The sequence below is a fragment of the Methanomassiliicoccus sp. genome (genome assembly GCA_033485155.1).
In the GTDB taxonomy this organism is placed as follows: domain Archaea; phylum Thermoplasmatota; class Thermoplasmata; order Methanomassiliicoccales; family Methanomassiliicoccaceae; genus UBA6.
The window spans coordinates 1-230,686 of sequence record JAWQJJ010000002.1 but is presented as its reverse complement, the minus strand read 5'-3'; the positions used below and the strand labels follow the sequence as shown (position 1 = coordinate 230,686).

221 protein-coding genes and 1 tRNA gene are annotated in these 230,686 nt (G+C 57.7%); 114 read left to right on the top strand and 108 right to left on the bottom strand.

Annotated elements, in window-relative coordinates; genetic code table 11:
- Window positions 1-115: 115 nt before the first annotated feature.
- Both SA339_04200 and SA339_04195 read left to right on the top strand, forming a co-directional pair.
- Window positions 116-877: a methyltransferase gene (locus SA339_04200; GenBank protein ID MDW5562407.1), complete on the top strand. Its 762-nt coding sequence runs from the start codon at window positions 116-118 to the stop codon at window positions 875-877.
- 31 nt (window positions 878-908) lie between these two features.
- Window positions 909-1,985 (top strand): GNAT family N-acetyltransferase, encoded by a 1,077-nt coding sequence (locus SA339_04195; GenBank protein ID MDW5562406.1) that lies wholly within the window; start codon window positions 909-911, stop codon window positions 1,983-1,985.
- Between the two features lie 127 nt (window positions 1,986-2,112).
- On the opposite strand, the gene SA339_04190 is transcribed toward SA339_04195, so the two are convergent.
- The gene (locus tag SA339_04190) at window positions 2,113-2,301 is read right to left on the bottom strand and encodes a hypothetical protein (protein MDW5562405.1); all 189 of its coding nucleotides are present in this window, start codon (window positions 2,299-2,301) and stop codon (window positions 2,113-2,115) included.
- Window positions 2,302-2,511: 210 nt separating this feature from the next.
- The gene (locus tag SA339_04185; protein ID MDW5562404.1) at window positions 2,512-4,281 is read right to left on the bottom strand and encodes a fibronectin type III domain-containing protein; all 1,770 of its coding nucleotides are present in this window, start codon (window positions 4,279-4,281) and stop codon (window positions 2,512-2,514) included.
- A 290-nt stretch (window positions 4,282-4,571) separates the two neighbouring features.
- On the opposite strand from SA339_04185, the gene SA339_04180 reads away from it, so the two are divergent.
- From SA339_04180 to SA339_04170, 3 genes are all read left to right on the top strand, one after another.
- Window positions 4,572-5,144 (top strand): hypothetical protein, encoded by a 573-nt coding sequence (locus tag SA339_04180; protein MDW5562403.1) that lies wholly within the window; start codon window positions 4,572-4,574, stop codon window positions 5,142-5,144.
- Window positions 5,145-5,320: 176 nt separating this feature from the next.
- Window positions 5,321-5,926, top strand: a complete 606-nt coding sequence (locus tag SA339_04175) for a hypothetical protein (protein MDW5562402.1) — start codon at window positions 5,321-5,323, stop codon at window positions 5,924-5,926.
- A gap of 138 nt (window positions 5,927-6,064) precedes the next feature.
- Entirely contained in the window at window positions 6,065-6,385 is a 321-nt protein-coding gene (locus SA339_04170; protein MDW5562401.1) for a hypothetical protein, read from the top strand.
- 13 nt (window positions 6,386-6,398) lie between these two features.
- Here SA339_04170 and SA339_04165 read toward each other — a convergent pair whose 3' ends face one another.
- Window positions 6,399-7,028, bottom strand: coding sequence for a MarC family protein (locus SA339_04165; GenBank protein MDW5562400.1), 630 nt, complete (start codon window positions 7,026-7,028; stop codon window positions 6,399-6,401).
- A gap of 339 nt (window positions 7,029-7,367) precedes the next feature.
- Here SA339_04165 and SA339_04160 point away from each other — a divergent pair, with 339 nt between their 5' ends.
- Window positions 7,368-7,928, top strand: a complete 561-nt coding sequence (locus tag SA339_04160) for a flavin reductase family protein (GenBank protein MDW5562399.1) — start codon at window positions 7,368-7,370, stop codon at window positions 7,926-7,928.
- A gap of 55 nt (window positions 7,929-7,983) precedes the next feature.
- Here the strand turns inward: SA339_04160 and SA339_04155 are convergent, their stop codons facing one another.
- The 5 genes from SA339_04155 to SA339_04135 all read right to left on the bottom strand — a co-directional run bounded on the left by SA339_04155 (window position 7,984) and on the right by SA339_04135 (window position 16,120).
- Complete coding sequence (locus SA339_04155) at window positions 7,984-8,403, bottom strand: hypothetical protein (protein MDW5562398.1); 420 nt, start codon at window positions 8,401-8,403, stop codon at window positions 7,984-7,986.
- A 192-nt stretch (window positions 8,404-8,595) separates the two neighbouring features.
- Window positions 8,596-11,211: a hypothetical protein gene (locus SA339_04150; protein ID MDW5562397.1), complete on the bottom strand. Its 2,616-nt coding sequence runs from the start codon at window positions 11,209-11,211 to the stop codon at window positions 8,596-8,598.
- Window positions 11,208-12,743 (bottom strand): glutamate synthase-related protein, encoded by a 1,536-nt coding sequence (locus SA339_04145; GenBank protein ID MDW5562396.1) that lies wholly within the window; start codon window positions 12,741-12,743, stop codon window positions 11,208-11,210. Before SA339_04145 ends, SA339_04150 begins: the two co-directional genes overlap by 4 nt.
- Before the next feature lies 1 nt (window position 12,744).
- Entirely contained in the window at window positions 12,745-14,106 is a 1,362-nt protein-coding gene (locus SA339_04140; GenBank protein ID MDW5562395.1) for a glutamate synthase-related protein, read from the bottom strand.
- A 1-nt stretch (window position 14,107) separates the two neighbouring features.
- Window positions 14,108-16,120, bottom strand: a complete 2,013-nt coding sequence (locus SA339_04135) for an FAD-binding protein (protein ID MDW5562394.1) — start codon at window positions 16,118-16,120, stop codon at window positions 14,108-14,110.
- An 883-nt stretch (window positions 16,121-17,003) separates the two neighbouring features.
- On the opposite strand from SA339_04135, the gene SA339_04130 reads away from it, so the two are divergent.
- On the top strand, window positions 17,004-17,678 hold the full coding sequence (locus tag SA339_04130) for a class I SAM-dependent methyltransferase (GenBank protein ID MDW5562393.1): 675 nt from the start codon (window positions 17,004-17,006) through the stop codon (window positions 17,676-17,678).
- A gap of 109 nt (window positions 17,679-17,787) precedes the next feature.
- Here SA339_04130 and SA339_04125 read toward each other — a convergent pair whose 3' ends face one another.
- Together SA339_04125 and SA339_04120 are read right to left on the bottom strand one after the other, a co-directional pair.
- Entirely contained in the window at window positions 17,788-18,210 is a 423-nt protein-coding gene (locus SA339_04125) for a hypothetical protein (protein ID MDW5562392.1), read from the bottom strand.
- Between the two features lie 168 nt (window positions 18,211-18,378).
- On the bottom strand, window positions 18,379-19,659 hold the full coding sequence (locus SA339_04120; protein MDW5562391.1) for a hypothetical protein: 1,281 nt from the start codon (window positions 19,657-19,659) through the stop codon (window positions 18,379-18,381).
- Between the two features lie 136 nt (window positions 19,660-19,795).
- On the opposite strand from SA339_04120, the gene SA339_04115 reads away from it, so the two are divergent.
- Complete coding sequence (locus SA339_04115) at window positions 19,796-20,686, top strand: 4Fe-4S binding protein (protein ID MDW5562390.1); 891 nt, start codon at window positions 19,796-19,798, stop codon at window positions 20,684-20,686.
- A gap of 37 nt (window positions 20,687-20,723) precedes the next feature.
- Here SA339_04115 and SA339_04110 read toward each other — a convergent pair whose 3' ends face one another.
- A complete protein-coding gene (locus SA339_04110) occupies window positions 20,724-21,146 on the bottom strand; it encodes a hypothetical protein (GenBank protein MDW5562389.1) in 423 nt (140 codons plus the stop codon).
- A gap of 166 nt (window positions 21,147-21,312) precedes the next feature.
- On the opposite strand from SA339_04110, the gene SA339_04105 reads away from it, so the two are divergent.
- Together SA339_04105 and SA339_04100 are read left to right on the top strand one after the other, a co-directional pair.
- Complete coding sequence (locus tag SA339_04105) at window positions 21,313-22,446, top strand: acyltransferase (protein ID MDW5562388.1); 1,134 nt, start codon at window positions 21,313-21,315, stop codon at window positions 22,444-22,446.
- A 100-nt stretch (window positions 22,447-22,546) separates the two neighbouring features.
- Complete coding sequence (locus SA339_04100) at window positions 22,547-23,596, top strand: glycosyl hydrolase (protein ID MDW5562387.1); 1,050 nt, start codon at window positions 22,547-22,549, stop codon at window positions 23,594-23,596.
- A gap of 84 nt (window positions 23,597-23,680) precedes the next feature.
- Here the strand turns inward: SA339_04100 and SA339_04095 are convergent, their stop codons facing one another.
- The gene (locus tag SA339_04095; protein ID MDW5562386.1) at window positions 23,681-25,540 is read right to left on the bottom strand and encodes a glycosyltransferase family 2 protein; all 1,860 of its coding nucleotides are present in this window, start codon (window positions 25,538-25,540) and stop codon (window positions 23,681-23,683) included.
- 242 nt (window positions 25,541-25,782) lie between these two features.
- On the opposite strand from SA339_04095, the gene SA339_04090 reads away from it, so the two are divergent.
- From SA339_04090 to SA339_04075, 4 genes are all read left to right on the top strand, one after another.
- Window positions 25,783-26,568 (top strand): FAD-binding oxidoreductase, encoded by a 786-nt coding sequence (locus tag SA339_04090; GenBank protein ID MDW5562385.1) that lies wholly within the window; start codon window positions 25,783-25,785, stop codon window positions 26,566-26,568.
- Window positions 26,569-26,604: 36 nt separating this feature from the next.
- The gene (locus SA339_04085; GenBank protein ID MDW5562384.1) at window positions 26,605-27,246 is read left to right on the top strand and encodes a BBE domain-containing protein; all 642 of its coding nucleotides are present in this window, start codon (window positions 26,605-26,607) and stop codon (window positions 27,244-27,246) included.
- Between the two features lie 147 nt (window positions 27,247-27,393).
- Window positions 27,394-28,296, top strand: coding sequence for a hypothetical protein (locus SA339_04080; protein ID MDW5562383.1), 903 nt, complete (start codon window positions 27,394-27,396; stop codon window positions 28,294-28,296).
- Between the two features lie 249 nt (window positions 28,297-28,545).
- The gene (locus tag SA339_04075; protein MDW5562382.1) at window positions 28,546-28,962 is read left to right on the top strand and encodes a hypothetical protein; all 417 of its coding nucleotides are present in this window, start codon (window positions 28,546-28,548) and stop codon (window positions 28,960-28,962) included.
- A gap of 299 nt (window positions 28,963-29,261) precedes the next feature.
- Here SA339_04075 and SA339_04070 read toward each other — a convergent pair whose 3' ends face one another.
- The 3 genes from SA339_04070 to SA339_04060 all read right to left on the bottom strand — a co-directional run bounded on the left by SA339_04070 (window position 29,262) and on the right by SA339_04060 (window position 31,628).
- Complete coding sequence (locus tag SA339_04070) at window positions 29,262-29,495, bottom strand: hypothetical protein (GenBank protein ID MDW5562381.1); 234 nt, start codon at window positions 29,493-29,495, stop codon at window positions 29,262-29,264.
- A 202-nt stretch (window positions 29,496-29,697) separates the two neighbouring features.
- On the bottom strand, window positions 29,698-30,942 hold the full coding sequence (locus tag SA339_04065) for an FtsX-like permease family protein (protein MDW5562380.1): 1,245 nt from the start codon (window positions 30,940-30,942) through the stop codon (window positions 29,698-29,700).
- Window positions 30,909-31,628 (bottom strand): ABC transporter ATP-binding protein, encoded by a 720-nt coding sequence (locus SA339_04060; GenBank protein ID MDW5562379.1) that lies wholly within the window; start codon window positions 31,626-31,628, stop codon window positions 30,909-30,911. The genes SA339_04065 and SA339_04060 overlap by 34 nt, the downstream gene beginning before the upstream one ends.
- A 383-nt stretch (window positions 31,629-32,011) precedes the next feature.
- On the opposite strand from SA339_04060, the gene SA339_04055 reads away from it, so the two are divergent.
- Entirely contained in the window at window positions 32,012-33,280 is a 1,269-nt protein-coding gene (locus tag SA339_04055; protein ID MDW5562378.1) for an oligosaccharide flippase family protein, read from the top strand.
- 114 nt (window positions 33,281-33,394) lie between these two features.
- Here the strand turns inward: SA339_04055 and SA339_04050 are convergent, their stop codons facing one another.
- The 3 genes from SA339_04050 to SA339_04040 form a co-directional block, all read right to left on the bottom strand.
- Window positions 33,395-34,591 carry a polysaccharide pyruvyl transferase family protein gene (locus SA339_04050; protein MDW5562377.1) on the bottom strand — a complete coding sequence of 399 codons (1,197 nt, stop codon included), beginning with the start codon at window positions 34,589-34,591 and terminating at the stop codon, window positions 33,395-33,397.
- A gap of 1,093 nt (window positions 34,592-35,684) precedes the next feature.
- Window positions 35,685-36,188 (bottom strand): acyltransferase, encoded by a 504-nt coding sequence (locus tag SA339_04045; GenBank protein MDW5562376.1) that lies wholly within the window; start codon window positions 36,186-36,188, stop codon window positions 35,685-35,687.
- A gap of 234 nt (window positions 36,189-36,422) precedes the next feature.
- Complete coding sequence (locus SA339_04040; GenBank protein MDW5562375.1) at window positions 36,423-38,309, bottom strand: hypothetical protein; 1,887 nt, start codon at window positions 38,307-38,309, stop codon at window positions 36,423-36,425.
- Window positions 38,310-38,478: 169 nt separating this feature from the next.
- On the opposite strand from SA339_04040, the gene SA339_04035 reads away from it, so the two are divergent.
- From SA339_04035 to SA339_04025, 3 genes are all read left to right on the top strand, one after another.
- The gene (locus SA339_04035; GenBank protein ID MDW5562374.1) at window positions 38,479-39,528 is read left to right on the top strand and encodes a glycosyltransferase family 4 protein; all 1,050 of its coding nucleotides are present in this window, start codon (window positions 38,479-38,481) and stop codon (window positions 39,526-39,528) included.
- Window positions 39,525-40,454 carry a glycosyltransferase gene (locus tag SA339_04030; GenBank protein ID MDW5562373.1) on the top strand — a complete coding sequence of 310 codons (930 nt, stop codon included), beginning with the start codon at window positions 39,525-39,527 and terminating at the stop codon, window positions 40,452-40,454. Before SA339_04035 ends, SA339_04030 begins: the two co-directional genes overlap by 4 nt.
- Window positions 40,455-40,994: 540 nt before the next feature.
- The gene (locus SA339_04025) at window positions 40,995-42,119 is read left to right on the top strand and encodes a glycosyltransferase (GenBank protein MDW5562372.1); all 1,125 of its coding nucleotides are present in this window, start codon (window positions 40,995-40,997) and stop codon (window positions 42,117-42,119) included.
- A gap of 50 nt (window positions 42,120-42,169) precedes the next feature.
- Here the strand turns inward: SA339_04025 and SA339_04020 are convergent, their stop codons facing one another.
- Window positions 42,170-43,195 (bottom strand): glycosyltransferase, encoded by a 1,026-nt coding sequence (locus tag SA339_04020; protein MDW5562371.1) that lies wholly within the window; start codon window positions 43,193-43,195, stop codon window positions 42,170-42,172.
- A gap of 438 nt (window positions 43,196-43,633) precedes the next feature.
- Here SA339_04020 and SA339_04015 point away from each other — a divergent pair, with 438 nt between their 5' ends.
- From SA339_04015 to SA339_04005, 3 genes are all read left to right on the top strand, one after another.
- Complete coding sequence (locus SA339_04015) at window positions 43,634-44,953, top strand: oligosaccharide flippase family protein (GenBank protein MDW5562370.1); 1,320 nt, start codon at window positions 43,634-43,636, stop codon at window positions 44,951-44,953.
- Window positions 44,954-45,214: 261 nt separating this feature from the next.
- The gene (locus tag SA339_04010) at window positions 45,215-47,041 is read left to right on the top strand and encodes a hypothetical protein (GenBank protein MDW5562369.1); all 1,827 of its coding nucleotides are present in this window, start codon (window positions 45,215-45,217) and stop codon (window positions 47,039-47,041) included.
- Between the two features lie 94 nt (window positions 47,042-47,135).
- On the top strand, window positions 47,136-48,365 hold the full coding sequence (locus tag SA339_04005) for a glycosyltransferase family 4 protein (protein ID MDW5562368.1): 1,230 nt from the start codon (window positions 47,136-47,138) through the stop codon (window positions 48,363-48,365).
- 53 nt (window positions 48,366-48,418) lie between these two features.
- Here the strand turns inward: SA339_04005 and SA339_04000 are convergent, their stop codons facing one another.
- From SA339_04000 to SA339_03985, 4 genes are all read right to left on the bottom strand, one after another.
- The gene (locus tag SA339_04000; protein ID MDW5562367.1) at window positions 48,419-49,576 is read right to left on the bottom strand and encodes a glycosyltransferase; all 1,158 of its coding nucleotides are present in this window, start codon (window positions 49,574-49,576) and stop codon (window positions 48,419-48,421) included.
- Between the two features lie 105 nt (window positions 49,577-49,681).
- Window positions 49,682-50,866, bottom strand: a complete 1,185-nt coding sequence (locus SA339_03995) for a DUF354 domain-containing protein (GenBank protein MDW5562366.1) — start codon at window positions 50,864-50,866, stop codon at window positions 49,682-49,684.
- Between the two features lie 748 nt (window positions 50,867-51,614).
- Window positions 51,615-51,806 (bottom strand): hypothetical protein, encoded by a 192-nt coding sequence (locus SA339_03990; GenBank protein ID MDW5562365.1) that lies wholly within the window; start codon window positions 51,804-51,806, stop codon window positions 51,615-51,617.
- A 123-nt stretch (window positions 51,807-51,929) separates the two neighbouring features.
- Window positions 51,930-52,766, bottom strand: a complete 837-nt coding sequence (locus SA339_03985; protein ID MDW5562364.1) for a type II CAAX endopeptidase family protein — start codon at window positions 52,764-52,766, stop codon at window positions 51,930-51,932.
- Window positions 52,767-53,157: 391 nt separating this feature from the next.
- On the opposite strand from SA339_03985, the gene SA339_03980 reads away from it, so the two are divergent.
- Both SA339_03980 and galU read left to right on the top strand, forming a co-directional pair.
- Window positions 53,158-54,477: a UDP-glucose/GDP-mannose dehydrogenase family protein gene (locus SA339_03980; GenBank protein MDW5562363.1), complete on the top strand. Its 1,320-nt coding sequence runs from the start codon at window positions 53,158-53,160 to the stop codon at window positions 54,475-54,477.
- Complete coding sequence (galU, locus tag SA339_03975; protein MDW5562362.1) at window positions 54,474-55,508, top strand: UTP--glucose-1-phosphate uridylyltransferase GalU; 1,035 nt, start codon at window positions 54,474-54,476, stop codon at window positions 55,506-55,508. Before SA339_03980 ends, galU begins: the two co-directional genes overlap by 4 nt.
- 60 nt (window positions 55,509-55,568) lie before the next feature.
- On the opposite strand, the gene SA339_03970 is transcribed toward galU, so the two are convergent.
- The 8 genes from SA339_03970 to SA339_03935 form a co-directional block, all read right to left on the bottom strand.
- Entirely contained in the window at window positions 55,569-56,531 is a 963-nt protein-coding gene (locus tag SA339_03970) for an SDR family oxidoreductase (GenBank protein MDW5562361.1), read from the bottom strand.
- A gap of 92 nt (window positions 56,532-56,623) precedes the next feature.
- On the bottom strand, window positions 56,624-57,730 hold the full coding sequence (locus SA339_03965) for a glycosyltransferase family 4 protein (GenBank protein ID MDW5562360.1): 1,107 nt from the start codon (window positions 57,728-57,730) through the stop codon (window positions 56,624-56,626).
- Window positions 57,731-57,833: 103 nt separating this feature from the next.
- Complete coding sequence (locus SA339_03960) at window positions 57,834-59,117, bottom strand: right-handed parallel beta-helix repeat-containing protein (GenBank protein ID MDW5562359.1); 1,284 nt, start codon at window positions 59,115-59,117, stop codon at window positions 57,834-57,836.
- A 259-nt stretch (window positions 59,118-59,376) separates the two neighbouring features.
- Entirely contained in the window at window positions 59,377-61,407 is a 2,031-nt protein-coding gene (locus tag SA339_03955; protein MDW5562358.1) for a right-handed parallel beta-helix repeat-containing protein, read from the bottom strand.
- Window positions 61,408-61,807: 400 nt separating this feature from the next.
- Window positions 61,808-63,979, bottom strand: a complete 2,172-nt coding sequence (locus SA339_03950; GenBank protein MDW5562357.1) for a DUF2206 domain-containing protein — start codon at window positions 63,977-63,979, stop codon at window positions 61,808-61,810.
- 55 nt (window positions 63,980-64,034) lie between these two features.
- On the bottom strand, window positions 64,035-65,117 hold the full coding sequence (locus SA339_03945) for a glycosyltransferase family 4 protein (GenBank protein MDW5562356.1): 1,083 nt from the start codon (window positions 65,115-65,117) through the stop codon (window positions 64,035-64,037).
- A complete protein-coding gene (locus SA339_03940) occupies window positions 65,114-66,241 on the bottom strand; it encodes a glycosyltransferase family 4 protein (protein ID MDW5562355.1) in 1,128 nt (375 codons plus the stop codon). Before SA339_03940 ends, SA339_03945 begins: the two co-directional genes overlap by 4 nt.
- 167 nt (window positions 66,242-66,408) lie before the next feature.
- Complete coding sequence (locus SA339_03935) at window positions 66,409-66,633, bottom strand: hypothetical protein (protein ID MDW5562354.1); 225 nt, start codon at window positions 66,631-66,633, stop codon at window positions 66,409-66,411.
- Between the two features lie 178 nt (window positions 66,634-66,811).
- Between SA339_03935 and rfbB the strand changes: the two genes are divergently transcribed.
- The 6 genes from rfbB to SA339_03905 all read left to right on the top strand — a co-directional run bounded on the left by rfbB (window position 66,812) and on the right by SA339_03905 (window position 73,711).
- Window positions 66,812-67,957 carry a dTDP-glucose 4,6-dehydratase gene (rfbB, locus tag SA339_03930; protein MDW5562353.1) on the top strand — a complete coding sequence of 382 codons (1,146 nt, stop codon included), beginning with the start codon at window positions 66,812-66,814 and terminating at the stop codon, window positions 67,955-67,957.
- Window positions 67,954-68,838, top strand: a complete 885-nt coding sequence (gene rfbA, locus SA339_03925; GenBank protein MDW5562352.1) for a glucose-1-phosphate thymidylyltransferase RfbA — start codon at window positions 67,954-67,956, stop codon at window positions 68,836-68,838. The genes rfbB and rfbA overlap by 4 nt, the downstream gene beginning before the upstream one ends.
- A complete protein-coding gene (locus tag SA339_03920; GenBank protein ID MDW5562351.1) occupies window positions 68,835-69,899 on the top strand; it encodes a DegT/DnrJ/EryC1/StrS family aminotransferase in 1,065 nt (354 codons plus the stop codon). The genes rfbA and SA339_03920 overlap by 4 nt, the downstream gene beginning before the upstream one ends.
- Before the next feature lie 54 nt (window positions 69,900-69,953).
- Window positions 69,954-71,021 carry a GNAT family N-acetyltransferase gene (locus SA339_03915; GenBank protein MDW5562350.1) on the top strand — a complete coding sequence of 356 codons (1,068 nt, stop codon included), beginning with the start codon at window positions 69,954-69,956 and terminating at the stop codon, window positions 71,019-71,021.
- 163 nt (window positions 71,022-71,184) lie between these two features.
- Window positions 71,185-72,642, top strand: coding sequence for a lipopolysaccharide biosynthesis protein (locus SA339_03910; protein ID MDW5562349.1), 1,458 nt, complete (start codon window positions 71,185-71,187; stop codon window positions 72,640-72,642).
- Between the two features lie 94 nt (window positions 72,643-72,736).
- Window positions 72,737-73,711, top strand: coding sequence for a glycosyltransferase (locus tag SA339_03905; GenBank protein MDW5562348.1), 975 nt, complete (start codon window positions 72,737-72,739; stop codon window positions 73,709-73,711).
- A gap of 47 nt (window positions 73,712-73,758) precedes the next feature.
- Here the strand turns inward: SA339_03905 and SA339_03900 are convergent, their stop codons facing one another.
- Entirely contained in the window at window positions 73,759-76,356 is a 2,598-nt protein-coding gene (locus SA339_03900; protein ID MDW5562347.1) for a PAS domain S-box protein, read from the bottom strand.
- Between the two features lie 139 nt (window positions 76,357-76,495).
- Here SA339_03900 and SA339_03895 point away from each other — a divergent pair, with 139 nt between their 5' ends.
- Window positions 76,496-76,687: a hypothetical protein gene (locus tag SA339_03895; protein MDW5562346.1), complete on the top strand. Its 192-nt coding sequence runs from the start codon at window positions 76,496-76,498 to the stop codon at window positions 76,685-76,687.
- A 40-nt stretch (window positions 76,688-76,727) separates the two neighbouring features.
- Here the strand turns inward: SA339_03895 and SA339_03890 are convergent, their stop codons facing one another.
- The gene (locus SA339_03890; GenBank protein ID MDW5562345.1) at window positions 76,728-77,039 is read right to left on the bottom strand and encodes an antibiotic biosynthesis monooxygenase family protein; all 312 of its coding nucleotides are present in this window, start codon (window positions 77,037-77,039) and stop codon (window positions 76,728-76,730) included.
- A 308-nt stretch (window positions 77,040-77,347) separates the two neighbouring features.
- Here SA339_03890 and SA339_03885 point away from each other — a divergent pair, with 308 nt between their 5' ends.
- Window positions 77,348-77,581: a hypothetical protein gene (locus tag SA339_03885; protein MDW5562344.1), complete on the top strand. Its 234-nt coding sequence runs from the start codon at window positions 77,348-77,350 to the stop codon at window positions 77,579-77,581.
- 290 nt (window positions 77,582-77,871) lie between these two features.
- Here the strand turns inward: SA339_03885 and SA339_03880 are convergent, their stop codons facing one another.
- A complete protein-coding gene (locus SA339_03880; protein ID MDW5562343.1) occupies window positions 77,872-78,510 on the bottom strand; it encodes a hypothetical protein in 639 nt (212 codons plus the stop codon).
- Window positions 78,507-79,115, bottom strand: a complete 609-nt coding sequence (locus SA339_03875; protein MDW5562342.1) for a hypothetical protein — start codon at window positions 79,113-79,115, stop codon at window positions 78,507-78,509. Before SA339_03875 ends, SA339_03880 begins: the two co-directional genes overlap by 4 nt.
- 361 nt (window positions 79,116-79,476) lie before the next feature.
- Between SA339_03875 and SA339_03870 the strand changes: the two genes are divergently transcribed.
- Window positions 79,477-80,346 (top strand): DUF1638 domain-containing protein, encoded by an 870-nt coding sequence (locus SA339_03870; protein MDW5562341.1) that lies wholly within the window; start codon window positions 79,477-79,479, stop codon window positions 80,344-80,346.
- Window positions 80,347-80,447: 101 nt separating this feature from the next.
- Entirely contained in the window at window positions 80,448-82,481 is a 2,034-nt protein-coding gene (locus SA339_03865) for a PAS domain S-box protein (GenBank protein MDW5562340.1), read from the top strand.
- Window positions 82,482-82,497: 16 nt separating this feature from the next.
- Here SA339_03865 and SA339_03860 read toward each other — a convergent pair whose 3' ends face one another.
- Window positions 82,498-82,902: a DUF6325 family protein gene (locus tag SA339_03860; protein ID MDW5562339.1), complete on the bottom strand. Its 405-nt coding sequence runs from the start codon at window positions 82,900-82,902 to the stop codon at window positions 82,498-82,500.
- A gap of 213 nt (window positions 82,903-83,115) precedes the next feature.
- Window positions 83,116-83,538, bottom strand: a complete 423-nt coding sequence (locus tag SA339_03855; protein MDW5562338.1) for a hypothetical protein — start codon at window positions 83,536-83,538, stop codon at window positions 83,116-83,118.
- Between the two features lie 313 nt (window positions 83,539-83,851).
- Between SA339_03855 and SA339_03850 the strand changes: the two genes are divergently transcribed.
- Window positions 83,852-84,085, top strand: a complete 234-nt coding sequence (locus SA339_03850) for a hypothetical protein (GenBank protein ID MDW5562337.1) — start codon at window positions 83,852-83,854, stop codon at window positions 84,083-84,085.
- A gap of 22 nt (window positions 84,086-84,107) precedes the next feature.
- Here the strand turns inward: SA339_03850 and SA339_03845 are convergent, their stop codons facing one another.
- Entirely contained in the window at window positions 84,108-84,509 is a 402-nt protein-coding gene (locus SA339_03845) for a DUF6114 domain-containing protein (GenBank protein MDW5562336.1), read from the bottom strand.
- 264 nt (window positions 84,510-84,773) lie between these two features.
- On the opposite strand from SA339_03845, the gene SA339_03840 reads away from it, so the two are divergent.
- A complete protein-coding gene (locus SA339_03840; protein MDW5562335.1) occupies window positions 84,774-85,769 on the top strand; it encodes a DUF1616 domain-containing protein in 996 nt (331 codons plus the stop codon).
- Between the two features lie 13 nt (window positions 85,770-85,782).
- Here SA339_03840 and SA339_03835 read toward each other — a convergent pair whose 3' ends face one another.
- From SA339_03835 to SA339_03820, 4 genes are all read right to left on the bottom strand, one after another.
- On the bottom strand, window positions 85,783-86,658 hold the full coding sequence (locus SA339_03835; protein ID MDW5562334.1) for a glycosyltransferase family 2 protein: 876 nt from the start codon (window positions 86,656-86,658) through the stop codon (window positions 85,783-85,785).
- A 236-nt stretch (window positions 86,659-86,894) separates the two neighbouring features.
- Window positions 86,895-87,983, bottom strand: a complete 1,089-nt coding sequence (gene wecB / locus SA339_03830) for a UDP-N-acetylglucosamine 2-epimerase (non-hydrolyzing) (protein MDW5562333.1) — start codon at window positions 87,981-87,983, stop codon at window positions 86,895-86,897.
- Between the two features lie 27 nt (window positions 87,984-88,010).
- The gene (locus tag SA339_03825; GenBank protein ID MDW5562332.1) at window positions 88,011-88,556 is read right to left on the bottom strand and encodes an SRPBCC domain-containing protein; all 546 of its coding nucleotides are present in this window, start codon (window positions 88,554-88,556) and stop codon (window positions 88,011-88,013) included.
- A gap of 97 nt (window positions 88,557-88,653) precedes the next feature.
- The gene (locus tag SA339_03820; GenBank protein MDW5562331.1) at window positions 88,654-88,872 is read right to left on the bottom strand and encodes a hypothetical protein; all 219 of its coding nucleotides are present in this window, start codon (window positions 88,870-88,872) and stop codon (window positions 88,654-88,656) included.
- A 186-nt stretch (window positions 88,873-89,058) separates the two neighbouring features.
- Between SA339_03820 and SA339_03815 the strand changes: the two genes are divergently transcribed.
- Window positions 89,059-89,925, top strand: a complete 867-nt coding sequence (locus SA339_03815; protein ID MDW5562330.1) for an Mrp/NBP35 family ATP-binding protein — start codon at window positions 89,059-89,061, stop codon at window positions 89,923-89,925.
- A gap of 217 nt (window positions 89,926-90,142) precedes the next feature.
- Here SA339_03815 and SA339_03810 read toward each other — a convergent pair whose 3' ends face one another.
- Window positions 90,143-91,135 (bottom strand): hypothetical protein, encoded by a 993-nt coding sequence (locus tag SA339_03810; protein ID MDW5562329.1) that lies wholly within the window; start codon window positions 91,133-91,135, stop codon window positions 90,143-90,145.
- Window positions 91,136-91,384: 249 nt separating this feature from the next.
- On the opposite strand from SA339_03810, the gene SA339_03805 reads away from it, so the two are divergent.
- A complete protein-coding gene (locus tag SA339_03805) occupies window positions 91,385-91,753 on the top strand; it encodes a NifB/NifX family molybdenum-iron cluster-binding protein (protein ID MDW5562328.1) in 369 nt (122 codons plus the stop codon).
- Here SA339_03805 and SA339_03800 read toward each other — a convergent pair whose 3' ends face one another.
- Window positions 91,754-92,323, bottom strand: a complete 570-nt coding sequence (locus SA339_03800) for an OsmC family protein (protein ID MDW5562327.1) — start codon at window positions 92,321-92,323, stop codon at window positions 91,754-91,756. It abuts the gene before it with no gap.
- Window positions 92,324-92,890: 567 nt separating this feature from the next.
- Here SA339_03800 and SA339_03795 point away from each other — a divergent pair.
- Together SA339_03795 and SA339_03790 are read left to right on the top strand one after the other, a co-directional pair.
- Window positions 92,891-93,607, top strand: coding sequence for a universal stress protein (locus tag SA339_03795; GenBank protein ID MDW5562326.1), 717 nt, complete (start codon window positions 92,891-92,893; stop codon window positions 93,605-93,607).
- Window position 93,608: 1 nt separating this feature from the next.
- Window positions 93,609-95,123: a cation acetate symporter gene (locus SA339_03790; protein ID MDW5562325.1), complete on the top strand. Its 1,515-nt coding sequence runs from the start codon at window positions 93,609-93,611 to the stop codon at window positions 95,121-95,123.
- Between the two features lie 86 nt (window positions 95,124-95,209).
- Here SA339_03790 and SA339_03785 read toward each other — a convergent pair whose 3' ends face one another.
- The 3 genes from SA339_03785 to SA339_03775 all read right to left on the bottom strand — a co-directional run bounded on the left by SA339_03785 (window position 95,210) and on the right by SA339_03775 (window position 97,846).
- Window positions 95,210-95,506 (bottom strand): hypothetical protein, encoded by a 297-nt coding sequence (locus SA339_03785; GenBank protein MDW5562324.1) that lies wholly within the window; start codon window positions 95,504-95,506, stop codon window positions 95,210-95,212.
- 136 nt (window positions 95,507-95,642) lie between these two features.
- Window positions 95,643-97,046 carry a methanol--corrinoid protein co-methyltransferase MtaB gene (mtaB, locus tag SA339_03780; protein ID MDW5562323.1) on the bottom strand — a complete coding sequence of 468 codons (1,404 nt, stop codon included), beginning with the start codon at window positions 97,044-97,046 and terminating at the stop codon, window positions 95,643-95,645.
- Between the two features lie 14 nt (window positions 97,047-97,060).
- Window positions 97,061-97,846 (bottom strand): B12-binding domain-containing protein, encoded by a 786-nt coding sequence (locus tag SA339_03775; GenBank protein ID MDW5562322.1) that lies wholly within the window; start codon window positions 97,844-97,846, stop codon window positions 97,061-97,063.
- A 565-nt stretch (window positions 97,847-98,411) separates the two neighbouring features.
- Here SA339_03775 and SA339_03770 point away from each other — a divergent pair.
- Together SA339_03770 and SA339_03765 are read left to right on the top strand one after the other, a co-directional pair.
- Complete coding sequence (locus tag SA339_03770; GenBank protein ID MDW5562321.1) at window positions 98,412-98,741, top strand: hypothetical protein; 330 nt, start codon at window positions 98,412-98,414, stop codon at window positions 98,739-98,741.
- Between the two features lie 232 nt (window positions 98,742-98,973).
- Window positions 98,974-100,425, top strand: coding sequence for an APC family permease (locus tag SA339_03765; protein ID MDW5562320.1), 1,452 nt, complete (start codon window positions 98,974-98,976; stop codon window positions 100,423-100,425).
- A gap of 54 nt (window positions 100,426-100,479) precedes the next feature.
- Here SA339_03765 and SA339_03760 read toward each other — a convergent pair whose 3' ends face one another.
- Window positions 100,480-100,980, bottom strand: coding sequence for an MGMT family protein (locus SA339_03760; GenBank protein MDW5562319.1), 501 nt, complete (start codon window positions 100,978-100,980; stop codon window positions 100,480-100,482).
- Window positions 100,981-101,069: 89 nt separating this feature from the next.
- Window positions 101,070-101,480, bottom strand: coding sequence for a cupin domain-containing protein (locus tag SA339_03755; GenBank protein MDW5562318.1), 411 nt, complete (start codon window positions 101,478-101,480; stop codon window positions 101,070-101,072).
- Between the two features lie 94 nt (window positions 101,481-101,574).
- Between SA339_03755 and SA339_03750 the strand changes: the two genes are divergently transcribed.
- From SA339_03750 to SA339_03740, 3 genes are read left to right on the top strand one after another with little or no spacing between them, the layout of a single operon-like run.
- A complete protein-coding gene (locus tag SA339_03750; protein ID MDW5562317.1) occupies window positions 101,575-102,615 on the top strand; it encodes a uroporphyrinogen decarboxylase family protein in 1,041 nt (346 codons plus the stop codon).
- Between the two features lie 5 nt (window positions 102,616-102,620).
- Complete coding sequence (locus SA339_03745; GenBank protein ID MDW5562316.1) at window positions 102,621-103,424, top strand: tetrahydromethanopterin S-methyltransferase subunit A; 804 nt, start codon at window positions 102,621-102,623, stop codon at window positions 103,422-103,424.
- 1 nt (window position 103,425) lies between these two features.
- Window positions 103,426-104,316, top strand: coding sequence for a hypothetical protein (locus SA339_03740; protein MDW5562315.1), 891 nt, complete (start codon window positions 103,426-103,428; stop codon window positions 104,314-104,316).
- Here the strand turns inward: SA339_03740 and SA339_03735 are convergent.
- Window positions 104,313-106,280, bottom strand: a complete 1,968-nt coding sequence (locus tag SA339_03735; protein ID MDW5562314.1) for a hydantoinase/oxoprolinase family protein — start codon at window positions 106,278-106,280, stop codon at window positions 104,313-104,315. The genes SA339_03740 and SA339_03735 overlap by 4 nt on opposite strands.
- Before the next feature lie 1,071 nt (window positions 106,281-107,351).
- Window positions 107,352-109,136 (bottom strand): PAS domain S-box protein, encoded by a 1,785-nt coding sequence (locus tag SA339_03730; protein ID MDW5562313.1) that lies wholly within the window; start codon window positions 109,134-109,136, stop codon window positions 107,352-107,354.
- A gap of 318 nt (window positions 109,137-109,454) precedes the next feature.
- On the opposite strand from SA339_03730, the gene SA339_03725 reads away from it, so the two are divergent.
- On the top strand, window positions 109,455-109,661 hold the full coding sequence (locus tag SA339_03725) for a hypothetical protein (GenBank protein ID MDW5562312.1): 207 nt from the start codon (window positions 109,455-109,457) through the stop codon (window positions 109,659-109,661).
- Window positions 109,662-109,767: 106 nt separating this feature from the next.
- A complete protein-coding gene (locus SA339_03720) occupies window positions 109,768-110,226 on the top strand; it encodes a hypothetical protein (protein MDW5562311.1) in 459 nt (152 codons plus the stop codon).
- A 2-nt stretch (window positions 110,227-110,228) separates the two neighbouring features.
- On the opposite strand, the gene SA339_03715 is transcribed toward SA339_03720, so the two are convergent.
- The 4 genes from SA339_03715 to SA339_03700 all read right to left on the bottom strand — a co-directional run bounded on the left by SA339_03715 (window position 110,229) and on the right by SA339_03700 (window position 114,445).
- Complete coding sequence (locus SA339_03715) at window positions 110,229-111,080, bottom strand: ABC transporter permease (GenBank protein MDW5562310.1); 852 nt, start codon at window positions 111,078-111,080, stop codon at window positions 110,229-110,231.
- On the bottom strand, window positions 111,037-111,840 hold the full coding sequence (locus SA339_03710; protein ID MDW5562309.1) for an ATP-binding cassette domain-containing protein: 804 nt from the start codon (window positions 111,838-111,840) through the stop codon (window positions 111,037-111,039). The genes SA339_03715 and SA339_03710 overlap by 44 nt, the downstream gene beginning before the upstream one ends.
- A gap of 8 nt (window positions 111,841-111,848) precedes the next feature.
- A complete protein-coding gene (locus SA339_03705; protein MDW5562308.1) occupies window positions 111,849-112,343 on the bottom strand; it encodes a MarR family transcriptional regulator in 495 nt (164 codons plus the stop codon).
- A 671-nt stretch (window positions 112,344-113,014) separates the two neighbouring features.
- Window positions 113,015-114,445, bottom strand: a complete 1,431-nt coding sequence (locus SA339_03700) for a polysaccharide biosynthesis C-terminal domain-containing protein (protein ID MDW5562307.1) — start codon at window positions 114,443-114,445, stop codon at window positions 113,015-113,017.
- A 112-nt stretch (window positions 114,446-114,557) separates the two neighbouring features.
- Between SA339_03700 and SA339_03695 the strand changes: the two genes are divergently transcribed.
- Window positions 114,558-114,785, top strand: a complete 228-nt coding sequence (locus SA339_03695) for a hypothetical protein (protein ID MDW5562306.1) — start codon at window positions 114,558-114,560, stop codon at window positions 114,783-114,785.
- Window positions 114,786-114,850: 65 nt separating this feature from the next.
- Here SA339_03695 and SA339_03690 read toward each other — a convergent pair whose 3' ends face one another.
- Window positions 114,851-116,179 (bottom strand): hypothetical protein, encoded by a 1,329-nt coding sequence (locus SA339_03690; protein MDW5562305.1) that lies wholly within the window; start codon window positions 116,177-116,179, stop codon window positions 114,851-114,853.
- Between the two features lie 207 nt (window positions 116,180-116,386).
- Between SA339_03690 and SA339_03685 the strand changes: the two genes are divergently transcribed.
- Window positions 116,387-117,145, top strand: a complete 759-nt coding sequence (locus tag SA339_03685) for a class I SAM-dependent methyltransferase (GenBank protein ID MDW5562304.1) — start codon at window positions 116,387-116,389, stop codon at window positions 117,143-117,145.
- On the opposite strand, the gene SA339_03680 is transcribed toward SA339_03685, so the two are convergent.
- The 4 genes from SA339_03680 to SA339_03665 are packed head-to-tail and all read right to left on the bottom strand — an operon-like array spanning window position 117,132 to window position 121,410.
- Window positions 117,132-118,472, bottom strand: a complete 1,341-nt coding sequence (locus SA339_03680; GenBank protein ID MDW5562303.1) for a radical SAM protein — start codon at window positions 118,470-118,472, stop codon at window positions 117,132-117,134. The genes SA339_03685 and SA339_03680 overlap by 14 nt on opposite strands.
- On the bottom strand, window positions 118,472-120,145 hold the full coding sequence (locus SA339_03675) for a hypothetical protein (protein MDW5562302.1): 1,674 nt from the start codon (window positions 120,143-120,145) through the stop codon (window positions 118,472-118,474). The genes SA339_03680 and SA339_03675 overlap by 1 nt, the downstream gene beginning before the upstream one ends.
- On the bottom strand, window positions 120,139-120,507 hold the full coding sequence (locus tag SA339_03670) for a hypothetical protein (protein ID MDW5562301.1): 369 nt from the start codon (window positions 120,505-120,507) through the stop codon (window positions 120,139-120,141). Before SA339_03670 ends, SA339_03675 begins: the two co-directional genes overlap by 7 nt.
- Window positions 120,508-120,540: 33 nt before the next feature.
- The gene (locus tag SA339_03665) at window positions 120,541-121,410 is read right to left on the bottom strand and encodes an SDR family NAD(P)-dependent oxidoreductase (protein MDW5562300.1); all 870 of its coding nucleotides are present in this window, start codon (window positions 121,408-121,410) and stop codon (window positions 120,541-120,543) included.
- A 239-nt stretch (window positions 121,411-121,649) separates the two neighbouring features.
- On the opposite strand from SA339_03665, the gene SA339_03660 reads away from it, so the two are divergent.
- Entirely contained in the window at window positions 121,650-123,701 is a 2,052-nt protein-coding gene (locus tag SA339_03660; protein MDW5562299.1) for a PKD domain-containing protein, read from the top strand.
- Between the two features lie 266 nt (window positions 123,702-123,967).
- On the opposite strand, the gene SA339_03655 is transcribed toward SA339_03660, so the two are convergent.
- A complete protein-coding gene (locus SA339_03655) occupies window positions 123,968-124,243 on the bottom strand; it encodes a SemiSWEET transporter (GenBank protein MDW5562298.1) in 276 nt (91 codons plus the stop codon).
- A gap of 386 nt (window positions 124,244-124,629) precedes the next feature.
- A complete protein-coding gene (locus SA339_03650; protein ID MDW5562297.1) occupies window positions 124,630-125,499 on the bottom strand; it encodes a sulfurtransferase in 870 nt (289 codons plus the stop codon).
- A gap of 161 nt (window positions 125,500-125,660) precedes the next feature.
- Here SA339_03650 and SA339_03645 point away from each other — a divergent pair, with 161 nt between their 5' ends.
- From SA339_03645 to trpD, 3 genes are all read left to right on the top strand, one after another.
- Window positions 125,661-126,365 (top strand): 4Fe-4S dicluster domain-containing protein, encoded by a 705-nt coding sequence (locus SA339_03645; GenBank protein MDW5562296.1) that lies wholly within the window; start codon window positions 125,661-125,663, stop codon window positions 126,363-126,365.
- Window positions 126,366-126,503: 138 nt separating this feature from the next.
- Window positions 126,504-127,529, top strand: a complete 1,026-nt coding sequence (locus SA339_03640) for an alcohol dehydrogenase catalytic domain-containing protein (GenBank protein MDW5562295.1) — start codon at window positions 126,504-126,506, stop codon at window positions 127,527-127,529.
- A gap of 4 nt (window positions 127,530-127,533) precedes the next feature.
- A complete protein-coding gene (gene trpD, locus SA339_03635) occupies window positions 127,534-128,652 on the top strand; it encodes an anthranilate phosphoribosyltransferase (GenBank protein ID MDW5562294.1) in 1,119 nt (372 codons plus the stop codon).
- Between the two features lie 10 nt (window positions 128,653-128,662).
- On the opposite strand, the gene SA339_03630 is transcribed toward trpD, so the two are convergent.
- Window positions 128,663-129,055 (bottom strand): hypothetical protein, encoded by a 393-nt coding sequence (locus tag SA339_03630; GenBank protein MDW5562293.1) that lies wholly within the window; start codon window positions 129,053-129,055, stop codon window positions 128,663-128,665.
- A 192-nt stretch (window positions 129,056-129,247) separates the two neighbouring features.
- On the opposite strand from SA339_03630, the gene SA339_03625 reads away from it, so the two are divergent.
- Window positions 129,248-129,442 carry a DUF2116 family Zn-ribbon domain-containing protein gene (locus SA339_03625; protein MDW5562292.1) on the top strand — a complete coding sequence of 65 codons (195 nt, stop codon included), beginning with the start codon at window positions 129,248-129,250 and terminating at the stop codon, window positions 129,440-129,442.
- On the opposite strand, the gene folP is transcribed toward SA339_03625, so the two are convergent.
- The 4 genes from folP to SA339_03605 form a co-directional block, all read right to left on the bottom strand.
- Window positions 129,435-130,583 carry a dihydropteroate synthase gene (gene folP, locus SA339_03620; protein MDW5562291.1) on the bottom strand — a complete coding sequence of 383 codons (1,149 nt, stop codon included), beginning with the start codon at window positions 130,581-130,583 and terminating at the stop codon, window positions 129,435-129,437. The genes SA339_03625 and folP overlap by 8 nt on opposite strands.
- Before the next feature lies 1 nt (window position 130,584).
- Entirely contained in the window at window positions 130,585-131,688 is a 1,104-nt protein-coding gene (locus SA339_03615) for a (Fe-S)-binding protein (GenBank protein MDW5562290.1), read from the bottom strand.
- 1 nt (window position 131,689) lies between these two features.
- A complete protein-coding gene (gene larA / locus SA339_03610) occupies window positions 131,690-132,931 on the bottom strand; it encodes a nickel-dependent lactate racemase (GenBank protein MDW5562289.1) in 1,242 nt (413 codons plus the stop codon).
- A 180-nt stretch (window positions 132,932-133,111) separates the two neighbouring features.
- Complete coding sequence (locus SA339_03605) at window positions 133,112-133,795, bottom strand: class I SAM-dependent methyltransferase (GenBank protein ID MDW5562288.1); 684 nt, start codon at window positions 133,793-133,795, stop codon at window positions 133,112-133,114.
- Window positions 133,796-133,881: 86 nt separating this feature from the next.
- Between SA339_03605 and thiL the strand changes: the two genes are divergently transcribed.
- The 3 genes from thiL to SA339_03590 are packed head-to-tail and all read left to right on the top strand — an operon-like array spanning window position 133,882 to window position 136,590.
- Window positions 133,882-134,838 (top strand): thiamine-phosphate kinase, encoded by a 957-nt coding sequence (thiL, locus tag SA339_03600; protein ID MDW5562287.1) that lies wholly within the window; start codon window positions 133,882-133,884, stop codon window positions 134,836-134,838.
- A gap of 5 nt (window positions 134,839-134,843) precedes the next feature.
- Window positions 134,844-135,893, top strand: a complete 1,050-nt coding sequence (gene amrS / locus SA339_03595) for an AmmeMemoRadiSam system radical SAM enzyme (GenBank protein ID MDW5562286.1) — start codon at window positions 134,844-134,846, stop codon at window positions 135,891-135,893.
- A 4-nt stretch (window positions 135,894-135,897) separates the two neighbouring features.
- Entirely contained in the window at window positions 135,898-136,590 is a 693-nt protein-coding gene (locus SA339_03590) for a hypothetical protein (protein MDW5562285.1), read from the top strand.
- Here the strand turns inward: SA339_03590 and SA339_03585 are convergent.
- Window positions 136,529-137,413, bottom strand: a complete 885-nt coding sequence (locus tag SA339_03585) for an A24 family peptidase C-terminal domain-containing protein (GenBank protein ID MDW5562284.1) — start codon at window positions 137,411-137,413, stop codon at window positions 136,529-136,531. The genes SA339_03590 and SA339_03585 overlap by 62 nt on opposite strands.
- A gap of 86 nt (window positions 137,414-137,499) precedes the next feature.
- Between SA339_03585 and SA339_03580 the strand changes: the two genes are divergently transcribed.
- From SA339_03580 to SA339_03510, 15 genes are all read left to right on the top strand, one after another.
- Window positions 137,500-139,035: a mechanosensitive ion channel family protein gene (locus SA339_03580; protein MDW5562283.1), complete on the top strand. Its 1,536-nt coding sequence runs from the start codon at window positions 137,500-137,502 to the stop codon at window positions 139,033-139,035.
- A 77-nt stretch (window positions 139,036-139,112) separates the two neighbouring features.
- Window positions 139,113-139,613 carry a nitroreductase family protein gene (locus SA339_03575; GenBank protein ID MDW5562282.1) on the top strand — a complete coding sequence of 167 codons (501 nt, stop codon included), beginning with the start codon at window positions 139,113-139,115 and terminating at the stop codon, window positions 139,611-139,613.
- Window positions 139,610-139,930: a cupin domain-containing protein gene (locus SA339_03570; protein MDW5562281.1), complete on the top strand. Its 321-nt coding sequence runs from the start codon at window positions 139,610-139,612 to the stop codon at window positions 139,928-139,930. The genes SA339_03575 and SA339_03570 overlap by 4 nt, the downstream gene beginning before the upstream one ends.
- Window positions 139,931-140,038: 108 nt before the next feature.
- Window positions 140,039-140,494 carry a hypothetical protein gene (locus tag SA339_03565; protein ID MDW5562280.1) on the top strand — a complete coding sequence of 152 codons (456 nt, stop codon included), beginning with the start codon at window positions 140,039-140,041 and terminating at the stop codon, window positions 140,492-140,494.
- Window positions 140,495-140,537: 43 nt separating this feature from the next.
- Window positions 140,538-141,488 (top strand): endonuclease V, encoded by a 951-nt coding sequence (locus SA339_03560; GenBank protein ID MDW5562279.1) that lies wholly within the window; start codon window positions 140,538-140,540, stop codon window positions 141,486-141,488.
- On the top strand, window positions 141,485-142,375 hold the full coding sequence (locus SA339_03555) for a 2-dehydropantoate 2-reductase (protein ID MDW5562278.1): 891 nt from the start codon (window positions 141,485-141,487) through the stop codon (window positions 142,373-142,375). Before SA339_03560 ends, SA339_03555 begins: the two co-directional genes overlap by 4 nt.
- Window positions 142,376-142,417: 42 nt before the next feature.
- A complete protein-coding gene (locus SA339_03550) occupies window positions 142,418-143,059 on the top strand; it encodes an orotate phosphoribosyltransferase-like protein (GenBank protein ID MDW5562277.1) in 642 nt (213 codons plus the stop codon).
- A complete protein-coding gene (locus SA339_03545) occupies window positions 143,028-143,510 on the top strand; it encodes a DUF5788 family protein (GenBank protein MDW5562276.1) in 483 nt (160 codons plus the stop codon). Before SA339_03550 ends, SA339_03545 begins: the two co-directional genes overlap by 32 nt.
- Window positions 143,511-143,736: 226 nt before the next feature.
- On the top strand, window positions 143,737-144,159 hold the full coding sequence (locus SA339_03540) for an Lrp/AsnC family transcriptional regulator (GenBank protein ID MDW5562275.1): 423 nt from the start codon (window positions 143,737-143,739) through the stop codon (window positions 144,157-144,159).
- A gap of 1 nt (window position 144,160) precedes the next feature.
- Window positions 144,161-145,033 (top strand): 4-hydroxy-tetrahydrodipicolinate synthase, encoded by an 873-nt coding sequence (gene dapA, locus SA339_03535; GenBank protein MDW5562274.1) that lies wholly within the window; start codon window positions 144,161-144,163, stop codon window positions 145,031-145,033.
- Window positions 145,034-145,042: 9 nt separating this feature from the next.
- A complete protein-coding gene (gene dapB, locus SA339_03530; GenBank protein MDW5562273.1) occupies window positions 145,043-145,822 on the top strand; it encodes a 4-hydroxy-tetrahydrodipicolinate reductase in 780 nt (259 codons plus the stop codon).
- Entirely contained in the window at window positions 145,819-147,174 is a 1,356-nt protein-coding gene (locus tag SA339_03525) for an aspartate kinase (protein MDW5562272.1), read from the top strand. The genes dapB and SA339_03525 overlap by 4 nt, the downstream gene beginning before the upstream one ends.
- A 1-nt stretch (window position 147,175) precedes the next feature.
- Entirely contained in the window at window positions 147,176-148,435 is a 1,260-nt protein-coding gene (gene lysA / locus SA339_03520; GenBank protein MDW5562271.1) for a diaminopimelate decarboxylase, read from the top strand.
- Window positions 148,432-149,262, top strand: a complete 831-nt coding sequence (dapF, locus tag SA339_03515) for a diaminopimelate epimerase (GenBank protein MDW5562270.1) — start codon at window positions 148,432-148,434, stop codon at window positions 149,260-149,262. Before lysA ends, dapF begins: the two co-directional genes overlap by 4 nt.
- 13 nt (window positions 149,263-149,275) lie before the next feature.
- Window positions 149,276-150,427, top strand: a complete 1,152-nt coding sequence (locus SA339_03510; protein MDW5562269.1) for an aminotransferase class I/II-fold pyridoxal phosphate-dependent enzyme — start codon at window positions 149,276-149,278, stop codon at window positions 150,425-150,427.
- Here SA339_03510 and pgk read toward each other — a convergent pair.
- Window positions 150,424-151,644, bottom strand: coding sequence for a phosphoglycerate kinase (pgk, locus tag SA339_03505; protein ID MDW5562268.1), 1,221 nt, complete (start codon window positions 151,642-151,644; stop codon window positions 150,424-150,426). The two genes, SA339_03510 and pgk, sit on opposite strands and share 4 nt — an antisense overlap.
- A 1,232-nt stretch (window positions 151,645-152,876) precedes the next feature.
- Here pgk and SA339_03500 point away from each other — a divergent pair.
- From SA339_03500 to SA339_03490, 3 genes are all read left to right on the top strand, one after another.
- Entirely contained in the window at window positions 152,877-153,650 is a 774-nt protein-coding gene (locus SA339_03500; GenBank protein MDW5562267.1) for a response regulator, read from the top strand.
- Window positions 153,651-154,019: 369 nt separating this feature from the next.
- Window positions 154,020-154,760, top strand: coding sequence for an HNH endonuclease (locus tag SA339_03495; GenBank protein ID MDW5562266.1), 741 nt, complete (start codon window positions 154,020-154,022; stop codon window positions 154,758-154,760).
- Between the two features lie 140 nt (window positions 154,761-154,900).
- Entirely contained in the window at window positions 154,901-155,986 is a 1,086-nt protein-coding gene (locus SA339_03490) for a TerC family protein (GenBank protein ID MDW5562265.1), read from the top strand.
- A 55-nt stretch (window positions 155,987-156,041) separates the two neighbouring features.
- Here the strand turns inward: SA339_03490 and SA339_03485 are convergent, their stop codons facing one another.
- Window positions 156,042-157,058, bottom strand: coding sequence for a type II glyceraldehyde-3-phosphate dehydrogenase (locus tag SA339_03485; protein MDW5562264.1), 1,017 nt, complete (start codon window positions 157,056-157,058; stop codon window positions 156,042-156,044).
- Between the two features lie 247 nt (window positions 157,059-157,305).
- On the opposite strand from SA339_03485, the gene SA339_03480 reads away from it, so the two are divergent.
- The 4 genes from SA339_03480 (at window position 157,306) to ilvC (ending at window position 161,664) form a co-directional block, all read left to right on the top strand.
- On the top strand, window positions 157,306-158,343 hold the full coding sequence (locus SA339_03480; GenBank protein MDW5562263.1) for an acyltransferase: 1,038 nt from the start codon (window positions 157,306-157,308) through the stop codon (window positions 158,341-158,343).
- Between the two features lie 294 nt (window positions 158,344-158,637).
- The gene (gene ilvB / locus SA339_03475) at window positions 158,638-160,308 is read left to right on the top strand and encodes a biosynthetic-type acetolactate synthase large subunit (GenBank protein ID MDW5562262.1); all 1,671 of its coding nucleotides are present in this window, start codon (window positions 158,638-158,640) and stop codon (window positions 160,306-160,308) included.
- Window positions 160,299-160,649, top strand: coding sequence for a hypothetical protein (locus SA339_03470; GenBank protein ID MDW5562261.1), 351 nt, complete (start codon window positions 160,299-160,301; stop codon window positions 160,647-160,649). Before ilvB ends, SA339_03470 begins: the two co-directional genes overlap by 10 nt.
- A gap of 28 nt (window positions 160,650-160,677) precedes the next feature.
- The gene (gene ilvC, locus SA339_03465) at window positions 160,678-161,664 is read left to right on the top strand and encodes a ketol-acid reductoisomerase (protein MDW5562260.1); all 987 of its coding nucleotides are present in this window, start codon (window positions 160,678-160,680) and stop codon (window positions 161,662-161,664) included.
- 66 nt (window positions 161,665-161,730) lie between these two features.
- Here the strand turns inward: ilvC and SA339_03460 are convergent, their stop codons facing one another.
- Window positions 161,731-162,246, bottom strand: coding sequence for a V4R domain-containing protein (locus SA339_03460; GenBank protein MDW5562259.1), 516 nt, complete (start codon window positions 162,244-162,246; stop codon window positions 161,731-161,733).
- 50 nt (window positions 162,247-162,296) lie between these two features.
- Here SA339_03460 and SA339_03455 point away from each other — a divergent pair, with 50 nt between their 5' ends.
- The 3 genes from SA339_03455 (at window position 162,297) to SA339_03445 (ending at window position 165,140) form a co-directional block, all read left to right on the top strand.
- The gene (locus SA339_03455; GenBank protein ID MDW5562258.1) at window positions 162,297-162,746 is read left to right on the top strand and encodes a cyclophilin-like fold protein; all 450 of its coding nucleotides are present in this window, start codon (window positions 162,297-162,299) and stop codon (window positions 162,744-162,746) included.
- Between the two features lie 4 nt (window positions 162,747-162,750).
- On the top strand, window positions 162,751-163,260 hold the full coding sequence (locus SA339_03450) for a hypothetical protein (protein MDW5562257.1): 510 nt from the start codon (window positions 162,751-162,753) through the stop codon (window positions 163,258-163,260).
- A 137-nt stretch (window positions 163,261-163,397) separates the two neighbouring features.
- A complete protein-coding gene (locus SA339_03445) occupies window positions 163,398-165,140 on the top strand; it encodes an alkaline phosphatase (protein MDW5562256.1) in 1,743 nt (580 codons plus the stop codon).
- Window positions 165,141-165,177: 37 nt separating this feature from the next.
- On the opposite strand, the gene SA339_03440 is transcribed toward SA339_03445, so the two are convergent.
- Genes SA339_03440 through SA339_03430 form a run of 3 tightly spaced genes read right to left on the bottom strand, consistent with a single transcriptional unit; the run spans window position 165,178 to window position 169,001 of the window.
- Window positions 165,178-166,536, bottom strand: coding sequence for a TldD/PmbA family protein (locus SA339_03440; GenBank protein ID MDW5562255.1), 1,359 nt, complete (start codon window positions 166,534-166,536; stop codon window positions 165,178-165,180).
- Window positions 166,537-167,913, bottom strand: a complete 1,377-nt coding sequence (locus SA339_03435) for a TldD/PmbA family protein (GenBank protein MDW5562254.1) — start codon at window positions 167,911-167,913, stop codon at window positions 166,537-166,539.
- Window positions 167,913-169,001, bottom strand: coding sequence for an aminopeptidase P family protein (locus SA339_03430; GenBank protein MDW5562253.1), 1,089 nt, complete (start codon window positions 168,999-169,001; stop codon window positions 167,913-167,915). The genes SA339_03435 and SA339_03430 overlap by 1 nt, the downstream gene beginning before the upstream one ends.
- A gap of 178 nt (window positions 169,002-169,179) precedes the next feature.
- Here SA339_03430 and SA339_03425 point away from each other — a divergent pair, with 178 nt between their 5' ends.
- Window positions 169,180-169,479 (top strand): hypothetical protein, encoded by a 300-nt coding sequence (locus tag SA339_03425; GenBank protein MDW5562252.1) that lies wholly within the window; start codon window positions 169,180-169,182, stop codon window positions 169,477-169,479.
- 36 nt (window positions 169,480-169,515) lie between these two features.
- Here the strand turns inward: SA339_03425 and SA339_03420 are convergent, their stop codons facing one another.
- Together SA339_03420 and SA339_03415 are read right to left on the bottom strand one after the other, a co-directional pair.
- Window positions 169,516-170,334 carry an aspartate dehydrogenase gene (locus SA339_03420; protein ID MDW5562251.1) on the bottom strand — a complete coding sequence of 273 codons (819 nt, stop codon included), beginning with the start codon at window positions 170,332-170,334 and terminating at the stop codon, window positions 169,516-169,518.
- 299 nt (window positions 170,335-170,633) lie between these two features.
- The gene (locus SA339_03415; protein MDW5562250.1) at window positions 170,634-173,600 is read right to left on the bottom strand and encodes a carboxypeptidase regulatory-like domain-containing protein; all 2,967 of its coding nucleotides are present in this window, start codon (window positions 173,598-173,600) and stop codon (window positions 170,634-170,636) included.
- 244 nt (window positions 173,601-173,844) lie between these two features.
- Here SA339_03415 and SA339_03410 point away from each other — a divergent pair, with 244 nt between their 5' ends.
- Window positions 173,845-174,249 (top strand): archease, encoded by a 405-nt coding sequence (locus SA339_03410; GenBank protein ID MDW5562249.1) that lies wholly within the window; start codon window positions 173,845-173,847, stop codon window positions 174,247-174,249.
- Window positions 174,246-175,211 carry a diphosphomevalonate decarboxylase gene (gene mvaD / locus SA339_03405; GenBank protein ID MDW5562248.1) on the top strand — a complete coding sequence of 322 codons (966 nt, stop codon included), beginning with the start codon at window positions 174,246-174,248 and terminating at the stop codon, window positions 175,209-175,211. Before SA339_03410 ends, mvaD begins: the two co-directional genes overlap by 4 nt.
- 50 nt (window positions 175,212-175,261) lie before the next feature.
- Here mvaD and SA339_03400 read toward each other — a convergent pair whose 3' ends face one another.
- Window positions 175,262-177,232, bottom strand: a complete 1,971-nt coding sequence (locus tag SA339_03400; protein ID MDW5562247.1) for a hydantoinase/oxoprolinase family protein — start codon at window positions 177,230-177,232, stop codon at window positions 175,262-175,264.
- Between the two features lie 161 nt (window positions 177,233-177,393).
- Here SA339_03400 and SA339_03395 point away from each other — a divergent pair, with 161 nt between their 5' ends.
- Together SA339_03395 and SA339_03390 are read left to right on the top strand one after the other, a co-directional pair.
- Window positions 177,394-178,353 carry a carbohydrate kinase family protein gene (locus SA339_03395; protein ID MDW5562246.1) on the top strand — a complete coding sequence of 320 codons (960 nt, stop codon included), beginning with the start codon at window positions 177,394-177,396 and terminating at the stop codon, window positions 178,351-178,353.
- A gap of 140 nt (window positions 178,354-178,493) precedes the next feature.
- Window positions 178,494-179,615, top strand: coding sequence for a hypothetical protein (locus SA339_03390; protein MDW5562245.1), 1,122 nt, complete (start codon window positions 178,494-178,496; stop codon window positions 179,613-179,615).
- On the opposite strand, the gene SA339_03385 is transcribed toward SA339_03390, so the two are convergent.
- The 4 genes from SA339_03385 to SA339_03370 form a co-directional block, all read right to left on the bottom strand.
- The gene (locus SA339_03385; protein ID MDW5562244.1) at window positions 179,616-180,002 is read right to left on the bottom strand and encodes a putative zinc-binding protein; all 387 of its coding nucleotides are present in this window, start codon (window positions 180,000-180,002) and stop codon (window positions 179,616-179,618) included.
- On the bottom strand, window positions 179,999-180,343 hold the full coding sequence (locus tag SA339_03380; GenBank protein MDW5562243.1) for a putative zinc-binding protein: 345 nt from the start codon (window positions 180,341-180,343) through the stop codon (window positions 179,999-180,001). The genes SA339_03385 and SA339_03380 overlap by 4 nt, the downstream gene beginning before the upstream one ends.
- 2 nt (window positions 180,344-180,345) lie before the next feature.
- Complete coding sequence (locus SA339_03375) at window positions 180,346-182,376, bottom strand: hydantoinase/oxoprolinase family protein (protein ID MDW5562242.1); 2,031 nt, start codon at window positions 182,374-182,376, stop codon at window positions 180,346-180,348.
- Between the two features lie 80 nt (window positions 182,377-182,456).
- Window positions 182,457-184,403, bottom strand: coding sequence for a hydantoinase/oxoprolinase family protein (locus SA339_03370; protein MDW5562241.1), 1,947 nt, complete (start codon window positions 184,401-184,403; stop codon window positions 182,457-182,459).
- 163 nt (window positions 184,404-184,566) lie between these two features.
- Between SA339_03370 and SA339_03365 the strand changes: the two genes are divergently transcribed.
- On the top strand, window positions 184,567-185,199 hold the full coding sequence (locus SA339_03365) for a helix-turn-helix domain-containing protein (GenBank protein ID MDW5562240.1): 633 nt from the start codon (window positions 184,567-184,569) through the stop codon (window positions 185,197-185,199).
- 7 nt (window positions 185,200-185,206) lie between these two features.
- Here the strand turns inward: SA339_03365 and SA339_03360 are convergent, their stop codons facing one another.
- The 8 genes from SA339_03360 to SA339_03325 form a co-directional block, all read right to left on the bottom strand.
- Window positions 185,207-185,566 (bottom strand): hypothetical protein, encoded by a 360-nt coding sequence (locus SA339_03360; protein ID MDW5562239.1) that lies wholly within the window; start codon window positions 185,564-185,566, stop codon window positions 185,207-185,209.
- 3 nt (window positions 185,567-185,569) lie between these two features.
- On the bottom strand, window positions 185,570-186,028 hold the full coding sequence (locus SA339_03355) for a hypothetical protein (GenBank protein MDW5562238.1): 459 nt from the start codon (window positions 186,026-186,028) through the stop codon (window positions 185,570-185,572).
- A gap of 2 nt (window positions 186,029-186,030) precedes the next feature.
- On the bottom strand, window positions 186,031-186,699 hold the full coding sequence (locus SA339_03350; GenBank protein MDW5562237.1) for a molybdopterin-guanine dinucleotide biosynthesis protein MobB: 669 nt from the start codon (window positions 186,697-186,699) through the stop codon (window positions 186,031-186,033).
- A gap of 248 nt (window positions 186,700-186,947) precedes the next feature.
- The gene (locus SA339_03345; GenBank protein ID MDW5562236.1) at window positions 186,948-187,706 is read right to left on the bottom strand and encodes a pseudouridine synthase; all 759 of its coding nucleotides are present in this window, start codon (window positions 187,704-187,706) and stop codon (window positions 186,948-186,950) included.
- A gap of 99 nt (window positions 187,707-187,805) precedes the next feature.
- Window positions 187,806-188,462, bottom strand: coding sequence for a corrinoid protein (locus tag SA339_03340; protein ID MDW5562235.1), 657 nt, complete (start codon window positions 188,460-188,462; stop codon window positions 187,806-187,808).
- Window positions 188,463-188,668: 206 nt separating this feature from the next.
- Window positions 188,669-189,778 carry a uroporphyrinogen decarboxylase family protein gene (locus SA339_03335; GenBank protein MDW5562234.1) on the bottom strand — a complete coding sequence of 370 codons (1,110 nt, stop codon included), beginning with the start codon at window positions 189,776-189,778 and terminating at the stop codon, window positions 188,669-188,671.
- A 12-nt stretch (window positions 189,779-189,790) separates the two neighbouring features.
- Entirely contained in the window at window positions 189,791-190,432 is a 642-nt protein-coding gene (locus SA339_03330; protein MDW5562233.1) for a corrinoid protein, read from the bottom strand.
- 558 nt (window positions 190,433-190,990) lie between these two features.
- On the bottom strand, window positions 190,991-191,539 hold the full coding sequence (locus SA339_03325; protein MDW5562232.1) for a hypothetical protein: 549 nt from the start codon (window positions 191,537-191,539) through the stop codon (window positions 190,991-190,993).
- Window positions 191,540-191,624: 85 nt separating this feature from the next.
- Here SA339_03325 and SA339_03320 point away from each other — a divergent pair, with 85 nt between their 5' ends.
- Window positions 191,625-192,086 carry a GNAT family N-acetyltransferase gene (locus tag SA339_03320; GenBank protein ID MDW5562231.1) on the top strand — a complete coding sequence of 154 codons (462 nt, stop codon included), beginning with the start codon at window positions 191,625-191,627 and terminating at the stop codon, window positions 192,084-192,086.
- On the opposite strand, the gene SA339_03315 is transcribed toward SA339_03320, so the two are convergent.
- On the bottom strand, window positions 192,081-193,334 hold the full coding sequence (locus SA339_03315; protein MDW5562230.1) for an amino acid permease: 1,254 nt from the start codon (window positions 193,332-193,334) through the stop codon (window positions 192,081-192,083). The genes SA339_03320 and SA339_03315 overlap by 6 nt on opposite strands.
- 80 nt (window positions 193,335-193,414) lie before the next feature.
- On the opposite strand from SA339_03315, the gene SA339_03310 reads away from it, so the two are divergent.
- The gene (locus SA339_03310) at window positions 193,415-193,993 is read left to right on the top strand and encodes a hypothetical protein (GenBank protein MDW5562229.1); all 579 of its coding nucleotides are present in this window, start codon (window positions 193,415-193,417) and stop codon (window positions 193,991-193,993) included.
- A 7-nt stretch (window positions 193,994-194,000) separates the two neighbouring features.
- On the opposite strand, the gene hgcB is transcribed toward SA339_03310, so the two are convergent.
- Genes hgcB through SA339_03295 form a run of 3 tightly spaced genes read right to left on the bottom strand, consistent with a single transcriptional unit; the run spans window position 194,001 to window position 195,554 of the window.
- Window positions 194,001-194,300: a mercury methylation ferredoxin HgcB gene (gene hgcB, locus SA339_03305; GenBank protein ID MDW5562228.1), complete on the bottom strand. Its 300-nt coding sequence runs from the start codon at window positions 194,298-194,300 to the stop codon at window positions 194,001-194,003.
- Window positions 194,301-194,314: 14 nt separating this feature from the next.
- Window positions 194,315-195,277, bottom strand: coding sequence for a mercury methylation corrinoid protein HgcA (gene hgcA / locus SA339_03300; GenBank protein MDW5562227.1), 963 nt, complete (start codon window positions 195,275-195,277; stop codon window positions 194,315-194,317).
- Between the two features lie 19 nt (window positions 195,278-195,296).
- Window positions 195,297-195,554, bottom strand: a complete 258-nt coding sequence (locus SA339_03295; GenBank protein ID MDW5562226.1) for an HgcAB-associated protein — start codon at window positions 195,552-195,554, stop codon at window positions 195,297-195,299.
- Between the two features lie 113 nt (window positions 195,555-195,667).
- Between SA339_03295 and SA339_03290 the strand changes: the two genes are divergently transcribed.
- The 3 genes from SA339_03290 (at window position 195,668) to SA339_03280 (ending at window position 197,657) form a co-directional block, all read left to right on the top strand.
- A complete protein-coding gene (locus SA339_03290; GenBank protein ID MDW5562225.1) occupies window positions 195,668-196,567 on the top strand; it encodes an Lrp/AsnC family transcriptional regulator in 900 nt (299 codons plus the stop codon).
- A gap of 152 nt (window positions 196,568-196,719) precedes the next feature.
- Window positions 196,720-197,133 carry a hypothetical protein gene (locus tag SA339_03285; GenBank protein MDW5562224.1) on the top strand — a complete coding sequence of 138 codons (414 nt, stop codon included), beginning with the start codon at window positions 196,720-196,722 and terminating at the stop codon, window positions 197,131-197,133.
- Window positions 197,130-197,657, top strand: a complete 528-nt coding sequence (locus SA339_03280; protein ID MDW5562223.1) for a flavodoxin domain-containing protein — start codon at window positions 197,130-197,132, stop codon at window positions 197,655-197,657. The genes SA339_03285 and SA339_03280 overlap by 4 nt, the downstream gene beginning before the upstream one ends.
- Before the next feature lie 5 nt (window positions 197,658-197,662).
- On the opposite strand, the gene proB is transcribed toward SA339_03280, so the two are convergent.
- Window positions 197,663-198,757: a glutamate 5-kinase gene (proB, locus tag SA339_03275; protein MDW5562222.1), complete on the bottom strand. Its 1,095-nt coding sequence runs from the start codon at window positions 198,755-198,757 to the stop codon at window positions 197,663-197,665.
- On the bottom strand, window positions 198,754-200,040 hold the full coding sequence (locus tag SA339_03270; GenBank protein MDW5562221.1) for a glutamate-5-semialdehyde dehydrogenase: 1,287 nt from the start codon (window positions 200,038-200,040) through the stop codon (window positions 198,754-198,756). The genes proB and SA339_03270 overlap by 4 nt, the downstream gene beginning before the upstream one ends.
- Window positions 200,041-200,189: 149 nt before the next feature.
- Between SA339_03270 and SA339_03265 the strand changes: the two genes are divergently transcribed.
- Window positions 200,190-200,393: a hypothetical protein gene (locus SA339_03265; GenBank protein ID MDW5562220.1), complete on the top strand. Its 204-nt coding sequence runs from the start codon at window positions 200,190-200,192 to the stop codon at window positions 200,391-200,393.
- Between the two features lie 149 nt (window positions 200,394-200,542).
- Here SA339_03265 and SA339_03260 read toward each other — a convergent pair whose 3' ends face one another.
- From SA339_03260 to hcp, 3 genes are all read right to left on the bottom strand, one after another.
- Window positions 200,543-201,937 carry an MFS transporter gene (locus tag SA339_03260; GenBank protein MDW5562219.1) on the bottom strand — a complete coding sequence of 465 codons (1,395 nt, stop codon included), beginning with the start codon at window positions 201,935-201,937 and terminating at the stop codon, window positions 200,543-200,545.
- Between the two features lie 31 nt (window positions 201,938-201,968).
- A complete protein-coding gene (locus tag SA339_03255; protein ID MDW5562218.1) occupies window positions 201,969-203,375 on the bottom strand; it encodes a M48 family metalloprotease in 1,407 nt (468 codons plus the stop codon).
- 82 nt (window positions 203,376-203,457) lie between these two features.
- On the bottom strand, window positions 203,458-204,753 hold the full coding sequence (gene hcp / locus SA339_03250; GenBank protein ID MDW5562217.1) for a hydroxylamine reductase: 1,296 nt from the start codon (window positions 204,751-204,753) through the stop codon (window positions 203,458-203,460).
- Between the two features lie 119 nt (window positions 204,754-204,872).
- On the opposite strand from hcp, the gene SA339_03245 reads away from it, so the two are divergent.
- On the top strand, window positions 204,873-205,442 hold the full coding sequence (locus SA339_03245; protein MDW5562216.1) for an Lrp/AsnC family transcriptional regulator: 570 nt from the start codon (window positions 204,873-204,875) through the stop codon (window positions 205,440-205,442).
- Between the two features lie 240 nt (window positions 205,443-205,682).
- Here the strand turns inward: SA339_03245 and SA339_03240 are convergent, their stop codons facing one another.
- The 5 genes from SA339_03240 to SA339_03220 all read right to left on the bottom strand — a co-directional run bounded on the left by SA339_03240 (window position 205,683) and on the right by SA339_03220 (window position 208,969).
- Window positions 205,683-205,985, bottom strand: a complete 303-nt coding sequence (locus tag SA339_03240; GenBank protein MDW5562215.1) for a hypothetical protein — start codon at window positions 205,983-205,985, stop codon at window positions 205,683-205,685.
- Window positions 205,986-205,987: 2 nt separating this feature from the next.
- Window positions 205,988-206,758: an NAD(P)H-dependent oxidoreductase gene (locus SA339_03235; protein MDW5562214.1), complete on the bottom strand. Its 771-nt coding sequence runs from the start codon at window positions 206,756-206,758 to the stop codon at window positions 205,988-205,990.
- A complete protein-coding gene (locus SA339_03230) occupies window positions 206,755-207,186 on the bottom strand; it encodes a hypothetical protein (GenBank protein ID MDW5562213.1) in 432 nt (143 codons plus the stop codon). Before SA339_03230 ends, SA339_03235 begins: the two co-directional genes overlap by 4 nt.
- A gap of 166 nt (window positions 207,187-207,352) precedes the next feature.
- Window positions 207,353-208,258, bottom strand: coding sequence for a winged helix-turn-helix transcriptional regulator (locus tag SA339_03225; protein ID MDW5562212.1), 906 nt, complete (start codon window positions 208,256-208,258; stop codon window positions 207,353-207,355).
- Window positions 208,259-208,348: 90 nt separating this feature from the next.
- Window positions 208,349-208,969: a histidine phosphatase family protein gene (locus SA339_03220; GenBank protein MDW5562211.1), complete on the bottom strand. Its 621-nt coding sequence runs from the start codon at window positions 208,967-208,969 to the stop codon at window positions 208,349-208,351.
- A 198-nt stretch (window positions 208,970-209,167) separates the two neighbouring features.
- Here SA339_03220 and SA339_03215 point away from each other — a divergent pair, with 198 nt between their 5' ends.
- From SA339_03215 to SA339_03190, 6 genes are all read left to right on the top strand, one after another.
- On the top strand, window positions 209,168-209,920 hold the full coding sequence (locus SA339_03215) for a formyltransferase family protein (GenBank protein ID MDW5562210.1): 753 nt from the start codon (window positions 209,168-209,170) through the stop codon (window positions 209,918-209,920).
- Between the two features lie 72 nt (window positions 209,921-209,992).
- Entirely contained in the window at window positions 209,993-211,756 is a 1,764-nt protein-coding gene (gene acsA / locus SA339_03210) for an acetate--CoA ligase (GenBank protein MDW5562209.1), read from the top strand.
- 112 nt (window positions 211,757-211,868) lie between these two features.
- Entirely contained in the window at window positions 211,869-212,873 is a 1,005-nt protein-coding gene (locus tag SA339_03205) for a hypothetical protein (protein ID MDW5562208.1), read from the top strand.
- 212 nt (window positions 212,874-213,085) lie between these two features.
- Window positions 213,086-214,069: an SRPBCC domain-containing protein gene (locus SA339_03200; protein ID MDW5562207.1), complete on the top strand. Its 984-nt coding sequence runs from the start codon at window positions 213,086-213,088 to the stop codon at window positions 214,067-214,069.
- Window positions 214,070-214,251: 182 nt separating this feature from the next.
- Complete coding sequence (locus SA339_03195; GenBank protein MDW5562206.1) at window positions 214,252-214,584, top strand: P-II family nitrogen regulator; 333 nt, start codon at window positions 214,252-214,254, stop codon at window positions 214,582-214,584.
- An 8-nt stretch (window positions 214,585-214,592) separates the two neighbouring features.
- A complete protein-coding gene (locus SA339_03190; protein ID MDW5562205.1) occupies window positions 214,593-214,949 on the top strand; it encodes a P-II family nitrogen regulator in 357 nt (118 codons plus the stop codon).
- Window positions 214,950-215,186: 237 nt separating this feature from the next.
- Here SA339_03190 and SA339_03185 read toward each other — a convergent pair whose 3' ends face one another.
- The 3 genes from SA339_03185 to SA339_03175 form a co-directional block, all read right to left on the bottom strand.
- On the bottom strand, window positions 215,187-216,482 hold the full coding sequence (locus SA339_03185) for a PocR ligand-binding domain-containing protein (protein MDW5562204.1): 1,296 nt from the start codon (window positions 216,480-216,482) through the stop codon (window positions 215,187-215,189).
- A gap of 197 nt (window positions 216,483-216,679) precedes the next feature.
- Window positions 216,680-216,754, bottom strand: a tRNA-Glu gene (locus tag SA339_03180).
- Between the two features lie 136 nt (window positions 216,755-216,890).
- Window positions 216,891-218,618 carry a histidine kinase N-terminal 7TM domain-containing protein gene (locus SA339_03175; GenBank protein MDW5562203.1) on the bottom strand — a complete coding sequence of 576 codons (1,728 nt, stop codon included), beginning with the start codon at window positions 218,616-218,618 and terminating at the stop codon, window positions 216,891-216,893.
- 111 nt (window positions 218,619-218,729) lie between these two features.
- Here SA339_03175 and SA339_03170 point away from each other — a divergent pair, with 111 nt between their 5' ends.
- The 14 genes from SA339_03170 (at window position 218,730) to SA339_03105 (ending at window position 227,908) form a co-directional block, all read left to right on the top strand.
- A complete protein-coding gene (locus tag SA339_03170; GenBank protein ID MDW5562202.1) occupies window positions 218,730-219,266 on the top strand; it encodes a DUF2148 domain-containing protein in 537 nt (178 codons plus the stop codon).
- A 117-nt stretch (window positions 219,267-219,383) separates the two neighbouring features.
- Complete coding sequence (locus SA339_03165; GenBank protein MDW5562201.1) at window positions 219,384-220,562, top strand: hypothetical protein; 1,179 nt, start codon at window positions 219,384-219,386, stop codon at window positions 220,560-220,562.
- Window positions 220,563-220,676: 114 nt separating this feature from the next.
- Complete coding sequence (locus tag SA339_03160; GenBank protein ID MDW5562200.1) at window positions 220,677-221,111, top strand: hypothetical protein; 435 nt, start codon at window positions 220,677-220,679, stop codon at window positions 221,109-221,111.
- A gap of 121 nt (window positions 221,112-221,232) precedes the next feature.
- Window positions 221,233-221,592: a translation initiation factor eIF-1A gene (gene eif1A / locus SA339_03155; GenBank protein ID MDW5562199.1), complete on the top strand. Its 360-nt coding sequence runs from the start codon at window positions 221,233-221,235 to the stop codon at window positions 221,590-221,592.
- 14 nt (window positions 221,593-221,606) lie between these two features.
- Complete coding sequence (locus tag SA339_03150) at window positions 221,607-222,383, top strand: serine protein kinase RIO (GenBank protein MDW5562198.1); 777 nt, start codon at window positions 221,607-221,609, stop codon at window positions 222,381-222,383.
- Window positions 222,380-222,916 carry a KH domain-containing protein gene (locus SA339_03145; GenBank protein ID MDW5562197.1) on the top strand — a complete coding sequence of 179 codons (537 nt, stop codon included), beginning with the start codon at window positions 222,380-222,382 and terminating at the stop codon, window positions 222,914-222,916. Before SA339_03150 ends, SA339_03145 begins: the two co-directional genes overlap by 4 nt.
- Before the next feature lie 79 nt (window positions 222,917-222,995).
- Window positions 222,996-224,237, top strand: a complete 1,242-nt coding sequence (locus SA339_03140) for a tRNA pseudouridine(54/55) synthase Pus10 (GenBank protein ID MDW5562196.1) — start codon at window positions 222,996-222,998, stop codon at window positions 224,235-224,237.
- A 3-nt stretch (window positions 224,238-224,240) separates the two neighbouring features.
- On the top strand, window positions 224,241-224,534 hold the full coding sequence (locus SA339_03135) for a 50S ribosomal protein L21e (GenBank protein ID MDW5562195.1): 294 nt from the start codon (window positions 224,241-224,243) through the stop codon (window positions 224,532-224,534).
- A 10-nt stretch (window positions 224,535-224,544) separates the two neighbouring features.
- A complete protein-coding gene (locus SA339_03130) occupies window positions 224,545-224,865 on the top strand; it encodes an RNA polymerase Rpb4 family protein (protein ID MDW5562194.1) in 321 nt (106 codons plus the stop codon).
- A 24-nt stretch (window positions 224,866-224,889) separates the two neighbouring features.
- Window positions 224,890-225,438, top strand: a complete 549-nt coding sequence (locus SA339_03125; protein ID MDW5562193.1) for a DUF655 domain-containing protein — start codon at window positions 224,890-224,892, stop codon at window positions 225,436-225,438.
- 58 nt (window positions 225,439-225,496) lie between these two features.
- On the top strand, window positions 225,497-226,324 hold the full coding sequence (gene rsmA, locus SA339_03120; protein ID MDW5562192.1) for a 16S rRNA (adenine(1518)-N(6)/adenine(1519)-N(6))-dimethyltransferase RsmA: 828 nt from the start codon (window positions 225,497-225,499) through the stop codon (window positions 226,322-226,324).
- 258 nt (window positions 226,325-226,582) lie between these two features.
- Window positions 226,583-226,780 (top strand): hypothetical protein, encoded by a 198-nt coding sequence (locus tag SA339_03115; protein MDW5562191.1) that lies wholly within the window; start codon window positions 226,583-226,585, stop codon window positions 226,778-226,780.
- Between the two features lie 39 nt (window positions 226,781-226,819).
- Window positions 226,820-226,972 (top strand): hypothetical protein, encoded by a 153-nt coding sequence (locus SA339_03110; protein ID MDW5562190.1) that lies wholly within the window; start codon window positions 226,820-226,822, stop codon window positions 226,970-226,972.
- Window positions 226,973-227,128: 156 nt separating this feature from the next.
- A complete protein-coding gene (locus SA339_03105; protein MDW5562189.1) occupies window positions 227,129-227,908 on the top strand; it encodes a DUF169 domain-containing protein in 780 nt (259 codons plus the stop codon).
- 18 nt (window positions 227,909-227,926) lie between these two features.
- On the opposite strand, the gene SA339_03100 is transcribed toward SA339_03105, so the two are convergent.
- Window positions 227,927-229,480 (bottom strand): aldehyde dehydrogenase family protein, encoded by a 1,554-nt coding sequence (locus SA339_03100; GenBank protein MDW5562188.1) that lies wholly within the window; start codon window positions 229,478-229,480, stop codon window positions 227,927-227,929.
- A 648-nt stretch (window positions 229,481-230,128) separates the two neighbouring features.
- Window positions 230,129-230,653: a hypothetical protein gene (locus SA339_03095; protein ID MDW5562187.1), complete on the bottom strand. Its 525-nt coding sequence runs from the start codon at window positions 230,651-230,653 to the stop codon at window positions 230,129-230,131.
- Between the last annotated feature and the right edge of the window lie 33 nt (window positions 230,654-230,686).

The following is a 230,686-nucleotide window of genomic DNA, read 5'->3' as shown; positions in this document are numbered from 1 at the left end:
TCATCCGGCGCTAATGGCCTACTTCTGGCCGCTTAGCCAGCCTACTGCGACCTTATGCAATAACTATTAGGCTTGGCGATTGACACTAGTCCACAATCGATGGAGAGCTGAACACATGACATCCTCCACCGGAGACCAAAAAGAACGAAAGCTCAGGGAGTTCTGGGCCCCCTACTGGAATAAAAGGACCGATGGGTGGCACAAGGACCAATCCGAAGATTTCCTTCAGAAGGAAGCGAGAGAAAAAATGTTCCACATGGGCGGGGGCGAGAGCCTTCTGGATTTCGGATGTGGATCGGGTGACCTGCTGCAATACATGGCTCCGCATTATCGGGAAGTCACAGGGGTCGATTTCTCGGAGAACATGCTAAAGGTCGCCCGGGAAAAGATGGATGCGAGATGCGGTGATCGAGTAAGGCTGATTTTGGGAGACGATGTCACGTTCTGGGACAGCGTCCAAGGCCAGTCGTTCGACAGGATCATCATGGTGGGAGTAGTGCAGTACCTTCTCTTGGACCAGCTGAACGGTTTCCTCGAGAGATCACATCAGCACCTGGCCGATGGGGGCAAGATCATCCTTTTCGATGTTGCCGATGCCAGGCTCGCCCCCCTGTTCAAGGTGGGCTTCTTCAATTATGATCAGCCATTGGTCATGGTGCCCTACCAATACGTGAGGAATTTGAGCGATTCGGTCAGGCGCAAGATCCGGGGGGGCCCATGGAGCCATATGAACTTCCTATATGCTCCGAACGAGATCGTGAGAGTGGCCAACGATCTTGATTTCGATGCGGAGGTCGTTCGGTCGACCTATTACGAGTATCGGTATCATGTCATACTGACAGAGCGGCGCAGCGACGGACCGATGGAGCAGGGCTGAGGGCGAATATGGCTAATGTAAAGGGCGGATCATGACCTCCCATGACTACTTTGTCCTGAGCTCTGATCAAAAAAACGAATGGTTGGAGGTGACGGATGCTGCCGAGCGGTTGGACATATCGTATCATCCCGACTACGTCCACGCCCTGGAATGCCTCCGCTCCAACGTCAGTGTGTTCGGCGGCAGAGGCCATATGTTCGTCCTTGAATCTCTCGGAAAGAGAGTCGTTTATCCTTTCATGCTCAGACCGCTCTCGGAGCTGGATCAGGGATTGTCTGGTTTCGACATTTCCTCACCGTATGGATATTCGGGGCCGGCTTTGATCTCCGCCGAAGGGACGACCGTTCAAATCGGCGATGCTTTCCGAAAGGCCTTCAACGGCTATTGCTCGGAGAAAGGCGTGGTGACGGAGTTCTGCCGAGTCAATCCATATTTGAATGGTTGCGATCCTGGGAACGATGGCGTCTTCGTCGACCACGGTCCGTTGGTACATGTCAATCTGCTCCAGGAAAGGGAGTTTATCGTCCGGAATTTCAACCGTAACTGCCGTGGTGCGATCAGGAAGGCCGAGCGATCCGGGGCCACCGTTCGTATCGCTGACAAGAGCCCGACGGAGATTCTGCGATTCAAGAGCATCTACGATGATACGATGGTCCGCAATCAGGCCAGGGCCGAATATTCGTTCCCCGAAGGATTCTACCGCCGCCTCGCCGCCATGGATGAAGCGTCCTTGTTCGTGGTCGAGGTCGAGGATCATATCGTCTCGGCAGCGTGGTTCCTGGCCTACGGCAACTGCGTTCAATACTTCCTATCAGGCGTCGATGAGACGGGGCGGAAGATAGGCGCATCCAACCTCCTCCTTTCAGGGGCCATCGAACATTATAAGACAAAGGGGTTGAGCCTGATGTGCCTGGGGGGCGGGCACGGTGAAAGTGACTCTCTGCTGAGGTTCAAGCTCTCGTTCTCATCCACCACCTCGCCTTTCCGGTCCTACCACAAGGTTCACGATCACGAGGCGTTCAAGGAGATCTGCAGGGTCGCGGGAGTGGAAGAGAACTTGGAGAATTACTTTCCTCCGTACAGGGCGATCAGCGGCCAAGGTCGATGACTATCTCCGCTTTCCTGACCGCCACCTATTCGCATCGATGCGCTCATTCATTACAAATGAGTAAGAGCCAGTATAGGCCGATGTCTAGTTCGAATGGATGCTCGAAAAAAGGTGAAGGATCGTCGCGTCACCGGAACGCGACGACGGTGGCATTGAGGTTCTTCTCAAGCTTCTGGAGCTCTTTGACTTGATTCTCGTCGAGGTTTGCGTACTCGGTCGGATTGTAGGCAATGAGAACCACGCCGATCTCCTTCTCCAAGTCCTTGACCTTGCTCAGGTCGGTTACCGATAGCTGTGCCGTTTGAGGGTAGACCATTTACTCACCCGATGCTCATTGGCCAATCACATTATTTAATAATTATTCAGTTTGGCCAATACATCCAATGAGCCCAGGGGATGGAACCATCCGCCTACTTTCCTCTCACATCCGCCGTTCAGAGGTTTATTGCAAAAGTAATCAAAATGAGAAAGAGGAAAGGGGTTTGCGCTACGTCTCTTGCTACGCCCATTCTTCAAGCCGGCGCGGTCACTTGAGCTTCTTCCCGCAGAACACGCAGTTCGTTCTCCCGGAGTTAGGCCTTCCGCACCTCGGGCACAGCACCACCGACTCATCAGACGCATCCCCCACGCCAATCTGAGACTCGATGGGGCGGGTGGTCGTGGTCTGCGGTACCTGGGCAACGGGGGCGGCTGGTGCGAGCGGTTGGTCGAACTGTTCCGCATCCTCGTCCTCGTCCGAGTCGGAGATATTTCTCCGCTTCTGCATCCTTGTGACGAGGAACAATCCGGCGATACCGACGACGACCAGGATGACAAGCAGTATCAGATTGTCGTTGGAAACGGCCGGGGTGGCTGCCAGCTCCGTGGTACGTGCACCGATCCCCACGGAGTTGTGGGCGGCAACCTCGAACTTGTAGCTCTGGCCATTGGTCAGCCCATCGATGACGATGGAGGTCGAGGAAGTATGCGCAACGTCCACGTCGTCCTGGTAGACGATATAGTAGTCGATGGCTGCACTGCCTGCGTTCGTAGGTGCGTTCCAGGACAAGGTGACCTTCCCGTCACCAGCGTTGATTTCTAGGTTAGTCGGGGCGCTGGGGGCACTTATCGATGAGGAAGGAGTCACGACCACCGATGAGGACTGCCCGCTGGTGCCCGCTGAGTTGTGGGCAGCCACGGTGAAAATGTACGCTCGGTCGTTCTGGAGGCCGCTGATGGTGGTGTAGACCAGCGCGGGATGCGCTATATCCACTCCATCCCGATATACGATGTAGTAGTCGATGGCCGCTCCGCCGTTGTTGACCGGCGCCAGCCACGACAGATAGACCTCTCCGGATCCCGGGGTGGCGCTAAGGGCGGTGGGCGCGTTGGGCGCGATTGCGGTGGAGGACGGCGTTACTGACACCGATGCGGTCGGCGATCCCGCACCAGCTGAATTGTGGGCGGCCACGGAGAAGGAGTAGGCTTGTCCGTTGGTGAGGCCAGTTATGGTCGCCGAAGTTGTGGTCGGGTGCGCGACGTCCACTCCGTCCTGGTAGACGATATAGTAGTCGATGGCTGCTCCCCCCGCAGTGGTCGGTGCAGTCCAGCTCAGCGCGACCTGAGCGTCCCCGGGAGTCGCCGATAATCCAGTAGGGGCTCCCGGCACGGCGGTGGTTGAGTTGGGCGTGGCCGACACGGACGATGACCTATCACTGTCTCCCACGGAATTGTTCGCTGCTACCGCGAAAGAGTAGGCCTGCCCATTGGTCAGCCCGGTGATGATAGCGGAGGTAGTCGTGGGATGACTGACATCCACTCCGTCCTGATAGACAATATAGTGGTTGATCGACGCCCCGCCGTCACTGGTCGGTGCAGACCAAGTAAGGGTGACCTGAGCATCACCGATTGTGGCCCTCAGAGATTGTGGGGCAGAGGGTGCGGACGCTGATATGGCAGCTTCGTCCGAATTAGAGTGTGCACCCTCTCCATCCTCGTTCACCGCACTTACTGTGTAAGTGTAGGTAATGCCACTACTGACTGAACCATCTGTATATGTGGTCGTGCTATTGCCGATACTTGCCAGAATGGTTTCGCCAGAACCAGCACTGCGATAGATTTTGTAACCGGTGACATTGCCTGTCGGTGCGGTCCAGCTCAATTGAACTTGAGCATTTTCAGGGGTCGCCGTCAAACCTGTAGGGGCATCCGGAACAGCGGCTGTTGCGGCCATGGGAATGAACGCGGTGATCGCGATCACTACCGCCAGGAATAACACAACCACGGCAGGCGCCTTATGATTAGTACTTGATCTCATTCTATCTTTCCCCCTAGGGTCGCTCATAGATGCGCGACGGTCTAGTAATAGGTTGTTAATATAGGAAGGGAGCGAGATTTTTACGTAAGACCTTGCTCGGCATGGTCTTCTCGAATTGCTCTTCGAAACGCTGATCGCTCGTTCACCGGACGTCGTCCGGCACTCAATCGGGTGCACCGGTGCTCTGGCCAGCGACCCTCACATTCGTCGTTGGTGCTGGGAGGTGGTAACTCAATGGTCGGAAAAGGATACTATAAGTGTAACTCGCCAGCGAAGGCCGGTCATTAAGCATGAACGAAGAGGCTGTGAAGGAGCTCGTGCGGCGACGGCTCAAGTCGCTCTCCGGAGTGGTCGACGTGCGATACTTGGAAGACGAGATGAGGAACAAGATCCGTCACCTCGAGGTCATCGCCGAGAGCCACGGTGCCATCGGCGGCCTGATGAAGTTCAAGAACAAGGGAGTATGGGAAGTCCTGGACCGCGAGGTCTGCTTGGTCATGGTGCTCAACGAAGATTACCAAATAAATGCCGACACCAACAGCATGATCCACATTGTCGATCAGTCGGGACAGGTGCTCGGGGAGTATGTGAGCCCGGAGCGCCGGGAGGAGATACGCAGGGAAGCTCCGGATACTTTCTTTCTCACTGAGGATTTCATCATGCACTCCGGCTGGAAGTCGGTGGGAGAACCATACTTCCTGATCGACGAGGTCATCGTGCACGACCTGGACGATATCGACGAGATCGAGAGGGTGACCTCCGGGAGCTTGACCGCCAAATCGGATGAGGTGATACGGGATATCTTCGGTTTTACCGCACCGGATCAGTACTCCAGGCTGATCGGGTTCGACTTCAGGGAATAGGCCATCGTCGCAGGATCGAACATCATCGCCCCTGAGGACGAACTTATGATTTTTCTGAAAACAATAGGTTTGCCACTTTAAACATTATCAAAATATCGAAAACATCTATCGCATTTACCGCTCGGATACCCCAACCTATCTATATTCAGTTGTAAAAAAAATTATGGGGGTATCGTTTGGACATTAAATGCCCAGTATGCAACCAGAACGTGACGGGTGAAAGGCTGGAAGACCTGAGCCCGCTGATGAGAGCGCATTTGATCGAGGAGCATGCCTTCCCCGGGCTGGAGACCGAGGAGGAGAGGCAGGTCAGGACCTTCAAGGGTCCCGAGGCCGAGGCCCTCTCTGAGGAATCCAGGCTGCGGAAGCAAGAGGTAGCTCAGTTCAAGGAAGCCAGGATAGGGGAGACGGTGGAGGAGAAGGAGGTTGAGACCTTCTCGAAGCGGAACCCCTATGGGGGATCGGAGGATACCAGGGACCTCGTGGAAAAGGTCGCCCAGTTCCGCTACCCCACCGAGGGCGAGAGCAAGGAGCAGTGCGAGGCCAGGACCTTTTCAGAGAGCGAGTGCGTGAACACGCCGGGAGAGTCTCGGGTCCTAAAGAATGAGGTCGGAAGGTTCCAGTACCCCCGAACCGGCCCCGAGGGGGAAAGAGGACCGTTCCAGTGCCCGGTGTGCGGGGTTCCCATGGAGTCAAGGGACGAGGAGGGGCTCTCCAACGAGCTGAAGGGACACTTCGTGGAAGTGCATGAGAAGGAGACGGTGATCATCAAGAACCGGTGAGCTCCTTCCTCATTCTTTTTTTCTCTACTCTAGATTGCATGCGTGAGTAGAACCTATCATTCATTGCCGTTATATCGCCCGAGCTCCGAATATAGCCATCTTGAGGTCGGGGATCCGACCGTGAGGAAGTGAAAAGGATTGATCAACGAACTTATGAACCTGGTGACCAGCGGAAGCGTCCAGGGACTGCCGACAATCGTGATCATGGCCATTCCGTTCATCGTCGGCCTGGTGGTCGGCCTCCTGGCTCACAAGGTCCTGAAGATCGCCCTGATAGCATTGATCGTTCTGGTCATCGCCACCTACCTTGGCCTTTATTCGATGGATCTAAGCACGCTGCATCAGCTGGCCGTCACCTATGGAACGATGGCCTATCACTACGGCATACTCGTCATCGGCATCCTGCCGCTGACCACGGGGTTCGTTATCGGAGCGATTATCGGGTTCATCCTTTCCTGAAAAAAGCGTCGGCTCAGCCCAGGCCCGCCTGCTTGACCGCATCGATGATGCCAGAGATGACGAAGGTCGTGCCCATCCCGGCCAGCAGCACACCCATGATCCTGGTGAAGGCGATGGATCCGTTCTTTCCCAGACGCTTGAAAACGGCCTCGCTGTTAACGATCAGGACATAGGATAGGCCGAGGATGATGAGCACCGCCCCCAGAGTCAGCAGCAGGTCCACCGGTCCTGTGGACTGGGACACCAGGACCATGGTCACGGCGATCGAGCCGGGGCCGGCATAGAGCGGGATGGTCAGGGGGACGATGGCCACCGAGATCGCCTCCTCCTGCGTGCATTCCTCGGAGACCTTGTGCGTCGTCCCCTGTCCCTCCACCAGGTTGAAGCCCAGATAGAAAAGCAGAATGCCGCCCATCACCCTGAACCCCGGCAGGGTGATCCCGAAGATGCGGAAGATGATGTCTCCGAAGATGCCGAACGCCAGCAGCACCGCGGCAGAGAAGATTATCGCCCGCTTCGCCACCGTCCGCTTGGTCGTAGCATCGAAGCAGCTGGTCACCGCCTCGAATATCGCCACGTTGCCGACTGGGTTGATGATGGCGAACAGCGTGACTAGGACGGTTACGAAGTAAGTGGCGTCCATTCGATCATTGAAAGGTGTTCTCCTCGCATATCCAATATCCCATCGACACGTATCAACTACCGATTCTAATGCGCATCTCCTGGATAATGTGAATTCAGCGCCGCGACTGCGTTAAAGGTATGGGTGGCAACACTCGTGGGCCGCCGACCGACCTTGTCGGCGGAGGTTACATTTCTCGGATGCTGCACTTGGAGTGGCGAACGTCACGGCCCCGTCTCGATCGTGTTGGGTCATCGCTGCCCGTTCCAGCCCCTGCGGTTTTCGTATCGTGTCCGACCGGATCGCCGCTCTTTTTTAATATCATCCATTCCGATGATTTTCTCCGCCCTAGGTGACAAAATGGATAAGGTATCTCTTGGCCCCAGGCCATACTTGACCGCGATGCCCATAGTGCTCGTCGGCGCGAATGTCGAAGGAAAACCGAACTACATGGCCGTGGCTTGGGCAGGGGTCGCGTGCATGGACCCTCCCATGATTGCCGTGGCCATCAACAAGGTCAGGCACACCGAGAAGGGTATCGCCGAGAACGGGACGTTCAGCGTGAACATCCCAAGCTCGAAGCAATCGGTGGAGACCGATCACTGTGGCATCGTCTCCGGCGGCAAGGAAGACAAGTCCGCTATTTTCGACACCTTCTATGGCAAGCTCGAGACCGCTCCCCTGATCGGCGAGTTCCCCGTCAACATCGAATGCCGGCTTGGACACACCCTCGAGCTCGGGAGCCACAACCTGCACGTCGGTGAGGTCGTGGACGTTCACGTGGACAGGGATTGCCTGACCAATAACTTGCCCGATCACAGGAAGATCGACGCCATGGTCTACGCCGGCAACGAGTACAGCCGCATCGGCGAGGTCGTCAGCAAGGCGTTCTCGGTCGGAAGGAGCTACAAGAAAAAATGAAAGATGGAGGATCGAAAGCCGGAGCCTCCAGAAAAAGGAAGGCTGCAGCGGCCGCTCAGACCGCCAGCTGGACGAACTCCAGGTGCTCGTACGACGCGATCGACATCTGGGCCGAGTAGACCAAGTCCGCTCCGGCTTCCGCCCCGTCGTCGATGGCCAAGAACATCTCGTATGGCAGCTGGACCTTCTTTCCCTTCACCACGATGTATGGGTCGGTGGTGATCCGGTAGCCGCAGCAGCCGATGCACTTTCCCTCCAACGCCACACCGACGACCTTCAGGCCCTCGCTCATCATCTCGTTTGCTCGGTCGCCTTGCCTGACGACCATATTCCACCAGCCCTCATCGCCCGGAAAGATGAAGCTGAACCTGGCGATCAAGGACGCGGTCTCGAGATAGGAACTATCCGTCCTATCGACCCTTAGCAGGTAATCATACACGCTCGGAATGTCTACTGGTTGGATGGAATCATCCAATTTCTTTGCCCCCTGCGATTACTAGGGGAGGCCGGGGTATAAAAATATTTGTATAAATTAATATTTGCGTCAATATTATTGATAGTTGTTAGGAAAAAGCACCCGGATCGAGCCTGGCCCGGCCGAAGCAGGAAGAAGGGCGGAGACGCCGCTCCGCCCGGTTTCGCTCTTCTGATCCCGTAGGGTAACCGATCAGCTGGCCTCGTCGTCGGCCAGCGCAGCCGCTTGGGGAGCGGCCTTGGTGATCGGCACCACCTCGATCTTCTTGTAGATCTCCTCCGGTCGGACCGGCGAGCCGTTCTTCATCAGCAGATCATCCTTGATGGATATGCCGAAGAGAGCCTCGTTCTCCCTGAGGTATGGCAGGAGGAGAGCCCAATCGCTGTCAGTCATCTTCCCGATGCGGCCGCCGTTGAGCTGGTCCTCCCCCACCTTGTTCATGGGGTCGCGGACGTAGATAGCTCCGCCGGACGCCAGGGAGAACAGGTTCCCACCGGGGTACGGCTCCGGCAGGTCGTATGCTCGGCCCTCGGCGGTGAAGCCCAGGGCGTTGAGCACGACGAAACCTCCGCCGTTGAGCGGATCGCCGGCCATGATAGATTCCGCGAGGTAGTCCAGGCAGGTGCCGTTGATGACCACCCGGGGCTTGCCCACGGCGTTGATCAGCGGCCGGCCCGCGGCGTTGCCGCGGATGAAGACGTTGCCGCCCTTGGCCCCGTACATGAAGGTCTGCCCGACATCCCCGTGCACCACCAGCTTTCCCGAGGCCATGATCTGGCCGAGCTGGTCCTGGGCGTTGCCGTGAACGGTGATCACCGCTCCGTCCAGTCCCGAGGACAGGTAGTCGCCGGAGCTGCCGTAGACGTCGATCTCGATGCCGGTCGACCTGGGGCCGAGCCCGCACCCGAAGAACCGCTGCCCGTGCGCGCCGACGACTATGAACTTCTTCCACCCGGCCTCGGCGGCCCGGCAGATGAGACGGGACACGCCCTCGTCACCCTCCATGGGGAAGCCCTCGCAGTCGATGGCCAGAGCCCACTGCCCCTTCCTCGGCGAGGGGACGGAGCGGTAGTTCTTACGGTCGGCCAGGGTCAGGCTGGAGACGTCTGCGGATTCCATGCGCGGCGATGCCCGGACCATGTTGGCGATGGCCCGGTTTAGCTGGGTAAGGAGGCGGCTCCGGCGGATGGTCCCGGTCGGGTACCGGCGGTCCAGCGCCAGCGATAGGAGCGCCAGGCGCTTCTCGCATTCAGCCGCGCCTTTTACCGGAACGGACAGCGCAGCCATGGCCTCCATGAGCTCGCTGTGGGATCCGCGGGCGACCGCTTCCGTCCAGGCCTTGAACCCGGCCTGGAGATCGCCGGCCAGCATGAGGTCGGCGAGCGGAGAGCTCGTCACTTTGGGCAGGGGACCAGCCATGATGGCATCCTTGGCCAGGTCGAACTCCTTGCCCTGGACGGTGACCTTGGCCCCGAACTTGTTGGTGCAGGTCAGCGCCCTTCCCTTTGCTCCCTCGTCCTTGCCCAGGGTGAAGATGAAGCCCCCGCCGTCGGTGTGGCTCCCTCCCCTGGCATTCCAGTACATGTCCGCCTGCAGGGGCAGGGTGGGATACACCTGGGACAGCGACCCCAGCACGGCGTCGATGGCCTGCTTCTCCGAGGCGATCAGACCGACCTGCAGCTCCCCCTCGACCAGGGCGAACACCTGAGGCCGAAGCATGGAGGTGTCGGTGATGCCGATCAGCTGCAGCTGGTCGTTGTAGTGGTCGTTGCGGCTGATGATGAAGAACCAGGGGCCGTCCGGGGACCGGTGGAGGTGCGTGGACTGGATCGCCCGGTAGATGCGCTGCTTCTCCGGCGGCAGCTGGTAGAAGTCCCTCTCCGTGGTCGGCGCCAGCGCCTCCAGTATGTACTCCAGCGGGTACTCGTACACCCGGCTGAGGAGGTCAAAGAGCAGTGCCGACACCTCGGTATCGGTGAAGAACAGGGGCTTGATCCCCTTCTGGCCCAGGTACTCGGCCACCGAGTAGTAGTTGGCGAAGTCGCCGTTGTGCACCAAGGCCATATCCAGGCCCATGAACGGATGCGCGCCGCCGGGATGCCACACCCGGCCCTTGGTGGGGAACCTCTGGTGCCCGATCCACACGTTGGCCTTGAAGTCCTCCATCTTGTAATAGGAGATCACGTCCTCGGCGTAGCCGACGATCTTCATGATCAGCATGTTCCGTCCCTCGGACATGACGAAAGCGGCCATGGCCGAGTTGCCGTAGTACTTGAGGTTGATCTGGAAGTTGGTCTGGTAGACGTACTCGTCCTCCGACTTCTCCGCTCCCAGGTCGACCAGGTTGTTCTCGGCGATGAACTTCTGCAGCCTGTCCTTCTTGGCCCGGCAGAAGTACCGGACGACGTTCGGAGGGCGCACCTCCAGGCGCGCCAGCAGGTCAGGGTCAGAGCTGACCGCTACCTGGTGGCTCGAGGCGACATCGTAGCGGTCGTGGATGTACTTCTCCACCTCGCCGCGGACCTCGTCCTTGAGGTAGGCGACCTGCACCAGGTAGCACTCCTCCAGGGTCTTCCTGTCCACTCCCAGCTGCTCCGGGACCAGGCCAACGGCGGAGATGCCGCCGCCCTTGCCGTTGCCACGGTTGTGCATCTGGTGAAGCGACAGCATGATGTGCCGGCCATCGACCGGCTTGGACGCCGCCAGACCGACGACGCCGCACCCACCCTCCGCCTCCTGCGGATGGATCTTCAGTTCTCTCTGGTCTACCTTCTTTCTTGAAGCGATCATCGCGTCCGCGCTGTTCATAGCGTCATCCTCCCGGGGACTCCGTCGTAGCGGAGCAGATCCGTGCGACCTCTCAGCTCTCTGATGTCGGTCATCTCCAGCCGGTGCAGCAGCTCCTTCCACTGCATCTGCCAGGAGCGGTAGAGGTTGGAAAGCCGCCTCGCCTGGGTCGGTATCTCGTTCAGCAGCTCGAGCTCCTTGTCGGTGGTGGCGATACCGCGGGGGCAGCCCCGGCCGCTCTCGCAGTTACCGCACCTCACGCAGCCCATGGCCACCATCTCGGCCGTCCCGATGACCACGCCGTCCGCGCCCAATGCGATCGCTTTGGCGATGTCCATGGCCGTCCTCATTCCTCCGCTGGCGATGAGGGTCAGATCCTCCCTGACTCCCTCGTTCTCGAGGAAGCGGTGCACCTTGGGAATGGCGTACTCGATCGGCTGGGCGATGTTCTTCTTGGCGATCTCCGGCGCCGCGCCGGTGCCTCCGTACCCGCCGTCCAGATGGATGATGTTCGCTCCCGCGTAGTAGGAACCGACAGCGACCATCTCCACGTCGTTAGGGGTGGACACCTTGACCGACAGCAGCGCTCTGGGATTTACCGAGTGGATCCAGTCGAGGTGCTTCTGGTGGTCCTCGACCGAGTACACGCTGTGGAAGGGGAACGGCGAGAACAGCGAGGTGTACGGCACCGCCTCCCTCATCTTCGCTACCTCCGGAGTATTCTTCTCGTACAGCAGGTGCCCGCCTAGTCCGGGCTTGGCCCCCTGGGCGTACTTGAACTCAACGATGGGAGCGCGCTGGATGGTCTCCTCCCGAACACCGAACAGCCCGGTGGCAATCTGCGTGATAACGTGATCCTTGTACGGCACGAGGACGTCGGGATAGCCGCCCTCCCCGGTGCAGGTGAAGGTGTTCCACTCCGTCGCGGTCATGGCCCGGGCGGACATCGTCCGCTTGCTGATGGAGCCGAAGGACATCCCTCCGCCATATACGGGCAGGTTGATCCTGACCCTCGGACCTTTCTTCCTGTGGTTGAGGTCGATGGCGGTGGAGATCTCCTCCGGTTCGAAGTTGCCCCGCATCGGGGGCAGGGGGAACTTGATGCGGTCGAACCCGCCGCCGCAGTTGCCCGTCTGGGTGTAGTGGTCCAGAGGGATGGGCTGGCCGGTCTCGGCCTGCGACCAGGTCGCCAGGATCATGTCCGGCGTCCACCGGGGGTCGCCCATGCTGTTGAATATCGGATTAGGCGCGATGGTCAGCGCCTGGGTCGGACAGTTCTTCACGCAGTAGTAATCGTTAGCGGCGCAGGTTGGTCCTATGCAGCGCGCTTCCGCCGGGTGAAGCATCCTCACGTGGCCTTCGATCCTCCGGTGCACCCCGGTGGGGCACAGGGCGGCGCACAGGCCGCAGGCGATGCAGTTGTCCGTCCTCGTCACCGTGTACCGGTTCATCCGCTGCAGTATGCGGGAGGGGACCTGGACGAAGTCCTCGCACTCCGCCCCGCCCAACGGCGGGATAGCTTCGTTCTTTATTCCGTTGACCGCGTCCACCATCTCAAGCACCTCCCTGGATGTTGGCGAAGGCGTCCCTTTCGGCATCCTCGTAGAAGATCGCCCTGCCTATCTCGCCGCGCAGCCTCCTCGCTTCGCGGACGCCCATCGCGCCCATTACCTCGAGCAACTGATCTCTCCACGCCCCGATCATGTTGATCGTCCGCCAGTAGGCGAACTCCCGGTCGATCTTGTCGTCGGTCATGGGGCAGACCGGACAGCTGGCGTTGGCGTGGCAGCCCAGGGCGACCTTGAGCGCCCGTTCGAGGACGACGGCGTCGGCCCCGCAGATGATGCTCTTGGGCACGTGCTCGGCCGCCGCCAGGCCCCCAGCAGCCAGAATGCTGACCGCCTCGCGCAGGGACTTCTGGGCCAGCGCCTTGTTGATCGCGAGCAGGGAATCCCGGGCCAAGCGGTCCGTTCCCTGCTCCTTACCTTGTTCATCGTACAGCAAATGCAGCACGTCCACTCCACCCGAGACGAGGTCGACCGCCAGCTCCTCGATGCCCTTGGAGACAGGGACCCGAACGGCGATGACCGCGCCGGGGAACCTCGACCTAAGGGCCGCGAGGTCCTCCTTCCAGCGAGGCGACATCTCGAACTCCACGATCTTTGGAGCGGCGACCGTCGGCGCCGCTGTCTTGCCGGAGGAGAACACCGGGGCCAGGCACCCCTCGGCCTCGCCCAGTCCCGCCGGAAGCTTGGCCTCGGCAGGGATGAATAGGAATGTACCCAGCGTGCTGGCCGCCTTTATCAGGCCTTCCAGGGCCTTCGTCCCGAGGTCGGTGAGGCGGCTAACATCCATGAGGATGGGCAGGGGCACCTGGACGATGGGGGGCATCGCCGTCAGCAGCTGGCCGGAGGGGCCGAACTCCAGGTGGTCGACCCTGGCTCCCAGGTCCACGGTGGTCGAGATGTACTCCCGACCATGGATGCCGTCCCTCGTCGGCCGAACGATCTCAGACATGTCCGTCCACATTGAGTCGTAGCCAGGTCCCACGAACATGCCGCGGTACCCGGCCCCGAACACCGGCAGCTTCCCGGTCTGAGACTCGTTCCACATGGTCGTCACCCGGGTCGGCGTCCAGATGCCTTCGCCCAGGTTCGAGTAAACCGGCGAGATGCGGACCTCCAAGGCCCGCTGGGGACAGTTCTCCACGCACTTCAGGCAGTTCTTGCACAGGTGGCTGTGCGGTTCCCACATGACCCGGGGATCGACCGGCGACCGCTCGTGCACCTTGTACACGCAGGCCAGGGTGCACCGCCCACAGTTCATGCAGGCGGCACTGCGGGTCACCAGCATCTTGCCCACGGGGTTCGGCCCCAGGGGCAGCTCCTTCTTGTCGATGTGATAGTGATGGTACATCTCACAGCCTCCCTTCCACGTTCTTGCCGGGCGCTCCCAGCACCAGCCCGCGGTCCACTAGAGCGTCGTAGAAGGCGGAGTGCTCGGCGACCTCGATGAACCGCTTGATCTGCTCATCGTCCCGGCCGTGCTGCTGGGCGAGCTTCCTCTCCATGATCTCGTATAGGGGAACCAGGGCCAGCTTGGACTGGCAGACCTGCTCGCAGGCCTTGCACCGCATGCACAGGAAGGTGAGATGCGCGTGCTCCTCGCTTATCGGCTTGCCGGTGGACATCTGCCGGGCGGTGAGCAGCTTGCCCCTCGCGGTCACCCGCTCGTCCCTGGTGAGCGTGTATGCCGGGCACACCCCGACGCAGGCGCCGCACATGGCGCACTGGTCCGCGGCGTCCAGAAGCTCATCCTTCTCCTCCCTGACCATCAGGTCGCCGGAGGCTATGACGTTGATGCCCGTTGCGGACACCTTGCCCAGCTTGTTTACCAATCTTAATGCCGATCCCAGCACGGCGGGGCTGAAGAACGCTGCCGGCAGGCCGCCGAACTTCCCGCCGAGGTGGGGGTACTTGCCGCGGTTCATGATGTTCTGGGGATCCAGCTGCTTCTTGGCCTCGGCCAGCGCCTTGGCCTCCTCGGGATCGGCCTGATCCGCGAAGGAGTGGTTCCACACCCCGAACGAGTACGGCTTGGCGCCCTCATCGTACAGGGCCTTGGAGATAAGGAGGCCGCGGAACGAGTCCATGGTGTACTTCAGCTGGCGCGTCTGATTGGTGATGTAATAGCACAGCAGCATGCCGTCCCCATCGTCCAGGAAGTGCACCTCCAGCATGGGCTCGATGCCGTGCCGAGCGCATACCTCCAGCGCCTTCTCCACGATCTTCGCCAGGTTGGCCCGGGGAGCGAGGACCTCGGCGCCCATGAGGCCGGGGCCCAGCCGCCGGGACTTCATGGGGAAGAAGCGCTCGTTGGCCATCAGGTGCGCGAGGTACAGCGGGGCGACCTTGGCCCCCGCCGGAACGGGCACGACGTTGGCCGGGTCGTTCTTACCCTCGTAGGTGACGAGGATGCCGTGAGCCACGGGATAGTCGTCGCGGTGCATCACTTGGTTGAACGCCTTGAACTTGATGGGGCTGTAATAAGTAAGGTCCATCGGCTTGTGCTTGGTGGTGGCCAGAGCGTTGGCGTAGCTTATGGCCGACGGAAGGTCGTCGAAGAACACCAGCTGAGGATAGGTCGCCGACGGTCTCGGCCGTACCTTCAGGGTGATGGCGGTGACGACCGCCAGCTGCCCCTCGCTGCCGAAGACCGGAGCGAACATCCCGTCGCCAGGAGCTACAGTCTTCATCTCTCCGGACGCGGTGACGATGTCCAGTGCCAGCACCGAGTTGATCAGTCTGCCGGACGATACACTGCCGATGCCGATGCCGCCGGCCACGACCCAGCCTCCCACGGTGGAGAAGCGGCTGGACGGCAACGAGCGCACGCTCAGGCCTTTCTTCTCAAGGTACCACTCCAGGTCCGCCCACCGGATGCCCGCCTGCACCTTCACGGTGGCGGCCGCCGGATCGAGGGTCAGCACCTGGTCCATGGCGTTCATGTCCACGACGATACCGCCGGTCACGGGCATCGATCCGCCGAAGGGCGAGGAACCCGCACCCCTGACGATCACCGGCACCCGCTTTTCCGTGGCGAACCTCATGACGCCCTGGATCGCCTCCACCGAGAACGGCTGGACGACGACATCGGGCATCGAGCGGAACATGGCCGACTTCATCATGTCCGGCACGTCCGCCTGGTCTCTCGAATACAGCGCTTTCGCGCCGCTCGCCGACAAAACCCTTAGGTCTGGTATCTTCAACGCGGCGAGCTCGGAAGCGAGCTTGCCCTGGACTGGCTCATCGTGCTCCCGGAAGAGGTCCTCGGCATGCGGGTGGACCCTCCACGGATCTATTGTTTTCTCTTTCACAGGGTTTACTACCTGATCGGACGGAACGGCGTTCATGGGGACATTTCTCCTCATACTGGGGAACCACAGGTGCGATTCCCATTCGACTTCTTTTGAAAGTGAGTTGAAGAGGGGTCCCTGCCCGGCCTGCTCTTTCCTGGCCGGATGGCGTCAAACCTATCGGCTATTCCGCTCGCGGCAAACCCCCCGATATGCCAGCCCTTGCCAGGACCGGCCTTCCTAGCACGGCGTTCGGCCCCGCGGAAGGGGCTTGCTTTCTCCTTTGCCGATGCTAGGGGATGGGGGACGAAGACCGTGTTAACGCTTATATCTTTTGACCAAACGTCTAGTCGAGGTCCCTTTTTTGCCCATATTCACGAGATTTTCACATTGTTTGTGTATATTCCAGTCAATCATCTAATCAAATTCCGATTCTTAGATGAATTAGTTCGCTCTTACCGGTCAGCGACCGTTTAACGGTGGTTTATTGACGACTTAACGCCGTTCATATCGTATGACGATCGCATACGGAACGGCATACATGCAACGGGGGCGTGGACGTGCGGTCACAGGGCTCCGAGGCCCATAGGCCTCGTTCCCCGATCCGCGGCCGGGAACGCTCGGTGGGTTCACGGACCGTTCTTCGGCCTGATGTCGTTCCGACTCAACATTTGTACACTAATTCTGATTTTAATCACCATTTTCACAAAGCAATATAGCGCATAGCCGCCATATGGCGGTTGGGATTGACGACCGAACGCGGCAGCCAGTCATGTCACTGGGCGAAGCGTGGGGGTCGATGCACTCGCCGGTTGCCGTTCCTGCGTGAACCATGGCGCCCTGCCCGACGGGCGTCCGCAATCGGAGAGGCCGACGCGGCGCTGCCAAGCACTCAGGTGGCGAGGCGAACGAGGGGCCATCTTTCCTTGGCTCCTCACATTCATTGGAGGAACGTTCCATGCAGGAGGAGATCAACCAGCAGAAGCAGTGGGATAGCGCGTACGCCAACTCTCGGGAATTCTTCGGAAGGGAGCCGAGCGAGCTTGCGACCGTCGCCCTGTCCTGGATGAGAGAAAACCTTGTTCAAACCGTTCTGGAGCTGGGCTGCGGCCAGGGACGGGATACCTGGTACTTCGCCGAGAACGGCATCATGGTCACCGCGCTCGATTATTCGGAGGAGAGCATCTACCAGATGAAGAGAACGGCGAAGATGGAGTGCCAGGAAGGTGTCGTCTCGGCTATAGTCCACGATGCCCGCGAGCGTCTGCCGTTCGAGGACGAAACGTTCGACGCCGTGTACTCGCACATGTTCTTCACCATGGAGTTCACCGAGGACGATATCCAGAAGATGCTCGACGACTGCCTTCGCGTCCTGAAGCCGGGCGGCTTTCACATCTTCTCGGTGCGCAACGATCACGATCCTCACTACGGCAAGTTCGAGCCGCAGGGGGAGGACATGTGGAAGAACCCCCTGGGCTTCGTGGTCCGCTTCTTCTCCGAGGAGAAGCTCCGGCAGCTGGCCAACGGCTCCATTCTGTTGTGGATAAGGGAGTTCGTGGACGGCGCCCCGCCCTTCAGCCGGACGCTGTACGAGGTGGTGCTGCAGAAACCGGGGCTGCCGGTGCACTCCTGAAAATGCGGCGAGAGCGGAGGGTCATGACAGTAACTTCACCTCTATGCTCCCCCTGACTGATGTAGAGAGTTTACTGGCCCGTCACGCCGTGAGGTATTGGCGAACCTCATCAGAACTTGTTCCGATACGGGTTCGCCTCTATGTACCGCTTCAAACCCTGGAGCTGGCTGGGCACATCGATGTCGCTTTCGGTGACGACCTTGTTCCTGGCGATCCACCGTCTCGCCCGGCGATCGTACTCCAGGCCGGCTCCTCGAAGACTGCCTTTAAAAGCCCTGGTATCGCCGGAGACGATGGTGTCGTTGCCGCTCCGGGTGAAGGTCAACCTGCCGCGGGGCGACGGGTATCTTGACCTCTCCCGATCCAGGAGGCCATCCAACTTCGTTTTCAGGTTGGGGTCCGCAGGGTCCACCCTGCCGATCCTTGACTCGATCCAGCCATGCAGGCGCTGGTAGCCGGGGCCGAGCTTCGGGGCAGGAGCGCTGCTGCCTTGGTCATCGTCCCTTCCCAGCAATCCCTTGAATATGCCCATGGCAGCACCGGCGAGATGAAATAGAGGGCGGCGAACCACTCCCGTTCAGCCGCCCGGGTTAGTACTTGCGGACGAATGTCCCCATCATCTTCCCGAAGGAATCAAGCGGAGTGCAGGCCGGCATCTAATCCTGAAAATATATACTTGATCGTCCAGGCGAGCCTCGAGTCACAATCGGACCTCGGCGTCTACCAGCTTGAACTCGTCGCTGCCATGCACCCGGAGATGGTCCAAAGGGGTCAGTCCATGCTTCCTCAGGAAGCTCATATGCCCCCGGCTGACGAAGTTGGTGTTGCGAACCTCGGGGGAGCACTCCAGGAGGGTGACGAACCGGGCCGGGGGCTCGAGCTCTCGCATGTCCGGGCCGACGAGCGGCCCCATCCGCAGCGATACGCGGTCGTATCTCCTTAGCTGATTGGCCAGCGGGGAATGCACGAAATCGAGTATCTTCTGGTACCGGTTGCGCTGGACCGTCTTGAGGCAGATTGCCTGGTAGGAGTGGGGAAGCTCGAACAGGTAGATGTCGGTAAGCTCGTACTCGGCCTGAGCACGGCGCATTCTCCTAGCGACGGCGTCCAGGGGACCCTTGGGAAGAGACATCAGAACGGCGTGGCGGCCCTTCGTGCCCAGGACGGACGAGGTGATGAACGTGGTGAAGCCATAGACCTCAGCGCCAGCGTTCCTTCCATCGTTCATCTTCAGCGGGTTCTTGAGCACGAACCGGGGGATCTTACGATGCCCAGGCAAACACGCCACATCGTCGATCCAGTGGGCGACCGGGGAGCGCAGCTGCTCCTCGGGCAGTCGACAGCAGCAGTACCCGGTCTTGGAGTTGACGGTCCCCGGCAGCCTGATGATCCGCCGGGTGTCGATGGTCACCGCGGCATCGACCTTAATCCCCTCTCCGGCGATCTCTCCGACGAGGGCTTTCCTCTTTTCGATGATCGCTCTCTCCCTGGCCCGAAAGTCCGGTTCGGAGTGAGCTTCAAGATCCTCGAAGAGGAGGTGGAAACCCTTGCTCCCGCTGAACGCGGCGTACTTCAGCCGATGGTCGCGCCCCTGCATGAGGTCGAGGAGCCGGACGGCGTCCTTCCTTCCCCGCTCCAGGTTGAGAAGGCTCAGGGGCTGACGGTCCAGATCGAAGGCGATGTCGTTGCCCAGGACGATGTTGCCCGGCCCCCAGTAATCGGCGTCATTCTTAGGCCTCGGCGTCACCGCGGTCGGGTTGAGGTAGGTCGAGGTCGAGTAATAGACGTCCATCGGCTTCAGATCCAGAAGCCACCGCTGGAGATCGGCCGGCGAACGGATGACGTCCCTGATCTTGATGAAGCGTCCGCTGGGCAGCAGGAAGCGGAAGTGTCGCTTGTTGAGATCGGTTATCAACCCGAGATCAGGGGGGTGGCGGAGGTAGTACTCCTTCAGCTGGTCTGCGGTTATGCCCTGCCCCATCGGGACGGAGATGAGCTGGTGAGGATATCAATGAGCGTTCGCTTGGTCGCCCATCCATAAACACCAAGAAAGTGCTCGTTCGCCGATACATAGTGTGATAAGCCTATCGACGATTAATTCTGTTCGGGGAGAAAACATGGCCTCGATCATGAAGGGAAGTACGAAGGCGATGATGGACGAGGTGAAGGCGAACGACAAGAGCATGTCCTCGGCGATGCACGGATGGATCTACGCGAAGTATACCTGGCAATACCTGTGGTCAATGTACAACATCCGGTTGAAGTACGCGGGACAGGCCGGGAAGGAGAAGTGGGCCCAGCATTACCACTCGAAGGTGCTCACCTTCGATCAAGCGCGATCGATCATCGATCTCGACCACGACATCCCGCTGCGCGATCTGGAGAAGGTGGTGCCGTACGAAACGGCCAGAGAGTTCCTCGTCAAGGCTCCGGCGGAGGTCGTATTGTACGAATGCGCCTGCCGGCGGGCCACCGGGGGCAAGGAAAGGGGATGCCAGCCCTCCCAGGTGTGCATGGTCATCGGCAAGCCGTTCACCGACTTCATCTTGGAAGCGCATCCCGACCTCACCCGCCGGGTGACCAAGGAGGAGGCGCTGCAGCTGCTGAAGGAGGAGGACGAGAGGGGGCACATCCACACCGCCTGGTTCAAGGATGCCATGCTCGACCGGTTTTACTCGATCTGCAACTGCTGCAAGTGCCACTGCATCGGCATCAAGGCCATGAAGGAGTTCGGGGCCCAGATGATCGCTCCCTCCGGTTACTCGGCGAGCGTCGATGCCGAGCTGTGCAACTCCTGCGGCAAGTGCGCCGAGGTGTGCGCGTTCGACGCGATCGTAGCTGACAAGAAGACCGTGGTCTACGACGTGGCCAAATGCATGGGGTGCGGGGCGTGCGTGACCCTCTGCCCGACCAACGCGCGTAAGCTAGTAAGGGACGAGAGCAAGGGCATCCCCCTGGACGTGAGCACGATGGACCGGCAGGTCATGGAGCAGCCCAGGAAGGTCTAGTGCCTAAATGGATCTCGTCGAACCCTGCCGGGTCGTCTCAGTAGGGAGCCATCTCCACGATCTTCAGGTCCTCGCAGGAAGCCACGAACATCTGGGCCGAGTAGATCAGGTTCGGGCTGATCTCCATCCCGTCATCGACCGCCAGGAACATCTCGTACGGCAGGTCGACCTCCTGCCCGCAGATGATGATCAGCGGCCTGGCAACCATCCTATAACCGCAGAACGCGACGCACTCGCCATCCTGGACGATGCCGATGACCTTCAGACCCCTATCGAAGAAAGAGGCCACCTTGTCGTAGTTCTGATCGATCGCCCCGCACCACTCCGGATCATCGGGATAGATCGGCCGGTACTCGGCGAGCAATGCCGCCGCGTGCATGTAGGGGTGGTCGGCCTCCCTCACCGCTCTCAGATACTCATACAGGCTGGGGACCTCGATCTCCTGAACCGCTGCGTTCATCAATTGCCGTCCTCTCGGCAATAATCAGGAGAACCGCAGGTATATCAATATTATGAATGATATTAATTTGTCTGAATGATAAAGCTGGCCCTGCCCGATCCACTGTCCTGGACGAAGTGACTGGATTTTCTTTATTAATACGAAGAACGCGAATCGTTTTCATTGTATGAGGCACGAGGCCACGGTGAAGGATGAAAGGATCGTCGAGCTGGATCTCCTGCGGGCGATAGCGATCATAGCCATCGTCGTCTGCCACCTGCGGAACGTTCTCCCTCAGTACCTCACCAGCAGCGTCATCCCCTTGATGGAGATGATGATCGGGGACGCCGCCCTGGGCTTGTTCTTCTTCCTCTCCGGGTATGTCCTCATGCTGAGGCGGCAGTCATCGGAGGAGGGGGTCACCGCATACTTATGGAAAAGGGTGATGAGGATCTATCCCCTGTACTGGTTTGCCCTCGTCATCACGCTCATCGCCCAATCGGCTCTCTTTTCAAGCCACGACTCCTTCATCCAGGTGACGATCTCCAACCCGTCGCAGCTGCTCATCTGCATCACCGGCTTCGAAGCCCTGTTCAAGAACGTCTTCGTCAACGAGAACATCGGCATCTTCTGGTTCGTGGGAACGATTATGCTGTACTACCTGCTCTTCCCCTTCATCCTGCTGCTCGCCGACCGATTGGGGAGTTCGTCCACCTGGTCGCTGTTCCTTTCCGGCATAGCATTCTTCATCGCTCTGGCTACTGCTGCCTTCGGTACCAAGACCTTCGACCCCCGGATACTCAGCTTCTACTGGTTCTTCGTCGCCGGCATCATCGTGGGAAAAGGGGCTGACATCCTCGCCTTCAAGTCCCACAGACTCGCGGCGATCTTTCTATGCTCGATAGTCCTCATGGCGCTGGTATGGTACCGCCTAGATGCGCTGTTCGTCGTTGCTGGACAAACCGATGCTCAACTCTTAGGTGAGACGCGGATGTTCATCGCCACCCTCTCGCTGGGCGCGGCCGGCATCAGCCTTTCGATGCTGCTCATCAACGGCCTGAGAAAGGCCGGTATTGGGGCGCCTCCCATGCTTCTGAAATTGGGGCGGTGCTCCTATCCCATCTATCTCTTCCATTTGCTCGTGCTGGAGTCGGTGGCGATCATCGCCTTGGCTATCGATGCCAGGCTCGTACCATTGATGGTCGTGGTCATCGGCATCCCGCTGGCTCTGCTGCTCCCGCCCAATATCGAGGGAGCGATGCGCTATGTAATCGCGAGGGCCAGGGTGGAGGTGAGAGCACTAAGACCAACGACGAAATGAGATCATTCCTTACCGCAGAGGCAGGCCAGTAATATGCGCGCCCCTTGATCGGGTGATGCCTTTATTAGAAGCTGAACTCAACGTTCAGCATACAATGTCGATGATCAGGGAATACTGGCGCACCTCTTCCATCATAGTCGCTCTGGTGGTGATACTGGCAGTGCTCATCTACATCCCGCCGAACGGCAACAATCCCGTGCACCACAAGAACAACTTCGCCATTCAGCTCTCGCCCCCTGCTAACGGCACCTGCTATCTCTCGGTCGGCCTGATGCACAACGCGAGCAGCAAGGACATCGGCCAGGATGTCGGGAACAAGATCGACGATTTTTCCAGTATGGTGGGAAAGAATCAGTCGGTGTACTTCGACGTCTGGGGCGATCTGTGGGAATCGAAAGAAGCGTTCTGGCAGCTGGATAGCTACGAGCCTCTGCTGGAACAGGGAAAGATCAAGGCCATCGGAATAAACATATGGCCGTCGGTCAGGGCCGACTCTGCCCATGACAACTACACGGTGAAGAAGATCGCCAGCGGGGACCAGGATGATTTCATCATCGAGCAGGCCATGAAGGTGAAGGACTTCGGGTACCCGGTCTTCATCCGTTTCGGGGCCGAGTTCAACATCTACCAGGGGCAGACCTATGTGGGGCAGCCTCAGAGCGGCACCTTCATCTTCGGAGAGAACCCGTCCAATTTCATCGACGCCTGGCGGCACTACGTCACGGTATTCCGGGAGCAGAACGTCACCAACGCCATCTTCGTTTGGAGCCCCAACTTCGCCGACTTCGGATCTCACCATTACTCGGAATACTATCCCGGGGACGAGTACGTCGACTGGGTCGGCATCGACCTATACCAGTATGAACCGCGCTCGGACCCCGCCTCGATGATCCGCGGAGTCTACAACGACTACAGCAGCCGGAAGCCCATCGCCATCGCCGAGTGGGGAGCCAACTGGATCAATCAGAACTACAGCGACGCCGACCGCGCCATCTTCGTCGATAAGTTCTTCAGGGCGGTGAACTCGATGCCCCAGATCAAGCTGGTCAACTACTGGTACTACCAAGACTTCAAATTCGATCCAGCAGGTCAACCGAGCACCACCGCCACCTACGCGCAGCGGATATCGGACCCGCGATACATTGGCTAGCGAGGGAACGGCCGAAGGGCGATGAGATTCCATAATGGACGAACGTTGATCGCCTTGGCTGCCCTATTAAAGAGGAAAGATGGTTCAAGGCTTCTTGGACATCCTGCGGGAGGCTTGCAGGTACTCCTCCTCGACCAGACCGCTCCGTTCTTCTGTCCGGGGGGTCTTCGATCCCCAGCCCCGCAACGGATTGGTCCAGGCCTGAATGACAGGCACGGTGGCGATGATGAAGTACGGGATAGTGGTCACCAGTATGGCGAGCACGTTCAGCACTAGCTGATCTGGTCCCTTTGCTCTCATGTAGTTCCTGTCGATCGACCACAGATAGATGGCCACCGGTGTTGCCAGGAAGATGCTGAACCCCATCAGCATGATATACTTCATGGCCTCCACCATCTCGGGTGCTAGCTCCGGATAGATGGCCAGACCGAGAATCGATATGGCCGTCAGAGCCAGACCAGTCATGCCCAGGAACAGCGCGTAGACAGACAGGGGGAAGGGCGACATCAGCCTCGTGACCATTCGTGCCTTCTCCCTCCGGGGCACCTTGTTGTTCTGCAATAACTTCCTCAGTTGGTATGGTCCCCCGGAGGCCCACCGGTACTGCTGCTTGAACCATGCCCCCCAGCCCTGGGTGGTCTGCTCCAGCTCCTCGTAGGGATGAGGAACGATCCTCAGCTCCGGCAGCTTGCCCTCCAGGCGGAGCGTGTACACGTCGTAAGCGAGTCCCAGATCCTCGGTGGGATGGAACGGTGGATAGCCGTCGGTCTGCCGGATGGCATCGATGGTGTAGAAGTAGTTCGTGCCGGAGAAATGGATCACATCGTTCTGGTGCTTGAATATGTAGATAGGGTATAGGATTCGATGCCAGCAGGTGCCCTGCAGGCCGGATTGCTTGCAGACCCAGGGGACATTGTGAAAGTTCCTGACCAGGTAGATCGGTCCCTGGTAGAAGACGTACTTCGAACCGCTCTTCAGCATCTCCTGGTTGATGTAAGCCAGAACGTCTTCATGAGGCCGCGCGTCGGAATCATAGATCCCGATGATGTCCGTCTCAGGGAATAACTTCTCCACTTCGTTCAGCCCCCAGTTCAACGCGCGGCCTTTCGAGGATTGGACAGCCTCGGGCCGCATCTGCGGGTGACGGTAGCTACCATCATAGTTCGGCGGTACGACCGTGATAGCGACGACATCCTTGCCCATTTCCTCGTATCGTCCCTTCAGCCTGGTGACGATGCCGATGGTGGTCTCGAAGGCTGGGTGCTTTTCGTAGAGCTCGGACAGGTAGCGCTCTCGCTTCTCCCGACCCCCCTGCTCCTTGGCGATCAGCTCCTGTCCTTCGACGATGCTCCCCCTGGGATCGTTTCCTATCTCCTCGTCATTGATTTCTTGCCCCCTCAGCTGGGCGAAGGCGATCGGTATCAGCGCCTCGTTGTTCCGGGGGTTGTTGAACTTGTCCAGAGTGGCGATGGCCAGGATCTCGGCCTTGTGCCGGTAGTGGTCGACCCACTTCCGATAGTATTTTTCCTTCAGCCCTTTGAGGTCGGGACGCACGCTTCGTAGGAGCTGAAGCAGCTGTTGCTCTGAGTACCGTCCGTCGAGGATGCTCAGGGCGGTCGGCAGGACGATAGCCGAGTCCCTCTCCTTTTCCAGTTCCTCCTTCTCGTCCAGTATGAACAGTGCGTGGAACTTGCCGGGATAGTAGTTCAGGTTGGCGATGGACTCGATCGTCTCTTCGATGACCTCGGTCTCCTTGTACGCCGGTACCAGGAGCGTGATGTTCTTGCTCCTCTCCCGATCGCGCTCATCGAGGACGATGCGGCCGTTCGCTTTTCGAGGTATGACGAAATGAGTGTACCAGGCGTACTGGGCGAGGTCGAAGATCATGAGCAACGACCCAAGTGTGAATAGGATGTAGGCGAATAGGTACAATTGGGCCAACATTACGAACAGGCTCCGACCTTGACGTTACAAGGAGGGTTGTTTCAATTTAAACCTTCTTCAATTCTGGAAATGACTGGCTAGCCCATTTTGGGATGTGATCGATGCTGTTGAGGGGGCGATCTCGAGCCGCGCCTCCATCGCGATTATCTCACTAGGTTAGGTTATCCGACAAGGCCCCTAGTCAGCGGCTGTGATGGTGCCCAGGAATAGCTATTTAGAGCCACGGCTGAAAATGATTCAACATGCAGGGGCTGACCATCAAGGACGCCGACGGCAAAGACATCGTGATCGACGCCTCCTCGTTAGACGATCTTGTCCGTCGCATCCGGGGAGAGGTCATCTTCGCCAATGATCCTGGGTACGAGGAAGCGAGGCAGGTGTGGAATGCCATGATCGACCGTCAGCCGGCGGTCATCGTTCGCTGTGCCGATGCCGACGATGTGATCGCCTGCGTGCAGATGGCGGCGAAACACAACCTCAAGACCTCGGTCCGGGGCGGGGGACACAACGTGGCCGGCAACGCGGTCAGCGATGGCGGACTGGTCATTGATCTATCTAGAATGCACGAGGTGGTCGTTGACGAGGAGCGCATGATCGCCAGCGTGCAGGGCGGGGCCACGCTCGGCGACGTTGATGGAGGGACGCAACGCTTCGCTCTCGCCACGCCGCTGGGGATAGTTCCACAGACGGGAGTGGCGGGCCTGACGCTCCACGGGGGCCTGGGCTGGCTGCTGCGGCGCTTCGGCACTTCGGCCGACAACCTGGTCGGTGCCGAGATCGTCACCGCCGACGGTGTGCTGCGCCATGCCGGCGAGGATGAGAATTCCGACCTCCTGTGGGCGCTGAGAGGCGGGGGCGGCAACTTCGGCGTCGTCACCAGCCTCGAGCTCAAGCTTCATCGGGTCGGCCCTCGGGTCTGGGCCGGCCTGGTTCTGTATTCATTAGATGACATGGGCGAGGTGTTGCTGGCGCTCGATCGGTACATGAGCGAGGCGCCGGAAGAGCTGACCGCGAACGTGCTCCTGTAGACCACCCCGCCCGTGCCCTCGCTGCCTTTGGAGGTTATGAACAAACCAACGGTAATGATCAACGCCTGCTACTCCGGCCCGATGGAGCTGGGCGAGCAGACGATCGCCCCGCTGAAGCACTTGGGCCGTCCGCTCGCCGACATGTCGAGGCCGCTCGACTACCTCGAAATGCAGGACCTCAAGGGCGCCATGGGGAGCGACGGCACGTCTAGGACGCGAAACTACTGGAAATCGATCTACATCAACGAGTTGAGCTCGGACATCGTTGATGTTCTGAGAACCGCGACGGAGCAGCGACCGTCGGAGCTCAGCACGATCTCGATCTACTACCTGGGAGGCGCCTACACTCGCGTACGGGCGGAGGAAGCGGCCTTCGACAACCGCGACCAGCGCTTCCTCATCTCAATGGAAGCGACTTGGACGGAACCTGAGGATGATGATACGAACATACGATGGGCTCGTGATGCCTTCGACGCCGTGCGCAGGGGCGCGGAAGCTCGAGTGTACTTAAACTTCGCCGGCTTTGCCGAGGAGGAGGGGACGGTAGAGCGTGCATTCGGAAGCAATATCGATCGACTGAGAGACATCAAAGCGAGGTACGACCCGGAGAACCTGTTCCGCGGGCACCTCGATGTCCGTCCCTCGATCCGGACGGTCACCGCTTCGCGGTCGAAATGAGAACCGTCGGATCTCGGAAAAAGCGAGTTACGGCACGAGCCCCGATGATGTTTTACATTCGCATCTGAGCTCTAACACAGGAGGCTTGCTCTGTACCACTGACACTGAAGTCCTAACCATTATCCGCGTTCACTATTTCGGCCGGCCGTGGACGGCTATCCTCTGGTTTTGCTAGGCGTGACGCTGCTTGCCGTGGCGTATTCCATACAGAAGATCCAAGGCAAGATGAAGGAGCTGACGAACGCGATCGATCTGGGCTTCAAGTCCATCGAGGACGGGATAACCAATAACGTGAAGGGCGCAATCGTTCAGGCTACAAGCTCGGTCGACCAGTACTACACGACGCTGGAGAAAAGCATCGTGGTCAAGGTCCTGGGGACGAGCGGAACGGAGGGCATCCTGGACCGGGGGTTGAGCGTCATGGACTTCGCCAGCGATATCTGCGTCGAGGTGGGCGACGACATCGCCCAGGGAAAGCGATTCCTAGCCAAGGATATCCGGGGGACGACGGCGAAGATGGAGACGGTGCTTCGAGATACAGCGACCCCGCTATCCGATGCCGGGGGCTTTTTCAAGATCATCGGCGACGGGATCAACATTCCGCTTCCGGGAGAGCCGCTGAAGCCCCTGGCCAAGCCGTTCTACGACATCGGGGCGACTTGCACCTCGATAGGCAAGAACTGCACCGACGCTAAGCACGATCTGGAGGACGCCGACAGGAAGATCATCGATGCCGAAGTGTATCTGGGACAGCTGTCGACCAAGGTCAAGGGGTACGGCCCACAGATAACGAAGATGAGGGACGAGGTGAACACGCTGATAACCGACGGCATCAACGACTCGATGAGGGACGTCAAGAGCGTAACGGACAGCGTCAAGCTGATCTTTTCCTCAGTGAGCACGGGAGCTGACAACGTGGTGAAGAACATGAGGAGCGCTAACGCAGCCCTTGACCAAGAGATCAACGGCATCTTCCGGCGGCAGCACGTCGCCGCCCTGGTGACGGCCGGGGTGGCGCTGATCGCGGGGGGAGCGGCGGTAGGACTGTGAACTCAACCATCGCCCCACCATGTGAGGAAACGAGCAGCATTTAGCTCCTCGTTTGCTGATGGGTAACTGACAACCTTAGGCGACATCCTAGGGTAAACGTTCGCTCTGATCGGCGTGCCGGAACGACACCGTCGAGACCGTTCAGATATGGCACGGCCAGGATAGTTTACATGCCCATTCCAAAGATAGAAGATGTGGCTGATTCATTGATTGTTATGGTGATGACCGATGGTAAGTTTGCCCGAGGAAGTGAAGCGGGTTGTCAACGACCCCAAGGCCTCAAAGACCATTGCTACCAAGTTCCCTGACGGAAAGATTCACACCATCTACATGGGCAGCCTGATATCATCTTCACCGGATGAGCTGGTCTTCGCTCATATCCTGATGAAGCGGACGCAACAGAACCTGGAGAACATGAAGAGAGAGGATGAGCTTGTCTCAGTGCTGGTGACCCTGGAGTCGGCTTCGTACGAGATCATGGTCAAGGTCGGCGATTATCTGACCTCTGGACCCAAGGTCGATGATATGGTCGAGGTGCTGAAGGCCCAGGGCATCATGGAGCGCATGGAGCGGTTTGGGATGAAGCTGTTAGGGATCTGGATCCTTATCCCCGAGGAGATATGGGACCAGAGGCCCGGACCCCATGCTGGGACGAGGATCGTCTGACATTGTTCCTAAAACGTTTTAACGATCAGCCCTCGGGCTCTTAGTGATGGTAGAGAATACCTGTGGGCGTCTTCAATAATGACAAGGGGAAGTACTACACCAATCAGACTCTAGAAAAGATGAGCCCCCCTTAGCCTCTGGGGGAAGCAATAGGGAATTGTTGGGCATTGAGCGGGCGTGACGAGAGAGGAATGCAGACAGATGGGCGCTGCATCCTCTCTTAGCGAGCCTATATGGTGGCGCCGAGAATTCTTACCGGCCCCACGTATAGCTTGGACACACCTCTTCAACGCCTGTGCCTATGCAGTTCCTTCCTTACTTGTACTCCTCGCATTGTTCTTGCCGGAAAATCCCCAGAAGTTGAGATAGAGAACCATGGTGACGAAGCTGACGACGAACGCGATCAATCCCAGGACCCAGAAGGAAATAGGTATCCCTCTGATGAAATCATCTCGTACCGGGACGCGGTTGATGACGATGCGAAAGACGACGTAAGCCCAGAGCAGGAAGCTGTAGAGGCAGGTTGCTAACATTGAGGCTCTGATCAAGCGAGACATAGTTACGAAATTGAATTATTAGATGAAGAAATATAAATAGTAAACGGTAATTCTCTGCCACCTCCCCGTGGATCCTTCCCTTCGGGCTAGGGTCGCCTAATCATTAGAATAAGCACCCCCCGAAGATCGTTGGCGGGAGCTGTTCTATTTCATTGATTGGCCTTCGAAGCATATGTAATCACTCGTGTCGGAGAGACTCCATCGGACTGAGCTTTGAAGCCCGCCACGCCGGATATGTGGCAAAGATGATGCCTACTATCGCCCCGAAAGCCACGGCCATAATGGCAATGATGAGGCTGAACTCGGGCACTATGACAATGTTGCCATAGATGCCAAGGCTCGACCAGGAGATGACGTTGTCGTTGTTGATGATAGATGTGGCCACGCTCGCCAAGCCGTAACCCACAGCCACGCCGATGATGCTTCCGATCAGGCCGATGAGACTGGCCTCGCACAAGAATATGCTCAGGACTTCTCGGTCTTTCAAGCCTAGAGACTTGAGCATGCCGATCTCCCTCGTCCTCTCGGTCAGGGAGATGGTCATGGTGTTCATGATACATATGCCGGCGATGAACAGGGTAATGCCGGCCACACCGAAGACGAACATATCGAGCGTGGAAAATACCCGCGTGACCACGTTGTCGACGAATCCGGAGGAGATCACTGAGACCTTGCCGTCAAAGGTGTCGTTGATTATCGCCGACACCGCCATCTTGGTCCCTTGGCTGTCGTCGGCGAGCTTGACGATGATGAGGCTGCACTGGTCCGTTTTAAATAAGGATTGGGCCTGAGCAATGGGGATATAGACGGACGAATCGCTCATAGCCCCCACGATGATCGGCCCCAGAGAGTTCATTACGGCCTTTACAGTGCCGTTGTACGAAAGATCCTTATTGTCCTGGGCGCTCGTCCTCTGCCTGACGATCTCGGCCGTCGAGCCCAAAGGGAACGATATGGTGCCATTCAGCCAGGGATCGTTGGCCCGTGCGCCTAGGATGATAGTATCGTTGGAGGGGTTTGAAGGTATAGACCCATCCTTCGCTACGAAGGAATCGCTGTACACCTGACGATACTTGTCCATATCGATGCCGACGATGTTGACTCCCACGGTGGTACCGTTATTCGTGATGGTTCCAGTACGCTGAATCACTGGAGCTGCAATAGAGACTCCACTTATGCCTTCGATGGCTGTGGTATCATTGATCGAAAGCGTACCTCCATCCTTGGCCACCAGGGTAAGGTTGGATGTGCCGAGACCGTGCACCAGCTCGTTCTCCACCGTGCTCTCCAAACCCTGGGTTATCGATAGCAAGGCTATGATAACAGCGATGGCCATGGTCACACCTAATGAAGTGAGGGCGGTGCGCAGCTTGCGGCGCTTCATCGACCCTAAGGCGTAGCTGGTGATGTCCCTCGCGAACATAGTGCTACCTTGTAGTCGGCTTTTACCTTGCTTTTGGGGGGGTCGATTCTGCCATCTTTGATCGAAATAATTTTATCAGCGTGGTGGGCGACAGCTGGGTCATGTGTCACCATTATAATGGTCGTTCCCTGACGGTTGAGTTGCTTGATTAGTCTCAGCACTTCGTTCACGTTTTTGGAATCTAGATTTCCCGTTGGCTCATCCATTAAGAGATATGTAGGATCACGGGCCAGCGCTCTAGCTATGGCCACTCGTTGTTGCTCCCCCCCAGATAACTCACTCGGTTGGTGGTCCAGCCGGTCCTGCAGTCCTACTCGTTCGAGCACATATTCGGCCTTCGCCTTCCTGATCGAACGTGGGACTTTGGAAATACTCATGCCGAGTTCTACATTCTCCTGTACGTTGAGATTAGGAAATAAGTTGAAAGCTTGGAAGACGAAGCCAATCCGGCTGCGGACCTCTGAGAGGCCCGAAGAATCCAGAGTGGTGAGATCGATGTCTCCTATGAAAACCTTGCCCTCCGTCGGGCGGTCCAACGCGCCGAGGATAGCTAAGAGGGTGGACTTGCCACAACCCGAGGGGCCAGTGATCGTTATGTATTCGCCTGGGCGGATTTCAAGGTCTATTCCGGCCAATGCTTCCACTCGAACCTTGCCTGATTGGTAAATTTTACGTACCTTCTCCATCCTTACCGAGGACACGACACTATAATGGCCTACAGTGCCACCAATGTCCTGGGGTTGTCTCCAGAAAGACCTAGAAGGATTAGTGCAATCGGTCACTAAATTAAAGCATTTACAATTCAATATATATCACGTCTTATACTATTATCAAAGGAGGGTCATATTTTTTATATAAAAATACATAAAGATTACAATGTAAACACTATTTAATAATCATATATGTTTAATAAAAAATGAGGCTAATCAGCCCCCAACATCAACATGATAAATGGGTATCGTATTTTAAATTATACATAAAAAAAAGGCTAGATCGGGCATCCTTGTCGCAATATAGACTATAAAAAAGGAGAGTTTTTTTAAGTATCGAATATTGTTGTAGAGGCTGGATGCTTCCTAGACCTTTAAAAAATGTAAAAAAATATACAGATTCAATATCTCTGAGTGAAATAAAAAGGTCCTATAGCAACCCATTCTATTCTAACACTACTTACATTATTCTCTCTTCTATGATGGGGTCTACAATTGGCCTTATCTATTGGATAATCGCAGCTAGGTATTATCCTGAAGAAACAGTTGGAGTGGCTACAGCAATAATTTCCCTAATAGGTCTTATTGTAAGCATATCGTTAATTGGCCTTGATCAATCCCTAATAAGATATTTCCCTGACTGGGATAAATCAAAAATAGTCACAACAACTTTGCTTATAACTTCTACACTATCAGCACTGATGGGGCTCTTTACTATCGAATTTGCCCGGTATTTGTCTCCATCCTTAACGATTATTGATCAAAGCGGCACAATAATTTTCTTAATTTTTGTAATACTCCAATGTAGCTCAGGGATTATGAGCAATGCATTTATTGCAATGCGAAAGGCCAGATATACTTTTATTCAAACAATCATTATGAGCTCTAGATTAATCTTATTAGTCGTGTTTATATCTCTAGGTGTCGCAGGAATATTGTTATCTTGGGCCTTATCCTATGCAATTGCCTCGCTTGTGGCAATATACCTATTATATGAATTGGGGATAAGGATTAAAAAAATTGATTATGCATTTGTAAAAGAATCATTTGGGTTTTCTATTGGAATCTACGTCTTTGGTAACTTAAACTCCTTTCCCCTAATGATCCTCCCATTATTAGTTTTAAACCTCCTAGGTGCAGTGGCATCGGCCAACTACTATATCGCATCTTCATTCGCCATGATCGCATCTATCATCATCAGTGCCTGTAACACTTCGTTGTTTGTCGAAGGAAGCCATGGTGAAAGGCTGAAGGAATCTGTATTTAAAAGTCTATTAGCTTCAACTGGATTATTAATACCGTTAACAATTGGGGTATATTTGGGAGGGGGTTTTCTACTTAGCTTACTAGGGAAGAGCTATGCAACAGGTGGTTTTGAGTTATTGAAGTTATTGCTTATTGCTAATTTATTTAACATTCCATATGGCGCATATTATACTATCTTAAAAATCCAGAAAAACATTAAAAGGTTGATAGAACTGGGAGCTTTGAATTGTATATTTACTTTAGGACTATGCTACCTCCTAATGCAGATGTATGGCCTAAATGGAATTGGATACGCATCTATCCTTGCGAATGGTATTGAGATTATTATCATTCTTCCTTTAATGATGAGGGGCTTAGTCTAGAATCAAAGCAATAGTGTTCGTTGTCTTCCTATTGAGTTTGAAGTGTGTTTATATAAAATATCATCAACGAGATTGAAGCTATAAACGATTGCGGCTATGCTAATTAAGATACAATCATAATAATGTCTCTAATGTTGAGTAAGTAATAGCCTCTTGTTTCTTTAATTCGTTCATGGCTTTGATGAGTGAGTCCTGCACTAACGGATATTCATTGATTATTAAATCTAACTTTTCAAGAACTTGTAACTTGTTGATATTCTCTATTTCCATATCATTCCTTGGGGAATAATTCAATAAACCTATACGCCTTAGAAACTCTCTACTCTTCGAGTGATAAATTAGCCCGATAACAGGTACACCTAGTGATGCCGACATTATCTGGCCGTGCAGTCTAACACTAATAACGACATCCATCGTCTTTAACAATTTTAACGCATCGTGTGGATTCTTAACAACTTCAATTTTTATTTCAATCCCACGCTTTTCAAATATCTTTCTTTGAATCCATTCTGCCAATAGTGCCTCATCTGGATAAAAATAAGGGATAAGTATTGGCGCCAGTCCACGATCCAATATTCCATCAACAATACCGACATATGATTCTCGCAACCGATCCCATTCAGGTTGTTTGTTTGGCCAGAGTTCTTCTCGGTGGAAAAGGGGAGTGAATATCAACCCAACCCTTTCAACTTTCGATCCCTTTTTTATATTTGAATATAAATTTTCGAATGCTGGGTATTGTTCGGGGAGATTGATTGCCGGGTCAGCAGTAACTGTAATTGTTTTTTTTACACCGCACTTTAGCAACCATTTTTTTGAATCTTCGTCCCTTACGGTAATAACATCAACAAAGTGGTTTAGGAAAAAACGAGTAAGGTGCCGACCAATGAAAGTTGTCAATGGTCCCGCGCCAATAGCATAAACTGCCGTCTTCCCACCCCTTGCCCGGACAAATATTAAGGGTGCGAGCCAGCGAAGAATGACGCGCCAAGATTGCCAATCACTAAGCATTCCACCTCCACCGATTAAAAATAGATCAGCATTGCTCAGGACATTTATTGTCTTTAAAAAATCACCTCTAAAAAAAGTCAATGCAAAATCTGAATAGTCGTCTGGGAATAAATTATTGACAGCAATAACGTTGTGTATTTCAGAAGTATTTTTTGGGTTGTCTGAAAGAACTATAAATTTTGCGGATGGTATTTTAACAGATAATTTCAATAATATGGAGGATAGAATGGCCTCGTCACCTATATTTTGGTGACCATACCACCCAGAGATAACAATTTGAATCCTCCTTTCGTGATTCATAGGGGGGCAGAATCCACCAGCTAATAGATGGACTTTATCATCCCAGACCTCGGCGTCACACTAATCTACTGAACTAAACGGCTATCTAGTTAGTATTTAAATAAAAGAGCGGCGATTTTCGAATATATTTCGTATTCTAGCCGACGTAGAAAGACATGAGATTCGATGGTGAACCGATTACCGATTATTAAGAACACTGTCTCCGCGTTGTTTTGTTTACTGTACTGAGCCGCACTCGGTTCGCCCAGTGCTGCTAAAACGAGACCATCTTCTGATAGTTTGTTTCTGATCTGACAAATATTGGCGAGCATTCTTCGTGATGCCTTATGCCGGCACAGCACCGCGCTGCCTGGCCGTAGCCAGGTATGCTTCGATGCAATTTGTCGATCAGCCAACAAACACTTTGGCGATACGTTGCTCGGCAGCCTGTCCCGAACATTAACGGAGATCTGGTTCTCGAGCATTTTCGAGCTCGTTAATGAGTGAGAGCACCACAAACGAATCGACTTCAATCGCAGCGTGCATTGTGACTCGTCTTGCATTGCTTTCAGACTATGATTTACCTTCTTCCATTGCCGGTTTCGGCCGATAAATCCAGTGGCGTAAGTAGCTAGGATAGTCGAGCGTCCTAGTGGTGTTACCACCGTGTAATCGCTGTCAAATAGTATCCACAAAGCATTGCGGTTCTTGCAGCTTAGGACAAAGACTCTGCACCCTTTCCAACGAAAAGCACTCTTGGAGCGGAGTCTAGGAGCGCCTAGAGCTGCTAGAATGTCGAACTTAATAGCCAGTGGAAAAGAAAGCGATCATCAGATCGCCTTCTGACATTGGTCTTCGGCCAATGCTCTACCATTGTTACCGGAATGGGAAGGAATCGGCCTGCTCTCGAATCCGTGCATGGTTGGATAGATATCAGCTATCGGCCACCTGTTGCATCTGGTTCCAATCGATACCAGATTAAGAGCAGAGCCATATGGGATACTAGTCGTACGAGTCTGGCATGATAGCCATTTCATTGTACTCCTTTTCAACCATGGGCCCATAAATATATGCGCATTGTAATCATATGTAATAGGTTTTTTCATACATTATACTATTTTCGAATATATTTTGTCTCAACCTTTCCTTCCCTTTTCAGTTTCAAATACAATTTATTTTTTCTTACCAAATCCTGATATTTATTTTCATCTCTCATCTTTATTATTTTGGCGGGATTTCCTCCGACAATCGCAAGTGCGGGAATGTCTTTTGTGACGACAGAACCCATACCGACTACTGCGCCTTCACCTATGGTAACTCCTGGACAGATAACAACATTAGATCCAATCCATACATTCCTATTGATACGCACTTCCTTTAAAAATGTTATATTGTCGTATGGAATCATTTCTCCCTCATAATTATGATTTGATGAATGGATGACGACACGAGGGCCGATAATAACATTTTCCTGAATGGTCACCCCACCTATTGCCCATATGTATGATTCAGGGCCGATATAAACGTGATTTCCAATCTTAATATTTTGAGGCTCATCAATAATTGCTCCACCACATATCGTTACATCCTCTCCACACTCATTTATCCGTTTAATCATTCTATATGTTAATAAACGCCGAATCATATTCACCAGCCTACGCCCATTCAAGATAACGGTATGGCTCATTACACCTTCTCTCCGTATCATTTATTCTAAAGAGTGAAAATGTCACATTGCCAACTAAAAATTAAACATTATACAAATGATACGCAATAAAAAAGGTGTGATTAGAAGCATAAATTGACTATTAGGAAATTTAGATTGCCACAATCATCCCATCCAAAAGATACACTATGTGTAAGCAACTTCATCTGGACAGACATATATTTGGTTAAAACCTTCCGACTCCATTGCTATCCTCGGATCGTAATCGAGTTTATAAGGAGCTGATGAAACGACAAATGGATGATTTAATATTTGAGTTCTTAATATAATCACAGTTCCATCATGATGAAAACTTCCGTTGATAAGGTCAACATCAAATGAAGTTATATTTGTTGATTCGACATAATAATAGCTTTTTATCACGCTATCGTAAGAGGAAGCAAAATCATAATCAGACGATAGCTTATCCACATAATGACTAATGACAAACGATGCTCCAATCATTTCCCCAGTAGTGAATGCAGATCGGATTGATGTGTCGGATGACAATATTGGGCCATCAATATTTGCCAAAGGAGACATGATCATCATGAATGTGAAAAGGAGTGTGACAATCGATAACATTCCGAGTTTTACTTTTTTATTTTTTATCGTACTGACTGATATGGATATAGATATTGCTAAAGGAACCGCCCCAAGGATTACAGCAAGAGAGAACCATCTCCCTTCGATTAACGATTTATCCGTAATTGTTGTTATGAACGGAATGAGAAATATTATGGCACCAGAAAGAGCAAATGAGAAAATGTTAGACTTCTTATAGTTCCTTGATATCATACATAAATAACCAAAATAGGCCAATGAAGAAAATATAAAAAATCCAAGGTTTGTAAATATTTTTTCTTCAAATGGTATTGATTCTGTATATGCCCTTAGCGTATTTTCAAGCGGCACTGCGACTTGGGCGAGATAATCTCTACTGAAGCCCCATTTTACCCAACTAGTCAGATTATACAAACTACTACCAGAGGCATAGGCCCACCATCCAAGCATTAAAGAGATGAGCAGGAGGAAGAGACCAAATGAATTTTTATTATTTTTGATTCTAGCCACAATTAGTGTATAATATCCATTTGATGCAATCCATGCTAAGAGAAAAACCGCCAAGCATACTGCAGCGATTGTATGCGTCATTACCAATATGATCATAAATAATAATACTAAGAGCGTGGCTGACGTTGATTTTTTATCTTTAAAAATAATCACTAAGAAGATAATGGCAATTACATAGATGAAACCAAGAGCATTTGGAATCGGCCAAATACTCATATTAATATGATAATTAGTCACACTTAAAAACAATGAAGCTAATAAACCAATTCTCTCGTTAAACAAGTGTTTACCAAGACCATATACGACCAATGTGTCGAAAATTATCCGAAAAATGCCCACAGAGATAACAGAGGCAATGTTATAGTTTAGGCCAGTAACGAGGATAGCGGTACCTATATCTAAATGAAATATTGGAAGCATTGAATATGAAGTTCCAGACGGGATGCTTCCAATACTAATCATTTTCATTGTAACCATTTGATGAAACCAAGTGTCCATGCCAACTACAGTAGGATAGAGGCTAACTTGAGAAAATACAAGAATAGAGGCAAGGATAATTATTTGTGGTATGACTGCGAGAGCGTGCTTTTTACTTGGAAGACATATTATTTCCAAGGACAATATGCCAGAAATAATAGAAATTATGATGAAATACTCAAAAGGACGATAATAAACAAGCTGTCGAGTATACAATAAGATAATTGAGTATGTTATAAGGATGAAAAATACAATAGACAATACCATAAATGGCCTTGAACTGTCATTTACATTTGAATTATCTAAAATGAATTTATTCCGCAAAGCCAGCCATGCAATGCTTGAGATTAATAACAGCATTCCAAGTATTGCATAAAGCAAAAAGTCAAAAAAAACCGAAAACGCGATAAAACATGAAAGAAAAATAGTAGCTACTTTTGCGATAATAAAATCTGGATCATTTATGAATTCCAAATTTTTCATGAACTTGCCATCTTAGTAGTGTTAGCCATTTATTCTATATATTTAATAACTTCCTTTAACACGTATTGTCATAACGATTATTTTCGTGTTTGGATGGTTTAAAACGACAGCGTAACATTCAACATGTGACAGAATATTAATATTCTTTTAAACATTCGAAACTTGGCCGATGAAGATATTAATGTTCACTCCTAATTACTATCCAAATATTGGCGGCGTAGAGAGGCATGTAAAATCTGTTGCTGAGAACTTGATAAAACATGGGGATAAAGTCACCATAATAACAAAAAAAACTGATTCTGCCGCATTGGATTTTGAGATAATTGAAGGTGCAAATGTTATCAGGGTAGCATACAAGACGTTACCTGAGATGTGGTTATGGATATTACAAAATATAAAATTGATAAAAGAATCAGATGTAATTCACTGTCATGATTATGCTTCTTTTATCTACTGGTACCTCCCCTTTCGCTTTCTTTTTCGATCGAAGCGTGTGTATATTACGTTTCACGGATTTGAGGGAAAAGTACCGATACAAACTATGGCAATTTTGTTGAGGAGTGTAGCAGAAAAATTAACTCGCGGGAACATCTGCATTGGACATTTCATCCCCAAATGGTATGGAACGAAACCAACTTTTATTTCATATGGTGGTGTAGCCAATTCTTTCTCAAGCAGAGAAGTTGGGGTAGAAGCTAACGATGCAATATATATAGGGCGACTTGAAAAAGATACGGGGATATTGACGTATATTGCAGCTTTGATAGTTTTAAAAGAAAATTATGGAATCGATATCAAATTGACCATTTGCGGTGATGGAAGCTTAAGGGATCAGATTGAATATCTTGTAAAAACAAATAGCCTCAAAGTGAATTTATTGGGTTTCGTCGAAAATCCAACACCTTACTTAATAAATTCCAAGTTTGCATTTGTTTCTGGCTACTTGGCCATATTAGAAGCAATGAGCAAAAAAAAAGTTGTGATATCAGTATACGATAATGCAATCAAAAAGGACTATTTAACAATGATTCCAGATTCTAATAAAACCATGATAATCTCTTCATCCGCGGAAGAAGTGGCATCCCACCTTCAGAAACTTATCGATATCGACGCCGATTATGCACGCATGATTGAGGAGGGATATGATTTCGCGAAAAATCATTCATGGGATAGTGTGATGGAAATGTATCTCAAGTTATGGAATGATGATAGTTTATGAGCCATATAAAGAGTTCATTGATACTGACAGTGAAAAATGAGGAGTTAACAATTGGGGATTTTTTTAATTCCTTGTCACATCAAACAAGACAACCTGATGAAATAATCATTGTTGATGGCGGCTCCACAGATAAAACATGTGAAATACTCAACTCCTTGATGTCTGAAAATAATAAAATTCGATTGATTGTTCAACCAGGAGCAAATATTGCGAAAGGCAGAAATATCGCAATACAAAACGCGGCGAATGAGATAATTGCAGTAACCGACGGGGGATGCCAGTTAGATGAGAATTGGTTAAAGAATATGCTCACTCCGTTTGAAAACGATCCAACCATTGATGTTGTTTCTGGATGGTACATACCTGATGCAAGAAACGAATTTGAAAGATGTATTGCGGCTTTAACTGTTCCTCAGGTAAACAAAGTATTGAAAATAAAAGATAAATTCCTTCCATCGAGCAGATCTGTTGCGTTTAAAAAAGAATGCTGGAAAACAGTTGGGGGATATCCTGAATGGCTAAATACGGCCGAGGATACCTTATATGATTTAAATCTTATGAATTCGAATTATAAATTTACGTTTAAAAAAGATGCTATTGTGAAATGGCGTATGCGAACAACGTTAAAAGGCCTATTTAAACAATATTATAACTATTCAAAGGGAGATAGTGAAGCAAAATTATTCATTAAGACGTACCTAATATTTTATCTAATATACTTGTCTGGGTTCACAATGCTCATAGTAGGTTATTTCATTCCGACCATATGGGTGACGCTGGTTGCTCTTACAATAATATATCTCCTTATACCAACTGTAAATGTATTGAAGAGAAGTAAATCTATTAAAAGTATATTCATAACTCCCGTTCTAGTTGTAGTGATCGACATGGCTAAAATTTTTGGATACTATGCAGGAAAAATTTAATTCGATACATGAGAAAGATGTAAGACGCCTATTTAATATTGGGCCATATTCCCATATTCCTGAATCGAGATGAGGGTTAAATGAAAAAAGCTGAAGATTAGTATGGTCTTTTAGAATGAAATAGATAATAAAATTATAAAAAATTACTACTCGGCTTTCTTTAAGATAATTAAACAGATATGCTTGTATATGTAACATTTTTAAGAGCTATAAAACCAAATAACTATGATTTCATATGGCGCTCTTTTTCATCATGATTGCCGTTGACGGTTAAATGATACGACGGTTTAACTGTTCATACATTCTAATTTAATTAAAAAAACTTCTATTTAAATAATCGACAAACAACTGCTTTGTCGACATATGCTGTCAGATTCAACTGAGGCCTTTCGTCCATATGTCGTCGTTGATATTGGGCATTGAGCTCTTTTAAGAAGGACGGCAAATACTTCAAACTTAATATGATCCATAATATTGAACGTACCCAGAATTGCAATCCTTTTTGTAGGACCATTCCATTGTCACCAGAGAAAGATACTGATGACCATTGTTCTAGTTAGAGGGAGAGAGAATGATTCTGCCGTCTTTAGATACTTTAATTCATTGCACGATAGAAATATTGGAGCTCTATTAGTGATGTGGAATAGAGAAACCAGCGAAAAGAGGGTAGAAAAAAAATATGATATAATAGATATAAATATCAAATCGCCTACTGACACAATTGCAGCAATATTTTTTCTCCCATTTTGGTGGTTATTTGAGTTCTTTAAACTATTGAAATTAAAACCTAGTGTCATTGGAGCATTTGACGTTGATACAGCGATTCCTGCACTACTAGTATCAAAAATTTTTAGAAGTAAATTGACATATATAATGTTAGATTATTCGCCAGATTGTTTACCGCATGGCACTCCATTTTTTATAAAAAGGTTTATGGAAATTATCGAAAGATTTATGCTTCGAGAAGCAGATAAAATTGTAATAGTTGATGAGTCAAGAATTGATCAAATAGGCGGTAATGACTTCATTGAAAAAATTCATATTGTTCATAACATACCCTTGAACGCCAATAAAATACAAGATACAAATAACATTAGAATAAATAATGATGATAATATCAATATATTTTATGCTGGCATTCTTCACGAAACAAGGGGATTAGTATGGTTAATCAATTCGATACTCAAGACAAAACATGTTTTTCTAACAGTAGCTGGCAAAGGACCATTAGAGGGATATGTGGCGGAAAAAGCATTAGAAAATCCCAATAAAATAAGTTATGTTGGGCAAATAGATCATGATGAAGTAATGAGATATACAATGGAATCAGACGCGATTATCGGGTTTTATGACCCCACAATACGGAACAATAAATATGCAAGCCCTAATCGATTTTTCGAAGCAATGATATGTTCAAAACCCCTTATAACAAATAAGGGGACATCGATCGCAGATATTATCGAACGTTATAATTCTGGATACCTTATAGACTATGGTGACGAAAATACTTTATCCGAACTAATAACACAGATTTTCCACAATAAAGGTGAGTTATTGAAAAGGGGTGACAATGCTAAACACTTAATAAATAGTAAATATTCAATTGAAAAAGAAAATAGGGTGATATCAGATGTATTTTCATATGCTGCCGATTCTAGGTTGTAAAAAACCTCGGTCTTTGTGTAAATATATTTGATATCTTGGCATAATCTCCCCTATAATTGCTCCCTTGCTCTTCTTTTCGGGGGAGGCGCATCACCCTTAATTTTTGAATGAATATTTTTTATTAAAGCCTGCCTCAATCCAACTACCCACAACAAATTTCTGGCAATAAATAATGCGGGCAATAAGAAAGCTAACTTCTTTTTTGTAATTTTATATGATTCTAATGCACCAAATAGGAATAAAGAAGTTAATACTGCAAGGCACATAAGTGGGACAATAAACAATATTGGATGGAATGAGAGCATTAAGGATATAGTCGTTAATAGGAATATCGGCAACTGATATAGCATCCACCAGGGATTAACATTGTCTCCTTTTTTCGAAGCTTTTCCTTTTAGATACAAATGGAAAGCAAATTCCGCGGACTTAATTTGTTGCTTACAATATGATTTAAGAGTCGAACGATGGTGATGATAGACCACTGGTTTGTTTGTGAAATATATTTGAAATCCTATTGATGTCGCCCTATATCCAAAATCAGTATCATATGCAACATCCATCGTTTCATCAAAAGGGATTTTTTCTAAAACTTCCCGCTTTACAAGTAGGTTCATGTTTGGATGGCGATTAACAACGCCTTCGGACGTCAATTTAAATCTTGCATCAAGATCCACTCCAATGATTTTTTGCAGAAAGGATGCGTTTGTTGGAGTGAAACCTGGTCCCCCCACAGCGTCACTACCGGTTTTCTTTATTGTTTTTACAAGCGAGGATAACCAATCAGGATTAGCAATGCAATCCCCATCTATTAAGGCAACATAATCACTTTCGATTAATGAGTTTGAAATCGGATAATTTAAGGCCTGTGGTTGGTTTGATTCCAATTCAATAATTTTGTACGGTATTGAGCAATTTGACAATTCTTCATCTAATAGAGACAGAGTATTATCTGTTGAACAGGCATCTATCAATAGTATTTCATAATCTGAATACGTTTGGTTTATTATTGAACGAATAAATGGAGTTGCCGTTTTTTCGATATTTCGAATTGTTGAAAGTATTGTTACGCTTCCCAAGTCCCTAACTCCCCACGCCTAGAAGAATAAAAACAAGAAATATGAATGTGATTGATATAGTCTCTAAAGGGAGAATAAATGGCTGTTGATCCTTATTTTCTCATCTCTATTACTATCGAGAATTAAGTAACTATTCACATTGATCTAATTGAATTCGATAAAATACCCCCACCCATTTCCAATCGATGTCGAGATCTCAGGGTTATCGGCGAGCCATCAATAACAATTCATTTTTTCGACCATAATCGCAATCTCTTCCTTATCTAATCTCCATTCATCCTGAGGCGTTCGATAATGTGTTCAACAACAATCAAGCCTTGGATGAAGCAGGACGATTTGAATACATCCCTAAACAATTAATAGAGTGTTGAAGAGTGTCTTTTAGAGCATCAAACATATTATGCAAAAGACATATTGTACTGGCATCCTGGAGATTGCATGTTTTCCGATAATGGAGGCCGACGACAGCTATCCTTCGCTAAGTTGGTCCACCTGTGCTCCTGGAAAGAACTTAAGAAGATGATGAAAAACCCGTTCTACTCGAACTCCATTTACATCATTCTATCAACCCTGGTTTCCAACGGAATAGGGTTAATCTTCTGGATCGTCGCCGCACAGTACTATCCAGAGGACATCGTAGGCCTGGCCACAGTCCTCATCTCCCTCTCTGGACTTGTAGTAACCATCTCCCGTATGGGTTTGGATCAATCTCTAGTGCGGTTCTTCCCCTGCGGAGACCAATCGAAGATCTTCAGCACCTCCCTGATCGTTACCACCGCGACTGCGTTGTTGATGGGTGCGGTCCTCATCGGAACGACCAGCATTTGGTCCCCTACCCTCAGCGGCATAAGCATGGTGAGCGTGGTTCTCTTCCTTCTGTTGGTCCTTTTTCAGGGAGGGGCCGGAATCGTCAGCAACGCGTTCATCGCCCTGAGAAAGGCAAAGTTCACCCTTACTCAGAACATCATCATGGGCTCGAGGTTACTACTCCTAGTTCCTTTCATCACTTTCGGTGTCGTTGGCATCCTGCTCTCCTGGGTGGTCTCCTTCGCCATCTCGGTCGCCATCGCCCTATACCTCCTTTTCGCCATGAAGATCGAACTCAAGGGAGTCGATCGTTCCTTCCTCAAGAGCTCGTTCCGATTCTCCACCGGCAACTACATCTCGGGCACCTTGAGCACTCTACCCGGGCTGATACTTCCGATATTAGTCCTCAACGAGCTGGGAGCAGGAGCTTCAGCTAACTATTACATCGCCTCATCCTTCGCCGCCATCGCCTCCATCATCCCCAACGCCTTCAACACCTCCCTGTTCGTCGAGGGAAGCCACGGGGAGGATCTGAAACGGACCGCCGCCAGGTCGCTCGTCGCCTCCATCGGCCTACTGATCCCCGTCACCCTCGGCGTGTACCTCGGGGGCGGTTATCTCCTGGGCCTGCTGGGAAAGGGGTACGCCACGGAGGGGCTCGAGCTCCTCGAGCTGTTGCTGGTAGCCTGCATCTTGAACATCCCCTACTACACCTACTACACGATGGCAAAGATCCAGAAGAGAATGCTGGTGCTCATCGCACTAGGCCTGATCAACTGCCTTGCGGTAATAGTCCTGAGCTACTTCCTCTTGAATGGATACGGACTTGATGGCATCGGGTATGCTTGGATAGCGACGAACATCTTCGAAGCGGTCATCGTCGCTCTGGCGCTGTTCAGAAAACCTTCGGCGAAGAGCGCAACTCCTCCTTCCACCCTCAATGGCAGTTGAACCTCAATCGCCCAGGAGTTCACGATGGCCTTAGCATCTCCCAGAAGCAATAAGGTGTACAGTGGCCTAAGAGATCGTCAAGCTCCGCCCTCTTCGATAGAATGACAACTTGCATGCATTCTTTTCATTCGGATCGAGGGTTCGTTTTTACTGCTGGAAAAATAAAAACCAAATAATTAACTACAAACCATTATTAGCTAATCGGATATTCACTGGCCGAACCCCTCCATGGTCAAAAGTCCGCGGTTAACAAGGGCATTATTGATCATCTGTTTCCTTCTCCTAACGGCAGCGATGGTCATCGCCTACCAAACGCCGGCGACAGGCTATGAGATATCGATCTACAGCTCGACCCCCCTCGTGGTGTGGATCCTGTTCTTCGCGGCGCTGGCGGGGGGCGTATCGATCGTCATCCACCAGATCGTCACCTTCCAGTACAAGACCTCCAGACTCTGGATGCTCGGGCTGCTCGTAATCATCCTGGCGAGGGCGACCCTGCTGCTCATACCGTACATAAGAGGTTACGCTGACTGGCAGGGAGATCAGCTCACCCACATCGGGTTCGTCAAGGACATCGTCTTCACCGGCCATCTCCCGTCCGATGATTACTACCCGGTCGTGCACATCCTGCTGTTCGCGATCATGTCCATCACCGGTCTGGACATTACCGTGGCCAACCTCAGCACGGCCATGATCTCCCTGCTGTTCGTCGCTTTCACCTACATCCTGGCGAGGGCCATCTTTCCCAACAAGGACAACCGGATCATCGCCGCCCTCATCGCCAGCGCCATCATGCTTGGCGCCCAATACAACGTGTACCTGATGCCCAACGGCTGGTCGATCCTCTTCCTGCCCCTGCTCTTTTATCTCTACTTGAGAAGCAGCTCCTTCATCCTGAAGGGCCTGTTCATCTTCTTCCTCATCATCTATCCTCTGTTCCATCCGCTCTCCGCGCTCATCGTCATCATCTGCATCGCCTGCCTGGAGGTGTTGAAGAAGGTCGTCTCGTTCGCCATGAAGAGGCGGTCGGCGCCGGCATCGAGACCGGTGTTGAATGCTTCGATCGCCTTCGTCTTCATCGGACTGGTCAGCTTCCTGCCCTGGGTGCTCTCGTTCCAGAACTTCAAGCTGAACATGCACCTGATGTGGCAGCACATCACCACCGGGTTCGGGACCGACCAGGTCGCCGTCATCGGCGTAAGCCTTAACAAGCTGAACATGGCCGGGTTCGACGTCGTCGTGCTGTTACTGAAGATCTACGGCGCCGACATCCTTCTCATCCTGATATCGTTCCTCGGCATGCTCGCGATATGGAAGAGCATTCGTTCGTCAGGTCTGAAGAGCGAGCACATCAGCTACCTGTCGCTAGCGGTCGTGTTCATCCTCACCGGCTTCATCTATTTCGCGTTCCTGGTGGGCTTCCCCGGTCTGTCGGCCCTGGCCGGCGGGCGGTTCTTCTTCTACAGTGTGATCTTCACCCCCCTGCTGGCCGCGCCGGCCCTATCGATCGTGCTGAGAAGGGTCACGACCCTCTGGAGCAGCTGGCAAAAGGAGGGTCAGCGCCGGGCGTGGATAACTAACCACATCAAGCTGAACCGCCTCCTCTTCTCCGGGATCATCATCGCCATGCTGATGCTGGCGTCGATATCCAGCGTCATTTCTCTGTATCCGTCCCCCCTCATCGCCCAGCCTAACACCCAGGTGACGGATATGGATCTGCAGGGAGTGGAATGGGTCCTGCAGGAAAAGGAGGGGCAAGCCGCTTGCGCTTACATCCTCACTCCGCCTCACAGGCTGGCCGATGCTTTGCTGGGAACGATCAACGGCAGCATCGCCATCGGCGCCGAAAGCAAGGCGATCGTACCGGACCACTTCGGCTATAACGAAACGGAGATCTTGGGTCAGAACTCCACCTTCGCCGACTCCTATGTCCTTATCGGCGAGATCGACCGGACCGCCTACACCGGGGTCTGGAACGGAGTGGGCAGGTTCAGCGATGCCGACTTCGACCGATTCGCCTTGGTTGACTCTTCGGCATCCAGGATATACGTGGATGGGGGCTACTCGGCATACAGGATAAGCGGTTGAAATTGGCACGTGGGATCGGAATGGTCCGTGGTGGCGATCATGATGCTTCGCGCGTGGACTCGTTCATCACCCACATGGTCGTGAAGCGGGTGACATGACCGCCGAGAAGCCGTCCGTTTGCCGGGTCGTTTATGAGTTCCTTCCAAGGACCGGCGGGTCTGTCACTCACACCGTGGAGCTGGCCAAGAAGATCAATGCTCATTGCAGGAACCAGTTCGTCATCGCCCCGAAAATGGAAGGGACCGAAGAATGCGATGCCGCCCTGCCGTTCCCGGTAATCCGAGTGAAATATCCACGGTTCAAGCTCCTTGGCAGATTGAAGCGGGGAAGATGGTTCAGATGGCTGCCGCTCCAGTACCTTTGGGTGTTCTCCTACGGCCTTTGCACTGTACCCGAGATAATTAAGCTCAACAGAGAGCATGGGATCGACATCATCCACGTTCATGGCGTCTACCTCGGGATGAGCGTGGCCATCGCCAGCAAGCTTACGGGAAAGCCGATCGTCTGGATGGCCCATGGGGCCCAGGATGCTTACTCGGAAGCTGAGGGCAGGTTTGAAACGCTCGCCACTAGGCTATTCTCGAGGGTCATGCCCCCCGATCACCTCTTCGTGGTGGAGGACGGCTCCCCCGCCCCACGAAAGTTCACTCAGGTCTTTCCTCGAAGAGCATCGGTCGTTTATCATTCCATTGACAGTGAGAGATTCTTCCCCATGCCTAGGGATGAGAAGCTCGTTCAGCACCTAGGTCTGAAAGATGCCGACTTCGTTGTGCAATCCGCGCATACGCTGATCCCCATCAAGGGAGTGGAGCATGCCATCACCGCCTTCAAGGAATTCCTGAATATCAATACGCGATCGTCCGCCGTCCTCGTCATCGCCGGCGGTGGGAATGAAAGAGCATCCTTGGAAAGATTGGTCAGCGACCTGGGCATCTCAAATCGAGTAAAATTCCTCGGACCCATCAGCAATTCGGATATGCCCCGATATTATTCCATCTGCGACGTGGGATTGGCGACGAGCACGTACAGCAACCTGAACCTCTCCACCCAGGAGACCATGGCCTGCGGCAAACCGGTGATCGCCTTCGATTCGGGGCAAACAAGCTTGCTCATCCAGAACATGGACACCGGCATATTGGTTAGGTCGGGAGACACGCAGGAGCTGGCCAAGCAGTTAGATCATCTTTACAAGAACCGTACTGCCGCCGCTGCCATCGGCGCCCGGGCTCACGACTTCATCGCCAAGAACCGCTCCTGGGAGAACAGGGTAGCGACAGAGCTGAAGGTGTATGACGAGCTTCTTAGCGAAAGGGGCCGGGGCTAGAAGATTGCACCGTTACGCTCAATGGCCCTGCCCTTCGACTATTGCATTCTTCCCTAATTGGTCGTGCCATTGACTATTACTCGCTCATAAATCCTGAGGAGCTGCTTTGCGTTCTGCTCCCAGGTGAATCGGCGGGCATGGGCTACAATCTTCTCCTTATCCCATTGCCTATCCAAGGCCATCGACAGTTTTTCGGCGAGATCTCGAGGATCGCCCGGATCGCACAAGATGCCAACATCGTCGGTAATGACGTCGGGCACTCCTCCCACACGGGTCCCCACGAACGGTTTGCCGCAGCCCAGGGTCTCGAACATGACCGTGGGGTTTCCTTCGTTCTTGCTAGAGAGAGCGACAACATCGCAGGCGTTGATCCACAGAGGGATCTCGGAGTGCGGCCTGCTGCCAGAAAAAATAATTCTTCCGCTCAGGCTGAGCTCCTTGACCTTTTTCTCCAGGTGTGCTCTCTGGGGGCCGGAGCCGACGATGATCAGGGTGACGTCATCGCGCTTGGCCAGAGAGCTGAAGGCCTCGATGAGAACCTCGTGCCCCTTCACCCGTTCCAGGTTCCCCACGGCAAGGATGAGACGCCCGGCCGGCAGACCAAGCCTCGATCGGATCGCATCCATGTCGCTCATGGGGTGGAAGAGGCGGTCGTCGAAGCCGTTGGGAATGATCTCGATAGGCGTGCTCACGTCCAGCTCTCTCAGGCACCTGGCATTTCTTTGACTGACGGTAACGATGCAATCGGCCTCGTTGAGCTCCCGGGATATCGTCGCCTTCCATTTGGCGTCCTTGAACGGAAGGGAGTACGCATCGTAGCCATGGGCGGTGACGATTAGCGGCACTCCGAATTTTTTCTTCAACAGAGCACCGGCCCCTCCGTCCGGCCAGGTGAAATGAGCGTGGATGAGATCGAACTCGATCTTCTCCTTTCGGATCGTCCGCTCCGCGACCCTGGCGACCTTTTGGGCCAGTCGCCGGTTGGACCCATCGGGGACGAAATAAAAGGAGGAGGCGACATGAAGGTGTACGTTAGAAGGAAGCTCTCGCTCCGGAGAGATCGCCTTCTTCCTGAACCTCCTCATTCTTCCGACATATCCGACCGCCGGCATCACACTGGACAGCTCGGCCAGGGGATTGTGATGAATGATGACCGATGCGTTCCTAAGGAAGGGGGAACAGGCCCGCAGCGAGTCCTCGATGAAGGTCATGCAGTGGGGCGCAAGGATCAAAGGAGATGCAGGTCGATTCATCCTGTCCGCTCCCAAGAGGTCATCATTACGGCCCTCGAGGGGCCATTGCCCACAGGTCCCCGATCACCGGTATCGTTCCTGCAGGTTGGGATTATTTCTCAGCTCATCGTAGCTCTCAGGATAGTTCTCGATGTACCAGGTCATCAGAGCGCAGACGTCTACGTTGTCGGCATAGAGGGATTGCCTTCTCCGCGCCCATTCAGCCTTTATCGTGTCATCCTTGATGAGCTCGGCAGCTCGAGCGATAGCTTCGGCCGAATCACGGTAGTTGAAGAGCAGATGGTACTTCTTCTCCAGTTCGATGAAGTTGCCCAGGTCGCTGACCCCTACATAGGAAGCGCATCGAACTGTCGGAGTGCCGAGCAGCGCGGCCTCGGTGGCCATGGTCCCGGTGTCCGTCACCAATAGGGTGGCATAGAAGAGGGCGTCGTGAATGCGGTTCTTGGGTATCTTGATGACATGATCCTCCAGCCCCCGAGGAACGCACTTTTCCGAGGAGATGAACACCTGCCCGTAGTTCTCCAACTCTTTGACCAGCCGCCTCTTGTCATCGTCATTGAAGCCTCCGACCCCGATGTCATGGATGGCGTCCAGACAATTGAACCGCAGCAATGAATAGCGCTCCCCCTTGCTCAGCCCCATGCTCTCGTACACCGACGGGTCCGGGGTGTACCGGCTGGGATGCAGATAGGCCATCTCCTTGATGCCCTGGATTCGGATGTGCTTCTCTCCCAGGTCCTTCTTGTAGTAGGAGGGAGTGAGGATAGAATCGACGAAGGGGAAGTACAGCCTGAACTGGAGGGCATAGGACCCGATCCCCATCGATGGTTCGTTGTCAGAAAAGATCACATTGGGGACGCCCAGGAGGGCCGAGGTATAGGCGTCGTAGACCCCGAACCCAGTGATGAGGTCGACCCGATGCTTCTTCAGTATGCTCGCTGCGTCCAGCACGTTCCGGGGCAAGGACATTACCTTGCCCATCTTGGAGGTCAGGGGGCCGGTGTAAACTTCGTAAGGGAGTTGATACTCTCGCAGAAGGGCCATCGTCTCTCCCTGCTCCCGAGCAATGATGAATGCGTGGTGGCCATGCTCAAGAAGGTTCTCGTAGATGTGGCGGTAGAAATGAACTTGGGCCGGAGTGTTGACGATGATGCCTATCCTTCTGGACGTGTGCGGTCCAGGCATCGCTCCGGCAGCTTCGCCCAGTGTGCGCGAAGCATCGAACGTGGTCTGCTCATATGTGGTCATGTCCCTCTCGTTCCTGAACGATTCAAGATAGCGGAGAAATGAGAATGGCAGCGGTCGAACGGTCCTCCGACACACCTAGTCGCTAGATGACAAAATGGCGTGTTCAGATGGTCAACAGCCGCCGTGAGCACCCTGGTCCTCAGGAAGGCATTCCACTCAGCCATTTCTCCAATCTTCCTTGCCTTTTTTCTGATTCAGATGCTAAATGAATTGTGACTGATTTGATATTTCGAGATATATACTATTGTTCGTTATTTCGTTTTCCAGTAATAGCAAAAAAAATTGAAATGGACTAGTATTTTATTTATGATTCAGTATTAATATTGATAATTATCCTGGTGAACTCTTCGATCGCTCGTTCCAAAGATGTCGAGGCGACCGGAGGATAGGAAATCGAGGATGATTATATGGGGCGATAAAAGCAAGGCTCTTGGACCATGGGCACAGAGCACCCTTTTTCGAAGCTAGAACTATGTGAACCCAGGAGCGAACCCTGCGTTAGTGCCCCAAGCCTACCTGCGCTTCTTTGTTCGGGCACCATGCTCATCTCGGCCGTTTTCGGATCGATAGCGCCTTGACCTAATCTAGGCTGATCGAAGCATGATCGCCTACAGAGGGATGAACGATAAGCAGGGATTGGACCTGAGCTGCCTTTCCCTTCCTCTAAATGATCTCATGGTGCAATGAACGAAGATGGATTTCAGAACGGATGAGAGAAAACAGGAAGGAAGTTAGCTAAGGGGTTTGCTTACGCCAGAACCATGAAGGTGACGTTAAGGACGAACACTGCCAGCAACGGTACGATGGCAAGGTTGAGGGCCTTCTTGACCTTCGGCGAGTTCAGCGTGGTCGAAGACAATAGCTCCTTCGACGACAGCAGCATGATCAGCGCGATTGCGATAAGAGCGCCCCCGACACCGATGCCCAGCGCGGTTGACATGGTAATCGCGCTCGAGGTCGCGGCAGATGATAGGACGGTAGTCGACAGCATAGTACTTCCCCTAACAGGCAAACATTAATGGAACAAGAGATATATAAAATTGATTAGGCCCGCTTTCAATATCTAGAACAACACAAGATAGCCGAACGGCAGGAAGGAGAACAAGAAGAAGTTCAGCGTCCCGTGGATCAGGGTAACAAGGGCCAGACTTCGAGTCTTGTAGTACAGCGATCCGAGGAGGAACGCCACCATGAACACGTATACGAGGTATACAACAGATTCGTAACCGGAGTGCATGGCCGCGAACGCCACCGAGGCGCAGATGATCGCTCCCGGAACTCCGAGGACGCCTTCTAGTCGCGTCTGAAGGATGTAACGGAACACCAGTTCCTCACCCAGGCCGACGAAGAAGACCATGGAGATGAACAGAGCTACAAGATTGTTCACGCCCAGGTCGGGGACCATCCTCATATCCGCTATGCTCAGCGAGAGGACCTTGAACTCGATGTTCGCCAGGATCAGGGAAAGGACAATGCCGGCCGGCAGATACCACGCTTTCCATCCAGAGAGTCTCGACCGGATCTCAAATAGCTTTTTGGCCTTCAGTAGGTAATCCTTCCAGCCTAGCGACTCGTCGCGCACGAGCATGACCGCGACGAAGATGACCGGTGCGTAGACCAGCGGAAGCCAGTAGATGGTCAACGTGGCGAACCGGGGCATGCCGAGGTTCACGACGCGAAGCATCGAGACCAGAGAGAACGACTGCCAGATGATGGGGTTCGTTCGAAGCACGAACGGCATCATCACGCACATCAGGATGTTCAGGAGGTGCACGATGATCGACGTGTTCATATCGCCGGTGAACAGGAACGCTTCCCCGATGAGCACCATGGACATCGGCACCGCTACTGATATGTACATCAGCAAAGCGGGGTTCTTCTGGGAGAAGCGATACTCCATCCGGCGAGGGAATTAGGTCACGCTACTTAGTAATTGCTAGCTCGCTTGCTCATCACGAGACGAAGACGAGGGATTGGCATGCCCTAATATCGGGAGCCGAGGTATCGGCCACGCAATATATTTGAGCAGTAGATGGAAATAATTAATATCTTGAATGATATTCAACCCATAACGCTCTGCAAAGATTCCCTGTGTGGGGCGTGAGCATCCCCCTATATCGAGGTCATAGCCCCTTGACCTCGAAAACCCTCTTTTTACCGTCATCTTCTGCTACAGAAAAGCATGTGCTCCGAGTTCGTGCTTCGTCACTTCATGAAACCATATCAACTGGCCTGGCCAGGCTGGCGGTGACCAAGCTTTATCAGCCCCGGATAGCAATTGAAAAATCACCATGTCAGGAGGGCAGCAGACAACCTTTGATCGCCTATCAACAGGCCGGGACGCCAACACGAAAGTGACGATCGTAGGAGCGGGCTACGTCGGCCTGGTCACCGGCCTGTGCCTTGCGGACATGGGCAGTGAGGTCACCTGCATCGACGTCGTCACCAAGAAGGTCGACATGCTGAACGCCATGGAGTGCCCCATCTTCGAGAAGGATCTTGATGTGCTGCTAGCGCGCAACACCGAAGCGGGACGGTTCCACGCCAGCCCGGACATGGACGAGGTGGCGTCCTCGGATGTGACATTCATCTGCGTCGGAACTCCGTCCCGGGAGGACGGGTCCCTGAACTTGCAATACGTCTTATCCGCCGCACGAGAGATAGGCGAGGAGATCCGTCAAAAGGACGAGCATCACATCATCGTGGTGAAGAGCACCGTGACCCCGGGCACCACCGAGGGAATGATCGTCCCGGAGCTCGAACGGTCGTCGGGCAAGGAGTATGGCCGAGACTTCGGCGTTGCGGTAAATCCAGAATTCCTTAGGGAGGGCGATGCGGTCCGCGATTTCAACCACCCCGACCGCATCGTCATCGGTTCTAGGGATCAACGATCGCTGGAGCTGTTGAGATCTCTTTACTCGAGCATGGACGCGCCCATCATCGAGGTCACGCCCACCGCGGCGGAGATGACCAAGCTGGCGTCTAACGCGTTCCTAGCGGCGCGGATCTCGCTGATGAACGAGATCGGCAACATTTGCAAGACGCTCGGCGTCGACGTCCGCGATGTTGCCAGAGGCGTCGGATCGGACAAGCGCATCGGTTCCGATTTCCTGCGAGCGGGATGCGGCTTCGGCGGGAGCTGCTTCCCCAAGGATGTTCGAGGCTTGGCAGCACTTGGTCGAGAGAGCGGAGTCGAGCCGGTCCTCCTCGACGGCATCCTGAGCGTCAACGAGGCGCAGGGTGCGAGGATGGTCGGATTGCTCGAAAAGCGCATGGATATCAAGGGTCGCAACATTGCCATCCTAGGTTTAGCGTTCAAGCCATTCACCGATGATGTCCGGGAGGCTGTCTCTAAGCGAGTTGCCAAAGAGCTCCTGTCCCACGGCGCCAGAGTGCTCGCCCACGACTACCGGGCGGAGCAGGAGTTCCGCACGGAGTTCCCCGGTATCAAGTACTGCTCCACGCCGGAGGACTGCATCACGCGAAGCGACGCCGTCCTCATCCTGACGGAGTGGCCCGGCTACGCCGACCCGTCGCTGTACGGCGACAAGCTGGTCATTGACGGTCGCGGGATAGTGCATACTAGCAATTACGAGGGGGTGTGCTGGTGAAGCTCAAAGCGGTCATCCCCGCAGCTGGACTGGGGACCCGATTCCTTCCCTTGACCAAAGGACAGCCGAAGGAGATGCTGCCCATCGTGGACAAGCCGATCATCCAGTACGTGATCGAGGAGGCGGTCGCCGCGGGCATCGATGACATCGTGGTCATCACCGGAAAAAGCAAGAGGGCCATAGAGGACCACTTCGATCACTTCTGGGAGCTGGAGACCGCCCTGAACCAGCAGGGCCGCAACGGCGAGCTGGAAGGATTGGAGCATTTGATGAGCAAGGTCACCCTCCATTACGTGAGGCAGCACAGCGCCCGGGGCCTCGGCGATGCCATCTACCATGCCAAGAAGCACGTCGGAGAGGAGCCGTTCGCGGTCATGCTCGGCGACGTCATCCACTGCTGCCAGGTGCCGGTTGTTAGCCAGCTCGCCAAAGTGCACGAGGAATCAGGGGGCTCGGTCATCGCTCTCGAGCAGGTACCCTGGGACAAGGTCGGCCGATTCGGCATCGTCAAGGGCGAGAGCATCGGTCCCCGGGTGTTCAGGATCGGAGACATGGTGGAAAAGCCCCGGCCGGAGGACGCCCCGTCGAACCTCGCCGTGGCCGGAACATACCTGCTGACGCCAGGAGTGTTCGACTGCATCGAGCAGACGGCCCCGGGCGTGAACGGTGAGATCCAGCTTACCGACGCCTTGCGCCTTCTCGCTCAGAAGGAGAACGTTCACGGCTACGAGATAGAAGGAACCCGCTACGACGTCGGGGACAAGGTCAGCTGGATGCAGGCCAACCTCATCCTGACCGCTCAGGACCCGCGGTTCGCGGGGGAGATGAACGGCCTGATGCATGACCTGCTGATCGCGACAGGCCGTCAGGAGCGCAAGATGGAAGACCGCGCACGTCGGACCGAGGGTCGGGACACGCTTGTGGACGTCCTCGATCAACGAGAGGAGCATCAACTCGAGCCCAAGTCGGAAAGCTCCATGATCGCCCTGGAAGCGAAGGAGGTCAAGCCTCGAAAGAGGAGTTCGAAGTGACCTCGGCCAGTATTCAGAAGCAGTACTCCATAAGTTAACAATCCCGAAGGCCTCCTTCGCTCACTTCGCCTCGGGAACGCGGACCACGGAAGCGTACCACTGGACGAACTTCCTCAAACCCTCGTCGATAGAGGTCATCGGCTCGAAGCCTATCGTCCGCCGGGCCAGTGCAGTATCGGCCAGGGTATGCTCAGCATCCCCCATCTGCTTCTCCGCGTACAAAATCTCGGACCGGCTTCCGGTCAACGCCTTGAGCTTTTTTGCCAGATCAGCGATGCTGACGGCGCTCCCCCCGCCGATGTTCAAGACCCCGCCGTCCGCTTCCCCGGTGCGCAGCAATCGGATGTTGGCATCGACGATATCGTCGATGTAGGTGAAGTCCCTCGTCTTCGACCCGTCCCCGAAGATGGTGATCGGCTCGTTCCTGAGCAAGCGGCCGGTGAAGATCGATATAGCCAGGTCCGGCCTCATCCTCGGGCCGTAGACGGTGAAGTACCTCAGCGAGACGGTGGGAAGGCCGTACACCTCGTAGAAGACGCGGCAGTAGTGCTCCGCCGCCAGCTTGGAGACGCCGTACGGCGATACGGGCTGCGTAGGATGCTTCTCGTCGAACGGCAGGTACTGGACCTTGCCATATACGGACGAGGAGGAGGCGTTGATGACCCTTTCCACGCCCGCCTGCAGAGCAGCGCTGAGCACGTTCAAAGTGCCTAGAACGTTGATGCGGTTGGGCTTGAACGGATCGTTGACGGAAACGCGGACCCCGGCCTGGGCGGCCTCGTGGAACACGTAGTCGACGTCGGTATCGATGATCTCCTGGACGAGGTGGGGGTCGGTGATGTCGCCATGGACGAAGGTGATGTTCTTGCTTCTTCGTAGTAGCTCAAGGTTCGCTCTCTTGATCTCGGGCGAGTAGTAATCGTCGAGGTTGTCCACGACCACCACCTTGTGCTCCTTCGCCAATTCCTCGGCGAGGTGGGAGCCGATGAACCCCGCTCCCCCGGTCACGACGATCTTGGACATTGTCGCTCCTTCCTACTGCCAGAGCAGCGTTCACAGGTGGCATCGCCTGCGATATAAGCTCATGTGCCACCAGCTTCGCGGAATGAGCGACCTCAGTTCGTGATGATCCCCTCGAAATAGGAGAGAGTCCTCCGGACCGTGTCATCCCACGAGTATTGAGATCGCACGCGCTCCGTCCCGACCTCACCCAGGCGAGCGGATAATGCGTCGTCGGAGAGTATGCGGGACAGTTGCTCGGCGATCGCTCTCGAGTCCCGCACGGGGACCAGCAGACCCGCCCCGGACACGATGTCGACCAGCTGCGGCAGCGAGGTGCACACCGCCGGCACGCCGCAGGCCATCGCTTCCAGCAAAGCTCTTGGCACTCCCTCCTCGATGCTCGGTAGAACGAACGCGCGCGAGCGCCGGTAGATATCGGGCAGCTCGTCGTTGGGCACGAAGTCATTCATGATGACCGATCCGTTCAAGCCTAACTCCCTCACCCGCTCGGCGATAGCCGCCTTTTCCGGACCCTTCCCGACCATCAGCAGCGAGAGGCGGGGATTGTCTTTTTTCAACTGGGCGAAGGCATCGATCAGGTATCGCACCCCCTTCCCGGGCGTATACCGTCCGATCCACAGCAGCTGTTCGCTCTCCTCGCGAGGTGAAGCGGGACGGAACAGGCCAGTATCGATGCCGTTGTGGATGACCGCGATCTTTTCCTCAGGAATGCCAAGTTCCACCAGACCGGCCTTCTCGACCTCGGTGTAGCAGATGATCCCATCGGCGGAACGGTAGATCCACCTGGCCACGGTCGGCAGGTACAGATCCTGGAACTTGGCGGAGGCGGTCTGGGAGATGAGACCGTGATCGGTGATGACCAGGGGAGTTGAACGGACGTGCCGGAAAGCGGCACACAGTCCCGATGAGAATGATAGATGCGAATGGGCATGAATGATGTCCATCTCACTCCTAAGGTCCACGAGCTTGAGGAAGACCGTCGGCTGGATGGCATTGCCAAGGGGGTTGAACAGCGGCCTGGTGCGGATGATGTGATACCCGTCCCGGTCCTCCGTCGCCGGCCAGCCGCCCATTCTGGACGTCAGGACGGTGACCTTGTTGCCTAGGCTGGCCTGTGCTCTCGAGAGCTCGTGAGCATGGATCTCCGTCCCCCCTACCGCCGACGGGTACAGGCTGTTGACGACCCTCAGGATGTTCATGAACCGATCATTACCCAGTATGGGTTGTCTGCCGGAACATTATCTAATTATCTGCATATGTGCACCCGTCTCACCCAATTCAGGTGTTCGATGGCTTGCATCACTACCAATCGGCCGTGCTTTCCCTGACGTTCCCGATGACGGTGTTAGGAGTTCCAGGAATGGAATCCGCGTATCGACAGCCGACCTCGGTGTTGTTGCTCACCATCGACGAGGTGGTGTACGAGCCGAAGTAGATAGCGCGGTCCATATAGGATATCTGGTTCCCGCTGACGACGTTTCCCTGGCTGAGGTTGGCTGCATCGCTGGTCATTTGCACACCATAGTTGTATCCTCGTTTGGCGTCCTCGATGTGGCAGCCGGTGACGGTGTTGGCATTGCCATTATCGAAGAACACACCGTGGCCGCCGTTGGTCTTGATCGTGCAGCTGTTAACCTTCCAGCCTGAACATCCGGCAGCGTAGATTGCGGCAGAGGAAGAGCCGGTGAAGGTGCAGCCCTCGAAGACCGTGCCCGTAACGGCCTCGGAATCCACTCCCACCCCGGCGTGGTCGATGCTGACGTTGTAATATCGATTATTGCTCGACGCCGGCCACCCGTCGATGTTCCATATGGATATCCCGACGGTGTTCCCGGACCACGAGGTCAACCCGCTGATGGTCGTATCTCGCACGACGTTATCATTTCCCGGCTCCCAGTCGATGCCGGTGAAAGAACAACCAGTAATGGTACAGTGCTCCACCACATTGAACGCCGATGACACGCCCCTGGTCATGTTTCCAGAGCATATCCCGCTGCCGTACTGGTTGCCGTAGCCGATGTTGGCGATCACGCAGTTGCGTATACTATTATACGATGATGCTTGGAACTCTATGCCCTGGCTGTAGGGGAAGTCGTGAACGTACAGGTTCTCCAGCGTGCAATTGGATACTCCAACCGTCATGATGCCGCCGAATTGGGCGTTGGGGAACTTCGCGCCCTGACCGTCCAGCTGCATGTTGCTGACGGTGACGCCGGATAAACTTGAGCCGTCCGCGTTGCTTATGGTCATGAGCGACCGCTCGTTGCTTCCGTCAGCCACCAGCTTGGTGTCGTTGCCGCTGCCGACGAGGCTGCGGTTTACGTTGAAGCCATCCGGGATCGTGTAGGTCCCGGCCTCCAGATGGACCGTCCCTCCCACCGGGGTGCAGGCCAGAGCGTATTGTATGCATTGATAGCCGGTTCCAGAGTACACGACGTTACCGGAGGGGTCCTCTACTCCGCTGACCGTGACCGAGTAGTCATGACCTGAAGGCTGTGGCACCTGGATGGAGAAAGCCCATAGTATAAGGCCACAGGCCAATCCGACCACCAGCAGGGCCACCAGGATCCGGGATGCGGTCTTCATCGCGCACCTCGGTCGATAGATTCCAGGCCGACGTATTTTAAAGAGTGACGTTAAACGAGTTCGTAGTGGCCACCCCCACGACGATGGTCAGACGGGTAAAGGGTGAGGAATGAAAAAGAAAAAAAGAGGAGGCACCAAGCCTCGTTCCAACCTCGATGTTGGTCCGTTGGTCAAGCGGCATCTCAGCTCATTACCACCTTGCCCCGGGATGAGGGGGCATCCTCGAACCCCAGTCCGCTTATTCCTTTGATGCATCGTATCACTGCCTTACGGTCCCGCTGACAGTGTTGGACGCCGGGATCGTATCGGTGTAGCGGCAGCCGACCTCGGTGTTGTTGCTCACCGTCGACGAGGTGGTGTACGAACCGAAGGAGATGGCCCGGCTCATGTAGTATATCTGGTTCCCGCTGACGACGTTCCCCTTGCTCGGATTGGCCGAGTCGCTGGTCATTAGCACGCCGTTCTTGGCCATTCCCCGGCTGGTGTCCTCGATGTGGCAGCCGGTGACGGTGTTGGCATTCCCGTAGTCGAAGTGCACGCCGTGACCGCCGTTGGTCAGGATGGTGCAATCGACGATTTGCCAGTTGGAGCAGGACTTTCCGTAGATGGCCGCGGTCTTGGAGCCGGTGAAGGTGCAGCCCTGGAAGAGAGCGCCGGACACCGACGCCGAGTCCACCCCGACGCCGGAGTGGTCGACCTTGACGTTGTAGAACTTGTTGTTGGTCGACGCCGGCCACCCGTCGAGGCTCCATATGGATATCCCGACAGTGTTGCCGGACCACGAGGTCAGCCCGCTGATGGTGGTGTTCCGAACCGTGTTGTCGTTCCCCGGCTCCCAGTCGATGCCGGTGAAAGAACAACCAGTAATGGTGCATCCCTCAACGAGGTTGAACTCCGACGGTATTCCCTTGATCATGCTGCCCGAGCAAATGCCGCTGCCGTACTGGTTGCCGTAGCCGATGTTGGCGATCACGCAGTTGCGGATGACGTTATGGGAGGACGCCTGGAACTCTATGCCCTGGCTGTACGGGAAGTCGTGAATGTAGAGGTTCGACATCACGCAGTTGGAGACCCGCACGGTCATGATGCCGCCGTATTGGGCGTTGGGGAACTTCGCGCCCTGACCGTCCAGCTGCATGTTGCTGACGGTGACGCCGGACAAGGTGGACCCATCGGTGTTCTGGATGGTCATCAACGACCGCTCGTTGCTTCCGTCAGCCACCAGCTTGGTGTCGTTGCCGTTGCCGACGAGGTTGCGGTTGACATTGAAGGTGCCTCCGATGCTGTAGGTCCCCGGTCCGATGTAGACGGTCCCACCTGCGGGAGTATGGGAAAGCGCATACTGGATGCACTGGGATCCGGTCCCTGAGTACACAACGTTACCGGAGGGGTCCTTGACCGAGCTGACGGTGACCATGTAGTTGTAGCTCGTTGGCGTGGTAGGAGTTGTCGGCGTGGTAGGCGTCGTTGACGTCTGGGCGGTGAAGCTCAGGGTCTGGCTGGAAGCGGCGAAGTTGGCGTTCCCGGCGAAGCTGGCTTTCACAGTGTATGTGCCGGCGGTGGATGGCGTCAGAGCGTAGGAGAAGCTCCCGTCGGCTCCGGTGGTGACGCTGGATGACGTCCCGGCGCTGCCTCCCGGCAGAGTGACCGCAATGCTCACGGCAGCGTTGGCGATCCCCACTCCGCTCGCGCTCTTCAGCGAGCCGGCGATGGTCTTAGCCGCGCCCACCGTTACGGCGTCAGAGCCTGACAGTGAGATCTGCGAGGTCTGCACGGCGCTGCCTGGAGAAGCGGCGCTGAAGGTGACGGTCTTGGTGCAGCCGGAGTAAGCCACGTTCCCTGAGTAGGTCATCTTCAGAGTATAAGTCCCAACCTTCTGGGGCGTGTAGTCGACCGAGAAGGTACCGCCTGACATGGTCGTCGTTCTGGAACCTTGTTTGGGATAGGCGGTCGAGCCATCAGGCAAAGTGATCGACAAACCGACCGTGGCCCAGCTAATCTTGCTAGTGCCGCCGGAGCTGGTGCCCTGCAGAACACAGGACGCGTGGACGTTCTTACCGATATCAACGCTCGAAGAGGTCAGAGCGCAACTGATGCTGGAGGTCCCCTTGTTGCGATAATAGGAGCGTGCATCCACATAGCCTGAGGTATCGACTTTCTGATCTCCCGCGCAAAGAACGAGCAGAGCCGATGCCCCTAGGAGGGCAGCTACGATCGCTAACGCAACGAGCTTCTTCCTCCGCTTATTATTTTTAGATTTATCTATAATTCCTTTAGATCTTATTTTCATGTTTCCCTCATAACGGGTTCGGTTCTCTTCCTATCGGTTTCCGAGCAGATATTCTTAATTAATAAAATCAACAAAAAATATCATACTGGATTCTCATAATAAAAGCACACGAGATGCCCCATTTCCACCTCCAGTAGAAGCAAGGGTTTGTACGTTGATAAATGTTACATTCTGAATATTTAGATTGACATATTGTACGCTATTTTCAGGTCCTCGACGCATAAAAATAATACATACTAATAAAAATATTTGGGCCGAATTTGACTTATTACCCCCCTCTCCGCCCCATTGTCAAAGAGGCACCGTTCCAAGTTGACGGGTCGGTGCTTGAACGGTGACGACTAGCTCCCGCTTCGCTCGACCGTCGAACGAGATAGATAAGAACGGCCATGCTCCGACCCTATTTTAGATAGATACTCGAGTGCAGGCTACTGTAGATATGATTCGACGGGTTGGTGTATGGCCATACCGGGAAGTACTCGTTCCCGTCGAACACCGCATCATGCCTAAGGTTGTAGGGCCCCATCACGATGTAAGAGCCATCGGCTAGGGACGCGTAGCTGTAAGGGAGCCCCGAGGCGGTGGTCGGCCCGTAGCCCCACAGCAGCTCGACCCCGAACTCGTCACCATACCGATACTGGTCGGGGTCGGCGAAGGAATGAAGCCACAGCGCCCCCATGACCTCCGGGTCGGTGTATCGGGGGAAGTCCATGTTCTTGTCTAGCGCCATGTTAGTCGTTTCATCGTTCGCCAGCTCGTAGATAAAGCCTGAGCTGAAGACCAGGAACAGCGCGATGAAGAGCGCGACCACCTTATGCCCATCGACCCTTGAACGGCCTCGTCCCAAGCCGAACAACCATTCGCTGCCGACGACGGCTGCAAGGATCGCGAAGGGAGATAGGATCAGCAAACAGATCTGGTACAAACGAGAGGTGTTCAGCGCGTTCGAGAAGTACGGGACGGTGAGGGCGGCGACCAGGACGACGAAGAACGCTATCGACAGGAAATAGTGGTCGGTGGGTCGTTTCCGGTCCTTCCATACGAACATCACGAGTCCCAGCCCGATGAGGGCCTGGGTCATCAGCTGGACGATCTTGCCCACGTCATGCAGCTTGGTCGACGTCGCACCCAAGAGATAGTCCGCCCCCTGCACCGCGCCCGGCCCTAGAGTGTCGTCGTAGATTGCGGTGATGATCTGGTTGCCTAGATGTACGATCGTATCGAAGGCCGACGAGCTTGACGCGTAGAAGTACCAGAACCACGCGAGCAGGAAGAACAGGAGGACCGTACCGGATCGCAGGAGGAAGATATTGGAGGGTTGCGTCCACATATAGCGAAGGAATCCTCTTCCATCCCTAGCCCCCAAGATATAGCGCCCGACCCTGCTGAGGTTCAGAAGGATGAATGATAGTACCAGGCACAGCAGCACCACGTACGTCGTGCCATAGTGAGATACGACCAGCCCGGCGGCGAATACCGTGAACAGGAAGACCTTTGTCGTCGACCTGAAGTCGGCATCGAAGGAGACCAGGAGCATGAGGGCCAGGAAGAGCTCGGCGATCTGCTGGCGACCCAGCCAGGGCATGTCCAGGTAGAAGGAGAAGTAGGAGATCAGGAGCAGGGCAGCTAGCAACGAAATCCTTGCATCCCACCGGGTCCGAAAGACGAAGAACATGACGACCGGGACGAGCGCAAACACCAGCGGGAAGACGAGCTTGAAGATCGTCAGCAGATCGATGGCGCTTACGATGGACAGCAGCGGTGCCACCATCGTTATGCTCAGCATGGCATTGACGTTGGAATAGAATGACATATCCCAAAAGCCGTTGTCGATGACACTCCGTGAGAAGAAGTACTCCTTATGGACGTCCCATCCCCACAGGTACGATGTCACCAGCGAAGTATGCAGCAGAAGCGCCAGGGAGAGGGCGAAGATGAGGAACGGGTAGGCACGTTCAGGTATCCACCGGCGAGCGCTGCTGAGCAGGATGAGAACCGCCACCGCGAGCAACAGGAGCATCTGCACCAGGTTGTCGCCGTAATCATTGAACAAGGTGACCGCCAGGATGGCTACCGCCGGCAGGGCGATGATCACGGTCAAAGAGATCAGTGCCTCTCTCGTGCTCAGCCGGGCGAAGGAGAACCGTATGGGCGCGTGCCCTGGCCGCGTATACAGTACAAGGCACAGAAGGAGTACGATCGCTACCTGCCCGATGGAGATGGGCACAAGGGTCAACGGTCGCTCAATGCCTAAGATCGGCAGGATCGTGTTCAGTACCAGCCCTTCGGCCATCAGGATGGCGATGCTGAGGCCGAGGGCGAGCAGGGCGGTCTTGATGACTCCATGTTCCTCGGACCTCAGGACGCATAACAGCAGGAGGCCGGGGACGACCAGGAAGCATACCAACCCCAATACCTGCTGCGCCGGCTGGACCCACAATCCCATGGAACCGATGACGATGATGCCGAAGAGCGATAGCTCGAGGGAGAGGACAACCAGAATCAGGGTCCGGACGGGGACGGCCCGGTGCACTGTCGTGTCGCTCCCCGACCCTTTCGCTCCGTTCGACATGGCATATTCGATGGCAGGGTGGGATTGAAAAAACCTTTTAACACCGAGGAGGCGCTCAGCGGTTATCTCCGCTTCTTACTGAAAGGTCGCGGTAGATGTCCGTGGTCCTCCTGGCGATCTCCGTCCAGGAAAGCTCCGATCTCATCATCCGGTAGGCGTTCTCGCCCATTCGCTTCCTCCGCTCCTCATCGTCCAGGAGGGCGGTGATCGCAGACGCCAAGCCCCTGGCGTCGGCCGGCGGAACGATCACCCCCGTGGCGCCGTCGTCCACGACCTCTGGTATGGACCCCACGTCCGTCGCCACCACCGGCTTCCGGAAGGAGTAGGCGATGGGGATCACCCCCGACTGGGTGACCTCCAGGTACGGGAGCACCACCAGCTTCGCTCGCTGGAAGAACGACGGCACCTCTTGGTCGGCGATGTAGCGGTTGTGAACCTCCAGGTTGGTCTGCCGGCGCAGAAGATCGTCATATTTGCTCAGGTCCCCGCTGCCGGCGATGATGAGCTTGACGTCAGGATATCGTTTACCTACCTCCACCATAGCCTCGAGCAGGAACTCCAGGCCTTTGTACTCCTCGATACGGCCGAAGAACAGGATCGCTTCCTCTTCCGCCACGGGGGTGGCGAAATCGAGGAAGAAGGAGTAGTCACCATGGGGGAGGGAGACGCACTTATCGCCGAGGCCGAGACGCTCCTTGGCGTTGTTGCCGTGGACGATGACTCGGTCAGCTAGAGCGATATGCTGCTTCAACCCCCATCGCTTGTCGAACCCCCGGGTCCCCGGATGGGGACTGACGTCATGGACTGTGAGGACGATGGGGACGTCCTCGAACAAGGGGAGCAGGAAACCGCTCCATAGGTTGAAGTTATTGCAATGGATGATGTCTGGCTGCTCCTCCCGCACGCACCTAACGAAATCGAGCATCCTGGTGAAGATGATGATGTCGGTGAAGATGTCCGGGATCACGTTCCCTAGGTGCATCCCGATGGTCTTCACTCGATCCGAGTAGACGGCACGGTCGAACCCCAGAGGTCCGATCACGGTTACCTCCTCGCTCTTCGCTAGACTGTTAGCCAGCTGCGAGATGTAGTGATTGAGGCCCCCCGAGGCGTTGAAGGTCAGGATGACGATCTTCATTGATCACCTGCGGCCCCGACGTTCCCGTGGTCGTCCTTCGCCAACTCCAGGTACCTCCGGGCGATGATATCCCAGTCGAGGTTGGCCTCGACATACGAACGGCCGTTGCCGCCATGTTCGCCATCCTGGTGCCTCAGATATCCGACGATGGCGTCGGCACAGCCCCGAGCGTCCTGGAAGTCGACCATCAGACCCCCCTCCGCCTTCCTGACCACGTCGATGCTGGGGATGTCGGAAACGATGCACGGCAGCCCCGAAGCCATGGCCTCCAGCACCGTCAGCGGCTGGCCCTCGTAGATGGAGGCCATGACATAGTAGTCGGAGCTGGCATAGATGGAGGGCAGCTCGCCATCAGGCACCCGCCCCAGGAAGATGACGTTCTCCATATCATTATGGCGGACGAACTCGATCGCCTGGTCCAGAAGCTCTCCCGTCCCCACGATTAGGAGCCGTGCCTCCTCCAGTTCTTTCTGCACCTCATTGAACACGTGCAGCAGGCTGAGGGGCATCTTCTGGGGGGTCAGCCTCCCTACCGAGAGAAATATCGGAGCGTCTGGGGGAATGTTCAGCCGGGCCCGGAGAGCATCGGAACGGTGGCGGGGCGAGAATCGTTCGGTATCTACTCCGTTCGGTATGATGGGGTGCTTCTCAATCCCCAGATGGGTCAGCTCGCCGGCCACCGAGCAGCTGATGGTCGAGAACATGGTTCCGGGAGCGCGGTCCAGCTTGTTCCAACAGTAGCGCTCGATCTGCATCTTCGAAACGTAGTATGAATGGAGCAGCAAGGGGTGGCCTTTCCTCTCCACATGCCCGTACGAGGTCGTGTGGATCGTTGCCAACGAATCGCGGAACGGGCTGGCCCGGACGAACATTGGATTATGGAGCCACACGAGGTCATAGTCGCCTCCCTGACGATCGAAACGGGAGCGCACCTTCTCCCAGAACGGCATGATGCCGGCGTACCCGCAGTTGCGCAGGGACTCGATGGGTATGTCCGGCCCGGAGGGCGAACATACGGTGCACCGTGCTCCCTGCTTCTTCCACTGCTCCGTGACGCTGTGAGCCACGTTGGCGATGCCGGATCCGTGAGGGAAGAACTCAGAAGCGCAGACCAGTATGTTCAATGGACGATAACCCCCTCTCATTAAGATTGAACCTGCTTCTATTTGTGCGTGCCTTGAGAACAAGCCCGGTCTGATGCTTCCTGGCCGAGGTGGCCTCGAGTCTCTTCGAGATGATGATCTCTAGCGAGCCGTCCAAATCAGGAAAGGACGCGCTTAAAATCAGAGGACTAACTGAGCATCAGAAGGATTATGTTGACCACGAAGGCCAGCAGCAGAGGTACGAGCGCCAGGTTCACCCATCTCATCAACCGCGGGGAGCACTGATGGGATTGGAGAATCAGCTCCCGGGAGAAGAGCAATATGATCAGCGTGGCCACGATCAAAGCACCTCCAATCCCGGGGACGAGAGCCGATGGCACATTGAACCCGTCGATCGAGACGGCCATGGACATGCTCGACAGCATATTGTGTTAAGATTATAGCCAGCCGTATTTAGCCTGTTCCCACGGCGCAGACATTGAGCCAGGGGGTTTGATGCGGACTCGAGGTTGAGATGAATGTGGGCCCCCCGAGGGCCGTCACGACCGCCAACCATCAATTTATAAATAGAGAAAGCTCCCGTTTTTGGACATGGCCAGCATAAGGCCGATTAAACCATCAAGGGATATGATCGTCAGAGGGGGAATCATCGTCAAAGAGAGCCGCAGGATGAGGCGGGTGGTCGTTACTGGCGGGGCGGGGTTCATCGGCTCGGCAGTCGTCCGCCACTTGGTACGACAGCCGGAACATACTGTATTGAACCTTGACAAGCTGACCTACGCAGGAAACCTGGACTCGCTCAGCGAGGTGGAGGACAGCCCTCGCTACCGCTTCAAGCAGGCGGACATATGCGAGGCCATCGAGATAAGCGACATCTTCGAACGATATCGGCCGGATACCATTATACATCTGGCCGCCGAAACGCACGTCGACCGCTCCATCGACGGCCCCGGGGCGTTCATCAGGACCAATATCCTGGGCACCTATACCTTATTGGAAGCGGCGCGTAGATACTGGGAAGATCTGCCCAGGAGCGAGCAGCGTCAATTCCTCTTCCATCACGTATCGACCGACGAGGTCTACGGAGACCTCGGGGACGCCGGAGGAAGTTTCACTGAGGCCAGCCCCTACGCTCCGAGCTCTCCCTATTCTGCGAGCAAGGCAAGCTCCGATCACCTGGTACGGGCGTGGTTCCGGACCTACGGGCTGCCCACCATAGTGACCAACTGCACCAACAATTACGGCCCGTACCAGTTCCCGGAGAAGTTCGTTCCGCTGATGATCCTCAACGCGCTGGATGGCCAGCCTCTGCCGATCTACGGCCAGGGTGACCAGATCCGGGACTGGCTCTACGTGGAGGATCATGTCCGTGCCCTCTGCCTGGTGGCCGCCGGGGGAGAAACGGGCGAGACCTATAACATCGGCGGACGAAGCGAGAGAAGGAACATCGAGGTAGTGCAGTTCATCTGCGAGCTGCTCGACGAACTCGTCCCCAAGAAGCCGGGCAACATCGAACGATTCAGCGACCTCATCACCTTCGTGCAGGACCGCCCCGGTCACGACCGCCGCTATGCCATCGACCCCTCGAAGGTGCGGGCTGAGCTTGGCTGGATTCCGAGCGAAACGTTCGAGACGGGTATGCGCAAGACCGTCGAATGGTACCTGGCAAACCGGACCTGGTGCCGGCGGGTTCAGGACGGTTCCTACCAGAGGCAGAGGCTGGGCGTGTTGGCATGAAGGGCATCATTCTCGCCGGGGGCAGCGGGACGCGGCTCTACCCCGTCACCAGGGGGTTGTCCAAGCACTTGCTGCCGATATATGATAAACCGATGATCTATTACCCGCTGTCGGTGCTGATGCTGGCCGGCATCAGGGACATATTGATCATCACCACTCCCGAGGACAAGGATAACTATGATCGGCTGCTGGGAAACGGCCAGCGATTCGGCATCGAATTGACTTATGACGTCCAACCCAGCCCTGACGGCCTGGCCCAGGCCTTCATCATCGGCGAGAAGTTCATCGGCGATGACCGCGTGTGCCTCATCCTGGGGGACAACATCTTCTACGGTCCGGACCTGACGCCAAGGCTCAGGAAGGCATTCGACCGGGAGTCCGGGGCCACGGTGTTCGGCTATTTCGTCAAGAACCCGGAGAGCTTTGGGGTCATCGAGTTCGATCAGAACCTGAAGGCAGTCTCGATAGAGGAAAAACCATCGCGACCCAGGTCGAACTACGCCGTAACCGGACTGTACTTCTACGACAACGATGTCATAGATATCGCAAAAAGAGTGAAACCCTCGAACCGGGGGGAGCTGGAGATCACGAGCGTCAACCAGGCCTACCTGGACAGGGGCGATCTCAACGTCGAGCTCCTTGGGCGGGGCTTCGCATGGTTGGACACGGGAACCCACGACAGCCTGCTGGACGCCGCCCAGTTCGTGGAGACCATCGAGAGGCGGCAGGGCTACAAGATCGCCTGCCTGGAGGAGATTGCGTGGCGCAACGGTTGGATGACCTCGGAGCGGGTTAAGGAGTTGGCCCAGCCGGGGGTCAAGAACGACTATGGGCGGTATCTCTGTGAGCTGCTGGAATCGGAGACGAGGAAGCATATATGATCCCCGTCACCCGGCCCTACCTGCCGGACAAGGACAAATATCTCGGATACGTCGAGCGGTGCTATCAGAGCAACCAGCTCACCAACAATGGCCCTTTGGTGCAGGAGCTGAAGGCCCGCCTGGAGGAATACCTGGGCGTCCGCTACCTGCTCCTCGTGGCCAATGGCACCCTGGCCCTGCAGATAGCGTACCAGGCTCTGGGCGTTACTGGGAAGGCCATAACCACTCCGTTCACTTATGTGGCCACCAGCAGCTCGCTGAGGTGGGAGGGCATCTCGCCCATCTACGCCGACATTGACGCGGGAACGCTGAACCTCAGCCCCGATAAGGCCCGCAAGGCGGTGGAGCCCAAGGTTACGGCCCTGGTGCCGGTCCATGTATACGGGAACCCTTGTGATGTAGAAGCCTTCGAACAGATGGCCGACGATCATGATCTGAGCGTGATCTACGACGCCGCCCACGCCTTTGGCGTTCGATTGAAGGATAGAAGCGTCCTTCGATGTGGGGACGCCTCCGTCCTCAGCTTCCATGCGACGAAGGTGTTCCATACCATTGAAGGGGGAGCGGTCGTGTTCAAGAGAGAGGAAGATTACGAGATGGCATGCAGGCTGATCAACTTCGGCTTTGATGGGGATCGAATCGTCGATGTCGGCATCAACGCCAAGATGAGCGAGCTGCACGCCGCCATGGGGCTGACTATGCTGGACGAGATGGATGCCCTCCTTGAGAAGCGCAGGGAAGTACACGAACGCTACGAGGACGCGCTGTCTGGGCGCTTCGAGGTGCCCCGTTGGAACGAGGCCGCCACGCGTAACTACGCTTACTATCCGGTGCTCCTACCCTCGGAGCACGATCTCGAGGTAACGCAGCGCCGCCTGAATGAGGCGGGCATCTTCCCCCGGCGGTACTTCTATCCTTCCCTGGACACCGTGGGATACATGCCCCCTGGTGGAGAGGCCCCCGTCTCCAGGGACAGGGCCTGCAGGGTTCTCTGTTTGCCCATATATCCAACCCTCGCCCCTGAAAGCCAGGAAAAGGTCATATCGATGATGGTCCAGTAAAAAAATGTGAACGGCCACATTCATGAAGCGGACATCGGAGCCGATGGTAGGTCGATGAGAGGTTCCGATTATTACCTGATCAGCACTGAGGACAGGGAAGAGTGGTTAGAGATTATCGAGCGGGCCGAGCAACTGGACATCGCCTTCCACCCCGATTACCTTAGAAGCTTGGAGTGCCTGGACCAGGAGAAAAGCGCGTTCGGAGGCCGGGGACGGCTGTTCGTCTATGACTCCGGGGAAGGAACGGCAATATGCCCGTTCATGCTCAAATCCCTCTCCGGTCTCGATCCGAGGTGGAGGGGAGACGACATCTCCTCACCTTATGGTTACTCGGGGCCGGTGTGGATCTCCCCTCGGCGGTTGGACCGCCCGATATGCGAGGGGTTTCGCAATGCATTCGACGACTTCTGCACCGACCAAGGCATCGTGACCGAATTCTACAGACCCAATCCATTCCTCCAACGTTGCGATTCGGGCGGCGATGGAACCATGATCGATCATGGCCCCATGGTGTACATCGACCTCGTTCAGGACATGGAGACGATACACCGGGACTTCAAAAAGAATTGCCGTCAGTCTATTAACAAGGCGACGAGATCCGGAGTAACAATCCGCGCCTCGCCCAAGGACGGGGCGGACATCAGGGAGTTCACTAAGATTTATGATGAGACGATGAAGCGGAGCCAGGCTGAAACGGACTACTATTTCCCTGAGGAATTCTACCGTCGCCTGGCAGCAATGGAGGAATCCACGCTGCTGTTGGCGGAGCACGAGGGCCAGGTCGTCTCCGCGCTCTGGCTCCTTGCATACGGTAACAGTGCACATGCCTTCCTCGGCGGAACGAACGTCGAGGGACGGAACCTAAACGCCTTCTATCTGATATTGGCCGAGGCGATCAGCAGGTCCAAGCTATCCGGGTGGAGGGTGTTCTGCTTCGGCGGAGGCCATGGCCACCGGGACGGGGTCCTCGATTTCAAGCTGTCATTCTCACGGACCACGGCGCCGTTCAGGACTTTCAGGAAGGTCCATGACCTCGCTATGTACGAGGATGTCTGCACGGCCACCGGGGTTTCGAGCGACCTGGATCAATATTTCCCTCCGTACCGGGGCGTCGGCCGATGATGCGAACGCGGCAAAGGCTGGATGACCGACCTAGCCTGCAACTCGTCTATGGTTGGCGATGGATGCGCCTGTCGGCCGGACAGACACCACGGGACGTCCAATAAGCGCCCTGACAGCAGACCCGTAGTCTAAATACGAAGTAACTCCGACGTCTCACCGTTCTATGCCCGACGACCTCAAGTCCAACGTGCTCTCGTCGCTCTTCTGGAAGTTCCTAGAAGGGGGAGGGGTGACCGGGATCCAGTTCGTCGTGCAGATCATCCTTGCGCGCCTGCTACTTCCCGAGGATTTTGGTATCATCGCCCTCATCATAGTCTTCATCTCCATATCCCAGGCATTCGTACAGAGCGGCCTGGGGACAGCCCTCGTCCAAAAGAAGGAGGTCACCGACGAGGACCTCTCCTCGGTGCTGTTCTTGTCGCTGGGGATCGCCCTCGTGTTCTACTGCATCCTATTCGTGGCTGCCCCCTTCATCGCGTCGTTCTACCACCAGCCGATCATCGCTCCGGTCCTCCGGGTCCTGGGCCTCACCCTCTTCTTCGCCGCCGTAAACTCAATCCAGAAGGCGGTCGTGGCCAGGAACTTCCAGTTCCGGAGGCTGTTCATCAGCAGCCTCGGCGCGGTCCTCCTGTCGGGAGCGATCGGGATCGCCATGGCCTACGGGGGGTTTCAGGTGTGGGCACTGGTGGGGCAGCAGCTGACCTCGATGGTGGCGCTGTGCGTCATCATGTGGTTCACCGTAAGGTGGAGACCACACCTGCTCTTTTCCCTCCCCCGGGTCAAGGGGCTGTTCTCCTACGGGTGGAAGCTTCTGGCATCGAGTCTGATGGACGTGACATGCAACAACGTCTATCCCCTGGTCATCGGGAAGATCTATCCACCGAACGTACTGGGGTACTTCGTTCAGGGCCAGGTGATCCCGAAAACGCTGATAGAGAACGTCGACACCTCGATCCAGGCGGTCATGCTCCCCGCCTACTGCAAGAAACAGGACGATCGGCCCCAGTTGAAACAGATGATGCGCAGGGCCATGGTCACCAGCTCGTTCATCGTATTTCCGGCGATGGTCGGTCTGGCTGCCGTAGCCAAACCCCTGGTCGTTCTTATCCTGACGGACAAATGGCTTCCCAGCGTCCTCTTCCTGCAGATATTCTGCGCGGTATACGCCCTTTGGCCCATCCACACAGCCAACCTTCAAGCCATCAACGCCATCGGCCGGAGTGATATCTTCCTCAAGCTGGATGTCGTCAAGAGGACGGTCGACCTGGGCATCCTCGCGGTGTCCATCCTTTTCGGCATCTACGCCATAGCCCTGGGGATGGTGTTGAGCGGGGTGATCGCCACCTTCATCAACGCCTATCCGAACAGGAAGCTGCTCGACTACAGCTTCACCGAGCAATGGCGGGACATCGTTCCGTCCCTCGTCCTCTCTCTGGTCATGGGTGGGCTCGTGTACAGCGTTCTGTTCCTGGGCCTTTCCACCTGGGTGACGCTCATCTCGCAGATCGCGATCGGTCTGGTAACGTACCTGGGGCTCGCCTGGGCACTGAAATTGGATTCCCTGATGTATGCCGTGGGGGTGGTGAGTGAGTACTTCTCGAAGCTCAAAGAGCCATGCTGAGGTGGTTTTGTGCTTGGCGCTCCATCGATGAGCATGCCCTGACGGTTCGCCACAACTCATTTCATATCACGGGAGAAGGGCTATAATGAACGATATGGCAGACCCGGATGCGCCGATGGTGAGCGTGTGCGTTATCGCGTACAATCACGAGAGATACATCCGCCAGTGCCTGGACGGCATACTCATGCAAGAGGTGGACTTCCCCTACGAGGTGCTGGTCCACGATGACGCGTCCACGGACGGAACCGCTGACATCATCCGTGAGTACGAGGCGAGGCATCAGGGGATCGTCAAGCCGATATACCAATCGGAGAACCAGTACTCGCGGGGCAGGGACGTCGACAGGTTCAATTTTGATCGTGCACGTGGGAAGTATCTCGCCTACTGCGAAGGCGATGATTATTGGACCGATTCCCAGAAGCTAAGCCGTCAGGTCAGATTCCTGGAGGCCAATCCGGATTTCGCCGGTACGCTGCACCGAGTCTCGGCCATCGATGGACATGGAGAGAGGATCGAGATCCCCCGGTACACCGCCGTCGAGGAGCACGAGTACACCATCGAGGAGTATCCGAAGAACCTCATTCCTGGTCAATCGGCCTCGTACGTCATCCGCAACGTGTTCTTGACCATGAGTCCCCAGCTCAGGGACGAGTTCTACTCCTGCAAGGTCAACGGCGACGTCATACTGCCCCTCCTCCTGGTGCTGATGGGCAAGGTATACTGCTTCTCGGAGGCCATGGCTACCTACCGGTACATTGTATCCGGCGGCAAGAGCTGGAGCGCACAAACGCACGGTGAGAATCTAGCATATCGTCAGTTCCGGGAGCGGTTGGCGCTGCAGCGGTTCGCGCGCGAGGGGTTCAATCATTCGCTGCCGCAATCCATACTCTACGACGCGGCGATAACGGCGAGCGTGGCGGCAGTAAGCAAACCGAGCGTGTCGAACTCCAAGATCTTGCTTTCGATCGTCAGGGAGATGCCGGACAAGCGCTCGATGATCCCTTACCTCATGGTCAACATGCCGCATCGCGCGGTCGAGCTGCTTAGATCGCGCACCAGGCAACCGTGAGGTTGGCATCCACGAACGGCCGAGCTGCAGCCATGCTCGCAGGCCTATCAGGCCCGCGGCAGGGTGAAGACAAAGGTCGAGCCGCTCTTTCCATCCGATTCTACCCAGATGCGGCCACCGTGGCGTTCGACGATCTTCTTGGCGATCGCCAGCCCTATACCGGTCCCGGGGTACTCGTCCCTGGTGTGCAGCCGCTGGAACATCCTGAACAGCTTCTCAGCATACTTGGGGTCGACGCCTATGCCGTTGTCCCGGACGCTGAAAAGCCATTCCCCCTCCCGGCCGACCGCGGTCACCTCGACCTCCGTTTTCCGGTCGCCGCGGAACTTAATGGCGTTGTTGAGCAGATTTGTCATCAACTGCCTCATCTGGACTTCGTCGGCGAGCACCGTCGGCAGCGGGTCGATCCTCACCTCCGCGCTGGCCTCGGCGATGGCGATCCTCAGCTCGCTCTTCACCCCAGCGGCGACCCGGTTCATGTCCACTGGACGGAACTTGCGTTCCCTCGTCTCCACCCGAGAATACTCCAGCAGGTCGTTCACCAGCTGCCTCATCCGATCCGCGCCGTCCATGGCGATGCTGACGTACTCCTTCGCCTCAGGCTCAAGCCCGCTCCCATGCCTCTTCTTCAGCAGCGATAGGTAGATGGACACCATCCGCAGCGGCTCCTGGAGGTCGTGCGACGCGATATAGGCGAATTGCTGCAGCTCGGCGTTGGATCGGCGGAGCTCGTTGGCGCTCCGCATGAGTTCCCTCTCCGCCTCGACCCGGGCGGTGTTGTCGAGCACCAGGGAGAGCACGGAGATAGTTTTTCCATCCCCGACCACGAGCATCGAGTGATACCAGGTGCACTCGATCACCCTGCCGCCCTTGGTGAGGTTGCGATTTGAGGTGACGATCTTGTCGCTCGTCCGGCGGGCGAGCTGGGCCATAGTTTCCTCGACGATGGGAAGGTCCTCGGGATAGGTGAGATCAAGGTCCGTGATCATCCTTCCGACCGCTTCCTCAGCGGTCCAGCCGAACATTCTCTCCGCCTCACCGGCCCACCGGGTGACCACAAAGTCGGCATCCCACTCGATGACCGCCAGCGGTGAGTTGTCGAAGTGCAGCCGCAAGTGCTCTTCGCTCTCCTGCAATGCCTGCTCCTCTCGCTTGCGGTCGGTGATGTCTCTGATGATCCCGGCCACCGCGGTCGGGCGGCCTTTCTCATCGCAGATCAGCCTGCGGCGGTCGCTCAGCCACCGGTATTCTCCACCCTTCACCCTCCAGCGGTACTCCGCCATCTCGCCGATGTCCTTCCCTGCCAAGACCGCTTGATTGCTAACCGCCATCCTTTCCCTGTCCTCAGGATGGGTCTTCTCGTTCAACTCCTCGCCGGGCATCTCCTTCAGCTCTTCTTCGGAGTAGCCAGTGACCTCCGCCATGGCCGGACTCATGAAGACTAATCGGGCAGTATGAACGTCGAACATGTAGATGCCATCGCGGGAGCTCTCGACAACGGTCCGCAAGCGCTCCTCGCTCTCCCGCAGCCTCTCCCTGACCGCCCGCTGCTCGGTGACGTCATGACCGACCACGAACGCACCCACGAGCCGGTCGTCCTTGTAGATGGGTTTAAGATGGAAGTCGATCCACAACTTCCGGCCGTCCTTGGTATGGATGCTGTACTCGACCTCCTCGCTCATCTCGACCCCGGCGAGCCGCTTGGCGATCCCTTCCATGAAGCGTCCCATGCTCTCATCGTCGATGAAGTCGAACGCGTTCATCGAGAGCAGTTCCTCCTCGGAGTAGCCACTGATCCTGGTCACCGCCTCGTTGACGTTCCTGAAGCGCATGGTGCGGAAGTCGAATTCGAAGATGGCGGATGGAGCATACTGAACCAGGTGGCGATGGCGCTCCTCGCTCTTTTTCAATGCCCTCTCGGCCGCCTTCCGGTCGCTGATATCCTGGATGGAGATTACCACCTCCATGACCTCCCCTCGCTCGTCCTTCAACACCTTGGTACGGAGGTCTACGGGGTACTCTCCCCTGCACCGGTGACAAAGGGCCCCTTCACCGCTGTAATAGCCCTTCCGGATAGCCTCGTTGAACACGACCTCGTTGGAACTACCCGGCACCTGGACCCTCAACAGCCCGGCCGGGTGCCGGCCGATGGCCTCGAGCGCCGTCCACCCCAGCATCCACTCGGCCATCTCGTTCCAATAGATCACCCGAAAATCCCGATCCAGGGCGATTATGGCGTCATGGGCGTTTGCCAGTAGGTGGGCCTGGAAGGCCATTGCCTCCTCGGCCATCCTGTGCGCGGTCACGTCGGAGAACACCGCCATCGCGCCCTGGTAACGGCCGTCATCGTCATAGATGGACGACGTGGATGCGGATAGCCACACCGCCTTGCCGTCCTTGCGACGAGCGCGGACCTCATAGCGCTGCGTCTCGGCCTGGCCATTGATCCCCGGTATGCCGTTGAACCCTTGCCTATCCGCAGGAAAGAGGAAGTCCGTGGGCGGGTGGCCGAGCATCTCCTCCGGAGCGTAACCGAGGATGGCCGCTCCCCGCTCGTTAATGTAGTCGATCCGGCCGGCTGCATCCAACGTCCAGATGCCCTCGTTGGCTAATTCCACGATATGCTCGAACTTACTCGACGACATTTCCCCACATCGACTCCATCGGCCACCACCGATGATATCGGACTATTAAATAAGCATTCTAAGAACTAATATTTGTACGTCGATCGTAAGGGTTAGAACGAATATATGGCCAGGTCCCGTCTAATGTTACACGTCGGCGATGGAGCCCGTGCTGGCCGGGGCGAGGGCGGTTCGAGGATGCGCCAATCGATGCTACTACACAGTGAGGATGATGGCTGTGGAGGATTCAGCTCAGCTCTTTCCACTGTGGTCGCTTCGAGGCCCCGGCATCCTCGAAGACCGCCCTGAGCCGATCTGTGACCAATCCATGGTCTCCTCGATCCCCTCGTAGCCTGCCAAGCTCGGTACTCCATTGATCCAGGTTCGCGGGCTCACGCCAGGATCTTGGGGATATCGGCTGTATGAATGCTCTGGCGCGCCACCTGGGGCTCCTCGGCCAATAGGTCCGACAGGGAATCGACGACCTGAGGATAGATATCCTTCTCGGCCCGGACCATGGCCTGCTCGTCCTCCCAGACGGAGACCACCGTCATCCGGTCGGGATTGCTTGCGGACAGGAACGACATGAATCCGCGGTAACCGTCCTGGTTTTTGATCTGGTCCAGGTGCCCATCGATCCTGCTGGCCGCTTCATCTCTCGTCCCGGGCTTGAGCTTCCACCAAACGATCCTTGCGACAGTCATATTGATCGACGTTGGGACACAAGGGCCTGATTAACTAGTCTTCCCAAGCAAAATGCACCTTCCTTTATATCGTGCATGTGAAATCGGCCTGCCTATAGGGCAGGATGGCCAAATTCAGCATAGGGGCCGCCCTCGTTGGCCATTTAAGCGGACGGCGATGCTCCGCCGGCTCGGGCGTGATGGGAAACGCAAGACCGCCATGCATGCGCCAGGATCGCGATCGTACGGCGGACCCTCGTGAAGAAAGTTCTTGATTTTCGATGTTCTGATTGCATCGCATTAATATAGCAATGACCTTGCCTGGCACCATGAGCGAGCATGTATGGACCGAGTCCGGCCTGATCTGCACCCGTTGCGAGAGGAGGGTGACAAGAAGGACCTGGCCCAACGGCATCCTGATGATGAAGTGCGATTGCATTAAGAAGGTGGGCCATGGCGACATCCTTCCCGCACGGTCATGGATAGACAAGGAATGCCGGGATGACGTTCGAGTGAGGAACGGAGCGCTGGTAAGCTCCTACGCCGCCGCCTACTTCGATTGATCGTAGCAAGTCGGCAGCTCTCGACCGCGAGGACGGTCTTTGCCGGAGCGTCCAGGAAGCTCGATTATTGCTGCCTGGACCCTCAGCCTCCGGCGCAGTAGTTCTTCTGCCATTGGGCCACCATATCGCGGCGTTCTATTGCTCACAGGTCCCTACGCCCACAGCCTCCTGGCGTCATGGGAACCCGCATCGTACGATAGGTTGTTTGAACGGGTCGGCTCGTTCCTAAGTCCGCCGATCATTGATGCTCCGCCCGAACCGCTCTGCCGTCATGCGAACGGTGCTCGAGATCATAGCTTCCCAGGTTCGCCGAACCGGACCACGAACCACTTAACCAGCTTGTCCGCTCGAAGGTTAGAAAGGAATTCGTCGGCGGAGTGTCGACGAAGGTAGTAGAACACGCCCAACCCGCCGATGAGGCCGGAGAGCAGGTTGGTGACGATGTCGTTGGCCGTGTCCCCGAGGCTGTGCTGCATGCCCACCTGGGTCAGGGAATCGGCGCTGAACTCCACGATCTCCCACAGCGCCTCCAGCGTCAGGATGGCGATGGGGACGAGGAAGATGTACCAGATCGGCGGGATGTAGATGGATTCGGTGCGCTGGTCCAGCAGCAGCATCTCGATGGCCACCAGCGACGCTATCACCACGCCGGACACCAGGTGAGTGATCTTGTCCCACCAGAAGGTCGTGTCGTACCAGTTGGTCACCAAACCCAGATTGTGCAGGGCGAAGGCAAGCCCGATGCTCATCACTATGGGCCACGGCAGCTGGATGATGTTCTTCGACGAGAGCAGGATGGGGACTGCCATCAGCAGGATGGAGAAAAAGGCGGTGAACGCCCAGTAGCTCACCCCCTCTCCGATGCTTATGACGAGCATCACGGCCAGGAAGAACTCGAAGATGGCAGTGATCCACACGACCTGCTTCAATCGCCCGCCCCCTCTTCGAGCCTGGCCCCGCTCTTGGTGAGGTTGGTGCGGGCCAGAGCGTAGAACGCTATGGTGAGGAACAAGCCGACGATGGTGGCTAGGGCGACATACACCATGAGGTCGTTATTGCTGCCGATGATTGTGGTGCCGAGCCACAGGTCGGAGTAGTAGAACACCACCGCCTGCATCGCCACCAAGGACGTGTACAGCATGAACGCGACCTGCATCGCGAACTTCAGGTTAAGTTCCATCCCACTGACTGAGTTGATGAAGGCGACGGTGACGATGGTGAGGGCGAAGAGGGCGGTGGTTGAGAGCATGAGGTACCAGATCGAGTTCAGAGGTAGGATCCCCGAAGCCTCTGACCCATCCATGAAGCTCAGGAGAAAGGGAGGCAGGACGAGGAGGATAAGGAAACCGATGGAGGACCGCTCACGATCCCGGTAGCGGATGAACGGAACGGTGATGAGGGTGAAGGACCACACTGCCACCACGGTCCAGTATATATCGCGTTTGACGATGCACAGCACCGCCCCCAGCGCCAGGACGATCGCAGCGATCATTGAGACTCCATTTATTGGATCGATCCTCATTCTTCCTGACATCCGGTCCATTCCTCCCTCGCGCAAACACTCTCGACGTCGGTGACCGCTGACCGCGGTTCGACCTGGTCAATATGGAAGCAGGTAAGAATATGTAAATATCTGTTATCTTGCGTGCAAAGGATGCTAGAAGAGCCGTAAATTGAGCTTTCCTGATGTTCGACCCCGGAGCCTTGGACCTCTCGGGCCCATTATCGACAACCACTTTGATCGATAAGTTACTCTAGCCTGCTTAGGCGGTCGGCGCCCGCGACGGAGTCGGGGATGTTTAGCCCATATCGCCTTATCAACCCTGGCCAACCTCCGTGAGGGGTGTTGGAAATCTAATTATAGATGGGGATTCAGAACAAAATCGGAGGGTGGTATGCCCACCATGGGAGTTATCGGCTGCACTGTACTCTCTAATGAGCTTACCTATCTCGTGGCCAGGGACCCTGACGTCCACACCGTGGTGGTGGTCGACAACGATGAGGGGAGGAAGCTCCTGATCAAGCTGCGTCGGGCGCGGGCGTGCGAAAGTCTGGAGCCGATCATGGTCGACCGTCTCGGCTCTCGCTGGTACGATGACGACGAGCTCCTGATCTGGGTGAACCCGTCGGACATGCACAACAGCCAGGAGAGGATGAGGAACACCATGACCGCGGAGATCATGCTTATGTCCGAGTCGGTCGACTGCATCCTCCTCCTATACGGCCAGTGCCGCTGCCAGACCCTGGATATCGCCGCTCTGGAGGAGGAAACGGAGGTGCCGATCCTTTACCTGGTGGACCACAACAACGTGGTTGTCGATGACTGCATCTCGGCCATCATGGGCAGCAGCGAGAGGTACCTCAGGACGATGATGGAGTTCAAGGGGGCGTTCTTCATCACTCCCGGGTACGTCGACGGTTATACGCCCAAGATGGAGAGCGACGATCTGGTGGGGCTGATGGACGAGATCGAGCGCATGACCATTGCCTTTGAGGCCATGGGCAACCCCTCCCTCATCAAACTGGACAACCAGATAGAGGGCGGGAAGGAGTATCATGACATGATCGACATGTTCGCCCGGACCTTTGGCCTGGAGGTGCACACCATCCCCTGCGATCTGAGCGTGTTCGATGACTCCTACGACTGGGCCAAGAATGTCATGAGGGCGAGGACCAGGGGAAAAGAACCCGTTGTCATAGTATCTAATGAGATGGCCGCTATTCCTCCACCGCCATATCGCATGTGGGAGGAGCTCGATCGGTGACGCCGGGAGCGTCCTGAGCCTGGCCGCGGCCACTCTTTTTACTTCCGTTGTAAAGGCTGATAAACTCCGCCCTCGAATATGCGCCATCGGAGTGGTGGGATATGGAGGCCAGAAGGAAGATCAGCACGGATCGGCTCGAACAAATCATAGAACTGGCCAATGAGGGAATATGGGTCCTTGACTCTACCATCCTGACGAGCTACATCAATGGGCGGGGAGCAGCCATCCTCGGTTACGCTCCGGAGGAGATGCTCGGCCACCCGCCCACTGACTTCGCCTCGCCCGATCGGGACGAGGAGGCCGAGAGAAAGCTGAGCGAGGTCTGGCGGGGGAGACCGCAGTCATGCGAGTATCCCCTGAGGCACAGGGACGGTTCGACCATCTGGACCCTGTGCTCCGCCCGGCCGATCATGGATGAAGATGAAAACTTCAAGGGTGCGCTCGCGGTGTTCATGGACATCACCGAGAAGAGGAAAGCGAGTGAGTCGCTGAGGAGGAGCGAGGAACGCTTCCGGGCCATGGTCACCGCCAGTTCCGACTACATCTACCGCCTGTCCCCTGACCTCAGCGAGATATATCAGCTGCACTATCGAGACCTCCAGCCCGGGACCGACCGAAGGTTCTCCACCTGGATCGAGGAGCATATACCGTCGGAGGACCACCAGCGATTCCTGGAGGAGATGGAAAAGGCGGTCCGGACGAGGAGCGTGCTGGTCATCGATCTGAGGTTTATATCGGCCAGCAGGAGGTACCGATGGTTCCTGGCGCGTGCCGTGCCCATCTTTGATGCCGACGGCAATGTCACCGAGTGGTTCGGGACGGCCAAGGATATTACTGAGAGCAAGGAGGCGGAGGAGGCGTTGAAAAGGAGCAACAAACGCTTCGAACTGCTGAGCGAAACGAACGCCATTCTCCTATCGAGCCGGGACCCCATGGCGGTGATCCAATCGATAGCTGGCAGGGTGATCAGGCACCTCGATTGTGATGTGTTCTTCAACTATTTCTTCGATGAGTTCGGGAGCAAGCTGCACCTCAACGCGTATTATGGAATAAGCAGGCATGCGGCCAGGGAGGTGGAGTGGCTGGAGCCCGGCACATCGATAAGCGGCCGTGTGGCCCTCGAGGGCACGGCGATCGTCTCGGAAGACATGCAGAACAGTGACGCCACCCCCGCCAGCATGCTGCGGTCGCTGGGAATCCAGGCCTTCGCCTGCCACCCCATCCGGGTAGGAGGCTGCACCATGGGGACCCTCGCTTTCGGGACCAGGGACCGCCCCCGGTTCGAAGAGGACGAGGTCACTCTCATGCGCATGGTGACCGAACAGGTGTCGGTGTCCATCAAGCGGAGACGGGCGGAACTCGCAGTGAAGGACAGAGAGGAACACTTGGCAAGGGCCCAGAGGATCGCCCATATGGGAAGCTGGGAGTGGGAGGTGGACAACGACCGGCTGTACCTATCGGACGAAGCCTACCGGATCATCGGTCAGCATCCCACCAGATCGCCTGTACCCTCCGACTTCGCCCTATCGTTCATCCACTCCGAGGACCGTGGCCGTGTCGCCTCCCGGCTCAAAATGGCCGTGACCGAAGGGAGCTACAACATCGAGTACCGCGTCATCCGGAAGGACGGAGAGGTGCGACACGTCCGCGAGCAGGGAGAGATCAGCCTGGGCGGACAGGAGGCGCCTCTGCGGCTGGCCGGCACGGTCCACGACATCACCGACCAGAGAAGGGTGGAGAAGGAGCTCGAAGAGTCGCGGAAAAGGTTCCAGGCGCTGATAGAGATGAGCGCGGACTTCATGTGGGAGACCGATGCCGAGGGCCGGTACACCTATTGCAGCCCGCAGGTGGAGAGGTTTTGGGGGATCAAACCGGAAGTCATGCTGGGCAGGACCCCTTTTGATGGGATGCCGCCTAAGATGGGGGTGGAGATGTTGGAGCAATTCCTCAGACCGACCGCCGATTCGACCGAGGCCAGGAACCTGAGAGCGTCCACCATCAATGCCGTTGGCGAGCCGATGTGCGTAGAGATTAATGGAGCGCCGTTCTTCGATGAAGAGGGCAGGCTCCTCGGCTTCAGGGGCACAACCAGGAATGTCACCGAGGCCAGGTTGAAGAGCGGAGCCGACCGTTGAGGTGCCCGGACCGCGATCACAGCACCGACCGGTGGGGCATGCGCCCCTCGGTGATCACCCTGGCCCGGTCGTCGGCAGCGGCCTTCCGCAGCCTGTCGATCCAGGTGTTCTCCACCAGCATGACCGCCGCCGAGCTGTCCACCGGGAGCATCTCGCCGATGGCGGCCACCTCGTCCAGCGAAAGCCATCCCTGGAGGCCGTGGGAGAAACGCTCGAAACCCTTTCCTTCGTCGTCTGCCAGGTCCTCGGAGCTCTTGGTCGTCAGCATGCCCTCGCGGTCCTTGGTCACGAAAACGAGGTCGATGACCTTGATGACCTCCGACCCCTCGAGGTCGGATAGCTCCTTCGCGATGCTACCCGTATGGGTGGCGCTCGGGAAGAGGACGACGATATAGTCGATCGGCCCGAGCGATCCTAGCATCCCGGTCGCTATCCTGGATATCCCTCCCAAAGATGGCCATTACCACTGAGGACATCGGTAATAACCTATGCGGTCGAGGCGGCGTCCTTTCACGTTGAGCATTACAAAGCGGTGCGACCAATAGGCGTGTAAAAGTATAGGTCGGAAAGGGGTTTGAAGGCATGCCGCCAGCCCAATGGCCGCGACCTGTCCGGTCGAAATAAGCCTACGTGTTCAGACCTTCATCTCTAGCACCCCCCCATATCCTCCACGGTGGTAGGAGAAGTGGCCGTGATGCCCGCCAGGGTAGTCCTCGAAGCTTACTGCATAATCGCCGAGGCCGTACCCGGTGTGTGCGCCGGCATCATCGAGGAACAGGGTCTCGCATCCATTGGACGGCGCCGTATCGCAGCCAGGGTTGTCGGTGGCATCCTCATGGTCGCTCGGGCCGTCGGTGGTGGTCGAGCTGTTCGAGGCGGACGCGGTCGGTCCCACGTCCGCGGTCTCGGTGCTCGTATCGTTGGTGGTCTGAGGAGGGATCGGCCCGTAGGTCTGCTCCTCGGGCTCGGTCCCGGGGAAGTTGGCCAGGTAGACCACCAGCAGGCCTCCCAGAAGGACCAGCATGACCGCCCCGCTCAGCAATGCCCTTTTTCTCATCAATTGCCCCCCTAATTATTGATTTCTGATACTGAGAATTGATAATGAGAATGTCCCTCCATCAATATAAATATATTGTTTTATAAATAATATCTTTCTAAATAATAGAAAAAGACGCATGCCCCACGACATGCTGGATGGAACATGTGATCGCCGCTGGACCGGAATGCTCCTCAGCGCGGAACTTCGCCCGGGGGCGGCAATATCGAGTGTTATCGTTCGAGATTATCAAATAAAAAAGCAACGGAACGGGGGGCGTTCCCTCGGAGTATAGCATAGATTTAAATATATTAAGCTCAGTAAATTCAATTCGATGCAGCAGCAGTCTCTGTTGGTGCGCATAACCTCGCCCCAAGGCGACGAGGATGCTAGGGGCATGTATCATCAGTTCGTGACCTATGGTCATTGTGATTTCGAGCTTGATGACATTCCGATGGGGGTCCTCAGGAATGCCGAGGAGGACGGTACCAACTACATCCTGACGGTCGAGATCACCAACCCGTTGGCCATCAGGTACATCCGTTCCCTTCGCCCCACCACGTCCTGAACATTTCTCTGCAGGGGCGCATCTAGCCGTTGCTGCCGCGCCATGTGATGGCCAAGATGCCGCCCACCATGCCCAGGATGGAGCCGATGATGTATCCTCCGCCGAAGAACAGGGAGATGAGCGAGAAAAGGATGATCATGCCCCCTGCGCTCCGACGGCGGTCCGGCCGATAGACCAAGCTGGCAGCCGATGAATCGATGATTAGGCCTGCCAGGAACAGCATTATGCCGATCAGCACCGTCTCCAGTCCGATATCCAAGCTGTCGATCAGAGCATAGATCACCGATCGGAAGAAAATGACCATAAAGCCCTGGATGAGGATCAGCGTGCCCCCGATGACCGACAACAGGAACGCGTTGCGGGGGTAGTTTTTCCTGGCCAGCATCTCCTTGTTCAGATCGGTCAATTTTCCCGTTTCCGTCATTTCATATCCCCAGGCCCCGGTACCGGGCGACCGGTAGCCTGGTATCCTTCCCCACGACGTTTATATATCTTTTTCCAGCGAAAGAAAATGACCGGCGGCGGGTTTGCTCACCGATCGCCACTTGTTAGCAGATCTGGACGATGATGGCCGGCGGTCCTGCCAGCGCAGGTCAGAACGCATCCCGAGAGTGACGTCCAGACGTTGTTGGAGAATGACCACCAGGGAAAAAGCAATATATAGTCTCAGATGGCTCGCCTCTATCGCTTGCCCGCCGATACTAGAAGTGATACCGTTCGTTCTTGGGACCTTAGCGCGATCATCCTCCTCTCCCTGCTGTTAGCGGCTTTCATCTTCCTGGTGCCGGACAATCCTGGCCGCATCATCATCGGATTGCCGTTCATCCTATTCTTCCCCGGATACGGCTTGATCTCCACACTGTTCCCGGAGAAGGGATCCCTGGACCTTATCGAACGCATCGCCCTGTCCTTCGGGGTCAGCATCGCCATCGTCCCGCTCATCGGGTTCGGTCTCAACTACACGCCCTTCGGCATCCGGCTGGAGCCGATCCTGGCCTCACTCATCATCTTCAACATCACGTTCTGCGTGGCGGGCATGTGGAGGCGGACGGCCTCCAAGGATCCGTACCTCCCGTTCGATCCACGGACTACTTACACCTCGGCGATGGGCAGATTCAATTCCGAGGGAAAGGTCGACAAGGTCCTCACCGTGGTCCTCGTGATCGCCATCCTGTCCTCGGTCATCGCCCTGATCTATGTGGTCGCCTTCCCCAAGCAGGGGGAGAGCTTCACCGAGTTCTATATCCTCGGACCGGGCGGCAAGGCGAGCGGGTATCCTCAGAACATAACCACCAACCAATCAGCGCCGGTCATCATCGGCATCGCCAACCACGAGCACCGCACGGTGAACTACACGGTGGAGGTGTGGCTCTCCAACATCACCTACGCCGACAATTCCACATTCGTCAATCATCTATACTACGTCGGATCGTTCTACAAGACGCTCGATCACGTCGATGCCAATATCGAGGGCAACTGGACTAAGCAATGGGAGACGAGCTACAACATCTCCGTCCCCATCACTGGCCAGTACAAGATATGGTTCGTGCTCCTCAAGGACGAGCAGCCGTACTCCGGTTCCACGTTCGTGGATGTAGCCACTACCGAAACGGCGGTGAGGTTCATCGACCTCGTCCAGGCCGACGACAGCTACACCCTGAACCTCAACCTCAACGTTGCCTGATAAAAAAAAGGATTCACTTGCGGACGGTAGCCTTCATCATCAGGGTCAGCGAGTTCAATGTTAGTCCGGAGATGACGAAGAACGAGCCGATGAGGATGAGCGCCACGCCCACCAGTGCCTGGGCCAGGAACGATCCGAACATGTAGATGTTGAAGAAGGTCATCAGGGCGATGACTATGCCCGCCAAACCGGCAATGACCCCTGGCAGGCCGAACAGCAGCAGCGGCCTCTTGTAGCCGATCATGGAAACGACGTTGCCGAGCAGCTTCATGCCCATGGACGTCGCGCCCTCCTTGTGGCCGTTGGGCACGTCATACCGCACGGAGATCGGCACCTCGGCGATCTTCAGGCCCACGTCGGTGAAGTGGGTGATCATGTCCGACTCCACATTATAGCCATCGGACGAGAAGGAGAGGTTCATCAGCGCCTTGCGATTCAGGGCCCGCATCCCCGACTGGGAGTCGGAGATGTCGACCTTGGAGCTGAAGTTCGACAGCGAATTAATGACCTTCTGGCCGAACACCCGGTAGCGGGGGATGCCTTTCTGCTCGCCTAGGAACCGCGAGCCGATAACCATGTCCGCCTCACCGTTGAGGACCGGCTGGACCACGTTGGCGATGTCCTCGCAGCGGTGCTGGCCGTCCCCATCCAGCATGACCGCGGCGTAGCAGCCTCGGCGCTCCGCGGCCTTCAGCCCGGTAAGCAGCGCCTTCGCCTTGCCACCGTTCTGAGGCATCTTGATGACTACCGCTCCGGCCTTCTCCGCCAGCTCGGCGGTTCGATCACGGGAGCAATCGTCGACCACGATGACCTCATCCACGAAGGTGAGCGCACCCAGGACGACACTCCCGATCGCTATCTCCTCATTGAACGCAGGGACTACGGCCACGACGCGCGGTCTGGCCCCGACCACCGGAGATATATCTGTTCCTCCGTCACCAGTATCTGCAATGTCAGGCTTATAAGCCTTGCTTGCTTCCTTGTCTACTGTAATCGATACAGCCATTCTCCTACTCCCCCTCCCTCCCCGATACGATAGAGCAGGTAATATTTAAAATTCTATGAATAAATGAATCCTATCGGCTAGGTCCGGGTCGTTAACGGATTCGCCGATAGGGCATATCCTTACTTGCTGAAGCGATCCTCTCCCGCCTCGGCGTGATCGAGGATGTGCGCCGCGGCCTTCCCGTCCCCGAAGGGATTCTTCCACCCGCCCCGGCGGTTGAGCATGGACCAGGATGCCACGAGCACCCGCTCCGGGTCGGTGCCGGCGAGCATGTTGGCGCCCACCGACACCGTCTCCGGCCGTTCGGTGTTCTCCCGCATGGTGACGCAGGGCACGCCCAGAACACACGCCTCCTCCTGGACGCCACCCGAATCGGTCAGTATGAGCTTGGCCCCGGCCTCCATCCTCAGGAAGTCCATGAAGCCGAACGGCTGCACGATCGAGGCGTTGGTCGGCCGCAGCCCGAACTCCTTGAGCCTGGCCTGCGTCCTTGGATGAGCTGGAAAGATAACCGGCAGGCCGGTCTCCTGGCCGACCGAGTCCAGCGCTCGGAGGATGCTCGCCAGCCGCTCCTTGGAGTCGACGTTCTCCTGACGGTGGGCGGTCGCCAGAACGTAGTCGCGCGGCTTCAGGCCGAGGTTTTCCAGCGCCTGGGAGCGCTCCTCGGCGATCTTGCGGTTCTCCAACACCGCGTCGACCACGGTGTTGCCGGTCACGTACACCCCGCGGTCAATGCCTTCCTTTGCCAAGTTCCTCTTGGCCTCTTCGGTGGGCGCGTACAGCTGATCGGAGATGTGGTCGGCCACGATGCGGTTGGTCTCCTCGGGCATGGAGTGGTCATGAGAGCGCAACCCGGCCTCCACGTGGCCGATCCGCACGCCCAGCTTCGAGGCCGCCAGCGCGGCGGCCATGACCGTGTTGGTGTCGCCCTGGACCATCACGATGTCCGGACGGTCCTTCATCAGCACGCCCTCGGTCCCGGCAAGGATCTTTGCCGTCTGGGCCCCGTGCGTACCGGAGCCGACATCCAGGTGATGGTGGGCTTCGGGCAGCGACAGGTCCTCGAAGAATACCTTGTCCATCTCGTGGGAATAATGCTGTCCAGTGTGCAGGATGTAGTACGGCGTTCCCCTTCTCACGCACTCCCGGACCAGCGGGGACATCTTGATGATCTCCGGCCGGGTACCGAGGACAATGGCCACCTTCATGGTGGCATTCATGAGCCGGCGAGGATATTAATCTTCTTCGCGCCGTTCGCCGCCGTGGACTCTTTCCCGGCAACCGCCGCCGATTGCTTCGACCAGCTCGGCGAGCTTGTCGAAGGACTCGTTCCATCCGGCGATGGCGTTGTCCATATCCTCCCCGGGCGGGACGCCGGGCTCCCGCACCGTCACCCTGGTGCCGTCGCCCTCCTCCTCGAAGGTGATGACCATGGTGTCCTCCAGCGGCCATTTGTCGCTTAGACCGTAATAAGAGGCGGGAACGATGTTACCCTCCCGGTCGGCAAAGGAGTCGGTGGCCACGATGCGCTCGGGCGGGGAGAACTCTCGGAACACCCCCGCCGACCAGAACTCCTTGCCGTTAGGAGCGCGCATGCAGTACAGGTACCTCCCGCCTGGCCGGAGCTCGGACTCGATGACTGGGGCGGTGAAGCCCCGGGGGCCCCACCATTGCTTGACCTGGTCCGGCTGGGTGTAGGCCTTCCATACGTCCTCCCTGGGCGCATGGAGGACCCTGCTGACTAGAAGCTCCTTCTTCGCTAAGCTCTCTGAGACCGTCATAAGGCTATCCTCCGAGCGGACGGTATTTGTCGGTTTGCCTATCGAGCGGAGGAAAAGGCCTGGACGGTCGTCCGAGGTGGGCCCTAAGCCTCCTGACTCAGTTGTCGTCGCGAGGAAGGGACAGGATGTAGTCAATGGCTTGAGGGTTGGTGACGTCCACGGTGATGACGTACTTCTTCCCCGTTCGCTCCGCTCCCCTCACGAAGCCCATAAGAATATCCTCGTTGCCCCAGGGGGCGTAACCCTCCTCGTGGAACTTCTTGTACAGCTCCTGGGCGCTCCGATCGGACAGATTGGCCTTGATCCGGACGATCATGATTGGAAGAGGGATCGCGGCCTCATTAAGACCGACGGCGTGAACGGCTACAATAGATAATGAGAATGATGATAATAATCCCCGGACCGACAGCTTCGTCCCCGACATTCTGACCGAGCCGATGTTGGTCCGGCCATTCCTTTATTTATGCCATCAATAATACTAACGGTCGTTCGAGGTCATAGCATGGAGAACGACATCAACGTCATCACCGCCAAGCCGGAGGATGTTAAGCTCATCCGCAAGCTCTCGAAGATCAAGCACACCATCGTGGTCATGTCCGGGAAGGGAGGGGTGGGCAAGTCCACCGTGACCGTCAACCTCGCCGTCGGCCTCGCCATGCGGGGCTTGGAGGTCGGCATCCTGGACGCCGACATCCACGGGCCGAACATCCCCAAGATGCTCAAGGTCGAGGATGTCCAGCTCAGTGCCGATGACAACGGCATCTATCCAGCGTTCGTCCCGCCCCATCTCAAGGTCATGTCCATGGGTTTTCTGTCTCCCAATCGCGACCAGCCGATCATTTGGCGGGGACCGATGAAGATGGGCGCGATCCGCAAGTTCATCGAGGACGTGTACTGGGGCGACCTGGATTTCCTCGTGGTGGACCTTCCGCCAGGCACCGGGGACGAGCCGCTGACCATCGCCCAGCTGATACCGAACGCCGATGGCTCGATAATCGTGACCACTCCTCAGGACGTGGCCCTCCTCGACTCCCGGAAGACGGTGGTGTTCTCCGAGGGCCTGCACCTGCCGGTGGTGGGCATCGTCGAGAACATGGCCGGACTCATCTGCCCGCACTGCGGCAAGGAGATCGACCTGTTCAAGCTGGGTGGGGGAGAAAAGGCAGCCCATGAGTTAGGAGTTCCATTCCTGGGACGGATACCCATCGATCCCGATGTGGTGAACACCGGGGACGAGGGCGTGCCCATCATCGCCGCCGACCCTGATTCCCCGGCGGCCAAGGCACTCGATGGCATCATCAACAAGGTCGTGGAGTTCTCCGAGCGCAAGGACGTGCCCCGTCCGGAGAAGCGGGACCTGAAGAAGTAGAACGAGGCGCCGTCCCTTCCGCTCTCGACAAGAAAAAGACTTTCGGGGGGAGGGGCTTGTCCCCGAAAGCCAGAGCCCGGGCCACGGGAGCGGGTTTTCCCTCGCTCCCAATTTTCTTCTCCTATCTCAATAGATAATACTATTCAGTCGATTTCTGGACCAGGGGGCCATGAGACGGTCGATGAGCGGAATAATATCCCGCCCTCCATCCTGGGTCCTACATGAGGACGGAGAAAGGCAGGAGGAAGCATAGGAAAAGGGTGGCGGCGTAGCCCAGCTTGCGGAGGTTCAGGTCCTTCTTCTCCAGCAGGAAGTAGGACGCGGGGACGACCATTGCCAGGATGGCTAGGCCGATCCCGGTCAGCAGCATGGTCCGCTCCTGCATCCCGCCGACGGAGTCGAGGGAGAAGGGCGCGGCAACGCTGGCCAGGACCATGCCCTCAAGGCACAGGACCATCGACAGAGCGATTATGCCCAGGGTGCCGATCTTCCAGCCGAAGAACCTGCGGCCGAGTACAGCGCGGTCTCCGAGCCTCATGAGAGCGAGAGCAGCAATAGCAACAGCGGCCATCTGGATGCCGAGGAACTCGACGGTGCTCCCCTGTATTGCGCCAATGCCGGTGACGCTGGCCTTGGCGGCTAGGCCGTACATGAACACGCCGAAGGAAGCGAACAGAGCGAGCACTGAAGCGCGAACCAGCACCGGCAGGTCCAGCCGGCCCTCGAACAGCCGGGCGACGATCAGACCAATGCCGACCAGGAACAGCTGGGCTCCGAAGACAGCGGGCCACATGGTCCTCACATCACCCGTCCCGCGGACGACCATGGGCGATGCGTAGTACGCTGCCACCAGGCCCTCGACGGCCACCAGCCCACCGATGACCAGGGGGACTAGGGCGAACACTGGGAATAGGAAAGCGCGGTCCCGGAACAGCTTGCCCCGGAGCCTGCTTACGACGTCGATCTTGTTGAGGTACTCGCCGTTGGCGACCATGCACAGGAAGGCCAGCAAACCTATGGCGAAAAGTTGCAGGCCGATGAGAGCCACGGTGCCCTGGCTAAGTCCGGCCCCCATGCTCTCGATCATGTCGACCTGCTTGGCCGTGACCGCGATGATGATGCCCTCAAGCATGATCACCGCCGCTAGAACCAATGACAGGAGATTGTAGTTCAGCTTGAACCGAGACAGGAACGCCGGCACCTTGGCCATGAATGAAAAATAAAATTAGCTTATTATAATGATTATATCGAAATTATTCATTATGATACTCAGGCGGCGAGTCTCAGGCACTCATCGCCGGTGGGACGGTGACAAGTGAGGATCGAGCGCTGGTGCACCCGGAAAGCGAAGCAGGAGCCCGAAAGCTTTCGGTATTTCGCTCGACGACAGGTTCCGCACACCGATCCGCCGCAATGGGTTTATCAAGCCGGGCAGCGAATAGGGGAACGAGGGAGTAAAATGAAGCTGTGCATCACCTCCGAGGAGCCGGACATCCACTCGCTGATCGCCGAAGAGTTCGGGCATGCCCCCTTCTTCATCATATACGACACGGACACCAAGTCCTGGGAAGCGGTCCCCAATCAAGCGGGAGAGGGGACCGAGGGCGCTGGCATGATCGCCGCGGAGCAGGTAGTGTCACTGGAAGCGGAGGTCGTCCTTACCGGCTACATCGGCGTGCACGGGACCAAGAAGCTCAGCTCGCGCAACATCCGCATCATCCAGGACGAGGATGGCACGGTGGAGGCGTCGATCAACCGCTACATGAAGAAGTACGGCGATGCTTGCCGCACCGCCAAGACCCCGGCGAAGACTGCTCCGCCGGAGTGATCAGACCAGCTCCACCTCGACCGGGATGCGGTTGCGCAGCGAATCGAGGATGGGCGACCGTTTCTGCGAATAGCGCACGAGATCCTCCACCTCATCGCGGGGAGCATCGGAGCGCAGGTCTACGAGGACCCGCATGTCCTGCAGGCCGGGGCGTACCTCCTTGGACAGGCCGAGGAAGCCGTGGACGTCGATGTCTCCTTCCATGGAGATGCTTAGCTTGTCGATGGCAATCCCTCGGGCGGCAGCGTTGTAGACGATGGTCACGGAAAGGCAGGATGCCAAAGAATGCAGGAGAGATACGATCGAGCTCGGGGCGCTATCCTCTCCCAAAAGGAACTCCGGCTCATCGGAGTGGATAACGAACGGCTGCGGGTGCACGACCGACCTGTTCCCGCCCTCGTACCTCTGCACGATGGTCTTGTTGCGGGCGCCGTCCACCCATTCGTTCACCGCGTGGAAGGTGAACGAGGCCATATCCGGATCCCCGTTGATAGCCTGGATAGTCTCCTCCAACTTCTTGATATCGACCCCGTTGATACTCTGCCTCATCTCCTGCTGAGTAGAAACCATGAAACACCCTTCTGCCACCTGGCATTTGTGAAGCCAATCTATTTCAATGTTATCGTCCCAGATAATATCATGTCTCGAATATGAAAAGGGTCGTCCGAAGGCAGACCTCCCTGCCCAAGGGGCCGTTTTGATTCTGATGATAATCTAAGGCGAACCTACGCTTTTCTAGGCATGTCGACCACGCAGGTCATACAGACCAACGGCGTTCGGCGAACCTCTCTCGCCCCCTGGCCGGTGCCAGACAATGATTGCGCTCGACGCCTGGTGCCGGATGCCACCGACGATAGACGATGTCGGGACCCGACATTTGTATAACAAATCTATCTTTTTTTAGAAATCCGTATTTGCCATACGTTTTTCGAGAATCGTAAATGAATCGCAAATTATCGACAAATATCGTAACGGCATTGTTACTTTTTTATATACAATCCCTTCAATGCGACAAAACATGCGGCGACGAACCGCCAATTCAGGGAACGGTGCTCGGGGGAGGCAGAGATGCCCCGCGACTTTTCCGGGACGGGTTCCCAAAGGTGCGTGCATGACAATCGAAGAGGTGATCGGGAAATGAGGAACATCTTGCTCCCCACCGACGGTTCCACCCCTGCTCTGGTTGCCACGATGAAGGCGGTGGAGATGGCCAAGGCCCGTGATGCCACGCTGATCATCCTCAAGGTTGAGGAACAGGCCCCCCTGGTGGAGATCGAGCGCACGGCCGAAGCCTCGGCCTTAATGCGCCCCGAGGTCCAGGATGGCATCAGCTACGCACAGGAACTGGCAGCAATGGAGAAGGTGACGACCAAGGTGGTCCGGAAGATAGGCCCGGTGGTCGGGGAGATCATCAGGACTGCTGAGGAGGAGGGCTCCGAGCTCATCGTCCTCGGCACCTCGTCCCTGCGCGGCCTGAACCGGCTTTACCTGGGAAGCGTGGCCAAGGCCGTGGTCAGCCAGGCGCCGACCTCGGTGGTGGTCATCAAGCCGACTCCCGAAGAGATAAAAAGGGCCCTATCCCTCGTCAAGGAGGTCATCGAGGAGACTCCGGCCAAAGCGGTGCGATCGATCACGCGGACCAAGGTGTTCCGGGTCGGAGTGTATCTCTTCGTCGCCTATGCCATCGGCTACGCCATATTCATCCTCACCGGCTCGTACGACAAACAGCTGTTCGGGTCGGCGCTGTGGGGCATGAACGTGGGCACCGTCGCCGGCATCCTGCTAATCCTCATCACCATCGGCCTGGCGATAGGCTTCAACTGGTACGCGGGACGGTCCAAGGAGGCGACCTGAGATGGCCGAGATACAACCTCTCAGTCTGGCGATCTTCATCGCCATCACCGTCCTGACGCTGGCCATCTCGATCTACGCCAGCCGCAGGGTCCGTACCGCCGGCCACTACTACGTCGCGGGAGGAGGCGTCAGATGGTTCGTCAACGGGTTCGCCATCGCCGGAGACTACCTCAGCGCAGCGTCCTTCCTAGGCATCACCGGCCTGGTGGCGTTCGCCGGGTATGACGGCTTCATCTACGCCATCGGCTTCCTGGCCGGTTGGATCGTCGCCCTGTTCCTGGTGGCCGAACCGCTGCGGGCCATAGGCAAGTACACCTTCGCCGACGCCCTGACCTCCAAGTTCAAGAGCCGCAAGATCAGGCTGGCAGCTGCCATCTCCACCCTGGTGGTCAGCGTCTTCTACCTGATTCCACAGATGGTCGGTGCGGGCTCCATCGTCGGTCCGCTGCTCGGTCTGGACTATGAGGTCGGAGTCGTGGTCATCGGCCTGCTGGTCGTGGTCATCGTGGCCACCGCCGGCATGGTCTCCACCACCTGGGTCCAGTTCATCAAGGGGTTCATGCTCCTCATAGCGGTCATCGCCCTGACGGTCGGCGTTCTGATCGCCGCGGGCATGGGGCCGTTCGAGTTCATCGGGAACATCATCGGCAGCACACTGCACCTGCCCAGCGGGAAGGTGGTGTCAGGGGACACCTTCATGTCCCCGGGCATGAAGTACACCAACCCCCTGGACTTCGTCTCCCTGGCCCTGGCCCTCATCCTGGGCACGGCAGCGCTACCGCACATACTGATCCGGTACTTCACCGTGCCCAAGCCAGCCGATGCTAGGAAGTCCACGGTCGTCGCCATCGTGGTCATGGGCATATTCTACATGCTCATCCTGTTCCTGGGACTGGGAGCGATCTACTTCTTCAACCAAGGAGTGCCCGGAGTGATCAACCCCACCGACGCCAACCTCACCGCCCCCCTGCTAGCGGACTACATCGGCGGAGATGTGTTCTATGCCATCATCTCCTCGATCGCCTTCGCCACCATCCTGGGGACGGTGTCTGGCCTGATCATGGCCTCAGCCGGGGCCATCGCCCACGACATCTACGCCGAAGTGCTGGGCAGGAAGTCCGACGAGAAGCGCGCTCTCCTGATATCGAAGGGCACCGCCATCGGGGTCGGTCTAATCGCCATAGTGCTGGGCATCCTGTCGAAGGGACAGAACGTGGCTTTCCTCGTCGGCCTCGCGTTCGCCATCGCGGCCTCCGCCAACCTGCCGGCGCTGCTGTGCACGCTGTTCTGGAAGCGGACCAGTGAGAAAGGCATCGTCTACGGCATTCTAGCCGGGCTGATATCGTCGATCCTGCTGATCGTTATCTCCCCGACGATGATGGGCCATGACGCCATCTTCTCGCTGAACAACCCTGGCATCGTGTCGATACCCCTGGGCTTCGCCGTCACCATGGGAGTTTCCCTGCTGGAAACGCGGAGCGCGGAGAACTCCAAGGCGGAGAAGGCGGCCGGTTGAGCCCAAACCCTTTCCCTATTTTATTACTATAACGGCGCACTTTTACACGGGCTAAATCGGTCCGCCGAGAGCGACCTTTCTGGCGATCACCGCACGTCGGCCTGCTCCCGGACGTCCCGCCTCTTCCTATCGATCTCCTTCTTGATGTCCTCGATGGCCCGTTCGATCTCCACTTTCTCGTCCTCCAGGTCCTCCAGCCTCTCCTCCAGCCAGTTGATCTCGTCCTCCAGGCGATGGGGCATGGCTGGGGCGAAGGGGTTCCAGGGGTTAGTACCGGGATACATGACATCTGGGGGGCCATAGCGGGGATCGTACCACGGCGGCCACCATGGTCCCATCGGCCCATACCTGCGGCGTCTCCGGTTGCTCGGTGCTCCTTGCATTCTCGTCCCTCGGGAATGCATTGGGAGCGTTGGAGACATAAACTTCATGCTCACCGCCCTTGAGCAATGGCGCGATGATTAACGTAAAAAGGTGAGGGAAGGGGTTTGAAAGGGTTTCCACCATACGATCTCTCGCTTAGAGCTCGTAGTTCTTGGGGTTGAAGGCAGGTACGTTCTTGTACTCCTTCAGCGCCCAGTCGACGAACTTGCCTTCCTCGGACGGGAGGGAGTTCAGGTCGGTGAGCATCTTGTTCAGGGTGTCCTTCTCCTGCTTGGACAGCTTCAGCTTGCCCTTCTGGTTGGACTCCTGGATGAGCTCGCAGGCCTTGAGACCGGCAGCCTTGGCCCTGAGGTAGTAGTTGTTGCCCTCGCTCACGATGGCCTGGCCGATCTTGTAGGCGTTGTCGTAGGCCATGCAGAACCCTTCGGGGCTCCGGAACCTGTCGGAAGCGACGTAGACGTCCCTGAGGACCTTGTCCTGCTTCATCTGCTTGGCAGCGTTCATCAGGGCAGCCTCGTACCCGATGACACCGAGCCAGCACTGGACGGACGAGCCACCGAACTCAGGGTGGTACTCGACGGACTCGTTGGACCACAGGTCGCACACCTGAGCGATGAGGTTACCCATCAGGTCAGCGTGCGCATCCTGAGCGCCCTTGCCTTCCTGGGCCGACGGGCGGCCAGAGATGGCCTTCAGGACGGGGCCCTCGTAGCCGCAGTCCTTGTCCGGTCCGGTGGCACCGCACTCGATGGCCACGAGCGTCCTGGCGGAGGCGATGGCACGGGTGACGGCAGCGAAAACACGGGGGATATCCTTGTCCAGGTAGCCGCCGGCCATGAACATCGAGGTGTTGGCACCGGCGCAGTTGGTGTCGCCGCCAGGCACGATCTTGTGCTTCTTGGCAACGTCAACGATCTGGGGCCACAGCCACTCCATGTCGATGGAGCCGAGGTAGCCGATACCGAACAGCCAGCCGCGGATATCCTGCCTGACGATAGCGTAGTCAGCGACTTCCTTGCCGCCCATGCTCTCGATGGACAGCACATCGGCGCCGTTCGCCGCAGCGACCTCGAGGGAGTCCAGGGTCTTCTCAGGGTACATGTGGGTCTTGTCCATGCCGGGCCTCAGACCCATTTCGGCGAGCCTGGGGTCAGCCACGGTGTGCCTGATAGCGCAAGCAACGCCGTACTCGTCGTGGAACTTCTGCATTACGGCCTTCTGGCCAGCCACGACGGGCTTCGCGAACTTCTCGGGGTTGTTACCCATCTGGTGGATCCACTCGTTCTCCAGCTGGAGGGAGGGGAACCCGAGGGTGACCGCGCGGTTCATGATGTCCTTGGTGATGTACTCGACGTACTCCTTGGTCAGGGACTCCGGGTTCTTCTCGGACCCAGGCCTGGGGGCAAAGTTGATCTCGGGGGAAACGAACCCAGCGCCGACCTTGAGGCCAAGGCCGTAGGACAGGGGGTACTTCGCATCTCCGAAAACGATCTCATCTGCGGAGCCATATTCCATCTTAGTAAAGTTCTTCAGCGACATTTTTTTCACCTCGATTAAGCCTTCCCCGCCATCAGGTCGTCCCACTTGTCTCTCAACTTCCTCCAGTCCCAGCCCTCAACGGTCTTGGTAGCAAGGGCGGGTCCCTGGGCGGCCTTCTCGGCGTAGACACCCATCGGGTAAGACTCCACATACTGCCTGTTGACTGCACCGCCGGCGCAGACGAACGGGATGTTTATGCCCATCTCTTCCAGCCTCTCCGCGATCTTGGGGAAAGCGGACATGGTGGTGGTCATAAGGGCGGTGCCGGTGACCATCTGGGGCTTGTTCTTCTCGACAGCAGCGACAACATCGGAGACCAAGACATCCCTGCCCAGGTCGACGACACCGAAGCCGTTGGACTTCAGCAGCACAGCGGCGATGTTCTTGCCAATGTCGTGGGGGTCACCCTCAGCGGCGTGCATAACGATGGTGCCCTTAACCTTCTTTCCGTGCTGGAGGGCAGCCTCAGCGATCTTCATTCCCTTGTCCATGGCGTCAGAGGCGACCATGACGTGCGGCAGGTAGTAGATACCGCGTCCGTAAAGCTCAGACACAACATCCATGCCCTTCAGCAGGCCACCCTCGATGACGTCCTCAGGGGAGTTCTCCTTCAGAGCAGCCTTAACATCGTCCTCGATGAGCTTGCCCTTCAGGTTCAATACATCCTCTGCGACCTTCTTCAGGAGCGGGTCCTTGGGAAGCATCCTCGCAGCAATTGCCTCTGGCTTCTCCTGCGACTCCATCTTGATGTCATACCGAGTCAAGATCATGTCGGCTTTCACATTGTCGAAGTCTAGCATTTTCTCATTCTCTCCTCTAGTTTAACCGCCCGAACCCCACCGCGGAACTCGGACTGTCGAGATTCCCAATAACGGGAATAGTATATAAACAATTGTTTACTTTTTTAGTAAAATAGAGAAGAAATCTATAATTAAAGCTAGATTAAATTAAGACCTACCGTTAGCATCTGGCTTCCCTCAGGCACAACCCCAACAAGGTGCCTTTAGGATGGGTAGATCGACACTATGCTCGCACTTAGTTATTCGATTTGCCCCAAGACGATATAAAGCTAATGCTCGATTGTAAGTGTCCGTTCTTAAAAACTAGAATGATAATGTTGTCCTCGAGAAGGACGTTTATCTATCCATATAGAACGTTAATAATACGTGAACCTTGCCGTGATGCCACATCTCGATTATTTCTATCTACACCATGGCGATGATCCGGTGATCCTCAAGGTACGTGCGGCGTGGATCTTGAGTCGCCACATCACGTTGTGAGCCGACCTATACACTTAAGAGGCTCTCCTGGCCGTTCTGGACGTGCAAATCATAAATGTCCAGAGGCCCATGAGAGGTCGATAATATGACTTCCAAGGTCCGAGTTGACATGAGCATCTGTGACCATAAGACACTGATAGATGCAGATAAACAACCGGATGGGACGATTAAGGTCAGGATCCGGTCGACCTGCAAGGATGTTCGCGACTATGGCCGACACCTTGGCCAGGTCGGTCCGGACGATTATATTCAGTTGGAGGGTTCGAAGATCATGCGCCTCTCCACAGAATGTCATCTCACCCCGACTTGCCTCATACCGGCAGCGGTATTCAACGTCGTCTGGATGGAGGTGGGCATGATCTCCAAGCGCCACGCGATCAAGGAGGGAAGCATCTGCATCCACTTCGAGGAGTGAACTGAGAAGGGACCTAACCTCGTAGCAAGTTGGATGTATAATCCAACTATGTTTACAGGGCGTAAAACATTATATATCGTACCCTTGAATCGAGGCTTCGTTGGATGTAACATCCAACTCTTCCAGCGACCTGCTGGCTTATGAATGATCAGCTGTCCTAGCGAAAGCTGGGTCGGCTTATGATCGATCATTAACAATCGAACATCAAACCTCGATCATTGGGAGTCTAGATATGACAGATACGAACGAGCAATGCGGCCTCAAGCGATGCATAAGTTGGAAGCACGGTTTCCTGATCGGCATAGGCATCCCTTTGGCCATCATCCCCAGCATCGGCATTACGGTCGAGCTCCTGTGGGCCGCCTCGGTACTGCTATGGGGACTGTCGGTCATCCAGGGATTCATACAGAACATGGCCTTCGCTGAGCTAGCTACCACCTTCCCTAACGCCTCAGGTATACCTGGCTTCTGCCAGGAGATCTTCAAGTCGAAGGATGGCGAGAATAAGAGATTCGATCGGGGACGGTTCATCGGCGGATTCTGCGGATGGGCCTATTGGTTGGTCTGGGCGCCTGGGCTGGCAGTCTTCATAATCATCATCAGCAACTACCTGGGGGCGGTGTTCCCGGACCTCGCTGCAATGGATCAACTGCAGCTCAATATCATCCTAGGGCTCATCATCCTAGGAGGTTTGGCCATCATCGCCTCCACCGGGCTGAAGTCAGGAGCGTTGCTCGGGCTGATCGTAGGCATGCTGACCATTGTGCCCATCGCTCTTATCGCTCTAGCTCCTTTCGCCACTGGCAACTTCCACCTGGAGAACCTTACCTCCGCCATGGTCCCCGCTGATTGGACCTGGGACGGCGACCATATGATGATGGTCCTGGGGCTGGTGGTCATCGCCCAGTGGTCAGCCTGCTGCTGGGAGATGGTCGCGGTATATGGCCCAGAGTACCAAAAGCCCTCCGTGGACGTACCAAAAGCCCTCTTTGCCGCGGGCATCGTGTGCCTTATTATGTACGTCCTGATCCAGACCTCGGTCATCGGAGCCCTGGGAGTGGAAGGCGTCCTCGCTGAACCGATCTCCCCTCTGTACGGCGTTGCGGTCATGTGCTTCGGTTCCCTCGCCGGGTCGATCGTCATCTTGCTGATGGTATTTGCTTGCATCCTTCTCATCCAGATCGGCTACTCCGCCGGGGCCAGGGCCATGCATGCTATGGCCCTGGAAGGCAACCTCCCGCGCTGGTTCGCCAAGACCAACCGCAAGGGCGAACCTATGCGCGGGATTCTCGTCATCGCCTTGTTCAACCTGGCTTTGCTGTTCATCCTCCAGGGGAACCCGGTGGCTATTCTGGCCATGTCCGCAATCGGTTATGTGTTCGTGTTCGCCATCGCCCTCTTCGCCTATGTCAAGGCGAGCCGGGATCCCGCCCTCAAGGATCTGGAGAGGCCATATAAGGCACCACGCGGATGGAAGTGGATAGCATTGGTCCTGGCCATCCTGCAGATGCCTTTCCTCCTGATCGGCGCCGTGTACATCAACAACCTGGCCTATGGCATCGTACCGACGATGGTAGGGTTCGGGGTCCTAGTCCTCTTCATACCTCTGTGGCTATACTCTCAGCGGGAGAACTACAAGGAGAGAATGAGTGCCCGCACCAAAGAAAAAGCGGAATTGAACTGAACCTTAAACCTTTTCTCATCCACCTTTATTTTATTCCCTTGAGAGAACTGATCCTTAGAGCTTTTTTTCCTTCGGCCCGCCGAGCGCGCCTTCTCTTTCCAGGATCGCCTCTTTGGTCCGTGGGCCGCCGCCACCCGAATAATTACCGAGACGCCCAGAGGCAGGGACCACGCGGTGACAGGGGATTATTATTGGCACCGGATTCCGGGCGCAGGCGTTCCCCACCGCTCTCGCCGCACGAGGGCGGCCAAGCTTTCTGGCCACCTCCCCATAACTCATCACCTGGCCGGAGGGGATCTCCCGCAAAGCCTCCAGTACCTGGTGATCAAAGGAAGAGGTCACCAGGTGCACCGGGATGTCCCTCAGGTCGTCCCTTCCGGTGGCGATGTGCCCAATAACCCTTTCCAAGAATGGATGGTCAGTTCGGTAAGGCTCACTCGGGGCTTCCACCGTCAGACTCACCGCTTCCACCTCTCCTCCCTTGATGACCATTTCGATGTACAAGCCCAGCTCCTCACTGAACCGTACATATATGCCGTCGTCATCCGCCCCCATTGTTCGACTTCCCGCCATCTCAATCTCCTTTCCTGAGAACGCATACCTCCAGATTAATCTGATGAGAAAGTAAGAAAGAGGTTTGCTGTTCACTCCGTGGTCTTGCCGTCAAAGTGCTCTTCCTTGACCTCAGCCTTGGTCTTGTGCAACGTTCCATCCTGGTGCTCTGGGGGAGAATAGATTGTGTACATCTTTAGCAGATCCTTGCCGGTGTTGGTCACGTTGTGCATCGCTCCTGCAGGTATGACCACTGCGCTCCCATCCTTGACCTTGTACTCATGGCCGTCGATCGAGACCATACCCTCACCCTCCTCGAAACGGAAGAACTGATCCCCATCATCGTGGGCCTCCATGCCAATCTCCTCACCCGGCTTCAAGCACATTAGGACCAGCTGGCTGTACTTGGCTGTGTACATGACCTTGCGGAAATTGGTATTGTCCAAGGTGTCCCTCTCTATGTTTGAATTGAACCCTTTCTTCTTCCCTTTGCTGTTGGTCATGAATAAAAGAGTGTAACAGCATGACCTCAAACTTGCGCCTGCTCGGGGCGCGGGCGACCTTAGTGTTATTACTTCTCGACGGAGATTCAGGTGCATGATCCCCCGCGATCGGTTCCAGGCCGCGCTGGAAGGAGAGGAGACGGACAGGGTGCCGCTATTCTACCAGCACCTCGGAGCGGCAAAGTGGCTGCTGCAGGACACCGGACTGCGATGGTACGATGGGTTTCATGACCCAGATATCTTCTCCAAGCTTGCCCTGGCCTCCTACCGGATGTACGGTTTCGACAATGTGATGGCGGGATGGGGGGACATCCTGATCGAGGCCCAGGCCCATGGCATGGTATGGAAGTGGCCTGAGAGGGATTTCTATCCCCGGGTGGACAGGTATGTGGAGTTGAGCGAAGTGGATAAGCTCACACCGGTCGATCCGCGGAAGGACAGGTTCTGGTCGGTTCCCCTACGGGCGGCATCGATCATGATGGACGAAGTAGGCAAAGAGGTGGCGGTGGTCGGCTGCATCAACTCGCCGGCGGTCATCGCCTCCGAGCTGTTCGGTCTGGAGAACGTGATGATGACCTACTTCACCGACCCCGATGTCACCGCCAAAGCGCTGGGGGTGCTGACCGAATCCTCCCGGGCGTACGGAGAAGCCCTGAGGGAGATTGGAGTGGAGGAGGTCTTCATCGAGAACGGCACCGCTGGCGGGGAGATGGTAAGTCTGGAGCAGTACGCCCAGTTCGACGGGAAGTACATGCACGAGACGGTACGCTCATACCGCGAGAACGGGCTGAGGACGATATGCCACAATTGCGCGGCCCGTCCGTTCTGGTCCACGCAGATGGAGTATGGTCCGACGGCCATCCACCTCCACCTCAAGTACGTGGACCCCGCGGAGGTTTTCGATGCGGTCAGGGGGAAGGCGTGCATGATCGCCGGCATCGACCACGCTGAGCTGCTTCAGTCGGGGACACCCGATCAGGTGGAGAAAACGGTGAAAGGCACGCTGGATCAATGGGGTCCCGGCCCGGGGATCATCGTCGGACCGGGTTGCGAGATGGGGTATAAAACCCCTGTGGAAAATATCAAGCGGCTCAGGGACAGCGTGGAACGCTACGGCCGGCGGGTGAGGGAGTGAACCCCATGGACATTGTGGGAAAAGTCGAACTTGCCCGGCCCGAGGAAGATGGGCGCGCCTGGCCTCTGGTCCCCGGAGATTATGTGGTGAGTGACCCGAGCAGTCCGGTGGCGGTTCTGATCATCGGGCGGGGAAGGGTGGACCTTGAGGAGGGATATGCCATCAAGGGGACGATGAAGACGGAGAACATGGGATTGGAGAAGGTAGTGACGAACATCGTGAGCAATCATACCATCCGGTTCCTCATCGTCTGCGGCCGGGAGGAGTTCGGCCACTTTCCGGCCAATGCCATCCTTTCCCTGCACCGAAACGGTGTGGACGACCAGATGAGAATCATCGGCTCCCGTTCGGCCATCCCCTTCCTCTGCAACCTGTCCCGGGAGGCGGTCGAGCGCTTCCGCCAGCAGGTGGAGGTCGTCGATCTGGTGCACGTGAAGGAGGTGACGGAGATCGTGGCCTACGATCCCGAGTACGTGCTCGACCCGCCGAGCGTCGAAGAACTGGCGAGAGCGATAAAGGAATGCCGGGACCGAGATCCGGGGCCGTTGACAGCCCCGGCGCTCACATCCACCGGCAGTGCGCTGCGGGCCGAGGGAGAGAGCATCGCCCGCCAGTTGAACCGCCTGGCCGACGACTTCGTGGGGCAGATGCTCAGGATGCCGAGCGAGCGGCTGAGCACCTGGACCGACATTGCCATCGTGTCCTCCGAGTTCCGGGTGATCCTCGATCCGGTCGACGGGGTAGTAAGGATGGTGCCCTCAGTAGAGCTCGCGGGGCGGTTGCAGAGATACCTGAAGGGGGTGCAATAAGGTGATACGGTTCCACAGCCAGCAGGAGGAGTTCGAGATCTCTGGAGTCCGGTTCGGAGGACAACCGGGGAAGCATCGCACGGTGATGATCGGCTCATTGGGCTACCCTCGTCATAGCATTATCGAGGATCGCGTCACCGGCCGATGCAAGGAGGGATCGTTCGAGCGCTTGCTCACATCCCTTGCGGCGGCGGCTGAGGAGACATCGACCCCTGGTGGAGTCATGCTCTTTGCCGAGACCGCGGAGGCCATGGAGGCCCACCTTAGAAAGGCGGTCGACCTGACATCGATGCCCTTGTTCATCGACTCTCCAAGCGCCGAGGTCCGGCTGTCCGGCGCCCGGGCGGCGAGGGAGATGGGCATCTCCGAACGAGTCATCTACAATTCTCTATCGGCCGGGACCACTTCGGAGGAGCTTGAGGCGGTGAGGGACGCACGCGTCACCGCCGCGGTCCTCATGGCCTTCAATCCCCGGGACACCGACCTGAAGGGTAAGATCTATCTGCTCGAGGACGGGGGCGGTATCCTTCCATCGGGGCTCATCGATCTCGCCCGCCAGGCCGGGATAACGAGGCCGCTTGTCGACACCGCAGTGATGGCTGCCGAGCAGGGGGCAGGCTCCGCTCTGAGGGCGATAATGGTGGCTAAGGCGAAGTGGGGGCTGCCCGCCGGATGCGCCCTTCATAACGCGGTGGAGTCGTATCGTCCTCTGACGTCCATAGCGAGGGAGGACCGCAAGCTGTACCAGTACGTGGACGAGGCCTCGGCGGTCATGCCCATTATGGCGGGAGGGGATTTCGTGGTCTACGGGCCCCTGGAGCACGCCCGCCGCGTGTTCTACGCCGCGTCCTTCGCCGACGAGATGATGAGACAGGCTGCCACCGACCTCTAGAGCTCGACTGATGGCCGACCGACCGCCCGGGCCCGGACCCTCATCTGGACCAGCTCGTCAGACTGGAGGGTGCTGTTGGAGAGACCTCGCTCCTCCTCCACCCTGAGATCGACAACAAGGTCCGTCCCACCCGCGGCCCGCGCCCGCTCCAACGCATACCTGGTCGCAAGCTCCTTGGCCTTCCTCACCGCTTCGTCCTCACCCCCACAGGGGAATGGGGCATTGAGCGAGGAGAACACCGCATAACCCTTCTCCCGGGGGTAGACGAACACGTCCACGAACTCGGACACCTGCCCGCAGACCGCGCCCACGGCGTTCCCTACGTCGTGGTCCTCGGGGATGATGACCCTGGCTCCCAGGATCTCGGCTAGGGGTGAGATGAAGACCCTAGCCGGAGCGCCCAGCCCGACGATGGGGCGATTCACCTGGGCTTTGAGGCTTATCGTCGGGCAGCACCTTCGACCAGTAATAAGGTCCATGACACCCTTGAACGATGGCGAGTCGGGCAGTGCCCCCAATTCATCGGACAATAGCTTGTGCATCACCTCATCGGCGATGCGAGCGGTGACCGAACGCATGACCTCCTGGATAAGCTCGTCATCTTCTATCCCTAGCACGCTGGCGTAGAGGCGGACGCCGACCCGGGATGCTTCCCGATCGCCCCTGATGAAAACACCGCAGGCATGGAGGACGTCGGTCGGGGTTAGGCCGATGCCCTGTACTATGCCTCTGGCCCGAAGGTCCCGGAGGTGCGAGTCCAGCAGGATGATGTCTTCCATCTCTCTCTTGAGCTCTCCAGGAGTCGTGGGACCGTTCTTCCGCAGAAAGGCGACGATGCGATCCTCCGAGGGCGACAGACGGTGTTGCTGGGGCGGTGCAATTAGGAACCGCGCTTCACTCAACGCGGACATCTTGGCTATCAGCCCAGGATGCTCCTGGGAGGCGAAACATAGCGGGACCACCCGTTCAGGTCCGATGATCAGTTTGGTGGTCCTCCCTGCCCGGACCTCAGAGTCGCCGCCCAAGGCGGTTGTCCACATGTCTACAGCCTCTACCCTGGTCCTCCACTGACCGACCATAGAGCCTTCCGAGGTGACCTTCGGCACGCCGTTCTCCAATACCGCGATATCGGTCGAAGTGCCTCCCATATCCACCACCACGCAGTCGTCGATACCCGCGAGCACCCCTCCGCCCATGGCGCTGGCCGCCGGGCCGGACAGGATGGTGTCCACCGGTCGTTCCATCGCCGTGCGCATGTTCATCAACGTTCCGTCCCCCTTGAATACCATCACCGGGGCGGCTATCTGGCGGTCGGCAAGGATGCCTTCCACGCGGGAGAGGAAGTCCTGGAGGACGGGGATCAGGCGAGCGTTGAGCACTGCTGTCACTGTGCGCTCATGAATCCCCAGTTCCCCGGTGAGCTGATGAGCTAGGACGGTGGGAATGCCATGTCGCTGGCCTACGAGCTTCCCTGCCTCGATCTCATGATAGGGGTTGTGAACGCTGAACAGGCCGGACACGACCACACTATCAACCCGTCCCTTCATATCCCGGGCCGCCGCTTCGATGCCTTCGACATCCAAGAGACCGACGGACCGGCCTCTGACGTCATGGCCTCCTCCGACGAACCTCTGGATACTGGCGCCCAGGTCCCACCCGTCCTGTGGCTTCCAGCCCAGACCGATGAGGCCTACCTGGCCCCCTTTGCCTTCAAGGATGGAATTGGTGGCAAGGGTCGTGGACACCCCCACCAGGCTGGGGTCGAACGACCGCGACCCGAAGGCATCCAAGACATTGTCGATGGCTTCTCCCAGCCCGATGCTCAGCTGGTGATGAGTTGTGCGGGCCTTGGCCTTGAACAGGACCTTTTTAGTGCGGAGGTCCAGTATCGCTGCGTCGGTATAGGTGCCGCCGGTGTCGATCCCCAACCCATAAATGATGCCGTTGCTAACGTCGATGGTCATTCCGAATCGTCACTTCCGAGGTTGCCTAGCGAGATCTCGCCGACTGGCGGCAAGCGCCTGGTGAGGTATAACTCCTTTTCTCAAATTTCGGATACTGGCGAAGGACTCAGGGAGCAAGTTGAGAGGATGAAATCACTCCTTGCTTCTAGCGGGCTTGCCATAACTTCTGTTCCGGATTGCCCACTCTGCGGCATACCTCACAACGGACCCTGCCGAAACCCCCTCTATCCGCTACGCCGGGAGGTGGGCCTCTGAGCGTAGAACTGATCTTCAATGACTGTTGTGACTTCTGCATCAAGGCCGATGGCGACGGTAAGGAGATCGACGCCTGTACCACGATGACGGAGCGTTGTACGGGCGATAGCTGCGACAGCTGCGCCCGTTGTAAGAGCTTCGTTCCGGTCTCAGGCTTCGTCAACGCCGATAGGCTAGCTGCCACAAGGGCGAGGGTCGGAAACCGGCCTAGGGGCGCTAGGAAGCGGGTTCAGGGGGTTCTAAATTTCGAAGGCTTCCCTGGCTGCTTGCATTTATCCGACTCCTAGCGGTCCTCGCCTCTTTCGTTTCACTCCCCCTTTTCCTAGCCCTCTCCAATACTCGAGAGCCAGGGAAATCATCGAAGAAACCGGCCGAGTTTGTTATACTTCTTCCTTTGGCAAGAACAAAACTGGGAGGTAAGCTTTGATCTCCAATCAAAAGGCCAAGGGCGATGTAGTGGTTTTACAAATCCGCATATCACCTAAGCAGGCTGAGAGGTTGGAAAAGATTATCGCATCTTTGGAGTGCCCAAGAGTAGTGTTGCAGAGATTGCTTTAGAGGAATATTTCTCGAAAAGCCAGACATTCGATATTAATAAAATGCGAAACAAAGGGAGATGATTCTTAGGCATCATAGAATTAACCTACTGAACTTGCTCCTCTTTCCCATACCAGGGGGAAAACTCATCTCTGGAGTGACCAATAGCTATGTCGCAGAAATCTCCTTGGAAGAATACAATATAAAAAAAATCAGACATTCAATCAACGAAGTTACAAGGTAGATGAAGCTTGAAGTGAAAGTAGTGATCACATCGTCCTACTCTTCAACTCCCTCCATAGTGGTCTGTCTTTGGGTAAAATCTACGGCGTAGCGGTATCCATGAGGGGGGATATGCATCTCGAACCTTGCCCCCATTCCAGGCCTACCATTCTCTTTGATAGCAATCTCCGTTATTCCTAAGATCTCTCGGACCATAAATAGGCCTAAACCCGTATTTTTTCCAAACCCCTTTTCGAATATCTGTTCTTTTTCAGCTTCTACTACTCCAGGGCCATCATCCTCGCATATGAGGACTAGTTCCGCCTCAGTGCTCTTTGCAAAGAAGTGAATCCTGGATGCCCCATCCGCATACCTGAGCGAGTTATCGATCAGGTTGAGGATGACCTTCTCAAGCATCTGATCGGCGAATATCTCCAGGCCGTCGGTATCTATCTCCAGTTCTCGACCAGCTCCTTTGACCAGATGCTCGTACTTTCGTAGGATGGATGATATATCATTCCAAAGTGGGCTTTGTACACCGATGTCTTGGTAATCCTTGGAGAACTGGACCAAACGATCCAAATGCTCTAGGCTAGCCTGAGCCTTCGATATTAACTCATTTCTCTTCTGTTCATTTTTTGGCATGGAAGCGAGTTCCAGATAACCATCAATGGTCATTATGACATTCCTCATGTCATGCCTGGTGATGTTGCTCATCAAGTTGAGCTTCATATTCGCTTGGCGCAGAGCGTCCTCGATACGCTTTCGGTCGGTAATGTCCTGCACTATCCCATCCATACGGATTGGATTTCCTTTGTCATCGAAGGTCACTTTACCCATTTGTTGAACGGTCTTCCTCGTTCCATCGTCCAGAATAATATGGTATATCATGTCCACGGGGCGCTTATAATCTAAGGCAGCCTGCACTTCACTTTCAACGAAGGCCTTATCAGACGGATCCAATAACGCCTTGTAACGCTCGTAGGTGGGGATGAACTCGTTGGAATCCTTCTTGAATATCCTATAAGCCTCTTCAGACCATACGAGCTTATTATCTTCTAAATTCCAATCCCAGCTTCCTAAATGTGCGATACGTTGAGCTTCCGCTAGCTGATCGCGGCTCGAACGGATCTCCTCCTCAGCCTCCTTTCGCCAGGAGATATCTCGCACGATGCTCTGGACCTTTCCCGCACCCTCGGTGGAGACCAGACTGGCGACGAAACTGACGGAATGATGTTCTCCCTTCTTCGAGATCAATTCTCCATCGAACTCGATGTTATCTAGTTCCATCAGCAGAGATATGCGCTCTTCCATGAGCTGTTTGTCATCCTGCCCATTAATTGCCCCGAGGTTCATACTGAGTAATTCGCTTCGATTATAGCCAACCATCAGGCAGGCCCGCTCGTTGCAGTCTAGTAGTTTTCCGGAGAAATCATAGATGAACAGACCCTCGCTGATGTGATCCACCACTGAGCGATAACTTGATTCGCTTCCTCTCATGATTCTCTTTACTTCAGTGAGAGCATCCACACTCCTTCTAATTCTGGTGCTCAAGATGGCGATAATAACTGCAACGCCAACGAACGTAACGGCGTGTAGGAGGTCGTCAATAAGGAGGCTTTCTTGGCCAGTATAGACATCTGTGCCAATGAGCACAGCAACAAGGACCAGGGATGTGGAGACCCCATGATAATTGAACCAATAGGCAGAGAGGATAATGGGAACGAAGAAGAATAAACTGAGCAATATTGAAGTGGTCCCAATCAAATTAAAAATGAGTGTCAAGGTCAGGGCTAAAATGGTTAAAATAACGATTGTAACAACCTTGAACTTATTATCCATCTAATAAAAATCGCTGATGGGGCCTATATACCTTACTGGCTTATTTATATTATTGATAAGGATTCATATCAATAGTCCTTATATGTCTGGAAAATATTCGATGTGGATGGTTGTATCCTCCTTGATTTTCTTCGCCATATTACTCAAAGGTGTTTATTGCTGTCATCTGACACGGCTCGGACTGTGCCCCATCCAAGCGATACGGATCTAGGCCGCCATGATCATTTATGCAAAATCTCTCATTATCAATATAAAAAGGGGTTTCGAGATAAGCACTAGCGCAACGCTAGGATACCTCTGAACTATTCCTCTCTGGCGATGTCCGAACTTAGGAACATCGCCAAGAGGGTTCGGAGTAAGCTCAAGGATCTCCGCGCCCGCATCGTGCCAGCCGCCATCCTCATTCTCGTCATGATGGTTCTGGCTGTTAGCTTTGTGACTGACACGGCATCGGCCGCGACCTCGGATAAGGAGATAAGAGTGGGTGCTCCGATCATCACCTACATTTTCCAGCCGTGGCCGTAGGTTGCCTAATCCTCTGGAAGCTCACCGAGGAAGCGCTGTTGCTGTACGGGCTGTTTTCATCTTCGCTGCTCTGGCCCTAGTGACCTATTACTTCTGAGGTGCGAAGATGGAGAGCATAAAGGTTGAGATGGAAACGACCGGGAACAATGGCAAGCCCCGTAAGACGTGGAACGACAAACATTCCCGGATTACGGTCCTGGCCGCTGTCCTGGGGACTATTGGCGCTTTCCTATGCCTCGCCATAGTGGCGCCCCCAACGATCCAAGCGGCTATGGTTATATTCGCAAGTAATGATGCGAGACCTCGAGGTCTTACCGTGAGAGCAAAATGCCCAAAGTGCGGAGTGGTCTTTGAAACCCCCTGGCACCCGACCCTAGTGCATGTCGGATCACTGAAGTTGATGAAGTGCCCAGCATGCGGGAAGAGCAGCATGATGCATACCAAAGTGAACGATCCAGTCACTTGGCCCGTCGGGACGGGGGAGACGGAGAAGGTCAAGACCGAGAAGGAAATGTTGGAGGAGCGGATCGAGAGCTCGAAGTATGAGCGCCAAGGATCTTCCTGATCTTATTGCCCCACCCGAGCATAGAGCCGTCCACCGATGCCTATCAGGGCAGCGGCCACCGCCACCAGGATAATTAGGTCGGTTAGGATGCCGTACTCGCTCACCCCGCCCACTACCATCAGTCCCCTCAGCGCATCGACCACATAGGTCAGGGGGTTCACATAGGCGATGAGCTTCAGCCAATCGGGCATCAGGGAGATGGGGTAGATCGCATTGCTGGCGAAGAACAGGGGCATGGTGATCATCTGGCCGATGCCCATGAACCTGTCCCTGGTCTTTACCATGCAGGCGATAATCAAGGACAAGGTCGAGAATATCGCCGCTCCTAGGAGCACGACTAGGACGACGAGCAGAAGGTTCAGGGGATTGAGGATGACAGAAACCCCGATGAGCAGAGCGAGAATAAACACGATCAGCGCCTGGGACAGACTGCGGAGGCCGGCGGAAAGGGCTTTGCCCGCGACGATTGCGGTCCGGGGAGCGGGAGAAGCCAGGAACTTCTGGACAATGCCCAGATCACGTTCCCACACTATCGATATCCCGTAGAAGATGGAAATGAATAGGACGCTTTGGGCCAGCACCCCTGGAGTCATGAAGTCGATGTACGGTATGTCGCCTGTGGGAATGGCCCGCACCTGGGTGAGCACCTCGCCGAAGACCAGCAGCCATAGCACCGGCTGGATAGCCCTCGTGAGCAGCTCGGAGGGGTCATGCCGCAGCTTAAGCGCCTCCAGCTCGGTAATGACCAGAGCCTTCTTGAGGAAAGATCCGAGGTATGTGATCGGACCTTTTGCCTCCAGGGCCATGTGGTCAGCCGAGGCGTCGTGCGGTCTGGCGTTCGCGTTGGATGTCACGGTAGTTACCTCCGGTTTCGATCGTTCGTCCGGTGAAATGGATGAAGGCATCATCCAGGGTATCAGCCCCGGCTGCATCCTTTAGCTCCTTAGGGGTCCCCAGGATCTCCAGCTTGCTCTTGTGCATAATGCCTATTCGACCGCATAGGGCGTCAGCCTCGTCCATCAGGTGCGTGGTTAGGAATATGGTCGTGCCATAGTCCTGGCGCAGGCCGGCTATCATCTCCCACACCGCCCGCCGGGCTAAGGGGTCTAGGCCGATGGTCGGCTCGTCAAGGAAGAGCACCTTCGGCCGGTGTAGCGTCGACTGCGCTATCTCCAGGCGACGAATCATGCCGCCGGAGTAGGTGCGCACCAGCTTGTCGCCGAACTCGGACAATCCCATCCTCTCGATGGCTTCCCGGGCTCTCGATCTAAGCTGGTCCGGCGGGACGTCGTACAGCTTACCGAAGATCATTAGGTTCTCGAGTCCGGTCAGGCTGGCATCGGCAGAGAGCATCTGGGGGACGTAGCCGATCACCCTTCTGACCGAGGAGGGTCTCCTGGCTATGTCGATGCCTTCGATGAACGCCCTCCCCGAGGTCAGGGGAAGGAGGGTAGTGAGCATCTTGATGGTCGTCGTCTTGCCCGCCCCGTTCGGTCCCAATAGTCCGAACACCTCCCCTTCGTGGACAGTAAGGTCCAGCGATTCCACCGCAGTAAACTTACCGAACCGTCGAGTCAACCCCTCGACCTTGACGGCTTCCGGTCCCGGGCCCATCGGAGCCGTCAGCGTTCCCCTTGCCTCCTGGTTTCAGGCCCCTTCACTACCTCTTCCTTCCCCGGCAACAGCATCGGAAGGGCCTCCTTGACCCTCTCGAATGTATCGTGGAGCTCCTCCAACTCAGCATCGGTCAGGTGAGATAGATCTTGCTTGAGTCGATCCTTCATCGCCCTGCGGCGGGCGGCCATGAGCTCCCTGCCACCATCGGTCAGCTGAATCAAGAGCACCCGGCGGTCCGTGGGGTCAGGTGTTCTGTCCACGAGACCTTCCTGCACCAGCTGATCGACTATTTTAGTGAGGTTCTGCTTGGAGTAAGATAATTCCTGTGCGATGGCGGTCATCGAAACGGGGCCTCTTTTCTTGACAATCACCAGAACCGAGATGGGCGGAGAGAAGGGGCTCATCCCTGAAGCGTCCGGCCTCAGGATTCTGCGATAAAGGACAGGTATCGTCTGGAAGACGTCCACCGCCAGGGCGTTCAAACGTTCCTCACGTTCCATGGTCAAACCTCGGTGAGTAGTTCAATCGGCAGATAATACACTCCGTGTATTAATCATTGCTCCCCCGTACCATGCATAAGGTCAGGCGCCATGGCGGGGGAGGCCGAGTCAATGCCCTTCTCCGTTCTCCGAGCACCTCTCAGCGGCCCATCTCCCGGATCAGTGTTGTGACCTCGTGATGGACGTCCAAGGAGGCGATATCTGCGGAAGAATGCTCTCAGTGCCTCAGGGCCCCCTTCATAGCCCCCAACTGCATCCAGGCCGAGTAGCTAGTGCGGTCAACCTGAATGCCCTCGAACAGATACTTGATGGGCGTCCCTCCCTTGTGGGAGGTGCGGTAGGGCAGTACGCCTTAACAGCCAGGGGAGCCCCATGATAGCCGAAAAAGCAGACGTCAGCCTCTTTCCCGATGCTTATCGGGCCCCAAACCTCGGTGGCAAGGCCCGCTTCCCCTATGGCCCGCACCGTTGTTCCGATCTGCTTCGCGGTAACTGGTGCTGTCGTGCCTGTCGTATCTGATGGCGCTCGATAGCTCCTACCCTAAAGAGGACCGATAAACGATTTTCGTCCGCGTGGCCGAATAGTATCAATGGCAGCATCATTGCCGGATCCTCCTGACCACACGCCCGCAGGTGGTACTCTGGTTCCGCTACTCAATATCTGAGATCGCCTCATGCTCCCTTCTTCAGCGCTTTTCGGAAGATATCGATGTCATCCTGGTCGATTGCCTTGAGCAGATAGAGTAGCCCGAAGTAGGCGACCATGCCGACGACGATCGAGAGGAAAAGGTTGTTGCCGGGAATGATAAGCAACACTAGAGTCATCCCTGCTCCAGCCATGGTCGGCTTGAGGATTATATCGGTCACCCTTAGGTGGACCACCCGCCTGCTCATGTAATAGTGGCTAATGACATTGGTCACGAGGGTGGCGGCGGTGAACGCCAGGGCTGCTCCGGACGGGCCCCAGATGGGGATAGCAAGGAAACAGATGGCTAGATTTGTTACAGCGCCAGCCACTGATGAAATTGTGCTCAGATGCATCAGGTCGGCCGCCGCCAAAAGGCTTCCCTGTCCCGTGCCGAAGTATGATATTGCGAGCACCGGGAGGAGGATCTGGAGAACGACGGCGGACTCAGGGTGACCCGGGAAAAGCAGGTTGATTATCTCATCGGCCAGGACCATTCCGCCTAGCGTCATGGGAAGACCCAGACTGTACATGTACTTCATGATCTTCTGCTGAGCGAGCTTGGTCATCTCCTTGGAGGAGCCGAAGAGCCTGGTGATGACAGGTAGGAGTGCAGTCCTGAACACCGTGGGTACGGCAATCAGAGCGGCGACCAGCCCAAAGGCGATGGTATAGGTATTGCTGGCCGCTGCGCCGGCATCGTAGTCCGCCATCCCCCACACTATCGACAATAATAGGAACGCGTTGATCGAGTAGAGGGTGCTGACCAAGGCGACGTTGATGGCAAAGGGAGCGCAGCCCTTGAGATCATTTTTTACATCCTTAAGGTTCAACTCCCGGGACGGCTGGACGATGAGGCGAGTACAGACGACGTAGGAGAGGGCGACGTACAGGATGTTGCCGATGAGCAATACCAAGACCACTGTCTCTAAACCATAGCCAAGGTAGACAAGGGCTATGGACACAGGGACGGTGAACATACGCTCCACCAGATAGGTCATGAAAACATAGTACATCTTCTCGAACGCGGTGAACATCGATGTGAAAGTCTGAGCCATCCAGCCTAGGGCAGTGGACAGAGCGACGATGATATACGCGAAGGCCGCCTCGGATGGTGGCTTCGAGAACACGACGAAAGCTAGGGTCATGACCACGGCCGTGAATCCTAACGTACCGCGGATGAACAGGATGGAGGTCAACTTCTTGCTGGCGATCTCCCGGTTCCTGGCCACATCGATCACCATCTTAGTTCCCAGACCGAGGTCGGCAATCAGGAACAGGACCGTTACCAGGGAGAATGCCGCAGTGTAGTCCGCATAGGCTTTGCCCAGTTTTATGTTCAAAACCATCGCTAGGATGAGCGTGCTGACCTGGCTAACGAACTGGACCATTCCCATAGCCAATGAGTTCTTGGCCACCCCTCGTACTAGACCTATGAAATCACCTCAATCCTAACATGGAAAGTGTTATGTCGCTCTCCGGTTCCTGCCCTTGGCTCCATCGCCTTGATGGGGCCCAAGATCCTCTTTGATGGAGAGGGAGATCGACCTTGCCCGGCGATTTGGCCACAGCGTCCTCATCGGCCTCCATCTTAAGAAGGTTATAGGTCATTTTCGCAAGTTCGCCACCGAGACCTTGCCGGCGGAAGAGGAGTGGGAGATCGGCCGGGGTGCAATGGACATAGATCTTCACAGGGATAGAGTACAAAGCACTTCGGCGGATGTGTTCCTCCTGAGCCTCATCCACCAAAAAGACTAGAATTTAGCTGGATGATGGGATCAATAATAAAAAAAGGCTGGCCCATCGTTTCCGAGATGTGCCGCTCACTTGGAGGCCAGCATATCCAAGGTCTCCACCGGCTCCTTCTTATCCCTGTCAACGTCTGATGGAGAGAGGGGTACCGAACGGGAAGCGCCGGCATCGAAACCTTTCAGCTGGACCATTACGTCGTCCTCATCGGCCCTCATCCTTAGAAGGTCGACGAACAGCTTGACAAGCTTCACACCATAGGCATATCGACGGAGTACAGGTATGGGATCGTCACGAGCATAGTGCGAGCATATGTCCGAACCAAGCCAGGAGCGGATCCACTGGGAGGCCGTCAGCTCCCCCCTCCGGTGCAGGCGCCAGAACGAGTCCACATCCATTAGGCCGTCCCACCATCTGACCCCATCACGAAAGTCCTTCAGCTCCGGCTTGGGCTGTCCAGTCAGGTCCAGGTACTGCAGGTACACCAGCGGCATTCCCGCACCATCGGAAACCTCGTGGCCCATCCAGGTGCGGGCGTTGAGCTCTATCAGCTTCCACCTGCCGTCCCGCTCGTCCCTCTTGAATCCCACCGAGGCGATACCTTTGTAATCCAGTCCGTTCATGAACTTCATCCCCAGCTCGGCCACCTCGGGCTGGTGACAGCTCGTCAGGAGGGATCCCACCCCGAAATTGGGAGGGTATTGCCGGGTCTTGTGCCAGGTTACGATGGGCGATACGTATCCACCGCGGCCGATGTACGCTCCCGCATTGAACAGGTCCTTGCCCGGTGGCCAGATTATGTCCTGCACCATGACCTCCTGGCCGGACTCGAACACCTTGCGCATCTTCTCTCGTAGTTCTACCGCGTCCTTGACCACGAAGCCCTTGTTGCCGAAGATGGGGTTCCACAGGTGCGAGTACAGGGGCTTGATGAACGCGGGGAAGCGCAGCCGCCGCATTCCATCCTCGACATCATCCATCGTTCTCGGATAGAACGTCTCGGTCATGGGTATGCCCAGACGCTTGGCCTCCTCATACTGGAGGCGCTTGTTGACCATGGCCTCCACCACCTTCTCGGATGGAAGGATGAACTCGAATCGCGTCTCCAGCTTGCTGCGGTTCCGAGATAAGAACAGGACGGCGGGGTCTGAGGCAGGGAACAGCACGGGCTTCTCGTCTTGCTGCTCCCCTGCTTCCATTAGCGCCTCCATGAATGCTTCTGGCTGCTTCAGCAGGTCCGGGCAGATAAGGGGATGGACGAACTTGGAACGCATCGCTGGCAGGCTGGATCGGTGGTCGACGCCGAACACCGGTATTCCTCTCCTACCCAGTGTCCGGGCGATGCCCAGGCCGTTGATCTCCATGTTAATAACGAACGCGCTTGGAGGCTTTCCGCTGTCCATGACGTTTCCTCATCGAATCAATCGCACCCGATGGTTTATTAATATGACCAATCTGGGCGACGGGACACGCGATGATGCTACCGTCCTGCTTTGAAGATTGTGTCCTCGGGCCTCGATCGTCTCGGGCGGGAGACTCGGGCTAGTTCGTTCGGCGCTTATCCACCCTCTCAACCAAACCATTATTCTCGCTCAAACCCTCCACCCATCGTGAGCACCGGACCGGTATCCGAGGAACAACTGGTCCGTCAAAGGGCCTGGCTGGGCGATTCATGGACCTGGCTCCTGCGGACGATGATCCTGGAGGACCATTCCTCTGGAGCGGGCCGGCCGACCGCGCTAGACGTCGGCTGCGGTCCCGGCCTGGTGATGGAACTGCTGTCCCCCTACCTTGACGTGCTAGGCATCGATATCGACCGGGAGATGGTCGGCAGGGCCGTGGGCCGGGGGCAAAGGGCGCTGGTGGCGAGGGCCGAGGAGCTGCCGTTCGAAGATGGGGAGTTCGATGTCGTTTACTGCTCCTTCCTTCTCATGTGGGTCGCCGACCCGGTGAGTGTGATCAGAGAGATGGCTAGGGTTTCCAGAGATTGGATCGTCTGTCTCGCCGAGCCGGACCACCTGGGCCGCATCTCCTATCCTCCCGGCGTGACAAGGGTGGACGAATCGTTCGTCCGCACATTGGAGCATCAGGGAGCTGATCCGGGGATGGGACGCCGGCTACAGGAGACCTTCATCCGCAGCAGGCTGCGACCGGTGACTGGCGTCCATTCCAGCATGTGGACGATAGAAAGCACGAGGGTTGGAGCGGAAGAGGAGTGGCGGTCTCTCATCTCGATGGCCGAGGATACCGGCCTGGAAGGTGCCAGGAAGGCATGGGACGAGGCCTTGGCTGACGGTTCGTTGATACAGTTCAACCCAGTGTTCTTCGCCCTCGCCAGGAAGGCCGGTCGGGCGATCAATGTACATTGAGGCAGGAGTAGTCCCCGTGCTCCCTGGCAAGAGGACATCCGCCGCCGCAGGTGTCCACCATGGCGCATTTCGAGCATTCTTCGTCCAGGAACCCCCGGCTCCTGATCTCCTTGCACAGCTCGTGATTCCAGATGTTCGCCCACTGGTCCCTCAGGATGTTGCCCAGCGGCCGATAGTAGCTTTGACAGGGCAGTACTGTTCCGTCCGGCTCCACAGCCATATTCAGAGAGCAGGCGGTGCATTGCTTGATGCCCAGCCCTAGGTTCACGGGGTTTAGCTCGCAGTAAGGAGTTGGCGTAAACCAGATGATCCTCGCTCCTGCTCCTTCGACGAGCTCCTTCATCCGGATCAGGGTCTTCTCCAGGGCCGCACAGTCCACCCCGTTCGTGCCCACCCCTTTTCCTGATCGGATGATGCTGTTGAACGAGATGTTCTTCACCCCGAGGTCGAGGAGGAACCTGGCGGTCCCTTCCATATCCTCCAGGTTCGAGGACATGATAGTGGTGTTGGTACTGACATAGAGGTCTTCCTTGAGCGCCATCTTCAATCCTTCGATGGTCTCCTTCCAGGCCCCTGCGCACCCGGCGAGACGGTCGTGGACCTCCTCGCGGTGCGACAGCACGGTGATCTGTACATGGTCCAGGCCTTTGGTCACCAGGCCGTTGAGGTACCCGGGGGCCTGCAGGTTGCGGCCGTTGGTCACCAGTCCGGTCACCTGCCCGTATTCCTCGGAGCGCGCTATGAGGTCGCCGAGGAAAGGTACCATGGTCGGCTCACCCCCGGTGAAGATTATGTGCGGGATACCCAATTTCCAGGTCCGGGCGATAATCCGGTGCCACTGCTCGGCGCTCAGCTCTGTGAGTTCACGCGGCTCGTTATAGCAATGACCACAACTGTTCTGGCACCTATATGTGAGGACCAGGTCCATGCGGTACGGAGCGGGATAATCGTCCGCACCCTTGGTAGGCTGGTCGGAGCCGATGATGTTAACTACATCAGCATCTCCTCGGAGGAACTGTTCCAGTTGCTCCCTGATGAGCACATAGTGGCTCGAGGCGGTGGCCCGATCGAGGTTCTTGTAGCGGTGGGACATGTAGCTATACATGCTCTCCTCGGAGCGGCCCTCCAGCAGGCAACGGACATAGTCCAGGGCGGTACCGTTCAGCTTCACCAGGTGAGCCGCGTCGATTATCAGCATGCCCTTCTGGTTCGAGTCCACCCGCAGGTGGAAGCGATGGTGGGCCAGCGGCCCCTGTCCATCGAATTTCCACACCCCTTGAGGAAGGCCTTTGCCGGTCAGCTCGGCCCAGCGGCGTCCCAGGGACATTACCGGCCACCTCCGGCACAGGCGCAAGCGCAGGCACAGGCGCAAGCGCAGCTGTGCCCGCCCCCGCTGAACCCTCCAGTCCCTCCGAAGCCTCCCCGGGAGGCCGAGGTCGAGGTTACCGGGATGGGGTTGGTGGAGGGCACGACCTGCTTGGCCAGCCCTTTGATGTCGTTGACAAGGTTGCTACTGGTGGACTTCACCTTGTTCACGTAGTCCGAGGCGATGTTGCCTCCACCGGACGATGAAGGAAACCCAGGCACCCTCGAGCCGGTCCCGGGATAGGGATGGCCTATGAGGATCGGCAGGGGGATCACCTGTCTCCTCATCCTTCCCTCGTAGTCCCTGTCGATCATCATCCAATCGTTCCGCTCATTGAGGACAGCGGCGATCTCCTCGGGAGTCTTGGCATCCGTGACCTGCTTCCAGGCCTTTTCCACTATGGCGGAGTAGTAGCTCTTGGTGGCGGCGAAATCGAACCCCTCGACCTTTTTGGAGGTGTTCTTGATCAGCCCCACGAGACACCCCCTCAGGTGGTTGCGGTCCATCGTCCCATCGGGCCGGATGGCGTTGAGGTATGCTGTCTCGTAATCGTGCTCTCCGGTGCCGTCTAGCTTCTGGAGGTGCATGGGGAGAGTCTCCGAAAGCACCTTCACCTTCCCCTTCCTGATGAGCCCGAAGAGGATCATGGTGGCGATGTCCTCGAGCGGCCGCTCCATGATAACGGCAGCTTCCACAGCGGTGAGGTCCCGGCGCGGACCGGCCCCCACGACGCTGAGCTTGGGATCGAAATAGTCCTCCCGCCGCTTGGCTGCGCTACGGACCGCGGAGAAGATGATGAGGATAAAGAAGGCCACGAACATCAGTGGTAGGAGGAGACAGGTCAGCGCTCCAAGGTCCCCGAAGAAGTCGCCTCCTCCATTATTGAGGTTGGGATCGGTGGACGGGTCGTAGTAGGTCTGCACGAAGGCCTTGGGGAACCCGGCCCCCACGTCGAATGCTCCACCTTCCATGTCTTGAGGGCTGACATCGGTGGCCTCCCAGGTCACCACCCCTCGCCCGATGTTGCTGTCGAAATACCTTCCATCAAAGGGCTGGTTCCGCAGCCAGGTCGCCTGGGATAGGTCGGTCAGTCCGGCCGGTAGGATGACTGACGCGTTCAGGATCTCAGTATTCCCGATCTGATACTGGTCACTGAACCATGTAGGGGTGAAGGCCACCCCAGCCATGCTGTCGTTGTTGGGATCGGCGTAAACCATGTGCCGATTATTTATATGGAAATATAAGGTGAAGGAGCCTCCGTTCCGCAATGTGTCGATGGTCGCCTGATCTAGATTGACCGCGACGCCCGGTGACACGTATGGCGAAGCCGTCGGCGTGATCGTGCGTTCCTCCCCGCCGACTACGACATGCGCGGTGGCCGTGGACAGATCATAGTCGCTGTTGGGCATCCCGATGTCAACACCATCGAGGTACCCGACGTCGGTGAACATGAACTTGTAGTCGAGGTCCACGCTCCCGTCCTGCATGATAGTAACATTCACCCGCTCCTCCGCTACAGAGAACGAGTAGTCCTCTGCCGATGCCGAGCCCGCAGGTCCTCCTGGCATTACGATGATGGAGATAAACAGAGTGAGAGTGATGCTCCCAATGAGAATGGAGCGCAGACTTACCATTTGGGAGCCTCCTCCAGTGCGTAGACCGTGCCGCAGTACGGGCACTTTACCATCACACCTCCCTGGACCACCCGGAGGTCCTTGTCCTCCAGTGGAGCCCCGCACTGCCGACAGGTCAGCTGCTTCTGCTCCATCTTACCCGAGCCCCCCATCTGGACGTTGAACGTTTGGTTGATGAGCTTGGGCTTGGCCGCCTCGATCCTCTCGACCTTATAGATGTAGAATAGCAGTAATGCGGCCACCAGCACCATGACCCCCCCTATGGCGATGTTCTCGATCTCCCCGGCGATGATGAATAGGCCCCCCAATAGGATGAGGAATATGGCCAGAACTGTGATCAGGCCGCTCAGCAGCTTGTTCATTTGCTCCCGTTTAGGCAATCGGCGGGTCCGCTATTAAAGATGCTTACTCCGCTCCGGTCCCGGCCGTCCGTCCAGACCGGCCAGGTCGGCGCTGATCGCCCATAGTCTACGCGCCACCTCTCTATCGTAGGACGAGGATGAGGAGCGACGAGGGCGCCGTCGAACGAAGTATCGGCCGGTGACGTCCGCCACCTCGGGAGAGGAAGCGAGAAAGATGGAGGTCCGTGCCCCCCTGCTCGGGCTCAGTTCGAACGGCCTGATGACCACAAGGCCGATCCGTAGCAGACCGGTGGCCTCATTGCCGAACCTGGTTCGCACAGGCCCAGGATCTAAACAGTTGGCGGTGACGCCAGTCCCCCCCAGTCGTCGCGCCAGCTCATAGGTGAACAGAACATTTGCGAGCTTGGCTTGAGCATAAGCCATGAAGGGTGTGTACCCATGTTCCATCCCTATGTCGTCGAAGTGAATCCGGCCGAAGTGATGTGCGGACGAGCTCACGGTGACTATCCTTGACGGGGCCGATGAGATGAGCAGGTCTAGCAGAAGGTTTGTCAGAAGGAAAGGCGCTAGGTGGTCCAGGGCGAAGGTGTACTCATGACCATCCGTTGTCTGCCGACGGTCCCCCACGATCGTACCGGCGTTGTTGATAAGGACATTCAGCCGGGATGCATTTCTTCTTATCTCCGCCGCCAGTCGCCTCACTTCGTCCATGCACGAGAGGTCAGCCGGCAGGAGTATGGGGACAGACCCGGTCTCCCGCCCGATGTCCTCCCCGATGGCTGACAGCCTCTTCTCGCTGCGGCCCGATAATATCAAGGATGCGCCCATCCGAGACAAGGCCTCCGCGGTCGCCCTGCCGATCCCCGATGTCGCACCGGTGACCGCTACGGTCCTCCCTTTCATCACTCTATCAAATATAGCTGCCCAGGCTCATAGAATTGTCGCTGAAGAGTGGAAATTCGTGATAATTATCAAAAATAAAAATTAATCTGGCTAATCATAATTAATGATTATCATAACAGATAATCAAATGCAAAACCTCTTCAAATATCCCCGTTTTGGTCGGAATACAGCTCTGTCGAAACAGAGAGGGATGCCTATTGGAAAGAAAAATACCAAAACTAGCGGCAGCACTTGCGGTGATGGCTTTGCTATTGCCGGGATTGGTGCTGTTGTCCAACATTCCGACCTCTTCGGCCGCTGCTCCCGACAGCATAAACAGCATAGGGAGGGTGACCGTATCCGGCCCTGACATCCTTGTGGACGGCAAGAAGCCGAGCCACCAGTTCTACGGCGTGGTCGATACCACGGCCTTGGCATTCGCAATCGAGGCGTACATTGACGGCAAGACCAATGTTGCCGGATGGACGTCGGTGTTCAACGCGCCGGATACCGGGAACCATATCCCGGTCTCCCCGCATGACTCTGCGGACGCCTTCTGGAACCAGTACTTTGCCCAGATGAAGTACTACGGTGTCAACCTCGTGCGCATTGGCGCCGGGGATACCTGGGGAACCGAGCACCAGTATGATGCCTGGAAGAACCACCAGGAAGAGTACTTCGACCTACTCCACACCATGGCTTACTATGCTCAGGCCAACGGGGTTTGGTTGTGCTTCGTCCTAGCCGGTGCTCAGGAATATCCTACCTACGACTACTATGGATCGGGCAGCGTGTTCGACCCTTCATCCACCGCCTTCGCCAACTACATCGACTACTGTAAGTCGAATATGGTGGAGCTGGAGAAGGAGAACTCGATCGCGATGTACGATGTGTTCAATGAGCCTGACCACAACAACGTCAACAGCTACTATTGGCACGGTGACAAGGTGAGGTTCAACACCTGGGAGAACGCTGTGGCCGACGCCACCGCCGATGTCAGCTCCCACCCCCGCACCATGGGTGTGGCGGGCTTCGGGAACCTGTTCGGCATGACCCAGGAGGACTTCAATCTCTCCACCGGGGACACTGGCTTCGAGATCCTGCACCGGCACTACTATGGCTCGAACTCCGATACCGCCAACTTCGCTCTTCCCGAGGAGTGGGCAAGGGCGGTGGACAAACCGCTGCTATGGGGCGAGCTCGCCAATAACGGCGTGTATCCCTTGGTCCGGTACACCTTCGGGGAGAAGGCCATCTGGTCCGCCGGGGGCCAGGCCATCACCTCGATGGTGCTGACTGGTACCTCCGGGTACCCATACAGCAGCGGCGTGTCAAGCGCATCCGTCGCCGAGAAACCGACTAACTGGAAGGGAGATTACGCCGGGAGCGACTCCTCGGTCGCCTCTTCCCTCCAATTGGACTTCACCTCATCCCCCTCTAAAAAGGATAAGGTCGGTTCGCTCTACGAGTACAACATCACCACCAATGCTAAGGGCACCATCAAGATGGCAACCGACGCTGACTTCCTGATATATGATGAGGACGACTCGGTCGTCAAAGGTATAGCAGGAGAGGCCGGCAACTATACCGTTGCCCTGACCATGGATGTCAACGGTCAGACGGTGCAGCAGAGCTACACCCTTCAGATCGCAAGCGATCCCGAGAAGGGCACCGCGAAGATAACGCCCGTGGAGGTCAGTTCCAACGCTTACGACTTCGCCTACACTGCCGAGCTGTCCGATGGCAACGTATCCTCGGTGCGGTGGGACTTCGGCGACGGTACGTCCTCGACGGAATTGTCTCCGAACCATACCTTCGGTGATGGTCAGCATCTGATCACCCTTACTCTGACCAGTGAGAAGGGAACTGTGCTGAACACCACCTATGGCCTGGACATCAACGACAACACAACAGCACCGGGCGCTGCCCCCGGACAGTCCATAGCCGGCGCCGTGGGTTATGGTACGACCAACTCGGTCCTGATGATCGTGGGCTTGATATGTGCCTCGATGATTGGCCTCGTTGGCTACTATACCATGAACCGCAGGGGTGTGTACTCCCGGCGTCACGCCGAAGGATTAAGGTTGCCCGACCCCCGGATGGTGAAGGACTTCGTCGTCACCACCCTGAGACTGCTGAAGGGGATGAACTACCCTGACCGCAAGCTCATCAAGGAGCTCTGCCTCTACCTGTTCAATATGGTAAAGGCTAGGGGCTTCGAGCTGGTGGTCTCGGTGAAAGCCCAGGCCTTTGACGCATTCAAGCATGTGAAGGAAACGGTGGCCAAGCATCACTGGATCCGCAAGAAGTAAACTCCTTCCTTTTTCTCCTTTTTTGATCCAACTACATCTTATGGCTCGATTGGTCGATGCGGTCCCCGCTAACTGCGCAATGCTCCATTACGAGGCTGCCGGGGCCCACTGGGCTGGGGAGCAGCCGCCATCTCGAACGAAGGCCATGTTGCTCCTATGGGAATAATTGAGGTGGGCCCATCACCTGAGAATGGGGAGCGGGACTGATCCAGCCTGTCCACCTTTGCTGGCGGGGCCCCATGGCAAGGCGATGTAACAGTAGAGGATCAGGCATTCCTCGTGCCGCTCCTGGAATAATGGACCTTGAGGCCGACCAGGCCAGTGTTCAAGGCGAGGGCGATGGCATTCCACAGGATGATGGCAGGATCTCCTTTGATCAAGCCGTAGATGAGCCATAGAAGCATACCCGCGCTCAGGAGGAGAGGCATGAGGAACGAGACCTCATCCATCCTTCTCGTGCGCAGACTCTTGACGATCTGGGGAACGAACCCTATAGTGGTCAGCAGTCCCGCCACAAGACCCACAAAGAGCCAGTCCTGCACGGGCGGGGTAACGGAAAGGGGACGTTATGGACCTTTCGCCGTCATTCCTTCGCCAACGACCGATGGGGCACGCCAAAGGGCGATAAACGTCTGCCTGTCTTTCCCTGGACCAAGGTATAAGGACCACCTCGTCCCACCAGGGGAAATGGAGGAGCTGCGCTCTGGCACATGAATGAACGCCACCATGAGTCGAGGGCGAAACACCTGCTCGAAATCGTGCCACTAGGTCATACAACAAGGTGGCCTGGGAGCTTCTTGCCGAAAACGAGGGCCCTCCCAGTCCTAGGATCGAGGAATCCCATAAGGGCAGGGCATCTCTCTGAGCTATGGGCAAAGGTGGCGAGACGCAGGGCGTAATGAGACCATGCGTCCGCTCTTTCTGGGCTTCACCGGGGGTTCTTGCCCATTACCGTTGCATTGTCTGGATACGAGGTCCACTCGGTGAAGGCACCCTCGTGCAGCTTGACCCGCGGAAATCCAAGGTACCACTTGAAGAGGTTGAACTCGTTGGTCGCCTCCCGACCCGTCCCGCAGGAGCAGATGACCATCTTGTCCTTGGTCGCCCCGACTTGCTCCACCCTATCCTCGATCTCCCCCTTGGACTTCAGCAGGCGGGTGTTGTCCGGGGACATCAGGCTGGCCCAAGGAAGGTTTACCGCTCCGGGGATGTGCCCGCCCTTTCTCCACGGCCCCTTGCCCTCGTACACTGCCGAGGGGCGGGCATCCAGCAGGATTACATCGTCGCGGTCCTTGGTCTCCACGAAATCCTTGTAGGGAATGAAATAGTCCCTGGTCTCTCCCTTGAAGTTGCCCGTTTCCCGCTTGGGGAACTCCTGGGAGAGCGGCCGGCCTTCTGTTTTCCACTTATCCATCCCACCGTCTAGGATATAGACGTGGTCGTGGCCATACCTCGTGAGGCCATAGGCCATCATGGTCTGCTCCAGCCCGTCTCCCCAGCCCTTCACGGCCCCCTTGCCAGTATACACCAGCACCGGAGTATCATTACGGACCCCGGCCCGCTGGTAGTACGGCTCGACCGCCTTGAGACACATGAACTGGCCACACAGTCCTCGTTTTGCCGCCCTCAGGAACTCCTCGTTGAGGAAGACGGCCCCCGGCAGGTGCTCGGCTATGTAATCGTGGATGTTGGGCTGGGCGTCAACGATGAGCATCCGGTCGTCTAGATGGTCCTCCAGCCATGCGGTGGACACCCACTTCACCTTCTCATTCCCCTGAGGATATGGTCGGTCCTGCATAATCGATACCTCGCGTTTCAATGCGCTCCGGCGACTATATGATACTATTCCAGGTGAGAATAAAAATAGCTGGCCTGCCCTCGACGGTAGGTCGGCGGATTTACGAAGCGGATTAGGCGGTCTTTATTTGGAGGACGAGAACATTCAGTGACGGCGATACAATGGCGGTTCGCAAGATCATCCAGATCGACGAATCCAAATGCGACGGTTGCGGCCGGTGCGTGGAGGCCTGCGCAGAGGGGGCAGTGGAGATCCGTGAGGGCAAGGCAAAGGTGGTCAGAGATCTCTTCTGCGATGGTTTCGGTGCCTGTCTGGGTGAGTGCCCTCGAGGCGCCCTGAGTATCGTGGAGCGAGAGGCCGAACCTTTCGACGAGGAGGCCGCCAAGATGCATGTTGCGACGACGAGGAAGGCCTCGGAATGCGTCTGTCCCTCCGCGATTCCTATGGTCATGAAGCCTGCGGCCGGGCCGATCACTCCGGCCGGAGAGGGATCGGAGCTCACCAACTGGCCAATCCAGATGAGGCTTGTATCCCCCGATGCACCGTACTTCAAGGATGCCCGCCTGCTGTTGGCCGGGGACTGCACAGCTTTCGCCTTCGCGTCCATGCACCCCAGCTTCATACGGGACCGCACCACAGTCATCGGCTGCCCCAAGCTTGACGACAATGGAGAGTTCATCGAAAAACTGGCGGCGATCCTGTCGTCGAACGCCATCAAAGATGTCACGGTCATTCATATGGAGGTCCCCTGCTGTGGACAAATGAACCGGCTCGTGAACGAAGCCCGCAAACGGGCGGGGAGTAAGGTGCCTGTGGCCTCTTATACCATCAGCAGGACTGGCGTCCTAATGAAGGACGAGGCCTGATTTATCCATTACCCAGATATTGTTGGATCTATAATCCAACTATCATCTACCACGGGAAACCCATAAATAGTCCTCTTCTTCCTGCCCGAAGCAATTGGATATATCATCCAATTGAAGGTTGATCGGTTGAGAGCGGCCGTGCTACGTGGACCCCAGGACCTGGCAGTGGTTGAGATAAATGAGCCTACCTGCCCTCCCGGCGGAGCGGTCATCAGGGTATCGGCCTGCGCGGTATGCCCGACCGACATCAAGATGGCCAGGGTGGGACAGAGGGACCTGTCATATCCCCGGGTGCTAGGCCACGAGGTGGTGGGCATGGTGGAGATCTCAGACTCATCAATGCTGGCCATCGGTGACCTCGTCCAGGTGTGGCCGGGTATCGCCTGCGGTCGATGCCCTTCCTGCCTCAAAGGTCAGGACAATATGTGTTCCAGCCAGGGCATCCTCGGCTTCAACCGCGACGGAGGATTCGCCGAGCGAATGGCCGTTCCCGCGGAGATCATCGCTGGCCACGGCGTGAACCGGGTACCGAAGTGTATGGACCCTGCGGTTGCCGCCCTTACCGAACCACTGGCGTGCTGCGTGCACGGTCAGGACATGGCCGCGGTTAAGTCGGGAGACCACGTGGCCATCTTCGGCGGAGGGCCCATGGGATTGATGCATGCCGCCCTCGCCGCGAGGTCCGGTGCTCCGGCATTTGTCGTCGAGCCGGACGGGAGCCGGAGGGAGCTGGCCCTGCGCATGGGAGCCGAGAGGGTGTCGGACCCAGAAGGAGAGGACGCCTTAGAGGCGATCCTTGAGTGGACCAGGGGCCGGGGAGCGGATGTAGCCATCCTTGCCACGCCCATGGTACGAGTGGATGATCGGCTGCTCAGAGCAATGGCCCCTCGAGGCCGGATTTGCGCGTTCTCCGGACTTCCAAGGGACGACCCACGGGAGACGGTGGACCTCAATCTCCTACACTATCGGGAGCTCTCCCTGGTGGGAGCCTATGGATGCACCAGCGCCAGCGACGCTAAGGCCATCGGGATCTTGGCGAAAGGTGGGATCGACCTCCGTCCCTTGATAACGCGGCGGATGCCGCTCGGTTCCATCGAGGAGGCGTTCAGATCGATCGAGGAGCGCCAGGCGCTCAAGTGCGTTATCGATGACCTAACAAGGTGATGATATGGAAGAGAAGCTCAGGACATTCGGCGCGATGGTGAACGACCTCATTGGGGGAAAGGACATCTCCCGGGCCCAGGCCAAGGACATGTTCCGACAGGTGCTGCTCAACGAGCAGCCTGATCTTCAGCAGGGAGCGTTCCTGGCGGCGATCACCGCCAAGGGCGCCACACCGCAGGAGATCGCGGGCAGCTGGGAGGCGATCTACGAGATCGACACCATCAAGGTCACCCCCAGCGTCACCTCCCCACTGGTTGATAACTGCGGTACCGGTATGGACACCCTCAAGACGTTCAACATCTCCACCGCCGCCTCCATCGTGGCAGCCGCCGACGGCATCATCATGGCCAAGCACGGAGCCAGAGCTATCACATCCCGTTGCGGGACGGTGGATATCGTCGAGGCCCTGGGCGTGGATGTCGAATGCGATGCGGCGATAGTGAAAAGAAGCATCGAGAAGGCCGGCATTGGCCTGTTCAACGGGATGTCCCCCAAGGTGCACCCTACTGCGCTCGGTCGCATCCTCTCGCAGATCAGGTTCGGCACGATCCTCAACATCGCCGGTTCGCTGGCCAATCCCGCCCTGCCCCGCTACGGAGTCAGGGGAGTGTACTCCGAAGCCATGCTCACCCCGACCCTGGAGACCATGAAGGAGATGGGATATCATCAGGCCGTCGTTTTCCATGGTCTAAACGCAGTCGGAAACAAGGGCATGGATGAGATGTCCACCCTCGGCCCGACCAAAGTGATGGAGCTTGACCGCCACGGGACCATCACCAGCTACACGATCGACTCCTCAGCGATCGGCCTGGAGCTGGCTAGAGAAGAGGAACTGCTCACCTCCGGGGATCGGGAGCTGGAGGCACTGAAGCTGCTCCGGCTGCTGAGAGGTGAAGAAGCGGGCCCCCGGCGGGATATCGTCTGCCTAAATGCCGCGCCCATCTTGTACATGATGGGGCACGCTGACTCCTTGAAGGATGGAGTGGAAAGGGCTAGATCAATCCTCGATGACGGCAGGGCAGTGAAGAAGCTTCAGGACTGGATCAGAGCCCAGAGCTCCGATCCGACCATGGGCGAGGGGCGGTTCAACGAACTGATGTCCCGGGCGGATATCCCCGCCTGAACCTTTTTTCTTAAATGGACAGACGCTCTTCCTGCTCGTCCTTGTTCTCCCACCAATTGTTCCTGCCCTTGTGGTCCTCCACATCCTCCTCGGAGGTCATGGCCACGGAGGCGCGCTGGGCCTCTCCGTCGAACTCCACGACCGGCACCTTGGCTGCAGCGTAGAGCTTCAGGATGAACCCCTTGGCAAACTCTAGATCCTCTAGGGTCACGGTGGTTGGGAACTTGAGATAGAACACGTGGATCTCCCTGATAGTGTCGAAGAAGTACCGGATGTCAGCCTTCTCCAAAAGCTCCCTGAAGCGGGGGCCGTCCTTCCTCCGCTGGGAAAGCGCGACGAGGCGGTCGGCCCACACATCATCAGCGTTGATCATGATCGTCTCCACTCCAAGAACCTTCCACATGAGAGCCCGGTAAAGGTTATCCATAGATAAATCCTGGGCCCCACCGACGGAGGCTTCGTTCAGAGAGGCTTTGACGGCGATAGTAGATGAAAGAAAAGCGGATGCCGCCCTACCGGTATGCTCTTGGACCTTAGTCCTTCCGATCGAGTGAACGTAAAGGATTAAATCGCGTCCGGGTATAGCGAGGTCAGCATGCCTGTCCACCTGCCTCCGCACAAGCACTGCCTTTACTGCGACGATCCCATCTCCGAGGACAAGGACTATTGCTCCGATGATTGCATGATTGCTCATAAGGTCAAGGAGAAGCACAGTAGCACCAGGATGAAGCTGTTTTACATCATCGCGGTGGCCGCCCTCGTCCTTCTTTGGATCGTCTCGTTTATCTAGAGCGTCTCAGACCGTCGATGAAACGCACCGCTCCCACTGTTTCTGGGACCTCGTGCACCCGGACGATGCTCGCGCCGTTCATGACCGCTACCGTGGCGGCGGCCACACTGCCGCCCGCCCGACGTTCCACGGTGTCGCCGGCGATCCGGGTGACGAAACCTTTCCTGGAGGCCCCGATCAGCAGCGGGCGCATGCTGCACCGCAACTCCCTGGTTCGCTCCAGTATCTCCAGGTTATGCTCGGCCAGCTTGCCGAAACCGATGCCTGGGTCGAGGATTACCTGCCCCCGGGGCAGTCCCAAGCGTTCCGCTGCCTCCATCCGTTCCTCCCAGAACCACATGACGTCGCTGATGACATCATCGTAGCTGTCCCGCCCGACGGTCCGCTGCATCGTCTGGGGCTCGCCCAGCATATGCATGAGAATGACCGGGACGCCAGCTTCCGAGGCGACCTCAACCATCTCCCTGGACCGCAGCCCGGAGACGTCGTTTATTATCCGCGCCCCCGCCTCGATGGCCCTCCTGGCCACCTCCGGCTTCATGGTGTCGATGGAGATGGGGACATCGGTGCGCTCCGCTATCTCCGCGATCACCGGCACCGTTCGCCTCAGCTCTTCATCAAGTGACACCGAGGTTGCTCCCGGTCGGGTGGACTCTCCGCCCACGTCGATTATGTCTGCCCCTTCCTCGGTCATCGCCAGCGCCCTGAGTGCTCTGGCCTCCGTGGACGCATGGGCGCCGTCGGAGAATGAGTCCGGGGTCACGTTCAGAATGCCCATGACCAGGGGGCGCTCGAAGGTGAGCCGGCCGCCGGGTAGGGAGACCGCAGGGGCATCGTTGGACCGGTGATAGCGGAAGCATGTGTCGAGGTCCGGACCGAGCATCTCTTCGGCCCGGGCCATTAGGTCCTCGACGCCTCCGAGCAGGCAGACTCGAGGATGGCTGCCTCGAATGGAAAAGGAACATTCGATCCCGTGCTCCTTGGCCTGTCGACAGATATCCTCCAGCTCCCCGGACCGGCCCTCTATGAACAGTCCTAGGCTTCTGGATCCCCGCAGGGAGGGGGGAGCGTCCATCTTGAGGCGGGAGAGCTCCCCGCGGACCTCATCGGGGGAGCGGAAGGACCTGAGGCGGAAGATCATTTCAGAGCAGCTGCTCGATCAGCTCTACCAGGTCCACGACTTCGACCTTGGCTTTCGAGATATCCTTGCCCACCCGGAGGTTGTTCACGCAGAACGGACAGGTGGTCACCAGGAGATCGGCGAAGGCGGCCTCGTCGACCCGCTTCGCGGCGATCTGGCCGGACAGGTCGGGGAAGGCAGAGCGAACCCCGCCTCCGCCCCCGCAGCACCGGGCGGTCTCCGAGTTACGGGGCATCTCCTTGAACTGGGCTCCGGGGATCTTGGCGAGGACTTCGCGGGGAGCCTTGTACACCTTGGAGTGGCGTCCCAGATGGCATGGGTCATGATAGGTGATCTTCTTTTCCAACCGGGCCGGCCGGAGATCCTTGGACGCGAGATACTCCGAGACATGGCGCACCTTGAACGGGACCTCGATGAAGCGGGGATATTCTTCCTTGAACATGCGGTAGCAGCCAGCACAGGAAAAGATGACCTCCTCGACACCCTGAGCGGCGATGGCGTCAACGTTCTTCTTCATCTGCGCCACCACGTCTTCCTCGTTCCAGCCCACTCGTCCCATGACACTGCCGCAGCAGGACTCGTTCAGCAGGGTGTAATCCTCTCCCAGCTTCTTCATTATGGAGATTGTGGCCTTGGCCGCGGAGGGGTTGCGGTAGGCGGAGGTGCAGCCTATGAAGTATCCCAGCTTGGCCTTCCGCGGCTCCTCGCCGAAGACCTCCGGCACCGAGCGGCTCTCGGCGTAGGGGTTGCCGTACTTCAGTATGTTATCGACGACCTTGCGATGGCTGGGCAGCATGGTCCCGGACCTTACGATATCCTTGCGGGCTCGCTCAACGACCTCCACGACCTTGACCTTGGAGGGGCACCGGCGCTCGCAGTCCTTGCACGTCGTGCATTGGTAGAGCGCCTCTACCACCGACTCGTCGGCCGGGATGTCGCCCTGCATGAGGCCGTACGAGAGGATGACCCGTCCTCGAGCTACCCCGGGGTCCCAACCGATGTCCTCGAACGCGGGGCACACGCTCTTGCAGAACCCGCACATCGTGCAGGTCATCATCTCCTTCTTTATCTCCTCAAGGTTCTTCGCGTCGATCTTGTCGGCCATTTCAATCCACCCTGGGAACGGTGATGCTACCGTCCATGTTGATCAGTACCTTTGCGTCCTTGTTCTTGGCCAGCGCGGCGTCCACCGCTTCCTGGACGGTGGCGAACGGCCGGATGTTGGCCTTTCTCAGCAGCTCAGGGTCGAGGTCGGTGACGGCCCACACGTCGGCCCACACCGCGATCTCGGCCATCTTGGCCGCCTTGTGATACCCCAGCTTATACTCCTTGGCCAGGTTCTCCAGCACCTTGCGGGGGTCATCAGAGAGGGACAGCTGCTGGAGGAATGTATCGTGACCTATCCCCTGCCGGCACTTAGACACCATGATTATCGTGCCCCCCTCCTTCAGCGCCCATTTCCCGTTGTCCAAGGCCTTCTGTGACTGATAAAGGTCGACGTCCATGGGGTAGGGGGCAATGGATACGACGATGTCCGCCTTCTGCTCGATCCTGACCGAGAACACCTCGTTGGCCCACTTGACTGCCTGGGTGAAGGAGGCGTGCAGGTCTCCTGCTTCCACCCTATAAATGTTCTGGTGACGGTCCAGGACGATCTGTATGGCGAAGATGGGCTTGTCCTTGACCACTTTCAGTGCGTCCATCATGTCCTCGTGGACGGGGTTGCCTTCGAGCACCAGAGCCTGGGCCTCCTGCTTCATGGCCAGCTTATGGTTCTGCTCGATCGTCTTCCTCGCCGCCACCCCCGGCAGGAACGACTTCCTGCCGCCAGTGTAACCGGCGAAGTAATGCGGCTCCACCGAGGTGATTATTACCAGGCGGTCCGCGTTCACCGCCATCTCATTGACCAGCATCTCCGTGCCGTTCTTGGAGGTCCCCAGGAGGACACACTTGTCCTGCCTCGCGTTGTGACTGTGGATACGGGAACGCAATGGATCCAGCTGCTTGCCGAATATGAAGCGATACTCGTCCTCGGTCGGAGCGCGATGGTCGCCGGTGGCGATAAGATACCGTGCTTTGGTCAGGTCCATCCGCTCGGCCAGGGCGTCCAGCACCTTGCAGGTGGGCGTCGGCCTGGTCCCGTCGTTGACGATAAATACAATGTCCTTCCCCCCCTCCAGGAACTTCTCCAGGCTGGGCCCGGCCACCGGGTGATCCAGGGCCCTGCGCAGCTCCCCGCGCTCATCTCCCACCTCGACGTCCTTGGGATATATCTTTCCGGCAAAGTTCTCCTCTGGCAGGTTCAGATACTGTTTCTCGTCCTTTCCGTACGGGATAGTAAGCCTCATGACTCGGACCGTGTTGGAATAATGGACCCAATATTTGAAACTTCGATAGAATCTGACACGGTCCCGGTTGTATCCCGCCAGAGTCCGGATGCAGCCTACGAAAATCGTTTCGCTCGAGGTCAAGGGAGCCGCATTAGGCCCAGGGGCCGGACATTACCGTAATTGCCCACCGCGATGCGGCTACCTGATGCAGTACAGTCCGACCTGCATGTACGACATCCACAGGACCTCTACTGTTCGAAAACCTGTGCTCCTCAGCAGATCGAGGTGCTCCTCCACAGTGATAGGGAAATACTCCGTATCGAACCGCGCGAGGTGGGACGAGGCTTCCTCCGGAGACCTGCCGTTGGCTACCAGGAAGTCGTGCCAGGCCCTCTTGCTGACCTCCGTTCCGGCGGCGGTCAGGGGGCGCACGTTCTCGAAGGTGATGAGCGCTCCGCCCGAGGGCAGCAGATCGAAGCAGGCCCTCACCGCTCTCATCCTCTCCTGCCGCGACAAGTAATGGTGGCATTGAACGGCTGTTATCAGGTCGGGTGTGTCGTCCAGCTCGCCTGGCAGGTCCTGTGTCGGCATCGGTCGAAGTATCCGAACCCGGTCCTCGCCCTCCAACCGTCTCCTGGCCACCTTGAGCATGTCCTCGGAGGGATCGGCCAATATCAATTTGGTATGGGGGAAACGGTCCAGCACCAGCCGGGCCATCGACCCGGTGCCACAGCCAGTGTCCAGCCAGACCTTGGGTGGGACACCCAGGGCGCTGACCAGATTGATGATCTCCTGGCGGAAGGAGTCATAGTACGGTATGGTCTTCCTTATCTGGGCATCGTAGTCCTCGGGCAGGTGGGGTGTGGAGTTGCCAGTACTCATGCCGGATGGCATCGTTGTCCCGAGATAATATCGTGGCCTTCGGGAGGCGAAAAAAGGCTAATAGGCCGTATGTCGCTGTCAGGATCATGAAGACCCTTGCCGACCTGGGAGAGAAGGCCGTCATCACGCTCCTCCTCGAGGGGATGGAGACCTCCGCTGCGGTGGGACCGGGGGATGATGCCGCGGTCGTGGACATCGGTCCACAGTTCCTCGTGATCTCCACCGATGTGGTCGCCCGGGCCTCCCACCTCCCCCCGGGGATGACTAAGTGGCAGATCGGCTGGTTTGCCGCGGCGGTCAACTTCAGCGACATCGCCGCCATGGGGGCCCGTCCGACCGGATTGGTGGTGGCTCATGTGCTCCCCCGGGACATGCCCTTCGAGGACCTCCAGGGCATCAGCCGGGGGGTGATGGATTGCTGTCGCTTCGTCGGCGCCGACCTCCTGGGCGGGGACACCAAAGAGGGCACGGAGATGGTTATCGCCGGCACGGCGATCGGCCTTGTGGACAAGGACAAGGTCCTCCTGCGCCGAGGGGCGAAGGAAGGGGATCTGGTGGCGGTGACCGGGCCGATGGGTTCGGCGGCCGCGGGGTACCTCGCCATCAAGAACGGTATCTACGCCCCCCGCTCGATAAAAGCCCTGCTGGAGCCGCAGCCCCGGACCAAGGAAGGAATGATCCTCTCCTCATCCGGAAAGGTCACCTCATGCATGGACATCACCGACGGGCTTGCATTCTCGATTGGCGAGCTGTCCAGGCAGAGCGGCGTAGGGTTCGAGGTCCGGTGGTGCTCCATTCCTCGAGGAGAGGACGTGGAGAGGGTGGCCGCCGAGAGCGGGGTCCCGGTACAGGACCTGATCATGCACTTCGGCGGCGATTATGAGCTGATCTTCACTCTGGACCCCGACGCATACGATGAACTGAGGGAAAAGTTGAAGGGACGACTGCACGTCATCGGCCTGGTCACCGGACGGGACAACCTATTAATCCAGGACGATGAGGTAGTTCAGCTTGACACCAGGGGCTATGAGCACTTCAGGTGATCTACATGCATGAGGCCAGGTTCTGGGAGTCAGAAGGGGAAAGGATACGGTGCCGACTGTGCCCGCATTCCTGCAGTATCAGTCCCCTGCGGCGAGGGATCTGCGGAGTACGGGAGAACCGCGACGGTAAGCTGTATAGCATGAACTATGGCAAGGTGTCGTCGGTGAACATCGACCCGATCGAGAAGAAACCCCTGTTCCACTTCTACCCTGGCGAGGATGTTCTCTCACTGGGGAGCGTCGGATGCAATTTTAGGTGCAGGCATTGTCAGAACTACACTATCTCCATGGCCTCGCTCAGCGAATTCGTCCTACGGGAGATGGAACCGGGGGATGTCTCCGAGGTCGCTCTCTCCAGTGGCTGCCGGGGAATCGCCTTCACCTACAACGAGCCGACCATCTGGCATGAGTTCACATACGATGCCATGGGAACGGCCAAGGAAAAGGGGATGTTTACTGTATATGTGACCAACGGCTACATCCAAGAGGACCCCCTCCGGGAGCTTGCGGGCAGGCTGGACGCGATGAACATCGATATCAAAGGGTTCACCGAGCACTTCTACGACAAGATCTGCAAGGCGCCTCTGCAGCCGGTGCTTGACGCGACCACCTTGGCCCATGAGCTGGGCATCCATATCGAGCTTACTTACCTGATCATCCCGGGAGAGAACGACGAGAAGGACGAGATCAGGAGGTTCTCCGAATGGGTGGTCGACCTGGACCCTCGTGTCCCCGTGCACTTCACCCGGTTCCATCCCGACTACCAGATGGCCGACAAGCTCCCCACCCCGATATCGACGATGGAGATGGCGCGCGACGCGGGCAGGGAAGCGGGGCTGCAGTTCATCTACCTCGGTAACGTCGCCCTGCCCCATGGCGAGGATACCGTTTGCCCGAAGTGCCACCACCTCATCGCCGAACGCCATGGGTTCGGGGTCATGCGAGTGGAGGCCAGGGAGGGACACTGCCCCATCTGCGGTCAGGACCTGTACATGGTGCAACGGAAGGGAGAAGTGGAGCAGTCCGAGGGGCGGCGGAAGCGGCTGCTGAGGTGATCGGTTGGAAGTCGAGGATCTCCTCCACCGCCTCGAGTCTGCCTACGACGTAGAGGACTGGTGGCCCGCCGATTCGCCCTGGGAGGTCATGGTCGGCGCCATCCTGACCCAGCAGACGGTGTGGGAGAGCGCGGAGAAGGTTCTGGACGAGATGAAGAAGCGAGGGCTGATGACCGTGGAGGGCATCGACCGCCTGCCTATCGGAGAGCTTGAGACCCTCCTCCGTCCAGCAGGATTCTATCGCCAGAAGGCGAGGAGCTTAAAGGCCCTGGCCACTCACATCAGGGAGAGATACGCGTCGGATCCCCGAGGCCTCCTGACCAAGGAGACGGAGAAGGCGAGGAAAGAGCTGCTGTCCATACGGGGCATCGGCAACGAGACCGCTGACGCCATCCTCCTCTTCGCCGCCGGGAGGCCATGCTTCGTCGCCGCCAAGTACGTTTCACGGACCCTCGGACGGCTGGGGATGATCGATTCCCGGGACTATATCGAGGTCCAGAGGTTCTTGGAATGCCGCCTGGAACCAGACCCGGCAGGATATGCCAAATACTACGCCCTGTTCGTCCAGCATGCCCGTAGCACCTGCCGGACCAGGCCTCGATGCGAGGCCTGTACGCTCCACGACGATTGCTCCTTCAGCCCAGGAAGAGAAACAGCAGGTTCCCCACCACGACCGAGAACGCGAGCGAGGCGGTGATGGGAATCAGGAAGGGCACCTTGGGAGTCACCCAAATCGCCTGGGCTCCGGTCGCAGCGAGTGCGTCCAGCTCGTTGGCGGTGTCCTCCGCCGGACCCGGAAAGAGACGGAGCTTGCGTTGCCCGTCCTCGACCCGCTCCATGGGCCAGACATATTTCTCCCGCGCCTCGGCGATCGGCATGACGTAACCGAAGAGCATGGCGGGGAATCGGAACTGGCGCCTGGAGGAGTTGAGGATGAGCAGGAACACCGGCACTGCCAGTGTGAGGAGGGCCGCGTTGAACAGAACCAGGAGTGGGAACGGCAGCATGAACTGTGCCGTTTCAAAGGGGACAGCTATCAACGGGAAGGGGCCGAGCTGGAAATAAGTGGGAAACATGATGGTCAGCGCGATGAGCGCCTTGGCGTCCGCCCCGCCCTTTATCACATCGAACTGGTAGAGCAGGATGAACACGAGGAACATTATGGGTATGATCATGAGCTCCCAGAAGTACAGCTGAGCGTTGAACTCGAAAACCATCCAACCGAGCACCGCGAACCCCACAAGGTATAGCGCCAGAGGTAGCACGTTCACCCCGTCCTCGAAGATGCCCTTACGCTCCCAGAAGATATCGGCAAAGAAGATGGCGATGGGCAGAAGGATGATCAGATACTGAAGGTCCTCCCCGTCGAGGAGCACCTGGGCCACTAGGAAGACCATGCCCGTTCCCCCGATAATGATCCAGTAAGCGTCCGAGGCTTCCCTTGTCCGCCAGTCCGCCCGGGCGGCGAGGACCAGAGCGACCATGGCGATGGTCACCTTGAGGAGGGGCATCCAATCCATGAAGCTGGGCAGTCCTGTGGTGAATAAATATCCTTCTTCCAAATTTTCAGCGAAGATTAATTAGCTGGCACACGTTCCGCCCGTCGATGAGAAAGAGCGTTGTCCTTTCTTTCCTTTCCATCATGCTCATCGCCCTTCTTCTGGCCCCCTCGGCGGCGGCCCAGGGCATAAATGTCGTCGATGTGCATGAAGGCTATGACAAGATCGATGAGGCCTCCCATTCGGTGTCCTTCACATGGGTCGTCTACAACAACGACACCGTCCCCTATCTGATAGAGGCCGATGCGGATATCGGAGTGGACGGTTCGGGCGTGGCGCCGAACGACGTCACCGTGGACATCAACCAGAACTACACCGCCCTGAACCCCGGGGGGAGCAGACAGGTCGTACTGACGGTCACCGCCGACCGGTCGGCCTCGAGCACCGACTTCCCTGTGTACGTCAACCTCACCCTGACCAACCTTGAAACTCCGACCCAGGCGCTGGAGGTTTCCAAGGTGGCGAACGTTCATGTGACCGCCCTGTTCGAGTCCAGCGGCAACAAGATCTTCGGGATCTGGGATAATACTCTGCCCGAGCCGTTCGGCAATGTCTGGTGGTCGTTTATCATCACCGTTCTGCTATGGGTGGTCATCGCTTCGGCGATCTACTTCATCGTCGACCCCATCATTCACCAGTTCACCAAGAAGACCAAGACCGACCTGGACGATCGCATCCTGGAGATCACCAGGATGCCCATCTTCGCCCTGATAGTCACCTTCGGACTGGTGGACTCCCTCGCCATCCTCGACATATCCCAGGACTGGCACTTCACCATCATGCAGATGTACGAGGTGGTGGTCGTCCTCGTCGTCGCCTATACCGCTTTCCAGATATTCGATCGGGTGGTGATCTTCTACGCCCAGAGGTGGGCCACCAAGACCGACACGGAGATCGATGATGTCCTCATACCTCTGCTCCAGAAGGTCGGCATCATCGTCATTCCCCTCGTCGGAGTGGTGACCGTGCTCGGCATCCTGGGAGTGGACGTCACCCTGCTGGTAGCGGGAATGGGGGTCATCGGACTGGTAGTAGCCTTCGCAGTCCAGGAGACCTTGGGAAACCTCTTCGCGGGGATGCAACTGCTCCTCGACCGTCCGTTCAAGGTCGGCGACATCGTCGAGCTGGAATCGGGGGAGATATGCGAGGTCAGGAAGATCGGCCTCCGCTCGACCACGATGTACAACACCGCGGACCACGAGATCATTGTTGTGCCCAACAACGATGTGGTCAACAAGAAGGTCGTGAACTACTCCCGCCCAGACCACCACCGCTCCATGAACTGCGAGATCGGGGTCGCCTACGGAACCGACCTCAACCGGGTCAAGGAACTGCTTCTCGACATTGCCATGAAGCATCCGGACGTGATCAAGCAGGAGGGACAGATGCCATATGTCCGCCTGAGCAAATTCAGCGATTCCTCGGTGGACTTCAAGCTGTGGTACTGGGTGGACATAAAGAGCATGTGGAGGGTCGCCTCCGAGGTCCGCCAGGCAGTGTACGACCGTTTCAACAAGGAGGGCATCGAGATTCCGTTCCCCCAGAGTGTGGTGACCGTCAAGAACGGCTCCCCCACGCCCTAGGCAAACCCCTTCCCCCTTTCTTTTCACCAACATATTTCTAACCTCGAGTCCATTCTCAGATACCGCAGGTTGTGCAGATGGACGTCTCAACAGCGATCAGGACGCGGAGGAGCATTCGCAGGTACAAGAGGAAGGAGATCCCGGACGCCGAGCTCAAGGAGGTCCTGGAGGCTGCCCGCCTGGCCCCCTCAGCCGCCAACCGCCAGGCCTGGGAGATGATCGTGGTCAAGGACCCCAAAGTACGGGCGGAGCTTGTCCCGATGTGCAAAAACCAGAAGTTCGTGGAGGAATGCTCCGTGTTCCTGGTCGCCATCGAAGATCCGGCCCAGAAGTGGAGCCGGGTGGATGCGACCATCATGCTCGACCATATTACCCTGGCTGCCCATGACAAGGGCCTAGGTACCTGTTGGATCGGGGCCTTCGACAAAGCTCAGGTGGGCGCCCTTCTTCAGGTTCCTCCCGGGAAAGAGGTCATGGCGTGCTTGACGCTGGGATATCCGGATGAGGATCCCGACGCCCGTCCCCGAAAGCCATCGGAAGAGCTACTGTACCTCAATCGGTATGGCGTGCGGCCATGAGGCTGACCCACGAGGAGGATATCGGCTGCGAGAAGAGGGCCGGTCAGAAAGGGTTCGTGCATGCGTGCGATCTGCTGGACGAGGAGAACTTCCTCCTCGGTGTAAGATATATCGAGCCCAACTCGGTCGTTCCGCAGAAGCCCCACAGGCATCCTCTCAAGCAGGCAAACTATATCATCGAGGGCTCAGGAACGGTCACCAATGGTACGGATACCCTGACCTTCCGCCAGGGGGACATCCTGCTCATGGAGGGCAACGAGGAGCACTATTTCTCGACCACCTCCGGTATCAAGATGATCGAGATCCGCTACCGATGACAGCTACGTCCACAGTATATATTCATCTATTCTCGGATTAGATAGCGGAGCATGCTCCCCAAGAAGTCGTTGTTGGGACATGAACGTGACATATGGGCCTGAGTGGCCATGCGTTTCATCCTGGGCTGGATGCTGGTATGGGCATTCTTCGATAAGCTCCTGGGTCTGGGCTTCGCCACCCCACCGGGTCAGGGCTGGATCGATGGCGTATCACCTACCACCGGCTACCTCAACTTCGGGACGGGGGGCCTGTTCGGCGACTCCTTCTCCGCCCTGGCCAATAATGTGCTCGTGGACGCCGTCTTCATGGCCGCGTTGATCCTGCTGGGAATGGCGTTGTTGCTGGGGATCGGGCTCAAGATCGCCGCGGTCGGTGGTTCCCTGTTCTTCGCCCTGCTGTGGCTGTCGAACTTTCCGCCGGCGAACAATCCCATCGTCGACGAGCACGTGATCTATATATTCGCGCTAATCGGGATCGCTCTGTCTAAGGCCGGTCGGTACTTGGGGCTGGGCAAGCGCTGGGCGGAGAGTAGGATAGTCAGGCGGTTTACCTTCCTGGAGTGAGACCCGGGAATCGGTAAATACCGGGGAGTGGGTCTCCCGACCGATGCTAGATGCGGCCTGCGAGGGTCCCGACATGGTCTCCCTAGTCCACAGGGCGGTCGGCCAAATACCACCAGGCATGGTCTCCACCTTCGGAGACATTGCTTCGGCATTGGGCGACAGGGTGGCCTCCCGAGCGGTGGGGGAGGTTCTATCCCGCTACCCGGCCCTCCCGGGCACGCCGACCCATCGTGTCGTCCACGCTACTGGACGGCTCGGGCCCTCGGGCGAAGCGGGAGAGAGGGCGGCATGGGTGCTGTCAACCGAGGGGGTGACGGTAGTCGGCGGGATGGTGAGAGATATAGAGGCCATCAGGTTCACCGACTTTCACGTCGACGCCCTGTTCGCCTCCATGAGGGCGGAGCAGGAGACGATCAGGGCCAAGGTTATCGACTATGATGATTTCGACCCCCTTCGTTACGTGGCGGGGCTGGATGTCTCATATTCCGGACACCAGGCCTTCGCGGCCCTGTCTGTCCACGACGCCTCCACCGGCGATACGATCGAGGAAAGAACGACAGAGTGCGTTGTTCGTTTTCCCTATGTCCCTACATACCTGTCGTTCCGCGAGCTCCCAGTCCTACGCCCCCTCATCACCAAGAGGGCGAACACCATTTATCTGATCGACGGCCATGGGGCCCTACACCCCCGGGGGGCAGGGATCGCCTCGCACATCGGAGTTTTGATGGACGTACCCACAGTGGGCGCGGCCAAGAGCGGCCTGGTCGGTAAGGCCTCGGAGGCCGTTGATGGTAGGGCTCCCATCATCCTCGACGGTGAGGTAAGAGGATACCGCATCGGAAGCGGTACGAAAATGACTTACGTCTCGGTCGGCCACCGAGTGTCCCTAGGGACGGCGGTGGCCCTATGCGAACGCCTGCTGGTCAAGGGCATACCCGCCCCCCTGCAGCGGGCGCACGACCTCGCCGGTCTGGTGAGGAGGTCATCGTCATGAGGATCGTGGTGTTCGGGGCCGGCGGGGTGGGCAGCCTGCTGGGCGGGCTGCTGTCGACCCGTCACGAGGTGACACTGATCGGCCGGAGGGAGCATGTCCGGGCCGTAGAGGGGGACGGATTGAGGCTCAGGGGCACAGTAGAAGGAGTCTTCCGCCCCACGGCCAGGGAGGACGTCTATGGGCTGGGCAGCCAGGATGTGGTGCTCATCACGGTGAAAGCGTATGACACCGACGCCGCGGTGCGGGAGGTAACCCCGCTGGTCGCAGGACACACCCTGGTAGTATCGGTGCAGAATGGCCTGGGTAACGCCGAGAAGCTGGTTCGGGCCTATGGTTCGCGGGCGCTGATCGGGGTCCCGGTGCTGGGAGCAAACTGTCTGGCCCCGGGCGAGGTCCAGGTCTCCGGCCTCAGGGAGGTGATGATCGGCTCCACGGTGGGCCAGCACGGCCATTCCATGCGCCTCGGCTCCCTGCTGACCGAGTGCGGGGTGCCCGCCCACATCTCCGCCAATATCATGTCCGAGGTATGGGCTAAGGCAGTGATCAACGCGGCCGTTAATCCCATCACTGCATTAGTGGGCAAGGAGAACGGGGCCCTTCTCCGCGACGACGGCCTTCGCCAGCTGTCCCGGGCGGCATGCGCGGAAGGGGCCAAAGCGGCCGAGGCTAACGGCATCACCCTGGGGGACGGAGACTTTTTCGACCGAGTCCAGGAGGTCATCCGGACCACCGCCGGGAACCGCTCCAGCATGCTCCAGGACATCGAGCGGGGGAAACGGACGGAAATCGAAGAGATCAACGGCGCTCTCGTCCGCGCTGGCGAATCGAAGGGTCTGGAGATGCCGGTCAACCGAGCACTTTGGGCGCTGGTCCGGGGGAGACGGTGACCATGTATTTATCTGACCGGAGCGTTCTCAGATACTGAGAGCATGGTTGACGTCAAGGAACTGGCCAGGCAAGCAAGGGAGCTGAACGAGAAGGGCCTCAGCGATAGGGACATCGCCGACGAGCTGCACGTATCGGTGGACACAGTGCAGTACCTGATCGAGCAGGGGGAGGACGGCGGGCTGCCGCCCAGCGACGTCAAGATCGGGTGGCGCACCCTGGGGGTCAGCGGGACGCGCATCGCCCTGATGAGCGACATCCTCACCGACATCATCATCGAGGAGCTAGGCAAGACGGGCGGGGACGCACAGGCGGTGCTGGGCATCGCGCTGAACGGGGTCCCCTTCGCCACCTACATATCGGAGCGCCTGGGGCTTGATCTGGCGGTGTACAAGCCGCCCATCGAACGGGGGAAGGCCGGCGGATCCATCTCCGCTAACTACGCGTCCATCGCTGGAAAGCGCACCGTGATAATCGACGATGTCATCACTACCGGAGCTACCGTGGACGAGGCCATCAAGGATGTCCGGCAGGCCGGGGGAGAACCGATCCTTGTGGTGGTCATCGTGAATAAGAGCAGCAGGAACGAGATCGGCGGGGTGCCGATGAGGGGCCTCATCCGGGCGAGGTCCATGGGCGGGACCATACTGGGTGGTGGACCGCTGCACTCCTTCCCCTACCACTGACATGGTCGAGACGCGGGATGTCTGCGAAGGCTCGGCCGCCCTAACCAAGGAAGACCGTGCCAAGATCGTCTCCCGCATCCACTCCCTACTTTTCTGGGTCGGAGAGATGATTCCCCAGGAAATCCGGCTCGAGAATCGCTCGGTCCCCCTCCGGGATGTGGTGTTCAGGTTCATCATGAGCGAGTCCCCCTCTGACCAGGAGCGTAAAGACGTCGCCCGCCTGGCCCAGATGCTTGACCAGCAGGTCAAGGAGATCGAGACCGAGATCAAGACAGGAGACGTCACCAGAACCCAGGCCTGCGAGCTGATGAACGAGGCTCGCTCCTACCTCCGGGCTGTGGACGAGCTGCGCACCGCCTCGGGCAAAGACGCGGAGCTGAAGCGCCATGCCCTGATGACCCGAGTGGAGGACGCTCGGCGATGGAAGCGGTTCGTGGAGAAGGTCAGGTGAACGGCCGCCTTTTTTCACTACGAAAACTATTAGTGAAATACGATTATCGTATCGACCCAGGTCAACCTTATAATACATAGTTAGCGTAGATTAGGGGAAGAACGCCCGCTTCTCCGGATATTTTCGCCTAGGCCTCATCCTCCCGCAATTAATTTTATAAGACACCTATGGTATCATCAAAATGCCTAAGGAATTCGTAGGAAACATATCAGGAGGAGTGAAACCCGTGATCGACCATTTGGACGAGAAGATCATCGAGATCCTTAAGAAGGACTCGCGCAGGCCCTTTGTGGACATCGCCAACCAGCTCAAGGTATCGGAGGGCACAATACGCAGCAGGGTACGGAAGCTGGTGGATGATGGGATCATCCAATCCTTCACCATCAAGACGAGCAGCAAGAACGTCAAAGCCATCATCGAGATCAAAATCAACGTGAACGTGAACACATCGGACGTCAGCGCCAAAATCGCGCGGTTCGAGGGCGTATCAGAAGTGTTCGAAGTAACCGGGGAGGAGGACGTCGTGGCCATCATAGATGTGACCTCATCTCCTCAGCTCAATGAGATCATCGAGCGCATCAGGAGGTTCGACAACGTTCAATCGACGAGGACCCGCCTGATCCTCAAGGAGCATTTCGGAGGGGTCTAAGGTGTTCTCTGGCTGTGGCACTGCCCTCGTCACCCCGATGCTGAAGGACGGAGGGGTCGACGAGGTGGGGCTCCGCGAGCTGGTCAGGCTCCAGGAGGATGCCGGCATCCGCATGCTGGTCCCCTGCGGTTCGACAGGCGAATCGGCGACCTTGGACCATGATGAGCACCTCCAGGTCATCGGCATCGTCATCGACGAAGCCAAGAAATCAAAGATCATCGCCGGCACCGGCTCCAACGCCACCGCCGAGGCGATCCACCTCACCAAGGGTGCTAAGGACCTGGGCGCGGACGCCGTGCTCTCAGTATCGCCATACTACATCAAACCTACCCAGGCGGGCATCATCAAGCACTATCAAGCAATCGATGCCGCGGTGGACATCCCCACCATAGTGTATAACATCCCAAGCCGCACTGGGTCCAACATCACCGCGGGAACCATGCTGCGCCTGGCGGAGATACCCAGCATCATGGGGGTGAAGGAGGCCTCGGGGGACATACACCAGATCGCCGCAATTGCCGCCAAGGCGCCCAAGGACTTCACCGTGCTCTCAGGGGACGACGGCATGACCGTACCGGCGATGGCAGTAGGAGCGAGGGGCGTGATCTCGGTCGCCTCCAACATCGTGCCAGGGAAGATGCTGGCTATGGTCCAGGCCATGCTCGACGGGGACGGACCGGAGGGAAGGCGCATCCACAAGGAGCTCATGCCCCTGCTGTCCGCGCTGTTCATTGAGACCAATCCCATACCGGTCAAGACCGCGGTCCGGCTCATGGGCAGGCCAGCGGGACCGTTCCGCCTGCCCCTGTGCGACATGAGCGCGGAGCACCTCAACGTCCTCAAGGGCGTGCTGGCCGACTATAATCTGATCTGAGGTGATCGGGTGATCCGGGTGGTTGTGGGCGGCGCCACCGGCAGGCTCGGCCGGCTGGTGTGCGAACTGGTGGCGGAACAGCCCGACATGGAATTGGCGGGCGGAGTGGTGTCGGCGGGCAGCGAGAGCGTGGGCCTTAGGCTGGCGTCGGGAAAGGAGATCATCGGGGCGGACCGCCTGGAAGAGGCGGTGAGGGATGCCGACGTGTATGTCGACCTCACGGTCCCGGCCGCCGCCGAGGCCAACCTGCCGAAGGCGCGGCGTAAGGGTCTGAACATGGTGATCGGGACCACCGGCTTATCGAAGGATGCGATCGCGGCGCTGGAGACATCACTGCAAGCAAACGGTGGGGCGGCCGTGCTGACCCCCAACTTCTCGGTCGGGGTAAACGTGTTCTTCAAGACTTGCGAGAACCTTGCCCGCGCTCTGCCTGGTTACGATGTTGAGATCATCGAGGTCCACCACAACCTGAAGAAGGATGCGCCCTCGGGCACCGCTCGCCGGGCGGCCGAAATTATATCCCAGGCTGCAGGCATCGACCGCATGGTCTGCGGCCGCGAGGGGATGGTCGGGGCACGGGGTAAGGAGATTGGCATACATGCCGTTCGCGCTGGCGATGTGGTCGGGGAACACACAGTAATGTTCGCCGGCCGGAAGGAGAGGATCGAGCTCACGCACCGGGCCCACTCGAGGGAAGCGTTCGCCGAGGGCTGCGTGATGGCAATACGATGGGTCGCGGGAAGGCAGGACGGACGCATTCATTCAATGGAGGAGGTTTTGGGACTATGATCAAGGTCATGAAGTTCGGGGGTACCAGCGTGGGGAGCGTGGACGCCATGGAGCGGACGGCCTCCATTATCGGAAGGGACGATGGGAGGAAGATCGTGGTCGTCTCGGCCATGTCCGGGGTGACCAACTCGCTCATCGGGAGCATCAGGGACCGCCCTCCGGTGGACGAAGTTGTATCCGGCCTGAAGGGCAGGTACTCCTCCAGCGCCAAAGTGATCCTGGACCCCGGGCTGTTCGCCGAGTACGGGGAGGCGCTGGACTCCAGCCTGGACGGGCTGCGCAGGGCGCTGATAGCCCGTTGGAAGGTGGCCGCCGACCCCATTCTCGACGACGCCATCTCCTCGTGGGGCGAGCGTCTTTCGTCCCTCACCCTGGCATACATATTGCGGTCCAAGGGCATCGACGGCATCCCCCTGACCTCGGAGAAAGCGGGGATCATTGCCTTGGGCACCCCGGGCAACGGCTCGGCCGATCTTGACGCCACCCATCGCAACCTGCGGAACAACGTGCTCCCGCTGCTTGAGGAGGAGGCCACCCCGGTGCTGACCGGTTACTATGGCTGCGACGAACGGGGTCGCCCCATGACCTTCGGAAGGGGCGGGTCCGACTATTCAGGGAGCGTCGTCGCCTACGGCATCGACGCGGACTGCTGCGAGATCTGGACCGATGTCAACGGCTTCATGACTGCCGATCCTCGGGCGGTGCCCTCAGCTAAGTGTATCGGTGAGATGGACTACAACGAGGCGGCTGAGCTGGCGTACTTCGGGGCCAAGGTCCTGCACCCCCGCACCGTGGAGCCTGTAAGAAGGAAAGGTATCCCGCTGATGGTGAAGAATACCTTCAACCCTGACGCCCCGGGCACAATGATCCGGGGGCAGAAGAGCAACGGGGGGGACATGCTCAGGTCAGTGGCGGTCAAGTGCGACCTCTCCATCGTGAAAGTGTACTCGTCGGAGATCGTCTACCAGCCAAGCCTCATCTCAAGGCTGGTGGGAGCCATCTCCGATGCAGCGGTGAACACATATGCAGTCTCGACCTCACTGTCCACACTGGCGATGGTCATACCGACCCCGTCGGTGGATGAGGTGCTCAAGAGGATCGATTCACTGGACGAGCAGCAGGTGGAGAAGCTGACGGTGAAAGGGAACGTTTCGCTCATCTGCTGCGTGGGGGATAACATGCTGAACATGCCCGGCGTCTCGGCCAAGGTGTTTTCCGCTGTGGCTGACATAGGGGCCAACATCGAGATGATATCCGAGGGCGCATCCGACGTCGCCCTCAACTTCGTCGTGCCCAGTGAAAAGGCGCTAGACGTGGTAAGGAGCATTCACGGAACGTTCATAGGTGACTGATATGAGAAAATTCGAGTGCGAGGATGGACAGATGCTCATCGGGGGCGTGAAGGCGACCGATATCGTGAAGAAGTACGGCACCCCGGTCTATGTGACCGACGAGGATGCTGTTCGCAGCAACTACCGCGCGGTGTTCGACGCATTTCACAAGCACATGCCCACCAGGATCAACTATGCTTGCAAGGCAAACACCAACCTATCGATACTGCGCATCCTGGAGCAAGAGGGGTGCTGCATCGATGCCGTGTCAATCGGCGAGGTAGAGGCCTGCCTTCGCGCTGGTTACAGCCCGGACCGCATCATGTACACCGGCGTCAACGTGTCCACTGCCGAACTGAAAGCGGTGGCTGCGCTTAGAGTGCCGATCAACGTGGACTCGTTCTCCGAACTAGAGCGCCTGGCCTTGATCGATCCCAACCTGCCAATCTCCATCCGGGTGAATCCCGAGGTGGGAGCCGGCCACCACGAGAAAGTGGTGACCGGGGCGAGGTCGACCAAGTTTGGCATTCCCAAGGACCGCATCGTGGCGGCGTACGCCGAGGCCATCCAGCTGGGCTTCCGCCCCAAGGGGCTCCATTGCCACATCGGGGCCGGCGTCCAGGTGGTGGAGCCATTCGTACAGGCCACCGAGGTCCTGGTGTCCATCGTGCAGCGGCTGGAGAAGGAGCTCAGCCTGCACCTGGACTTTGTCGACATCGGCGGCGGGATCGGCATCCCCTACCATCCGGAGGATCATGCCATGGATCTCGACCTGCTGGCGGAGAAGATCACTTCACTGGTGAAGAGCGGCACTTCGGCCAAGACAATCGTGCTTGAGCCCGGGAGATACATCATCGCCGATGCTACAGTTCTCCTGACCACCGTGGTGGATGTTAAGGAAACCCCGGACAAGAATTACGCAGGGGTGGACGCAGGGATGAACACGCTAGTGCGTCCAGCGTTCTACGGCTCCTTCCACCATGTAGCGGTGGCCAACAAGTTTGACCAGCCTGGGGAGGTCACCTATGACATCGTCGGCCCGATATGCGAGTCCGGGGACCACCTGGCCAAGGACCGTCTTCTGCCCAAGGTGGAAGAGGGCGACGTTATTGGCGTGTACGATGCTGGTGCCTATGGGTTCTCCATGAGCTCTAACTACAACATGCGCCCGCTTCCTCGCGAGGTCCTAGTCCACAAGGGAACGGTCAACCTCATCCGTGAGAGAGAGACGATCGAGGACCTCATGCGCAACCAGCGGATCCCCTCGAGGCTGATGCTGTGATCTTCTGGAAGTACCATGGCCTGGGCAACGACTTCATCCTGTTCGAGGACCGGGACCGGAAGGCCCCGGCCTCCCCGGACGCGGTCATGGCACTATGCGACCGCCGGACCGGTATCGGCGGGGATGGCATCCTCTATGTCCGTCCGGACAAGGAGGCCGACGCGTACATGAAGATCATGAACTCCGACGGGAGCGAGGCGGAGATGTGCGGCAACGGCATTCGCTGCGTCGCCAAGCATCTGTACGATTTCTCCTTCTCCCCTCGCCGGAGAATGCGCATCAACACCCTGGCCGGAATGAAGGAGGTCGATGTCGCCGCCTCAGCCAACGAGGCCACCGAGGTCTCGGTGGGTATGGGTGCCCCGCGCCTGGACTGCCGGGACATCCCTATGGGGTGCGAGGGCCGGTTCGTGGACCGGGATATCGAGATCGACGGCCTGAGCATACGCGGGACAGCGGTGAGCATGGGGAACCCCCACTTCATCATCTTCCAGCCGTTCTCCGACGACGAGGTCCGGGAGCTCGGACCGAAGGTCCACTCCCATCATCTGTTCCCCCGGAAGACCAACGTGGAGTTCGTCCAGCCGAGGAACGGCTACCTCGACGTCACGGTGTTCGAGCGAGGGGCGGGATGGACCCAGGCATGTGGCACCGGGGCCTGCGCCACCGCGGTGGCGGCCGGGCTGAAGGGCATCGCCCCCCTCGGTTCCGACGTCAAGGTCCGGTTACCCGGAGGCGACCTTACGATCAACGTTATGAAGGACCTGTCCATGGTCCGGATGACCGGCCCTGCCACCCGCGTGTTCCAGGGCGAGATAGATATCTGATGAAGGTGAGAGCATGTCAAGCGAGTTCGCTGACCGTTTGAAGAAGATCCCGCCCTATCTGTTCGCGGAGATCGAGGAGAAGGTCGACAGAAAGAAGGCCGAGGGCCTGGACATCATCGATCTCGGCATCGGGGATCCCGACCTGCCGACGCCCCAGCCCCTGGTCGAGGAGATAAAGAGACAGCTGGATGACCCTGAAAACCACCGCTACCCCTCGTCCGGGGGGGAGCGCGACACCAGGGTCGCCATCGCCGAGTGGTACGCCCGGCGCTTCGGCGTCGACCTCGACCCCGACCGAGAGGTCGCTATCCTCCTGGGCAGCAAGGAGGGCTTGGCCAACATTGCCCGGGCCTTTGTCAATCCTCGGGACCGAGTACTGTGCCCGAACCCCGCATACCCGGTCTACGCCCAGGGGGCGACCCTCCTGTGCGACGCCCAGCCGGTCAAGGTCCCCCTGTACGAGAAGGACGGTTTCCTGCCCGACCTGAACGCACTGCCCTCGGACGCCAAGATGCTGTTCCTCAACTACCCCAACAACCCCACCGGAGCCACGGCCACAACGCAGTTCCTCAAGGAGGCCCTGCGCTGGTGTGAGGAGACCGAGACCATTCTGTGCTACGACAACGCCTACTCGGAAATGACCTTCGACGACTACATCGCACCGTCCATATTGGAGCTCGGCAGGGGAGCCATCGAGTTCGGCTCGCTGTCGAAGACGTTTAACATGACCGGGTACCGACTGGGGTATGCGGTCGGCGACGCCAAGCTGGTCGCTGGCCTGAAGAAGGTCAAGTCGCAGATCGATTCCGGAGCCCCAAAGTTCATCCAGAAGGCCGCCGCCGTGGCCCTGGGCGAATACACCGGCCGGCAGAGGCCAGCCATGGTCGAAGCGAACGTGAAGGTGTACCAGGAGCGCCGAGACGTCATGGTCCGCGGCCTGCGGAACCTGGGGTTCGACATCAAGCTGCCCAAGGGGACTTTCTACCTGTTCTTCAACGTCGGGGGCAGCTCGATCGAGTTTGCCAACCGCATGCTAGAGGCTGGCATCGTGGTGACTCCAGGCATCGGGTTCGGGGAGAACGGAGAGGGCTTCGTGCGCATGGCCCTGACTCAGTCGGTGCCGAGGCTCGAGGAGGCGCTGGAGCGGATGTCGAAGGTGCTTTAAGCCTTCTTGCACTGCTTCAGGGCCTCGATCGCCGGCAGGGGCTTGCCCAGGATGAAGGTCTCCAGGGCCCCGCCGGCGGTCGAAACATAAGAGAACTTTTCCGCCAGGCCGAATCGCTCGGCCGCCCCCACGGTGTGCCCTCCGCCTATGAGCGTGAACGCCTTGGAGTGGACCATGGCGTTCATCATCTCCCTGGTCCCGAGGCAGAACTGCTCCTTCTCGATGAGCCCGGCGGGGCCGGACATGAAGATCGTCCTCGCCGGGGCCAGCACCTTGGCGAACTTGGTCATCGAAAACTTGCCGATATCGAAAATGGGGACATCGATGGGCAGATCGCCGACCATCATGTCCCTCCTCTGACCGTTGATCTCCACCGCCACGTCGAACGGCAGGAGGATGCGTTCCCCATGCTCCTTGAACAGAACCTTGGCTGCCTCCAGGGTCTCCGGCGTTAGCTCGCCCTCCAGGATCTTGGTGGAAGGCGCACCCAGCTTGATCCCCCGGGCTGTCAGGAAGGCGTTGGCACTGAGCCCCACGAGGATGACCCAGTCCGCCGTGCCACTTTTTAGCAGCCGCTCGATGACCTTTATAGAGTCGCCGAACTTCGCCCCTCCCAGAATGAACACGGAGGGATGCCCGGGGTCGTCGAACACTGACTGCAGGGCGTTGAGCTCCTTCTCCATGAGCCTGCCCACCGCCGAAGGTAGTACCTTGGGAAAGCCGACCAGGGAGCACTGGGAGCGATGGGCGGTGGCGAAGGCGTCATTTACGTAGTAATCGGCGAGAGGGGCGAGCACGGTGACCAGTTCGCATCTGGCGTGCTCGTCCATGCTCTTCTTCTCCTGTTCGTACGGCAGCTCACGCACATTCTTCAGCAGTATGGCGTTACCTGGGGTGAGAGATCGGATCTCGTTGACCGCGACCTCACCGACGATGTCGTCGATGTACCGCACCTGCTTCCCTAGGTACTTGGATAGGTGTACGGCATGCTTGTCCAGGGGCCCGAAGTCCCAGTCTCCCGGCCGCCCTTGGTGAGCGATGATGACGACTTTGGCCCCTTGGTCCAGGAGTTCCCTGACGGTGGGAATGATCTGCCGTATGCGATTGTCGTCCTCGATCTCCAGAGTGTCCTTGGCCAGGGGGCAGTTGATATCCACCCGCAACAGTACAGTCTTGTTCTGGAACTCAAAATCATCGAGCGTGTTGAACAGCTTCATCGTGATCCCTGCTAGCTTGGACTGGCGGTGTGACCACCATATTGCATGATTGAAATAACCTTTTCTCCCTGCATCATTGCTGGCAGGGACATCGGGCATTCACTACTGCCTGCTAACCAGGGCAGCGGGTGAGCGCATAATCCTCAATGTGCCATAAGCTCAATTATTGCTGATCAGGAGTTTTCCTGTTTTCTAATGGAGACAGAATGCCGATCTAATTCCAACTGCATTTAGGCAATAGTTTTATTTAAGGCCTTAAAAAATGACCATACAGCCTCCCTATTGGTAGCTGTGCCGCAAGGACGCTCATCCTTGTTGCCCATAGATTCCCTCAAATCCACTTAGGCCAGTAGGGAGGCTTAGGTTATCGAAACCCATTATACCTGTTTAAAGCTTTTCCCGCACGGTCCATGAACTTCATTCGTATCGATCAATTTCAACAATTATGCAAATCTCCTGATGAATAGAAGTTCCACCGTCTCCAACTTTCACATCAAGCGTATCGAGATTATTCTTCCGCTCTTTTCAGAATCGTCCAGTGCAAGCCGCATTTTTCATTCTTTATCCCTTCTATTCGTGACGAGACCTCCGCACGAGGGACATCGGAATGGGGAGCGATCGTCCTCGAGCAAAGCGGCATCCTTCATCGAACCTTTCCAGCCACATGTCGTGCAGTATGCTTGACGGACGCTATGCTGCCATGCCTCGTTCACCGGGTCACCGTATTCCCCGACCACCCAGCGCCTTCCTTTTGTGTAATACCTCCCGCAAATCGGGCAAACCATGCTGTGACCCTTCTCCCGATCCTGAAGCCAAGCGATGATCTCCTGGCATCGGGAGCAGCCATTTCCCATGACACGAGAATCATGAACGTCAGGAGATAAATATTACGTACAAAATATATTTTTTAATCATCACGGTTGATAATAATCGATCTCGCGCCCAACCTTACTGCTACGGCTTTCGTCCCAGATGTGAGTGCGTATGGGCTCCATCTCTACTCCGGAGACTACTCCTCTGTTCCCATACACCTGGCCGTTCGTGCTCCGGTCTGTGCTTGAGCCTCCCAGCAACTGGCATCGTGGATAGGGACCATCGAACGAATACGATATGATGTCATGGAAGCATGGGCCATATGCGACCCTTGAAGAATTCAGAGAATCTTCGCCACTGTTATACAACGCAAATCTATATATTTTGAAATAATAATATTTCCACAGGGGAAGCACTCAATGGACATATTGTGCGTAGATGATGATGAAGAGCTACTGTATCTGACAAAAACGTTCCTTGGCGAAGGCGGCTCGATCAAAGTGACTCCGGTAACCTCGGCCCCCTCAGCCCTCGAAGTGCTGAAAAAGCAGAGGTTCGATGCCATCCTTTCCGATTACTACATGCCGGAGATGAATGGGATCGATTTCCTGAAAACGCTTCGAAAAGGGGGGGACCAGACCCCGTTCATCTTCCTTACCTGTAGCAGGAGGGAAGAGGTGATTAGGGAAGCGGTGAACAACGGTGCGAACTCCTACATCCAGAGGGGGGTTGATGGAATGGCCGCGTTCAAGAACCTGAGAAGTACTTTGATACAGCTCTCGCAGAAGCAAGAGCTGGAACGTAAGTTTACCAGGCGAGGCCAGAGCCCGCAGACGGTGGTGTACGATTCTCTTGGAGCAACATCCCTGTTCCGTTCTGGTATGCTCGTGCACGCCAACATGGACTGCGCTCACCTATTCGGATTCAAGCGGGTGGATGACATGATGGACGAGCCATCGCTCGCCTGGGCCCTGCCCGAGATGCGCGATGAGGTCCTGGACAGGTTGCTGAAGCTGGAGCTCAGGAGCACCACCAATTTCATCCACGTAATGCCGGTGCAGCGGGTCAACGGCTCGCGGTTCAAGGCCATGATCAACGAGATCCACGTGGAGCTCGAGGACGGACCAGCATGTCTGACCAGATACTGGGATATCTCCGATCAGGCGAGATATCATGGGCCGATCCACGCTTGATCGGGCCTGGAACCATACTCCAAGAGATGGACGGTGCATAGCGAAATCGCCCTCATGTGAAGGCAGCTACCCATCTCATCGCCCCTCCCCTTCCGTCCGCGACGATGCCGCCGAATGACGGACCGTGCAATGGGAAGCGGTCGATCTTGAGGAGCGAAACGTTCTTCATCTGCCCTCCGAGCGCCATTAGGCGCAATATGCCCTCCGACTGAGATACTGCCACTCTCGTTGGCCATATAGCCGGCTCCATCCAGAACGCATAGTCATCCAGGCTGCAATGTTCCGCGGATCGAACACCTGACGGTGCGACCCTCCCACCGCCTGTACCAGTGGCCACATTTATGCCGGCGCCGTGCCATAGAGGGCCGGATGAGGATGCTACCCTGCTGCCACCGGCTACGGCCGGAGGAGGAGAGCTTTTGCTGGCTTGAGTCCTCGCTCAACCTGGAGGAGGGCCCGGCCCTGGTGTTCCGCGGCGAGGAGGAGGGGCGGCCGGCCAGGTGCACGGCGTCGCTCGCCGCGGTGTGTCCGTTCCGGGAGTGGACCGCCATGAAGGAAAAAGCGGCCATGGTCTCCTGCCCCCACTGCCAGGGGCGGCACCGCAATGGCTCGAACTCCCAGCAGCTGTGCGAGGCTTGGAGCGCCACCAAGAGCGCGCTCGCCCGGCTGCGGAGGGAGCTTCCAGAGGGACACCGCTTCTTCAAGGACGGGACTACCGTTCCTCCTTACGAGGAGGGTACCACCCCCCTCATCCGCCGGCTCGTTTGGCAACGGTTACAGCCAGCCATACTGAGGCGGGACCGTTACCGGTGCCAGGACTGTGGTGTGGACTTCGGTGCCCGCCGCCGCAAGGTGTTCGACCCCAAGCTCCGCCGCGGGAAGGGCGGGTATCGATGGGAGTCGCTGGAGGTGCACCACATCATCGCCCGGTCCAACGGGGGCTCCGATCATCCGGGGAACCTCAAGACCCTTTGCCCGGCGTGCCATTCTTTATACACCTTGGAGCAGACGGCGATACGGACAGCCGACCGCAAGGAGAGAGCGGCAATGCTGCGTGCGCTCGAGGACGCAGGCTACGGGGACGAGGGCCTGAACGATCCGATGGACTAGGCCAGCGTACCTCCCGTCCTCGTGGACGACCAGCATTTGTGCGAAATGGATAGGAATAACCTAAATACACCAAGCAACTTGTGAGGACGGATGTACCGGGATGGACAGGTGCAGACCTGGCCTTTCTTGGAGGGAACCAATTGACCGATACGGCCGCATTGGAATGGATCATATTTTTTGCAGTCATCGCTGCGATGCTTGTTCTGGATCTGGGGGTGTTCAACCGCAAGGCCCATGTGATCAGGCCCCGGGAGGCGCTCCTTCAGGTCGCCCTGTTCATCAGCGTCGCCATTGCCTTTAACTTCGGAGTATATACTTGGATCGGGTCCCAGGCGGGCCTGGAGTTCACCACCGGCTACCTCATGGAGCTCATGTTGAGCGTGGACAACCTGTTCGTGTTCGTCCTGGTGTTCGCCTCGTTCTGCGTGCCCACCAAGGATCAGCACAAAGTGCTCTTCTACGGCATCCTCGGGGCGCTGGTGTTCCGCATGCTATTCATCCTGGCAGGTGTAGCCTTGGTCACCGCATTCTCGTGGGTCCTCTACATCTTTGGCGCGTTCCTGATCTTCACCGGGATCAGGATGGTCACGGGGAAGGAAGAGAATAAGAAAGTGGAGCCGGACAGGAACATCATGGTCCGCGCCTTCCGCAAGCTCATGCCGGTCACCAAGGACTATGAGGGCGACAAGTTCTTCGTCCGCAAGCCCAACACAAAGGGCAAAATGGCTCTGTGGGCGACCCCCATGCTCGTCGCCCTGTTAGTGGTGGAGACCACGGACATAATGTTCGCCGTGGACTCCATACCTGCCATCCTGGGCATCACGACCGACACATTCATTGTGTTCAGTTCCAACGCCTTCGCCATCCTCGGCCTGAGGTCCATGTACTTCGCGCTCTCGCACATCATGAACGCCTTCTGCTACCTGAAGTATGGTCTGGCAGGGATCCTGACCTTCGTCGGCGTCAAGATGCTCGTCTCTGACATCTACCACATAGATGTGCTCGTGTCGCTGGTGGTCATCGTGCTCATCCTGGGGGCGGCCGTCGGGGCGTCGTTGATCCGGAACCGGAGGATCGAGGGGCAGTCGAAGGAGCTGAAAGCGCAGCGTCCGGAGGAACCGTCCTGTCCCGCGCTCAGGCAGCTGGACTCGACGGAAGAGGGCGGCGTGCAGAGCGAGGAAACGTCCTGCCCAGGCTTGAAAAAACTGGAAGAAATGGAAAAGTAACGAGGAGGACGGCCATCCGCCCCGTGGTCAAAAAAGCGGCCGCGGGCGGCCTTTTTCACTTCCCGATACCCAGGCTCCTGTCGGTCTTCTTGATCGACTTCATGCCATCAGGCTCGAGCTTCATCATCGATCGGATGCAGTCGATGCTCTCCGGGACCACATCGCTCTCCTGGTGCACGCCCTGGTAGTAGTACAGGGTATTGCCCACGACCTTGACCCCATCCTGCCACACCACAATCTCCATGAAGTCCCCGCGTTCGCGCTTGAGGTCTCTCCCCAGCTCCATGATGTTTGCGGTGCTCTTGATGCCGTCCTTGCCGCTGACGAACTTGACCCGGGGGACGTTATCCCACACCGCCAGGACATCCTGGTCCTTGGCCTTCTTCCGGATGTCGGCCACGATACAGTGGACGTGCATCAGAGTGGTCGGGGCCTTAACCGCCATGGTGGTGATGTTGAGCCACGGCATGATCGTCTGGACATCCGGGCCGTGGTGTGTCGGTAGCTTGAGAGACGGTTCCAGGGAGTTGAGGGCAGAGCCTTTGTTGTCCGCGGGGTCCGCGCCTCTCCTGACGATGGTGGCGGAGACCTTGTCCAGCCCGAACACCTTGTCCAGTGGATAAAGGGTGCGCACCAGGCCGGTGGTGTTGCACGACACCACCCTGGCGTACTGGGCGCCCCATGCCTCATTGTAGTTGGCGAAGGCGTTGAACGACACTCCTGCCAGGCCATGGTCCTCCCCTCCCTGGAAAATTGCCTTGACCCCTGCCTTCTCGTAAAGCGCCTTGTAGTCCTCGGCCACGCCCCCGGGGGTGGCGTCGACGATTATGTCGACCTTGCCCAGCAGGTCCTCTATGGTGCCTGCGACCTTAATCCCGTCCTTCTCGAAAGTCGCCACCTGATCGGAGGTGGCCGTGTACAGAGGGAAGCCTTCCATACCCGCCAGCCTGGCCTCGTAGGACGGCCTGGTCTTGGTGACCCCTACAATCTCCATGTCATCCTGGGCCTTCACCGCGCAAGCCACACGCTTGCCGATGGTCCCATAGCCGTTGATACCGACCTTTACTTTCATGTAGACTTCTCCATACGCTCCATCCCCGGGGATGGCTGCCATCTGCCCTAAGGTCCCAGACCGGGCATAGTGACAAGGACCATATGATCACAGGATTTATTTTTTACCAGGTAGCCTACGAGATGCTTGGCCGTGCCTCTTCCGCGCACCCGGGGCTAAAGGGCCTGGCGGCAAGGAATACAGCCTCGTCCATTCTTAGCGATAGACTACTATAGTCGCCCTACCCTCGCCCGCTCGTGAGGAGCACATGAGACGCCTGATGGAAGCGGATATCCTGAGGACCGCGGCCATCGTGCTGGTCGTCCTCACCCATCTGCCGGACTACTTTCCCGTTCCCGGCCTGCAGTCGTATACCGTTTACACCATTGTCTTCGGCAACGGCTTGTTCATCTTCCTCTCTGGATACCTTATTCATTCGAGCACCCGTTCCCGAACCCAAACCTCCCTCGCCTCGTTCATGGGCCACCGCCTCCTCCGCCTCATGCCGCTATACTGGGTGGCACTGGCGACCTTCGTCCTGCTCGTCGCCCGGCCGGACCTGCCGACCATGGTAATGCACGTAGCGGGCTTGCAGATCTTGCTGGCCCCGGCGCTGGTCACCCCCATGGCCACCCTGTGGTTCATCGGCATGATCCTGATCTTCTATCTCGTGTATTACGCGGCGATCCGCCCCGCGTCCGGCCCCCGGGCCATGATTGTCTTGGCGTGCGTTGCGCTCCTGCCTTTTGCGGCGATGCGTCTCACAATCGATCTCCTGGAGATCCGGTTCTTCCTCTACTACTTTGTATTCATGGCCGGAGCCGTGGCCTGCGAGAGCGGGTGGCTGGAGCGCGCTTCTCCTGATGCCATGACCTTCCCCGCGGCCCTCGCCATAGCCTCCCTAGTCATCTTCATTGTGGACGGGAGTCCCCTGATCGGAGAGGGGATCGGTCCCTCCGGCCTGAGCCTGGTCTTCTCCATGGCCGTCATCAACGTGATGATCGTCTGCTGGACCGTAACGGCATGGTTGGTCGCAAAGCGCATCGCGCCTCTCCTGCGCCCATGGGCCGCAAGGGCGTTCGCCGCCTGCTCCGTCGCCTCGTACTTCGTGTATCTGTTCCACCGACCTGCCCTTGTCGTCATTAGCTCGGTCCTAGGCCGGACGGGTCTGACCCCACTGACGGAGTACCTCACGGCTCTTCTCATCGTCCTCCCCGCCCTCTTCATAGTGGGTTATCTGGTGCAGGGATCGGTGGACCGGCTCACCAAGCAGCTGATCTCACGGCCGCAGAGCCGGCCGCAATGATGGCGGGCCGGACCACCGTGCCCCTTCGGAATTCGCAGTGAGAAAAGTCCGATATTATCGTTTTCGTCATTCAAAAAAATGTCAATCTGGCTCAGGTATTTCCGCCCGATAGACGCCCCGGAGGCTTGCGCATTCACATATAATTAAATAGGATGGTTTTGATTCCCGTAGCTAATGTCAAGGCTTACCACGGACCGCTCCATCATTTCTCGTTGCTTGGGCGTAGTGGTAGTATTGATTAGGTAGAGGCATCCAGAGATTTGGGTGTCCTCGCTCATTGTAGGGGATGTTTATTTGAGAGGATCAAAGGCCGTTCTCACACTGCTGGAAAAAGAAGGCGTCGAGGTCATGTTCGGGTACCCAGGGGGTACGACCCTCACCCTGTACGACGACATTCTGACGTCGAACATACGTCACGTGCTGGTCCGCCATGAGCAATGCGCGGCGCACATGGCTGACGGATATGCCCGGGCCACTGGAAAGATCGGGGTGTGCACCTCGACCTCTGGGCCAGGCTCAACGAACCTCATCACCGGGGTGGCGACCGCATACGTCGATTCGTCGCCCATGCTGGTCCTGACCGGACAGGTGGCCACCACGGCCCTGGGCAATCAGGCGTTCCAGGAGGCCGACTCATTCTCGATGATGATGCCTATCACCAAACACAACTTCCGCCTCCTGGCCCCGTCAGAGGTCCCCGAGGCCATCGTCAGGGGGGTGTCCATTGCCAACTCTGGACGGAAGGGGCCGGTCCACGTCGACCTGCCCGCGGACGTCCAGAAGGGCGAGGTCCCCGAGGCCGAGATGAGAAGGGAGTTCCCCGAGCCGCCCCCTCTGGAGGACTTCCATGACCTTCCCGAAGCGGTGAAGATCCTCCGGGCCGCGGAAAGACCGCTGCTACTGGTGGGCGGGGGCATCATATGGGCCAACGCCAGTCCGGAGGTCGTCCAGCTGGCCGAGATGCTTATGGCACCGGTCACCACGACGATCATGGCCAAGGGCGTCATCTCCGAAGAGCACCCCCTGTCGCTGGGCATAATCGGCATGCACGGGAAGGAGGCCGCCAGGAAGGCTTTCATGGAGGCCGACGTCATTCTCGCGGTTGGCACCCGGTTCTCGGACCGCAGCTCTGGCGCGCAATCCGAACTGCCCATATCCACGAAACTGATCCATATCGATATCGATCCCGGTGAGGCCGGTAAGTCGGCGCGAACCCAGGTGCGCCTGGTGGGCGACGCCAAGAAGGGGCTGCAGCAGATCATCAAGGGGCTGCAGATGACCAAGGGCGATACCGCATGGTCGCTGCGCATAAAGGAGATCCTTAAGAACTGCGCCTGCGAGATCAACGTCCCATCGACCCCGGTCCTCCCGCAGTTCGCCATTTACGAGCTCAATCGTTCCCTGCCCAAGGACGCCATCGTCTGCACCGAGGTGGGACAGAACCAAATGTGGGCGGCCCACTTCTTCAAAGCCCGGTACCCGAGGCAGTTCATCACCTCCGGCGGGTTTGGAACGATGGGCTTCGGGTTCCCCGCGTCGCTGGGGGCGAAGACCGCCTTCCCTAACAAAGCGGTCATCGACATCGCTGGCGACGGCAGCATTCAGATGGTTTCCCACGAGTTCGCCACGGCTGTCTCCGAGAACCTCCCGGTGGTCGTCTGCGTGTTCAACAACGGCTGGCTGGGCATGGTCAGGCAGTGGCAGAAGCTGTTCGCCGAGAGGAGATACAGCGGCACGGAACTTAGGGACAATCCCGACTTCGTCAAGCTCGCACAGGCATACGGCGCAGACGGGGTGCATGTCGAGCGGTCCTCCGAACTGCAGGAGGCGCTCAAGACCGGCATCGATGCGGGAGTCCCCTTCCTTATCGATATTCACATGGATCCCGAGGAGGACGTCCTTCCGATGATTCCCCCGGGCGGAAACCCCAATGCAGTCATAAGAGGTAGGTGCACATGGAAGTGATCAAGATAGTCGGCAACGACTCTCCTGGCCTGTTCCAGAGAGTCCTGGTTGAGCTTGGAAGAAGAAAGATCGAGATCGAGAAGTCGTTCATGGCCCGGGGAAAGGGACAGATCCACATCATCGTTGAGGCGGACACCGGGAACATGAACGGGCGGCTGCTGCACGCCCTCATGGCGCTGCAGGATGTCGAGTCGGCGGAGTATCTCTCCGAGGACTACTTCTGCTTCTGGGAGGCTTCCCCCAGTAAAGGATCAGACTACATCATCGCCTGCAGCCAGGATAAGAACGCTGGCGAGATGAGAAAGACGGCCGAACATTGTTTATACAAAGGTTCGGATTAGGCGGATAGGCTCATCTGAGCGTGTAAAAATGACCAAAATCTATCACGATTCCGACGCTGACCTCGGCGTATTGAGGGGCAAGAAGATAGCCGTTATCGGATACGGCAACCAGGGTCGGGCCCAGGCGCTGTGCCTGCATGACTCCGGGATGCAGGTGACGGTCGGCGCTCGCAAGGGCGGGGAGTCCTGGGACCAGGCCCAGTTCGACGGCCTGAAGGTTGCGGACATCCCCACCGCGGTCAAGGGCGCTGACGTGGTCATGATCCTGCTGCCCGATGAGGTGCAACCCCGCGTATACAAGGAGCAGATCGCGCCAAACCTCAAGGAGGGCGCCGCCCTGGAGTTCGCCCACGGCTTCGCTATCACCTTCAAGCTGATCGCCCCGCCCAAGCACTGCGACGTCATCATGGTCGCCCCCAAATCCCCCGGCCGCATGGTCCGGCAGACCTTCGTGGAAGGGTTCGGGGTGCCGTCGCTCATCGCCGTGGAGCAGGACGCTTCCGGCTCCGCCAAGAAGATCGCGCTCGCCTTGGCCAAGGGCCTAGGGTCGACCAAGGCCGGTGTGCTGGAGACCGACTTCCGTGAGGAGGCCACCTCGGACCTGTTCGGGGAGCAGGCCGTCCTGTGCGGCGGCGTGACCGCGCTCATCGAGGCTGGATTCGAGACCTTGATCAAGGCAGGCTACAAGCCGGAGATCGCCTACTTTGAGGTGCTCCACGAGCTGAAGCTCATCGTCGACCTGATCCAGGCTGGCGGCATGATGCACATGTGGGACTCCGTCTCCAACACCGCCGAGTACGGCGGCCTGACCCGAAGGGACAAGGTCATCAACGACGAGTCCCGCAAGGCCATGAAGCAGATCTTAGAGGACATCAACTCCGGCAAGTTCGCCGACGAGTGGACCAAGGAGTGGACCGTTGACCTGAAGAACATGAAGGCCCTCGAGAAGGAGGAGTCCGAAAAGCAGGTCGAGAAGGTCGGTCAGGAGATCCGCAAGCTCTTCGAGCGGAAGTGATTCCGCTCGACCTACCTCAAACCCCTTCTTCTTTTATGAACATATTTATAAAAAACCCTCCATCGATCATGCTGGCCTAACGGTGAACCGGCAGAGCTTGGCCCCTGTAGCCCAGCAGTCTATCTCCTTGACCTCGAACTGCCTCCCGGCGAAGCGCTCGAAGACCCCGGCGATAAAGCCCGCGTCGAAGGAACAGATGGGGCGCCCGGTCACCGGTACGCCGGAGCAGTCCAGGTCCTCGGACACGGTAAGCACCAGCTCCATCCGCTCGAAGTCCGCCTTCTCTGCCCTCAGCACTCCGACCCGGAGATCGATCATCTTACTGGCCACTTCCTCAAGGTACTCCTGCGGGCTTCCGCTGCGATGGAGCTGAGTGGCGGCGAACTCCTTTCCCGCTAGCCTACCTGCCCGTCGAAGCATGGCATCGGTCTCGTCGACCCCGAAGCGCTCTTCCAGGACATAGCGCATGGAGAACTGCATCAGTCGAAATACTGTCACGCTGGTGACGTCACCGAGGTTCGGCCGGCCGACCGAGAGGTCCCCGATGTCATCCCACTCGAACGGACGGGAGGACTCGATCATGTGGTCATACACAGACAAGGGCTTATTTTTATCCAATGTCAATAATTGTCATGGTTGATAGTTACCTCGAGTATTGCAGGCCGGGCGGAAAGGATAACTATCGGGCGCTCGTTCAATCGGACGAGAACATGGTAAGACGTATCCTCCTCATGATCGACAAGTACGATTTCTGGGTCGAGCTGAACGACAGCGACACCGCTAACGCCATTTGGTTGGCCGCACCGTTCGATTCTACCACTAATGCTTGGGGGAGCGAGATCTACTTCGAGGCCCCGGTAAAGAACCCGCTGGAGAACGGGAAGAAGATCCTAGAAGCCGGGGAGGTCGCGTACTGGCCGGAAGGTCGTGCGTTGTGCGTGTTCTTCGGGCCGACCCCCATATCCAAGGGCGACGCCCCGGAAGCAATTTCCGAGGTCACGCCGGTGGGTAAGCTGGTCGGTGACCCTCGCGCCTTCGAGGCTGTGAGCGACCGCCGCAAGGTCATGGTGCGCCGGGAGTGAGGAAATGCACGGTATGAGCATGCTCATGCCTCTCCTTCCCTCGAAGAAGGAAAAGGCACTCATCAACAAGGGCGATCACCTGATCTACTCTGTCACCGGGACGGTAGGGGATAAGAAAGTCCAAGGGGCGCTGGGAATCAAGTTCGTGGCGGTCAAGGAGAACGAATTCATCGTCGAGATCCTGCCCAAGGGCGTGCCGTTCATGAACCGGGCCCGGCTCACCTTCCCGTGGAACGGTTTGGACCTCTCGGATCTGGGAGGCATAGTGGCGGGGTGGTCGATCCGTCACGACGGGGAACGACTCGGGAAGGATAAAATCACCACGCCCTTCGGGGAGCGGGAGGTTGAGCACTATATGCGCATCGAGCAGCTCGAGAATGGAACTCTCAAGACCGACCAGTTCATCGATCCCGTCCATTGCCTGCCCTATGGTGCCCGGCTCTCAGGGAAGAGCGGGGACGTGCTCTTCGGTCTGATGGAGACCAGTCTGGACTGGGTGAAATCAGATAAGTAGAGAAAATACCGGAATTGGCTCACAATATTGAGACCATCGTCCTTTCAAACAAGTATTGTCCGTGACCAACCAACATAACTGGCCCAGCCCATGATACGATGCCTCGGGCACGTTCATGGGCCGGAGGGGGTGTCAGTTTGCTATTTGGAAGTAAGAAGGTGTACGGAGCCGTTTTAGCGGTGCTGATATTGGTGTTGGTGATCGTCACCACGCCGGCATTGGTAGGCGCTGAAGCAAAGTCAGATCAGAAGAGCACTGCAAAGAATGTTATAATGATGATCCCGGATGGGGCGTCCTCGACCCACTATACGCTGGCAAGGTGGTATAAGGGAGGGTCGATGGCCCTTGATGAGCTGCCGGTCGGCCTAGTCAGGACTTACGGCGGAGAGTCAATAATCACCGATTCCGCCCCTGCTGCCACGGCTTTCGCCACTGGCCATAAGACCTCCGACAAGTACGTAGGAGTACTCCCCGGCCCGGTGACAATACCGGGAGTGGATGTTCCTTCCACCGATGATCAGTACAAGCCGGTCGCCTCCATCTTGGAAGCCGCCAAGCTCAAGGGGATGTCCGTTGGCCTTGTCGCCACATGCAACATTCAGCATGCGACCCCAGCTGGATTCTCAGCCCATATCACTGACCGCAACAACTACAACGAAATCGCCGAACAACAGGTCTACGAAGACATAGACGTCGTCTTCGGAGGTGGTTCTCAGTACCTCCTTCCGACCGGCGAGGGCGGCATGAGGACTGATGACACCGACCTGACCGAGGTGCTCGTTTCCCGGGGATACTCCTACATAACTACCAAGAGCCAGATGGAGGGTTTGTCATCCTCAACCTCCAAGGTCTGGGGCATGTTCGCCCCTAATGCCATGGCTCATGATTTCGACCGTTTCCTGTACCCTGAGCAGCCGTCTATAGCCGAGATGACGGATAAGGCAATCGAGATACTGAGCAAGAACCCCAGGGGATTCTTCTTGATGGTGGAAGGCAGCCAGGTCGACTGGTCTTCACATGCTAATGACCCCGTGGGAGTCATAAGCGAGATGCTGGCGTTCGATGATGCGGCCAAGGTTGCACTCGACTTCGCAAAACAGGATCGGAAGACCATGATCATGTCCTTCACCGACCATGGCAATGGTGGGATGACAATCGGGAATAAGAATTCGGACAGTACCTATTCGAAGATGAAATTGTCCTCGGTGATCGATCCCCTGAAGAAGGCCAAGTGTACCGGCTATGCCCTGATGGAGATCCTGGGAACTGATGTAACCGATCTCAATGTTAAGGCCAAGGTACTTGAATACTATGGGCTGGAACTAACCGACAAAGAGGTCGCTAGTATTCTGTCTAAATATGATCAGACAAACAAGAAGTGGACCATCGATCTTGACTATGTCCTGGGACCCATGATGTCCAACCGTTCATATATCGGATGGACCACCACCGGCCACACTGGCGAGGATGTGACGCTGTATGCCTACGGTCCAGGAGCCCCCCACGGCCTCCTGGACAATACTGACTTGGCCCGTGTCGCCGAGCGGTCACTGGGATTGAGCCTCAACAACGCCGAGCAGAAGCTCTATAACGAGGCCAGTAGCGCGTTCTCCGGCATGAGGGCCCAGGTCTCGATCGATACCACCAACCGAGAGCTCGTGGTGACCAAGAATGGAGCCGAGATTGCCACGATGCCGCTCAGTTCAGATCTCCTGAACGTAGGGGGTAAAACCTACCAGCTTTCCGGCGTGGTGATTTATGCCGAGAAGAGCGGCAAGGCGTATGTTCCCCAGGACGCTGTCCGGCTCGTCAAATCCATCACATCGATGCACACTGGATGCGGCATCGTGGCTCTGGGCCCGGTCGCTGGCTTGATTTGAACAGAAGATGCGACATCTAAACCTCTTTTTTTCTATCTCACTTGCTCCCCACCGCCTCGAAGCCCTCGAACACCACCGACGGGACGACCATATCCCCTACCGTCCGGGTGTCGTTGGCGATCTCCAGGACGTTCTTGAGTCCATCATAGATGTTGCCGACGATGAGCGCGTGCTTGATCTGACCCTCGATCGACCCGTTCCTCACCACATGAGCCAGGCGAGTTTCCAGGGCGAAAGCCCCGGTGTATGGATTGACCGTCGGGAAGGCGAACTTTTCCACCACCACAGCCTCGTCCATGGAAGATATTATCTCCTCAGCGGAGCGGAGGCCGGGTTTGAGCACTAGGTTCACCGCCCGGCACCCTGGGGAGCCCAGGAATTGGAACTGGGCATCGATCGGTCCTCGGCGCATGCCGTTGCCCGATGGTGGCTTCTGGGCCACACTGGAATTGTAGCTGTCGTATAGGAAGGTCTTGAGCACACCGTTCTCCACGACCTTCTTCACCGAGGTCGGTACACCCTCATCGTCGTAGGCTGCTGAGAGAGCGCCGCGTGGGTCCGCGGGGTCGTCGGCCAGGGTGACCTTGGACGAGGCCACGCTCTTGTCCTGCATCGACCCCCAGGGGCTGCGCCGCTTGTTGACGCTCTCCGCACTCAGGGCGAAGGCGACGGAGTATGAGAGCATCTCCCCCAGCTCGCCCGGGGAGATCATGACAGGGGCCTTGAAGGGCCCCTCAAGCGACTTTGCCTCCCGAGCCTGGAGGGCCTGACGAGCGATATTCTCGCCCATCCTCTGAGGATCGTAGTCCTTCAGCCAGGGGGAGTTGAAGGACCCTACGCCTTCCCCGGGAGACGGCCCCGACGCCATGGCGTCGTAGCCGGCAAATACCAGGGTGCCATGATTGGAGACCTCCAGGCCGTTGGTGTTGATTACCGTGGCGGTGGTGGCTGCAGCGCGCATCACTCCCCGCGGGACCTTGGCCCCGCGGTCGGTCACGGCGCCCACGGTGGACCTGACCAGCTCGACCAGCTCATCGACCTCCAGGGAGGCGATGCGATCATCCCGCGCCGCCGGGGAAAGGCCCGCTCTCGTCGGCTGGGGAAAGCGATCATAGGTGCGAGAGGCCGGGGAGCGGTCGGCCAGCATGGATGCCGCTCGAGCGCATCCTTCGGCATCCTCCACGTTCGTGCAGGCCGAGGATGCCTGAGCCAGTTTGCGACCTTTGAGGACGCGCACGGCCAACCCCTGATCCCCCTTCTCTTCCACGATCTTGATGCGATCGTCGTCGACGTATACGCTTTTGGTGACCGAGGTGACGGCAAAGGCCTCGGCCTGGGTCGCGCCCTCTCGCCGAGCCACGGAGAGTGCCCGGTGCGCCAGATCGATGATGTCCATTCAATCACCCCCGGCGATTATCTGGGAGCGACAGTACGGACCTCCTGATGATACAGGAACGTAATCTTCGGTGCCCTTCCCGCACTGTCCGGCATCGTGGCCGACCTTCCGGCCCACTGCGTCCGTGGTCTTGAGGATGTCAAGAGCCTTTCCGGTGAGGGTGATGGCCCTCAGCGGCCTGGTGACCCTGCCGTTCTCGATAAGGAACCCGCGGTGGGCCTTGGCCTCGAAGCCCCCGCCCACGGGATCCTCCATGCCGTTGACGAACTTGTCGGTGAGGATGCCGAACTTGATGTCCTCGACCATTTCCTCCAGGGTCCATTCCCCGGCTTCGAAGAAGGTATTGGTCATGCGTACCCACATCCGCCGACCGAAGTCCTGAGCCCGCCCATTGCCGGTAGATTGCACCCCCATCTCCGCCCCGGTCTCCAGATTTTGCATGTATCCCTGGTATACGCCGTCCTCGATGATCGTGGTGCGCGACGACGGCGTCCCCTCGTCGTCGAAGGTGATGGACCCGTAGCCGCCCTCCAGTGTCCCGTCGTCAACCATGGTGATCTGCTCGTTGGCGACGACCTTTCCGACCTGGTCGGTGAGGAAGGACCGCCGCTTCACGATCTCGTCCGCCTCCGAGGCGTGGCCCATGACCTCGTGGGCCAGGAGGCCGGTGATCTCAGGATCGGTGATACATGTGACCATGCCCGAAGGCGGTTTGATCGACCCCAGCTGGACGATGGCTTCCCGTGCGGTGTTGACCCCGACCTCAGCGAGATCGTACTGCTGCAACAGCTCCATGCCCCTGGTCCCCGCGATGCTCTCGCGGTACGACTCCATGCGGCCGTTGTCGGCGGCCACGGTATTGGCGATGAGCCTGATCCGCTCGTCCTCCCAGTGTAGCGAGGAACCGAAGGAGTTGACCAGGGTGGTGGCCCTCAAACCCTCAGCATAGATGGCATTGGTGTTCACGATCCTATCCGAGATCTTCTGCGCCTCATCGAGGTCCTTGACCATGGACAGCTTCTCTTCGATCGGCACGCTGGCCGGCGGGATGCGAGCTTTCGCCCGGAAGCTTCCGGTCCTCGATGGCTGCTCGGGGATCGGCCGCCCGGGGCAGTCGCCGGTCCTGGCCGCTCGCACTGCTTTCCGGGCCATCTCCGCGATACTCATCCGATCGATGGTCGCGGAAGCGGCGAAGCCCCAGGAACCCCCTATCCGGGCTCTGAGCCCAATGCCTGCCAGGCGAGCGTTGGACATGTTCCTCAGCTCATGGTTGGACACTGCAATGAGCAGCGACCTGCTGTCCTGGTACCTGGCATCGCAGAACTCGGCGCCCTCGTCCTGCATTATCCGTACGGCCTTCCGCAACTCGTCATCCATCAGATCACCCTCGGCTCCTTGTTCGCGGAGGTTAGCGATTCGCATCCCCGCTTGGTCACTACTACATCGTCCTCGATCCTGATACCGCCCACACCGGGCACGTACACTCCCGGCTCGATGGTGAACACCATGTTCTCCTCGAGGACCATGTCGACGGCGGGGGCGAGCCTTCCGCCATCGTGGACATTGATGCCCAGGCTATGGCCGGTCGAGTGGATAAGCGACCCTTTGAACTCGGTTGAGTCGATGTATGAGCGGGCCGCCGCGTCAACCTCGCGTCCGTTGACCCCGGCCCTCACCGCACCCATGGCCAGCCGCTGAGCCTCTTGAACCACTGCGTACATCCGCAGCAGGCGGTCGTCGGCATGACCGGCAAAGAACGTTCTTGTAATGTCGGAGCAGTACCGGCGGACCTTGCACCCAAAGTCGAAAAGGGCGACATCACCCTCCTTCAGCCGCCCATCCCCGGGGGAATGGTGCGGCTCCGCTGACGGCGGGCCGAAGGCGGCGATGGTCTCGAAGGATACCCCGCTCGCGCCCAGCCTCTGCATATGATAGCCGATTTCCGCACCGGCCTCATACTCGGTCATCCCAACTTTCACCAGGTCAGGTATGCTGTCTGCGACCCGAGAGGCGATGCGACAGGCCTCCCGCATGGCCTCGATCTCCTCGGCGTCCTTCACCAGCCGGGCGGCGGTGATCTCCCTGCCCACATCCACCAGCCTCGCTTGGGGCGCAGCCGCCTCGATCTCCTTCACCCAGTGATAAGTGATCCCCGTGCCATTGATGCCTAGGTGGGTCACCCCCTTCAACGAGGCGGCCATCTGTTCCGCTCGTTCGGCGGCGGAGAAGTACGGTACCACATCCGCCTGGATCGACCTAGCCGAGGTCTCTTCCAGCCTGGATGTTATCAGTCGCAGCTTCCCATCGGGGTAGAGGATGGCCGGACAGTGCTCGAACAGCCCGGAGGTCAGTCCTGTGGCATGGAAGAAGGAGGCATCGGTGATCGGCTCCTCGTCGTTGACCAGCAAAATAGCGTCCACAGGCTCGGAGAGCTTGGAGAAGATGCGCAGGACCCTGTCTTTCATGAACACCACCTCTCAGAGTAGGTCTTGAGAGCGAATAAATGTGATGCATGAACCGGCCCCGCATCCCTCTCCGCCGAGGATGGGTCGCGGCCAGATCGGGAATGGCGACGACCGCTGATGCATTTCCATAGGTTGAAATATGAATAATTCTTGTAACTTTAAAAGTAGGTGAATTTACATGGTCACGCTTGGTACCGCTTTTGAGGACCTAGACAACGAACTGGAGAGCATGCTGGACATGGTGTCCGAGGCCCTCGATCTGATGGAGAAGGACAAGAAGGAGGAGGCCATGGAGGTCCTTGCTGACCTCGAGGACGCCCTCCTGGACTTCCTGGACTACGAAGAGGTAGAGGAGGAGGTCGAGACCGTGGAGATCGTCGAAGAGCCCAAGAAGGCCGCGGCGAAGCCGAAGAAGGCGGCTGCTCCCAAGAAGGCCCCCGCAACCAAGAAGGCCGCGGCGAAGCCGAAGAAGAAGTAAACACGGCGGCCCACCGGCCACCTTTTCCTTTGTTTTTCACACCCCGATCCACACGTTCCCTAACACCCTCTTGATGGCCGCTACCGCGGACAGAGCCGCCAGGTAACTCGTAGAGGGGGTCATGGGCGAGGGGACGTTGTGGGTCTCGCACTTGAGTTCGCCGAAGTCTCCCTTCACCACGAGAGTATGGGCGTTGCGCTCGGTCGTGGGATCGCAGATGATCGTCACGCGGGTCTCGTCGAATCCCACTCCCAGGAGAGAGATGGTCGCCGCGACATTGAGGTTCTTGGGGAACTGGTGAGAGGCATCGCGGGCATTGCCCTCGAAGACCACTGTGGGCTCGGTGAGCTGGTCCACGTCGATGCCCTTCATCGTCAGACCCGGCGCGCCCTTCAGGCCCTTGGGCCCCTTGCGAGTGGTGAGATGCACCTCCTTGATACCAGCCGCGGAGGCGGCATGCAGTCCGTCGGTGCCGCAAATCGCTCCGGACGGAACGTAGATGCGGGAGCGGTGCTTCTTAGCCAGGTCGTAGCACCTCATCCTGAAGTCCTCATCGGCGAACACCCCCACGCTCATGACCATGACGTCCACTCCGTTCTCCAAGGCAAAGGGAATGAACTTGCGGGCGGCGTCCTGGCTCGCAGCCTCGACCGCCAGGTCGATCTCTCCCAGCACCTTGGCCAACTTACCGTTGACATTGTCGATGTACTGGGCCTTCTCCAGGCTACTGATGAGATGGACGGCAAAGTCCTTGCTCTGATCAGTGACATAGATGCGATCGACCTCCGGCATGTCGTGCACCGCCTTGGCCAGCACAGAGCCGATGGAGCCGCATCCGATGATGAGTATGCGCACGAAAGGCGAGAATGACAGCGATGGATAAGAAGTTGTCCCACCTATGCTTTGTTCAGTAGATAGCCGGGACGCGTCTGGGTGGCCCCAATACGTTAGGGCTGGGCTGTGATCAAGACGATACCATCTGCGAGGTTTCAACGGTCCGAGGCAACGACCTGATTCAGGGGTCCAGAAAGCTTGATCGGAGTTGTTCCGTGCTCACCGATAAATTCTGGCTAGCCGATATCATAGCCATCCCTAGAAGATACACAATGATGAAAAAGAGCATATAAAAAAGAAAAAGGTTTGGAGGCTCGTCCTCACTTCTTCTTGTACCGGTACACGATGAAGCCGACCGCCAGCATGGCCACGACGACCACGCCGACGATGCCGAGCATCCAGCCGCTGTCGCCGCCGCTGGCGGCGCTCGAGGCCATGCTCATGGTGGCCAGCGAGGACGACTGTCCGGCGGTGACGGTGACCTGCTGCGTCATCGTCACGTAGCCGTCCTTGGTCACGGTCATGGTGTAGGTGCCGCTCGGCACTCCGGTGAACTCGAAGTGGCCGTTGACGTCGGTGGTCGCGGTCATGCCGTTGCTCAGCGTGACCGTGGCGTTGTCCAGCGCCGTACCGTCAGCGCTGCGGATGACGCCGGAGAGCGAGCCGGCGTTCTTCATCGTGGTGAACGACGACGAGGCGCTCATCTCGTTGCCGGCCAGATCCTTGCCGGCGACCGCTACCGAGTACGCCGTGTCGTAGCTCAGAGCGCGAGACGGCGTGAAAGTCGCCACGTTATCGTTCCAGGCGATGGTGCCGTCGACCCCGCCGACGGTTATGGTGACGGCGCTGGTGTTCATCGCCTCCGAGAAGGTGACGATGATGGCGGCGTTGACGCTGGCATCGTCGCCGCTCGGCTCGATGACCGCGGTCGGCGCGGCGGTGTCGACGACGATGTGGACCGTCGCCTCGCCGACGTTGCCGGCCATGTCGACGGCGCGGACGGTCACGGTGTGCTCGCCGTCCGCCAGGTCCGTCAGCTCCAGCGACAGATCGGTGGTGACGATGAACGCGCCGCCGTCCACGCTGTACTCGGTGCGGTCGAGGCCGGAGCCGGCCTCGTAGGCCGTCCACTCCACCGTCGCCTCGCGAGCGACGGTATGCACGCCGTCGACCGGCGCGGTGATGGTGACCACCGGCGCGGTGGCGTCGATCTCGAACTCCACGTAGGTGGAGTTCCAGTTGCCGGCGTAGTCCTCGGCCTTGAGCGTCACGTTGTGCTCGCCGTCCGCTAAGCCGGTAACGAGGAACGAGGTGGCGTTGTGGTGATCGACGAACGCGCCGCCGTCCACGCTCAGCCAGTAGCGTCCGACGGTCGAGTCGGAGACCCCGGACCAGGAGACGGTCACGTCCCTGGAGCTGAGGAGCGAGCCATCGCTCGGCGAGATGGTCAGCACCGGCAGAGCGGTCTGGATGTTGAAGTCCTTGGTCACCGTGCGGAAGTGGCCGGCGTGGTCGTAGGCGCGCACCGCCACGGTGTGGTGGCCGTCCTCGAGGTCGGCGATCACGAAGTAGTCGTGATCGACGTCCGCGAACGCTGCGCCGTCGACCGACACCGAGGTGTTGAGGATGCCGCTGCCGGCATCGCTCACCGTCCAGGTGACGTTGAGAGACGAGGTGTTGTACCATGCTCCGATCGCCGGCACGGTGACGTTCACCGCCGGCGCGGCGGTGTCGACGATGAAGCTGACCTCGGCATAGCTGCTTCTGCCTCGGACATCGAAGGCGGTGACGTTCACGACGTGCTCGCCGTCCTCGAGATCGATCGTGTCCATAAGATCCTGATCGACGTCGACGGCTTCGGCGCCGTCCACGCTTATGGTGTAGTGATCAACGTTGGCGCCGGTCCACTGCACCTCGACCGAGCCGGAGGTCACGACATCGTCCTCCGCCGGCGAGGTAATAGAGACCGTTGGCATGTTCTTTGGAGTATAGGTGCTGGAGTAGACAGTGAACGGAGCGCTCTCTCCGTTCTGCTCGTACCATACGGCGATGGCTCCCCCGTCATCGTTCATCGCCAGCTGGGGTGCGAAGATGGACTCACTAACCGAGACATCCTGCGTATTGGCCCATGCACCATTGGTGAAGGAGCGGGAGTAGAGATGGTCATACGACCCGCCGGTCTCGTACCACAACACGATGATCTCTCCATAGGTGTCGATCGAGATCTGGGGCATCTCGGAGGTGTAATCATCGTTGGACAATATCTCCTCCGTGCTCCAGGTGCCGTCGTAGAGAGTCCGCGCGGTGGTCACGAGGTGAGTGCTGCCGTTATCCACCGTCCATACCACCCCGATGTCGCCTTTGTCGTTCATCACCACTTGGGGGGAGGTCGAGGAGACCCCGTCCTCGGAGAGCGTACCGGGAACAAACCATGTTCCGTCGAACCGTACAGTCCCGTTGATGACATATTTTCCGCCGTCCTCCTGCTGCCACACCACGAAGGGCACTCCAGCTGCGGAGAGCGCGACGTCAGGGTTGGCACAGGCACCGCCGCCTATTATGGACAGCATATCGGGATTACCCCACTGTCCATCGTCGAGAGCGACTGCGCGAACTACATTGACGTCATTCCACGCCTCGAGCCATACCGCCATCGCACTGCCGTTGCTGTTCATGTCCACCTGGGCGGAACCGGCGCTATGAATGCCATCGTTTATGAGGCGAGACTCGCCCCAGCCACCATCCTCGTAAATGCTGGCATAGATGTCTGAGGTCCCATCATGGTTGGCGTCATAGACCACGACCGCATACCCGGTCCCGTTCATAGCCACCTGCGGTGTGGGTATGGACATCAGGTCCGAATCGAGCTCATAGGGTGACCCCCATTCCCCCCCGGTCAAGGATGCGGCCTTGGCATCGTACCGTGAGCCATCGAACTGGGCATAGATCACCACGGCGTTCCCGGCGTCGTCGATGGCGACCGCTGGGTTCCAGCAGTTGCCCAGACCGGCCGATAGTGTGGTCACAACGCCCCATGATCCGCCGGTGTAAGTGGTGGCGTTGATGACCCAGTAGTCTCCATCATAGCTGCGCCAGGCAGCGACGGCGTCTCCAGCGGAGTTCATCGCCATCTTGCATTCCTTCGCATCGTAGCCCTCCCCGCCCTCGAGGAGCGTTGGGATAGACCAATCGCTTGTTCTCCTTGCATCCGCGCTCGTGATCACCACGACACAAGAGAGAAGCATCATTGCGCACAGCGCCACTGCTATCGTTCTTCTAGATAACATGTACATCCCTTCTCTGTAAAACCTCGAAAGGTCGAACGCTGGGAGGACCGACTTAATTAGTATTTAATGTATAATTATCTCTTAGGATAATTGATAACGAGGTCAATGTGGCCTGATTTTCAATCCTTAGAATAAGAGATGTTGGACTGTCGAAGTACAACATGTAAAACTGGTGAAACTTAAACGATCGATCTAGTGTTCCATCCACCAATCATTTTATCTCCCTCGGTCCGATGGGGCGTCGATGAGGTACGAGAACCTTGAGCACACCGCGGATGTCATGATCCGGGCATATGGGGCTACCCTCGAGGAGTGCTTCCAGAACGCGGCCTACGGCATGATGGATCAGATCCTCGACGTGTCTGCGGTGGATCCCAAGGTCAAGGAGACATTCTCTGTCGAGGGCGGCTCGAGGGAGGACCTGGTGTACAACTTCCTATCAGAGGTGCTGTTCATCTTCGACGCCAAGAAGCTCGCACTCTCTGCATTCCAGGTCATCTTGATGGATGGCCGATTGGAGTGTAGAGCCGGGGGAGAGAGGTTCGATCGTGACAAACATTCGCCAAAACAGGAAATAAAGGCCGTTACCTATCACATGTTGCAGGTGAACGAGAGAGAGCCGTCGATAACGGTCCTCTTCGACGTATGAACGTAAAAGCATCAGCCATCGCCTACCCCATACAGGGCCTGATCAAGTACCACGGCCTGAGGGATGAGAGGCTCCGCCTCCCATTCCATGACTCCATATCAGTGTGCACCGCGCCGATCCACACGCATACCACTGTACAATTTGGACTCGGGTCCGACTCGGCGTGCATCGATGGGGTCGAGGTCCTGGATCGGGACATGGAGCGGGTGCGGGAGGTCGTCGACCCTATGCGGGAGGAAGCGGGAGTCAGCAGCGGCATGCACATGGAGTCCCGCAGCGATTTTCCTTCCAACATCGGTCTGGGTGCTTCGGCGTCCGGCTTCGCCGCGTTGGCTGTGGCAGCAGCCCGAGCGCTTGAGCTGGAGCTGAGCCTGGAGGAGATCTCGCGCTTCGCCCGTCGGGGGGCGGGCTCGGCGGCCCGCGCCGTGACCGGAGGGTTCTCCCGCTGGTACGCGGGCACCGGAGACAGGGATTCCGTCTCCCGTGCCATCCCCTACCCCGATGACCTGGACCTGGCAGTATTGGTCGCCCTGGTCCCGGCCCACAAGTTCACCGACACCGCACACCGCGAGGTGCTCGGCTCCCCGTTCTTCAAGGCCCGTCTGGAGTATGTACCCACGGTCCTGGACAAGATGGAGAGGGCGATCAGAGCCGGCGATGCGGAGGAGATCGGCCGTTTGGCCGAGGCAGACACCATGTTGCTCCACGGCATCACCATGACCGGGACGGACAGCATGGTCCTCTGGCGCCCAGACACTGTTCGGATCATATTAGAGGTGCAAGCCATGCGCCGGGAGGGCCTACGCTGCCATTTCTCCATCGACACCGGTGCGACTGTATATGTGAATACCACCGCTGACGATCTGCCGGCCGTCAGGAAGCGGATCATCGCCCTGGGCCTGCAGACGCTCACCTGCACGGTGGGCGGTGAGGCTAGGGTCGTCCCCCAGCATCTGTTCTGACCATCAATAAAGATCGTATCCAGAGTGGTCGGGGTTGAGACAGGGGAGAATCACGCTTTCCGGGCGTACTCGGGATCGGCGAGGCCGGTAGCGCTCACGTTGACACAGACGATGACCTCTCTGGCGGGGTATCCCACGAGGGTCGTGACCTCCTCGCTTCTGACGACCACTCTGACCTCACCGCTGGCACCTGAGGCTCTGGCCTTCTGGACGACCAGCTCGGAGACCATCTTCTCAGCGTTATTCCTGGCATCTTCCAGCTCGAGGTAGGAGATGGGGACGCCTAGCGGGGACTCGATATGGAAGCGATCGGCCATCGGCAGGATGGACACACGGGCCGACTCGCATACCTTGCTCGCTACCGCTCCGACCGCGTTCCCCACATCATAATCCGAGGGGATGGTCGCTAAGGTCCCCAGCCTCGATCCTACCAGTGGAATGAAGGCTCCGGCGGGTGCCCCCACCCCCACAATGGGCAGACGTAGAGCTGGCTTCATCTCCACCAGAGGGTCAGGTTCGGCCCCGGCCATCACGTCCATGACCTTCTTGAACTCCTTGGTCTCCCCGCCTGTCCGTTCGTGACCGAACAGGGCGGCGGAGAGCACCTCCTCGGAGATCTTGGTTACTATTAACCTTAGGATATGGTCCGCCATCCCCTCCCTGCTCATGGCCAGTGAATCCGCGATCATTCCCAACGCGAGCTCTGACGGTCTGACGTCCCCCGCGGAATATTGACCGAGCACTTGCAGAAGGTCGGTCGGGGTGAAGCCCAGCCTGACCACGAGACCCCTGCCCATCATCGAGCGAAGATGCTCTTCGATGAAGTGTTGGCCCGGAAGGCTCGACCGGAGGTCGTCAAGGCTCAGGGCGCCACTGTTACGCAGGCACCCATAAATCTCGCGTTCGTTAGCAGAAAGTCCGTTCACCACGTCCTTGTTGACTTTGAAGAACCGGTAGTCTGGTGAGGCCCGCATCCTGTCGAGCAGGGCGGGATGCTCAAGGCCGGCCCGGCACAGGGGTACCACCCGTTCAGGCCCGATGTGCAATCGATAGCGATCAGCATAGATGTCGGAATCACCCCCCATGGCGCAGGTACGGATGTCCGCAGTCTGCACCCGGGTTCGCCATCCTCCGATCACCGTTCCGCTCTCCGACACGCCGGGAAGGCCGCCCCGAAGCAGCGCGATATCGGTGGAGGTGCCTCCAATATCGACGACCATGCAGTCATTCTCGTTCGCCAGGAACATGCCGCCGTTGGCGCTCGCCGCGGGACCGGAAAGGATGGTCTCGATCGGCCGCTCCCGGGCCACCTCCATCTTCATGAGGCTGCCGTTGCCCTTGACCACCATGGTAGGGCAGTCGATACCTCGCCCCTTCAGGATAACGGCAATGCTGTCCAGGAACTCCTCGATCGCCGGGATGAGCCTGGCGTTGAGGACCGCGGTGATGGTCCGCTCCATGATCCCGAGCTCGCCGGTGAGGTCATGGCCTACTACCACGGGAAGGCCGGTCCGTTTCTTGGCGAGCCTCTTGACCTCGTTCTCGTGGCTTGGGTTTATCACGCTGAACATGCTGGAGATGGCTAGGGCGTCGACATTCCCAGACACGTCGTCGATCGCCGAGCCGACCTCTTCCATGCTCAGCGCGGAAATGGCTCTACCCTTGGAGTCATGCCCGCCCGGTATGAAGACTTGCTTTCTCGCCCCGAGATCCCAATCGCTCTGAGGCTTCCAGCCGATACCTATCAAGCCGACGTCGCCGCCTTTGCCCTCCAAAATCGCGTTCGTCGCCAGTGTGGTGGAGACCGATGCCAGGTTGAGCCTTGACGGGGGGACCTGACTGAGCTCCAGCGCCTTGTCGATGGCGCCCTCCAGACCGATGAGCAGATTGTGATGAGTGGTTGGCCACTTGCACTTGGCTATGACCTTCCGCTCGGTCAGGTCTACGACCGCCGCATCGGTGAAGGTACCGCCGGTGTCTATCCCCAGACCGAGGATGGTATCGGAGTGGAAGGAAGCCATGCTATCCCTTAATCGGCTCCCTCCAAAGCGAGATCGGGCAAAAACCTTGCCCCGGGATTCTAAACCCGGTCGGCTGTGGCTTGGCGGGTCACACCCCTCACTGACCTTTCAACGCTCCTACAGGCCAACCTATTTATCCAGCCCCTGATTAGCTTGGGGGCATGGATGTTGTTGGCATTGGGGCGTTGAACGTTGACCTGTTCTACGAGGTCCCCTCGCTCGAGTTCGCCGGCCTGAGGTTCGAGGCAGGCAGCGAGACCATGGACGACGGGGAGCTGTTCGCCCGGTTGTCAGAGGCCCTTGCCGACTCCAAGCTTGTAGCCCGGAGCGGAGGGGGGTCCGCGGCCAATACCGTGGTGGCGCTCTCTCGCATGGGTTACTCCACCGCCTTCCTTGGCATCGTCGGTAAAGATGAGGACGGCAGGTTCCTCCTTGGCTCGATGGGGAGCGTGGACGTTTCCCGGGTCAAGCGGTACCGCAACACCGGGCTATGCATTTCCCTGCTCCACCATGGGGAGCGATCCCTCCTGGGGCTGCCCAATGCCAACGACCTATTCTCCTTCGCCCCCGAGGATATGGAGATCCTCAACTCCTCCAAGATCGTCCACTTCAGCTCCTTCTCCAGCGACTCCGCCCTGCGCATGCAGAAGCAGATCCTGGAACTGCTGGATGAGGGGGTCTTCGTCTCCTTCGCCCCGGGCGAGAAGTACGCCCGACGGGGGTTGAAGGCGATCGGCGACATTATCGAACGCAGCCGCTTCGTGTTCGTCAACGAGCGCGAGGTATCTATGCTGACCGGCCTTCCCCCGGCCGAAGGGTGCAGGACGTTGATAGAAATGGGAGCAAGGGTGGTGGCCTGTACGCTAGGGAATCGAGGGTCGATTATCGTTACCCGCAACTCGGAGCTGCATGTGCAGGCCAAGAAGGCGGTGGTGGTCGATACCACGGGGGCCGGCGACGTCTATGCCGCGGGGTTCCTGGCCGGTTACCTCGACGGCGCGACGCTGGAAACGTGCGGGGAGATCGCCTCCGCGGCCGCCGCCCTCAGTCTGTCCGCGTACGGACGGGACAGCTACCCCGACGAGCGGTTCCTGAGGAAATACGCCAGGGAGCTTCTATGAGTCCCGGTAGAGAAACATGCGGCTAGGTTGAATATTCGTTCACCTCGTGTGAAAAAAAAGAATAGGCAGAACGGAGCTTTAGGCCCCGGCCCGCATCTGTGCGGACCAGGCTCGATGGCATCTCGGAAAGAGGAACTACGATGGACTTTGACGGGCTCGAGGAGACCATGACCGGGGGGTGGAGGCAGTTCATTAGCGACGGTGAGGGCCCCATCACCAAGAACGACAATGCCTTCGAGCTATGCACCGATATGATCGATAACGGGGGCGCCTTTTTCAAGATCATCAGCAAGTATGACGATGTGCTGGCCGACATACTCCAGCGTCCTAACTACAAGGCGGGGGATACTCTTCGCCTCATCCTGCCCTTCCTCAAAGCTTACGGCGCCACCGATACCTGGATGCTGGAGTTCTCCCGCAAGAACATCGTGACCGTCCCCGGAGCCAGGAAGACGATGCGCTTCGTCCAGGAGTTCATGACCCCGTTCATCGTTGCCACCTCCTATGAGCATTACATCAGCGCGGTGTGCGATGCTATCGGGTTCCCGCTGGAAAACACCTACAGCACCGCCCTGGACCTGGACTCGGTGAAGATGGAACCCTGGGAGGGAGAAATGCTCAAGCGCTATGCCCAGGAGATCGCCCGCATGGATGAGATCCGGATACCGGATGGCACCCGTAACGTCGAGGACCTCAAGCCCCGCGATCGGGACACCATCAAGCGACTGGACGAGATCTTCTGGAACGAGCTGACCGACCTGTCGTCGTACCAGCTGGTCCTGGACGTCAACCCGGTGGGCGGAGAGGAGAAGGCGTCGGCGGTGCTGGACATCCGCCGGCGTACCGGTATCGGCTTGGAGGACACCGCTTACGTGGGCGACTCCATAACCGATGTCCAGGCATTCCAATTGGTCCGCGAGGGGGGCGGCCTGACCCTGTCTTTCAACGGCAACGAGTACGCATTGCGAGAGGCGGAGTACGCGGTCATCTCCGACAACACGGTCATCACTTCGGTGCTGGCGGAGGCGTTCCACAAGGCCGGCATGGAGGGCATCAGCTCCCTGGTGGAGGACTGGACGATGGATAACCTGAGGTCGTCCGGTCTGGTGAACTCCTACCTGATGCGGGAGTTCGAGCGTGTGTACCCCGATAAGCCCCCCACGGTGGCGAGGATTACCCCGCACAACATGAAAACGCTCACCCGGCAGAGCCTGGCCTTTCGGCGTTCGGTGAGGGGAGAGACCATCGGGGCCCTCGGCTGATCACTGGGCCTTCTCCACCGCCTCGCCCATCATCCTAGCCAAGTTGGTCCACTCCTCCTCCCGGATATCCGGGAACACGAAGCGGGTGCATGCTTCGCACTTGCCCAGCTCACGGTCCACCGCATCGTCCAAGACGATGGTTACCTTGGGCGATATCCCCGCCTTCTTCAGAATGAGATCGGCGCACCGGTTGCGGCAGCCGTTCACCGCCACCAGATGATCAGGGTCCCCGCCGCTCATCTGCACCAGGATCGGAGATGCGGCCACGGTGCAGGCGCTGAACTGCAGGATGCGGTCGAAGTACTTGGGGGCGAACTCCTCTACCGCCTTCTCGATGAGCATGGAGCGCTCTCCGTTCGCTCCGCATATCACTACCATCACCCTCATTCGCCCATCTCCTTCAGGCTGGCGAGGATCTTGGCCTCGGCTGAGGCTATCGCTCGCTCATCGGCGATGGCGGTCTTGTCGATGATCACCGTTCGAGTAGGCATCACTCCATTCAGCATCATGGTCTGGGTACCGCAGCAACCGTCGCATCCCTCCACCACCAGGGTGCGGGAAGGGTCGAGGGACTTAAGCTCCTCGACGTACTTGGCCAGCCCGGCCCCCGCGGGGCAGGGGCTGAGCACTCGGATCTCCTTCTGTTCCGCCACCCTGCGAATGGCCTTCCGCACCACCCGGGCCGAAGGGGAGAAACCAGCGCACATCAGAATGTTGACCTGCCCCATGCTCATCCCTCGTAGAACAACTTGGGCTTGCCGACCCCGGTCACCGTTATTATCAACTCGAGCAGGAGGTTACCTCCCCATCCTCCACCCAGCTTGGCCTCTTTGCGGCGGTTGTCCACGAGGACCTCCACGCTGTCGGCCCCCGATGCCAGGGCTTTCTCCCGGACCAGGCGGCTGCCCTCCGTACGGGCATACTCGACCGCCTCTTCCAGGTGCATGAAGTCCTTCTTCTCCTGCATCCAATATAGAGTGCAGGGCGGGTTCTCCATCTCCGCCAGGCCCTTCTTGGGGCGGATCAGCAGCTCGACCGACTCCATGACGTTACCTGATATTGCTCCGGCGGCGTTGCCGATCTCGGAGTGCTCTGGCAGCACCAGATCAGTACCGAAGATCTTGGCTACCGCCGGAAGGTACGCCCCTACGGGGGCCCCGATGCCTATGATCGGCTTGTTAAGTTCCAGGTGGCAGGCGAAGTCCCGGCGACCCGTTCCCCGCACCATGTTGTTCATCAGGGCCATGGCTACCTCGTCCAGTTTAGCCTCCCCGACCTCCTCGAACACCAGCTTCTTCAGCACCTCGAAGGTGATCTTCTCTATGGCCGCGGTCTTGACCGCCCGGATGAATTCGGGGACGGGGAGACCCATGATCTCCGCCTGGATCGTCACGCCCATCTTGGAGGCCTCGGCATCATACTCAACGTAGGAGCCTTCGGCGTGCAGCATGTCCGTGGGGGTGAGTCCAATGCGCTGGATGATGCCCAGGGCCTCCATCTTCCTCAGATTGAGGGAGAGGGGGTGCACCTTCAACAGCTCAGCCAGCTCGTAAAGCGATCGAGGCTCCTGCCGGACGAGCTCGATGACCTTTCGCTGGTCATCGCTCAGGTCGAAGCCGTTGACGTCCTTGCAGAAGGTGAAGAACTCGGTGACCTGGGGGATGGTGTCAAGATCCATGTACGAAGGAACCCACCGCCCCTTGGAGCCCATGAGAGCCTCCAGCTTGGGCCGCAGCGCTGGGAACGAGGAGGAGGCGATACACAGCGGGATGACCCTCAGCGCGGTGAGGTGTATCTTCCCGCTCGCCACCACTACCCTGGAATCACCTCCTATTCCGGAGGTGAACACATCCACGGCCCGAACCCGGGTACGCCATCCACCCAGAATAGCCCCCTCGCCGTCCAGGCGGGGCCGGCCGTTACGCAGGATACCGATGTCTGTCGTCGTTCCCCCGACGTCGACGATGATGGCATTGTCCAGGCTGGTCAGGGCCTTGGCCCCGATGATCGATGCCGCAGGCCCGGACAGGATGGTCTCCACCGGTCGCTCCCTGGCCACCGACTCGTCCATGAGCGAGCCATCGCCCTTGACGATCATGAGGGGGGCCTTGATGCCGAACCTATCCTGCACCTTCCTAATAGAGACGATGAGGTCGGCGATTATGGGTATCAGGCGAGCATTGAGGACCGCAGTGATAGTCCGCTCGTGAAAGCCCAGGGCCGAGGATAGTTCGTGACCGCAAACCACCGGGCAGGGAGTGAGGGACTGCACCAGTTTCTTGATCGCGACCTCGTGCTCCGGGTTTCGCACGCTGAGGTAGCCGGAGATGGCGAAGGCGTCGACCTTGTTCTTCACCGCCTCCACGAACTCCTTAGCTCCCTCGATATCTAGCTCCGCCTTCTTCGCCCCCTCTAGATTGTGACCGCCCTTGATGCGGGCTATCTCGTCCACCGGGATGTTGGGTACGGCGTCATGGCCGATGACGATCAGACCGACCCGGCAGCCTTTGCCCTCCACCACCGAGTTAGTGGCCAGGGTCGACGAGACCGCCAGCAAATGGATCCGACCATCATAGGATCGGTCCAGGGCGGAGATGGCGTTGCCGATTCCGATCGTCAGATCCCCTCTGGTGGTCAGGGCTTTGGCCTTCGCCAGCACTTTACCGCTGGCCATGTCCAGGATGGCCGCGTCGGTATAGGTACCGCCGGTGTCGATCCCCAGTCCCAGGTTTTCTTCCTCGTTCTTTCCTGATACCATCATTGTCGCACGTCCATATCGGTTCGATCGTTGCTCGGGCCCATGGGCCCGTTGGGCCGCGCGGTCCCTGCCGCGCCGAGCCTTCACATCTTGATCTTGGGCTTTCCTGTCGCCGTAGCGGTCAGATCCACCCAGTTGGTGAACTTCATTTCCTGCCCATACCCGTCGCAGAAGCGGTGCTCGTCCACGTCCAGCTTAACCTTGATATCGACCGCCCCAGTACGCTTGATCCGCTCTTTCACGAAGTATTCAGCATAGGACTTGCCGGCAGCCATGGCCGAGTCGTAGTTGGAGTATTCCATGGGCGAGGAACCGGGTCCAAAGACGATGTACTTGAAGTCCTTGGGGAAGATGCGCACGGTGGCCGTCTCGGTCACCTGACTGAGCACCGCCCCTACGGCGTTCCCCACATCATGGTTCTCCGGGACGATGACCGGACAGCCCAGCCTGGTCTCCAGCGGCTTGATGAATACCTCAGCCGGGGCGCCCACACCTACGATGGGCACGATGGGCCGGGCTTGGACGTCCAGATCCTTCAGCACCTTGGAACCGGTGGCAGAGCGCAGGAGGAGGTCGAAACCTTTGGAGCTGGGGATCTCTCCGCCATGATCGACCACCGCCTTCTTGATGATCTCCTCGCCGATGCGGGTTATCATGAGGTCCATTATCATGTCCGCCAGTCTCCCCGGATCATCCCCGTACTTGTTAGCAAAGATCTTAAGGGCGCTTTCCGCGGCTTCTTTGTCCCCTGCTTCGTAGATCCCCTGAACATGCATGATGTCCGTGGGGGTCAATCCGGTCAGCTGGATATAGCCCCTCTTGCGCAGGGCGATGAGCTGGTCCTCGACGAACACCACATCGTCGATCCCGTTGATCGCTTCGAAGAGGGTACAGTCGCCGCGGTCCCAGACGAACTGGAGGACCCTTCTCTCCTTGGCTGACAGCACGGGAGACTCCCGACGTATGGGCAGGTAGAAGTTGATAGTGTCCTGCGCTGCCATTCTCGTCCTCAGCTCAGGGCGGCCCTTTGTGGCGATGGCCAGGGGCACCACGCGGTCCGGGCCGATGGTGAGATTGCCCTTGTCGTCCATGGTGACGTTGGAGTCCCCCCCGAGGCCGGAGGTCCAGATGTCGATGGCTCTGACCCTGGTACGCCATCTGCCCACCATGGAGCCTTCCATGTTGAGGCGCGGGAACCCATCCTGGAGGTAAGCGATGTCGGTGGATGTGCCCCCGAGGTCCACCACCAAGCAACTATCGAGCCGGGAGATCGCCCGGCCACCCATGAGGCTGGCCGCTGGGCCGGAGAGAACGGTATCCACCGGGCGCTCCTTCGCCACCGGCAGGCTCATCAGCCCTCCGTCTCCCTTGAATACATAGATCGAAGCGTCGATGCCCCGGGAGAGCAGTGAGCGCTCCATCGCCTCCAGGAAATCGTTGATGATCGGAAGCAGCTTGGCGTTGAGGACCGCGGTCACTGTTCGCTCGTAGATCCCCAGCTCTGCAGTCATGTCATGCCCCATGACCACCGGCAGATTGTACCGCGATTGCACCATCCCCTTGGCCGATGCCTCCTGGATGGGGTTGGCCACGCTGAACATGCCGGAGATCACCACGGCGTCGACCTCCTTGCAGACCTCGTCGATGGCCGCTTCCAGCCCCGCCTCGTCCAGGGGCTCGATCCGCTTGCCCATGGAATCGTATCCGCCGCGGACGAAGGCTGTTCGCTTGACATCGAAGGCCCACTCCGGCTGGGGGGTCCATCCTATGCCAATGAGCCCGACATCTCCTCCCCGCCCCTGCAGGATCGAATTAGTGGCCAGAGTGGTAGAGAGGCCGACCAGTTTGATCTCCGCGGGATCGATGTTGCCTTTCTCGATCGCCGCCTCCACGGCCTCGACGATGCCGATAGACAGATCCTGATACGTGGTGGACGCCTTGGCCTTTGCCAGCACCATCTGGGAATCGAGATCGACGATAGCTGCGTCAGTGAATGTGCCGCCAGTGTCCACACCTAATCCAAGGGTCATCAGGTTACAACCTCGTCGGCCCAATGGAGCATCTGGAAGGGGATTATGATGCCCCCGCATAAACATGTCTGATTTCGAACATTAGCCTGCCTGTTTCCCGGGGATCGTGGGCCCGGCCATTCAGAAAGACTAACTAAGGGGGCCCCCATTAGGGCCTGTCCGCATGATGGAGGCCGAGTTTTCCATCCGGGGCATGCGCTTCTGGATCGTGGACCTGGCTGCCGATCGGTCTTGCAGCGTCACCGTTACTGAGTGCATACCTTGGAGGAAGAAGGGGGGCCAGGCCCTGTTCGAGATCTATGGTATGGAGGGAGACGTAGAGGAAGCCATCGATGAGGTCCGGGCGCGTCCGGAGATCATCAGCGTGGAGGTGGTCGAATCGTCCGAGGGACGAGTGGTCGGTTCGGTGGCTATGCGGGACCTATGGGTCATCTGGAACATCGTGGACTGCGGCTGCTTCCTCGAGTCAGCATGGTCCAACGGGGACGGCAAAGCCTCGTTCAAGGTGTTGTCAGGCAGCGAGGGTTCCCTGCCCAACCTCATCAAGGCGATCTCCTCCCGGGGAGTGGACATCGAGATCACCCGGATCGCCCGCACCGTGGACCGTCCGGTGGTCACCAGGAAGCAGGAGAAGGTGCTGCGGCTCGCGCTGGAGAGGGGCTATTTCGACTACCCCAAGCGCATAACCCTGGAAGAGCTGGCCATCATGTCCGGGATGTCGACCTCCACCGTCGCGGAGACGATAAAAAGAGGGGAGAGGAACATCCTCAAAAACTTCTTCGAGAAGAGGAAGTGAGGCCGGCTCAGCGATGCCTGGTCCGGCCGATCTGTTCGTTGTACTTGCGCTCCACCCTGGACTGGTGATTGGCCACCGCTCGTTCGGCATAGGCACTGCCACCGATGTGGTCCATATCCTGGATGTAGAACTCGTGGTCGCACTTGGCGCACCGCACTTTGGGGCAGTTCTTCGTGGCCATGGGGCAGCCCCGGCAGGCGATGGTCCTGGCATAGGTCAGTGAGAACTCGAACCCGCACTGGGGGCATTTGGACTTACGAATGGTGGCCAGCGTGTTCCAGCTGACCCCGTGCTCCACCATAGCCTGGGCGTAGTTGGGGTGGATGAAGTCCCTCTGCCTCGGTCTATCCTCTTCGTCCCGGGCCACGCTTCATCCCCCATGGTGGGCCATGCCCTTCTCGACCTCATAGTAGTCCTTGACGATCTCATATGTGAGCCCATACCGTCCGAACACCGCGGCGATCGCCTCCAGGCTCTGCTCCCGGACCTCGGGATCCCAAATCCCGTGAACAATTACGTGCATGGTGAGCTCTGCGTCCTGGAAGGTCGCACCCTGCCCGAAGTCGTGCGTCACATTAGGTCCTCTCTGCAGATCGATCAGGCTGGCAGACATTGCACCGTTGGCCGTCTTCAGGAAGGCTTTGACGTGCCCGACCAGATCGGCGCCGTGGTCCATGCAGCCCTTGGTCACCGCGGACAGCAGCTCCCCCAGCACCCTGGCTGCCTCCTCCCGGGACAAGGCCTGGGGGGCGTGCACCCTGATCTGGGTGGCGAACTTACCCAGTTCGTCGGCTTCCCGGTGCATGGCCAAGTGTACATCCTCGTCCATGTTCATCCGCTCCCGTACTGCTGACGCAGGAGTTCACGCTCCACCGCCTCATCATAACGCGAGGAGGTGCGCTCGGAAATGATGTCAGCGACCTCCTTCACTCCCTGCCGCTTATGAGTGGATATCCTCATCATCTCGCACTTGGGGTTGATCTCCCTGACCAGGTCCTCGGAGCGCTTGATGCGTTCCTCGTCCGAGGCGTCCACCTTGTTGATCAGACAGACGTCTGCTTCCCGGATCTGGGTGACCACCAGCCGCCTGACCGTCCCCAGCAGGGTGTCGATGCGGGTGGAGTCGACCAGGGTCAGCACTGGGGCATGCTCGATGGTGACCGGAACCTCGGCCTCGGAGTACTCCGCTGCCCGCTTCAGGCCCCAGGGGATGGCGACCCCTGACGGCTCAACGATGACGATGTCCGGTTTGAAGCTGGTCCACAGCAGCGCGAGGGTGTTGGCGAAATTGCCGGCGATCTCGCAGCATATGCAGCCGCCGGACATCTCCTTGGCCTTGAGGCCGTAGGAATCCACGATCTTGAAGTCTACGTTGATCTCGCCGACATCGTTGACCACGATGGCAACGCGCTTTCCCCGGGTCACCAATTCCTTGGCGACTTCGATGAGCAGCGTGGTCTTGCCGCTGCCTAAAAAGCCTGCGATCTGTGCGATCTTCATGGCGTCACTGTCGTGCGATATGCCTGACACACTATAAAGAGCATTTGAGAATTAACCCCTCCGAGCCTTGATCACCCAGTGTTCCCTGACGGTCCCGATCGAGCAACTCTCGGGCATGCGGCCGGGGAACCTAATGCTACACCTCAGCCCCAACAGAAAATGCCGGCGTTGAGATCGAGTTTATCCAGAGAGAGCAAGGCCTGTAGCCCCGTTCGTCTCATCGTCCCGCGGCCCCCTGGCCTCTTGGCCTACCGTTCATTCCTTTCATCGAGGTACTTCTCCAGTGACCTCCTGAGGACCGGCGGTGGAACCTCCTCGACACCTCCGCGGGGCAGTTTGTCCAGGGAGAACGGCCCGAACGACACGCGGATCAGGCGCTTCACCTGCAGCCCCAGATGAGCCATGATGTTGCGGACCTCACGATTCTTGCCTTCATGAATGGTCACCACCAACCAGTGGCCGGTTCCCGCTTCCTCGCCTTCCTCGATCTCAATCTTGACTGGCTCGTAGCGGATGCCCGCAATGGTCACCCCATTGGCGACCGAAGCGAACTTCTCGGGACCTATGTCTCCTTGCACGCGGACGCGATAGCGCCTCGGCCAGGCGTTATGGGGCAGCTCCAGATGCCGCGCTAGTTCTCCATCGTTCGTCAGAAGAAGCAGCCCCTCGGTGTTGACATCCAAGCGTCCCACGCTCACAACCCGCGGCATCTCGGGGGGCAGATTCTCGAATACCGTCGGACGGCCCTTGGGGTCCTTCGCTGTCGTAATTGTGCCCGTCGGCTTGTGGTAGCGCCAAACACGGGTCCTCTCGGCCGTCCTCAGGGGCCTCCCGTCGACTGTGATAGTCGCTTCGTCCGTAACATTCAGCGCGGGCGAGGTCAGGACCTTTCCGTCGACGGCCACCCGACCGTCCGCGATAAACCGTTCGGCATCGCGGCGCGAGCACACGCCGGCCCGAGCTAGCACTTTCGCGATGCGTTCGCCTTCAAAGGCTGATCCGGCCATAGGCATCTCCACCTCGCTTAACTCTCTTCCTGCAGACCTTCTTGTGATTATCGACTGCCAGGAAAGGGCATTCCCCGTCGACAAGACGGTGTCCGGGAGTCATTTCTTCTTAGTCGCGAGGGCCGACCTTATCCTGGCGACCGCCTCCTGTGCGTTCATCGCATAGAGGTCCGCCCCCATCTCGTCGGCGGCCTCCTGGGAGGTGGGCGGACCTCCGACCATTATGAGGGTTTGCGTCCGCACGCCGTCCTCCACCATGGCGTCGATGGTAGTCTTCATCGAGTCCATGGTCGGGGTCATCAGGGTGCTCATGGCCACGATGGACGCCTTAGTGAGCTTTGCCTCACGGACGAAAGCGTCCTCGGGCTGGTCCTTTCCAAGGTCGCGAACGTCGTAACCAGCCGCCACCATCATGGCCTTTACGATGTTCTTGCCGATGTCATGGACATCGCCCTCCACGACGCCGATGACGATCACCGCCCGCTCACCCACTGCTTCCACCGAAAGATGTGGCAAAAGGATGTCCAGCGCCGCGTACATGGCATCCGCGGCGAGCAATACCTGGGGGAGAAAGATCTTGTGCTGGGAATAGCGGTCACCTATGATCGTCATGCCCTTGATCAAGCCGTTATCAATCGCGTCCATGGCCGAGACGCCATTCTTCAAAGCGTTGCGCGCATGCCGTACGGAATCTTCCTTTTTTCCGGAGACCACTGCGTGCTCGAGCCCGGCGATTATGCGCGCATTTCTGTCCATGAGCCATCAGTGTCCTTGAACGCCGGGATGGGGTGCCCCGGCCCTCCCGGTTCGGAGATGCAGGAATCTGATATTAACCCTTAGCACGGAAATAAGTGATCGAAACCCGACTCCTATGGCAACTGGAACTGCCAAAGAAGCATTGAAGGGGGGTGAAAGAAAAAGGTAGAGAAAAGATTGGAAGAGGTTTGGAGTTGAGACCATCTTCAAGCGAAGGTACCATACTGCTTGACGGTGTCGTTGCAGATCTTGATGTTCTCCATCTTGGTGGAGAGCGCGGGCGGGACCTCGCAACCGGAAGCGATGCAGTACCTGGCTCCGAGACCACGGTCCTTGAGGGCCTTGACGACCTCGTTGCAGAGGTTCATTGTGGTCTTCTGCATCTTTTCGGGGGTCCAGCGCACATATCCCTGGGGATCGATGTTGCCAGCCATCAGGCAGTTGTCGGAGTAGCCCTTGGCGATGACTTCCTTAGCGGAGGGGCTTCCAGGGATCAGCGGGTAGTAAGCCATGCTGTAGATGGTCGACTTGAACTTCGTCACCTGGGTGTCCAGGTGAGGCAGGTCGGCGCAGTTGTGCACGCAGTTGGCCATACCTTCCTTGACCACGAGCTCGTTCAGGCAGCCGGCGTACTTGTGCTGGCCCTCGAACTCGTCGTACTCCTTGTCGCCGAGGCAAGAGTAGGAACCCCATAGGTAGTCCCAAACCAGGCCAGCAGGCTTCTCCTGGGCGAAGGCCTTGACCATCTCCTTGTCGTAATCGGTGATGATCTCCAGGGCCTTGTGGACGGCGGCGCGGGAGGACTCGTTGTCGTACATGTCCTTGAAGACGAACTCCGCGCCCCTGCTCTGAGTTAGGGCCAGCAGAGGTCCTTCAAGGAAAGCGGCGGTTATGACCTCGGAAGCAAGCTCCTTGACGAACATCCCGGTACCCTTCACCAGGATGTTGGACCGGCTCTTTGGGTCGTTGATGTTGGGAACCTCGATCTTCTCATAGTCCTCCACAGTCTTGATGACCGGGTCGTCGACGAACGGGGTGTTCTGCTCGTCCATACGGACATGGGAGCCGAGGTCCCCGGCCATGACCGACAGGTCCATCAGGCCGATGGCGAAGTCAAAGTCGAAGTACCTCTGACCAGCGATGAAGGCGCTGGCGAACCGCTTGGGGTCGGTAACCCAGTCGTGATAGGTGATCCCCGATCCGTTGACGAGCCTGCGGCAAACCCCCATTGCGAGCGGATATACGGGCAGGCGGTCGGCCGGCTTGTTGCTGAGCGCGGCGACATCCCTTTCGATGTGGTTCATTGTGTCTGCCATGTTTTAACCTCCTTACATCGCGGCCTTGACCTTGGCCACAGCGTCCTGGGCGTTCACGGCGTGCATGTCCGCACCGATCTCGTCGGCGAACTCCTGGGACGTCGGCGCGCCGCCGATGATGATCTTCAGCTTGGAGCGGAGACCTTCCTCCACCATGGCGTCCACGGTGGCCTTCATCGAGTCCATGGTCGGGGTCATCAGGGTGCTCATCGCAAGCACCTGAGCGTTTACCGACCGGGCGTTGGTGACAAAGGAATCGGCAGGCACGTCCCTCCCGACATCATGGACGTTGAAACCGGCAGCTGTGAACATGGTCTTCACGATGTTCTTGCCGATGTCGTGGACATCGCCCTCCACGACGCCAATGACCATCTCTACCCTCTTGGCCGCAGCTTCCCTCGGAATATGAGGCAGAAGGATATCCAATGCGCCGTACATGGCGTCAGCAGCCAGCAGTACCTGGGGAAGGAAGATGGTGTGGGCGGCGTACTTCTCGCCAACGACCATCATTCCCTTGATAAGGCCGTTATCGATCGCATCAAGAGGCTTCACGCCGCTGGAGATCACTTCATTGGCGATCTTGGCCGCGTCCGCCTTCTTGCCGTTCACGATAGCGTGCTCTAATCCACTCAACACTTCGTCTTTGTTCGACATATATCCACCTAGCAAGTCTTAAACCCGAATCCTAGAAAGCGGGTTCGAGGCTGATTCCCCTTACCACGAGAAACTTCAAGATTAGTATTAATGATTGTTATGGATGGATACTCCATCCATTACCCAGTGAAGCATTAATATGTCTGGCTAAGGATGAGATTTACCGATTTGCCAGCATAAAGCGGGACCGATATTAACGTCGTTTCATCTGATTTTTCGAGAGTCGGGGCCGGTTTTCCTCATGGCAACATCCAAGTCCGGAGACCACGAGAAGGGAATGATTCGGCCCTGAAGAGAATGATGGCCACCTGAGGGCTATGAACATAAAGGGGCGTCTTGGGTCCTTCCCCCGCCAGCGAGACCCTATGTTCGTCTGTCGAGCCTGCAACAAAGCTCATGGATGGAGGCTGAACCAATATGCCTTCGGTGAGGGATCGTCCTAGGGCGGATACGCAGGCAAAGCGATCTCTGGAGAGGTGCTGAGCAGGGAAGCGCGAGCGCGCCCCGGATGCAGGCAAGGTGGTTCCCCGGTCCTCGCCACCATCCTTCAGGCCGATGTTAGTGGATCCGAGCCAGGCCAATGAGCGAGCGCACCTGATTGATGTCGAGGCGCTCCTCCTCGCTGAGCAGACTAAATCCAGCGAACCCGCTGATGATATCCACTTCCAGCACCAGTTCCGGCTGTTCGAGGTCCACGATGCCCCGGTCGATCGGCTCTGTGAGCATCTTGACCAGGTCCAGATTGGAACCTCCTTCATAATGCCGTTTATGGAGCTCCATCTTCCAGCGGTCCTGGTCTCTGATCCGTTCCCCGAACCGTCTCGCCGCCTCTATCATGGCCTCCGGGTCGGAGCTCACCCACTCCTCCACCGGAGTCCAGTGATGGGTGTGCTGGAACACCTCTGGAAATCTAATGGAGAATGCGCGGATCTTCCTCACTGCATCCTTCCCATCTCCGGTCACTCTCAGCAGCACAAGACCGCTGACCGAGGACTCGATCATGTCTTCCAGAGGAATGTCGTTGTCCCTGAGCCGCTGGATGATCTCTTCCTCGGCCTTGGCCTTGCTGTTCGGATGGAAGGTCACCAAGATATTGTAATCCTGCATGGAAGTTCCTGACCTTTGATTGAGACCCCTCCATAGATAACTCTATCGAGAGGGGGGAAGATATGCCTTCAGTGAGGATGCCCAGATGGTCAATCTTCGCCCTATGGCCCTGAGCGATGTACCCGAGGTACAAGCATTGGTGGAAAGGACCATACGTACCTCTTATCACGGAGTCTACTCTCCAAGAGCCATAGAGTTCTTCATTCGCTACCACGGAGAGGGAGAGATCATTGGAGACCTACGAGAAGGCATTTCGCTCGTGGCGGTCCAGAAGAATATTATCATCGGCACGGCCACGCTGCGCGGGGACTTGATCACCAGGGTGTTCGTCGAGCCGGACGAGCAGGGAAGAGGCATCGGAGGCCGCCTCATGGAGGCGTTGCTAGAGGGAGCCCGAAAGAACGGGCTGAAGGCCGTTCGCCTCGATGCCTCGGTGGTGTCAAGGGAGGTCTATGAGCACATGGGCTTCGCGCTTGTCGCCGAGCGGTCCCATGACCTTGGAGACGGGGATTCCCTGCCGTACCACGAGATGGTCCGACGACTATAGGTCATCCTTCTTTTCCACCAGATAGAACGTCCCGGCCCCCGCCAGGGTAAGAAGGATGGACAGGGCGACGATCTCCCATTGGAACTGAGTCAGCATCGCCAGCGAGGCCAGGGAACCCACCGCCGCGGAGAGGACATACCCTCTTCCCATAGGCAGGCCCTTGCGGGAGAATTGGATTACTGCCATGTTGACCGCCAGGAAGACCAGGAAGATCGTGAAGTTCGCCACGTTGGCGGTCAGCTCGATACCTCCCAAGAAACAGAACAGAAGGGATGCCCCAGTGGTCAGAACGATGGCCGCTAGAGGAGTCCCCCTTCCCGGATGGACATCCGACAGGAACCTGGGCAGCGCTGATCGCACCGACATGCCGTAGGCGATGCGGGAGGACGCGATGAGGATTATGAGCACCGTGTTGGCGGTGGATAGCAGGGCGATGCCCGATAGGAGCAGGGAGGCCCCTTGTCCCGAAGCGGCTAGAGCCACATCAGAAAGAGGAGATGAGGATGCTGCAAGATCTTGGTAGGGCAAGATGCTGACCACTGACAGGGCGATCAGCACGTACAACACCGCGGTGATCAGGAGGGAGAGCAACAAGGCCCGGGGGATGGTCCTCTGAGGATCCTTGGCCTCGTCACCGATCTTAACCAGGCCCTCGAACCCGATGAACGCGAAGAAGATCAGTCCCACCGCCCCGATGACTCCGGTCAAGCCATTGGGCGCCTCGGTGTAATCAACCGTCCCCAGGTAACCCGCGCCCAGGACGATGACCACAACGACACCCAGGAGTTCGGTGAGCGTAAGGATAACGTTGACGGTGAGTGATTCCTTGATCCCTATGTAGTTGATGGTGGCCATGACCAGGATGAGGGCCGTCGCCCCCACTGCAACTGGCACCCCCAGCAGGCTGAAGAGATACCCGCCGAAACCCAACGCCACCGCCGCCCCGGAGATTATGCTGGAGATGAGCACAAGCCACCCGACGATGAAGGCCCAGAAACGGGAGCCGAAGGCCTGCTCCACGTACACGTACTCGGCCCCGCTGGCCGGTAGGATGGAGGCCAACTTGGCATAGCTGAGGCCGCTGAAAAGAGCGATGCCAGCGGCAATGGCAAAGGATAGCCAGACCGCGTTCCCGGCTGCCCCGGCGGCCACTCCGATGAGAGCATAGACCCCCGCTCCCAGGATGGTCCCCACGCCATAAGCGACCGCCCCGAACAGACCTACCTCCCTGCGCAGTCCTTGGACCATCAGATTGAAAAAGGTCAACCAAGGATATATACCGGCCCGTGGTCGGGTATTTTTAGCCCCATCGCCATTAAGCCCATTGTATGGTGACGGAAGCACCCCAGCCCCATCGCCAGAAGGGCTGGTGGTATCGGAGGGTGGCCCGTGAAGCCGACCGCAATATGCTCGGGACGGGCGAGCGTATAGGCAACATCGTGGGAATATTCTTCGTCCTTTTGTTCTTCGTCATACTCATCGACATCCAGACGAGCGGGGCTGGCTTCTTCACCGAGAAGTTCGGTCCGCTGGAACAGCTTCTGCTGTACGGTTCGCTGCTATATGGCATCTTCCCGGCCCTTCTTCGTGCCTTCACCGCCAACCGTAACCTCGGGCGTCTGGCGGACGTCATCGGCTCGGTTCTGTTCGTGATCGCCACGACCTACCTGCTGGCGGTGTTCCCCTTCGACGTACCCTCGTTGCTGGACTATCTGCTCGGGCCGGTCAGCGGCGCCTTCTTATGGATCACCAACGACCTGGTGAAGGACATCATGCTGCTGAGCATCATCATCTCGGTCGTATCACTGGCCTACAATCTCGTGCAGTACCTTGCGGTGAGGGAGGAGCTGAGGTGGAGAAGGCTGCGGGGGGCGGCTTTTCCGGCTACCGGTGATAACCGGCCTTGAGCCCTTATCAGCGACCACAGCATTCCGGGCCGCAGGTCACCTCTTTGCTCCCGGTCAGGGCGGCTTTGATCATCGCCGCGGCGCAGCCTACACCTGAGTTAACGAGGACCGCTCCCACCGGGCAGTTCATCTGGCAGGCGCCGCATTCCATGCATCGTTCCGGTTCGTCCAGTACCGCCTTCTTTTCCCCGGCCCGGAACACCCCATGAGGGCACACCTCCGAACAGCGTCCGCAATTGACGCACCGGCCGGGGATGTAACGCAGCGTATTGACCTCGTTCTCGTCGGTCTTGTCTACCCCCACCATCGGCAGCTCCATCATCACCACCACCCCATCTCGCCGGATATCACTGCGGCCATCAGCACCGCCCCGGCGACCACCATCACGACCATGATGGGCACCCACCGGAAGATCTCCTTCCTCACCCCAGTCCTCGATGTGGAGGTAGAGCATCCGGTGAAGTTAAGGCCCAGGTAGCCCACCACCGGAGCCACCAGCAGGGCGATGGCTACCCCATAGGCCATGTCGCCCCACAGCGGATGCCCGTCTAGGGCATGCACGCATGAGAAGGGTAAGGATATGGCTATTCCGAGGATCAGACCCTTGGACGAGAAGTCCTTGGTGGGAAGGTATGGAAGGAGAAGGGGGAACAGGGCGGTACCCCCTAGGACCGCCGCCACCGCGATCAGCATGCTCCCCGTTCCACCGACCAGGAGCAGCACGGCCATGGCCGGCAGGAGGTATTTCAAGGATTGCACGACCTCCACCGGGACCAGGACAGCACGGTCCCGCAGAGGGAAGGCAACCCTCCTCATCTCCGGCGTGACCCTTCCCAGGCGAAGGTACTCAGGGATGTCCCCGGCCCTGACCGGGCCGTACTCGACGGTAAATCCAGTCGCTCTCTTCACCACATGCGCGGCCACTCCCGGTGCGCCCAGTTGGGGAAGAATCAACCTGCGGTGATCGACCCTCTCCGCCAGGCCGCTGCTCCCTATCTTTGAGATCAGCTCATCGGTCCCGAAGGAGCCTTTTCCAGCAGCACACCACACGTTCACCCCCTTGGTGTCCAGTACAAGGATGAAAGCGTCGATGTCATGGAGCGCGACCCTCAGCGCATCGAAACTCAGGGTGTAGTTGGCCGAGACGAAGACCGGAGAGGCCCGTGAAGGAGCGCCGACGCCGTAAAGACCTGGGACCACCAGATGTTCCATGCGACGGTATCCCACCCGCGCCCGAAGATGGTCCCAACGGTCGCTGGAGGTAAGCTCGGTGGATACTAGTATGAGCTCCTGGCCCGTGCTCTCACTCCTCCAGAAGAGGGCCGAAGCGGTCCTTCACCGTGACCATGAGGTCCTCGGCCTTGAACATATACAGGCAGCAAACCTTGCCGTCGCGTTCCTTGGTCACCACTGCCAGCTTATCCCCAGGCCGGAGCTCGAACCTGTCCCTGATCCCCTTGGGAAGGACGGTCTGGCCACGCTCATCGACACTTATGATGGCTTCGACCTTGGTCTCCTCGGGGACAACGCAATTGATTGTTGCTTCATCCTTCTTCGTCATGACAGCGGCATGTATCCATCGAAGATAGAAAAAACTTCTGATTTTTCTGATTGTTCAGATTTATCGGATACCTGAAAGAGCATTTATAGCGTGTGATAGCTCCCTGACTGACCATGGACGAGACCGACGTGGCCTTGTGCCGCTTGCTGATCTTCAACTCCCGCCTCCCCTATTCCGAGCTGGCCAAAGCGCTCGATATCAGCGTTCAGAGCGCCCACCGTAGGGTCCAGGACCTTATCGCCAGCGGGACCATATCTGGATTTACCACGGCGTTCTCGGCCCGAGCCTATCGATCGACCTGGGTCCTCGTACATGGCAGGTCAGAGGCCGGCTCCATGCGCACGGTACTGGGCGAGCTTAACGGAGAGAGGGAGATGGACATGGCGATGCTAGGATCTGGTAACTACCTATACATTGCCGGCTCGGTGATGGATCCCGGTAAGATCAACCGGTTCACCTCGGGGGTCGCCAAGACGGCCAAGCTTGTCCGTCCCCAGGTAGGCATCGTTTACAACCCCGCGCTCATGGACGTGGAGGAGGAGGCGATCGTCTATCCCATGGACGTGAGGATCGTCACCGCACTGAAGGACGACGCAAGGCGTCCCGTCACCGAGGTGGCCAAGGACCTTGGCGTCGCACCCCGGACCGTCAATCGGCACATCGAGCGCCTATTGAGGGGCAACCTCGTCCATTTTGCCATCGGCTGGTACCCACAGATGTCGGGGGATGTTGTCGCTGCCCTGCACCTTAAGGTGCGCCCGGATCGGGATCGGGAGAGGGTCGCGGCGGCGCTGGTTCGACGGCTGGCCACACGGGAGATCATTACCTATAGCTTCAGCGACCGCCCGGAGTCGATCATCTGCATGGCCTGGTCGCCCAGCCTCCTGGCCTTGAACCAACTGGTTCGCGAGCTGGAGGACGATGGAATGTTCGATGAGATCGTTCCCAATGTCATCTTGGACGCCCGCTACTACATGGGGATCAAGGGCACCGTTCCCCCGATCAGCCGGTAGCCAGCACGAGGGGCATGTCGCTCGGAGGCTCATTTCTTCTCGGCCTCGGTTGAAAATATTGACGGTAGGAGCCTCCGGGAACCATCTTATCAATCGCACCGTTGACGGAAAAAGAAGAGGTGACCCGACCTCCGCCGTTGCAGGTGAAAAATATGCAACTCAGGAACAATATCGCATTGAGCCTGATAGCCCTCCTGGCCTTCGTCCAAGGGGCTCTCCGGACTTACTTCGGCCTCGCCGGCGCAGGTCTGCTCGGCACTGCGGCCAAGGACCAGGTGATGTCGCTGATCGAGACTCCCGTCTCCAACGAGCTCATGGTCATCGCCCTCCCCTTCCTTCTGCTTGGGGCGGTCGGCCTGGTGGCTAACACTGGCCTGGTGATGAGCAGGCCATGGGGCCGCCACAGTACGATGATCATATCGATCGCCACCATCGCCTACGACCTGTGGGCCGCGGCTACTATCCAAACCTCCGCCATCCTAGGTATGTTCGTCCCCCTGATCCTCATGTTCTACCTGACGATGAGACGGAACGCATTCCGCGCCGACGGGACGGTGAAGGCATGAGGGCGCTGGTCGCGTTCGGCACCAAGTACGGCTCCACCGCCCGCATCGCTGAAGTCATCGGCGAGGAACTGCGGGCGAAGGGGTACCGGGTCGATATCCGGGACCTCCGGGATGGGGTCGGGGAGGGGGTCAAAGGCTATGACTTGGCGGTGGTCGGAAGCTCGGTCTTCATTGGGAAATGGACCAGGGAGTCTCAGGAGTTCATCGACTCCGTGTCCGCTGACCTAGCGAACAGAAGGGTCGCGCTCTTCGTCAGCTGCAGCGACGTGCTCTTCCCCGATAAGGTCGAGGCTGGCCGCAAGATGTACTTGGAGGGTGTAGCCGCCAAGGTCCCCGGCCTGAGCCCGGTGGCCATGGGCATGTTCGGTGGGGTGATTGACTTCGCACGCTACAGCACCCTCACTAAGGTTCTACTCGCCGGAGTGGGCACCAAAAAGGCGCTGCAGGGAAGAGGGATTGATTCCTCCAAGCCGTACGACTACCGCAACTGGGAGGAGATACGGACCTGGGCCAGGTCCCTCTGAACCATTTATTCATTGAACACGATGTTCTCGTGGCTGACGATGGCGGTCCCGTTGCCGTTCTTGCCCTCGGCCTTCTCCGCCTTACATTTCTGGACCATGGCTAGGACCTCCGCCGACGTGAAGTTGGAGATGCCCTTGCCCAGCGCGTTGATGCGCACGACTTCGCCTTTCTTGAACTTCCCCTCCACCGAGACGACCCCGCAGGGTAGCAGGGACCTCCCGGCTTGGATCGCCTTTTCCGCTCCTTCGTCGATGTCGAGCTTGCCTCGGGGACAGGCGAACAGGATCCACCGCTCGCGGTTGGTGTAGTGGGACCGGGCGGTGAACAGGGTGCCGATGTCGTCCCCCATGGCCACCCGCTCGATCACATTCTTGGTCCGCCCGTTGGCGATGACCATGTTGCATCCCGACTGCATGGCGATCTTTGCGGCGTTGATCTTCGTACGCATCCCGCCGGTCGACCGCTCGTTCTTCCTGCTGCCGGCCATGCACTCTATGTCCCTCGTGATCTCGTCCACGAGAGGGATGAGCTTCGCCTCCCTATCCGCCTCGGGGTTGCGATCATAGAGGCCATCCACGTCTGTCAGCAGGATGAGCAGATCGGCATCCATCTTGCTCGCCACCAGGGCGGAGAGCTTGTCGTTGTCGCCAAAGATCTCATCGATCTCGTCGGTGGATATTACGTCGTTCTCGTTGACCACCGGGACCACCCCCAGGCGGAACATCTCGTCGATGGCCTTACGGAGGTCGAGATAGCGGGCCCGATCGGAGAAAGCACCGTAGGTCAGCAACACCTGCCCCACGCTCTTGCCGTGGTTGCGGAACGCCTCCCGCCAGGCGAGCATGAGCGTCGCCTGGCCGACCGCGGCGCAGGCCTGCTTCATCGATATGTCCTTGTTCTTGCCGTCGAGCCCCAGTTCCGACGAACCCGAACCGATGGCCCCCGAAGTGACCACGATGCTCTGGATGCCCCTCTTATCGAGGTTCACGACCTGGCGGGCGACGCCGTCGATGTAGCTCTGATCGACGGTCCCGTCCTCCCGACAGATGGTATTGGTACCGATCTTCACCACTATGCGTTTGGCCTGGAGGTCTCTCATGCTATCTTCCTGTGGGTGAACCTGCGGCCGTTCCTGCCCACGTACTCGGCGACCGTCTGGCCGCTGCCGCGAAGCTTATACTTGTATATCACCAGGCCTTCAAGGCCGACCGGTCCCCGGGCGTGGGTCTTGTTGGTCGAGATGCCTACCTCGGCCCCCAGCCCGTAGCGGTATCCATCGGCAAATCGGGTGGAGGCGTTCCACATCACTGATGATGAATCCACCAGGTCCATGAACCTCTCGGCCGCTCCCTGATCCTTTGTGACGATGGCATCGGTGTGATGGGACGAATAGCGGTTGATGTGCTCGATGGCCTCGTCCAGTGATCTGACCACTTTGATCGACAAGATCAGGTCGTTATACTCTGCACCCCAATCCTCCTCGGTGGCCGGTCCAGCATCGATGATGCCGCGGACCTCCTCGTCGCCCCTCAGCTCAACATTGGCCTTGGCATAGGCCTCGGCCATGCGGGGAAGGAAATTTGAAGCTACGCTTCGGTGGACCAGCAGGGTCTCCATGGCATTGCACACCGCGGGGTACTGCACCTTGGCATCGTAGCATACCTTGACCGCGGTGTTAAGGTCAGCGTCCTTGTCGACATAGGTATGGCAGATGCCAGCGGCATGACCTAGTACGGGGATCCTGGTGCTCTCCATGATGGAGCGGACCAGCTCGTTCGACCCGCGGGGGATGATGAGATCGATTAGGTCGTCATGCTTTAGCAGCTCCCTGAATTGCTCGCGCGTGGAAAGCACCTGGACCGCATCGACTAATCGCTGGTCCCAGGCCAAGGCCCGCCCTATGGCCTCAGCCAGGGCGAGGTTTGTCTCCATGGCCTCGGTGCCTCCCTTCAGCAGGACGGCGTTGCCTGACCGCAGGCACAGGCAGGAGATTTGGACCAGGGCATCGGGCCGGGACTCGAATACCACGCCGATGACGCCGATGGGGCAGGAGACCTTGTCTAGCACCAACCCCTCATCCATCTCCGTGCGGGCCAGTAGTTTTCCTACCACATCCTCCTGATTCATGAGCGAACGTATCGACTCTATGGACTCCTCGATCTTGGCCCGGTCGTACCGCAGCCGCTTCACCAGGGCCTGGGGGGACCCCTGAGTTTTGGCCGCCTGGAGGTCCCTGGAGTTGGCTTCCTCAATGGCCGTTGCACCTTCCCTCAGAGCATCAGCTATTCCCTCGAGCGCCCTGTTCCTAGTCTCCAGAGGCAGGCTCGCCAATCTGTAGGATGCTTGCTTCGCCCTCTCCGCAGCCTCACGTACGCTGACCATAGCGGGCCGGAAAAAAAGGCCCCGGGGGATATACCTTTCGCTTCCCCCCTTACATTACGCTCCGACCATCGATACTGAAGAATGAACGCGCCCCAGGAGAGCAAAAAGAATATCAACCATCGGTTCTGGATTGTAACCTAGGTGCAACGATGCTGCTGAAGCTGTTTAAGATGTACATCATGATGCTCTGGATAGTATGGGTGGCGGCGATCGTCTCCGCCATGGTCTCCGGGGGCATGATGATGGGGAAGAAGATGGGCATGCACAGGATGAAGGGGATGTGGATGGAGAAGAAGCATAAGATGCAGGAAAAGGCCTGCGAGGAGATGGAGAAAAAAGAGGCAACGTCCTAAGCCCATCCTGGCTGAAACCACTTCCCTTTTTCCGGGTTCGGCACCATTCTGTCCGATGCCCGCAAGGTCGTTCGCGTTGATCCTATCGCCATTTACCGCAAAATAATTACATCTCCTTGTCGGAAGGTAACCTAGCCTCAGAGCACTTTTTATCGCTCTTGAGCCCCTTTCATGAACAACGATGGCACCGCCGACAGGAGGGATAGGGCGAGGTAAATGAGAGAGCATATCCTCACCGATGCCAGGAAGGGGTCCTCGTCTCCCGGTCCCACCGAGCTAGTTCCCATCAGGAAGGTGAATGCTATGACCACGATGACGTTACTGAGGGTCATGCCCGTGAGCCGTGCGGTCTCGGTGACGGCCGAAGCCACGCCGTAGTCCTGTCGTTCAATGGCTCCCATCGCCCAGTCCATCAGGGCGGGCATGAACAGGCCAGTACCGATGCCCACCAAGGCCAGGGAGGCCAGGGTGAGGACGATGGGAGTGCTCTGGGAGAGTGTCAGCAGGAAGCTGAGCCCGATTGCGTTGAGCACCGCCCCCGAGATGGTGATAGATCGGTCCCCCGTTCTCGCGGTCAGCCGTCCGCCCACCGCGCTGGCGATAGACATCAACACCTGAGGAAGGAGCAGGACAATGGCGGCGGTGCGGGCATCGAGGCCCGAGATAAGCTGATAGTGGAGCGACAGGAGGAAGGGGACGGCGAACGCGCCGGCCTGAAAGATTATGTTGGTCGTCACTGCCAGGAGGAAGCTTCGGTTCTTGGATACGCCGCTGCCGAGAATGGGGCGAACGGATCCTCGCTGCCTCAGGAACAACACGGCCATGGCCGCTGCCCCAGCTGCCAGCGCATACTGCCCGGCCCGGTTCACAAGCTGGGAGAGACCGAAGAACAGCAGCAACATGCTGGCGCTCAGCAGTCCCATGCCCAGGGGGTCGAAGGCCCTGGCGCGCGAGAGCTCACACTCACCCCGGACCTTGGTCCGCACGAGGTAGAGGGCAGCGGCAGCTAGCGCAGCAGCGATGAGGAACAGGTAACGCCAGGTCAGGTAGTAGGTAAGAAGGCCGCCGGCCAGCAGACCGGCGGTGAACCCCACGAACATAGAGGTGACGTTTAGCCCGATGGCCTTTCCCCTTTCCGGCTCGGGGAAGACGAGACCGAGCAGAGCTATAGAGGTCCCGAACACCATGGCCGCTCCCGCCCCGGTGACCCCCCGCGCGACGATGAGGACGACCATGTCCGGGGCAAGGGCGCAGACCAGTGCAGAGGCCAGATATACGACCATTCCGACAGTGAAGACCTTCTTGGAGCCCCGCAGATCGGCGATCCGCCCCATGGGAATGAGCAGAGAGGCGGCCACCAGGAAGAACGCACCCGTCAGCCAGGGAAGGAGGGCGACCTCTGCCCCGAGGTCCTCTCCGATGGCCGGCGCTGCCACCACCATGGAGGCGACCAGGAAGGGAGCGACGCACGACCCCACCCCCGCCACCAGCTGCACTGATCGCTTGGTCTGAGCAGAGTGGCCGGAGGGCGTTGCGGATTGCATGGATGTAGTTGGCAACGTCCTGAAGATAGCCTTAGTGGGCGGAGAAAGCCGCGCGGAAGCCTCCCAGGACGTCCTTTGCGGACTGCCACAGAGGGTGCTTCACCACCACCGGGACGGTCATGCGCTCCAACCGCTCGATGCGGAAGTACAGGGGCGGATGGGTGTCCCAGCGGAACCAGCTACCAAGGGGGGAGGCTTTCTCCGCCTGGAGTCGCTGGAACCCGATCTTTCGCAGGCTCTCGGCCATCACCTTCGGCCGGCCCAGGACCATGACTGAAAGCAGGTCGGCCCGGGCCTCGAAGAACTTGGCCACGAAGAATATCAGGAATGTGGAGAGGATGAGATACAGGAGAGGCGAGAAGAGGAAGAGGGGGAGTAGAACGGTGATCCGCAGAAGGAATTCCCCAGAAACGATGGCATATAGGAGCAGGGGGTCCCTCCCCTTGAGGTGCCCTAGTTCGTGGCCTATGACGCTGACCAGCTCCTCGTCGTTCAATTGCGTAAGAATTCCTCCGGTGAGCAGCAGGACCCCTCTACGGAAGCTTACCCCGCTGGCTGCGGCGTTTGGGATCAGGCTGTTGGATATCGTTATCTTGGGCAGCGGAGCGCCGTAGGGTCGGGCGGCCCGCCGCACCAGCTCGAGGACGTTGACCACCTTGATGCTGATGCCGTCCTCGGAGCATACGACTCCAAAGCGCATCAGGGTCTGGCCTAACGCCGAGCAGCTGGGCTCCTTGCCCTGGGCGAAGGAGGCATCGAACACCGCTTGCTTGAGACTTACCAAGTCGACCTGCCTCGCCTTTATGCGGTCGATCACCTCATTGCTCACCCTGACAGCCAGCAGGTATACCTGCGGGCTATTAGGAGTGATGGTCCACTTCCCCATCAGTCCGAAGAAGCGGTCGGCGAAGACGATCAGAAGGAGCTGTAGTCCTAGAATGGCCACCACCGCCCAGATACCAAAAAGCAGGAAGAGGATGATGTTGAACACAAACAACACGACGCTCAGCAGCAGGAGGGTGCGGGATAGCAGCCTGCCGAGCAAACGCCTCATGGATGAAGGGACCTCCTCCGGCAGGACCCTCTCTCCCTTCACCCAGATCAGGGTGATTCTGGCGCCGGCGAGATCCTCCTCCACGGCCCGCACCACCGTCTCCAGGTCCCCATATAACCAGCGGGCCGCCTCGACCACCCCACGGTCACCCGAGACCTTCACCTGGAGGCCATCCTCGCCCCACATCTCCACCTTGACCCTCGTTCCGCGGGGGTCGGTGGCGTCAAAGGCCACTGCATCCCTGGGACCGATCTTACCGCGCCGCACAGCGGAGAACCGCTCGGGATGGAGCAGGAGATAATAACGTCGGATCCGATCCAGGAGCTGGCCACTGCTCTCCGACGGGACGGTGGACCGGACGGAGAAGGACGATTCCTCACTCATCGCTCATTAAGTGCTCCCCGGCCTAGAAAGCGATGCCGGTAGTGAAAAAAGGGAAGGGGGGAGGCCCATATTGAGGGATGTCTCAGGCCCTGAGCATATCCTTCAGGTCCTCATCTGGGTCCCCTATAGCCTTCCACCCGAACTTGTCCTGGATCAGCTTCCAGTTGTTGGGAGTGATGAAGGCGGGGAGGGTAGGGCCGACCCTGACGTCCCTGATGCCCAGGGCGAGGAGGGTCAGCACTATGGCTACTGCCTTCTGCTCGAACCACGACAGCACGATGCTCAGTGGCAGTTCGTTGACGTCGACCTTGAACGCCTTCGCCAGCTCCACTGCTAGCACAATCGCGGAGTATGCATCGTTGCACTGCCCGAGGTCCAGGAAGCGTGGTATCCCCCCGATGTCGCCGTACTCCCTTTCATTGAATCGATACTTTCCGCACGCCAGGGTCATGATTATGCTGTCCTGGGGTATCTTCTCCGCTATCTGGGTATAGTAATCGCGACCCAGGGTGGCCCCGTCGCAACCGCCGACTAGGAAGAAATGCTTGACCTTGCCGGCCTTGACCGCGTCGATGATCTGGGGGGCAAGGGACAGAACGGCCTTGTGGTGCGCCCCGGTCCACATATCGGGACCCTTTCTCTCCGGTAGGTCACCGATCTCCTGGGCCTGCTTGATTATTGCGCTGAAATCCTTGCGGTCGGCGATGTGCTTCACTCCCGGTACGGCGGCCACGCTGGTGGTATACAGCCGGCCCTTGTAGGTCTCGGGCGGTATCAGCACACAGTTGGTGGTGACCAGTATCGGTCCGCCGAACTCCTTGAAGTCCTTCTTCTGGTTCTGCCACGCTCCTCCGTAGTTGCCGATGAGATTCTTGTATTTCTTAAGCCCGGGATAGGCGTTGGCAGGTAGCATCTCGCCGTGGGTGTATACGTTCACCCCGGTGCCTTGGGTCTGCTCCAGCAGGGCCTCCAGGTCCAGGAGGTCGTGCCCGGTCACCAGGATGCCAGGCCCCTTGACCGTGCCGGTGCGGACCTTGGTGGGTGCGGGCAGACCGAAGTGTTCGGTATTCCCGGCGTCGAGCATCTGCATGACCTTGAGGTTGATCATGCCGGCCCTCATCAGGGTGTTCCAGGAGTCCTCGAGCGAGAAGTCGACGTTGGTCAGGGTCTTGAACAGGGCCTCCTCGATGAACGCGTCGACCTCCGGGTCGGTCTTGCCCAGCGCGCGGGCGTGATAGGCATAAGCGGCTATTCCCTTGAGGCCGTAGATGAGGGTGTCCATCAGACTCGCTACATCCTCGTTCTTTCCGCATACCCCGGCGACGGTACAAGCTACTCCCTTGGCGGTCTGCTGGCATTGGTTGCAGTACATGGCCATTGCGATATCTCCAAGGTTTTTACTATCCTTATGATATATAATCATATTTCTGATGAAATATAGGAAATTGTTTAAAACATCCTATTATCTATCGGATTATCATTAATGGAACGAGAGAAATGACCGCCCGCCTAGATGAGAAGGACAAAATCATCATCTCCATATACTCGACCGATCCCGACGTATCTCAGGAATCGATAGCCAGGGTGCTGAAGCTCTCCCAGCCCTCAGTGGCCGCCAGGGTCGCCCGGCTCAAGCAGGACGGCGCCCTGGAGACGATCGTGGGGGTTAACCCCCTTAAAATGGGCCTTTACCTCGCCAAGGTCGATCTCTCGTCCACCCGGCCGGACAGCATCTTAAAGATGTTCGTCAACTGCCCCTACTTCGCCAATGGGTTCAGTGTGTCCGGCCGCCATAATCTGTGCCTGTTCTTTTTCAGCGAGAGCGTCACCACCCTGGAAGCGATCGTCAACGGGCACCTGCGCTCGGACCCCTCGGTCAAGGACCTGGACTTCGACATCGTGATCTCCTCGGTAAAGGATTTCATCATCCCGGTGAGCCTCAAGCCCAAGAAGAGCCATATGCCCCCCTGCGGCATCCAGCTCCGATGCACGGACTGCCAGTCGTTCAAAGGGCGCATGTGCATGGGCTGCCCGGTGACGGGGGAATATCAGGGTACGCTCTACTAGGTCGGCCCGCGGGCGGCCTTGGCCCAGGCGAACGAACAGGCAGGATGGGATGGGGAGGTCATCCTATGATCGAGCAATTTCAGTATCCATTCTGCGCCTTCAACGTTACGGCTGAGAACGAAGAGAGGTACTCAAGCATGTCCAGATGCACAAGGCCGACCGTCAACCGGAGAAGTAATTGGGCAAGGACGACATCCACAGGATGATGAACTTCGAAGTCCAGCGTCGATCCCGAGCCATTTAGCGTTTCTCGAGCAGATCGGCGAATATGGCGAGGATGAAGAACTCCTCCTCTGGAAGTTCCGCTTCGGTCACCGCCTTGTCGCATACCACCCACCATCCATCCTCCACGGTCAGTACGTAATCTCTGTCCTCCAGCGCCTCCAGGCGGCCCAGCATGTCCCTGACCTCGCCGGGTCGGAACGAAGTTCCGAAAGGAGTGACACGAGCCAGGACCTCGATGCCCGTGCCCTTCCGGTGCTGCTTCACTCCCACCCGCAGTACGGCTGATTCGCCGAGAAGGCGAAACGACTCGTCTTCCACGCTCACTCCTCCCCGGGCCAGGGAGCCATGTCCTTCATCATAGGCAGGGCGATGGCCATCGTTATGGCGGCCATCAGGCGGGTCCCCGCCCCGACCTTTACCTCATAGTAGTAGCGGCCTAGGTCCCGGTAGTAAGCGTAGTCTGCTGGCAGGTGCTCCTTCGCCGCCTCGCTGGCGCTCTTGAAGAAGCGGAAGCGCATGTAGTTACCGAACGAGGGCCGCATGTCCCTTCTCACCAGCGCATCGTAGAAACGGTCGGTAGCGCGAACGAGCGCTCTCTTCCTCTTCTCCCTGGCCTGTGGTCGGATCTGCCAGGGCAGCTGCAAGTAGGCCAGCTCGCTCACCACCTCCGGTCCGCCGATGGCGATGCGCAGCGCGTCTAGGGTCTTGTCCAGTCCCGCACCTCCGTTGGCTACGATCATCGTCTTCTTTTGGAAGAACCTCGGCCGGTGATTGGTGTAGGCCATCCGATCCATGAAATTCTTCATGAGGGCGGAGACGTTCTGGACGTAGCCCGGAGAGATTAGGACTATGCCATCGGCGGCCTCGATTCGCTCCTCGATGGCGATCCTCTCCTCCTTGAAAGGGCAGCGGTCCTCGCCCTGCTTTATGCAGCTGAAGCAGCCGCAGCAGGATCGGAGGCTCGTGTCTGCGAGGTGCAGCATCTCCACCTCCACGCTTCCCCTCCATCGAAGCCGCTCCCCGATCATACGCGCCACCTCGGTCCCGGTACCGTTCCGCCGGGGACTGCCCATTATGACCAGGACCCTCATGCTCCGGTCACCCCCTTCATCGAGCGCAGAGCCAGAGCCATCAGCCCGAGGTCGATGAGCGGCCCCACGATCATCCAGTCGTTCCAGAACAGGGACAGAAGGACTATGGAGAGGGTCGAGGAGAAGAGCAGCCAGCCTTCCCACCCACGGCGCTGACGCAGGTAAGCCATGGCGGAGATCACGAAGCACACGGTGACGATCGATGTGAGGGCCGCCCCCATCAGATCGATTGCCCCAGCTCCTAGACCGAGGGAGCTGAGCAGCTGGACATCCCCTCCCCGAGTAACGAAGTTGCCCACCCCGCCGTCCGGGCGAGGTGTGGTCAGCAGCAGGGCATGCATGATTCCGTGGGCGGCGGTGAATCCGCCGATGATGTCCCTGCGTCCGAGGAGGGCGCGTTCCTTTCGAAGCGTAATATTCTGATCCATGTAGTCTCATCCTAGCAGGTCCTTCCTGCCTGAATCAAGCATGATGCTAGAGGATCATATTCCCGTGTTCACGAACGTGTTGATGACCGGGGCATCGCAGGCGAAGAAAACAAGCCATTGTCAACCGGACGCTTGAAAGAGCCGCCATCATGGATCAGTCCAGATCTCAATGGCGAAGGACCATGAGATCCCGCCAGGTCGGGTGGTACCATCCGGTGAAGATAATATCCGGTACCGCCGCACGAATCCCTCGTTCTCCCACGACCTGGTCGAGGGTCAGCTCCAGCTCCCGGAGGGTGCCGTTCCAGGCGACGAAGGATATGCGGTCAGGGACATTAACGAAGGTACGGTAGAATTCGGCGCTCGCCCCCAGGCTCGACCGCAGGCGAGCGATCACCTCGGTCCGGTCGGCCCCGTCCTCGAGGTCGACTTGGAAGATGGACACGATATCGCCGGAAAAGCCGGGGTGCAGCATGGTAACATATTCCAGCGCTCCGATGGCTTCCAGCCTTTCCAGTCGCCTGCCCACCGTCGCTGCGGTCACCCCGAGCTCTTTGGCCACATCGGTGGAGGCCTTCCGGGCGTCCCCGGCCAAGGATGCCACGATCCGCATGTCCAAAGAGCTCAGAGGCTCAGCGCCGATAGTGGCCGGCCGTGTTCCAGAAAGCCTGATGCTCTCGATACCCACCCACGGCTGGGCCATTCCCGTTCCAGCCCTGACCTGGGCAATGAGATCGTCCAGCTCGGTAATCCTTCGGAGCAGGGCGGATATCACCAGCACCCCTCCGCTTCCGAATAGGGCCCCGGAGATCAAGCCATTGCCATCGAAGGCCCTGGCCACCTCACCCTTCGTCCTTCCCGGGGCGCGGCCGTGAATGGTCACCGGGATCGCCTCCAGGTAGGGGATGGAGAGCGTGGTGGTGAACCCGAGGATCACACCTCCCTCCTGCAGGAGGGCCAGCCGCCGATGAACCGCCTGCACTGACATTCCCATCCTGTCCGCGAGCTCGCGGTAGGTCGCCCGGGGGTCGTGCACCAGCAACTGTATCAGCATCAGGTCCTGCCCGTCCATGGAGAACGCATACGGTAGTGGGTAGAGATTCTTTTTCCCCTCAGCCCCGGGGGCGTCAGAGGGCTGGCGGGCATGCCATGGAGATATGGCTCAGTGCCCGTCGCCCCGGCGTCCGTTGCGGTAAGCGAAACGGCCGTGCCCTAGAGGGGATGACACCTCATACATGCTCCCGGTGACGGTGAAGGCTATGCCAGTGAGGTAGTCGACCCATCCTGCGTCCTCGTACCGGATCCCCAGGAGCTCTTCCCTCAGCAGCACGACCTCCCAGTCATGGGACACGTGAATGTCCAGGTGATCGGCCGAGGCCGAGCTCAAGCCGTCGATGACCTGTGACAAGACCATGTCCGCCGCTTCGGAGGTCGGAAGGAGCCAACGGGGATCGAACCTACCATCGAACCATGCGCGCATGAATTCATGTCCCAGCCGGTCGGCGTCCCCGAGCACTCGGGAGTCCTTGAGATAAGGGGCACACAGTAACGGGCTCTCTTCAAGAAAGATCACCTGGTGACCGTTGGACCTCAGGCCCTCGGCAATGCCCAGGGCAGTCTCTCTGCATCGCACCGCCGGGCTGTGGAAGAGCCGTACCGGACGGGAGCCGCTTATGGATCGGCCAAAAGCGACCGAATCTTCCCTGCCCTTTGTCGTCAGCCCGACTTCCAGGCTGTGGCCGATGTCACCGACCGCGTGACGCTCGGCATGACGCACGATCATCGAGATCGGCCCCCCGTGATTAGCCCGCTCCACCATCCATCGCACGGACACGGTGCGGAGAAGGGACCGGCAACCAAATAAGCATGCCCCTGCCGCCGGCCGAACCGATTTATATTTCTGCCGCCTCTCCCGTCATGCCCAGGGAGCGCACGGCCTGTGCTTCCCCGAGGTCGTTATCGATGACAGAGGTATCACATGATGAGGATCGGATGGTTCACCACCGCCCGGGGGCCGGGTTCGCTCAATCTTTTCACCACCATGCGGAACCGCATTCGAAGCGGGGACATCGACGCCAAGCTATCCTTCGTGTTCATTAATCGGGACATAAAGGGTAACGAGTATCGTAAGAAGATCGTCCAGATGGCCGAGGAGGACGGTGTGCCGGTCATCATCTTCCCGTCCGATGGCTTCAAGCCGGAGCTCAAGACCAAGGACATCGAGGCGTGGCGGGACGCCTATGGGGCGGGGGTCCGGGAACGAATCTCCCGCTACCCCATGGACTTCGGGGTGCTCGCCGGATACATGCTCATAATCGATCCCCAAACCTGCCGGGAGTACGACCTGATCAACCTTCACCCCGCGCTCCCGGACTCTTACAAGGGGACTTGGGAGGAGATCGTCACTCAGGTCGTTGACAATGGTGACCCCACCTACGGGGCGACCGTTCACGTGTGCAGTCCGGAGCTTGACCGTGGGTCGATCATCGCTTTCGACTCCTTCGGGGTCGGACCCCTGATGTCGCGGCACGCCGCGAAAGGAGAGCTGGTGCAGGCGGTGCGGGATCAAGAAGTCCAACGGGAAGCGCCGTTGCTCATGGAGGCGATTAAGATGATCGTCGACGGTGAAATCGTGCTGCGGAAGGGGGAGGTGCTCGGCCCGCGGGGCGAGAGAGTGGATGGCTACCCTGACCTCTCTGACAGGGTGACCTCGGCCCTGAGCCGGCCCTATTGAAACCTTCGTTGCTAGCCTTCACCTTCCGCAGAAGGACAGCCCCTCCGGCGGATGCGCTAGGACCGCTTAAATATGGAATCCTCGTTCGTGCCGTTGATACTTCAGAGGAAGCAAGGCATGGGTAACGCGATACCACCGAACGGACCAGGGATCCTCGACGATTATGAGCGGACGTACCGCGAGTTCAACTGGTCCTCGGTCGACAAGGAATTCGACTGGCATAAAGGCGGGGTCTACAACGTGGCCCGGGAAGCAATCGACCGGCACGCCCAGAACTGGAGGAAGAACAAGATCGCCCTATACTCCGTCCAAGCCGATGGGCACGTCAAGAAGTACACCTTCGGGGAGCTGACCGGGTTGACCAACCAGTTCGCTTCGGGACTGGAGAAACTGGGGGCGGTCAAGGGCGACCGCATCTTCGTGTTCCTGGACCGGACCTCGGAACTGTACATGGCCATCCTCGGTATCGTCAAAATGGGAGGCATCGCCGGCCCCCTGTTCTCTGCTCTGGGACCGGAGGCGTTCAAGGACCGGGCCCTCGACTGCGGCGCCCGGTTTGTGATCACCTCTCCCTATCTGTACAAGCGGCTGGAGCCTGTGCTAGAGGATCTGGTGGACATTGAAAGGTTCATCATCGTCGGAGATAGTTCGGACCTCGGCGAGCGGACGGTGAGCTTCGACGAGGTCATGGCGTCGGGCGACCCCGACCACCAGACAATCAACATGTCTCCCAACGAGCCGTACATCATCCACTACACCTCGGGCTCGACCGGGAAACCGAAGGGCGTGCTGCTGGGACACCAAGCCATGGCCCAACAGTTGATGGCATGCCGCTATGTGGTCGATCTGGGGGAGGATGATACTTACTGGTGCACCGCCGACCCCGGCTGGGTCACCGGAACCTCGGTGGGTATTTTCGGCCCTTGGTATCTGGGAACGACCATCGTCTCGTATGAGGGGCGGTTCAACGCCCGCATCTGGTATTCGATCATGGAACAGTTCAAGGTAACGGTGTGGTTCACCGCCCCCACCGCCCTCAGGATGCTCATGAAGGCCGGGGATGAGGTCATCGCCGAACATGACCTCTCTCGACTCAGGCACATCTGCTCCGCCGGGGAGCCCCTGAACCCAGAGGTCATTCGGTGGGGATTGAAGAGCCTCGATCGCCGCATTCACGACAACTGGTGGCAGACCGAGACAGGGGCGCCGTGCATATCCAACTACCGGTGCATGGAGATGCGCCCGGGATCTATGGGGAGGCCGCTGCCGGGGGTGGTAGCGGCGATTGTTGACGAGAACGGCCAAGAGGTCGCACCGGGGACCTTTGGCTTCCTCGCTCTGCGGCCGGGCTGGCCGTCGATGATGATCAGCATCTGGCGCAACACTCCGAAGTACCGGGAATACTTCGAGATACCCGGCTGGTACATCGCCGGGGACCAGGCGTACAAGGACGAGGACGGCTACTTCTGGTTCCTGGGCCGAGCTGACGACGTCATCAAGACCTCCGGCGAGCGGCTCGGACCGTTCGAGGTCGAGTCGGCGCTCATCGAGCACCCCGCCGTCGCCGAGGCCGGGGTCATCGGAAAACCGGACGAGCTGCGGGGCGAGATCGTCAAGGCCTTCATCACCCTGCGCCCGGGGCACGCTCCCTCCGACCAACTGAAGGAGGACATCACCAAGTTCGTCAAGACTCGGCTGGCATACTACGCGTACCCGAGGGAGATCGAGTTCGTCGACACGCTGCCGAAGACGCGCAGCGGCAAGATCATGCGCCGGGTGCTCAAGGCCAAGGAGCTCGGTCAGCCGCTGGGGGACCTGACGATGCTGGACGAGTGAAACGGCAGCACGTCGTCGTGTACGGTCTCGCGCCTGTCGGCGGTGCTACTATACGGATATACATTTTTATACGGATGAGGAATCTTATCCTCTGCGGGTGCGGAGATAGAGCTTGAGAATCGTCTGGGTAGTGCTGGCCTTATTAATATCAGCGGGAGGCTTCGTTGGCATCAGCAGCGGTCACGCTGCGGCCGCAGTCCTGCCCGGGCCCTGCCACGACATTGAGGTTACCGCCCTGCAGGGCAGCATAATGATCAAGGGCACCGTCCCCGACAATTATGAGTCGGCCGATGTCCGGGGCGTGCACATCTACCGGGGAACGGACCCCGATAGCCTCACGCTCCTCTACACTCTGAAGGTATATACCAACACCGCGCGTTTCTTCCTGTACCAGGACACTGGCGTCTCCAACGGCGTCACCTATTATTATTCGGTCGCCGCCTTCAACACCTTGGGCGAAGGCGATCGGTCCGAGGTCTTCAGCTCCATAAGCCTGGGGCCGCCGCCGGCCCCCCAGGGCCTCACCGCTTCGGTCACCTGCTCTTACGTCCACCTCCAATGGTCCCCCCCGATCTCGGACGGCGGACAGCCGCTGATGCACTATAGTGTGTTCCGTGGACTGAGGGGCAGCGAGCCGACCATAGTCGCCAATACCACTGGCCTCAGCTTTGACGATGTGAACGTCGCTTTCAACGACTCATACTACAACTACGAGGTGTGCGCCGTCAACGAGTACGGGGCAGGGAAGAGGTCGCTGACAGTGTTCGCCTCGTTGCCTATGCCGGTGGTCTCGGGCCAGCTGGTGTGGGCCAACGGTACGGCGGTGGCTGGGGCCACAGTGGCGGTCGATTCCAACGGGACAGTAGCGAGCACGGACCCGAACGGCTCCTTCTCGATAGCCATAACCCCCGGCGTTCATACCCTGGCAGTGTACGTTAACGGGACCCTTATGTACACACTAAACGTCACCGTTCTCGCCGGCCCGCAGGACCTGGGAGTTATCACCATCGGGGAGAACGAAGCAGCCGCGATTGGGTTGGACACCATCTTCCTGGTGGCCGTGATAGCGGTGGTGACCGCAGGCATGCTCATATGGGCTACGGGGAAGGCGAGATAGGGTAGGACGGTCAGGCTGCCGTTCGCTCGTTCTCCCTGGGAACGCCCCCTGAAGAGTAAACGATGTCGTCGGCGTTTCCGCCCCATACGTCCTCGGGTGAAGTTGTTCGAGCTTGATGCCTGCCCCGTTCGCGCCCCCATGGCATGGAACCTTCAAGGTCTTGGGCCCACGCAGGTAAAGGCTTAAACCGGTGTGACTGGAACATATCATCTATGAGCAACGAGGGAGCGGGCAAGGGCGCTCCACTGACCATCAGGCACACCTACAAAGCGGACCGTGGACGACTCTGGAAAGCCTGGACGGATCCTGAGGCGTTCAAGATCTGGTGGGGTCCCAGAAACTTCACAACCCCCGTGAGCAAGATGGACCTGAGGGTGGGGGGCAGTTTTCTATACTGCTCCCGCTCCCCCGAGGGCAGGGAGGTGTGGTCCACTGGAACCTACAAGGAGATCGCCCCTCTGTCCAAGCTCGTGTTCACTGACTCCTTCGCCGACCCCTTGGGCAAGGTCGTTCCGGCGTCCAGGTATGGCATGCCTGGTTTCTGGCCCTTGGAAATGGTGGTCACTGTCCGATTGGAGGACAGAGGCGGAACGACCGAGATGGAGGTGGTGCAATCCAGTGTTCCCATGGGCATGGCCTGGGAAATGGTCATGGCTGGATGGAAGGAATCGTTCGACAAGCTCGACGAGTATCTGGAAACTGGAAAGGTGAACGTGCCCAAGACCGTCATTATCGCCCACCCCGGGGTGCAGGAGATAGTGGTGCGGCGAACCATGAACGCCCCGAGGGAGCTGGTGTTCAGAGCGTTCACCGACCCAGATCTTATTCCGCAATGGTGGGGTCCAGCCAGGTACCGAACCAAGGTGGAAAGGCTCGATCCCCGGCCAGGAGGAAGCTGGCGCTTTATCCAGTGGGATGAGGGGGGCAATGAGCTCGCCTTCCGCGGCGTCTTCCATGATGTGAGGCCTCCCGGACTCATAGTACAGACCTTCGAATTCGAGCCCATGGGCGGCCATGTGGAGCTGCAGACCGCAGCCTTCGAAAGCCTTGGGGCCAGAACCCTCTACAATGCCAAGTCAGTATACCTCTCGGTGGAGCATCGGGATATGGAACTCAGCACCGGCATGGAGGTAGGAATGAACGAAGGTTTGGACCGCCTGGATGAACTGCTAGAGAGATTGAAAAGAGGAGGATAAAGCGTCCTTCACGCGATTGGGACCTGGACCCAATGGCGAGGACGATGCGACGTTCGAGGGCTACGGCCGATCTAATAATATACAAAAGCATAAACATATCAAATATTATTAGGCATAATGCTACTTTCCTAATGTTTTAATATCTATTTGTCTATTGCATCGCCTGAGGTGAGGCCACGAAGCTGATCAGAGCAATAATCAGACCGGACCACGAGAAGGACGTGATCGATGAGCTGGACCGGGTGGGGCTGGGGGCGATGACCAAACTGAACGTCTTCGGGCGAGGCAAGGAGAAGGGCCTCATGGAAGACCCGGTAGAGTGGGATAGTTCCCTGACCAAACATGATGAGGTGCCCAAAGTCATGCTATTGCTCGCGGTAGAGGATGATGACCTCCCAACAGTAACTGGGATCATCATGAGGAGCGCTCGGACCGGCAAGATAGGTGATGGGAAGATATTCGTCTCGGACATTGACCTCGTCCGCACCGTCAGCACCATGGCCGCTGGGATCTAGGTGGGGGCATGAAGGAAGTACTGGCGATCATCCGGAGGGACAAGTTGTCCGAGACCAAGGCCGGGCTACTGAGAATAGGGGTCCCTGGCCTCACCTATGCAAGCGCTGAAGGAAGGGGAAAAACCAAAGGCGTGGACCATTCCAAGACGAAGATAGGTGAGGTGAAGCTGGCGAGGAGCCAAGGCTTCGTCCCAAAGATCCTGGTGTCAGTGATCGTGGAGGACGGGGAAATGGAGGGGGTTGTGAACAAGATCATCGCCATCAATCATACCGGTGTGAGTGGGGACGGCAAGATATTCGTGTGCCCGCTGGAGGGCTGCACCAGGATCAGGACCGGGGAACAGGGAAGTTTGGCACTACGTTAAACCCTTTTCACTTCTCTTTTTTCAAGTATCCACTATCATCAAACGGCCCTTGGGCCGCACAATTTGCTTCAAAGCCAGGCGTCGAGACCGTCCACGAAGCAAGCCTTGAGATCTCTGCTACAGGCACTAATAGGGATTGCTTTGAGAGAGCGATGCGGGCCGATACCGAACTTTAAACATCACACGCCAAGTTAGGATCGCTCTTCGTTAATGCGGCCAATCATTTATGATTATCATTCATTCAGAGTGAACGAACCTGAACATGTCCTTCGGGACCCTCATCTCGAACCGAGCCCCCTTCCCATACTCACCATTCTCCCTAATAGTCATGCCAGTAACTGCCAGTATCTCTCTGGAAAGAAAGAGGCCAAGTCCGGTACCCTTCCCATAGCCTCGCTCGAATATTCGCTCCTTCTCCTCGCTCGGTATGCCGTTCCCGTCGTCCTCGTAGGTAATTAGAAGATCCCCATTATCGCAGTCCTGGCAGCAAAAGCTCGCGGAGATCATCTTGCCACCATGCTTGACGCTGTTCTCAAGGAGATTGTAGAACACCTTGCCGATCATCGGATCAGCTATCAGCTCCAGGTCACGGCCTCGGTCGCATACGGTCAATTGCTTGATGTCCAATATCTTCACGTAATCAGCCACCCGCTCGCATATTTTTTGCCAGCAAGGAGCACTGACGCCGAGGTCCTGATAGTCCTTGGTGAAGCTGATCTGTTTCTCAATATTATCGGCCGCTTTATCTATCTTTGCCATCCTGGATAGAACTGCTGGATCCTGGACGTTTCTCATGGCAAAATCAAGATTGCCCTTGAGGACCATTAACTGATTATTGATATCATGTCTGGTGATGTTGCTTAGAAGGTTTAATTTTTCATTCGCCTTCCTTAATTCTTCCTCGACCCTGCGGCGTTCCCCGTTCTCTCTCATCAAGTTGAGCTTGCTAAGGCCAAGTTCTGAGACCAAGGTGGTCAGATTAACGCAGAATCTTATGGATGTCTTGATGTACTCTCGGCTCCACCGAGGGACAATTTTAAGAGCGGCTAAATATTCCTCTTCCTTGAAGCCGTATTTTTGCGCTTGCTCGATGAACAGATCGGTGTCAAGGTCCTCGTCATCATAGAAGAACTGTCCCAGGAAGACATTGCCGATGTGTTTTCCTTCAATGAATATCGGTGTGACGATATGCCACATGAGGTTCTTGCATTTGTATTCGAATACTTCACCCTCCACGAGATACATGGTGGGATGCGTTTCACTCTCCACACACCTCTGCAGGGACCGAGGGTTCTGTCGATGGAACTGCGTACAGATGTCGTTCCATCCCGCCTGGACGACAACCCTGCCATCAACGCCAATGACAGAGATGGACATTTTCGTGAGCTCATAGAAATCGTCAACAACCGCTTGTAGCCTGTCCGCCCCGATGATGTCGATCAATGCGTGGCAGATGTCGGTGCTAATGTCTTTTCCGGCAATTGCGGCAGAACCCGCCGTTCCATTAAAAGGTACATTTATGCTCGTGGCCACCGACATATGTTCAGCGGACTCGGCATTTACTTATTTTAACGATGGTGTATAAAAATCACGTCTGAGACGATAGAAACATGACAGAAGGGTGCTCTGGATCGATGTCCTTGTTCGGCTAAGTCGGTTCGACGGGCCATATGTCATCTTTCAATGATCATCGAATAAATTCTGAGAACGGAAGATTTTGAAAAGTTAAGTGCTCCCGCCGGGATTCGAACCCGGGTATCGGACTCGAAAGGCCCGAATGATTGGCCGGACTACACTACGGGAGCGTTGGGATGTTCGATAAGAGAAGATATACTTAATCCTTGGCCACGAGGACGCCCTGTTGCGGATCACGGGGCTCGATGTTCATCTCCACTCTTTTTCGATAGTGCTATAGGGGGCTTTACGTCACGACCGTGGCCGTCATGGGCTCATCACAGAAGGCTGCGAGGATGCGACCAGGATCGTCTGCTCGCCGTGGAAGTTGCGATAGCCGCCTTTGGGTACCCTTATCACGAACCTAACGCCCTGACCGGCCCGCCCATCCTCGCTGATGACCATACCGCTGTGGCCCAGGATCTCCTTTGACAGGAAAAGCCCCAGACCAGTGTTGGAACCGCCCCCCTTGGAGAACAGGGTCGGCTTCATGTCTGCGCTGATGCCCGCGCCATCGTCGGTGTAGATTAGCTGAAGACATTCCCTGTCCCCCTTGGCCAGGAACGCTATGTTATGCACCTTGCCTCCGTGGACAATCGAGTTATGCATTAAGTTATAGAGAACCTTCTCTAACAGGAGATCAGCGAGTATCTCTACCCCTTTGGTGTCGATGCTGAGATGCGCCCCCTTGAGGTCCAGGCCGGTGCTCGCCTCCATGATCTTCTCCTCCACGTTCTGCCATACTGGTGTCCGCTTGGTCATCTCCTGGTAGTCGCGGGCGAACTGCATCTGCTTCTGGATGTTAAGAGCAGCCTGGTAGCTGGCATCGATATGCTTCAGAATAGCCGCGTCGGCGGTCTTCCTCTGGGCCATGATCAGGTTGCCCTCGATGATCGTCAGCTGGTTAAGGACGTCGTGGCGGGTGATGCTGTTCATGAGGTCAAGAGTATGCTTGGCCGCGTTAGCTTCGGCCTCCGCCCTTCTCTGGGCAGTGATCTCCCTCAGGGTGACCGTCTTCCCGATCAGGCGCCCTGAGTAGTCGTTTATCGGCAGGACGGTTACATCGAAGAACCGGCCGGGGACGAGCTCATGTATCTCCTCGATCGGGTTCGAGGTCTCCTTCTTACCTTCGAGGACCTCCCTGGGAAAGGCAGGCATTACATCCATCAGCTTGTCCTGGTACAGGGTGGCCTTCCTTTGGGCGAGGGACTCGGCCATCTGATTTTGGTACATGACGGTGTCCTCGTCATCCAGTATGAACACGCCTCCACGGGTCAAACCCATGACCCTTTCCAGCTCGAAGGGGACCATGGAAAAAAGCTCGAAACTGAACGCCCCGAGGAAGAGCAGCAGGTCGGCCGTCAGGCATCCCAGGACGAAAGCTATGCTGCCTGAGATTATGTTCAGAGGGGGGTAGTTGAGCACCACCGATACAATCGCGATTAAGCATGCCAGGCCAGTTATCCCCACCCTGGTACGGTGGGTGTGGGAAGCCCTGAAGTAGCTAACCACGAGGTAACTTAGGCCGGTCATTATGATGGCTACCGCGTAGGCCACATAGGCATAGAATAGGGGACCGTAGATTGCATTGAAGGATTGGAAGTAGTCGCTCGATACGGTTGTCCTCAGATAGAAGAGGTGGTGGAGCGGATTGGTCGCCACTGCCAGGACCACCAAAACAGAAGGGATTCCCAGGATTGCGATGAGGGGGCGGTTCAAGTGAAGGTTGCTGGAGTATTGGACCGCGAACAGGAAGAACGATACGATGGCGCACATATAGCCCAGGTACTCGAAGTTGTTCCAGAACAGCTTCCATTCGAGGTTCTCGGCGAACACATCGAAGGTATAGCTCCACATGATCAGCACTTGAGATGCCATCAGCAGCGCGAACGCTTTACGATAGTCCCTCCTACTCTTGTTCCAGACCATCACAGCAAGACTGCTGGCTATAGCTGTGAGGACCAGGGCCATTATTAACAGGGATGCTTCCAGCATCGCCGGGGGCTTTGATTCTTTACAATATAATATTATTTAAGTCAATATTAATTAATGAAAACAAGAATAATCGCACGAGAGAATAATTACTGGAAGTCGCATCAAGTCCGTATGTCTCTGAAAGAAACGGTGAACTTCGTCGGCAATTTGATGGAGCTTGCGGCTAGGACTGCCCCCAAGGCCGTGGGTCAGGACTTCATAGAGGCCAAGGTTTTGAGCGACGACGAGAGGGTCGCCGTTGGGAGCGACCTCATTGCCATAGCCTCGGAACGCCGCTCGCCCAACTGGGAACGCGATGGACGGAACGTTCTGGACTCATCGGCGGTGGTGCTGATCGGCCTGCTCCCGCATAAGGGGGCGGGGCTCGACTGCGGAGCATGCGGGTTCAAGTACTGCGCAGAGTTCAACCAGCGCTCCATGAACGGTGAGTTCCTGGGACCCAATTGTTCAATCCGCATGCTTGATCTGGGCATCGCCCTGGGGTCGGCGGCCAAGGTGGCCTCGGACATGAACGTGGACAACCGCATCATGTATCGCATCGGAGTATCGGCCCGCCGTCTCGGCCTGACCACATCGAACATCTGCCACGGCATCCCTCTATCCGCGACCGGAAAGAACATCTTCTTCGACCGGCAGCCTAAGAAGTAGTCTCCCGACGGAGCCAAGGTCGCGACCGTCGATCTCGTCGACAAGCCGCCTGAACATCGCAGCAAAAAAAGGCAAGCCCTTTGTAATCTCAGTGGTCAGCCTCCTCGGAGGATAAGAATGACAGCGTTCAGACCTTTTGACGAGAGGGGCACGCCATTGGAAGAGCAGTTCATGAGCTGGAAACAGCTGCTGTCCGAGCCGTACGATAAGATGGCTGCCGATCCCTACACCCGGACAAGAGTGATCCTGATGAATGGCATCGAGACCAACGCGTTCATCACCAAGCACGCCCTGGCCCGCCAGATCGCCGACGACGAGATAAAGGAGAATTTAGCCATGGTCCGCCGCTCGGAGTCGATGCAGCAGCAGGCGGTGGAATGGATGAATCCGGGGGACCAGACCATCCTGGAGACGACCATAGGGTACGAGCAGCTGGCAGTGGACCTGACCTCTGACTTGGCCATGAACGAAGATAACGATTACCAGCGCCAGGCCCTCGATTTCGCCCTGCTGGAGGACTTCGACCACCTTTACCGGTACTCGGCGCATCTCCAGCACATGGAGGGGACAGACGCGAACAAGCTGACCAAGGGGACCGTGGAGTTCAAGGAGGGGCGGCCGACCAGGGTCCACCACCGGCATCCCCACGAAGAAATGAGGAACCACTGGAACAAGGACACTGCCAGCCCGAAGACCAAGATGAACTACTTGACCATCGTATCCGCTGAGCAGCAGACCGAGACCTACTACAAAACGCACGGAAGCATGTTCCAGGACGATTTGTCCCGCGCTCTGTACACGGAGATCGCCGATGTCGAGGAGCAGCATGTCAGCCAGTACGAGGCCCTCGGTGATGCCACCATGAGCCCCTTGGAGATGAACTTCCTCATGGAGGTGAACGAGGCGTATAACTACTTCTGCTGCGCCCAGAATGAGACCGATGGGCGGATCAGGAAGGTCTGGGAGATGCTCATGCGAGATGAGATCGGACACATGCAATCGGCCATCCAGCTGCTCCAGAAATTTGAGAACAAGGACCCGGTCAAGGTACTGGGAGGGGACCGCATAGATAAGCCTATCCTCCTGAGGCCGACCAAGGAGCATGTGAACCAGGTACTGGCCGAGCAGAGGGATTTCCAACCCAACGAGCGGGAGTTCATCCCCGAATCCAAGCTGCCAAGGGGATGGGCGTCGTTCGCCTTCCGGGACAAGGTCAACGGGGACTTCATCCCCTCGGAGATAGTGGTCCAAAGGGAAGAGAAACAGAAAATGCCGATGACAACCAAGGGTCGGTAGACTTACACTCCTCATTTTGACGGTAAAACCGCAAGGGGTCTCCCCCTTGTCAATTTTCATTTGTTCGAGAATGCTTGGCGGGGTTTATTAGTCCGCCCAACATGCCGAACGTCGATGAGATTGCCCCAGTCCAGGCTTCTGAGGACGATGGTCTTCGCGTACATCCCCGTTGTGATCTCCATACTGATCATGATCGTTCTCAGAGCGGACGACCTGGCCCGAGAGAACAACGATGCGGGCCTGGGCCAAAGCTTCCTCAACCCCACTACCTCGCAGCAGGCCATCGTCGCTGGCTTCACGATCTGGATCCTGGGGGCGTTCTTCGTGGCGTTCCTTGCCGTCATGTTGTACCATGTGCTCCGCACCCGAGCAAGGTTCTCATCCTATCGGTTCATCATCCTTACCTTGGCGCTATCGAGCCTCCTGACCTTCGGCCTCTACATCACTGGCAATCCCTTTGCCCCCGAGGGCGCGTTCGAGATGTTCGCCTGCGGCATAGGGTACGGATTGCTGGTCCCCCTGTTCTACGAGCGAAAAAGTACCTCGTGATGCGGGGCCACAGGTCCTGACGGGCGCATGCCAGGCCGACCGCATCCCAATAGCAAAGCTTGATTAATAGAAGGGTTTATGTCTTCGAACATCGGCTCCGTTCAGCTGTGCTGCTGTAAGGATGCTCCGTGCAGTAGATCATTGGAGGCTTCATTTGACTCAATATGAATCTGAAGAGATGAACGAGGAAATTACCCGATGTCCGTTCCCCAACCGCAAGGAGGGGGAGATGTTCGGGGTAGCGGATCAGCTCTTGGGAGCGTCCCGCATTAAGGTAATGTGCGAGGATGGGACCTCGCGCATGGGCCGCATTCCCGGAAAGATCCGCAAGCGAATGTGGATCAGGGAGGGTGACCTTCTCATAGTCAAGCCCTGGGAGTTCCAGGCTGACAAGGCGGACATCATGTACCGCTACACCAAGACCCAGGCGAGCTACCTGCACCGCCGTAAGGCCATCCCTAAGAACCTGGACGTGTTCTGAGCAGAGGTAGGGTCATGGTCGAAAAGGACGCCTTCGAGTCCCTCGAGCACAAGATCATGGCCCTGCGGGAGAACAGCCGCACCGGGGACGAGCGCAAGACACTGGACGAGGTGTTCGACCGCGACACCATGCTTGGCATATACAAGCTGATGACCGATGGATACCTCGATACGATCCAGTATCCCATATCCACGGGCAAGGAGGGCAACGTCTTCGCCGTCGCCGACGATGATGGGAAGCTCTTCGCCCTCAAGGTCTACCGTACTTCCAACGCCACCTTCAACCGCATAGCCAGGTATATCGAGGGCGACAAACGGTTCAAAGGCATCGCCGGTTCCCGCCGCAAGGTCATTTACGCCTGGGCCAGCAAGGAGTTCCGCAACCTGCAGCGCCTGGAGGATGCTGGAGTGAAAGTGCCGTCGCCGATCCGCTATCACCGCAACATGCTGGTCATGGAGTATATCGGCACTAAAAGGGGACCGGCCCCTCTGCTGCGCAACACCGTCCTCGACGATCCCGAGAAGGTGTACGAGACCCTGCTGGAGTACATGCGTCTGGCTTACCAGGAAGCGGAGCTGGTCCATGCGGACCTCAGCGAGTACAATATCCTTTATTACCGAAAGAAGCCTGTGATAATCGATGTCGGGCAGGCAGTGCTCACCGAGCACATCAACGCCAAGGACTTCCTGCTGCGGGACATCAACAACATCAACAGGTATTTCCGAGGCCTCGAGGTCAAAGTGATCGACCGGGACGAGGTCTTCCGAAATGTAACGGGGACACCCAAATGAGGCTAGTACGCATTCCCAAGGACCGCGTCGGCGCCCTGATTGGCACTGACGGTGAAACAAAAGAGACGATAGAAAAGCGCGCCGGGGTCCGGATGCGCATCGACACCGAAGGGGAGGTGGACATCGAGGACAACCCCCAGGACCCCCTTGCCGCGCTCAAGGTGATGGACCTGGTTAAGGCCATAGGCCGAGGCTTCTCACCGCATCGGGCCATGCGCCTGCTGGACGACGACGAGTACCTCGAGGTCATCGAGCTGGGCGATTTCATAGGAAAGAAGTCGGACCAGCTGGCAAGGGTGCGCTCCCGCCTGATCGGCACCAATGGGAAGACAAGGAAGATCATCGAGGACCTTACCGGGGCGTACATGTCCATCTACGGCAGCACCGTCTCCCTTATAGGTAACTCTGTGCAACTGCCCATAGCCAAGACGGCAGTGGAGATGATCCTGAGGGGCAGCGAGCATGCTACGGTGTACCGCTACCTGGAGAGATCGAGGGCCACCCTGCGCATCGCTGAGATGGGCTTCAGCTGAGGGCAAGGGCCTTATAGCCCGGCCCCATAGGTCGTGAGGCGGGGCAGGACCAGAGACCACCCCGCCGATAGGTGTTGCCGTGAACGAAACTATTGAGCGTGCTGATCGGGCCCTCAAGGCCCACGACCTCTGCGACCATTGCCTTGGCCGCCTGTTCGCGCAGGTGGAGAGCGGGACCACCAACGCAGAACGGGGACGAAACATGAGGGTGGCGGTGACCGCCGAGCGTTCCGCCAGGAACGAGGAGATGCCGTCCCACGACCTCTGCTGGCTGTGCGAGGGGGCTTTCGACAGCGTTGAGCGGTTCGCCGAAGCCGCCATCGAGAGGCTGAGCACAATCGAGTACAATTCGTTCCTCATCGGGACGCGGGTAGACCCCCTGGTCCAGGACCGCGAGGAGCGCTTATGGGCCGAGGTCGGCGGGGATAAGGCCGAGCCCGTGAAGGCAGAGCTAAACCGCGAGATCGGGAAGATCGTCGAGGCCCGCACCGGCAAGCAGGTCGAGTTTCGCTCCCCTGACGTCGTCGCGGTCGTCGACACCCGCTTTGCTCAGGTCGACCTGGACATCGCACCGATCTTCTTCTATGGGCGCTACCGCAAGTATTCCCGGGAGATTCCCCAGACCAAGTGGCCGTGCCGAGTGTGCCAGGGAAAGGGATGCAAGCGGTGCGGCAACACCGGCAAGATGTACCAGATCAGCGTTCAAGAGGTCATCGGCGATGTCTTCCTGGAGGAGGCCGGAGGAGAGGAGCACTTCTTCCACGGCATGGGCCGGGAGGATATCGATGCCCGCATGTTGGGGACCGGCCGTCCCTTCGTGCTCGAGATCTCCAAGCCCAAGAGGAGACATCTCGACCTCGAAGCTCTTACCGCCCTGGTGAACGAGAAGGGCAAGGATCTAGCGGATTTTTCGGGCCTCCGTCCGTCGACCCGCGAAGAGGTCCGCCAGATCAAGGCGGCGACGCCAGACAAGGTGTACCTCGCAGTGGTCAGACCCCATGACAAAGTTAATAAGGGTCAAGTGGATGAGGTAACCCAATCGTTAAGTCAGGCGCGTATCACTCAGCAGACGCCAACCAGGGTCGCCCATCGTAGGGCTGATCTTGCCAGGCAACGAGCGATCCACGAGCTCCAGCTGATGGAGTTCAACGATGACCGCTTCGTCCTGCGGCTGAGGACGGAATCCGGGACGTATGTCAAGGAGTTCGTCAGCGGGGACAACGGTCGAACCGTACCCAGCTTCTCGGCGGCGTTAGGTGTGCCGTGCGAGGTCACCGCGCTCGACGTCATACAAATAATCGATAACTCCAACGAGGGATGAGAAATGGTACAGACTTCCAGAGGCCTCCGGCGCAAGACGCGCAACATACTTAGTAAGACCCCCCGCACCAGGGGTATGACCCCCATCACCCACGAGTTCCGTGAGTTCGAGGTAGGGGAGAAGGTCAGCGTGGTCATCGATCCTGCTGTCCACTATGGTATGCCGCACATGCGCTTCCAGGGCAAGACCGGGGTCGTCACCGGCAAGCAGGGTCGCGCCTTCGTGGTCGACCTCTATGTCGGGAACAAGCTGAAGACCGTGGTGGCCCGGCCAGAGCACCTGAAGAAGAGCTTCTGAGGCGATAAACATGCCCGAGGAGCGCTACGTGACCTTGTCCGAGGTCAAGCAGCTTCTGGAAGAGGCAAGCCAGACCCGGGAGCTCACTCCCGACCAGAAGCTGGCGCTGGACCATGCCCAGAAGGTTGCCGTCCTCCCTCCGGAGAAGGCGAACGAGCTGCAGGCCGAGCTGGGCAAGCTGGGCTTCGTCTCCGACGCCCTGTGCGCCAAGATCGCCGACGTCCTCCCTGTGCACAGCGACGATGTGCGTGTCCTCTTTTCCAAGGAAAGAATGGTGTTAGAGAAGAAGAATATAGAACTGATACTATCTACTGTGCAAAAATACCTTTAAAACCTATTCAGGCGGGCGGATCATATGGAGGACTACGCGCTGATATTAGATTATTTACCCCAGGGCATCCCTAATGATAAGACTTTTCGCCGGGAGCCCTCGGCATACGCCGTTGGTGAGAGCGAGTTCAAGCTTTTCGAGCTCGTTCCCAAGAACGACGCCGTCATCGTCATCGGTGATCGGGTCTATATTGGCAAGGATCCAGCCCTGAGAGACAAGATCGTCCACGTCAAGCGTCGGGTCGGTTACGAGGAGCTTACCGCCGCCGCGCAGGCCGAGCTGCCCTTCGTGCTGCAGGATATCGCTAAGCAGCAGGAGACTCGCTTCATCAAGTTCTTCAACGAGGCACAGGCCATCACCACCCGTTTCCACATGCTGGAGCTCATCCCCGGCCTGGGGAAGAAGACGATGTGGGCCATCCTGGAGGAGCGCAAGAAGGGAACGTTCACCAGCTACGACGACCTCACCAAGAGGGTCCCCGCCTTGAAGCACCCCCTGAAGCTCATCGCCAAGCGCATCGAGGATGAGCTGTCGGACCCGTCGCAGAAGTATCACATCTTTGTCTCCAGATGAACCGAGCACCACCCCGGGGACCTCCCCGGGCAGAGCCGTGGACCGGGAGGGAAAATCGATGGACCATGACGTGAGGAGCGTAACTGATCAACTGGCCCGCCTTGGGATATCGCCGTCTAAGGGTCTGGGACAGAACTTTCTCATCGATGAGCGAGTCGCCGATCGCCAGGTGGCAGCCGCGGGAATTTCCTCTGACGACACCGTCCTGGAGATCGGGCCGGGGCTCGGAGTACTCACAAAAAGGCTGGCCCAACGGGCGGGAAGGGTCATCGCCATCGAGATGGACCGCAAGCTGGCGGAGAATCTTAGGCCCACTCTACCGGATAACGTCCAACTGGTTGTGGGGGACGCCCTGGAAGTGCCCTTTCCGAGGTTCGACCGCATGGTATCGAACCTTCCCTACTCCATCTCCTCGCCGATCATCTTCAAGCTTCTTGACCACGACTTCAGGAAGGCGATGGTCATGCTGCAGAAGGAGTTCGCCGACCGCATGGTGGCCGCGCCGGACACCGACGACTACTCCCGCCTGACGGTGAACGTGTATTACCGCGCGGAGTGCCGCCTTCTCGAGAAGGTGCCCCGCTCCCGATTCTGGCCGCCTCCCAAGGTCGACTCGGCGGTCGTCGAGCTGGTCCCCCGCCCGTCCCCCTTCTCCGTAGAGGACGAGAAGCTATTCTTCCGCCTGGTGGACCTGCTGTTCCAGCAGCGCCGAAAGAAGATCGGCACGGTTCTCAAGATGAAGGGGCTGATGACCTCGGAGCAGCGATCGTCCGTGCCATACGTCGACGATCGCGTCGAGGCCCTGTCCCCTGAGCAGATCGGCGAACTCAGCGATGCTGTGGCTGACCTGAGAACAGATCGTGCGGACGATCGGTCATCGTCGTAAATGGAGAGTATGAGTATGGAAAATCATTTCTTCTAATAATCCTGGCTCCAGTCGTTCTGGTCCTTACCTTATTCTTCTCATAGGGGGTCCCTCTGTTTTGGCCTCCCCTGCGTCTAGTCAGGAGAACAGCCCCCACGATGGCGGCCGCGGCCAGTACTCAAACCATGGCCAGGCCAAGGGGGGGTAAGCCGTGAGAATGGTGGGACGGATGGTCGAACGCAACGCCTCGCCAAAGGCTGGAAAACATCACCGGAGGCCATGTTGCTCGTTTTGGCCAGAGTGCTGAGGGTAGGAGGCAGCTACGACCGAGCGCTGGTGGTCGCGGAACGTGGTCTCCGGATAAGACGTCTTTTCCCCGGTCAGAAATTGAAGGCTGAGCTCCCGATGGAGAAGTCGATGGCGCTCGAGGGTATGGAACGGCTGGAGGAAGGCTTCTCCGTCCTCGGCCAGCAATAACTGTTGTCAGGACAGCTAGCAGTAGCCTCATGGAGTGGAATGATCGAGAAGGGTAGGGATAACAGGCTGCAAGCCCAGGAATCGTACCGCCGGGCCGCATTTCAGGCAGAGAGGCTGGGCGATCTTGCCGCCATGGCCAGATCACGGAGGGCCTGGGACGGGTCCTGGGCCCTGGCTCAGAGGAGGGGATAAAGATCCTGCGGTGAGTCGTGGCCCCTTGTCCGAGGGATCTGAAGCTCTTGGTCGAAGGCAATGGGATTGCGGGACAGTAGGCGAATGAGATTCACTCTTGAAGCAACGAACACATTATCCTCCGAGGACGGCATTCTGTAATGGTGAGTGAGATTAATGGACGCGCGTACCATAGGTGAGAAGCTGACCGAGGCAGGGAGGCTGTCGGGGAGGGCAGTGTGTGTGATCGGCGGCGATGAGCCGTTCACCGGGGCTGTGCCCCTGGGCAAGATCGACCGCTGTATCGCCAGAGCGGTGTATAAGTTGGCCGTGGACAGAAGTTCAGTGCCGATGTATTACGGCGCTGAGGAGAAAAGCGGCATCTGTGGGGGAGGACAGGTTTGGTGCGGCCTTGCAAGTGGCTCCTCCAAGCTCAATTTCTTCGTGTCCACCGGCACCCCAGACTTTATGGGCGGGGAGGCCGAATACCTGAAACCCTCGCCCGAGGCGGCGGGACAGTTCATGGCGGCCCCCGGCAAGCTCACCCCGCCCGCGAGGTACATAAGCCTTGCCGGATACGACCAGATCGACGATGATACCGAGGTGCTGTCCTTCATCCTCATCGGCAAGGCGGAATCGGTGCGCAACCTGGGAGGCCTGATACATTTCGCTTCCGAAGATCTATTCACTTCGATCCTGATGCCCGGAGGGCCGTCCTGCGCATCCATGGTATCCTACGCCGCGGGGATGGCCGAGAGAGCGCCGCGGAACACCGCATTCGTCGGACCGGTCGATCCGACCGGTAATAACTGGTTTCCGCCCGACCTCCTGTCGATGGCCGTTCCGAGTTCCCTTGCTGCTACGATGGCCGAGAGCGCGGATGACTCGTTCCTGTCTAAGCGCCCCCAGGTCGCCTTCCCGGAGAGGAGGCTCGGGCTTCGCGAGGAGAGGGAGTGAGCGCTCAAACCCGCGATGTCAGCGCTGCCTCCCCTTCAGTCCTTGCCTGAGGCCCAAAGCAGCCCGGAACCGGTTGCGGTAACTGTTGCCGTACAACGCGTCCAGGAGACCCGTCCCCCCGGCCATGTTCTCCCACCGATAGGGATGCCACCAGACCTCCCTCTTGAATCGCCCGTCGTCCACGTGGATATGATGAGGTTCCATTAGCTCGGAGAAGCCCACTTCCCCGTGGGTCCTCCCGTAGCCGCTCAGGCCTTTCCCTCCCCAAGGCGTCATCGGCAGGCCGTAGGTATAGGCGACGTTGTTGACCAGGACCGTTCCCCCGCTCATCAGCTCCGCCACCCTGCGCCCCCTCTTCAGATCCCCGGTCCACACTGAGCCAGATAGAGCGTAGGGGCAGTCATTCGCCAGCCGTATCGCCTCATCGTCGGAGCTGAACGTGTTGACGGCGACCACCGGCCCGAAGATTTCCTCCTGCATCACGCGGGAAGCCTGAGGAGCGCCAACAATCACGGTCGGCTCGAAGTAGTATCCCTTCAGGCTGGCGGCGCGCCTGCCCCCGACAAGGACCTTACCTCCATCCCTCACCGCCTGCTCGACCGCTTCCTCCATTCTCTTCAGGGCCGCCTCGCTGATCAGGGGACCAACGTCCGCGTCGATGCTGTCAGTACCATACCCCAGCCGCAAGGATTCCACCTTGATCTTCAGAAGCTCGATGAACTGACCATAGATGCGTTCATGGACGTACAGCCTCTTGACGCACACGCAGGTCTGCCCGGCATTGACGAACGCCCCCCACGCCACCCCCTCCGCGGCCCGCTCGAGGTCGGCGTCCTCGAGAACGATGCAGGGGTCCTTCCCTCCCAGCTCTAACGTCAGCGGGGTCAGCCGCTGGGATGCGAGGGCCATGATTTTGGAGCCCACGACCGAGCTGCCGGTGAAGATGATGCGGTCCGCTCCCGAGGCCACCAGCGCCTTCCCGTGCTCATCGCCGCCCACGAAGGTCTGTACCAGGTTCTTGGGGAGAGACCCGTCGAACAATCTCTGCATCTCTAGCGCTGTGAGGGGGGTCTCCGGGGCGGGCTTGAAGACGACGGCGTTCCCTGCGGCAAGGGCCATGATCGTTTGTGAGAAGGGGATGCCCAGCGGGTAGTTCCAAGGGGCGATGATGCCGATCACCCCCAGGGGCCTGTTGCGAACATACGAGCGCCGGCCCATGTACCGCATCATGAAGTCCATGTTCTCGAAGCGGACCTTCTGAGGTTCGAAGAGCTTCCTCATCGAACGAACGGCGTAGTCAACCGCAACGAGGGCAGCCAGGATGTCGGTGTTCACCGCCTCCGCCCGAGGCTTTCCGGTCTCCCGGGAGATCACGTCAGCCGTCCGCTCCCAGTCCTGGATCAACTTCCGCTGCACTGCCAGGAGGGCGTCTCTGCGGCGTGCCAACGGCCAGGAAGCCCATCCCACCTGCGCCGTCCGGGCCTGTTGGAGCCTCGCACCTATCGAATCGATCTCCGACTCCTGAACTCTCTCGAGGGGTTCCAGGGTTGCTGGGTTTAGGTTGCTAATCATCTGTCGGCGCCTCTGTGGCCCGGGCCTCGCCGGACCGCTCCCCGATGGCCTTCGGGTTCAAAATAGGTACAGCTTGAGCTCTCCCGGACCGCAGACTGCCCATTCATAGCCTCAAGACCCAAGTCGGATGAGGGGGGTAAAACGATAGGTTCGCGAACGGCGGACCCGGAAACCCAGGTAATCAAGCTCTGAGCCTTCGCGCAAGCACTCGGGCATTGGGTCGCCGGCGAGTATATCGACCGGTTCAGGGACAAAGAGGTCGATCGGTGCTAATTACGATAATGGAAGCGGCTTTGGACATCGGAGGTCATCGCCCTTATCTTGGACCTCTACTAGTGAGGTCGGCAGACGATATTGTTACTATGGTCCGTCAGCGGAGGGGAGTGCAGCAGTCTCCGAGGCGAAAGAAGGGAGAGTCGCGGTCATCCAACTTGTGATATGCCCAAAGTAAGCGGCCAGGCCAATAAGTTGTACCCGCTCCTCGGGTCAAGAAGTCGACCTCGCCGACCTGCCCTTGAAGGGCTCTTCAGCATCGGGCAGGAGATGATGAGAAAGATGATGCAAAAGGGATTAATCAAGCGGAAGTGAACGCTTTCAACATGCATTTGAACAATTAATAAAATTGAAAAAGAGGTTTGGTAAAGGAGTTTACCCCGAAGCCTGGATGGCCTGGTAGGTCACGATGAAGTGCGCGCTCTCCAAGTACGGAGTGATCTGCATCCAGAAGTACTCCTGGGCATTGGCGTTCGAGTTGATTATGGCACTCGATGTCCAGGTATCGATGTCGACCTGGGTCCCATCCTGGATGTTCAGGTTATTGTAGGAAGCACCAGTATCAGGAGTGTAAAGGCCGGGGCCGTTGATGTTCATAAGGTATCCGATGGTGATGTCGCTTCCCACGAACGCCTTATCGCAAGTCACGGTCACCTTGATGTCATAGTTCGGATGAGATTCGCCAGTGTAGTAAGCGTAGAAGTATTCACCGTAGTGGTTGGCAGGAACGGCCGTGGTGTAAGTCCAAGCCTCCATGCCGGTGGTGCCAGAGTAAGTGGTGTGATAGTCGGCCGAGCCGAGTATGCTTATGTTGACTGGATAGGTGGTAACTTCCTGCGAGCCATTGGTCCTGGGCATCGACAGTATGAGCACGGCCGCGCTGACGAATATGGTGGCCATGCAGATACATCCGATCAACATCAGAAGGCTTGA

Bases quoted from the DNA above. Each gene is read 5' to 3' on its own strand.
- SA339_04200 (MDW5562407.1), top strand. From the start codon at position 116: ATGACATCCTCCACCGGAGACCAAAAAGAACGAAAGCTCAGGGAGTTC.
- SA339_04195 (MDW5562406.1), top strand. From the start codon at position 909: ATGACCTCCCATGACTACTTTGTCCTGAGCTCTGATCAAAAAAACGAA.
- SA339_04190 (MDW5562405.1), bottom strand. From the start codon at position 2,301: ATGGTCTACCCTCAAACGGCACAGCTATCGGTAACCGACCTGAGCAAG.
- SA339_04185 (MDW5562404.1), bottom strand. From the start codon at position 4,281: ATGAGATCAAGTACTAATCATAAGGCGCCTGCCGTGGTTGTGTTATTC.
- SA339_04180 (MDW5562403.1), top strand. From the start codon at position 4,572: ATGAACGAAGAGGCTGTGAAGGAGCTCGTGCGGCGACGGCTCAAGTCG.
- SA339_04165 (MDW5562400.1), bottom strand. From the start codon at position 7,028: ATGGACGCCACTTACTTCGTAACCGTCCTAGTCACGCTGTTCGCCATC.
- SA339_04160 (MDW5562399.1), top strand. From the start codon at position 7,368: ATGGATAAGGTATCTCTTGGCCCCAGGCCATACTTGACCGCGATGCCC.
- SA339_04150 (MDW5562397.1), bottom strand. From the start codon at position 11,211: ATGAACAGCGCGGACGCGATGATCGCTTCAAGAAAGAAGGTAGACCAG.
- SA339_04145 (MDW5562396.1), bottom strand. From the start codon at position 12,743: ATGGTGGACGCGGTCAACGGAATAAAGAACGAAGCTATCCCGCCGTTG.
- SA339_04140 (MDW5562395.1), bottom strand. From the start codon at position 14,106: ATGTACCATCACTATCACATCGACAAGAAGGAGCTGCCCCTGGGGCCG.
- SA339_04135 (MDW5562394.1), bottom strand. From the start codon at position 16,120: ATGAGGAGAAATGTCCCCATGAACGCCGTTCCGTCCGATCAGGTAGTA.
- SA339_04130 (MDW5562393.1), top strand. From the start codon at position 17,004: ATGCAGGAGGAGATCAACCAGCAGAAGCAGTGGGATAGCGCGTACGCC.
- SA339_04125 (MDW5562392.1), bottom strand. From the start codon at position 18,210: ATGGGCATATTCAAGGGATTGCTGGGAAGGGACGATGACCAAGGCAGC.
- SA339_04120 (MDW5562391.1), bottom strand. From the start codon at position 19,659: ATGGGGCAGGGCATAACCGCAGACCAGCTGAAGGAGTACTACCTCCGC.
- SA339_04115 (MDW5562390.1), top strand. From the start codon at position 19,796: ATGGCCTCGATCATGAAGGGAAGTACGAAGGCGATGATGGACGAGGTG.
- SA339_04110 (MDW5562389.1), bottom strand. From the start codon at position 21,146: ATGAACGCAGCGGTTCAGGAGATCGAGGTCCCCAGCCTGTATGAGTAT.
- SA339_04105 (MDW5562388.1), top strand. From the start codon at position 21,313: ATGAGGCACGAGGCCACGGTGAAGGATGAAAGGATCGTCGAGCTGGAT.
- SA339_04100 (MDW5562387.1), top strand. From the start codon at position 22,547: ATGATCAGGGAATACTGGCGCACCTCTTCCATCATAGTCGCTCTGGTG.
- SA339_04095 (MDW5562386.1), bottom strand. From the start codon at position 25,540: ATGTTGGCCCAATTGTACCTATTCGCCTACATCCTATTCACACTTGGG.
- SA339_04090 (MDW5562385.1), top strand. From the start codon at position 25,783: ATGCAGGGGCTGACCATCAAGGACGCCGACGGCAAAGACATCGTGATC.
- SA339_04085 (MDW5562384.1), top strand. From the start codon at position 26,605: ATGAACAAACCAACGGTAATGATCAACGCCTGCTACTCCGGCCCGATG.
- SA339_04070 (MDW5562381.1), bottom strand. From the start codon at position 29,495: ATGTTAGCAACCTGCCTCTACAGCTTCCTGCTCTGGGCTTACGTCGTC.
- SA339_04065 (MDW5562380.1), bottom strand. From the start codon at position 30,942: ATGTTCGCGAGGGACATCACCAGCTACGCCTTAGGGTCGATGAAGCGC.
- SA339_04060 (MDW5562379.1), bottom strand. From the start codon at position 31,628: ATGGAGAAGGTACGTAAAATTTACCAATCAGGCAAGGTTCGAGTGGAA.
- SA339_04055 (MDW5562378.1), top strand. From the start codon at position 32,012: ATGCTTCCTAGACCTTTAAAAAATGTAAAAAAATATACAGATTCAATA.
- SA339_04050 (MDW5562377.1), bottom strand. From the start codon at position 34,591: ATGAATCACGAAAGGAGGATTCAAATTGTTATCTCTGGGTGGTATGGT.
- SA339_04045 (MDW5562376.1), bottom strand. From the start codon at position 36,188: ATGATTAAACGGATAAATGAGTGTGGAGAGGATGTAACGATATGTGGT.
- SA339_04040 (MDW5562375.1), bottom strand. From the start codon at position 38,309: ATGAAAAATTTGGAATTCATAAATGATCCAGATTTTATTATCGCAAAA.
- SA339_04035 (MDW5562374.1), top strand. From the start codon at position 38,479: ATGAAGATATTAATGTTCACTCCTAATTACTATCCAAATATTGGCGGC.
- SA339_04030 (MDW5562373.1), top strand. From the start codon at position 39,525: ATGAGCCATATAAAGAGTTCATTGATACTGACAGTGAAAAATGAGGAG.
- SA339_04025 (MDW5562372.1), top strand. From the start codon at position 40,995: ATGACCATTGTTCTAGTTAGAGGGAGAGAGAATGATTCTGCCGTCTTT.
- SA339_04015 (MDW5562370.1), top strand. From the start codon at position 43,634: ATGTTTTCCGATAATGGAGGCCGACGACAGCTATCCTTCGCTAAGTTG.
- SA339_04005 (MDW5562368.1), top strand. From the start codon at position 47,136: ATGACCGCCGAGAAGCCGTCCGTTTGCCGGGTCGTTTATGAGTTCCTT.
- SA339_04000 (MDW5562367.1), bottom strand. From the start codon at position 49,576: ATGACCTTCATCGAGGACTCGCTGCGGGCCTGTTCCCCCTTCCTTAGG.
- SA339_03995 (MDW5562366.1), bottom strand. From the start codon at position 50,866: ATGACCACATATGAGCAGACCACGTTCGATGCTTCGCGCACACTGGGC.
- SA339_03990 (MDW5562365.1), bottom strand. From the start codon at position 51,806: ATGTCAACCGCGCTGGGCATCGGTGTCGGGGGCGCTCTTATCGCAATC.
- SA339_03985 (MDW5562364.1), bottom strand. From the start codon at position 52,766: ATGGAGTATCGCTTCTCCCAGAAGAACCCCGCTTTGCTGATGTACATA.
- SA339_03980 (MDW5562363.1), top strand. From the start codon at position 53,158: ATGTCAGGAGGGCAGCAGACAACCTTTGATCGCCTATCAACAGGCCGG.
- SA339_03970 (MDW5562361.1), bottom strand. From the start codon at position 56,531: ATGTCCAAGATCGTCGTGACCGGGGGAGCGGGGTTCATCGGCTCCCAC.
- SA339_03965 (MDW5562360.1), bottom strand. From the start codon at position 57,730: ATGAACATCCTGAGGGTCGTCAACAGCCTGTACCCGTCGGCGGTAGGG.
- SA339_03960 (MDW5562359.1), bottom strand. From the start codon at position 59,117: ATGAAGACCGCATCCCGGATCCTGGTGGCCCTGCTGGTGGTCGGATTG.
- SA339_03955 (MDW5562358.1), bottom strand. From the start codon at position 61,407: ATGAAAATAAGATCTAAAGGAATTATAGATAAATCTAAAAATAATAAG.
- SA339_03950 (MDW5562357.1), bottom strand. From the start codon at position 63,979: ATGTCGAACGGAGCGAAAGGGTCGGGGAGCGACACGACAGTGCACCGG.
- SA339_03945 (MDW5562356.1), bottom strand. From the start codon at position 65,117: ATGAAGATCGTCATCCTGACCTTCAACGCCTCGGGGGGCCTCAATCAC.
- SA339_03935 (MDW5562354.1), bottom strand. From the start codon at position 66,633: ATGTCCATGGCCGTCTCGATCGACGGGTTCAATGTGCCATCGGCTCTC.
- rfbB (MDW5562353.1), top strand. From the start codon at position 66,812: ATGGCCAGCATAAGGCCGATTAAACCATCAAGGGATATGATCGTCAGA.
- rfbA (MDW5562352.1), top strand. From the start codon at position 67,954: ATGAAGGGCATCATTCTCGCCGGGGGCAGCGGGACGCGGCTCTACCCC.
- SA339_03920 (MDW5562351.1), top strand. From the start codon at position 68,835: ATGATCCCCGTCACCCGGCCCTACCTGCCGGACAAGGACAAATATCTC.
- SA339_03915 (MDW5562350.1), top strand. From the start codon at position 69,954: ATGAGAGGTTCCGATTATTACCTGATCAGCACTGAGGACAGGGAAGAG.
- SA339_03910 (MDW5562349.1), top strand. From the start codon at position 71,185: ATGCCCGACGACCTCAAGTCCAACGTGCTCTCGTCGCTCTTCTGGAAG.
- SA339_03905 (MDW5562348.1), top strand. From the start codon at position 72,737: ATGGCAGACCCGGATGCGCCGATGGTGAGCGTGTGCGTTATCGCGTAC.
- SA339_03900 (MDW5562347.1), bottom strand. From the start codon at position 76,356: ATGTCGTCGAGTAAGTTCGAGCATATCGTGGAATTAGCCAACGAGGGC.
- SA339_03895 (MDW5562346.1), top strand. From the start codon at position 76,496: ATGGAGCCCGTGCTGGCCGGGGCGAGGGCGGTTCGAGGATGCGCCAAT.
- SA339_03890 (MDW5562345.1), bottom strand. From the start codon at position 77,039: ATGACTGTCGCAAGGATCGTTTGGTGGAAGCTCAAGCCCGGGACGAGA.
- SA339_03885 (MDW5562344.1), top strand. From the start codon at position 77,348: ATGAGCGAGCATGTATGGACCGAGTCCGGCCTGATCTGCACCCGTTGC.
- SA339_03875 (MDW5562342.1), bottom strand. From the start codon at position 79,115: ATGTCAGGAAGAATGAGGATCGATCCAATAAATGGAGTCTCAATGATC.
- SA339_03870 (MDW5562341.1), top strand. From the start codon at position 79,477: ATGCCCACCATGGGAGTTATCGGCTGCACTGTACTCTCTAATGAGCTT.
- SA339_03865 (MDW5562340.1), top strand. From the start codon at position 80,448: ATGGAGGCCAGAAGGAAGATCAGCACGGATCGGCTCGAACAAATCATA.
- SA339_03860 (MDW5562339.1), bottom strand. From the start codon at position 82,902: ATGCTAGGATCGCTCGGGCCGATCGACTATATCGTCGTCCTCTTCCCG.
- SA339_03855 (MDW5562338.1), bottom strand. From the start codon at position 83,538: ATGAGAAAAAGGGCATTGCTGAGCGGGGCGGTCATGCTGGTCCTTCTG.
- SA339_03850 (MDW5562337.1), top strand. From the start codon at position 83,852: ATGCAGCAGCAGTCTCTGTTGGTGCGCATAACCTCGCCCCAAGGCGAC.
- SA339_03845 (MDW5562336.1), bottom strand. From the start codon at position 84,509: ATGACGGAAACGGGAAAATTGACCGATCTGAACAAGGAGATGCTGGCC.
- wecB (MDW5562333.1), bottom strand. From the start codon at position 87,983: ATGAAGGTGGCCATTGTCCTCGGTACCCGGCCGGAGATCATCAAGATG.
- SA339_03825 (MDW5562332.1), bottom strand. From the start codon at position 88,556: ATGACGGTCTCAGAGAGCTTAGCGAAGAAGGAGCTTCTAGTCAGCAGG.
- SA339_03820 (MDW5562331.1), bottom strand. From the start codon at position 88,872: ATGATCGTCCGGATCAAGGCCAATCTGTCCGATCGGAGCGCCCAGGAG.
- SA339_03815 (MDW5562330.1), top strand. From the start codon at position 89,059: ATGGAGAACGACATCAACGTCATCACCGCCAAGCCGGAGGATGTTAAG.
- SA339_03810 (MDW5562329.1), bottom strand. From the start codon at position 91,135: ATGGCCAAGGTGCCGGCGTTCCTGTCTCGGTTCAAGCTGAACTACAAT.
- SA339_03805 (MDW5562328.1), top strand. From the start codon at position 91,385: ATGAAGCTGTGCATCACCTCCGAGGAGCCGGACATCCACTCGCTGATC.
- SA339_03800 (MDW5562327.1), bottom strand. From the start codon at position 92,323: ATGGTTTCTACTCAGCAGGAGATGAGGCAGAGTATCAACGGGGTCGAT.
- SA339_03795 (MDW5562326.1), top strand. From the start codon at position 92,891: ATGAGGAACATCTTGCTCCCCACCGACGGTTCCACCCCTGCTCTGGTT.
- SA339_03790 (MDW5562325.1), top strand. From the start codon at position 93,609: ATGGCCGAGATACAACCTCTCAGTCTGGCGATCTTCATCGCCATCACC.
- SA339_03785 (MDW5562324.1), bottom strand. From the start codon at position 95,506: ATGCAAGGAGCACCGAGCAACCGGAGACGCCGCAGGTATGGGCCGATG.
- mtaB (MDW5562323.1), bottom strand. From the start codon at position 97,046: ATGTCGCTGAAGAACTTTACTAAGATGGAATATGGCTCCGCAGATGAG.
- SA339_03775 (MDW5562322.1), bottom strand. From the start codon at position 97,846: ATGCTAGACTTCGACAATGTGAAAGCCGACATGATCTTGACTCGGTAT.
- SA339_03770 (MDW5562321.1), top strand. From the start codon at position 98,412: ATGACTTCCAAGGTCCGAGTTGACATGAGCATCTGTGACCATAAGACA.
- SA339_03765 (MDW5562320.1), top strand. From the start codon at position 98,974: ATGACAGATACGAACGAGCAATGCGGCCTCAAGCGATGCATAAGTTGG.
- SA339_03760 (MDW5562319.1), bottom strand. From the start codon at position 100,980: ATGGGGGCGGATGACGACGGCATATATGTACGGTTCAGTGAGGAGCTG.
- SA339_03755 (MDW5562318.1), bottom strand. From the start codon at position 101,480: ATGACCAACAGCAAAGGGAAGAAGAAAGGGTTCAATTCAAACATAGAG.
- SA339_03750 (MDW5562317.1), top strand. From the start codon at position 101,575: ATGATCCCCCGCGATCGGTTCCAGGCCGCGCTGGAAGGAGAGGAGACG.
- SA339_03745 (MDW5562316.1), top strand. From the start codon at position 102,621: ATGGACATTGTGGGAAAAGTCGAACTTGCCCGGCCCGAGGAAGATGGG.
- SA339_03735 (MDW5562314.1), bottom strand. From the start codon at position 106,280: ATGACCATCGACGTTAGCAACGGCATCATTTATGGGTTGGGGATCGAC.
- SA339_03730 (MDW5562313.1), bottom strand. From the start codon at position 109,136: ATGGATAATAAGTTCAAGGTTGTTACAATCGTTATTTTAACCATTTTA.
- SA339_03725 (MDW5562312.1), top strand. From the start codon at position 109,455: ATGTCCGAACTTAGGAACATCGCCAAGAGGGTTCGGAGTAAGCTCAAG.
- SA339_03720 (MDW5562311.1), top strand. From the start codon at position 109,768: ATGGAGAGCATAAAGGTTGAGATGGAAACGACCGGGAACAATGGCAAG.
- SA339_03710 (MDW5562309.1), bottom strand. From the start codon at position 111,840: ATGGGCCCGGGACCGGAAGCCGTCAAGGTCGAGGGGTTGACTCGACGG.
- SA339_03705 (MDW5562308.1), bottom strand. From the start codon at position 112,343: ATGGAACGTGAGGAACGTTTGAACGCCCTGGCGGTGGACGTCTTCCAG.
- SA339_03695 (MDW5562306.1), top strand. From the start codon at position 114,558: ATGGAGAGGGAGATCGACCTTGCCCGGCGATTTGGCCACAGCGTCCTC.
- SA339_03690 (MDW5562305.1), bottom strand. From the start codon at position 116,179: ATGGACAGCGGAAAGCCTCCAAGCGCGTTCGTTATTAACATGGAGATC.
- SA339_03680 (MDW5562303.1), bottom strand. From the start codon at position 118,472: ATGTCCCTGGGACGCCGCTGGGCCGAGCTGACCGGCAAAGGCCTTCCT.
- SA339_03675 (MDW5562302.1), bottom strand. From the start codon at position 120,145: ATGGTAAGTCTGCGCTCCATTCTCATTGGGAGCATCACTCTCACTCTG.
- SA339_03670 (MDW5562301.1), bottom strand. From the start codon at position 120,507: ATGAACAAGCTGCTGAGCGGCCTGATCACAGTTCTGGCCATATTCCTC.
- SA339_03665 (MDW5562300.1), bottom strand. From the start codon at position 121,410: ATGAAAGGGAGGACCGTAGCGGTCACCGGTGCGACATCGGGGATCGGC.
- SA339_03660 (MDW5562299.1), top strand. From the start codon at position 121,650: ATGGCTTTGCTATTGCCGGGATTGGTGCTGTTGTCCAACATTCCGACC.
- SA339_03650 (MDW5562297.1), bottom strand. From the start codon at position 125,499: ATGCAGGACCGACCATATCCTCAGGGGAATGAGAAGGTGAAGTGGGTG.
- SA339_03645 (MDW5562296.1), top strand. From the start codon at position 125,661: ATGGCGGTTCGCAAGATCATCCAGATCGACGAATCCAAATGCGACGGT.
- trpD (MDW5562294.1), top strand. From the start codon at position 127,534: ATGGAAGAGAAGCTCAGGACATTCGGCGCGATGGTGAACGACCTCATT.
- SA339_03630 (MDW5562293.1), bottom strand. From the start codon at position 129,055: ATGTGGAAGGTTCTTGGAGTGGAGACGATCATGATCAACGCTGATGAT.
- SA339_03625 (MDW5562292.1), top strand. From the start codon at position 129,248: ATGCCTGTCCACCTGCCTCCGCACAAGCACTGCCTTTACTGCGACGAT.
- folP (MDW5562291.1), bottom strand. From the start codon at position 130,583: ATGATCTTCCGCCTCAGGTCCTTCCGCTCCCCCGATGAGGTCCGCGGG.
- SA339_03615 (MDW5562290.1), bottom strand. From the start codon at position 131,688: ATGGCCGACAAGATCGACGCGAAGAACCTTGAGGAGATAAAGAAGGAG.
- larA (MDW5562289.1), bottom strand. From the start codon at position 132,931: ATGAGGCTTACTATCCCGTACGGAAAGGACGAGAAACAGTATCTGAAC.
- SA339_03605 (MDW5562288.1), bottom strand. From the start codon at position 133,795: ATGAGTACTGGCAACTCCACACCCCACCTGCCCGAGGACTACGATGCC.
- thiL (MDW5562287.1), top strand. From the start codon at position 133,882: ATGAAGACCCTTGCCGACCTGGGAGAGAAGGCCGTCATCACGCTCCTC.
- amrS (MDW5562286.1), top strand. From the start codon at position 134,844: ATGCATGAGGCCAGGTTCTGGGAGTCAGAAGGGGAAAGGATACGGTGC.
- SA339_03585 (MDW5562284.1), bottom strand. From the start codon at position 137,413: ATGGATTGGATGCCCCTCCTCAAGGTGACCATCGCCATGGTCGCTCTG.
- SA339_03580 (MDW5562283.1), top strand. From the start codon at position 137,500: ATGAGAAAGAGCGTTGTCCTTTCTTTCCTTTCCATCATGCTCATCGCC.
- SA339_03575 (MDW5562282.1), top strand. From the start codon at position 139,113: ATGGACGTCTCAACAGCGATCAGGACGCGGAGGAGCATTCGCAGGTAC.
- SA339_03570 (MDW5562281.1), top strand. From the start codon at position 139,610: ATGAGGCTGACCCACGAGGAGGATATCGGCTGCGAGAAGAGGGCCGGT.
- SA339_03565 (MDW5562280.1), top strand. From the start codon at position 140,039: ATGCGTTTCATCCTGGGCTGGATGCTGGTATGGGCATTCTTCGATAAG.
- SA339_03560 (MDW5562279.1), top strand. From the start codon at position 140,538: ATGCTAGATGCGGCCTGCGAGGGTCCCGACATGGTCTCCCTAGTCCAC.
- SA339_03555 (MDW5562278.1), top strand. From the start codon at position 141,485: ATGAGGATCGTGGTGTTCGGGGCCGGCGGGGTGGGCAGCCTGCTGGGC.
- SA339_03550 (MDW5562277.1), top strand. From the start codon at position 142,418: ATGGTTGACGTCAAGGAACTGGCCAGGCAAGCAAGGGAGCTGAACGAG.
- SA339_03525 (MDW5562272.1), top strand. From the start codon at position 145,819: ATGATCAAGGTCATGAAGTTCGGGGGTACCAGCGTGGGGAGCGTGGAC.
- lysA (MDW5562271.1), top strand. From the start codon at position 147,176: ATGAGAAAATTCGAGTGCGAGGATGGACAGATGCTCATCGGGGGCGTG.
- SA339_03510 (MDW5562269.1), top strand. From the start codon at position 149,276: ATGTCAAGCGAGTTCGCTGACCGTTTGAAGAAGATCCCGCCCTATCTG.
- pgk (MDW5562268.1), bottom strand. From the start codon at position 151,644: ATGAAGCTGTTCAACACGCTCGATGATTTTGAGTTCCAGAACAAGACT.
- SA339_03500 (MDW5562267.1), top strand. From the start codon at position 152,877: ATGGACATATTGTGCGTAGATGATGATGAAGAGCTACTGTATCTGACA.
- SA339_03495 (MDW5562266.1), top strand. From the start codon at position 154,020: ATGAGGATGCTACCCTGCTGCCACCGGCTACGGCCGGAGGAGGAGAGC.
- SA339_03485 (MDW5562264.1), bottom strand. From the start codon at position 157,058: ATGAAAGTAAAGGTCGGTATCAACGGCTATGGGACCATCGGCAAGCGT.
- SA339_03480 (MDW5562263.1), top strand. From the start codon at position 157,306: ATGAGACGCCTGATGGAAGCGGATATCCTGAGGACCGCGGCCATCGTG.
- SA339_03470 (MDW5562261.1), top strand. From the start codon at position 160,299: ATGGAAGTGATCAAGATAGTCGGCAACGACTCTCCTGGCCTGTTCCAG.
- ilvC (MDW5562260.1), top strand. From the start codon at position 160,678: ATGACCAAAATCTATCACGATTCCGACGCTGACCTCGGCGTATTGAGG.
- SA339_03460 (MDW5562259.1), bottom strand. From the start codon at position 162,246: ATGATCGAGTCCTCCCGTCCGTTCGAGTGGGATGACATCGGGGACCTC.
- SA339_03455 (MDW5562258.1), top strand. From the start codon at position 162,297: ATGGTTGATAGTTACCTCGAGTATTGCAGGCCGGGCGGAAAGGATAAC.
- SA339_03450 (MDW5562257.1), top strand. From the start codon at position 162,751: ATGCACGGTATGAGCATGCTCATGCCTCTCCTTCCCTCGAAGAAGGAA.
- SA339_03440 (MDW5562255.1), bottom strand. From the start codon at position 166,536: ATGGACATCATCGATCTGGCGCACCGGGCACTCTCCGTGGCTCGGCGA.
- SA339_03435 (MDW5562254.1), bottom strand. From the start codon at position 167,913: ATGGATGACGAGTTGCGGAAGGCCGTACGGATAATGCAGGACGAGGGC.
- SA339_03430 (MDW5562253.1), bottom strand. From the start codon at position 169,001: ATGAAAGACAGGGTCCTGCGCATCTTCTCCAAGCTCTCCGAGCCTGTG.
- SA339_03425 (MDW5562252.1), top strand. From the start codon at position 169,180: ATGGTCACGCTTGGTACCGCTTTTGAGGACCTAGACAACGAACTGGAG.
- SA339_03415 (MDW5562250.1), bottom strand. From the start codon at position 173,600: ATGTTATCTAGAAGAACGATAGCAGTGGCGCTGTGCGCAATGATGCTT.
- SA339_03410 (MDW5562249.1), top strand. From the start codon at position 173,845: ATGAGGTACGAGAACCTTGAGCACACCGCGGATGTCATGATCCGGGCA.
- mvaD (MDW5562248.1), top strand. From the start codon at position 174,246: ATGAACGTAAAAGCATCAGCCATCGCCTACCCCATACAGGGCCTGATC.
- SA339_03400 (MDW5562247.1), bottom strand. From the start codon at position 177,232: ATGGCTTCCTTCCACTCCGATACCATCCTCGGTCTGGGGATAGACACC.
- SA339_03395 (MDW5562246.1), top strand. From the start codon at position 177,394: ATGGATGTTGTTGGCATTGGGGCGTTGAACGTTGACCTGTTCTACGAG.
- SA339_03390 (MDW5562245.1), top strand. From the start codon at position 178,494: ATGGACTTTGACGGGCTCGAGGAGACCATGACCGGGGGGTGGAGGCAG.
- SA339_03385 (MDW5562244.1), bottom strand. From the start codon at position 180,002: ATGAGGGTGATGGTAGTGATATGCGGAGCGAACGGAGAGCGCTCCATG.
- SA339_03380 (MDW5562243.1), bottom strand. From the start codon at position 180,343: ATGGGGCAGGTCAACATTCTGATGTGCGCTGGTTTCTCCCCTTCGGCC.
- SA339_03375 (MDW5562242.1), bottom strand. From the start codon at position 182,376: ATGATGGTATCAGGAAAGAACGAGGAAGAAAACCTGGGACTGGGGATC.
- SA339_03370 (MDW5562241.1), bottom strand. From the start codon at position 184,403: ATGACCCTTGGATTAGGTGTGGACACTGGCGGCACATTCACTGACGCA.
- SA339_03365 (MDW5562240.1), top strand. From the start codon at position 184,567: ATGATGGAGGCCGAGTTTTCCATCCGGGGCATGCGCTTCTGGATCGTG.
- SA339_03355 (MDW5562238.1), bottom strand. From the start codon at position 186,028: ATGGACGAGGATGTACACTTGGCCATGCACCGGGAAGCCGACGAACTG.
- SA339_03350 (MDW5562237.1), bottom strand. From the start codon at position 186,699: ATGAAGATCGCACAGATCGCAGGCTTTTTAGGCAGCGGCAAGACCACG.
- SA339_03345 (MDW5562236.1), bottom strand. From the start codon at position 187,706: ATGGCCGGATCAGCCTTTGAAGGCGAACGCATCGCGAAAGTGCTAGCT.
- SA339_03340 (MDW5562235.1), bottom strand. From the start codon at position 188,462: ATGGACAGAAATGCGCGCATAATCGCCGGGCTCGAGCACGCAGTGGTC.
- SA339_03335 (MDW5562234.1), bottom strand. From the start codon at position 189,778: ATGGCAGACACAATGAACCACATCGAAAGGGATGTCGCCGCGCTCAGC.
- SA339_03330 (MDW5562233.1), bottom strand. From the start codon at position 190,432: ATGTCGAACAAAGACGAAGTGTTGAGTGGATTAGAGCACGCTATCGTG.
- SA339_03325 (MDW5562232.1), bottom strand. From the start codon at position 191,539: ATGCAGGATTACAATATCTTGGTGACCTTCCATCCGAACAGCAAGGCC.
- SA339_03320 (MDW5562231.1), top strand. From the start codon at position 191,625: ATGGTCAATCTTCGCCCTATGGCCCTGAGCGATGTACCCGAGGTACAA.
- SA339_03315 (MDW5562230.1), bottom strand. From the start codon at position 193,334: ATGGTCCAAGGACTGCGCAGGGAGGTAGGTCTGTTCGGGGCGGTCGCT.
- SA339_03310 (MDW5562229.1), top strand. From the start codon at position 193,415: ATGGTGACGGAAGCACCCCAGCCCCATCGCCAGAAGGGCTGGTGGTAT.
- hgcB (MDW5562228.1), bottom strand. From the start codon at position 194,300: ATGGTGGGGGTAGACAAGACCGACGAGAACGAGGTCAATACGCTGCGT.
- SA339_03295 (MDW5562226.1), bottom strand. From the start codon at position 195,554: ATGACGAAGAAGGATGAAGCAACAATCAATTGCGTTGTCCCCGAGGAG.
- SA339_03290 (MDW5562225.1), top strand. From the start codon at position 195,668: ATGGACGAGACCGACGTGGCCTTGTGCCGCTTGCTGATCTTCAACTCC.
- SA339_03285 (MDW5562224.1), top strand. From the start codon at position 196,720: ATGCAACTCAGGAACAATATCGCATTGAGCCTGATAGCCCTCCTGGCC.
- SA339_03280 (MDW5562223.1), top strand. From the start codon at position 197,130: ATGAGGGCGCTGGTCGCGTTCGGCACCAAGTACGGCTCCACCGCCCGC.
- proB (MDW5562222.1), bottom strand. From the start codon at position 198,757: ATGAGAGACCTCCAGGCCAAACGCATAGTGGTGAAGATCGGTACCAAT.
- SA339_03270 (MDW5562221.1), bottom strand. From the start codon at position 200,040: ATGGTCAGCGTACGTGAGGCTGCGGAGAGGGCGAAGCAAGCATCCTAC.
- SA339_03265 (MDW5562220.1), top strand. From the start codon at position 200,190: ATGCTGCTGAAGCTGTTTAAGATGTACATCATGATGCTCTGGATAGTA.
- SA339_03260 (MDW5562219.1), bottom strand. From the start codon at position 201,937: ATGCAATCCGCAACGCCCTCCGGCCACTCTGCTCAGACCAAGCGATCA.
- SA339_03255 (MDW5562218.1), bottom strand. From the start codon at position 203,375: ATGAGTGAGGAATCGTCCTTCTCCGTCCGGTCCACCGTCCCGTCGGAG.
- hcp (MDW5562217.1), bottom strand. From the start codon at position 204,753: ATGGCCATGTACTGCAACCAATGCCAGCAGACCGCCAAGGGAGTAGCT.
- SA339_03245 (MDW5562216.1), top strand. From the start codon at position 204,873: ATGACCGCCCGCCTAGATGAGAAGGACAAAATCATCATCTCCATATAC.
- SA339_03235 (MDW5562214.1), bottom strand. From the start codon at position 206,758: ATGAGGGTCCTGGTCATAATGGGCAGTCCCCGGCGGAACGGTACCGGG.
- SA339_03230 (MDW5562213.1), bottom strand. From the start codon at position 207,186: ATGGATCAGAATATTACGCTTCGAAAGGAACGCGCCCTCCTCGGACGC.
- SA339_03225 (MDW5562212.1), bottom strand. From the start codon at position 208,258: ATGGACGGGCAGGACCTGATGCTGATACAGTTGCTGGTGCACGACCCC.
- SA339_03220 (MDW5562211.1), bottom strand. From the start codon at position 208,969: ATGATCGTGCGTCATGCCGAGCGTCACGCGGTCGGTGACATCGGCCAC.
- SA339_03215 (MDW5562210.1), top strand. From the start codon at position 209,168: ATGAGGATCGGATGGTTCACCACCGCCCGGGGGCCGGGTTCGCTCAAT.
- acsA (MDW5562209.1), top strand. From the start codon at position 209,993: ATGGAATCCTCGTTCGTGCCGTTGATACTTCAGAGGAAGCAAGGCATG.
- SA339_03200 (MDW5562207.1), top strand. From the start codon at position 213,086: ATGAGCAACGAGGGAGCGGGCAAGGGCGCTCCACTGACCATCAGGCAC.
- SA339_03190 (MDW5562205.1), top strand. From the start codon at position 214,593: ATGAAGGAAGTACTGGCGATCATCCGGAGGGACAAGTTGTCCGAGACC.
- SA339_03175 (MDW5562203.1), bottom strand. From the start codon at position 218,618: ATGCTGGAAGCATCCCTGTTAATAATGGCCCTGGTCCTCACAGCTATA.
- SA339_03170 (MDW5562202.1), top strand. From the start codon at position 218,730: ATGTCTCTGAAAGAAACGGTGAACTTCGTCGGCAATTTGATGGAGCTT.
- SA339_03165 (MDW5562201.1), top strand. From the start codon at position 219,384: ATGACAGCGTTCAGACCTTTTGACGAGAGGGGCACGCCATTGGAAGAG.
- SA339_03160 (MDW5562200.1), top strand. From the start codon at position 220,677: ATGAGATTGCCCCAGTCCAGGCTTCTGAGGACGATGGTCTTCGCGTAC.
- eif1A (MDW5562199.1), top strand. From the start codon at position 221,233: ATGCTCCGTGCAGTAGATCATTGGAGGCTTCATTTGACTCAATATGAA.
- SA339_03150 (MDW5562198.1), top strand. From the start codon at position 221,607: ATGGTCGAAAAGGACGCCTTCGAGTCCCTCGAGCACAAGATCATGGCC.
- SA339_03145 (MDW5562197.1), top strand. From the start codon at position 222,380: ATGAGGCTAGTACGCATTCCCAAGGACCGCGTCGGCGCCCTGATTGGC.
- SA339_03135 (MDW5562195.1), top strand. From the start codon at position 224,241: ATGGTACAGACTTCCAGAGGCCTCCGGCGCAAGACGCGCAACATACTT.
- SA339_03130 (MDW5562194.1), top strand. From the start codon at position 224,545: ATGCCCGAGGAGCGCTACGTGACCTTGTCCGAGGTCAAGCAGCTTCTG.
- SA339_03125 (MDW5562193.1), top strand. From the start codon at position 224,890: ATGGAGGACTACGCGCTGATATTAGATTATTTACCCCAGGGCATCCCT.
- rsmA (MDW5562192.1), top strand. From the start codon at position 225,497: ATGGACCATGACGTGAGGAGCGTAACTGATCAACTGGCCCGCCTTGGG.
- SA339_03115 (MDW5562191.1), top strand. From the start codon at position 226,583: ATGTTGCTCGTTTTGGCCAGAGTGCTGAGGGTAGGAGGCAGCTACGAC.
- SA339_03110 (MDW5562190.1), top strand. From the start codon at position 226,820: ATGATCGAGAAGGGTAGGGATAACAGGCTGCAAGCCCAGGAATCGTAC.
- SA339_03105 (MDW5562189.1), top strand. From the start codon at position 227,129: ATGGACGCGCGTACCATAGGTGAGAAGCTGACCGAGGCAGGGAGGCTG.
- SA339_03100 (MDW5562188.1), bottom strand. From the start codon at position 229,480: ATGATTAGCAACCTAAACCCAGCAACCCTGGAACCCCTCGAGAGAGTT.
- SA339_03095 (MDW5562187.1), bottom strand. From the start codon at position 230,653: ATGGCCACCATATTCGTCAGCGCGGCCGTGCTCATACTGTCGATGCCC.